The 230,686-nt window shown below is 45.9% G+C and carries 160 protein-coding genes, 2 tRNA genes, 1 pseudogene and 1 other annotated feature (2 of these 164 only partly in view); of the genes and pseudogenes, 127 read left to right on the forward strand and 36 right to left on the reverse strand.

The window, feature by feature from the left end; all coding sequences use genetic code 11:
* From C0638_RS17120 to C0638_RS17175, 12 genes are all read left to right on the forward strand, one after another.
* A protein-coding gene (locus tag C0638_RS17120; protein WP_102163658.1) for a non-ribosomal peptide synthetase crosses the window boundary here: on the forward strand, window positions 1-10,758 show its 3' portion. 375 nt of this gene lie to the left of the window's left edge; only the last 10,758 of its 11,133 coding nucleotides appear in the window; its start codon lies beyond the left edge, outside the window; the stop codon is at window positions 10,756-10,758.
* A complete protein-coding gene (locus C0638_RS17125) occupies window positions 10,742-30,499 on the forward strand; it encodes an SDR family NAD(P)-dependent oxidoreductase (RefSeq protein WP_102163660.1) in 19,758 nt (6,585 codons plus the stop codon). The genes C0638_RS17120 and C0638_RS17125 overlap by 17 nt, the downstream gene beginning before the upstream one ends.
* 50 nt (window positions 30,500-30,549) lie before the next feature.
* Window positions 30,550-43,947: an SDR family NAD(P)-dependent oxidoreductase gene (locus tag C0638_RS17130; protein ID WP_102163662.1), complete on the forward strand. Its 13,398-nt coding sequence runs from the start codon at window positions 30,550-30,552 to the stop codon at window positions 43,945-43,947.
* Between the two features lie 31 nt (window positions 43,948-43,978).
* On the forward strand, window positions 43,979-52,867 hold the full coding sequence (locus tag C0638_RS17135) for a hybrid non-ribosomal peptide synthetase/type I polyketide synthase (protein WP_058712095.1): 8,889 nt from the start codon (window positions 43,979-43,981) through the stop codon (window positions 52,865-52,867).
* Window positions 52,868-52,926: 59 nt separating this feature from the next.
* Window positions 52,927-53,802 carry an SDR family NAD(P)-dependent oxidoreductase gene (locus C0638_RS17140; RefSeq protein ID WP_013371931.1) on the forward strand — a complete coding sequence of 292 codons (876 nt, stop codon included), beginning with the start codon at window positions 52,927-52,929 and terminating at the stop codon, window positions 53,800-53,802.
* A gap of 61 nt (window positions 53,803-53,863) precedes the next feature.
* Window positions 53,864-54,817 carry an acyltransferase domain-containing protein gene (locus C0638_RS17145; RefSeq protein ID WP_058712096.1) on the forward strand — a complete coding sequence of 318 codons (954 nt, stop codon included), beginning with the start codon at window positions 53,864-53,866 and terminating at the stop codon, window positions 54,815-54,817.
* A gap of 31 nt (window positions 54,818-54,848) precedes the next feature.
* On the forward strand, window positions 54,849-57,203 hold the full coding sequence (fabD, locus tag C0638_RS17150; protein WP_058712097.1) for an ACP S-malonyltransferase: 2,355 nt from the start codon (window positions 54,849-54,851) through the stop codon (window positions 57,201-57,203).
* Between the two features lie 237 nt (window positions 57,204-57,440).
* A complete protein-coding gene (gene aspS, locus C0638_RS17155; protein WP_233902218.1) occupies window positions 57,441-59,150 on the forward strand; it encodes an aspartate--tRNA ligase in 1,710 nt (569 codons plus the stop codon).
* 225 nt (window positions 59,151-59,375) lie between these two features.
* Window positions 59,376-60,038, forward strand: a complete 663-nt coding sequence (locus tag C0638_RS17160) for an S-layer homology domain-containing protein (protein WP_040103373.1) — start codon at window positions 59,376-59,378, stop codon at window positions 60,036-60,038.
* Window positions 60,039-60,296: 258 nt separating this feature from the next.
* Window positions 60,297-60,965 carry a uracil-DNA glycosylase gene (locus C0638_RS17165; protein WP_058712099.1) on the forward strand — a complete coding sequence of 223 codons (669 nt, stop codon included), beginning with the start codon at window positions 60,297-60,299 and terminating at the stop codon, window positions 60,963-60,965.
* Between the two features lie 16 nt (window positions 60,966-60,981).
* The gene (locus C0638_RS17170; RefSeq protein WP_013371925.1) at window positions 60,982-61,404 is read left to right on the forward strand and encodes a YolD-like family protein; all 423 of its coding nucleotides are present in this window, start codon (window positions 60,982-60,984) and stop codon (window positions 61,402-61,404) included.
* A gap of 120 nt (window positions 61,405-61,524) precedes the next feature.
* Window positions 61,525-63,411, forward strand: a complete 1,887-nt coding sequence (locus tag C0638_RS17175) for an Ig-like domain-containing protein (protein ID WP_058712100.1) — start codon at window positions 61,525-61,527, stop codon at window positions 63,409-63,411.
* A gap of 72 nt (window positions 63,412-63,483) precedes the next feature.
* Here C0638_RS17175 and C0638_RS17180 read toward each other — a convergent pair whose 3' ends face one another.
* Together C0638_RS17180 and C0638_RS17185 are read right to left on the reverse strand one after the other, a co-directional pair.
* Window positions 63,484-63,786 carry a hypothetical protein gene (locus tag C0638_RS17180; RefSeq protein WP_013371923.1) on the reverse strand — a complete coding sequence of 101 codons (303 nt, stop codon included), beginning with the start codon at window positions 63,784-63,786 and terminating at the stop codon, window positions 63,484-63,486.
* Window positions 63,787-64,170: 384 nt separating this feature from the next.
* Complete coding sequence (locus C0638_RS17185) at window positions 64,171-64,365, reverse strand: hypothetical protein (RefSeq protein WP_013371921.1); 195 nt, start codon at window positions 64,363-64,365, stop codon at window positions 64,171-64,173.
* A 141-nt stretch (window positions 64,366-64,506) separates the two neighbouring features.
* Between C0638_RS17185 and C0638_RS17190 the strand changes: the two genes are divergently transcribed.
* The gene (locus C0638_RS17190; RefSeq protein WP_013371920.1) at window positions 64,507-64,944 is read left to right on the forward strand and encodes a NucA/NucB deoxyribonuclease domain-containing protein; all 438 of its coding nucleotides are present in this window, start codon (window positions 64,507-64,509) and stop codon (window positions 64,942-64,944) included.
* Here C0638_RS17190 and C0638_RS25405 read toward each other — a convergent pair.
* Window positions 64,937-65,113: a hypothetical protein gene (locus C0638_RS25405; protein WP_013371919.1), complete on the reverse strand. Its 177-nt coding sequence runs from the start codon at window positions 65,111-65,113 to the stop codon at window positions 64,937-64,939. The genes C0638_RS17190 and C0638_RS25405 overlap by 8 nt on opposite strands.
* A 114-nt stretch (window positions 65,114-65,227) precedes the next feature.
* Between C0638_RS25405 and C0638_RS17195 the strand changes: the two genes are divergently transcribed.
* The 7 genes from C0638_RS17195 (at window position 65,228) to C0638_RS17225 (ending at window position 75,702) form a co-directional block, all read left to right on the forward strand.
* Window positions 65,228-67,048, forward strand: a complete 1,821-nt coding sequence (locus C0638_RS17195; protein ID WP_058712101.1) for a sensor histidine kinase — start codon at window positions 65,228-65,230, stop codon at window positions 67,046-67,048.
* Entirely contained in the window at window positions 67,023-68,648 is a 1,626-nt protein-coding gene (locus C0638_RS17200) for a response regulator transcription factor (protein ID WP_058712102.1), read from the forward strand. Before C0638_RS17195 ends, C0638_RS17200 begins: the two co-directional genes overlap by 26 nt.
* 120 nt (window positions 68,649-68,768) lie before the next feature.
* Window positions 68,769-70,451: a type 2 periplasmic-binding domain-containing protein gene (locus tag C0638_RS17205; RefSeq protein WP_058712103.1), complete on the forward strand. Its 1,683-nt coding sequence runs from the start codon at window positions 68,769-68,771 to the stop codon at window positions 70,449-70,451.
* A 187-nt stretch (window positions 70,452-70,638) separates the two neighbouring features.
* Complete coding sequence (locus C0638_RS17210) at window positions 70,639-71,529, forward strand: ABC transporter permease (RefSeq protein ID WP_016822416.1); 891 nt, start codon at window positions 70,639-70,641, stop codon at window positions 71,527-71,529.
* 27 nt (window positions 71,530-71,556) lie between these two features.
* Entirely contained in the window at window positions 71,557-72,435 is an 879-nt protein-coding gene (locus tag C0638_RS17215) for a carbohydrate ABC transporter permease (protein ID WP_013371914.1), read from the forward strand.
* Window positions 72,436-72,463: 28 nt separating this feature from the next.
* Window positions 72,464-74,551 (forward strand): beta-galactosidase, encoded by a 2,088-nt coding sequence (locus tag C0638_RS17220; RefSeq protein WP_058712104.1) that lies wholly within the window; start codon window positions 72,464-72,466, stop codon window positions 74,549-74,551.
* Between the two features lie 98 nt (window positions 74,552-74,649).
* A complete protein-coding gene (locus C0638_RS17225) occupies window positions 74,650-75,702 on the forward strand; it encodes a glycoside hydrolase family 53 protein (protein ID WP_058712105.1) in 1,053 nt (350 codons plus the stop codon).
* Window positions 75,703-75,792: 90 nt separating this feature from the next.
* Here the strand turns inward: C0638_RS17225 and C0638_RS17230 are convergent, their stop codons facing one another.
* The 4 genes from C0638_RS17230 to C0638_RS17245 all read right to left on the reverse strand — a co-directional run bounded on the left by C0638_RS17230 (window position 75,793) and on the right by C0638_RS17245 (window position 82,268).
* Entirely contained in the window at window positions 75,793-77,556 is a 1,764-nt protein-coding gene (locus C0638_RS17230) for a methyl-accepting chemotaxis protein (RefSeq protein WP_058712106.1), read from the reverse strand.
* Window positions 77,557-77,929: 373 nt separating this feature from the next.
* On the reverse strand, window positions 77,930-78,889 hold the full coding sequence (locus tag C0638_RS17235) for an AEC family transporter (protein ID WP_013371910.1): 960 nt from the start codon (window positions 78,887-78,889) through the stop codon (window positions 77,930-77,932).
* 100 nt (window positions 78,890-78,989) lie between these two features.
* Window positions 78,990-80,708: an NAD-dependent malic enzyme gene (locus C0638_RS17240; protein ID WP_058712346.1), complete on the reverse strand. Its 1,719-nt coding sequence runs from the start codon at window positions 80,706-80,708 to the stop codon at window positions 78,990-78,992.
* 336 nt (window positions 80,709-81,044) lie between these two features.
* Window positions 81,045-82,268, reverse strand: a complete 1,224-nt coding sequence (locus tag C0638_RS17245; RefSeq protein WP_058712339.1) for a nitrate/nitrite transporter — start codon at window positions 82,266-82,268, stop codon at window positions 81,045-81,047.
* A 427-nt stretch (window positions 82,269-82,695) separates the two neighbouring features.
* Between C0638_RS17245 and nirB (C0638_RS17250) the strand changes: the two genes are divergently transcribed.
* Window positions 82,696-84,870 (forward strand): nitrite reductase large subunit NirB, encoded by a 2,175-nt coding sequence (nirB, locus tag C0638_RS17250; protein WP_058712340.1) that lies wholly within the window; start codon window positions 82,696-82,698, stop codon window positions 84,868-84,870.
* Between the two features lie 79 nt (window positions 84,871-84,949).
* Window positions 84,950-87,130, forward strand: coding sequence for an assimilatory nitrate reductase catalytic subunit NasC (gene nasC / locus C0638_RS17255; protein WP_058712341.1), 2,181 nt, complete (start codon window positions 84,950-84,952; stop codon window positions 87,128-87,130).
* A 132-nt stretch (window positions 87,131-87,262) separates the two neighbouring features.
* On the opposite strand, the gene C0638_RS17260 is transcribed toward nasC, so the two are convergent.
* Window positions 87,263-88,336, reverse strand: a complete 1,074-nt coding sequence (locus C0638_RS17260; protein WP_058712342.1) for an anthranilate phosphoribosyltransferase — start codon at window positions 88,334-88,336, stop codon at window positions 87,263-87,265.
* Between the two features lie 19 nt (window positions 88,337-88,355).
* Window positions 88,356-88,958 carry an ANTAR domain-containing response regulator gene (locus C0638_RS17265; RefSeq protein WP_058712343.1) on the reverse strand — a complete coding sequence of 201 codons (603 nt, stop codon included), beginning with the start codon at window positions 88,956-88,958 and terminating at the stop codon, window positions 88,356-88,358.
* 443 nt (window positions 88,959-89,401) lie between these two features.
* Here C0638_RS17265 and nirB (C0638_RS17270) point away from each other — a divergent pair, with 443 nt between their 5' ends.
* The 3 genes from nirB (C0638_RS17270) to C0638_RS17280 all read left to right on the forward strand — a co-directional run bounded on the left by nirB (C0638_RS17270) (window position 89,402) and on the right by C0638_RS17280 (window position 93,585).
* Window positions 89,402-91,834 carry a nitrite reductase large subunit NirB gene (gene nirB, locus C0638_RS17270; RefSeq protein WP_058712344.1) on the forward strand — a complete coding sequence of 811 codons (2,433 nt, stop codon included), beginning with the start codon at window positions 89,402-89,404 and terminating at the stop codon, window positions 91,832-91,834.
* Window positions 91,835-91,846: 12 nt separating this feature from the next.
* Window positions 91,847-92,176 (forward strand): nitrite reductase small subunit NirD, encoded by a 330-nt coding sequence (gene nirD, locus C0638_RS17275; protein WP_025675811.1) that lies wholly within the window; start codon window positions 91,847-91,849, stop codon window positions 92,174-92,176.
* A 246-nt stretch (window positions 92,177-92,422) separates the two neighbouring features.
* Window positions 92,423-93,585 (forward strand): IS3 family transposase gene (locus C0638_RS17280; protein ID WP_442792734.1). Its coding sequence is split into 2 segments (ribosomal slippage): window positions 92,423-92,687 and window positions 92,687-93,585, totalling 1,164 coding nucleotides; the frame shifts between segments, so codons are not numbered across the junction.
* A gap of 205 nt (window positions 93,586-93,790) precedes the next feature.
* On the opposite strand, the gene C0638_RS26195 is transcribed toward C0638_RS17280, so the two are convergent.
* Entirely contained in the window at window positions 93,791-94,132 is a 342-nt protein-coding gene (locus tag C0638_RS26195; RefSeq protein ID WP_082689605.1) for an N-terminal phage integrase SAM-like domain-containing protein, read from the reverse strand.
* Between the two features lie 391 nt (window positions 94,133-94,523).
* Here C0638_RS26195 and C0638_RS25195 point away from each other — a divergent pair, with 391 nt between their 5' ends.
* The 4 genes from C0638_RS25195 (at window position 94,524) to C0638_RS17295 (ending at window position 95,900) form a co-directional block, all read left to right on the forward strand.
* Window positions 94,524-94,688, forward strand: coding sequence for a hypothetical protein (locus tag C0638_RS25195; protein ID WP_158657700.1), 165 nt, complete (start codon window positions 94,524-94,526; stop codon window positions 94,686-94,688).
* Between the two features lie 194 nt (window positions 94,689-94,882).
* A complete protein-coding gene (locus C0638_RS17290) occupies window positions 94,883-95,389 on the forward strand; it encodes a hypothetical protein (RefSeq protein ID WP_233902219.1) in 507 nt (168 codons plus the stop codon).
* 82 nt (window positions 95,390-95,471) lie between these two features.
* Window positions 95,472-95,553: transfer RNA gene (locus C0638_RS25200), tRNA-OTHER, on the forward strand.
* Between the two features lie 83 nt (window positions 95,554-95,636).
* On the forward strand, window positions 95,637-95,900 hold the full coding sequence (locus C0638_RS17295) for a hypothetical protein (protein WP_233902220.1): 264 nt from the start codon (window positions 95,637-95,639) through the stop codon (window positions 95,898-95,900).
* A 102-nt stretch (window positions 95,901-96,002) separates the two neighbouring features.
* Here the strand turns inward: C0638_RS17295 and C0638_RS25205 are convergent, their stop codons facing one another.
* Complete coding sequence (locus tag C0638_RS25205; protein ID WP_158657701.1) at window positions 96,003-96,155, reverse strand: hypothetical protein; 153 nt, start codon at window positions 96,153-96,155, stop codon at window positions 96,003-96,005.
* 97 nt (window positions 96,156-96,252) lie between these two features.
* Between C0638_RS25205 and C0638_RS17300 the strand changes: the two genes are divergently transcribed.
* The 4 genes from C0638_RS17300 to C0638_RS17320 all read left to right on the forward strand — a co-directional run bounded on the left by C0638_RS17300 (window position 96,253) and on the right by C0638_RS17320 (window position 98,017).
* Window positions 96,253-96,504 carry a hypothetical protein gene (locus C0638_RS17300; protein WP_058710398.1) on the forward strand — a complete coding sequence of 84 codons (252 nt, stop codon included), beginning with the start codon at window positions 96,253-96,255 and terminating at the stop codon, window positions 96,502-96,504.
* 48 nt (window positions 96,505-96,552) lie between these two features.
* A complete protein-coding gene (locus C0638_RS17305; RefSeq protein WP_058710397.1) occupies window positions 96,553-97,005 on the forward strand; it encodes a hypothetical protein in 453 nt (150 codons plus the stop codon).
* Window positions 97,006-97,307: 302 nt separating this feature from the next.
* Window positions 97,308-97,583 carry a hypothetical protein gene (locus C0638_RS17310; RefSeq protein ID WP_058710396.1) on the forward strand — a complete coding sequence of 92 codons (276 nt, stop codon included), beginning with the start codon at window positions 97,308-97,310 and terminating at the stop codon, window positions 97,581-97,583.
* 191 nt (window positions 97,584-97,774) lie between these two features.
* Complete coding sequence (locus C0638_RS17320; RefSeq protein ID WP_058710401.1) at window positions 97,775-98,017, forward strand: hypothetical protein; 243 nt, start codon at window positions 97,775-97,777, stop codon at window positions 98,015-98,017.
* Between the two features lie 83 nt (window positions 98,018-98,100).
* Here C0638_RS17320 and C0638_RS17325 read toward each other — a convergent pair.
* Window positions 98,101-98,172 (reverse strand) — tRNA-Val (locus C0638_RS17325).
* Between the two features lie 139 nt (window positions 98,173-98,311).
* Here C0638_RS17325 and C0638_RS17330 point away from each other — a divergent pair.
* The gene (locus C0638_RS17330; protein ID WP_025675812.1) at window positions 98,312-98,755 is read left to right on the forward strand and encodes a GNAT family N-acetyltransferase; all 444 of its coding nucleotides are present in this window, start codon (window positions 98,312-98,314) and stop codon (window positions 98,753-98,755) included.
* 86 nt (window positions 98,756-98,841) lie between these two features.
* Window positions 98,842-99,078, forward strand: a complete 237-nt coding sequence (locus C0638_RS17335; RefSeq protein ID WP_013371899.1) for a DUF3892 domain-containing protein — start codon at window positions 98,842-98,844, stop codon at window positions 99,076-99,078.
* Between the two features lie 128 nt (window positions 99,079-99,206).
* Here the strand turns inward: C0638_RS17335 and C0638_RS17340 are convergent, their stop codons facing one another.
* Window positions 99,207-99,965: an MBL fold metallo-hydrolase gene (locus C0638_RS17340; protein ID WP_058710395.1), complete on the reverse strand. Its 759-nt coding sequence runs from the start codon at window positions 99,963-99,965 to the stop codon at window positions 99,207-99,209.
* Window positions 99,966-100,165: 200 nt separating this feature from the next.
* On the opposite strand from C0638_RS17340, the gene C0638_RS17345 reads away from it, so the two are divergent.
* Together C0638_RS17345 and C0638_RS17350 are read left to right on the forward strand one after the other, a co-directional pair.
* Complete coding sequence (locus C0638_RS17345; RefSeq protein ID WP_058710394.1) at window positions 100,166-100,723, forward strand: hypothetical protein; 558 nt, start codon at window positions 100,166-100,168, stop codon at window positions 100,721-100,723.
* A 79-nt stretch (window positions 100,724-100,802) separates the two neighbouring features.
* Window positions 100,803-101,108: a DUF1292 domain-containing protein gene (locus C0638_RS17350; RefSeq protein ID WP_007431055.1), complete on the forward strand. Its 306-nt coding sequence runs from the start codon at window positions 100,803-100,805 to the stop codon at window positions 101,106-101,108.
* Between the two features lie 111 nt (window positions 101,109-101,219).
* Here the strand turns inward: C0638_RS17350 and C0638_RS17355 are convergent, their stop codons facing one another.
* On the reverse strand, window positions 101,220-102,695 hold the full coding sequence (locus C0638_RS17355) for an aminotransferase class I/II-fold pyridoxal phosphate-dependent enzyme (RefSeq protein ID WP_013371896.1): 1,476 nt from the start codon (window positions 102,693-102,695) through the stop codon (window positions 101,220-101,222).
* A 187-nt stretch (window positions 102,696-102,882) separates the two neighbouring features.
* On the opposite strand from C0638_RS17355, the gene C0638_RS17360 reads away from it, so the two are divergent.
* The gene (locus C0638_RS17360) at window positions 102,883-104,169 is read left to right on the forward strand and encodes an MFS transporter (protein WP_058710393.1); all 1,287 of its coding nucleotides are present in this window, start codon (window positions 102,883-102,885) and stop codon (window positions 104,167-104,169) included.
* A 42-nt stretch (window positions 104,170-104,211) separates the two neighbouring features.
* On the opposite strand, the gene C0638_RS17365 is transcribed toward C0638_RS17360, so the two are convergent.
* Complete coding sequence (locus C0638_RS17365; protein ID WP_058710392.1) at window positions 104,212-104,844, reverse strand: DUF1054 domain-containing protein; 633 nt, start codon at window positions 104,842-104,844, stop codon at window positions 104,212-104,214.
* 279 nt (window positions 104,845-105,123) lie between these two features.
* Between C0638_RS17365 and C0638_RS17375 the strand changes: the two genes are divergently transcribed.
* Both C0638_RS17375 and gndA read left to right on the forward strand, forming a co-directional pair.
* Window positions 105,124-105,723 carry a hypothetical protein gene (locus tag C0638_RS17375; RefSeq protein WP_013371892.1) on the forward strand — a complete coding sequence of 200 codons (600 nt, stop codon included), beginning with the start codon at window positions 105,124-105,126 and terminating at the stop codon, window positions 105,721-105,723.
* Between the two features lie 174 nt (window positions 105,724-105,897).
* The gene (gndA, locus tag C0638_RS17380) at window positions 105,898-107,304 is read left to right on the forward strand and encodes an NADP-dependent phosphogluconate dehydrogenase (RefSeq protein ID WP_013371891.1); all 1,407 of its coding nucleotides are present in this window, start codon (window positions 105,898-105,900) and stop codon (window positions 107,302-107,304) included.
* 246 nt (window positions 107,305-107,550) lie between these two features.
* On the opposite strand, the gene C0638_RS17385 is transcribed toward gndA, so the two are convergent.
* Window positions 107,551-107,856, reverse strand: coding sequence for a rhodanese-like domain-containing protein (locus C0638_RS17385; protein WP_013371889.1), 306 nt, complete (start codon window positions 107,854-107,856; stop codon window positions 107,551-107,553).
* Between the two features lie 268 nt (window positions 107,857-108,124).
* On the opposite strand from C0638_RS17385, the gene aroA reads away from it, so the two are divergent.
* From aroA to ptsP, 4 genes are all read left to right on the forward strand, one after another.
* Window positions 108,125-109,417, forward strand: a complete 1,293-nt coding sequence (gene aroA, locus C0638_RS17390) for a 3-phosphoshikimate 1-carboxyvinyltransferase (RefSeq protein WP_040103395.1) — start codon at window positions 108,125-108,127, stop codon at window positions 109,415-109,417.
* Between the two features lie 33 nt (window positions 109,418-109,450).
* Window positions 109,451-109,885, forward strand: a complete 435-nt coding sequence (locus C0638_RS17395) for a CoA-binding protein (RefSeq protein ID WP_017427811.1) — start codon at window positions 109,451-109,453, stop codon at window positions 109,883-109,885.
* A gap of 299 nt (window positions 109,886-110,184) precedes the next feature.
* Window positions 110,185-112,068: a glucose PTS transporter subunit IIA gene (locus C0638_RS17400; RefSeq protein WP_013371886.1), complete on the forward strand. Its 1,884-nt coding sequence runs from the start codon at window positions 110,185-110,187 to the stop codon at window positions 112,066-112,068.
* On the forward strand, window positions 112,065-113,810 hold the full coding sequence (gene ptsP, locus C0638_RS17405) for a phosphoenolpyruvate--protein phosphotransferase (protein ID WP_058710391.1): 1,746 nt from the start codon (window positions 112,065-112,067) through the stop codon (window positions 113,808-113,810). The genes C0638_RS17400 and ptsP overlap by 4 nt, the downstream gene beginning before the upstream one ends.
* A gap of 139 nt (window positions 113,811-113,949) precedes the next feature.
* Here the strand turns inward: ptsP and C0638_RS17410 are convergent, their stop codons facing one another.
* Entirely contained in the window at window positions 113,950-114,486 is a 537-nt protein-coding gene (locus C0638_RS17410; RefSeq protein ID WP_013371884.1) for a type 1 glutamine amidotransferase domain-containing protein, read from the reverse strand.
* 337 nt (window positions 114,487-114,823) lie between these two features.
* Between C0638_RS17410 and C0638_RS17415 the strand changes: the two genes are divergently transcribed.
* The 4 genes from C0638_RS17415 (at window position 114,824) to C0638_RS17430 (ending at window position 117,640) form a co-directional block, all read left to right on the forward strand.
* Window positions 114,824-115,270, forward strand: a complete 447-nt coding sequence (locus tag C0638_RS17415) for a hypothetical protein (protein WP_013371883.1) — start codon at window positions 114,824-114,826, stop codon at window positions 115,268-115,270.
* A gap of 101 nt (window positions 115,271-115,371) precedes the next feature.
* Entirely contained in the window at window positions 115,372-115,713 is a 342-nt protein-coding gene (gene ytxJ, locus C0638_RS17420; protein ID WP_014600036.1) for a bacillithiol system redox-active protein YtxJ, read from the forward strand.
* Between the two features lie 107 nt (window positions 115,714-115,820).
* A complete protein-coding gene (gene ccpA / locus C0638_RS17425) occupies window positions 115,821-116,828 on the forward strand; it encodes a catabolite control protein A (RefSeq protein WP_013371881.1) in 1,008 nt (335 codons plus the stop codon).
* Between the two features lie 113 nt (window positions 116,829-116,941).
* A complete protein-coding gene (locus C0638_RS17430; RefSeq protein WP_058710390.1) occupies window positions 116,942-117,640 on the forward strand; it encodes a 5'-methylthioadenosine/adenosylhomocysteine nucleosidase in 699 nt (232 codons plus the stop codon).
* Between the two features lie 13 nt (window positions 117,641-117,653).
* Here the strand turns inward: C0638_RS17430 and C0638_RS17435 are convergent, their stop codons facing one another.
* Window positions 117,654-118,286 carry a GNAT family N-acetyltransferase gene (locus C0638_RS17435; protein ID WP_058710389.1) on the reverse strand — a complete coding sequence of 211 codons (633 nt, stop codon included), beginning with the start codon at window positions 118,284-118,286 and terminating at the stop codon, window positions 117,654-117,656.
* 246 nt (window positions 118,287-118,532) lie between these two features.
* Here C0638_RS17435 and acsA point away from each other — a divergent pair, with 246 nt between their 5' ends.
* Complete coding sequence (gene acsA / locus C0638_RS17440) at window positions 118,533-120,248, forward strand: acetate--CoA ligase (RefSeq protein ID WP_102163666.1); 1,716 nt, start codon at window positions 118,533-118,535, stop codon at window positions 120,246-120,248.
* 123 nt (window positions 120,249-120,371) lie between these two features.
* Here the strand turns inward: acsA and C0638_RS17445 are convergent, their stop codons facing one another.
* Window positions 120,372-123,395 (reverse strand): transglycosylase domain-containing protein, encoded by a 3,024-nt coding sequence (locus tag C0638_RS17445; RefSeq protein ID WP_102163669.1) that lies wholly within the window; start codon window positions 123,393-123,395, stop codon window positions 120,372-120,374.
* A gap of 135 nt (window positions 123,396-123,530) precedes the next feature.
* Window positions 123,531-123,797, forward strand: a binding site (T-box leader).
* Window positions 123,798-123,862: 65 nt separating this feature from the next.
* Between C0638_RS17445 and tyrS the strand changes: the two genes are divergently transcribed.
* Together tyrS and C0638_RS17455 are read left to right on the forward strand one after the other, a co-directional pair.
* Window positions 123,863-125,116: a tyrosine--tRNA ligase gene (gene tyrS / locus C0638_RS17450; protein WP_040103399.1), complete on the forward strand. Its 1,254-nt coding sequence runs from the start codon at window positions 123,863-123,865 to the stop codon at window positions 125,114-125,116.
* Window positions 125,117-125,312: 196 nt separating this feature from the next.
* Complete coding sequence (locus C0638_RS17455; protein ID WP_058710387.1) at window positions 125,313-126,179, forward strand: AraC family transcriptional regulator; 867 nt, start codon at window positions 125,313-125,315, stop codon at window positions 126,177-126,179.
* A 76-nt stretch (window positions 126,180-126,255) separates the two neighbouring features.
* Here the strand turns inward: C0638_RS17455 and rpsD are convergent, their stop codons facing one another.
* Window positions 126,256-126,855: a 30S ribosomal protein S4 gene (rpsD, locus tag C0638_RS17460; protein ID WP_013371873.1), complete on the reverse strand. Its 600-nt coding sequence runs from the start codon at window positions 126,853-126,855 to the stop codon at window positions 126,256-126,258.
* 435 nt (window positions 126,856-127,290) lie between these two features.
* On the opposite strand from rpsD, the gene C0638_RS17465 reads away from it, so the two are divergent.
* From C0638_RS17465 to C0638_RS17485, 5 genes are all read left to right on the forward strand, one after another.
* A complete protein-coding gene (locus C0638_RS17465; RefSeq protein WP_058710386.1) occupies window positions 127,291-129,276 on the forward strand; it encodes a sensor domain-containing diguanylate cyclase in 1,986 nt (661 codons plus the stop codon).
* A 169-nt stretch (window positions 129,277-129,445) separates the two neighbouring features.
* Complete coding sequence (locus tag C0638_RS17470; protein WP_025675465.1) at window positions 129,446-130,267, forward strand: hypothetical protein; 822 nt, start codon at window positions 129,446-129,448, stop codon at window positions 130,265-130,267.
* Window positions 130,268-130,343: 76 nt separating this feature from the next.
* Window positions 130,344-131,459, forward strand: coding sequence for an aminopeptidase (locus C0638_RS17475; protein ID WP_013371870.1), 1,116 nt, complete (start codon window positions 130,344-130,346; stop codon window positions 131,457-131,459).
* Between the two features lie 91 nt (window positions 131,460-131,550).
* Entirely contained in the window at window positions 131,551-131,793 is a 243-nt protein-coding gene (locus tag C0638_RS17480) for an HPr family phosphocarrier protein (protein WP_013371869.1), read from the forward strand.
* Window positions 131,794-131,933: 140 nt separating this feature from the next.
* Window positions 131,934-132,224, forward strand: a complete 291-nt coding sequence (locus tag C0638_RS17485) for an Fpa/YlaN family protein (protein ID WP_007431028.1) — start codon at window positions 131,934-131,936, stop codon at window positions 132,222-132,224.
* Window positions 132,225-132,453: 229 nt separating this feature from the next.
* On the opposite strand, the gene cax is transcribed toward C0638_RS17485, so the two are convergent.
* Window positions 132,454-133,524 (reverse strand): calcium/proton exchanger, encoded by a 1,071-nt coding sequence (cax, locus tag C0638_RS17490; protein ID WP_013371868.1) that lies wholly within the window; start codon window positions 133,522-133,524, stop codon window positions 132,454-132,456.
* A gap of 191 nt (window positions 133,525-133,715) precedes the next feature.
* On the opposite strand from cax, the gene C0638_RS17495 reads away from it, so the two are divergent.
* Window positions 133,716-134,081: an Asp23/Gls24 family envelope stress response protein gene (locus C0638_RS17495; RefSeq protein WP_013310912.1), complete on the forward strand. Its 366-nt coding sequence runs from the start codon at window positions 133,716-133,718 to the stop codon at window positions 134,079-134,081.
* A 228-nt stretch (window positions 134,082-134,309) separates the two neighbouring features.
* Here C0638_RS17495 and ftsW read toward each other — a convergent pair whose 3' ends face one another.
* Window positions 134,310-135,572 carry a putative lipid II flippase FtsW gene (ftsW, locus tag C0638_RS17500; protein ID WP_040103401.1) on the reverse strand — a complete coding sequence of 421 codons (1,263 nt, stop codon included), beginning with the start codon at window positions 135,570-135,572 and terminating at the stop codon, window positions 134,310-134,312.
* 248 nt (window positions 135,573-135,820) lie between these two features.
* Between ftsW and C0638_RS17505 the strand changes: the two genes are divergently transcribed.
* From C0638_RS17505 to C0638_RS17545, 9 genes are all read left to right on the forward strand, one after another.
* Entirely contained in the window at window positions 135,821-137,026 is a 1,206-nt protein-coding gene (locus tag C0638_RS17505) for a M20 family metallopeptidase (protein WP_040103402.1), read from the forward strand.
* Between the two features lie 84 nt (window positions 137,027-137,110).
* Entirely contained in the window at window positions 137,111-137,539 is a 429-nt protein-coding gene (locus C0638_RS17510) for a CBS domain-containing protein (protein ID WP_013371865.1), read from the forward strand.
* A gap of 159 nt (window positions 137,540-137,698) precedes the next feature.
* On the forward strand, window positions 137,699-139,522 hold the full coding sequence (locus C0638_RS17515) for a DNA repair helicase XPB (protein ID WP_058710385.1): 1,824 nt from the start codon (window positions 137,699-137,701) through the stop codon (window positions 139,520-139,522).
* A 6-nt stretch (window positions 139,523-139,528) separates the two neighbouring features.
* Window positions 139,529-141,514 (forward strand): helicase-associated domain-containing protein, encoded by a 1,986-nt coding sequence (locus tag C0638_RS17520; RefSeq protein WP_058710384.1) that lies wholly within the window; start codon window positions 139,529-139,531, stop codon window positions 141,512-141,514.
* Window positions 141,515-141,621: 107 nt separating this feature from the next.
* Window positions 141,622-142,062, forward strand: coding sequence for a YlbF/YmcA family competence regulator (locus C0638_RS17525; protein WP_013371862.1), 441 nt, complete (start codon window positions 141,622-141,624; stop codon window positions 142,060-142,062).
* 34 nt (window positions 142,063-142,096) lie between these two features.
* Window positions 142,097-142,357, forward strand: coding sequence for a YlbG family protein (locus tag C0638_RS17530; RefSeq protein ID WP_058710383.1), 261 nt, complete (start codon window positions 142,097-142,099; stop codon window positions 142,355-142,357).
* A gap of 228 nt (window positions 142,358-142,585) precedes the next feature.
* Window positions 142,586-143,023: a hypothetical protein gene (locus C0638_RS17535; RefSeq protein ID WP_013371860.1), complete on the forward strand. Its 438-nt coding sequence runs from the start codon at window positions 142,586-142,588 to the stop codon at window positions 143,021-143,023.
* A 203-nt stretch (window positions 143,024-143,226) separates the two neighbouring features.
* Window positions 143,227-144,144: a selenium metabolism-associated LysR family transcriptional regulator gene (locus C0638_RS17540; protein WP_058710382.1), complete on the forward strand. Its 918-nt coding sequence runs from the start codon at window positions 143,227-143,229 to the stop codon at window positions 144,142-144,144.
* Between the two features lie 35 nt (window positions 144,145-144,179).
* On the forward strand, window positions 144,180-145,049 hold the full coding sequence (locus tag C0638_RS17545) for a PHP domain-containing protein (protein WP_058710381.1): 870 nt from the start codon (window positions 144,180-144,182) through the stop codon (window positions 145,047-145,049).
* A 92-nt stretch (window positions 145,050-145,141) separates the two neighbouring features.
* On the opposite strand, the gene C0638_RS17550 is transcribed toward C0638_RS17545, so the two are convergent.
* Window positions 145,142-146,890 carry an Rqc2 family fibronectin-binding protein gene (locus C0638_RS17550; protein ID WP_058710380.1) on the reverse strand — a complete coding sequence of 583 codons (1,749 nt, stop codon included), beginning with the start codon at window positions 146,888-146,890 and terminating at the stop codon, window positions 145,142-145,144.
* A 230-nt stretch (window positions 146,891-147,120) separates the two neighbouring features.
* Between C0638_RS17550 and C0638_RS17555 the strand changes: the two genes are divergently transcribed.
* The 19 genes from C0638_RS17555 (at window position 147,121) to spoVM (ending at window position 169,638) form a co-directional block, all read left to right on the forward strand.
* Entirely contained in the window at window positions 147,121-149,919 is a 2,799-nt protein-coding gene (locus tag C0638_RS17555; RefSeq protein WP_058710379.1) for a calcium-translocating P-type ATPase, SERCA-type, read from the forward strand.
* Between the two features lie 109 nt (window positions 149,920-150,028).
* Window positions 150,029-150,859 carry a diaminopimelate epimerase gene (gene dapF, locus C0638_RS17560; protein WP_013371855.1) on the forward strand — a complete coding sequence of 277 codons (831 nt, stop codon included), beginning with the start codon at window positions 150,029-150,031 and terminating at the stop codon, window positions 150,857-150,859.
* A gap of 158 nt (window positions 150,860-151,017) precedes the next feature.
* Window positions 151,018-152,043: a hypothetical protein gene (locus tag C0638_RS17565; protein WP_058710378.1), complete on the forward strand. Its 1,026-nt coding sequence runs from the start codon at window positions 151,018-151,020 to the stop codon at window positions 152,041-152,043.
* A gap of 156 nt (window positions 152,044-152,199) precedes the next feature.
* Entirely contained in the window at window positions 152,200-154,086 is a 1,887-nt protein-coding gene (locus C0638_RS17570) for a bifunctional homocysteine S-methyltransferase/methylenetetrahydrofolate reductase (protein WP_025675483.1), read from the forward strand.
* A 35-nt stretch (window positions 154,087-154,121) separates the two neighbouring features.
* Entirely contained in the window at window positions 154,122-155,009 is an 888-nt protein-coding gene (locus tag C0638_RS17575; protein WP_058710377.1) for a YicC/YloC family endoribonuclease, read from the forward strand.
* A gap of 56 nt (window positions 155,010-155,065) precedes the next feature.
* Window positions 155,066-155,326, forward strand: coding sequence for an extracellular matrix/biofilm regulator RemA (remA, locus tag C0638_RS17580; protein WP_005548256.1), 261 nt, complete (start codon window positions 155,066-155,068; stop codon window positions 155,324-155,326).
* 14 nt (window positions 155,327-155,340) lie between these two features.
* Window positions 155,341-155,913: a guanylate kinase gene (gene gmk / locus C0638_RS17585; protein ID WP_013371851.1), complete on the forward strand. Its 573-nt coding sequence runs from the start codon at window positions 155,341-155,343 to the stop codon at window positions 155,911-155,913.
* 120 nt (window positions 155,914-156,033) lie between these two features.
* On the forward strand, window positions 156,034-156,237 hold the full coding sequence (rpoZ, locus tag C0638_RS17590; RefSeq protein ID WP_013371850.1) for a DNA-directed RNA polymerase subunit omega: 204 nt from the start codon (window positions 156,034-156,036) through the stop codon (window positions 156,235-156,237).
* Window positions 156,238-156,327: 90 nt separating this feature from the next.
* A complete protein-coding gene (gene coaBC / locus C0638_RS17595; protein ID WP_058710376.1) occupies window positions 156,328-157,632 on the forward strand; it encodes a bifunctional phosphopantothenoylcysteine decarboxylase/phosphopantothenate--cysteine ligase CoaBC in 1,305 nt (434 codons plus the stop codon).
* Window positions 157,632-160,208, forward strand: coding sequence for a primosomal protein N' (gene priA, locus C0638_RS17600; protein WP_058710375.1), 2,577 nt, complete (start codon window positions 157,632-157,634; stop codon window positions 160,206-160,208). Before coaBC ends, priA begins: the two co-directional genes overlap by 1 nt.
* Before the next feature lie 132 nt (window positions 160,209-160,340).
* Window positions 160,341-160,838: a peptide deformylase gene (gene def, locus C0638_RS17605; protein WP_058710374.1), complete on the forward strand. Its 498-nt coding sequence runs from the start codon at window positions 160,341-160,343 to the stop codon at window positions 160,836-160,838.
* Window positions 160,839-160,844: 6 nt separating this feature from the next.
* Window positions 160,845-161,804 (forward strand): methionyl-tRNA formyltransferase, encoded by a 960-nt coding sequence (fmt, locus tag C0638_RS17610; RefSeq protein WP_058710373.1) that lies wholly within the window; start codon window positions 160,845-160,847, stop codon window positions 161,802-161,804.
* Window positions 161,801-163,216, forward strand: coding sequence for a 16S rRNA (cytosine(967)-C(5))-methyltransferase RsmB (gene rsmB, locus C0638_RS17615; protein ID WP_058710372.1), 1,416 nt, complete (start codon window positions 161,801-161,803; stop codon window positions 163,214-163,216). Before fmt ends, rsmB begins: the two co-directional genes overlap by 4 nt.
* 186 nt (window positions 163,217-163,402) lie before the next feature.
* A complete protein-coding gene (rlmN, locus tag C0638_RS17620; protein WP_025675760.1) occupies window positions 163,403-164,443 on the forward strand; it encodes a dual-specificity RNA methyltransferase RlmN in 1,041 nt (346 codons plus the stop codon).
* A 6-nt stretch (window positions 164,444-164,449) separates the two neighbouring features.
* A complete protein-coding gene (locus C0638_RS17625; RefSeq protein WP_013371843.1) occupies window positions 164,450-165,226 on the forward strand; it encodes a Stp1/IreP family PP2C-type Ser/Thr phosphatase in 777 nt (258 codons plus the stop codon).
* A complete protein-coding gene (gene pknB, locus C0638_RS17630; RefSeq protein ID WP_058710371.1) occupies window positions 165,223-167,475 on the forward strand; it encodes a Stk1 family PASTA domain-containing Ser/Thr kinase in 2,253 nt (750 codons plus the stop codon). Before C0638_RS17625 ends, pknB begins: the two co-directional genes overlap by 4 nt.
* A 100-nt stretch (window positions 167,476-167,575) precedes the next feature.
* Window positions 167,576-168,493: a ribosome small subunit-dependent GTPase A gene (gene rsgA / locus C0638_RS17635; protein WP_058710370.1), complete on the forward strand. Its 918-nt coding sequence runs from the start codon at window positions 167,576-167,578 to the stop codon at window positions 168,491-168,493.
* Between the two features lie 4 nt (window positions 168,494-168,497).
* The gene (gene rpe, locus C0638_RS17640) at window positions 168,498-169,166 is read left to right on the forward strand and encodes a ribulose-phosphate 3-epimerase (protein WP_013371840.1); all 669 of its coding nucleotides are present in this window, start codon (window positions 168,498-168,500) and stop codon (window positions 169,164-169,166) included.
* Window positions 169,167-169,557: 391 nt separating this feature from the next.
* A complete protein-coding gene (gene spoVM, locus C0638_RS17650) occupies window positions 169,558-169,638 on the forward strand; it encodes a stage V sporulation protein SpoVM (protein ID WP_010345573.1) in 81 nt (26 codons plus the stop codon).
* A 223-nt stretch (window positions 169,639-169,861) separates the two neighbouring features.
* On the opposite strand, the gene rpmB is transcribed toward spoVM, so the two are convergent.
* Window positions 169,862-170,050, reverse strand: a complete 189-nt coding sequence (rpmB, locus tag C0638_RS17655) for a 50S ribosomal protein L28 (RefSeq protein WP_013310881.1) — start codon at window positions 170,048-170,050, stop codon at window positions 169,862-169,864.
* A 498-nt stretch (window positions 170,051-170,548) separates the two neighbouring features.
* On the opposite strand from rpmB, the gene C0638_RS17660 reads away from it, so the two are divergent.
* From C0638_RS17660 to C0638_RS17675, 4 genes are all read left to right on the forward strand, one after another.
* The gene (locus tag C0638_RS17660; protein ID WP_025674964.1) at window positions 170,549-172,333 is read left to right on the forward strand and encodes a DAK2 domain-containing protein; all 1,785 of its coding nucleotides are present in this window, start codon (window positions 170,549-170,551) and stop codon (window positions 172,331-172,333) included.
* Window positions 172,334-172,381: 48 nt separating this feature from the next.
* Entirely contained in the window at window positions 172,382-173,248 is an 867-nt protein-coding gene (locus tag C0638_RS17665) for a DegV family protein (protein ID WP_082689604.1), read from the forward strand.
* Between the two features lies 1 nt (window position 173,249).
* Window positions 173,250-175,298, forward strand: a complete 2,049-nt coding sequence (gene recG, locus C0638_RS17670; RefSeq protein WP_058710368.1) for an ATP-dependent DNA helicase RecG — start codon at window positions 173,250-173,252, stop codon at window positions 175,296-175,298.
* Between the two features lie 111 nt (window positions 175,299-175,409).
* Window positions 175,410-175,697 carry a stage VI sporulation protein F gene (locus C0638_RS17675; RefSeq protein WP_013371835.1) on the forward strand — a complete coding sequence of 96 codons (288 nt, stop codon included), beginning with the start codon at window positions 175,410-175,412 and terminating at the stop codon, window positions 175,695-175,697.
* A gap of 434 nt (window positions 175,698-176,131) precedes the next feature.
* Here C0638_RS17675 and C0638_RS17680 read toward each other — a convergent pair whose 3' ends face one another.
* Window positions 176,132-177,496 (reverse strand): MFS transporter, encoded by a 1,365-nt coding sequence (locus C0638_RS17680; RefSeq protein WP_058710367.1) that lies wholly within the window; start codon window positions 177,494-177,496, stop codon window positions 176,132-176,134.
* 279 nt (window positions 177,497-177,775) lie between these two features.
* Here C0638_RS17680 and C0638_RS17685 point away from each other — a divergent pair, with 279 nt between their 5' ends.
* Together C0638_RS17685 and C0638_RS17690 are read left to right on the forward strand one after the other, a co-directional pair.
* Entirely contained in the window at window positions 177,776-178,615 is an 840-nt protein-coding gene (locus C0638_RS17685; protein WP_013371832.1) for an AraC family transcriptional regulator, read from the forward strand.
* 136 nt (window positions 178,616-178,751) lie between these two features.
* Window positions 178,752-179,609, forward strand: a complete 858-nt coding sequence (locus C0638_RS17690; RefSeq protein WP_058710366.1) for a GRP family sugar transporter — start codon at window positions 178,752-178,754, stop codon at window positions 179,607-179,609.
* Window positions 179,610-179,736: 127 nt separating this feature from the next.
* Here the strand turns inward: C0638_RS17690 and C0638_RS17695 are convergent, their stop codons facing one another.
* The gene (locus C0638_RS17695; RefSeq protein ID WP_040103418.1) at window positions 179,737-181,005 is read right to left on the reverse strand and encodes a DNA polymerase IV; all 1,269 of its coding nucleotides are present in this window, start codon (window positions 181,003-181,005) and stop codon (window positions 179,737-179,739) included.
* 216 nt (window positions 181,006-181,221) lie between these two features.
* Between C0638_RS17695 and C0638_RS17700 the strand changes: the two genes are divergently transcribed.
* Complete coding sequence (locus C0638_RS17700) at window positions 181,222-183,747, forward strand: transglycosylase domain-containing protein (RefSeq protein ID WP_058712607.1); 2,526 nt, start codon at window positions 181,222-181,224, stop codon at window positions 183,745-183,747.
* A gap of 176 nt (window positions 183,748-183,923) precedes the next feature.
* On the opposite strand, the gene C0638_RS17705 is transcribed toward C0638_RS17700, so the two are convergent.
* A complete protein-coding gene (locus C0638_RS17705) occupies window positions 183,924-184,337 on the reverse strand; it encodes a YhjD family protein (protein ID WP_013371828.1) in 414 nt (137 codons plus the stop codon).
* Between the two features lie 304 nt (window positions 184,338-184,641).
* Between C0638_RS17705 and C0638_RS17710 the strand changes: the two genes are divergently transcribed.
* Window positions 184,642-185,568 (forward strand): DMT family transporter, encoded by a 927-nt coding sequence (locus C0638_RS17710; protein ID WP_013371827.1) that lies wholly within the window; start codon window positions 184,642-184,644, stop codon window positions 185,566-185,568.
* A gap of 421 nt (window positions 185,569-185,989) precedes the next feature.
* Complete coding sequence (locus C0638_RS17715; protein ID WP_013371826.1) at window positions 185,990-186,694, forward strand: YitT family protein; 705 nt, start codon at window positions 185,990-185,992, stop codon at window positions 186,692-186,694.
* 210 nt (window positions 186,695-186,904) lie between these two features.
* Here the strand turns inward: C0638_RS17715 and C0638_RS17720 are convergent, their stop codons facing one another.
* Window positions 186,905-187,102 (reverse strand): DUF2188 domain-containing protein, encoded by a 198-nt coding sequence (locus C0638_RS17720; RefSeq protein ID WP_013371825.1) that lies wholly within the window; start codon window positions 187,100-187,102, stop codon window positions 186,905-186,907.
* A 152-nt stretch (window positions 187,103-187,254) separates the two neighbouring features.
* Here C0638_RS17720 and C0638_RS17725 point away from each other — a divergent pair, with 152 nt between their 5' ends.
* On the forward strand, window positions 187,255-188,058 hold the full coding sequence (locus tag C0638_RS17725; RefSeq protein ID WP_025674972.1) for a lipid II flippase Amj family protein: 804 nt from the start codon (window positions 187,255-187,257) through the stop codon (window positions 188,056-188,058).
* 93 nt (window positions 188,059-188,151) lie between these two features.
* Here C0638_RS17725 and msrA read toward each other — a convergent pair whose 3' ends face one another.
* Window positions 188,152-189,123, reverse strand: coding sequence for a peptide-methionine (S)-S-oxide reductase MsrA (gene msrA, locus C0638_RS17730; protein ID WP_013371823.1), 972 nt, complete (start codon window positions 189,121-189,123; stop codon window positions 188,152-188,154).
* Window positions 189,124-189,304: 181 nt separating this feature from the next.
* Window positions 189,305-189,922 (reverse strand): TVP38/TMEM64 family protein, encoded by a 618-nt coding sequence (locus C0638_RS17735; RefSeq protein WP_058711553.1) that lies wholly within the window; start codon window positions 189,920-189,922, stop codon window positions 189,305-189,307.
* A gap of 354 nt (window positions 189,923-190,276) precedes the next feature.
* Between C0638_RS17735 and C0638_RS17740 the strand changes: the two genes are divergently transcribed.
* From C0638_RS17740 to C0638_RS17760, 5 genes are all read left to right on the forward strand, one after another.
* Window positions 190,277-190,966, forward strand: a complete 690-nt coding sequence (locus tag C0638_RS17740; RefSeq protein ID WP_040103425.1) for a TerC family protein — start codon at window positions 190,277-190,279, stop codon at window positions 190,964-190,966.
* Between the two features lie 161 nt (window positions 190,967-191,127).
* The gene (locus tag C0638_RS17745) at window positions 191,128-192,072 is read left to right on the forward strand and encodes a Gfo/Idh/MocA family protein (protein WP_040103426.1); all 945 of its coding nucleotides are present in this window, start codon (window positions 191,128-191,130) and stop codon (window positions 192,070-192,072) included.
* A gap of 55 nt (window positions 192,073-192,127) precedes the next feature.
* On the forward strand, window positions 192,128-192,448 hold the full coding sequence (locus C0638_RS17750) for a hypothetical protein (RefSeq protein ID WP_058711552.1): 321 nt from the start codon (window positions 192,128-192,130) through the stop codon (window positions 192,446-192,448).
* Between the two features lie 99 nt (window positions 192,449-192,547).
* Window positions 192,548-192,826, forward strand: a complete 279-nt coding sequence (locus C0638_RS26060) for a hypothetical protein (RefSeq protein WP_058711551.1) — start codon at window positions 192,548-192,550, stop codon at window positions 192,824-192,826.
* Between the two features lie 324 nt (window positions 192,827-193,150).
* The gene (locus C0638_RS17760; RefSeq protein ID WP_058711550.1) at window positions 193,151-194,635 is read left to right on the forward strand and encodes an alpha-N-arabinofuranosidase; all 1,485 of its coding nucleotides are present in this window, start codon (window positions 193,151-193,153) and stop codon (window positions 194,633-194,635) included.
* A gap of 81 nt (window positions 194,636-194,716) precedes the next feature.
* On the opposite strand, the gene C0638_RS17765 is transcribed toward C0638_RS17760, so the two are convergent.
* Window positions 194,717-195,535, reverse strand: coding sequence for an AraC family transcriptional regulator (locus C0638_RS17765; protein WP_016822319.1), 819 nt, complete (start codon window positions 195,533-195,535; stop codon window positions 194,717-194,719).
* Window positions 195,536-195,842: 307 nt separating this feature from the next.
* Here C0638_RS17765 and C0638_RS25765 point away from each other — a divergent pair, with 307 nt between their 5' ends.
* The 7 genes and pseudogenes from C0638_RS25765 to C0638_RS17805 all read left to right on the forward strand — a co-directional run bounded on the left by C0638_RS25765 (window position 195,843) and on the right by C0638_RS17805 (window position 201,724).
* Window positions 195,843-195,989 (forward strand): hypothetical protein, encoded by a 147-nt coding sequence (locus C0638_RS25765; protein WP_233902221.1) that lies wholly within the window; start codon window positions 195,843-195,845, stop codon window positions 195,987-195,989.
* Window positions 195,990-196,022: 33 nt separating this feature from the next.
* Entirely contained in the window at window positions 196,023-196,790 is a 768-nt protein-coding gene (locus C0638_RS17775; RefSeq protein WP_058711549.1) for a sugar phosphate isomerase/epimerase family protein, read from the forward strand.
* Window positions 196,783-197,865 carry a Gfo/Idh/MocA family protein gene (locus C0638_RS17780; RefSeq protein ID WP_013371813.1) on the forward strand — a complete coding sequence of 361 codons (1,083 nt, stop codon included), beginning with the start codon at window positions 196,783-196,785 and terminating at the stop codon, window positions 197,863-197,865. Before C0638_RS17775 ends, C0638_RS17780 begins: the two co-directional genes overlap by 8 nt.
* A gap of 78 nt (window positions 197,866-197,943) precedes the next feature.
* Window positions 197,944-198,912, forward strand: coding sequence for a sugar phosphate isomerase/epimerase family protein (locus tag C0638_RS17785; protein WP_013371812.1), 969 nt, complete (start codon window positions 197,944-197,946; stop codon window positions 198,910-198,912).
* 19 nt (window positions 198,913-198,931) lie between these two features.
* A complete protein-coding gene (locus C0638_RS17790; RefSeq protein WP_058711548.1) occupies window positions 198,932-199,663 on the forward strand; it encodes a ThuA domain-containing protein in 732 nt (243 codons plus the stop codon).
* Between the two features lie 243 nt (window positions 199,664-199,906).
* Window positions 199,907-200,251, forward strand: coding sequence for a winged helix-turn-helix transcriptional regulator (locus C0638_RS17795; RefSeq protein ID WP_013371810.1), 345 nt, complete (start codon window positions 199,907-199,909; stop codon window positions 200,249-200,251).
* 705 nt (window positions 200,252-200,956) lie between these two features.
* Window positions 200,957-201,724: pseudogene (locus C0638_RS17805) on the forward strand (DODA-type extradiol aromatic ring-opening family dioxygenase).
* Between the two features lie 145 nt (window positions 201,725-201,869).
* Here C0638_RS17805 and C0638_RS17810 read toward each other — a convergent pair.
* Entirely contained in the window at window positions 201,870-202,586 is a 717-nt protein-coding gene (locus C0638_RS17810; protein ID WP_014599995.1) for a Crp/Fnr family transcriptional regulator, read from the reverse strand.
* 258 nt (window positions 202,587-202,844) lie between these two features.
* Here C0638_RS17810 and adhE point away from each other — a divergent pair, with 258 nt between their 5' ends.
* From adhE to C0638_RS17850, 8 genes are all read left to right on the forward strand, one after another.
* Entirely contained in the window at window positions 202,845-205,457 is a 2,613-nt protein-coding gene (gene adhE / locus C0638_RS17815; RefSeq protein ID WP_025674995.1) for a bifunctional acetaldehyde-CoA/alcohol dehydrogenase, read from the forward strand.
* A 327-nt stretch (window positions 205,458-205,784) separates the two neighbouring features.
* Window positions 205,785-208,046, forward strand: coding sequence for a formate C-acetyltransferase (gene pflB / locus C0638_RS17820; protein ID WP_013371804.1), 2,262 nt, complete (start codon window positions 205,785-205,787; stop codon window positions 208,044-208,046).
* A gap of 66 nt (window positions 208,047-208,112) precedes the next feature.
* Complete coding sequence (pflA, locus tag C0638_RS17825; protein WP_058711547.1) at window positions 208,113-208,859, forward strand: pyruvate formate-lyase-activating protein; 747 nt, start codon at window positions 208,113-208,115, stop codon at window positions 208,857-208,859.
* A gap of 229 nt (window positions 208,860-209,088) precedes the next feature.
* Window positions 209,089-211,311, forward strand: coding sequence for a copper amine oxidase N-terminal domain-containing protein (locus C0638_RS17830; RefSeq protein WP_058711546.1), 2,223 nt, complete (start codon window positions 209,089-209,091; stop codon window positions 211,309-211,311).
* A gap of 255 nt (window positions 211,312-211,566) precedes the next feature.
* Window positions 211,567-212,058 carry a Fur family transcriptional regulator gene (locus C0638_RS17835; protein WP_013371801.1) on the forward strand — a complete coding sequence of 164 codons (492 nt, stop codon included), beginning with the start codon at window positions 211,567-211,569 and terminating at the stop codon, window positions 212,056-212,058.
* A gap of 1 nt (window position 212,059) precedes the next feature.
* Complete coding sequence (gene yidD, locus C0638_RS17840; RefSeq protein WP_013371800.1) at window positions 212,060-212,350, forward strand: membrane protein insertion efficiency factor YidD; 291 nt, start codon at window positions 212,060-212,062, stop codon at window positions 212,348-212,350.
* A gap of 411 nt (window positions 212,351-212,761) precedes the next feature.
* Window positions 212,762-214,780, forward strand: a complete 2,019-nt coding sequence (gene metG, locus C0638_RS17845; protein ID WP_058711545.1) for a methionine--tRNA ligase — start codon at window positions 212,762-212,764, stop codon at window positions 214,778-214,780.
* Between the two features lie 169 nt (window positions 214,781-214,949).
* Window positions 214,950-215,666 (forward strand): cytochrome c biogenesis CcdA family protein, encoded by a 717-nt coding sequence (locus tag C0638_RS17850; protein WP_058711544.1) that lies wholly within the window; start codon window positions 214,950-214,952, stop codon window positions 215,664-215,666.
* On the opposite strand, the gene splB is transcribed toward C0638_RS17850, so the two are convergent.
* Window positions 215,659-216,723: a spore photoproduct lyase gene (gene splB / locus C0638_RS17855; protein ID WP_058711543.1), complete on the reverse strand. Its 1,065-nt coding sequence runs from the start codon at window positions 216,721-216,723 to the stop codon at window positions 215,659-215,661. The two genes, C0638_RS17850 and splB, sit on opposite strands and share 8 nt — an antisense overlap.
* A 252-nt stretch (window positions 216,724-216,975) precedes the next feature.
* Here splB and mntR point away from each other — a divergent pair, with 252 nt between their 5' ends.
* From mntR to C0638_RS17870, 3 genes are all read left to right on the forward strand, one after another.
* Window positions 216,976-217,401, forward strand: a complete 426-nt coding sequence (gene mntR, locus C0638_RS17860) for a transcriptional regulator MntR (RefSeq protein WP_007430946.1) — start codon at window positions 216,976-216,978, stop codon at window positions 217,399-217,401.
* A 137-nt stretch (window positions 217,402-217,538) separates the two neighbouring features.
* Window positions 217,539-219,284, forward strand: a complete 1,746-nt coding sequence (locus tag C0638_RS17865; RefSeq protein ID WP_058711542.1) for a family 10 glycosylhydrolase — start codon at window positions 217,539-217,541, stop codon at window positions 219,282-219,284.
* A gap of 95 nt (window positions 219,285-219,379) precedes the next feature.
* On the forward strand, window positions 219,380-220,369 hold the full coding sequence (locus C0638_RS17870; RefSeq protein ID WP_013371795.1) for a patatin-like phospholipase family protein: 990 nt from the start codon (window positions 219,380-219,382) through the stop codon (window positions 220,367-220,369).
* Between the two features lie 119 nt (window positions 220,370-220,488).
* Here the strand turns inward: C0638_RS17870 and C0638_RS17875 are convergent, their stop codons facing one another.
* The 3 genes from C0638_RS17875 to C0638_RS17885 form a co-directional block, all read right to left on the reverse strand.
* Window positions 220,489-220,809 (reverse strand): hypothetical protein, encoded by a 321-nt coding sequence (locus C0638_RS17875; protein WP_199771180.1) that lies wholly within the window; start codon window positions 220,807-220,809, stop codon window positions 220,489-220,491.
* Between the two features lie 7 nt (window positions 220,810-220,816).
* Window positions 220,817-221,809 (reverse strand): DUF1385 domain-containing protein, encoded by a 993-nt coding sequence (locus C0638_RS17880; RefSeq protein WP_058711540.1) that lies wholly within the window; start codon window positions 221,807-221,809, stop codon window positions 220,817-220,819.
* Between the two features lie 271 nt (window positions 221,810-222,080).
* Complete coding sequence (locus C0638_RS17885) at window positions 222,081-223,082, reverse strand: ABC transporter substrate-binding protein (protein WP_102163671.1); 1,002 nt, start codon at window positions 223,080-223,082, stop codon at window positions 222,081-222,083.
* A 262-nt stretch (window positions 223,083-223,344) separates the two neighbouring features.
* On the opposite strand from C0638_RS17885, the gene C0638_RS17890 reads away from it, so the two are divergent.
* The 9 genes from C0638_RS17890 to spoIIIAE all read left to right on the forward strand — a co-directional run.
* Complete coding sequence (locus C0638_RS17890) at window positions 223,345-223,935, forward strand: YqhR family membrane protein (protein ID WP_040103443.1); 591 nt, start codon at window positions 223,345-223,347, stop codon at window positions 223,933-223,935.
* A 74-nt stretch (window positions 223,936-224,009) separates the two neighbouring features.
* Window positions 224,010-225,083, forward strand: coding sequence for a M24 family metallopeptidase (locus tag C0638_RS17895; protein ID WP_040103444.1), 1,074 nt, complete (start codon window positions 224,010-224,012; stop codon window positions 225,081-225,083).
* A gap of 33 nt (window positions 225,084-225,116) precedes the next feature.
* Window positions 225,117-225,674, forward strand: a complete 558-nt coding sequence (gene efp / locus C0638_RS17900; protein ID WP_013371789.1) for an elongation factor P — start codon at window positions 225,117-225,119, stop codon at window positions 225,672-225,674.
* A 194-nt stretch (window positions 225,675-225,868) separates the two neighbouring features.
* Window positions 225,869-227,122, forward strand: coding sequence for an aspartate kinase (locus C0638_RS17905; RefSeq protein ID WP_013371788.1), 1,254 nt, complete (start codon window positions 225,869-225,871; stop codon window positions 227,120-227,122).
* A 391-nt stretch (window positions 227,123-227,513) separates the two neighbouring features.
* Window positions 227,514-228,509, forward strand: a complete 996-nt coding sequence (gene spoIIIAA / locus C0638_RS17910) for a stage III sporulation protein AA (protein WP_040103445.1) — start codon at window positions 227,514-227,516, stop codon at window positions 228,507-228,509.
* Entirely contained in the window at window positions 228,502-229,020 is a 519-nt protein-coding gene (spoIIIAB, locus tag C0638_RS17915) for a stage III sporulation protein SpoIIIAB (protein WP_102163673.1), read from the forward strand. The genes spoIIIAA and spoIIIAB overlap by 8 nt, the downstream gene beginning before the upstream one ends.
* A 12-nt stretch (window positions 229,021-229,032) precedes the next feature.
* The gene (gene spoIIIAC, locus C0638_RS17920; RefSeq protein ID WP_010345636.1) at window positions 229,033-229,236 is read left to right on the forward strand and encodes a stage III sporulation protein AC; all 204 of its coding nucleotides are present in this window, start codon (window positions 229,033-229,035) and stop codon (window positions 229,234-229,236) included.
* A gap of 8 nt (window positions 229,237-229,244) precedes the next feature.
* Window positions 229,245-229,634 (forward strand): stage III sporulation protein AD, encoded by a 390-nt coding sequence (gene spoIIIAD, locus C0638_RS17925; protein WP_013371785.1) that lies wholly within the window; start codon window positions 229,245-229,247, stop codon window positions 229,632-229,634.
* A 12-nt stretch (window positions 229,635-229,646) separates the two neighbouring features.
* Window positions 229,647-230,686: the 5' portion of a stage III sporulation protein AE gene (gene spoIIIAE, locus C0638_RS17930; protein WP_013371784.1), read on the forward strand. Its footprint extends 151 nt past the window's final position; 1,040 of the gene's 1,191 nt are visible here — the first part of the coding sequence; it begins with the start codon at window positions 229,647-229,649; its stop codon lies beyond the right edge, outside the window.

Consider the following 230,686-nt stretch of genomic DNA (forward strand, 5'->3'; position numbering starts at 1 on the left):
AATACTGCATTCAAAGCCTTTCTCCAAACACAACCAGAGTATAGAACGTTTCGTATCCTAAATATTGATGAGATTCTTCAGAAGAGCGCCGCCCACGTAGATATGAAGATGAGAATGCCAGCACCTGAAGATATGGCCCTTTTGCTGTACACATCAGGCTCTACATCCCTGCCTAAAGGCGTAATTCTCAGCCATAGATGTTTGATGAATCAGGTTAAGGCTAAGCAATGGAGAATTGACCAAAATAGCCGTATCGTGTCCTGGATGCCGCAATTCCATGCTTTTGGACTGCAAAACAATATTTTGGTACCGCTATTCAATGGTGCCTCAAGCATTCTTCTCCCACCAGAAAGCTTTGCTAAAAATCCGGAGCACTGGATTCAGATGATTGACAAGTATCAGGCTACCCATACGGCTGCGCCAAACTTTGCATTCGATTACTGCTGCTCCACCTTGGACATAGCTTCACTACAGGAATATTCTCTACACCATCTGCAAGCTATTATATGTGCAGGTGAGCCCATTCGGAAGGAGAGTTACGAAAACTTCATTCATAATTTCCGGGCATTAGGGCTTAAAGAAGATATATTTTGTCCTCTTCTGGGCTTGTCTGAGCTGTGTCCTGTTACCAGTGTAAAACCGGGCCAGTCGATGAGATTTCTTAATTTGGATATTCCTAGCTTGGAGCAAAGAAGAGTCCAATACACAGATGAGAAGAATCCATCAAAGACCGTTGTCAGCTGCGGGGAAATCGAAGCTCCAACAGAAATACGGATTGTTCATCCTGAAAGTCATATGCAATGCCTACCAGGGGAAATCGGCGAGATTTGGATTAAATCCGATCGGACGGCAGAGGGCTATCTAAACAGGAAGGAAGAAACGGACAGCACTTTTGAGGCGGTACTTTCCAATACACAAGAAGACGGTTTTTTCCGTACAGGAGACCTTGGTTTTATTGCAGACAATCATATCTATGTCATCGGCAGAGAGAAGGAAGTCATCATCATTCATGGTAAAAATCATCATGCTGTCGATATTGAATGGACCATCCAAAAGAATATGCCGGAGTTGACCTTGCCTATCGCTGTATTTTCCGCCGAAATCAATGGTCAGGAAAAGGTAATCGTCGTACAGGAGATTGAAGCACCTCTTCATAAGCAGGAATATAAACGACTGGTTGAAAACATGCTGAACGCTGTATCTGGGACACATCAACTTGAGATATATGATATATATTTGCTGCCAAAGGGTAGTATTCCCAAAACGGGGAGCGGGAAAATTCAAAGAAAGGTCTGCCGTAATGCCTATATCAAACAAGAGCTTAGGGCGCTTTATCAATATCGGAGTACCCTCTCAACAGCGCATTCAGATATAGGAGAAACGGATGTTACTATAAACGCTGTTTCGTTGATACAGCTGAAGATTCAGGAATATATGGTGCATTTTTTGCATGGGGAACTGAATCTGGAGTCCGAGGCAATGGATTTGAATAAAAATATTCACGGCTACGGCATCGATTCCATTCTTGTCATGAAGCTCATACGCGGTATCGAAAAATCTTATCCGATCAAGGTTAATGCAAGAGAAATTCTAGAATACCCGACGATTCAACTGCTATCGGCTTATTTAGCCAAAAAGATTGAAAAAGATAAACCGGTTGTAGAGGCCAAGACCGAGACAATCCTGCACGGTTTGCAAAGGAATCCACTTTCTGAAGTTCAAAAAGGACTGTGGTTATTACATAAAATGTCTCCTGAAATCAATGCTTACAATGTACCGATATGTCTCCGATTTAATACGAAAGTGGAGATAGAGAACGTTAAACAGGCTTTCCACACCGTTTTAGAACAATATCCTATTTTAAATAGTGTGATTGAAGAAGAAAACGGGACACCTTATCAAAAGCTGGAGCCTGCTCAGCCGTTCAATATGCAGGTAGAGGATATTTCAAGCTTGAAAGCGGATGAAATCATGCCCTTTATTCGGAGCAAGGCAAAGCAGCCATTCGCGCTGGAACAGGACTCTATGATGCGTGTGTACCTGATGTCCAGGTCCGAACAAGAACATTTCATACTAGTGGTCATCCATCATATTATTTTTGATGGTAGTTCTTTCGTCCTTTTTATTCAAAGTTTTTTAGATGCATATAAAGACTTGGTACGAGGAAATAGACCAATCGTTTTACCACCTGCCGCGAGCTATAACGATTTTGTGGAATGGGAACAAACGATGCTGGCCAGTGCAGAAGGGGAGAAGCATTTTTCCTATTGGAAGCAACAGTTGTCGGGTGCTTTACCGACTCTAGAGCTTCCATATAACCGCTCAGGTTTTCTGACTCCGAGCATGGAAGGACAAACATACACCAAGCGGCTTCCAGTTGATTGGGTCAATCGGGTAAAATCTTTTGCTCGTACGCAATATATGAGCTTGTCTACCGTCTTGCTAGGTATGCATGTGATATTGCTTAACAAGTATTCGAGACAGGAAGATATCATCGTTGGTATGCCAGTTATGGTACGACCAGAGGAGCGTTTTGACCAACTAATCGGATATTTTGTTAATATGCTTCCCATACGCAGCCAAGTGTCGGAGACAGAGACATTCTTGGATTTCATGAAAAAATTGCAAATGACCGTAGTCAATGGGATGGATCATGCTCCTTATCCTTTTCCGGCTCTGGTTCGAGCATTAAATGTGCCGCGTCTGCTGGCGAGCTCGCCTGTGTTTCAAACCGTTTTTTCTTACCAAAATTACCTGCAAACTTCAAGCTTGCAGCAGCTTTGTGCGCCGTATAGCGATAGCTTTACCGTTGAGTTGGTAGAAGAAATTCACCAGGAAGGTGAATATGAGCTGGTATTGGAGCTGCTGGAGCAGGAAGAAGAGATGACATTAAATATCAAATACCGTTCCGGTTTGTTCGATGAATCAACTATTGTACAGATGGCTGAGCGTTATATCGGATTAGCGGAAGCACTAATGAGCAATCCTACAGGGGCCCTGCAGGACTATTCAGTACTATTGCAAGAGGAAAAGAACAGCATCCTTTATGACTGGAATGCAACCGAAGTGAGTTATCCGGATAAATGCTTTCCCGAATTATTCATAAAACAGGCAAGAAAAACGCCTGAGGCTATTGCAGTCGTGTATGAAGAACAATCGCTTACCTATCGGGAATTAAAAGAAAAGAGCACTTTGCTCGCCATATATTTGCAAAATCAGGGCGTGACTCCTGATACGCTGGTAGGAATTTGCATGGAACGGTCTTTAGAAATGGTCATTGGGCTGTTGGGAATCCTTCTGGCAGGAGGAGCCTATGTACCGCTTGATCCAGACTATCCGGAGGATCGATTGGAGTATATGCTTCAGGATTCCAATGCATCCCTTGTCATTACGCAATCGGGATTGTTGGAAAAAGTGTCTCGGCTGGCAGGGAGCAATGTGAACTGCATTGTTCTTGATAACGATTGGGATCTTCTGACAAGTAATGTAAAGGGGAGAAAGACACTCAAACGGGAAGTGCAGTCTAGCCATTTGGCATATGTGATATATACCTCTGGAAGTACAGGGAAACCCAAAGGGGTCATGATCCCGCATAAAGCGTTGACCAACTTTCTTCTTTCCATGGCAGAAAAGCCAGGCATAACAGAGCAGGACAAACTGCTCGCAGTGACAACGTATTGCTTTGACATCGCAGGACTGGAATTATACCTGCCTTTGATTAAAGGCGCTCAATGCTATGTTTGCAGTTCTGAAAAAGCCAAGGATGCCGAAAGACTCAAGCAGGAGATACAAAAAATAAAACCGACAATAATGCAGGCTACTCCTGTGACTTGGACCATGCTCTTTCAAGCTGGCTGGAAGAACGAAGAGAACATGAAAATGCTCTGTGGCGGAGAAGCACTTTCAGAAACATTGAAATCTTATTTTGTTCATAACAACGGTGACGCATGGAATATGTTTGGTCCGACTGAGACGACAATTTGGTCTACAATTCAAACGATTACCGCCGACAAGCCGCTTTCGATCGGTAAGCCTATTGCCAACACTCAGATTTATATTTTGGATCAGCACCTTAGACCTGTGCCTATTGGACTTCCGGGTGAGCTTTTCATTTCGGGCAGTGGCTTGGCCAGAGGTTATTTGAATCAGCCGGTGCTTACGGATGAAAAGTTTATTGACAACCCATTCAAGCCCGGAACTAAGCTCTATAGAACTGGAGATTTATGCAAGTGGCTTTCTGACGGCTCTATTGAGTATTTGGGTCGGATGGATTATCAAGTGAAAATTCGCGGTTTTCGGATTGAGCTTAGTGAAGTTGAAGGTCAAGTCAGAACATATCCAGGAATTGATGAATGCGTCGTGGTTGCCAAGGAACAAGGAGAGGATAAGCAACTTGTTGCCTACTATTTGCGGAACGACTCCGAGTTCGGGAAGTCCTCACTTGACCCGAAAGAAGTGCGAAATTATTTAAAAGCATTCTTGCCTTATTATATGATTCCAGCATTCTTTATCGAACTAGACAAGCTGCCATTGACCCCGAATGGAAAAATAGACCGGAAGGAATTAATGAGTCGCAAGGTCGAGCTGGCGACAGCAACAAGAAAAATCCATTTGCCACAATCAGATGTTGAACATCAAGTTTTAACAATATGGAAAAAGCTTCTGGATGTCGATCATCTAAGTACGGATGATGCCTTTTTCGACGTGGGTGGAAATTCTTTTACAGCCGCAGAGATGGTTAGAAAGATCAAGGACAAGCTGGAATGCGATATTTCGGTGACAGCACTGTTCAAGTATCCAACGATTAGGGAACTTAGTGCTTATATTATGAAAGTAAAAGGCGAGGCCCCAGCTTCTGCAACAGAACAAACAGATACCACTGAAAATACCATTTCACAGGGAATAGACTCAAAGGAAGATGAACATAAACCATCCTACCCTGATTATTATGAGGATAGCATCGCAATCATAGGAATCTCGTCCCTTTTTCCGGGTGCGAAAAACCACGTTGAGTTTTGGAGTAATTTGAGGGCAGGGGTAGAGAGTGTCCGGTACTTTTCCGAAGATGAACTAGCTCAATTAGGGCTGGAGAGAGAGATTGTCGAGCATCCAAACTATGTGCCCGGACAATGCACAATTGAGGGGAAAGAGTATTTTGACCCTGAGTTTTTTAATTTGTCCCAGAAAAATGCTGAATTTATGGACCCCCAGATGAAATTGCTGTTACAGCATGCATGGAAGGCTGTTGAAGATGCTGGTTATGTTTCTAAAGAAATTCCTGAAACCAGTGTGTATATGTCGGCGAGCAGCAGTTTTTATCAATCATTTATTCCTAATTTGGCATCGCAGTCGCCTAATGTCCTGAGGAATGCGGATGAATATGTAACCTGGATTTTGGCACAGGGCGGGACCATTCCTACTATGATATCTCATAAATTGGGATTTAAAGGTCCCAGCCTATTTGTGCATTCCAACTGTTCTTCCTCGTTAGTCGGACTGCGTTTAGCTTCGCAAAGCCTGTTGTCCGGTGAAGCAAAATACGCGTTGGTTGGTGCGTCAACAATCTTTCCTTTCAACAGTTTAGGCTATGTATATCAGCCTGGCTTGAACTTTTCTAGTGATGGTCATATTAAAGCTTTTGATGATTCTGCAGACGGAATGATTGGCGGAGAAGGGGTTGGAGTTGTTCTACTGAAAAAAACGCTGGATGCCGTTAGAGACGGTGACCATATATATACGATTTTACGAGGGGTCGGCGTGAACAACGATGGGACTGACAAACTAGGGTTTTATGCCCCAAGTGTTAAGGGTCAGTCTGAAGTTATTCAGAAGACGATCGAATCAACCGGAATTCATCCCGAAACGATCAGTTATATTGAGACACATGGAACCGGAACCAAATTGGGCGATCCGGTTGAATTTGCTGCCCTAAATGATACATTCAGGCAGTATACAGCCAAAAAACAATTTTGTGGTATTGGATCTGTCAAAACCAATATCGGACATCTGGATACTGCAGCAGGTTTGGCGGGGTGTATTAAAGTCGCTTTAAGCTTATATCATAATGAGATTCCTCCAACGCTTAATTACGATACACCCAATACCGATATCCATTTGTCTGATTCGCCTTTTTATGTTGTTGATAAACTGCGGAAATGGGAACATGCGTCAGTTCCCCATCGGGCGGCATTAAGCTCCTTTGGCATAGGGGGAACGAATGCTCATGCCATTTTCGAACAATTTATAGCCAATGATGAACCCGAACGCTCTAAATCCAGTTTGATGAACGATGCTGCTGACTATCTTATTCCTTTGTCTGCCAAAAATCATCAGCGCCTCAAGGCATATGCTGGGGATCTCTCGGCTTTCTTGACAGCTTCTCAAGAAATCAATTTGTCGAATGTATCTTTTACGCTTCAAACAGGACGAACGGCAATGAAAAGTCGGGTAGCGTTTATTGTCAAGAATACGAGCGAGCTGGTGCAAAAACTGGAATCGTTCGCGAATGGGCAAGAACATATCGAGAATTGCTGGAGGGGAGAACATAATCAGCAAGATTCAGTTCAATGGTTTGAACAGGAAGAAGTGTTCAAGGAATTAGTGAGCAAATGGATCTCAAATCGTGAAATGAACAAGCTGGCAGAGCTATGGGCAAAAGGCTTCTATATCGATTGGAAATTGCTGTATTACGGTCTCCGGCCGAAAAGAATCAGTCTGCCTACGTATCCTTTTGCTCAGCGACGCTGCTGGGCTCCTGAGGTTGAGGCTGGGGCAGCAAGGGTCAGAGCAGCGGTGGAAGCACCTGTGACTGCAGCCAGCCATACCCTGATGTTTGAGCCAGTCTGGAAGGAGCAGGACGTACCGCCGGAGGTCGAAGCTCCTGCCTATGACCGTCGTATCATCTTGCTGTGCGAGCCGGACGAGGCTTTGCCTGAACGGCTTGAAGCGAGAGTGAACGGAGCGGCGCAGGTCTTGGCTTTCTCATCCGGGAAAAGCCGGATGGATGAGCGGTTTCAGGCCTATGCAGTTCAGGCCTTTGAGAGCATCCAAAGCATTCTCAAAGACAAGCCTTCGGGAAGGGTGCTGGTTCAGCTTGTCGTGACGGCGGCTGGAGAAGGGCAGCTCTTTTCGGGACTTTCGGGTCTGCTGAAGACCGCCCGACTGGAAAATCCGAAACTCATCGGGCAATTGATTGAAGTGGAACAGGGCGAATCTGCAGAAAGTCTGCTGGTGAAGCTGGAGGAAAATAGCTGTAGTCCAGTAGATGGATGGATACGCTATGGGGGCGGTCAACGCAAAACCGCTTGCTGGAACAGGTTCGAGCCGTCCCGGCCAGAAGAGAAGCTGCCATGGAAAGACGGTGGCGTATATCTTATCACCGGCGGCTCTGGCGGTCTGGGACTGCTTGTTGCAGAAGAACTAGTTCGGCATACCCGAGCAGTGACCTTGATTCTGACAGGCCGGTCGCCACTGGACGAAAACAGGCAAATCCGGCTGAAGGAGCTGGAGTCCTTAGGGGCCAGAGTGGTGTATAAGCAGGGAGATATCACCGACAGGAATACGGTGACTGGCTTGCTGGAAAGCATCCAGGAGGAATTTGGGCGTGTCCACGGGATTATTCACTGTGCAGGGGTGATTCACGATAACTTCATTCTCAAGAAAAGCAGGGAAGAATTTATCGAGGTGCTGGGACCGAAGGTCCAAGGACTGGCCCATCTGGATGAGGCAAGCAGCGGTCAGGATCTGGACTTCTTCGTGCTCTTTTCCTCCATCTCGGGCAGCCTGGGCAATCCAGGACAGGCCGATTATGCCACCGCCAACGCCTTTATGGACGCGTATGCGGCATACCGAAATACCCTGGTGGAAGCCAAGAAACGACGGGGTCGAACACTATCCATTCGCTGGCCGCTGTGGAAAGAAGGCGGGATGCGGATCGATGAGGACACGGAAAAGCTCATGAGACAGAACATGGGCGTTACGACCCTACAAACCGAGTCGGGCATTCAGGCGTTGTACCAATGTCTGTCTTCAGGCAAGGAGCAGGTGATGGTCATGGAAGGAGAACCCGAGAAAATCGAGGCCTATCTGACGAAATCCGTTCCGCATATCAGTATCCGTGCGATACAGGCATCTGCGCCGAAGCTGGATGCGGCCTTACTTTACGATAAAACTTTGCATCATCTCAAGGCGCTGTTGGGAGAGGTGACCCGGCTGAGCGTTGGTAGCATTGAAGCTCATGAACCGCTAGAGCGCTATGGGATTGATTCCATCATGATTACCCAACTGAATGCCAAGCTGGCAGGATCTTTTGGCGAGCTGTCCAAGACGCTGTTTTATGAGTACCAGACCTTGCGTGCCCTGGCAGAACATTTAGTGGCGGAATACGCACTGGAATGCATGCAGTGGGTTGGAATGAGTCCGGACAAGGAACGGGTGGAGGAAACGACTGCGGCAACCCAGTGCACTGAAGAAGAAGGCACGCCAGTTGCGGGGCAGACGATTGCGGAGACGGTGACAACGAAGTCCAGCCGTAGCGATGTGAAGCCTGTTCGAAGCTACGCGGAGTCTGGCGCAGAGGAAACACGAGAACCGATCGCCATCATTGGTATGGCGGGAAAGTATCCAGGTTCGAAGGACATGAACGAATATTGGGAAAATCTCAAAGCAGGGAAGGATTGTATCGGTGAAATCCCGCAGGAACGCTGGACCCTGGAAGGATTCTTCCAGTCTAACAAACAGGAAGCGGTGGCTGATGGCAAAAGCTACAGCAAGTGGGGCGGTTTTATCGAAGGCTTTTCGGAATTCGATCCACTGTTTTTTAATATTGCACCGCGGGAAGCACTCAGTATGGACCCTCAGGAAAGGCTGTTCATTGAAGCCTGCTGGGAAGCGATGGAGGACGCGGGCTACACCAGAGAACAGCTTGCGGTACAGCATAATAGCCGGGTAGGTGTGTTTGCGGGAATTACCAAAACGGGCTACGAGCTTTATGGGCCGGAATTATGGAAGATGGGGGCCAAAATATTTCCCCAAATATCCTTTAGTTCGGTAGCCAACCGGATTTCGTACCTGTTCAATTTGCAGGGACCGAGCATGCCGGTGGATACGATGTGTTCGTCCTCGTTGACCGCGATTCATGAAGCGTGTGAGCATCTATACCGCGGAGAATGCGAGCTGGCCATGGCAGGAGGAGTGAACCTGTATCTGCATCCGCTGAGCTATGTCGGACTTTGCGCCAACCAGATGCTGTCCATAGACGGACAGTGCAAGAGCTTCGGAAAGGGAGGCAACGGCTTTGTCCCAGGAGAAGGCGTGGGGGTCGTGCTATTGAAGCCGCTGTCCAAGGCGATAGCAGATGGAGACCCGATCCATGCGCTCATCCGGGGAACGAGCATCAACCATGGGGGCAAGACCAACGGGTATACAGTGCCTAACCCGACTGCTCAAGGGGAGTTGATCCGATCAGCACTAGAGCGAGCCGGGGTACATGCTCGGACCATCAGCTATATTGAAGCTCACGGAACAGGCACAGAACTGGGAGACCCCATTGAAGTAACCGGTCTGACCCAGGCCTTCAGGAAGGATACGGCAGACAAAGGATTTTGCGCCATGGGCTCTGTGAAGTCCAACATCGGACATTTGGAGGCGGCAGCGGGCATCGCAGGGATTGGGAAAATTGTCCTGCAGATGAAAAACCGGACGCTGGTTCCCAGCCTGCACGCCCAGGAACTGAATCCGAACATTCCTTTTGAGCAGACGCCGTTTGTCGTACAGCAGGAGCTGGAGAAATGGAAGCGGCCGGTGGTTGAGCTCGGTGGAGAGACACGAGAATACCCGAGAATGGCTGGGATTTCATCGTTTGGAGCAGGAGGCGCCAATGCCCATGTCATCATTGAAGAGTACGTTCCAGAAGAGAAGGCGCCCATCCGTGTGACAGCTCACAACCCCCTTATTATTGTGTTGTCGGCCAAAAGTGAGGATCGACTGAAACAGCAGGTCGAGAGATTGCTGTCCGTGATCGGGAAAGGAGAGGTCACAGAAAGCAATCTGGCTGATGCAGCCTACACGCTCCAGGTAGGACGTGAAGCGATGGAAGAACGCCTGGCGGTAATTGCCGAGTCGATGCCAGCACTGGTGGAGAAGCTGGAAGGATTCCTGGAAGGTCACGACGGGATATCCGAGCTGTACCGAGGACAGGTCAAGCGAAACAAAGAGGCACTGTCCGCACTGATAGAAGATGAAGATATGGAAAAAACGATCGCTGCTTGGATCGGAAAACGGAAATACGCGAAGATAGTAGATCTTTGGGTAAAGGGACTGACGATGGATTGGAGCATGCTTTATGGAGATGTCAAGCCGCAGAGAATGAGCTTGCCAGCCTATCCTTTTGCAAAGGAGCGGTATTGGATCACGGATATTAAAACCAAGCAGGCTTCCATTGAATCTACCAAATCTGTACAGCCAACGAATATATTTATCGATCAAAAAGCATCTACGGTAGCGGCAAATATTTCGCAAATGAATGGAAAAGAAAGCGACGATCCAAATTCCGAAGCTATTCCTTCGTATATCCAGAATATTCAGAGCCACATTTCCACCAGTGTCAAAATGAAGAAGATGCCAGATATTTCTTATCTAGCGGCTGAATACGAAAGAATTCCTTCGACTATGGTCGACAACCAAGCTTACTCGGAACAGGATGGGGCGACGCGAGGGACTAATCGGATGAGGAGGCTTACAGATGAAGGAAATGAATGATGTCTTATGCAAATTGCTATGGGGGTATTTGCAGTTGATGGGATTATGCCCTTATGCACATATGAACAAGAAAGCTATGATTGATGATTTTAAAACTAAAACAGCATTGCTGAGTTTATACGATCGCTGGCTTGAAGAAAGCATAGAGGTATTGGCACGGAATCATTATTTTTATCGTAAAGGAGACTCTTATAGCGTAACGGATACCGCTTCGGTTGATGTGCAGGCTGTATGGAAGGAATGGGAATTGAAGAAAAGTGAATGGCTGAAAAATCCGGATCTCTCGGCCTGGGTTGTACTCGTAGAATCAACATTGCGCAAGTTGCCGGAAATTTTGACCGGAAACATACCTGCCACCGACATTGTTTTTCCTCAGTCCTCCATGAAGCTGGTGGAAGGTATATATAAAAATAGCCCTGCAGCAGATTACTTTAATGAAGTGCTGGGGGATATTGTGGTTTCCTACTTGAATGAACGGCTTAAGCATGACCCGACAGGGTCGATTCGAATCATTGAAATTGGTGCAGGCACCGGAGGAACCAGCGCTATGCTCTTCCATAAGCTTCGACCTTATCAGGAACATATTCATGAATACTGCTATACCGATAAATCCAGAGCATTTTTATTGCATGCACAAAAAGAGTATGGCCCGCAAAATCCTTACCTGACTTATAAAATTTTTAATGTGGAAGAGTCGGCTGTGGGACAAGATATCGAAACGGGCGGTTATGATATTGCGATTGCCACCAATGTCCTGCACGCCACGAGGAACATTCGGCATACGTTAGGCAATGTCAAAGCAGCGCTGCGAAAAAACGGCCTGATTCTTATCAATGAAATCAGTGGAAACTCGCTGTTAAACCACTTAACCTTTGGCTTGTTGGAGGGATGGTGGCTTTATAATGACCCTGAACTGCGTATTCCGGGCTCCCCCGGTTTATACCCTGAACGTTGGCAGGAGGTATTGGAAAACGAGGGATTCCGGTCCGTCTTTTTCCCTGCTCAGGAAGCGCATGAAGTAGGCCAACAAATTATTGTGGCTGAAAGTGATGGTATGCTTCGGCATCAACAGGAGCTTGAACATGACAAGCTTCCATTGAAACAGCGTGACACAGGGGTTCAATCAGCTGCTGATGTATCCGATGAGATGGCCGAAGAGCATGTCAGGGAGCTTATTGTAGAGAAGTTGGCAGAGGCGTTGAATGTAGACTTTTCAATGATTGATGTCCATGAGTCATTCGCAGATTATGGCTTGGACTCTATTCTTGGCGTCAACTTTGTACAGGATGTCAATCAGGGGCTGGGCATTCATTTGCAGACTACAGACATCTTTGATTACAGTTCGGTAAAACAACTGACGGTATACATTTTAAGCCAATTTGGCGATACCGTTTTACAGGCCTTGGGACACAATGCTGATTCAATAGAGGATAGAAAAGATGCAAGCCGTGAAATCCAAGCGATTGAGGATAAGGATAAAGATTATGTGTTTAATCCGGTTCAAACGGCACGTGCATCCATTGAGCCAGAGAGACCTAAACAGGAGAATAAAGGGAAGGATTTAGCGCAAAGAGAGCCGATTGCGATTATTGGAATGAGCGGGCGATTTGCCGGGTCTGACAATGTAGATGAGCTTTGGAATCACCTTAAGAATGGCGACGATTTAGTAAAAGAGGTGACTCGGTGGGATCTTTCAAAATATCAGGAAAAAAATGCGAGCTACTGCAATTATGGAAGCTTTTTGGAGGATATTGATAAGTTCGATCCGCTTTTTTTCAATATTTCGGGGCTGGAAGCTACTTACATGGATCCACAACAGCGGTTGTTTCTCGAGGAAGCATGGCATGCTCTAGAGGATGCGGGCTATGCGGGTACAGGGATGGATGGACGTCGGTGCGGAGTTTATGTAGGCTGTGCCGAAGGAGACTACCAGCGATTGCTGGGTGAAGACCTGCCTCCGCAAGCACTATGGGGCCATATGGGTTCCGTGATTCCCGCCAGAATCTCCTACTACTTGAATCTTCACGGACCAGCTATAGCTGTAGATACAGCTTGTTCCAGTTCGTTAGTTGCTGCCCATCTTGCTTGCCAAAGCTTATGGTCCGGGGAAACGGATATGGCTTTAGCTGGTGGGGTGTATATTCATACTACCCCTCGCTGTTATTTATATGGTGATAGGGCAGGCATGTTATCTCACACAGGGCACTGTTATACCTTTGATGATAGGGCAGACGGTATGGTTCCGGGAGAGGCTGTTGGCGCGGTTGTGCTCAAACGGCTTGACGAAGCAGTTGCCGATGGTGACCACATCTATGGGGTGATTTTAGGTTCAGCGATCAATCAGGACGGCACCACGAATGGACTTACTGCACCAAGCCAGAAGTCTCAGGAGCGACTGGAGCAATATGTGTACGATACTTTTCATATTCATCCAGAGCAAATCCAATTGGTGGAAGCGCATGGGACAGGTACCAAATTGGGAGATCCGATTGAATATCAGGCATTGACGCGAACATTTAGAAAGTATACGGACAAGAAGGAATATTGCGCGATCGGGTCCATTAAAACGAATATCGGTCATACGCAAATTGCGGCAGGAATTACAGGAGTAATTAAGCTGTTATTGTCATTAAAACATGAGCAGATTCCGCCTTCACTTCATTTCCAATCAGGCAATTCCAATATTCAGTTTGCGGATAGCCCTTTTTATGTCAATACGCAACTGCAGAATTGGTTGATTGAGCCTGAAGCCAGACGTTGTGCTGCGGTTAGCTCCTTTGGTGCCAGTGGAACTAATGCCCACATGGTCATCGAAGAGGCTCCACATACAAAACGAAGACATTCCGAAAAGCCGGCTTATTTCATTCCGCTGTCCGCCCGGACTTCACAACAATTACGCCGCCAGGTGGAGCAACTGGTTGCATATTGCGAACAGGAGCCTGAGGCAGACTGCGGTAACATGAGCTATACATTATTGCTTGGGAGAAAGCACTGCAATCATCGGCTTGCATGTGTTGCCCGCAATCAAGGTGAGCTTGTCATGTCCCTTAAAAGGTGGCTGGAAAAAGGCAGTTCTTCTCAAGTTTATTATTCTGAACTACACGAAAAAGACCAACGCATTCAATCGTCCTTGAAAAGATATGGAAATGAATGTATCCAAAACTGTCAAAATGCAGGTGATGTCCGCGAGTATTTGGAGTTTTTAACTACGATTGCGGATTTATATGTTCAGGGATATCCGTTAGACTTTGAGCATTTGTTTTCAAATGAACAGTACTCCAGAATTCCGCTACCAACTTATCCTTTTGCAAAAGAGCGGTATTGGGCGCCTGGGAATGAAGCTCAAATGGCTAAGAGCATAGGGATAGAAAGTGAAATCGAATTAACGATTTCTAGACCAGAGGCAAAACCAGTGGCTACAGCTAGCCATACCCTGCTGCTGGAGCCAGTTTGGAAGGAGCAGAACGTACCGCCGGAGGTCGAAGCTCCTGCCTATGACCGTCGTATCATCTTGCTGTGCGAGCCGGACGAGGCTTTGCCTGAACGGCTTGAAGCGAGAGTGAACGGAGCGGCGCAGGTCTTGGCTTTCTCATCCGGGAAGAGCTGGGTGGATGAGCGGTTTCAGGCCTATGCAGTTCAGGCCTTTGAGAGCATCCAAAGCATTCTTAAAGACAAGCCTGCTGGAAGGGTGCTGGTTCAGCTTGTCGTGGCGGCTACTGGAGAAGGGCAGCTCTTTTCGGGACTTTCGGGTCTGCTGAAGACGGCCCGACTGGAAAATCCGAAGCTCATCGGGCAATTGATCGAAGTGGAGCAGGGCGAACCTGTGGAAAGCCTGCTGGCGAAGCTGGAGGAAAATAGCCGCAGTCCGGTCGATGGATGGATTCGCTATGAAGGCGGTCAACGGAAAACCGCTTGCTGGAGCAGGTTCGAGCCATCTCGGCCGGATGAGAAGTTACCATGGAAAGACGGTGGCGTTTATCTTATTACCGGCGGCTTTGGCGGCCTGGGGCTGCTTGTTGCAGAAGAGCTGGTTCAGCATACCCGAGCAGCGACTGTGATCCTGACAGGCCGGTCGTCGCTGGATGGAAACAAACAGACGCGGCTAAAAGAGCTGGAGTCCTTAGGGGCCAAAGTGGTGTATAAGCAGGGGGATATCACCGACAGGAACACGGTGACTGGCTTGCTGGAAAGCATCCAGGAGGAATTTGGGCGTGTCCACGGGATTATTCACTGTGCAGGGGTGATTCACGATAACTTCATTCTCAAGAAAAGCAGGGAAGAATTTATCGAGGTGCTGGGACCGAAGGTCCAAGGACTGGCCCATCTGGATGAGGCAAGCAGCGGTCAGGATCTGGACTTCTTCGTGCTCTTTTCCTCCATCTCGGGCAGCCTGGGCAATCCAGGACAGGCCGATTATGCCACCGCCAACGCCTTTATGGACGCGTATGCGGCATACCGAAATACCCTGGTGGAAGCCAAGAAACGACGGGGTCGAACACTATCCATTCGCTGGCCGCTGTGGAAAGAAGGCGGGATGCGGATCGATGAGGACACGGAAAAGCTCATGAGACAGAACATGGGCGTTACGACCCTACAAACCGAGTCGGGCATTCAGGCGTTGTACCAATGTCTGTCTTCAGGCAAGGAGCAGGTGATGGTCATGGAAGGAGAACCCGAGAAAATCGAGGCCTATCTGACGAAATCCGTTCCGCATATCAGTATCCGTGCGATACAGGCATCTGCGCCGAAGCTGGATGCGGCCTTACTTTACGATAAAACTTTGCATCATCTCAAGGCGCTGTTGGGAGAGGTGACCCGGCTGAGCGTTGGTAGCATTGAAGCTCATGAACCGCTAGAGCGCTATGGGATTGATTCCATCATGATTACCCAACTGAATGCCAAGCTGGCAGGATCTTTTGGCGAGCTGTCCAAGACGCTGTTTTATGAGTACCAGACCTTGCGTGCCCTGGCAGAACATTTAGTGGCGGAATACGCACTGGAATGCATGCAGTGGGTCGGAATGAGTCCAGACATGCAGCTGGTGGAGGAAACGACTGCGGCAACCCAGTGTGCCGAAGAAGAAAGCGCGCCAGTTGCGGAACAAACGATTGCGGAAGAGGCGACAGCGAAGCTTACCCGAAGCTACGTGAAGCCAGTTCGAAGCTATGTGCAGTCTGGCGCAGAGGAAACATGTGAACCGATCGCCATCATTGGTATGGCAGGCAAGTATCCAGGTTCGAAGGACATGAACGAATATTGGGAAAATCTCAAAGCAGGGAAGGATTGTATCGGCGAAATCCCGCAGGAACGCTGGTCGCTGGAAGGATTCTTTCAGCCTGATAAAGAAGAAGCGGCTGCGCATGGCAAAAGTTACAGCAAGTGGGGCGGTTTTATCGAAGGCTTTGCGGAATTCGATCCACTGTTTTTTAATATTGCACCGCGGGAAGCACTCAGTATGGACCCTCAGGAAAGGCTGTTCATTGAAGCCTGCTGGGAAGCGATGGAGGATGCAGGCTACACCAGAGAACAGCTTGCAGTAAGACATAACAGCCGGGTAGGTGTATTTGCGGGAATTACCAAAACAGGATTTGATCTGTACGGTCTTGATCTATGGAGAAAGGGAGCGCAAATATTCCCTCACACTTCCTTTAGCTCGGTAGCCAACCGAATTTCGTACCTGTTCAATTTGCAGGGACCGAGCATGCCAGTGGATACGATGTGCTCGTCCTCGTTGACCGCGATTCATGAAGCGTGTGAGCATCTATACCGCGGAGAATGCGAGCTGGCCATGGCAGGAGGAGTGAACCTGTATCTGCATCCGCTGAGCTATGTCGGACTTTGCGCGAACCAGATGCTGTCCATAGACGGACAGTGCAAGAGCTTCGGAAAGGGAGGCAACGGCTTTGTCCCAGGAGAAGGCGTGGGGGTCGTGCTATTGAAGCCGCTGTCCAAGGCGATAGCAGATGGAGACCCGATCCATGCGCTCATCCGGGGAACGAGCATCAACCATGGAGGCAAGACCAACGGGTATACAGTGCCTAACCCGACTGCTCAAGGGGAGCTGATCCGGTCAGCACTAGAGCGAGCCGGGGTACATGCCCGGACCATCAGCTATATTGAAGCTCACGGAACAGGCACAGAACTGGGAGACCCCATTGAAGTAACTGGTCTGACCCAGGCCTTCAGGAAGGATACGGCAGACAAAGGATTTTGCGCCATGGGCTCTGTGAAGTCCAACATCGGACATTTGGAGGCGGCAGCGGGTATCGCAGGGATTGGGAAAATTGTCCTGCAGATGAAAAACCGGACGCTGGTTCCCAGCCTGCACGCCCAGGAACTGAATCCGAACATTCCTTTTGAGCAGACGCCGTTTGTCGTACAGCAGGAGCTGGAGAAATGGAAGCGGCCGGTGGTTGAGCTCGGTGGAGAGACACGGGAATACCCGAGAATGGCTGGGATTTCATCGTTTGGAGCAGGAGGCGCCAATGCCCATGTCATCATTGAAGAGTACGTTCCAGAAGAGAAGGCGCCCATCCGTGTGACAGCTCACAACCCCGTTATTATTGTGTTGTCGGCCAAAAATGAGGATCGACTGAAACAGCAGGTCGAGAGATTGCTGTCCGTGATCGGGAAAGGAGAGGTCACAGAAAGCAATCTGGCTGATGCAGCCTACACGCTTCAGGTAGGACGTGAAGCAATGGAAGAACGCCTGGCGGTAATTGCCGAATCGATGCCAGCACTGGTGGAAAAGCTGGAAGGATTTCTAGAAGGCCACGATGGGATATCCGAACTGTACCGAGGACAGGTCAAGCGAAATAAAGAGGCACTGTCCGCACTGATAGAAGATGAAGATATGGAAAAAACGATCGCTGCCTGGATCGGGAAACGGAAATATGCGAAGATTGTAGATCTTTGGGTGAAGGGACTGGCGATGGACTGGAGCATGCTTTATGGAGATGCCAAGCCGCAGAGAATAAGCTTGCCAGCCTATCCTTTTGCAAAGGAGCGGTATTGGATCACGGATATTACGATCCCATCTGTAGAAAGAATCCCTAGTGAATCTCAAGAAAAAGCAGTTCATGTTCAATCTCAAGTGATGGAGCCTGCACCTCCTGAAGCTTTAATGCTATCCGGTTTTTCCAGTAGTTCTGAAAAACCAAGCGGGATTTCCTTACGGAATTTGTCGGACAGTCAGCCGCAGCTTAGTAAGTCTGCCAACCAGCAGGGGTCTCCGATTATTTTAACTTCTCCGGAAGGGGTAATGCCTACATCAGAAAAGGACAAAAAGACGGAAGAACAGACGCCTGTGGCTCCTGCCCTATCCATATCGTCAGAAATATTGCAGGAGGAGCTGACAACAAGTCTGGCGCAAGCTTTATATATAGATCGGGACGAGATCGATGAGGATAAAAACTTTGTTGATCTTGGATTGGATTCCATTATAGGCGTAGAGTGGATTCGAAACATTAATAAACACTACCACACATCCATAACAGCGACAAAAGTCTACGATTATCCGACCATACGGGAGTTCAGTAAATTTTTAGAAAAGGAATTGGGCGATCGTGTGGCCGAATTAATCATGCCGTCTTCTGCTGCGTCTATTCCAGATCAGGCACCTGCGAAGCATTTACCGCCGCTCGTATCATTGGAAACGGATAAGCAGACAGAGGCCTCACTTCAGATTAATTTAATGCCGATATCGCCTGAAAAGCAGCCGCAATTCGGCACAACTCCGTCTGGTGTCTCTACAGAGCAATTACGGGAAGAACTGACGGCAAGCCTAGCTGAAGCCTTGTACATGGAGCAAAGCGAGATTGAGGCAGATAGAAACTTTATTGATATCGGACTGGATTCGATTATAGGCGTAGAATGGATTCGAAATATGAATAAGCGTTACGGCACATCCATTGCAGCTACCAAGGTCTACGACTATCCGACTATTCTGCAATTTACCGAGTTTTTGGCACAAGAAATCAATAAGCATGAGGGTAAGAAAAGCTTCGTTCAGCAGCCCTTGGACACAGTCACAGGCACGGACAAACCTATAGCAGAAGTCCATTTGCCGCGAACAGACACGATCCAATGCTCTCCAGCGCAGTTGCCTAAAGCGGAAACGGTGCCATTGCGTCGGATAAAAGCAGAAGAGGAATCAGTGTCAGCAACTTCGGAAAATCAAGATGCAATTGCAATTGTCGGGATTTCGGGAAGATATCCTGGTGCCGAAGATGTACAGCAATATTGGAAAAATCTCGCTCAGGGTCAAAACTCCATTGTTGAAATCCCGAAGAACCGCTGGGACGTAGACCCGTTGTATGATCCGCGTCCGGCACAAGAGGGGAAAGTAAATTGCAAGTGGCTGGGTGCCTTGAAGGATATCGAATATTTTGATCCGTTATTTTTTAATATATCTCCTACCGAGGCGGAAGGGATGGACCCGCAACAGCGCATCTTTTTGCAAGAAGCCTATAAAGCCTTTGAGGATGCAGGTTATAGCGGCTCGCAGTTGGGAAATAAAAAATGCGGCGTTTATCTTGGCATTTTAAATAATGAGTATAGTATGATGCGCTACAAGAATGAAGCACAGTTCAGCAATACTACCGGGAATAGCAACGCTATTGCAGCGGCACGTATTTCCTATTTTCTTAATCTGAAAGGACCTGCCATATCTGTGGATACGGCATGCTCCTCATCGCTGGTGGCTACTCACCTTGCTTGCCAGGCTTTATCAAATAAAGAGATTGAAATGGCGCTGGTCGGCGGTGTGTCCTTATACCTGACCCCAGAATCCTATATAGGTATGTCTGCATCGGGAATGTTATCACCAGATGGTCAGTGTAAGACATTTGACAACAGTGCCAACGGCTTTGTTCCAGGCGAAGGAGCAGGGGTGCTGGTTCTGAAGCGGCTAAAGGATGCGGAAGCTGACCGGGATCACATCTATGGGGTTATTATCGGAACTGGGATCAATCAGGATGGAAAAACCAATGGAATTACCGCGCCGAGCGCAAACAGCCAAATAGAGCTTGAGCAGGAGATATACAATAAGTATCAGATTGAACCCGAAAGTATTAGCTATGTTGAAATGCATGGGACAGGCACTAAGCTGGGCGATCCTATTGAATTGGAGGCTTTATCCACAGCTTTCAAAGAAAAAACAGATCAGAAGAAGTTCTGTGCCATAGGCTCGGTAAAGAGTAATATCGGGCATACTTCGGCAGCAGCAGGCGTAGCAAGCATACAAAAAGTGCTATTATGCATGAAGCATAAGAAACTGGTACCGACACTGAATTTCAAGAATCCGAATGAACATTTTGATTTTGATGATTCTCCATTTTATGTAAATACACAATTAAAGGACTGGGAACCTTCTCGCGGGAACAAAAGACGTGCCGCAGTGAGCTCCTTTGGTTTTAGCGGTACCAATGCCCATCTTATTATTGAAGAATATCGTCCTGAGGTTGGAAAATTACCAGCAGACGACGAACCGCATAGTCCCGTTCTTTTCGTATTGTCTGCCAAAAATGAGAAGCAATTAGTAACCTATGCCGAAAACATGAGAAACTTTATTGCATATCAGCCAAATCTTAATTTGGCTGATATGGCGTATACGCTACAGGTGAGCCGTGAGCCGCTGAACCATCGTCTGGCTTTTGTGGCAGATTCAAAAGAGAATCTCCTAAAAACGCTGGATGGATTGATTCATCATCATCTGCCAACTGGAGTCCTGACGGCTCAGGTGAAAAAGGGCAAAGACGGGATCGGGCTCTTTGAGGCAGATGAAGATGCCAAATCCTTGCTTGAAACCTGGATCAGGAAGGGAAAATTAGAAAAAATTGCGGAGCTGTGGGTACAGGGTCTAACGATGGATTGGAACAAGCTGTATGGGGACATCAAGCCTCGCCGGATTAGTCTACCCACCTATCCTTTTGCAAAAGAACGGTGCTGGGCGCCCGAGCTAGACAATAAGGCAGGCAAAGGTACGACTTCTGTCATTGCGGCTGCACTTCATCCTTTGCTGCACCAAAACACCTCCGATTTTTCGGAACAGCGATTCAGCTCGACTTTTACAGGTCAGGAGTTTTTCCTGAAGGATCATGTAGTAAATGGTCGCAAGGTGCTGTCTGGGGCTGCATCCCTTGAAATGGCGCGGGCGGCAGTGGAGCAGTCACTAGGGACGGATGAGGGCGACCTGGTCGGAATGTGCCTTAAAAATGTGGTTTGGGCACGACCTATTACCCTAGAGGATGGCCCAATACAGTTGCATATCGGGCTTTTCCAGAATGAAGATCAAGAGATTTCATATGAGATTTATGGAAATAACGGAGCCGGTGATACAGAGCTTATGATATATAGCTACGGCAATGCGGTACGGAGATCGGAGGTGGAGGTTCCAGCATTGAATATAAAAGATTTGCAGGATACATGCAGCAGAAGCTTTTATCCGACAGCATTGTATGGCGTTTTCAGAGATTTGGGGATTGATTACGGTCCCGGGCATCAGGGGATTGAGATGGTATATGCGGGAGAAGGTCAGGTGCTGGCGAAGCTATCATTGCCCTCCTCAGTCTCTGACACTCAAAGCCAATTTGTCTTGCATCCAAGCATGATCGATTCCGCTTTGCAGGCATCCATAGGCTTGACGCTGGGCTCTGGCGAGACTAAACCCGCTCTGCCGTATGCCATTCAGGAAGTTGAAATTATAAAAAATTGCAGCTCCACCATGTGGGCGCTGATTCGATACAGTGCAGACGGTAAAGCGGGAGATAAGGCACAGAAACTAGATATTGACCTGAGCGACGAAACCGGAGAGATCTGCGTGAGAATAAAGGGTTATTCATCAAGAATTTTGGATATAGAGTCTATTTCCATAGACGCGCAGTCCAATTCCGGTACCTTGATGCTTGAACCCGTGTGGAAAGAGCAGGGAGTTACCATAGAGGGTGATTTACCTGTGTATGATCGCCATGTCGTGATCCTTTGCCAGCCGTCCGGGATTTCCTGTGAACAAGTAGAAGCTCAAATAAGCGGCGCACAATGTATATTATTGCAACCTGATCAAAACAGAATCGGGGAACAGTTCCAGCGTTACGCCGTTCAGGTACTTGAGCTGATGCAAAGAATTTTTAGCGAAAAAAACCATGGCAAGGTGTTAATCCAGATCGTCACTAACGACCAGGAGGAGCAGCAGCTTGTATCAGGGCTCTCGGGTCTTTTAAAAACCTCCAGAATAGAACATCCAAAACTGGTGGGACAGTTGATAGAACTTGAACAGGATGAGGTCCCGAGTGCAATCATAGATATTTTAAAAGAAAACAGCTGGAGTCCTGAAGACATCCAGATCCGGTATAGGAAAGGCAAACGGTGGATTTACAGTTGGAACGAGGTTCCGTTTTCTCCGGAAATGGCAGACATCCCGTGGAAGGAGAACGGAGTATACCTCATTACCGGTGGTGCTGGTGGCTTGGGACTTATTTTTGCCAAAGAGATTGTAAATAAAGTTCATAATGTTGCGTTGATTTTAACGGGGCGGTCCGTACTGGATGAGGGCAAGCGGGCAGAGATAAAGAAATTGGAGTCATTAGGAGCACGAATAGCATATAAGCAGGCCGATGTGTCCCGGGAGCAGGCCGTGACTGATTTAATTCGGGAAATTGAGGCAGAATTCGGAAGCTTGAATGGCATCATTCACAGCGCAGGAGTAATTCGTGACAACCGTATACTCAAAAAAAATAGCGGGGAAATGCTGGAGGTTCTCGCTCCCAAAGTATTAGGGGTAGTGAACTTGGATCAGGCGAGCAAGAACCTGCCTCTTGACTTCTTCATTCTGTTTTCGTCGGTAGCCGGAGGACTGGGCAATCAGGGACAGGCGGACTATTCTACCGCTAATGCCTTTATGGATGCTTACGCCAGATACCGGAACGCTTTGACAGGATCGCAGCAGCGCCAGGGACAAACGATATCTATCAATTGGCCACTATGGAAAGAAGGCGGGATGCATATTGATGAGGAGACGGAGAAGCTGGTAAAACAGCACACAGGCATGGGCAGTATTTCAACTTCTTCCGGCATTCAGGCCTTGTACCGTGCCATGCTTACGGGTGCTGATCAGGTTATGGTGATGGAAGGCAATCTCGAAAAAATGAAAAGAACAGTAGGTTTAATAGCAATTCCGGAAACCAGACAGCTTGAAAAGGTGGCGGGTGCTTCAGCAACTATTTCAGCAATTTCTACTGAAAGTAATGCCGCACCGGACCTGCTGGACAAGGTGCAGACCGCCATGATGCAGGCGGTATCGAAATTGCTGAAAGTCAAACTTGAAGATATTGATGCCTATGTCGAACTGAGTGAGTATGGCTTTGATTCCATCTTGCTCACGCAATTTGCCAACAACATCAATCACTTGTACCGACTTGAGCTGACACCTGCCGTATTCTTTGAATACACTACACTTCATGACTTCTGCAGGTATTTAGTGGACGAATATGCCACCTTGCTTGGTGAGCAGTTTGTCGTCCAGACCCGGACTGAGCCTTCTGTGCAGAATGAAGAGGAGGATAGGGAAGACTGCATCCGCAGTAGACGCCAGCGTTTTCGATTTGCAAACAAGAATGTGCTAGCTATGCCGCAACAGACCCAGGCGGGTTCTGAACCTATTGCAATTGTAGGCATAAGCGGTGTCTTTCCCATGGCCCGGGATGTAGATGAGTTTTGGAAAAATCTTGAGGAAGGCAGGGATTGTATCACTGAAATACCTGAGGATCGCTGGGATTGGAAGGCATATTACGGTGACCCTGCGGATGAGAGCAATAAAACAAACATCAAGTGGGGCGGGTTTATTGACGGGATATATGAGTTTGACCCTTTATTTTTTGGAATTTCACCGAGGGAAGCCGCACTCATGGACCCGCAGCAGCGCCTGTTGATGACTTATATTTGGAAGGCGATTGAAGATGCTGGGATTCAGGCAGCAGGGCTATCTGGAACCCGTACAGGCATCTTTACAGGAACCGCAAATAGCGGCTATAGCGGAATGATCTATCAGGGAAATGTGGGTGTCGAGGCATACTCCTCCAGTGGAATGGCGCCGTCGGTGGGACCCAATCGTATGAGCTATTTCCTTAATATTCATGGTCCGAGCGAGCCTGTCGAAACAGCTTGCTCCAGTTCACTGGTGGCCATTCACCGGGCAGTAAAGGCTATAGAAGATGGAAGCTGCGAAATGGCAATTGCAGGTGGTGTCAATGTAATTATCACACCTGAGCTTCATATCAGCTTCAATAAAGCAGGGATGCTGTGTGAGGATGGCCGATGCAAAACCTTCTCTGATCAAGCCAACGGTTACGTGCGCGGTGAAGGGGCAGGCATGCTTTTCCTGAAAAAGCTGAAGGATGCAGAAAAGGCTGGAGACCATATTTACGGCATAATTCGGGGTACAGCCGTTAATCACGGAGGCCGGGCCAATTCTCTGACAGCCCCCAATCCGAGGGCACAGGCGGATTTGCTGGTAAATGCATATACAAAAGCTGGTATCGACCCAAGAACAGTCTCTTACATTGAGGCCCATGGGACAGGCACCGAATTGGGCGATCCAATTGAAATTAACGGACTGAAAGCAGCCTTTAAAGAGCTTTATGAGACTATAAAGGGACCTGGGATCAAAGAGCCTCATTGTGGCCTAGGTTCGGTGAAGACCAATATCGGACATCTGGAATTGGCTGCTGGGATCGCCGGTGTCATCAAAGTGCTGCTTCAGTTGAAGCATAAAAAACTTGTTAAAAGCCTTCATTGCGATGCAATGAATCCCTATATCAAACTTGAAGACAGTCCATTCTATATCGTTCAGGAGACGAGGGAATGGAAGCAGCAGCAAGATGCTTCTGGGAAAAATATTCCTCGGAGAGCGGGGGTCAGCTCTTTTGGATTCGGCGGTGTCAATGCCCATTTGATCATCGAGGAGTATTTTTCGGAAAATCAGAAGAAAGAGCCGGTTACCTTCGCTACCCAAAAGCCAGCTATTGTTGTGCTGTCAGCCAAGACTGAAGCACAGCTGCAAGATCAGGCACGGCAATTGCGGGCTGCAATCCGGGTGCGCCAGTTCACAGACAGCAGTCTGGGAGATATAGCGTATACCCTGCAGGCGGGACGCGAAGCGATGGAAGAACGTTTGGCCTTCACTGTAGTTTCTCTCTCCGAGCTTGAGGAGAAGCTAAAGGGGTTTGTGGAAGGCCGAGAAGGTATCCATAGCTTATATGTTGGGCAGGCAAAACGCTATAGAGAAGAAAATAGAGACCGGGAAACACAAAAGGGTGCGGCCGAGACGATTGAGGCGTTAGTTAGTGAAAGCGACTATGCCCAAATCGCACGCCTTTGGGTAAAAGGCGCGGTTTTTGACTGGGACGTGCTGTACGGAAAGAATAAGCCGAACCGTATTAGCCTGCCTACCTATCCTTTTGCCAGGGAACGTTATTGCATAATCGATACCAATAAGCTGAGCGGAGCAAACAATGTTGGGCCGACGCAGGAGACGTCAGCCATCATTCATCCTTTGCTTCAGCGAAATACGTCCGATATTTATGGACTTCAGTTCAGCTCCACATTTACGGGAAGAGAATTTTTCCTTGCTGATCATGTGATCAAGGGACAGAAGCTTTTGCCTGGAGTGGCCTACCTTGAAATGGCGCGAGCGGCTGTAGAGGAAGTCGCTACATCTCTGGAAGAAAGTCGGATTTCTGTTCGTCTAAAAGATGTATTATGGCTCCGGCCTGTGGTAGCTGAGGAGCGGCCGATTGCTATAAATATCGGGCTTTATCCGCAAGATGGCGGAGAAATTGCCTATGAAATCTACAGCAAGTCTGAATCAGTGGACACGGAGCTAGTTGTGCATAGCGAAGGCAGCGCAGCGATTGTTCCGTTGGCCGAGATTCCTGTCATAGATATTGAAGCCTTGCTGGAGCAGTGCAATCTAGGTACCTATTCATCCCAGCAGTGTTATGAGGCGTTTGCAGCGATGCAGGTTTCCTATGGGCCGGGACATCAAGGAATTGAAAAGATATATACCGGCGTGGGTCAGGCACTTGCCAAGTTGTCCTTGCCTTCTTCTGTTTACCAGACCATGGGACAGTTTGTGATGCACCCTAGCTTGATGGATTCCGCTTTGCAGGCGTCCATAGGCCTGATTATGGGCACAGGCGGAGACCTCATGTCTGACGGTAAAGCTTCTATAAAGCCAGCTTTACCATTTGCATTGGAAGAGCTTGAGGTGTTTAGCGGCTCCACATCAGAGATGTGGGCTTGGGTCCGTTATCGTGAAGGCAGCAGACAGGATGGTCCAGTGCAAAAGCTCGATATTGATTTGTGCGATGTGCAGGGGAATGTTTGTGTAAGCATGAAGGGCTTCTCATCACGAATTGCAGAAGGAGGAACTAGGGGATCAGGGGAATCAGATGAATTGACGATACCTGAGACTTTGATGCTTGAGCCTGTATGGGAAGAGCAAGCGCCTGCCCCGAGAGGAACAGCACCTAATTATCAGCAGCATCTGGTAATTCTATGTGAACCAGTACCTATTTCCGGGGAAATGATTGAATCACAAATGAACGGGGTGCATTGTCTCATCCTGCAATCCGAAGAGGAAAGCATGGATGCACGGTTTAGAACTTATGCAGCTCAGGTGTTTGAGCAAATTCAACATGTGCTTAAAACCCAATCCAAACACAAAACATTGATTCAGCTTGTCATTCCGGTACAGGATCACAGGCAGGTATACTCGGGACTTTACGGACTCTTACAAACAGCGCGGCTTGAGAATCCCGGACTGGTGGGCCAACTGATCGAAGTGGATGTGGAGGAAGATGCAGCAGGTCTTATAAATATCCTGCAAGAAAATAGCCGCAACTCCATGGATACACATATCCGCTATCAGTGGGGCAGACGATATGCAGCCGCATGGACAGAAATCCAATCCTCGTGGGAAGCGGGCCGTATTCCGTGGAAGGACTCAGGGGTATATTTGATTACCGGAGGAACAGGTAGTCTTGGTTTGATTCTGGCTGAAGAAATGGCACGACAGACCAAAGATGCCCTTTTAATTCTCGTTGGACGATCTGTGCTTCGCGGTCACACCAAAGCAAGGATTGAGGAAATAGAGGCTCTAGGAGCAAGAGTCGTATTTCGACAGGCCGATGTCGCCGATAAAAGAGCGGTTGAGGATTTGATCCGGGATATTCAGGAAGAGTTTGGGAAGCTGGACGGAATTGTTCACGGCGCTGGGGTGACCAGCGATAATTTCATTATAAAAAAAACAGGGGAGGAATTGCAGAAAGTATTGGCGCCAAAAGTTACAGGATTGATGAATCTGGATCAGGCCTGCAAGGATCTTCCGCTAGACTTTTTTGTCCTGTATTCATCTGTTGCCGGCAGCCTTGGGAATATAGGACAGGCTGACTATGCTGCTGCCAATGCCTTTATGGATGCCTATGCCAGATATCGCAATACGCTTGTAGAACAGAAGCAACGTCAGGGGCAGACGCTTTCTATCAACTGGCCGCTGTGGAAAGAAGGCGGAATGCGTATTGATAGAGAAACGGAACAAATCATGGAGGAAATGGGGATGTTTGCTATGGAGACCGATACAGGAATGAGGGCTTTGTACCAAAGTCTGGCTTCCGGAAAAGATCAAGTCATGGTATTGGAAGGGCGTGCCAATCAGCTCAGAGAAACGCTCTTGCAGCAGCCATCCCTGAATCAGGCTGAAGATGCCTCCTCTATGATTATGGAGAGCAGAAAGGAGTCAGGAATCGGACAAGATTTTCTTGCCGAAAAAGCGGCAAATTATTTAAAGCAACTGCTTGCTGCATCGATCAGACTGCCGGCAAGGCAAATTGAAGTCGATGCCCCTATGGAGAAGTATGGAATTGACTCTATTATGATCAGACAGCTGACACGTGAACTGGAGAAAACATTCGGAACACTACCCAAAACGTTGTTTTTTGAATACCAAAGTATCCGGGAGCTGACCCAATATTTTCTTGAAGTTCACCAGAAGCAGCTGATTCAACTGCTTGGAATGGAGGAAGAGGTTAACGCCGTCCAAGCGTTTACGTCTTCTACTGTGAAGGATAGCCCAGGAAGGCCACTTTCCAGTAGCCGAAGAGAAGCTCGTGAAATGCCGGCTCAGACACAATTACTGGATCAGAAAAAATTCCAAACGCAGCCGGAAACAGTAGGCGGTACGGGGGATATTGCCATTATCGGCTTGTCGGGCATGTATCCTGAGGCGGAGAATGTTGGGGAATTCTGGAACAATCTGCGCAATGGAAAGGACTGCATTACGGAAATTCCCAAAGAGCGTTGGGATCACAGCATACACTTTGACGAGGAAGCGGACAAATCCGGAAAAGCTTACAGCAAGTGGGGTGGCTTTATCAAAGGCGTGGATCAATTTGATCCGAAGTTTTTCAACATCTCTCCTAGAGAAGCACAAATCATCGATCCACAGGAGCGCTTGTTCCTAAAATGCGTCTATGAAACGATCGAGGATGCAGGCTATACACGAGAAGGGCTTGGTTTGGAAAGGAATGTAGGCGTTTTTGTCGGAGTTATGTATGAAGAATACCAGCTTTATGGGGCGCAGGAGCAGGCTAGAGGCAAAATGATTGCCGTACCAGGGAATCCGGCCTCCATTGCAAACCGAGTTTCTTATTTCTGTAATTTCCACGGGCCAAGCATGGCCGTGGATACGATGTGCTCATCCTCATTGACGACCATTCATCTAGCCTGCCAGAGCTTACAGCAAGATGAGTGTGAGCTTGCCATTGCTGGCGGTGTCAATGTCTCCATTCATCCGAACAAATACCTGATGCTTGGGCAGGGAAGATTCGTATCAAGCAAGGGTCGGTGCGAAAGCTTCGGAGAAGGCGGAGATGGGTATGTGCCGGGTGAAGGCGTAGGGGCCGTATTGCTCAAACCGCTGACCAAAGCAATTGCAGACGGCGATCACATATACGGGGTCATCAAGGGAACCGCTGTGAATCACGGCGGGAAGACCAATGGCTTTTCAGTTCCGAACCCCAAGGCGCAGGCCAGTGTGATTGGGAGGGTATTTAAGAAAGCCGGAATAAACCCCAGAACAATCAGTTACATTGAAGCACACGGCACGGGGACATCTTTAGGTGATCCTATTGAAATCGCTGGATTGCAAAAGGTTTTCCGGGAATATACGGAAGACACGCAGTTCTGCGCCATTGGATCGGCAAAATCTAATATAGGGCATTGTGAGAGTGCGGCAGGGATTGCTGGAGTGACTAAGGTGCTCCTTCAGCTCAAATACGGACAAATCGCACCTTCGCTGCATTCAAACATACTCAACCCGAACATCGACTTTAGCAATAGCCCTTTTATAGTTCAGCAGGAGCTTGAAGAGTGGAAAAGACCGATCGTCACTATAAATGGAAAGACCGTTGAATACCCGAGAATTGCAGGTATTTCTTCTTTCGGCGCCGGAGGCTCCAACGCACATGTGCTTATTGAGGAATACATCCCTAAGATGCAGGAGACTAGACAAGCTGCCGTGATATTGCAAAACCCGGCCATGGTCGTGCTGTCGGCCAAAAATCAAGAGCGTTTGTACGAGCAGGTACAAAGATTGCTTTTTGCACTCAGAGCACCGGAATACGCAGAAGCCAGTTTGGAGGATATAGCATTTACCCTTCAGGTAGGACGGGAAGCTATGGAAGAACGGTTAGCAGTCTTAGCTAAGTCTACGAGGGAGCTTGAAGGAAAGCTGGAGAGCTTCCTGGCGGGGAATGAGGATATCGACGGACTCTATTCGGGTCTGGTAAAGAAAAATAAAGATATTCTGACTGTTCTTGAAGCAGACGAGGACATGGAACAGTTGGTGGATGTCTGGATAAGCAAGGGCAAGTATACAAAGCTGGCAGAGCTTTGGGTTCAGGGCTTGTTATTCGATTGGAACAGGCTTTATGGAAAGGCCAGACCTCGTCGAATGAGTCTGCCAACCTATCCATTTGCTCAAGAGAGCTATTGGATCTCTACGTTCGGAAGCCAGTCCAAGGAGACCAAGATGGAACCTCTTGAAGTTGATATCCCGGCACAAAAGCCTGTTTTCAGTCCTCCTGCTGTCGATGATAATGTGCAGGTACAGACATTGGCGAAAGTACCTGAAAAACCGCAGGGTATTTTGCTGCGCTCAGTTTCTGACATCGAGAAGGTAGCCGATACACCGAAAAAGGCAGCCAAGCCCGCAGAAGTGAAGCCGGCTCCGCCGCAACCTAAACCTATCATTTCCTCACCGCAACTGGCTGTCAAGGATGAGGTCAAGCGATCTGCTAATGGGCCTGCGGCTGTACGGGTTGATGCCTTGGAGAAGGAACTAATTGAAAGTCTTGCAAAATCCTTGAGTATGGACGAAAAGGACATCGGCCGGGACGATAAATTTATCGACATGGGACTGGATTCTATCATAGGCGTAGAGTGGGTACAGGACGTGAACAAACGGTTTGGAACTTCTATTTCAGCAACCAGAGTGTATGACTATCCTAACATTAAAGAATTTTCCAGATATTTAGCAAAGGAATTAAGCAAATCGGCGGAAGCCTCAAATCAAGTGCCTGTAGAGTCAACTTCTACGCAGCCCATGCAAGCGTTGATCCAGAAGGTGCTGCAAGGTGAATTAAATGTTGAGCAGGCCGATCAGTTGTTCAAGCAATTACACTCGTAAATTGCCGACACGATATTCGTCCTATTTCATACAGCTAGGAGGGCATTTTTATGGATCCAAAAGATATTTTTCGTGCGGTACAAACAGGGGAAATAAATTCTGAAGATGCCGAAAAACAATTGCTCCAATTTATGGGCGGGCTCTCGGATGAATCTTTGGAAGAATCATTGGCAGCTCGATCAGAGGAATCATTATTAGAGGAATTGTCTCTTTCGCTACAGCCATTGGGCAGTTTTCACGGACCGGAAAAGGAGAGCAATGGCGAAACGGAAGTGCCGCCTGTGGTTCAACTGCAGGAATTTGAGCATGGCATTGTCCTGTTAACAATGAAGGATACAGTGCACAAAAATACATTTTCCAATGAACTGATTATAGGCCTGAATCAGGCGTTCGAAACGGTGCAGGCTAACGAAAATTATAAAGTTGTGATTCTGACGGGGTACGACACCTACTTTGCCACAGGAGGTACACAGGAGGGACTGCTGGCAATTCATGAGGGAAAGGCGAAATATAGCGATACCAATGTTTACAAGATTGCACTGGATTGCAAGCTACCGGTCATTGCCGCTATGCAGGGACATGGGATTGGCGCAGGCTGGTGCATGGGGATGTTTTGCGATTTTATCGTGATGAGTAGAGAAAGCATCTACACCACTAATTTTATGAAATACGGCTTTACTCCTGGTGCGGGCTCAACTCTCATTTTTCCTGAAAAATTCGGAGTTAGCATGGCGCAGGAAATTTTATTCACAGGTACTAGATATAGCGGTTCAGAACTGGAGTCCAAAGGGACTCCTTTTCCTGTTCTGCCGAGAAACGAAGTGGTACCGTACGCTATGCAGCTGGCAAGAAAATTGTCCGAATCGCCAAGAGAATCATTGATTGAGCTGAAAAACCATATGGCTCAGCCGATAAGAGAAAAGCTGGCGGCTACGATTGAAAAAGAAATAAAAATGCAGGACAAAACGTTTGTGAATCAGCAAGAGGTCAAGGAACGGATTCAAACGGCCTACGGACAGCAGTCGAATAGCGATGATACGCACAAACCGCTCAAGCAGGCTGATCTGAAAAAAAACGTGTCCCGTATACCGCATGGTCAGGAGAAGGATTCGATCGCAATTATTGGCATGGCGGGGCAGTTCCCCAAATCCAAAACATTGACTGAATTCTGGGATAACTTGGCTCAGGGCAGGGATTGTATATCGGAAATTCCTTCAACACGCTGGTCCATTGATGATTATTATGATACTGATCCCAAGGTTGAGGGGAAAACCTATAGCAAGTGGATGGGTGTGCTAGAGGATATAGATCGATTTGACCCGTTGTTCTTTAATATATCTCCTGCGGAAGCAGAGATGATGGATCCTCAACAGCGTCTATTTCTGGAAAGTAGCTGGAAATGCATTGAAGATGCAGGTTTAAATCCTGCCTCACTGTCGGGGAGCCGTTGCGGTGTTTTTGTAGGTTGTGCAGCTAGTGATTATGGAAGGTCCATGAGCGGACAGGGGTTGAACGCGCAGGTTCTTATGGGAGGAGCACCTTCCATTTTATCGGCCCGGATTTCGTATTTACTGAATTTGAAGGGCCCTTCTCTGGCGATTGATACCGCATGCTCTTCCTCTCTGGTAGCTATTGCTGAAGCTTGCAACAGCCTTGTTTTAGAAACAAGCGATCTTGCTTTGGCGGGCGGAGTAATGGTTATGGTAGGACCGGGGATGCATGTTATGACCAGCAAAGCAGGAATGCTGTCCAAGGATGGACGATGCTTTACTTTTGATGCCCGTGCAAACGGGTTTGTCCCCGGAGAAGGGGTTGGCGTTGTTTTATTAAAACGGCTCTCTGATGCAATCAGGGACAAGGACTCCATCCATGGGGTTATCCGGGGCTGGGGAATGAATCAGGATGGGAAAACCAACGGCATTACCGCTCCAAGTGTAAATTCACAGATTTCGCTCGAAAGAGAGGTTTACCAGCGGTTTAATATTAATCCTGAAACCATCTCTCTGGTAGAGGCCCATGGGACAGGCACCAAGCTGGGCGATCCTATCGAAGTGGAAGGACTTACCGAATCTTTCCGTTCCTATACGAGCAAAAAGGGCTATTGCGCGCTGGGATCGCTGAAAAGCAATATGGGACATATGCTGACTGCGGCCGGAGTGGCCGGGGTAATGAAAGTGCTCCTGGCTATGAAACACCAGCAATTGCCGCCAACCATCAATTTTGAAGCCTTAAATGAACATATTTCTTTGGAGGAAAGCCCGTTTTACATTAACACCGGGCTACAAAAGTGGGAGTCCAAACCGGGGACACCCCGGCGTGCAAGCGTAAGTGCTTTTGGGTTTAGCGGCACTAACGCACATATGGTTATTGAAGAATATGTGCCTGTAGCCTCTGAGATGAAGCTGGACCCAGTCGATCAAGACAACCCAGTGCTATTTGTACTGTCTGCCAAAAGCGAACAAGCCTTGAAAGCCTATGCAGCTGACATGATGGACTTTGTTAAATTGCACGAAAATGCTAATTTGTCGGACCTGACTTATACCCTTCAAGTGGGCAGAGAGGCCATGAACTGGCGTCTCGCGTTTTTGACAGATTCAAGAGGAAATCTGATCGATGAGCTGGAGCATTTTGTGAATGAAAACTCATCGGATAAGGTGTTAACCGGACAGGTAGACGATGCTAGAGACGGAATTGAACTTTTTGATTCTGACGAAGACACCGGGACCCTCGTTCGGACCTGGCTTCAGAATAGAAGACTTGATAAGGTGGCCAAATTATGGGCCAATGGCGCAAGTATTGAATGGGACGCACTTTATGGAGAAATTAAGCCTCAGCGAATCAGTCTACCGACCTATCCTTTCGAGAGGGAACGCTATTGGTTGTCTGAGACAGACATGGGGCAGGAGAATATAAACCCGGCTATGGCCGCCCAAATCCACCCTTTGCTGCATCAAAATACTTCCGATCTCTCTGGGCAGCGCTACGACTCCACCTTTACAGGCCGGGAATTTTTCCTAGCGGATCACCGAATCCTAGGCCAACCGACATTACCCGGGGTGGCTTACCTTGAAATGGTGCGAGCGGCCGTAGAAGAAGCAGCGGGGGATATTATGGAGGGTGAGACTCATATACAGCTGAAAAATGTAGTATGGGCTCAGCCCATCGTTGTAGCTAACAAACCAGTCAGGGTGCACACCAGCCTATATCCTCAGGAAGATGGAGCGATTGCGTTTGAAATATATAGCAGAGTGGAAGAAGACGCCGAAGGTATTATACACAGCCAGGGGATAGCTGTGTTGGAGAGAAGCGGTGAGTCGCAGTATCTGGACCTGAATGTCTTACAGGCAGAATGTATTCGCAGTTCACTATCTTCAAGCCAATGCTATGAAGCTTTCAGAACCATGGGAATAGACTATGGCCCGGGACATCGGGGAATAGAGACCATCTTTCAGGGAAAGGATTACGTGCTGGCAAAGCTGTCCCTTCCATCCAATGTATCTCATACCCAAAGTGAATTTGTATTGCACCCGGCTTTGATGGATTCAGCCTTGCAGGCCACAATCGGCTTGGTGATGGATCGGGAAGAACATGTGCCTGAGGGAAAGCTCTCAGTACCCTTTGCCTTGCACGAACTGAAAATATTCGAAAAATGCACTTCTGTGATGTGGGCCCGGATTTCCAGACAAGCGAATGAGGAGACACTAAATGGATTGAGCATGGTACATATCGATCTCTGTGACGAGACCGGAAAGATTTGTGTGCAGCTCAAAGGGCTCTCATCCAGAGAGCTGGAAGAAGGAGTAGGGCAAGCAGACTTCGTTGAGCATGTGGGCACACTCATGCTGGAGCCGGTCTGGGAGGAGAAGGCAGTCCCCGCAGGAGAGAACGCGTTCGACGATATACGGCACATTGTGATCCTGTGCGAATTTGAAGGTATCGCCGGGGAGGATATTGCAGCTCGCATGGACGGTACTCGCTGCATTGTTTTACAGTCCTCAAGTGCTGACTTGGATGCGCGGTTTGAAGACTACACTATTCAGATATTTGAAGAATTGCAAACTATGATGCTGGACATACACAAACCAAAAACTTTGCTGCAAATTGCAGTCCCTGCCCGAAATGATCAACAGGTCTATTCCGGGTTCTTTGCCATGCTGCAAACCGCCCAAAAAGAAAACCCGAGTATCATGGGTCAACTGCTAGAGGTTGATGCCAAAGATGTCCCTGAGGGGATTATTGCAAAGTTACAAGAGAACCGATACAGCCAGTACAGCGAACGGATACGATATCATGGCGACAAGCGACAGGCTTTAAAGTGGCAAGAAATTGAAACCTTGTGCGAAGATCCAGTCCGGCCATGGAAAGATGGAGGGACCTATCTCATCACTGGCGGTCTAGGCGGTCTGGGACTGATTTTTGCCAGAGACATCGTGTGCAATGTGAAAAACTCCACCGTCGTACTGGCAGGACGATCACCTCTGTCAGCGGATAAACAGTCCTTGTTCAGTGAATTGGAAGCGCGGGAAGGTCATATAGAGTACAGACAGGTGGATGTGGGTCAAAAGGAAGCGGTCACCGAGTTAATTGATGGCATCGTCGAGGAATTTGGCGGTCTTAACGGTATTTTGCACACAGCAGGAGTGATACGGGACAACTTCATCATCAAAAAGACGATAGAAGAAGTTAGAGAAGTGCTGACTCCCAAAGTCTCAGGGTTGATCCATCTGGATCAGGCCAGCAGAGCCCTGCCTCTCGATTTCTTTATCCTGTTTTCTTCCGGCGCCGGAAGTCTTGGTAATGTAGGACAGATTGATTACTCTGCTGCCAATGGTTTTATGGATGCTTATGCTTCTTATCGAAATGCCTTGGTGGCAGGCAAGCAGCGCCATGGGCACACGCTGTCGATCAACTGGCCGTTGTGGAAAGACGGGGGCATGCATGTCGATGGGGAAACGGAAAAGGCGATGCAAGGTCTGGGCATGATTGCCATGGAAACAGAGAATGGAATAAAAGCTTTGTATCAGGGCTTATCTTCCGGTAAAAGCCAGGTCATGGTTATCGAAGGGTATCCTCAAACGATTAAGGCGGCCCTGCTGGGACAGCCTTCAGGAACAGAAATTTCAGACCGTTCCGGATTGGAAGACGGGGAAGCCGCTGTTATCGGCGAAGAATGGCTAAAAGAAAAAGCTGAAGACTATTTGAAAACATTGCTTTCGGCTGTAATCAAGCTGCCAGCTGAAAGTATAAATGTAAACGCGCCTATGGACAGGTATGGGATTGATTCCATATTGGTCATGCAGCTCACGAATGAATTGGAAAAAACGTTTGGCTCACTGCCGAAGACATTATTTTTTGAATACCATAATCTCCGCTCATTAACTGGCTATTTCCTGGAATCGCATCGCGGCCGGCTGGTAGACGTTTTAAAAGCGCAGGAGAAAAATACGGCTCCTCACAAAGTAGCGAACGAACCTGCAAAAGCAGCAATAGAGCCTTTGGCTCCGATAGTTGCGGGTCGCAGACGTACATGGCCTCTCTCGACAGGTACGCAGCCCCGTCAGGAAAAGAAGGGCTTGGACATTGCCATTATCGGGGTATCGGGAAGATATCCGGGGGCAGCAGGTATCGACGAGTTCTGGAAAAACCTAAAGGATGGGAAGGATTCCATCACTGAGATTCCCAAGGAGCGTTGGGACCACAGCCTGTACTTTAATGAAACTAAAGGTAAGCCCGGGAAAACCTACAGCAAGTGGGGAGGGTTTATCGACGGAGTGGACTGGTTTGACCCATTGTTTTTCAACATTTCGCCAAGAGAAGCGGAAACGATGGACCCTCAGGAGCGCCTATTCCTAGAATGCGTGTATGAAACCATAGAGGATGCTGGCTATACGCGTGAAACTCTTTGTGCAGACCGGGGACTTGGCGGCATGGAAGGCAATGTTGGCGTTTATGTCGGAGTGATGTATCACGAATATCAGCTTTATGGAGCCCAGGAACAAGCCAAAGGGAATATGCTCGGGCTTCTCGGGAATGCTTCGGCGGTTGCCAACCGTGTATCGTATTTTTGTAATTTTCATGGACCAAGTATCGCTGTGGATACCATGTGCTCTTCGTCACTGACAGCAATCCATATGGCTTGTCACGGGTTGCAGCATGGAGAATGTGAACTGGCGGTTGCAGGGGGAGTTAACGTTTCTGTCCATCCCAACAAATATCTACTACTCGGACAGGGAAGCTTTGCATCAAGCAATGGGCGGTGTGAAAGCTTCGGACAGGGTGACGGATATGTGCCAGGAGAAGGAGTCGGGGCTTTGCTGCTCAAGCCGCTGGCCAAAGCTATAGCAGATGGAGACCGGGTATATGGCGTCATAAAAGGTACTGCAGTGAATCACGGAGGTAAGACCAATGGATATACCGTACCCAACCCCAACGCACAGGCTAGCGTGATTGGGCAGGCCATTCAGGAGGCTGGAATCAACCCTAGAACCATTAGCTATATAGAGGCGCATGGGACAGGAACTCCTCTGGGTGATCCGATTGAAATTGCGGGCTTACAAAAGGTGTTCCGGGAATATACCAGAGACAAGCAGTTCTGTTCAATCGGGTCTGCCAAGTCTAATATCGGACATTGTGAGAGCGCAGCTGGTATTGCCGCGGTGACAAAGGTGCTGTTGCAGTTGAAAAATAAACAATTGGTGCCTTCGCTGCATTCAAGCAAGTTAAATCCCAATATCGATTTTAGTGATAGCCCTTTTAAAGTTCAGCAGGAATTAGAGGAATGGAAAAGACCTGTCGTATCCATCGATGGCGAAATCAGGGAATACCCAAGGCTGGCAGGAGTTTCGGCCTTCGGGGCAGGCGGATCTAACGCGCATGTGGTAATCGAAGAATACATTCCAGCAGAGACTGCTCAGCTGCAAGCTGCTCCTGCGTCGCTTAATCCTGCCATGATTGTGCTATCGGCCAAGAACAAGGAAAGACTGAACGAGCAGGCCCAAAGATTGCTATCTGCCATCAGAGAGCTGAATGACCCGCGTATAGGTCTCGCAGATATCGCCTACACGTTGCAGATCGGACGAGAAGCGATGGAAGAACGGCTTGCGATCATTGCCACCTCCATCCAAGAGCTGGATTGGAAATTGGAAAGCTTCCTGCTGGAAAAGGAAGGTATCGAAGAGCTGTATAGAGGACAGGTAAAGCGCAACAAAGGAGTATTGGTCACTCAGGAAATCGATGAGGATATGGCTAAAATGGTAGGTGCATGGGTGAGCAAAGGTAAATATGGAAAACTCGCCGAGCTTTGGGTGACGGGATTGCTGTTGGACTGGAACAGGCTTTATGGGGAAGTGAAGCCTCGCAGGATTAGTTTGCCAACCTATCCTTTTGCCAGAGAAAGCTATTGGGTGCCCGTAAACCAGGTAAAGATCGATGGCATGACAGCCGCTCTCGGTCAGTCTACATTTTTGTCACCTTTACTGCATCACAACACTTCAAACTTCTTGAAGCAGCGGTTCAGCTCAACGTTTACAGGCGAGGAGTTTTTCCTCAGGGATCATACGGTAAAAGGCCAACGGGTTCTACCAGGGGTCGCTTATCTTGAGATGGTGCGGGCGGCTGTGGAACGCTCTATAGGAGATGAGGACAACTGCGCAACAGGAATCCGGTTGAAAAATGTAAACTGGATTCGGCCAATTGTGGTGGAAGATCGGCCATTCTCAGTACACACCGGACTATTCTTGGAAGACGCCGGAAAAATCAGCTTTGAAGTGTATAGTGAGCAAGAAGGAGGCAATATCGGACATACCGTGCACAGCCAGGGCAATGCGGTGCAGTTTAACGTGGAACAAAAGCTAGTGCTTAACCTTGAGGCATTACAGGCAGAATTTGATCCACACGGATTTGAGGGGGCGCGCTGCTACGATATCTTCCAAAAAATCGGGATGGATTACGGCCCAGCCTTCAAATGTGTGGAGAAAGTGTACTCACGTCCGGGCAAGGTACTGGTCAAGCTGGCACTGCCCTCCATGCTCTCTGATTCGGCTGACAGCTTTGTTCTTCACCCTAGCTTAATGGATGCGGCCTTGCATGCATCGATCGGATTAATCATGGGGCAAGATGGAGGGCTGCCGGACAGCAAGGTACCAAATACCCCTTCTATGCCATTCGCTCTTCAAGAGGTCGAAATCCATGGGGGATGCACCCAGAATATGTGGTCGTTGATTCAATACAGCGAGGGCAGCAAGAAAGAGGACAAGGTACAGAAGCTCAATATCGACTTATGTGATGAGGAAGGGAGCGTTTGTGTCAGAATAACGGGACTATCCACCCGGGCGCTGGACGGAGATATCCGCACTGAGCATGCACAAGGCGTAGTCGCAGGAGATCATGCCGCCGATCCGCTAGTAGGAGCCGTTATGCTCATCCCCAAATGGGACCCGGTTGCGCTTAAAAAAGATACAGCTTTCCCATCGTCGATAGACCGAATGGTCATTGCAGGTGGTACAGACAAAGATAGACAGGCTATCCGGGAATATTATCCGAAGGCGCATTTTTTGGAGCTACAGGCGCAGGATTCCATAGAAACGGTTGCCTCAAAGGTCGAAGAATATGGAGCAGTTGATCATATTTTGTGGATTGCCCCTACTATTTCTGTCGAATCTGTCACTGCTGAATCCTTAATTGAGGAACAGGAGCCAGGAGTCTTGCTCTTCTTTAGAATGGTCAAGGCGCTGCTCCTGCTGGGGTATGGAACGAAAAAACTAGGCTGGACAACTATAACCACCCAGGCTCAGTCGATCGATCAGGACGACACAGTCCACCCGGCCCACGCAAGTTTCCATGGGTTGGTAGGCACGATGGCCAAAGAATATCCGAACTGGAAGGTTCGTATTATAGACCTGCAATCCGACTATGACTGGCCGTTATCCGAACTATTTACGCTGCCTTCAGACCGTCAGGGACGGATGTGGGTTTTCAGAGGCGGGCAGTGGTATCGCCAGCAGCTGATTCCGTTTAAACAGACTCCAGGCTCAAAAGGACAGACGCTGTACAAAACCGGAGGCGTCTATGTGGTTATCGGTGGTGCAGGCAACATCGGAGTGGCATGGAGCAAGTATATGGCTTCGACCTATCAGGCTCAGATGGTGTGGATAGGCAGAAGGCCAAAGGATGCATCCATCCAGGCTAAATTGGACGAATTTAAAGGCCACGGGCCTGTTCCATGCTATATTACGGCAGATGCAGCAGATGAAAGGTCGCTGCAGGGAGCATATGAGGAGATAAAGCAGCGTTACTCCAAGATCAACGGCGTAGTCCACTCTGCCATTGCCTTTTTGGAGAAAGGATTGGAAGACTTGACGGAGGAAGGGCTCCGGTCCGGGCTTTCGGCAAAGGTCGATGTCAGTGTACGCATGGCTCAGGTCTTCCAAAATGAATCGCTGGATTTCGTGTTGTTTTTCTCTTCCATTATTGCCTATGTAAAAAATCCAGGACAAAGCAGCTATGCTGCTGGATGTACCTTTAAGGATGCGTTTGCGCAGCGGCTCTCACAGGAATGGCGTTGTCCGGTGAAAGTCATGAACTGGGGATACTGGGGGAACGACGAGAACAATGCTTCCCAAGACAGGCAGCAAGAGGTGGAAAATTACTCAAGACTAGCGCAGATCGGTGTTGGACTTATTGAGCCTCAAGAGGGGATGGAGGCACTTGAGACGTTGCTTGCTTCCCCGCTGAATCAAGTAGGGCTGATGAAAACAACAAAACATCTAGATTTGGAAGGGACTAATCCGGCGGAAGCCATTAACCTGTACCCGCACAACACGGATCCCGATCTTCGGGATATACAAGAAAGTATTGCTGCCATGATCAAATCAAAAGTCCAGTTTGCCGAGGACTATGCGGCAGAGGATGCTGGCAGCCTGCAGGAAAGGGAATTGGAACACCTATTGTGCAAACTAATGCAGGGGCAACTTTTGTCTATGGGGCTGTCAGGGACAGATCGTCAGTCTGTCGACGAGTTTAAACATAAGCATGGGCTGTCTGAGTTATATGGCAAATGGCTAAGAGAGAGCGTAAAGATTTTGGCACGGATGAATGATGCCCTTACAGGTGGAAATGATTCCAGCTCGACTTATAGAGAGGATGTCTGGCAGGAATGGGAAGAGCACAAGCACACATGGCTGAAATATCCGCAGATGCGAGCAAGGGTACATTTGGTTGAGACAACGCTGCGGGCTTTGCCTGAAATTATTACCGGCAAATGTCCTGCCACGGAAATCATGTTCCCCAAATCCTCTATGGAGCTGGTGGAAGGGATTTATAAGAACAGTCTGGTCGCCGACTATTTTAATGAAGTTCTTTCCGATACGATTGCCGCCTATGTTCAGCAGAGAATTATGAACAACTCCGCTGCAGAAATCAGAATTGTCGAAATCGGAGCAGGCACCGGAGGAACCAGCAGCGCCGTATTTCTCAAATTACGGCCATATCGCAAACACATTCAGGAATATTGTTATACCGATATTTCGAAGGCCTTTTTGATGCACGCAGAAAAAGAGTATGGGCCAGACAATTCGTACCTCAGCTATCGAATATTTAATGTGGAAGAACCTATTGCTGGACAAGGTATTGATGCGGGTAAATATGATATTGTCATTGCTGCCAATGTACTTCATACGGCAAAAGATATTCGCCAGGCATTGCGCAATGCGAAAGCGGTTTTGAAAAGCAACGGCCTGCTTCTGTTAAATGAACTCATGGGCAGCAGTGTGTTTACCCATCTTACCTTCGGATTGCTGGATGGCTGGTGGGCTTATGAGGATTCGGAATTGCGTATTCCCGGCTGCCCTGGGCTGTATCCTCACGTATGGAAAAGCGTATTGGCCAAAGAAGGCTTTCACACAGCGTTCTTCCCAGCGCAGGAGGCGCATGATTGGGGCCAGCAGATCGTTGCAGCCCAAAGCGATGGCTTGGTTCGGCAAAAGCGACAGCCAAAGCAGAAAACCATATTGATAGAGGATAGGAATGTTGAAGCAGGATCAATGAAACAATCAGCTCAGCCCAAAAGAGAGGCAGTACAGGCAGAATCAGAAAATGTGCTGCGCAGCAAAAGTACGGCCTACTTTAAAAATTTACTTGGCGAAACACTAAAAATGGAACCGGGAAGCATCGACTCTACGGTTGCCCTGGAAGAGTACGGGATCGACTCGATATTGGTTGTGCAAATCACCAATGTTTTGCGTGAGGTCATCGAGGATTTTGCCAGCACCCTGTTTTTTGAGTACAACACCATAGATGATCTGGTAGCGTACCTGCTTCAAACGCAAAGGGAATCGTTGAAGAAGCTGGTAGGTATGAAGGAGACAGAGATGAGCGAAGAAACTTCCAGAGTGGAAGAGGTACCCGCTCCACAGGTAATCGATATGGCCCCAATGAGCTTTGTACGGGAAGGACGCTTCCTTAAGCCGTCTGTCAGCAAAGGTGAGAAGCCGAAGGAGCACTCCTCTAATATCAGAGATGTTGCGATTGTGGGCTTGTCAGGGCGCTATCCAGGAGCTCGTAATGTAGAGGAATATTGGAACAACCTAAAAGAGGGTAAAAACTGCATCACTGAAATTCCGAAAGACCGTTGGGATTGGAAGACCTACTTTGACGAAGAAAAAGGAAAACGAGGCACCATCTATACGAAATCAGGCGGCTTTATCGATGGAATTGATTTATTTGATCCGCTATTTTTCAAGATTTCTCCTGCAGAAGCTGAAACTATGGACCCGCAGGAACGGCTCTTTCTGGAAGCCGCATACGCAAGTATTGAGGATGCCGGATATACCCCTGCCAATCTTTGTGAGAGTCGAAAAGTGGGCGTATTTGCGGGCGTAATGAATGGGAATTACGGTTTGGGACCTCAATACAATTCCATTTCCAATCGGATATCCTATCATTTGGATTTCCAAGGTCCAAGTATGACCATCGATACCGCTTGTTCTTCCTCATTGACGGCGATCCATCTAGCTTTGGAAAGTCTGTATAGCGGTATCAGCGAGTGCGCTATTGTCGGGGGGGTCAATTTGATCGTAGACCCAATCCACTATATCAAGCTGTCAGCAATGACGATGCTTTCCAAAAGTGGCGAATGTAAGTCGTTTGGAGACCAAGCGGATGGATTCGTTGATGGGGAGGGCGTCGGCGCTATCGTGTTAAAGCCGCTGGAGAAGGCCATTGCAGACGGTGATCATATTTATGGTGTCATCAAAGGGAGCATGCTCAATGCTTCAGGTAAAACCAGTGGTTATACAGTGCCTAGCCCTCAAGCTCAATCTCAACTGATCGAGGCGGCACTCCGGCGTTCGAATGTTGATGCAAGAACCATCAGTTATATTGAAGCCCATGGAACCGGCACGGCTTTGGGAGATCCTATTGAAATTGCAGGATTGACCAGGGCTTTTGAGAAATTCACACAAGACAAGCAGTTCTGCGCCATAGGGTCGGTCAAATCCAATATTGGTCACACTGAGAGCGCGGCAGGCATTGCAGGAGTAACTAAAATATTGTTGCAGCTTAAGCATCGCCAATTAGTACCATCTTTACATTCTAGGAAGTTGAATCCTGAAATTCATTTCACCAATACTCCTTTTGTCGTTCAGCAGAGCCTAGAAGAATGGAAGAGACCTGTAATTACAACGGATGGAATCACTGAAGAGTATCCGAGACGGGCTGGAATATCGTCTTTCGGTGCAGGAGGGGCCAACGCTCATATCGTGATTGAAGAGTATATTCCCGAGGTCCAGGAGCCATCAGGAATAGAATCTGCTTCTCAGGGACCTGCCATGATCGTGCTATCAGCCAAGAGTGAGGAGCAGCTTAAGGAAAAAGGACGACAGCTGCTTGAGGCTCTTCAAGGTCAGTTATCCTCTGCCAGCATATTGGATATTGCCTATACGCTCCAGGTGGGACGCGAACCGATGGAGGAGCGTCTAGCCATGCTTGTGGATTCGATCACAGATCTTGAGGAGAAATTAAAGGAATTTGTGGCCGGACGCCACCACATGCTCAACCTGTATAGAGGTCAGGTGAAGCGCAACAAAGAAGCGTTGTCCATTTTTACGGGGGACGAAGACCTGCAGCAACTGATTGAACATTGGATTTCCAAAAGGAAATATACAAAGCTTCTGGAGCTGTGGGCCAAAGGGCTAAATTTGGATTGGAACAAACTTTATACTGGCAAGGTACCTCGCCGTATCAGCTTGCCAACCTATCCATTTGCAAAAGAGCATTACTGGACTTCTGAAAGCAAGGATCAATTAAAAGCCCATGCATTACTGCCGCAAAATGAAAGCAATGTAGATTTTGATGATCAATTGTGTGGCAGACTCTTGGATGAAATGATGAACGATGCCATGTCTGTTGATGAGGCTGCCAACGAAATCTTCAATATATTCACACGTAAATGAGAAGTTTCTACATGCTGGGAGGCAATCGAAGATGAAGGACTTTTTTCAAAATATTCTGGGCGAGGTAAAAAGCGGACGGATGCAGAAAGAGGAGGCTATTTTCAGAATACGCCAAGTTCAAGCTCAAATGGCTTCACACGGTACCCTGCAAAGCAAAGCAGGGGCCGAGGCGGGGGCCCTGGCGAATACAGGAATTCTTATGCTTGAGCCTTCATGGAAAGAGCAAGCTGCACTCCAAAAAGCGACTCTCCCTGAATTTAGCCAACATCTGGTGGTGCTTTGCGAACTCGATCATATCTCAGAGCGAAGCATTGAAGCGCTCATAAAAGGAACCCGATGCATCAAGCTCCATGCCGGTCAAACCGGCATGGATGAACGGTTTCAGGGCTATGCCCTTCAACTGCTTGCGGAAGTGCAAATGCTCCTCAAAGAGAACTTGAGGGGCAGCGTACTGATACAGATTGCTGCTTCCTCCCAAAGCGGACAGCAGCTCTTTGCTGGGCTTTTGGGATTGCTGCAAACAGCCGAAAAGGAAAACCCAAAAATCGTAGGGCAATTCGTTGAATTGGAAGCTACAGGTTTGGAAGAGATCGTTGAGAAATTAAAAGAGAACAGCCAATACCCCAAAGACAAAAGGATACAGTATGAGAACGGTAAACGGCTGGTTCTCAGCTGGAATGAAATGAAGACTCCTGAAACTCCGGGAAGAGTCCCCTGGAAGGACCAGGGAATTTATTTGATTACGGGCGGTGCAGGAGGTTTAGGGCTTGTTTTTGCGAGAGATATCGCCCGGCGAGTCAGAGAAGCTACGCTAGTCCTGGTAGGGCGTTCAATATTTGACGAAGGCAAGCAGGCCATATTGGAGGGATTGAAAGCACTGGGAGCCCGCGTAGAGTACAGACGAGCGGACGTATCCCGAAAGGAAGAGGTCTCGCAACTGATCCTAAAGATCCAAGAGGAGCATGGGGGGCTTGATGGCATCCTCCACAGTGCAGGAGTGATACAGGATCGTTTTATGATTCATAAGACGCAGGAAGAGTTCAAGGAAGTAATGGCTCCCAAAGTAGCCGGATTGGTCAACCTGGATCAGGCGACGAAGGAGCTAGACCTTGATTTCTTCATTTTCTTCTCATCCATCGCAGGGATTATGGGCAATCCTGGTCAGGCCGATTATGCCGCAGCAAATGCGTTTATGGATGCCTATGCCTTATATCGAAACAGCCTCGTCTCTTCCAAGGAACGCAAAGGGCAGACGCTGTCGGTCAATTGGCCGCTCTGGAAGGATGGAGGAATGCATGCGGATGCCGAAACGGAGATGGCTTGGCAAAGTATTGGCATGGTGGCCATGCAAACTGCAAACGGCGTCAAGGCATTATATGATAGCCTAGCCTCTGGCCAGAAGCAGGTACTGGTGATAGAAGGGGATTTGCCTAGATTGCGGAAGCATCTATTGGAGCCTCAGCCACAGGAAAAATTATATATTGAAGAGACAGCTTCTTCACCGATAAATCCTGAGCTGCTTCTGGAAAAAACCTTGCACCAGCTTAAAGTATTGTTTGGAGAAGTGACTAAGCTGAGCATTGAAAAGATTGATGTCAGTGAGCCTTTGGAGAGCTACGGCATAGACTCCATCATGATTACAAGGCTCAACCAAAAGCTTCAAGGAGTTTTTGGTGAAATCTCGATGACCCTGTTTTTTGAATATCAGACGTTGGAAGCGGTAGCGGAATATTTTATTGCTGACTACTATGAGGAATGCGTACGGTGGACAGGACTTGGAAGACCGCTAAAGCCGGAAGAAAACTTCGTCCCCGCATCTTTGCATACTGATAGCGAATTATCATTGCCGACTCTACCAAAGGAAGAAAACCATCATGCCAGTAGGACAGTTATAGACACAGGCAGTGTAAAACACGAACAAATAGCCATTATTGGCATGAGCGGACGATTTCCACAAGCGAAAAATATGGAGGAATACTGGAGCAATTTACAACAGGGCAAAGATTGTATTACAGAAATCCCCGCAGATCGCTGGAAGAGGGAAGGATTTTACTCTCCTAACATAAAGGAAGCTGTGGAGAAGGGCAAAAGCTATAGCAAATCTGGGGGATTTGTGGAGGATTTTGCAGATTTTGATCCTCTTTTCTTCAATATATCTCCTCGGGAAGCTATGAGTATGGACCCTCAGGAGCGGATATTCCTGGAAGAATGCTGGAAGACCTTCGAGGATGCTGGATACAGCAGAGATCAGCTTGCAGCGCAATATAATGGGCGAATCGGCGTCTTTGCAGGCATTACCGCAACAGGCTTCAATTTATACGGACCCAAGCTGTGGGAGCAAGGCAAACCAATCTTTCCTCGCACATCCTTCAGTTCGGTAGCAAATCGAATATCGTATCTCTTGAATCTGAAGGGACCTAGCTTTTCGGTCGATACCATGTGCTCATCGTCATTAACTGCAATCCATGAGGCCTGTGAGCATATCCATAACGGAGAATGCGAGATTGCCATTGCAGGGGGAGTTAACTTATATCTTCATCCTTCCAACTATGTTTTTCTAAGCACAATGCGAATGCTATCGCCAGAGGGACGGTGCAAGAGCTTTGGTGAAGGAGGAAATGGATTTGTCCCTGGTGAAGGTGCGGGTGTCGTGCTGCTCAAACCTCTATCTCGTGCCATTGCCGATAAGGACCATATTTATGCGGTTATTCGGGCAACTAGTATCAATCATGGCGGAAAAACAAACGGGTATACCGTGCCTAATCCGGTAGCACAGGCAGAATTGATCCGAGAAACCTTGGATAAAGCAGGCGTCAATGCTCGAACAGTCAGTTATATTGAGGCTCACGGTACAGGGACAGAACTCGGTGATCCTATTGAAATTACCGGACTTACCCAGGCTTTCAAGAAGGATACACAGGATACAGGGTTCTGTGCGATTGGCTCGGTAAAATCAAACATAGGCCATTTAGAGGCGGCCGCAGGGATTGCAGGAATCGCTAAAATTATTCTGCAAATGAAAAACCGAAAAATTGTCCCAAGCCTGCATGCCAAAGAATTGAACCCCAATATAAACTTTGCCAAAACGCCATTTACAGTTCAGCAGGGACTTGCTGAATGGAAACGTCCGATTTTGGAGAAAAACGGCGAGCAACGGGAATATCCTAGAATTGCAGGCATATCTTCCTTCGGAGCCGGAGGGTCTAATGCCCATATCGTTCTAGAAGAATACATTCCGGCAGAACAGGCTGTCTCTACTCCGCAAAAGCCGGTTGTCATTATATTGTCGGCCAAAAGTGATGAAGCATTGAAAGAGCAGGCTGTTCAGTTGACTGCTGCAATTGATAAAAATGTCTTCTCAGATAACGACCTGGTGAATGCGGCTTACACCTTACAAATGGGGCGTGAGGCGATGGATGAGCGCCTTGCCGTGGTCGTTCAGTCAGTGGAGGAACTTAGGAACAAACTGCGGGAATTCAATGGGGGAAGACCGGATATTGCACAGCTTTATCGGGGACAGGCCAAGCGGGACAAGGAGAGCTTGGATGAAGCTCAGCTGGAAGAAGCGCTGGATGAATCCTTTGATGTCTGGAATCTAGCAGAGAAATACGGCAGACTTTCGGAATTGTGGGTCAAGGGTGTGCACGTTGACTGGAACAGACTCTACAGTGATATCCAGCCTTTCCGCATCAGTTTGCCCACATATCCCTTTGCTAGGGAACGCTACTGGATATCAGTAGATGAAGAAAAGCCCGCTGGTGTCGCTCCAGCATATCTGCACCCCTTGCTGCATCACAACACCTCCGTTCTTTCTGAGCAAAGATTTAGCTCAACCTTTAACGGTCAGGAGTTTTATCTGAATAGCTCCGTCGTTGACGGAAGACTTGTCCTGTCAGATGGAGCATGTCTTGAAATGGCACGGGCAGCGGTTGAACAGTCGTTAACAGTACAGGAGAAGGGTCAGACAGGCATCACACTCACAGACATGGTATGGACACATGCTCCTGTCATAGGAGATCGGCCGGAAATACATATAGGACTCTTTCCGGGAGATCAAGGTGGAATTGATTTCAAGATTTACAGCACACGAACCGAAGCAGGCGATCCTGTCATATACAGCGAGGGAAGTGCCGAGCTGGAGGCTTTAAGTAGAACGGAAACATTAGATATTCAGGCTTTGCAGATGGAGTGCATTGATCATATTTCACATGGGGGAGACGATGAAGCACTGCGGACGATTGAAGTTAACTACGGTTCGGAATTCCAGTCCGCTGAGCAAGTTTATATAGGTCAGGACTTGGTACTGGCCAAGCTATCACTGCCTTCCGGTATTACAAATACTGAAGGCCTATTTGTTGTGCATCCCTTCATAACAAGTGCTGCCCTGCAAATGCCCTTATACCTGCTTTCAAATAATGAAAATATTATGCGGTTCACCGGCATTGACTCTCGGAAAAAAATACTGCCGACTGCGATAGATAGGCTTCAAATATTTCGGGAGTGTCCGAGCGACATGTGGGCGTTGGTACGGCATGAAAGAGGAAAGCAGATTGATCATAGGGCGCACAAGTATGACATTGATTTGTGCGACGAGGCAGGCAGGATCTGTGTGCGCATAAAAGGGGTCTCCTACAAGGAAGCGGAGAATTGTGAGCAACCGCTCGGTGCAATGATGCTGCAGCCATTCTGGAAAGAACAGGCGGTTGGGGAGGAAACCATAGCAACCGACTACGAACGACATGTGGTCATACTTTGTGAGACAGATGCCATAGCTGCGTTACATGTCGAGGCTTCCTTGACAGGCGTGGAATGTATCACCCTACAAGCCCGCATGGAGGAGGTCGACCGACGCTTTGAAACATATGCCGTTCAGGTCTTTGAGAAAATACAAGGTATCCTGATTAACAAGCCTAAAGGCAAAGTGTTGGTACAAATTGTAATGATGTCTGGAAATGAAAAGCTACTTTTCTCCGGGCTGTGCGGCTTACTCAAAACAGCTCATAAGGAGAATCCAAAGTTCTATGGGCAACTGATTGAAGTAGGGGAAATAGAGAAAAATGAAAGACTCATTGAAATATTAAGATCGAGCAGTCGGCGTCCAGAGGACAGCCGCATCCGGTTTGTAGAAGGCAAACGTTGGATTCCTGCCTGGAACAAGGTCGAAATGCCGTCGATACCACAAATTCCATGGAAAGATCATGGAGTTTATCTGGTTACTGGAGGTGCCAAAGGCCTGGGTCTTATTTTTGCCAAAGAAATTGCGCGTCAGACCAAGGATGCAACTCTGATTCTGACGGGGCGTTCCATGCTGGACGAGGACAAGCTGGCCCCATTGGAAGAATTGAAGGCTTTGGGCGCCAAGGTGGAATATAGACAGGTGGATGTTACGCAGAAGGAAGCGGTGGTTGGCCTGATTGAGGACATCCAAACGGCATACGGCGGAATTAACGGTATTCTGCACAGTGCTGGAATTATCAAAGATAACTATATCATCAAAAAGACGAGCGCAGAATTTAGGGAAGTACTGGCGCCCAAGGTGGCCGGCCTAGCCCATTTGGATCAGGCCAGTAAGGACATGCCCCTAGACTTCTTTATCCTTTTTTCATCAGCTGCGGGAGTGGGCGGAAATGCGGGTCAGTCTGACTATGCTACCGCGAATGCGTTCATGGATGCATATGCTTGGTATCGTAATACCTTGGTATCCTCCTGGGAGCGTATGGGCAAAACGCTGTCGATCAATTGGCCGCTATGGAAAGAAGGCGGAATGCGGCCTGACCAGGAGACGGAGAAGGCCTTGCAGAATGTAGGTATGTTTGCGATGAGGACAGAGACTGGTATTAGTGCGTTGTATCAAAGTATAGCCTGCATATCGAATCAAGCGATGGTGGTAGAAGGAGACATTGAGCTGATCAGCAGAATGATGATTAAGGAAGGACAGCTTGAAGAAAGCGGAGAAGCAGCCCGAGATCAGAGACTCGGATCAGAGGACGACAACGTTCTTTTCTCAGCAAATAAGGTAGTGTCCGTCCAAGATGAACATCTTCTGCGTGAAAAGACGACCAATTACTTAAAGACTTTGCTGTCATCGTCAATCGAACTGCCTGCATATCGAATTGAAGAGGATACGCCGTTGGAAAATTACGGGGTGGATTCTATTAAGTCTATGGAACTGACTGACCAGTTGGAGAAGACGTTCGATCAGGTGTCGAAGACGATATTTTTTGAATATCCGAATATTCGGAGCTTAACCGAGTATTTTTTGGAATCTCATCGAGACGAATTAATCGCTCTGTTTGGTCTGGAGCAGGCAGTAACTGTAGGTGTAAAAGCCGCCACCGCCACGGCAGCAATAGGTACAGAACTTCGACCAGGAGAAGAACAGCTGCGTGATCAGGTGACAAGTTATCTAAAAGGCTTGCTTTCTTCATCTACCGGACTGCCGGAACAACGCATTGAAGAGGATAAAAACCTGGAGAACTATGGGGTTGACTCCATAAAGTCTATGGAAATAACCGATCAGCTGGAAGAAACGTTTGGATCACTGTCCAGAACGCTATTGTTTGAATATCCGAATATCCGAAGCTTAACTGAATATTTTCTGGAATCTCACCGAGACGAATTAAGCACTTTGTTTGGTCTGGATCAGGTAGCGACTGTAAGTGCAATAGCTGACACGGTTTCTGTAGCCAATGAGACAAAATCCCTGTCTGGAGAAGGGCGGCTGCGTGATCAAGTGACAGGGTATCTAAAGGGCTTACTTTCCTCATCCACTGGACTGCCAGAACAACGCATTGAAGAGGATAAAAACCTGGAAAACTATGGAGTTGACTCCATAAAGTCTATGGAAATAACCGATCAACTGGAAGAAACGTTTGGATCACTGTCCAGAACCTTACTGTTTGAATATCCAAATATCCAGAGTTTAACGGATTACTTCCTGGAATCACACTGGGATGAATTGAACGCTTTGTTTGGTGCTGAACAAGAGCTAGTTGCGGCAGCCAGCACGAAATCCATTGGCATCGTAGAACATGCAAAAGCTCCCTCTCCAACATTTCGGCACTCACCCATTTCGTCAGTGCGAGTAGAGCCTAAGGAGGCGGTCACAGGAACAGGAGCGATGGACATTGCTGTCATCGGGGTGTCCGGAAAATATCCTGGAGCGGAAAATATTCAAGAATTCTGGAGAAATCTCCAAGAGGGCAAGGACTGCATTACCGAAGTTCCCGAAGATCGCTGGGATCACGATCTTTACTTTGATAAAGAAAGAAATAAACCGGGAAAAACCTACTGCAAATGGGGGGGCTTCCTAAACCGAATAAATCCGTTGGATTCTTCTTTCTTTCACCTCACCCCTTATGAGGTGAGTTTGATGGACCCTATGGAACAGCTTTTCCTGGAAATGATATGGAGCCTGCTGGAAAGTGCGGGATATACGCGAGAGGTGCTACAGAAAAAACACCAGTCCAAGGTGGGGGTCTACGTTGGTGCTACGTATCATAAATACTGCGACTGTGATACAAATACGGATGCCCCTCGGGTCACATCCTTTGGTTCTGTTGCTGTCGCCAACCCCATGTCGCATTATTTCAATTTCCAGGGTCCGAGCATATCCATTGATACGATGAGTTCTTCCTCTGCAGTGGCTGTCCATATGGCATGTGAAAGCCTGATCAGAGGAGAGTGCCAAATCGCAGTAGCTGGCGGGGGGAATCTGTTGACAAGCCCCAAAAAATATATCGAATCCAGCCAGAACAATTTGATCGGAAGCCATGAAGATAGTCGAAGCTTTGCAGATGGAGACGGATATCTTCCCGCTGAAGGAGTTGGGGCAGTTCTCTTAAAGCCGCTTCATAAGGCAGAACAGGATGGAGACTGTATTTTAGCAGTCATCAAATCTACGGCAACTAATCATGGAGGACACAGCAATGGGTATACGGTCCCTAATCCCAATGCACAGGCACAACTTGTTGAAGAGAACTTTTTGAAAGCCGGCATTCACCCCCGGACAGTCAGCTATGTAGAGGCAGCAGCCAATGGATCTACATTGGGAGACCCAATTGAGCTAGTCGCCTTGAAAAAATCATTCCAGAAATTTACGGACGAGCAGCACTTTTGTGCCATGGGATCGGTTAAATCCAATATAGGCCACGCAGAAGCAGCCTCGGGGATATCGCAGCTAACCAAGACCATATTGCAATTGTGGCATCGAAAACTGGTTCCCACCATTAAAGCGGAGAAGCTGAATCCCAATCTTACTTTCAGCAATACTCCATTTTATCTGCAACGGGAGCTTCAGGAATGGAAGCGGCCTGTAATAGAGCTGGAAGGAGAAGCGCGGGAATTTCCGTTGCGGGCAACAGTAAGCTCCTTCGGTGCTGGGGGATCTAACGTCCATTTTATTCTGGAAGAATACATTCCTTCGCCAAAAGAAGCTGTTCAGTTGAAAGGGGCAGATCAGACAGAAGTAGTGGTTCTCTCGGACGTAAACTGGGAGCGATTGAAGGCTCTTGCGAGTCAATTGCTTGAATATGTGGAGCAGCAGAACGAGCTTTCCTTACATGATGTGGCTTTCACACTTCAGACAGGCCGCGAAGCGATGAAGTGCCGGACGGCAATCGTAGCGAGCTCGCGAGAGGAACTGCTCACTGGTCTGAGAGAGCTTATCGAATCTGTCGGCAAGGGTAACGAGCCAGAGGGAGCGTCTATTCCGATATTTATTGGGGAAGGCGGAGAGGATTCAAATACAAGTGCACTCCTTTTAGGAAAAGTAGGCGAGAAAGTTTCTCAAATTCTTCTAGAGGAGAGGAATCTGGAAAATATCGCTATGTATTGGACCCAGGGAGGCAGAATTACGTGGGAGGCGCTCCATGAGGGGCAAGCTGTTCGCAGAATTCCCTTACCGACCTCTCCGTTCTGAGCACAAATTGGGGAACTGAACACTGTCTGACGAAAAATACGAATAATCCGGAGGTACAAATGAGGGAGTTCAAAGATAAGGTAGCTGTGATTACGGGAGCTGCCAGCGGAATTGGCCGAGCTATTGCAGACCGATGTGTCAAAGAAGGAATGAAGGTCGTTTTGGCGGATATTGAAGAGGGGGCTCTTCTAAGGACTGAACGAGAATTGAAAGCAATGGGTGCAGCTACCCTCTCCGTTGTGACCGATATTTCCAAAGAAGCTGATATTCGTTTATTAGCACAAAAAACAGTTCAGACCTTTGGCGCTGTGCATCTTTTGTTCAATAATGCAGGCGTGGATGCTGGCACAGGCCGCTTATTATGGGAGAATACTGTGGCAGATTGGCAGTGGGTAATCAACGTAAACATTTGGGGAATTCTGTTTGCCACCGAAATTTTTGTTCCTATTATGGTGAAACAAAAAACTCCATGCCATATTGTAAATACAGCATCTATTGCCGGTCTGCTGTCCGGTCCTGGAAATGGAATATACAGCGCGTCAAAGCATGCCGTTTTAAGCCTGTCTGAAACGTTATATCAGGAGCTCAGATTGATCGGTTCTAATGTGGGAGTGTCGGTTGTATGTCCGGGATTCGTTCGTACTCAAATCATGGATGCAGAGCGGAACCGCCCGACAGAGCTGCGTAAGCCAGATGGGAGCGGCAATCTTCCACCTGAAAGACAAGTTATTACCGAATTGGCTCGCAAGGCTGTCCAAAATGGAATACTTCCGGAGGATGTGGCCAATCAGATTTTTGAGGGCATCCGAAAAGGGCAGCTATATATCATCACAGAACCGAAATTCAAACCTGCAATCCGGCAGCATATGGAGAATGTTCTTAACGAAAGCAATCCTACGGCATCCCAAATGCAATTAGTGCGCAATTTGTTGTGAACTTTGAATGATAGAGAACTGCTTAGGAGAGTCTGATCAATACGTTGTGGGGGTTACTCGGATGGACAGATCAGTGGTTTTTATGTTTTCAGGCCAGGGTTCGCAATACTACGGCATGGGAAAGGAATTATATATGTCCAACCCGGTTTTCCGAACATGGATGACCAGGTTGGATGAGATTCATACGGATATTACAGGCAGCTCTGTATTAAAAACGCTGTACGATGATACGCGTCGCAGGGGAGAAGAATTTGATACCCTGCTATATACTCACCCTGCAATTTTCATGGTTGAATATGCGCTCACACAGGTGTTATTGGAAAAGGGAATTTATCCTGATTATGTTTTAGGCTCTAGTCTGGGTGAGTCTGTATCTGTTGCTGTGGCTGACTGCATGAGCTATGAGGACACGCTTCAATGTATTATCAAGCAAGCACAGTTGGTGGAGGCCTATTGTCCGAAAGGGGGCATGCTGGCCGTCATTGGCAATCCCAGTCTGTACGACGAAGCACCCATATTGAATACTAACTCAGAACTGGCATCCATCAACTTTGACTCACATTTTGTCATTTCAGGCAGCTGCGAGGGTCTGACAGAGATTGAACATTATTTGAAAGCAAATGAAATGATCTATCAAAGGTTGCCAGTACATTATGCTTTTCATGCTTCCTTAATGGACCCTATTGCATTGGAATATACGGCGTTCTTAAAGCTCAAGACCCTAAGAAGCCCTAAAATAAATATGGTTTCATCTATGTACGGCGGAAAGACGACATGGCTTGACAACCGTTTTCTTTGGGACGTCACTAGAAAGCCTATCCAATTTCAGAGTGCTCTAAAGTGTCTGGGAGATAGTGACAGGGTTGTTTATATTGATCTCGGTCCCTCGGGCACGCTTGCTAATTTTGTAAAGTATAATTTTGGTCCCAAGAAAAAGGCAAGCGTTTATTCCATGCTCTCTCCTTTTCAACAGGATATAAAAAATTTGGATCGTCTGTTCGAAATATTTGACTAATATGCATCCATTACTAACAAGGAGGAAATCAATGATCGCATATCTGTTCCCTGGACAAGGAGCTCAAGTGAAAGGCATGGGCGAAGGACTGTTTGATGAATTTCCAGAATTGGTTGCCCAAGCGGATGCAGTTCTTGGTTATTCTATTCAGAAGCTGTGCCTTGAGGACCCTGCCAACCAACTCGGACAAACGGATTTTACCCAGCCGGCGCTATTTGTCGTAAATGCCTTAAGTTACCTGAAAAAAATAAGAGAAACCGGAAGAAAACCCGACTATGTTGCAGGACATAGCTTGGGTGAATATAATGCTTTATTTGCCGCGGAAGCGTTTGACTTTGAAACCGGTTTGAAGCTGGTCCAAAAAAGAGGAGAGCTGATGGCTCGGGCTACTGGTGGCGGAATGGCGGCAGTTTTAGGCTTGAAAGAAGAAATGTTTCGGGAAGTAATGGAAAAAAATAAATTAGTAGAGCTCGATGTTGCCAACTATAATTCGCCCAGCCAGATTGTCATTTCAGGGCCAAAGGAACTGATTGAGCAGGCGAAACCGATTTTTGAGGATGCTGGAGCCAGAAATTATGTGGTTTTGAATGTAAGTGGAGCATTTCACTCCAGATATATGGAAAATGCGAGACAGAAATTTGAGGCTTATGCGGCGTCATTCGAATTCTCAAAAATCAAAATACCCGTTATTTCAAATGTCCATGCTAGACCCTACAAGCAGCTGGATTTAAGAGGCACGCTAATCAACCAGATTGTGAGCCCGGTCAAATGGTCGGAAAGTATACGCTATCTGATGGGTAAAAGTGTAACCCAGTTTATTCAGATCGGGCCTGGAAATGTTGTGGCAGGATTGGTTAATGCCATACAACGAGAAGCAGAGCCATTGATCCTGACGGAGGTTGAAGACCGGAGCGAGCAGGTACAGGAGGGGATGTCGAAGGATACGTTGAGAAATGATGAAGCGATATCCGAAAAGCGACAGGTTCCTATAACAAAACCCGATCATGACGTACGGGTATCTGACAAACAATTTACTGCAGAGTCTCTTGGTCATAGCGAATTTAAACAAGATTACGGAATTAAGTATGCGTATCTTATAGGCTCTATGTACAAGGGCATCTCTTCAAAAGAGATGGTCGTAAAAGCAGGAAAGGCAGGAATGATGGGATTTTTTGGAGCTGGGGGAGTGAAGATTGATGCTCTGGAGGAAACCATAAAGTATATTCAAAAGGAATTGAACCATGGCGAAGCCTATGGAATGAATCTTATTCATGTGCCAGACCACCCAGACATAGAAAATAACATCGTTGATTTGTACATAAAATACGGTGTTAGAAATATTGAAGCCTCTGCGTTTATGAGTATCACGCCTTCTTTGGTTAGGTACAGGCTGAAGGGACTGAGACGGAATGCAAAGGGAAACGTAACGCCACAGAACAGAATTATAGCGAAAGTATCCAGACCCGAGGTTGTTGAAGCCTTCCTGAGTCCTGCGCCTCAGAATATTATAAATAAGCTGCTGGCGGAAAATAGGATCAGCCGGGAAGAGGCGATGATGGGAATGGAAATTCCCATGGTCGATGATTTATGCGTCGAGGCTGACTCAGGCGGGCATACCGACCATGCAGTTGCATATGTATTGGTTCCGCTAATGCTTCAGATGAGGGATGAAGCGATTCGAAAGTATAAATACAATAAAAGCATAAGGGTAGGGGCAGCGGGGGGAATAGGGACTCCACAAGCTGCAGCGGCGGCGTTTATATTAGGTGCTGATTTTATCATGACGGGTTCTATCAATCAGTGTACGGTTGAAGCAGGGACGAGTGATGAAGTAAAAGATTTGCTCCAGCAATTAAACATTCAGGATACGGACTACGCTCCAGCAGGGGATATGTTTGAAATGGGGGCAAAAGTTCAGGTTATGAAAAAAGGAGTGTTTTTCCCGGCCAGGGCGAATAAATTATATGATCTTTACCGGAATTATAATTCCATAGATGAAATTGATAGAGAAACCAAACATTATATTGAAGAAAAATATTTTAAGAAGAGTATCGAACAAGTCTATGAAGATATTAAAGCTTATTACCCGGCTGAAATCATTGAAAAAGCTGAAAGAATCCCAAAACGTAAGATGGCCTTGATATTTAGATGGTACTTTACTTATTCTACCCGACTTGCCATTAATGGGGACAAAAACAACAGGGTCGATTATCAAGTACACTGCGGACCAGCCCTTGGTGCTTTTAATCAATGGGTTAAGGGGACAGTCCTTGAGGATTGGAAGAATAGACATGTTGACGATATAGGACAAAAAATAATGGTTGAGACTGCAGAACACCTGAATGAAAGATTTAAAGCTTTAACTGCTAGTCTACTTACAATCTAGTTGGATTCAAGCAATGGCGAGAAGCAACGAGAAGCTAATAGTGAAGTGCAGTACGTTCTAGCTGAATAAGCCCATGGCCGGATACATGCAGGATAGAGTGACAATCTCTGCAATCAGACCATGGGTTACATCATTAGAACCATTTAGATACTAGGGTAAAAGAAAGAGGGTGTTTTTGTGCATAGGTATAGAACTCATAACTGTGGAGAACTGGATCAAACGCATGTCGGGGAAATCGTGAGAATTGCAGGTTGGATTAAAAATATTCGTAACCTTGGCGGGATTGTTTTTATTGACCTTAGGGACCATTATGGGGTTACGCAAATCGTTGTCTCTGATCCTAATGAATTAAAGGATTTTGTATCCAAGATCAGCAGGGAATCAACCATCTCTGTCATAGGAGCTGTATGTCACAGATCCGAAAGTACGATCAGTCCCCATATGAAAACCGGATATATTGAGGTCGTTGCCAAGGAGATAGAAGTGTTAGGAAAGGTCATGAATCCATTGCCTTTTGAAGTATCTTCAGCACATGAAGCTCGGGAAGATTTAAGATTAAAGTATCGTTTTCTGGATCTGCGCAATGAAAAACTGCATGATAATATTGTACTTCGTTCTAGAGTAATTCAAAGTATCCGAAAAAAGATGATTGATTTGGATTTTTTAGAGATTCAGACACCGATTCTGACAAGTTCATCTCCAGAGGGCGCCAGAGACTATTTAGTTCCTAGTAGAGTGCATCCAGGCCAATTTTATGCCTTGCCTCAGGCACCTCAGCAATTTAAACAACTATTAATGGTCTCTGGCTTTGATAAATATTTTCAAATTGCACCGTGCTTTAGAGATGAAGATGCAAGGGCAGACAGATCGCCTGGCGAGTTTTATCAGCTGGATTTGGAAATGGCATTTGCTACACAGGAAGATGTTTTTAATGTAGTTGAAAATATGCTGTATGAAGTTTTTTCCGAATTTACAAATTATAAAATTTCAAAGCCTTTTAGTAGAATTCCCTATCAAGAAGCCATGCTCAAATATGGGAGCGATAAACCTGACTTAAGAAATCCATTAATTATCCATGATGTTACAGAGCTTTTTACAGAGACTGATTTTAAAGTGTTTAAAAATAAAACGATAAGAGTTATTGCTGTTCCTGGTTGTGGAGGGCAGCCAAGAAGCTTTTACGACGATATAGTGAACTTTGCAATAGAGGCAGGGGCGAAAGGCCTTTCATGGATTAAGTTCAATGATGATATGTCTCTCAGCGGCTCGGTTGCAAAATTTATTCCGGAGAAGGTAAAAAACGAATTAATGAATATAACGCAAGCTGGTCCGGGATATGCACTGTTTTTTGCTGCCGATGAGCTTAAAAATGCCGAAAAAATAGCTGGTGCTGTCCGAAATCAATTAGGCAAACGGCTGGATTTATTGGAAAAGGATACGTTTAAGTTTTGCTGGATTGTCGATTTCCCCATGTTTGAATTGGACCCTGATACTCATAAAATAGAGTTTAGCCATAACCCGTTTTCGATGCCGCAAGGTGGTATGGATGCGCTGCTGAATATGAATCCTCTGGATATCCTGGCGTACCAATATGATATTGTATGTAATGGGATTGAGCTGTCCTCGGGTGCTGTCCGTAACCACGATACAGAGATTATGGTAAAAGCCTTTGAGATCGCGGGTTATACATATGAAGAGATCAAGAGTAGATTTCCTGCACTCTTTAATGCTTTTCAATTTGGGCCACCTCCTCACGCAGGTATAGCACCTGGAATTGATAGGATTGTGATGATCCTTGCAAATGAATCGAATATTCGAGAGGTTATTGCTTTTCCGATGAATAGTAAAGCACAGGACGTATTAATGGGAGCTCCTTCGGAGGTTACTGACAAACAATTGAGAGATGTTCATATCAAATTGGCAAATGCTCAGCCACAAACAGAATAAACGGATTTAACAAGGTACTGCAAGCAAGGCTGAATCCAGCACGCAATTAAATCCGATGGAGTGAGCTAAAAACTCTCCCTGCTAGAAGCAGAGGAGAGTTTTTTTATTTAGCTTAGATCGTTCACTTTAGGTTAGTAGCGTCTGCTGCAACCTTTCTAGCTTGAACCACGTCAAGAAGTTGTTAATGGCCAAGCGGCCTAATTCAACTACAAGGTGGAACTTAACATGCGCATGAGAAAAAATGCAATCGCAGCCCTTACGACTGTAGCTCTGCTGTCCTTCTCGATTGGAGGTCATTTGTCTGCGGCAGATAGTCAATTCAGGGATTTGGACCATGTAAACGGCAAAGAAAAAATCATCTCCCTTAAAGAGCGGGGATTGCTTAAAGGTGTCTCAGACATGCAGTTTCTCCCCTCATCTAAAGTGACCGCTGCCCAAGGCATTCAGTTGATTTCGGGTGGACTTCAGCTCAGTTTGGCTGCCATTGATTTGAACCAGGCGCCACAGGCGAGTGGATTGTTTACCCAGGTTAAAGATACCGCATGGTACGCTGAAGCTTTTATTAACGCGTATTATAATGGCGTAGACATTCCAAAAGGTACCAATCCTGCCAAAGCTCTGACCAAGGAAGAGTTCACCCACATGTTGATTCAGGGCATGGAAAAAGCAGGCGCTCTTCCCATGATTAAAATCGCACCTGCAAATATTGCGGATGACAGCGAACTGGAGCCTTCTTACCAAGGTAGCATTCAACGCTCGCTAGTGTACAAGGTCAATGTCCTGGATGGGAAGGGAAATTTTCATCCCAAAAGTGCGATTACACGTGCCGAGGCTGCTGTTATGTTATACAATGCATTGGAATACCTGAATGCTCATCCAAAGTCGTAACCAATACAGCAATAAAGCGCTTTTCTTCTGAGGAATTTAAGCTTTCAGTTACTTGACATCAATACCGTGAATGCTATAATAAGGAAATCGAATTTAGACCCCGCGGTAGTTGACTATCGTAAGAATACTTTTCTGGTCCTTCGGCATAGAACACAAGTAACGAATAAATAAGCTGGCTCCGGATGAGGGGTCAGCTTTATTTGTTTGGACAAAAGTTTACAGCTTTCACAGATTTACATATTGAGAGGAGACAGCGGTATGTTTGGGAATGACTGGGATGATGTACTACGAGAAGAGGTCGAAAAGCCTTACTTTAATGAATTAAGGTATACGTTAGCTCGAGAGTACAAGTTACATAAGGTATATCCTCCAAAAGAAGACTTGTTTTCAGCACTCAAATTAACGCCATATCATCTGACCAAAGCGGTTATATTGGGACAGGACCCATATCATGGAGAGGGACAAGCTCACGGCTTGAGCTTTTCTGTTAGACCTGGTGTGCGTACACCGCCGTCTCTACAAAATATATATAAGGAGTTACGCGATGATGTCGGCACTCCCATTCCGAATCAGGGATACCTCGTTCCTTGGGCTGAGCAAGGTGTGCTGCTGCTGAACAACGTGTTGACTGTGCGTGAAGGACAACCGCAATCTCATCAGGGAATAGGTTGGGAACGTTTCACGGATGCTGTCATTGAAGCGATTAATGAACGTGAACAGCCGGTAGTGTTCATTTTGTGGGGGAGTCATGCTCAGAAAAAGGCCAGTTTTGTGAATACCAGTAAGCATTTGGTGCTGAAATCTGTCCATCCGAGTCCATTGGCGGCTCACAGAGGTTTTTTTGGCAGCAAGCCTTTTTCACGTACCAATGCATTTTTGCAGGAGCATGGAATGAAACCGATTCAGTGGGAGATTCCTAACTGCTAGCACGGGAGGTGAGGACATGCGTCAATGGAAGGGACGTCAGGTCATTTTATATCACGGCAACAACGGTCATACCCAGAAGGTGCGCGGCACACTTGAAAAATGGGATGATATACGAAAATGCGTTATTTTGGGCCCGAAAATGCTGGCTATTCCTTTTGAAAATATTACGCATATTACCATGCTTCCTCCGGGACGTGAGCGTAAAAGCCGCCATCCAGCTAGGCTGAATACTTTCGGTTATGTAATGAATGTTCCGTTACAGTTTGATAATGCCATTCATTTTCAGTCGGCAGTGACGATTTGGAGAGATGATCAACTGATTGCTTACAATGTAAAGCTGGTTAGTCACTCGGCAGACCATGTGACTCTTGAGGATGGACAAACCTTATCGAAGGAAGAGCATTTATTTGTAGTGAGGTCACTGCGTGGAGAACTTTAACTGTAATAATTCACCTTTTTTTGATGAAGGGTTCAATTTAGTTAGCTGCTTACCGATAAAAGATAATGGGATTGTTAATAATATCCTGTTTTATAGAATGAAACCAAGGGAGAGAAACGAATGGAGCGTATGAAACGTATGAGCAAACGGAGTACCTTCTTACTTGCTTTGCTGATGTTTGTATTCGCAGCATGGCCAGCAGGTTTGATCCGGGCTGAGGAGAAAACGACCTCCACAGTACAGTGGGACAGTCAAAATCCAACCACAGTTAATCTGGGTGGAAGCCCCGCTCAATTAAAAGTGTGGTCTGTGACGCAGACTGGTAAAACGGATGTAACCGAAAGAGCTGAATGGATCTCCGGAGATTCAAGTATTTTAAAGGTAGAAAAGGGACTCATTACTCCAGTGTCCAAAGGGCAGGTTAAGATTGTTGCCACATATGATCAGAAAACAGTAAGTACGACGATTACGGTAAAATCGCCTTACAGCAAGCTGCAATTCAATCCGACGGGTCCTCTGAATCTGACCATTGGCGGAGAATCGAAGCAACTGACTGCTCAAGGTGTGCTTAGCGGAGGCGGCACGGAAAATGTGTCTGGCGTGGAATGGACATCTACGAATGAAGCTGTTGCTACCGTAGAAAATGGACTTGTACGTCCTCTTGCCAAAGGCGTGACTTACATTAAAGCCACCAAAGATGGACTTAATGCACAATTGATCGTGTATGTGCGTTCTTCATCCCAGGCACTGGTACTGAGTGCTTCTGGCTCCAAATCGGTCTATCTGGGTAGCTCCCCAATTCAGGTTACTGCAACCGATGTGAACCTGACTGGCGGAAAAACAGATGTGACCAACACAGCAGAATGGACTTCCTCTAATTCATTGGTTGCTACGGTGGAGCAAGGTAAAATCACACCGATGGATGTAGGGAATTCGACGATTACAGCCTCCTATCATGGTTTGAGTAAGACTCTGAAGATTAATGTACTTCCAACTGTTGAAAAACTGGTCTCAAGCAAAGCCAGTCTGACTCTCGAAACTGGAAGCAAAACTTCTCTTCCAAGTATATCTGCTTATTTGGTCAATGGAGCCAAAAAAGCAGTTCAATCCGATGTAAAATGGAGCTTAAGCAGTGAGAGTGCAGTCAAGATTGTAAATGGTAAGCTGGTTGCAGTAAACCCAGGTAGTGCAACATTGACAGCGACAGTAGGTGCGCTCAAGCTGGACATTCCAGTGACCGTACAATATAAAGTTCTCAAGCTGACGGCTTCTGAGAAGAAGTATGTATTGGTTGCAGGCCAAGAAACAAGTATTCCGACCGTAAAAGCACACATGGCTGGTGGTGGAGTACTGGATGTGACCAACCAGGTAAGCTGGGTAGCTACAACAGCCGCAGTGACTGTAGGAAATGGAAAAGTAAAAGCGGTGAGTGGTGGCAACTCGGGAATCAAGGCAATGTATATGAATAAATACGTGAAAGTGCCTGTCATTGTGGAGGGAGCCATTTCTACATTGACACCAAGCTTTTCGAATGCTGAGATGAATTTGAAGGGAAGTAAGTCCATCAAAGTCGTCGGCAATTATACAGATGGTAAAAAAGTTACCCTGAGCAGTAAAGTGAAATGGACAACATCAAATGCTTCTGTGGTGGTCGTAAAAGGATCTTCCATTAAAGCTGTTGGAATTGGAACAGCAACCATTACGGGTACGTACCAGGATAAGTCGTTTAACGTGGAGATTAAGGTTACACCTAAATTGCTTAAGCTGGTATTGAGCAATAAAAACCTGAAGCTGCCTAAAGGCTCGTCTCAAGTGCTTAGCGTGAGTGCCGTTTATGATTCAGGCGCGACTGCAAATGTGACCAATTCAGCGGTATGGACATCCTCCAAACCGTCGATCGTACAGGTTACAGCTGGTCAGGTGAAGGCATTGGATAGCGGAAGCTCCAGTATTAAAGTAGTCTATGGTGGTAAGAAGGTAACGACATCTGCCAAAGTTTTAAAATAGTCAACGCACATTACCACACCTGGCGTATGTCAAATAAACCCCCGGTCCAAAGACCGGGGGTTTATTTTTAGCTTATTCTACGCCGTCCTGATAATGATTTTTCCAGTGCTTATCGCCTTTATGTGCGAAATCTTCAACTGTTTTCTCCAGCGTAGCTACCAGTTGGGCTTTAATCTCAGCAATTGTGTCGCGAAATAATCTTTCTTCCGTACCATTGATTTTTTCACCATATAAAGCTTGAGCGGCTACAAATTGACGATGTTGTTCTACAAAACTGTCAATCGAATGCAGTGCATGCTCCACGTATTGTGAAATGCTATGATGCTCGTTAGGCAGTTGTAATTTTAATTCTTTAACTCTGTTTAATAATGCCATGATGATCACCTCGTGCGTTTTGTTATGTCAATAATTATACATCATTTTCGGAAAAGTTTCATTAAATTTCGATTAAATTGTGACTTTTATTATGTCATGATTGCATTTTCATTGGTGATCAGGCATAATTTCGGAATTTTGCGCTTTTCCCTTGGTATCGTGATTTCAAAATTTGAAATATATGATACAAAGACAATGTAAGAGCGTGCTGCGACAGCTGTCTTTCTGACATGTTATAATGGGGAAAAAGCCCAGTCGGAAAGGTTGTCAGTATGGTATGAAGCTTTTTAAAGGTTTATTTTGGGGAATTCTGATCAGTCTTCTCCTGTGGTGCGCCTTGTTTGGGCTTGTCCGTTGGATGACTCATTAAGTGCTTCCTGTATCTTATACAATAACTCTTGCGACTGTATCCACGTCATTAACGGAAATCGTATATACGTGTTCGTCATCGTAGAGCTTGAATTGCTGAGTTTCTTGGTCAGATAGGAGCTTAGGCCAGCCAATTACGGTATTTCCATTCAGTAACCGGATTACAACAGCTTGCATTTGGCTCACGGCCAGTTGGATCTCATCGTTCATTCGTACAACCTCCTCTCTATACTATTTGTCGTCGGATATTTAATCTTTTTTTATAGTCGGTAAGGGGTTACAAAAAATAAAATCTGGGGATTGCCTTAGCTGAAGGTCATTTACTGGAATAGCTTGAAAGGAAGAGGGAAATTGAAGAAAAAGTTACTAAGTTTTATAGCCTTAGTGCTGCTAGCTGTGGGCGCGTACTGGGTTGAAGGAGACAATCTTTTTACAAAAATAACAGGAGAAAACCCGCCTTCATCAGCTCAGGTAACGCTGCAATTTCCGTCAGGTCGTTATCCTGAAACGGCGCAGCATATTAAGGAAGCCATTCAAGCGGGAAAATCACCAGTATGCACAATTGACCGGGAAGGAGCCGAGCAAAATCGTAAGCATTCGCTTGCGGGTGTTCCTACTCGTAAAGGGTTTGATCGTGATGAATGGCCGATGGCTATGTGCTCAGAAGGGGGAAAGGGTGCAAATGTCAAATACATAGCTCCTAAGGATAACCGTGGGGCAGGATCATGGGTCAGTCACCAGTTAGATCAGTATGAGGATGGAACTCGTGTAAAATTCGTTATTAAATAGTTTTTGATTTCGTGTTTTTACCTTTTAGCTCCTTAGATGTTTCCTGTTTGGCTTTAATCAGCGCCAGAAAATCAAAAAAATCACCTAGTGTATTGAAGCCGGCAGCTAAAATGGCCAGGTCTTCAGCAGATAGTTGGTCTAACCATTCCATTTGCTTAGCGTCAAACATATTATCACCGCCAACCCTTAATAATGTATAGTATGTAGTGGCGGCAACGAAGGTCAGGGCTCTGGCATACCTTTTAAGTATGCCTGTTTTTTGTGCAGAGGATGTGTGAAACTCATGTTTAAATTTAATTTTTATACTAAAATCGTGTCCATCGTTATCGTATTGCTGATACCTGTGCTGCTTCTGTATGTCTACTCTAATCAGACAACGACAGGTGTATTACGTGAGGAACTGAATCAATCCAATTATAATCAGCTAACTTTTTTTCAAAACCAGGTGAATACGAATATTGAAATGATTTCTTCCTGGCCGCACCTGCTGATTCATGATCCTGATGTTGCCAGTTTCCAAGCGATTTTTTTAAAGGACAAGACTCTCAATCTGGATGGAATTAACCTGGTCAAGCGGATTCAAACCAAGCTTGGGCTTCAGGAAAGCTCTTCTAACTGGAGAACAGGGCTGAGTATATATTCCCCTTCACTTGGACGAGTTGTATCGGAAAATGGAGCCAGTTATTATGATCAGAAGGTATTAAATCAATCGATTACAAACGGCTGGCAGGTATCTAAGAAAAGAGTGTACGGTAAGGATCAATTTATATTTTCATTGTATACCTTATCCCCGTTTTCCTCTCTAGCTAATCCGGAAACCGCTAACACGATTATTAAAGTGGAATTCGATAGCAGCAATATTCAGGACATGCTTGACCGCTTTAAAGGCGATGGACGAAAGGAGCCTTTTTATTATAAAAAAGGCGTAGGAGTGATTTATAATCGCTCTGCAAATGCAGAATTGTCAAGCCAGCTGATTGCGAAACTGGAGAAATTGGGATTACATGAAGTTGATAATTTGACCGTGAAAATTGGAGAAGAGAGTTACCTTGTTCACGCCGTTCTTTCGCAAACGACAGGCTGGTATTTGATTGACTACATGCCTTTGTCCGATATGATGTCTCCGATTTACTCATCTAACCGACTATTTTATATAACCGTTGTTGGCTCACTACTGGTAGGCATCATTGGTGCTTATCTCCTTCACTCACAGGTACAAGTCCCGATTCTTCAGCTTGTGCGGGCATTTCGGCGATTAAAGGATGGAGACTACGCTGTTCGTTTGAGTCCTAAGGGCAGTCACGAGTTTGCATTTCTGTCACGTCAATTCAACCTGATGGTCGAACAGATTCAGGAGCTGTTTGAGAAAGTTTACGTTGAGAAGCTCCATGTGAAGGAAGCACGTCTAAAGCAGCTCCAGTCTCAAATCAATCCCCATTTTTTTTATAATTGTTTTTCCTTTATTACGAGTATGGCAAAGTTGCGCAATCATGAGGCAGTCGTGGCCATGGCTCATAATTTATCCAAATATTATCGCTATACGACAAGACAGGAAAGAGATTTGGTTCCTTTATCAGATGAAGTCGAGTTTGTGCAATATTATTTGAAAATTCAGCAGATGCGTATGCCACGGTTAACGTTCACTATTGATATTTCTTCACAGGCCAATCCTCTGCTGGTTCCACCGCTTGTGTTGCAACCCCTGGTGGAAAATGCGGTGTTGCACGGAATAGAACCTCAGGCGGAGGAGGGGATCATCCGTATTATGACTGAGTGTGTTGGCTCATCCATGTACTTGATTGTAGATGATAACGGGCTCGGTTTGAGTGATGAAGGTATAACGTCCCTTACATTAGCACTAGAGAAACCTGTAGAAGAAAAAAGTGGTTATGGTTTATGGAATGTGCACCAACGAATGCGGTTACATTTTGGTGAAAACGCGGGCTTGGAATTCTCGTTGTCTCCGTTGGGAGGATTGAGAGTGATTTTAAAATGGCCACTGTCAATTGAAGAAGGGCAGGAAGACGGTTTGATCCATTCTTCGTCAAATTCAAGAAATAGTAAATTGGAGGATACTGATGGTTCAGATATTACTAGTGGATGATGAAAGCTATGTTACTGAAAGCCTGGCGGCTACTATACCGTGGGAGACGTTGGGAATCGAGAAGGTTCATCAAGCAGCTTCTGCCTTGGCAGCAATAGATGTGCTGGAAGCATACGATATTGATATTCTGGTTACGGATATTCGTATGCCCGGCATGACGGGATTGGAGTTGATTGTTGAAGTAAACGAGCGTTGGCCGCATATCCGTAGTTTATTACTGACAGGCTATGCTGATTTTGAATACGCTAAAAAAGCGCTCCAGCTTAAGGCTTTTGATTACATTTTAAAGCCGGTGGATGATGAAGAGTTTATCAAATGTGTGTCAGCTGCCATGGATTCGCTAAAGGAAGAATGGGAAGCATTCGACAAGGTTCATCAATTACAATACAGTCGCAGGAACGATTACGGTGTGCTGCGCACTCATTTGATGCACGATTTGTTACTCGGGCGTGATTTGACTGTACAAAAAATAAAGGACAAAATGTCCGAGTACGAAATCAAGCTACGCACAGAACATCCTGCCAGTATGCTGCTTATTCAGCTGGGCAAGCAATTTTCTGACATGGATTATCACTCAGTGTCCTTAATTGAGTATGCGATTGGGAATATTGCAGAAGAAGTGTTCGCTCCTTATTTTCATGTTTGGCATTGCAAAGCGCCACATGATTGCCTAATCGTATTAATAGAAGGGAATTGGGATTTGTTTCCTAAACGGACTCTGGATGAGCAGAATCATTTTTTGCGTGCAGCGATTGAAACCTTTCGAAAAAATGTGAGCAATTACTTGAAAGGGGAAATTTACGTCACATTAACGAATTGGTTTCATTTCCCGGATGAGCTGCCTAAGCTATATCAGACAGCGATTAGATCCATATATTGGAACCAACAGGAGGAGACGAATCCACTGCTATTTATAGAAGAGCAGACAGAACAGTCACACAACTCAGTGAAGTCGCTGGAGGGGCTTTATACGCACCCTACGCTTACTCATCTGCTAGAGTCCAGGCAATGGGAAGAGGCCGAAGCAAAAGTAAGCCGTGTATTTAGCAAAATGGAAGAGGCGGGATATACACGCGAGCATTTATATGAACTGTTTATTTCGGTAACGAGCGCCTTTATGTATACAGCTCACAAACAAGGACGTTTCATTACACAGATGGACCAAGTAGGCTTTGATCCGTTACATGCGCAGAAATTGGTTCATTCGTTCCCACACCTCAAAGAGTGGATATTTTCCATGATGAACAAGCTTAAAGCCGAGTGGTCTGCAAGCGAGCAAAGCGCCAAAAGCTATGTGGTCAAGCAGGTCCAGGAGCTGATCGCCCAGGATAAAGGGCAGGAGCTGTCTGTTAAGACGATTGCCGACCAAGTTTATCTTCATCCCGTCTATTTGTCTAAAATCTATAAAGCTGAAACTGGAGAAGGTCTGGGAGATTATATTATCCGAATGAGAATGGAACGGGCTCTTTATTTGCTCAAATATTCCAACAAAAAAATATATGAAATAACCACTGAACTCGGCTATCAGAATCCCCAATATTTCAGCAAGATGTTCAAAAAGCATTATGGAATGACTCCGCATGAATTTCGGGACCAGTAAAGACAAATGAGTAAAGATCAGTTGGGAAAGGTGCAGAAATATTTATTTTGTGACATAGGCTGCTAAGAAAAGCCCTCTTATAATAAAAGAGTAGAAAATGATTTTTAGAGGGGGAACAAGATGCGAGTTCATTCGAAAAAAAAGCTATTGTCGTTGCTCGCCGCAACTATGGTATTAGGGGTTGGCCTTGTGGGCTGCTCAGGTGCAGGAAATGATGGGAATGCGGACAGCACAGCTAAAACTGAAAACGTATACAAAGAAAAATACAACCCAGAAGTTACAATATCCACGGTATGGGGTGTAGATCCCGCCTTAAAATTTAAAAATGGCGAATCTATCGAAAATAACGTTGCGACAAAATGGGCCAAAGAGAAATTTGGTATTAATGTAAAATCACTCTGGTCTGTCACGGATACAAATGGTGCTTTTGCTACCAAGCTGCGGTTGGCGATGTCCTCCGGTCAGGAGATGCCTGATGTCGTTGTACTGGGGACGGAGAATGAGCAGCTGGCCCAGGATATGATCGATTCCGGTATGTTCGCTGAAGTTGGCCCATTATTTGATAAATATGCTTCGGACTCTTGGAAGCAGGCCATGAGTCAGGATACGAACGTATGGAATCAGTATAGCCGAGATGGTAAAAAAATGGGTATCCCTGTGCTTGATTTCGCTTATAACCATGATTATGTATTGTGGGTACGACAAGATTGGTTGGATAAGCTGGGGATGAAGGCTCCGGAGACGATAGATGATCTGGAAAAAGTGATGGATGCCTTTAAAAACAAAAATCCAGACGGACTGGCTCCGGACAAAGTGACCCCGCTCAGCATCGGTTTCAAAACATCCATGAACACATGGATGGGTGACCCATCCTGGATTTTCGGAGCTTATGGCACACTACCCCAACAGTGGAACAAAGGTGCAAACGGTAGCTTGGAATATGGCTCTGTTCAGCCTGGCATGAAGCCGGGTCTGCAAAAGCTGAGCGAGTGGCTCAAAAAAGGATATATTCCTCAGGAAGCAGCATTGTGGGATGAAAATAAAACGGCAGAACCTACAGTTGCAGGGACAGCCGGGATGATTCCAGGACCATATTGGATGAGCGGTTGGCCGCTCCAGGATACGGTTAAAAATGCGCCGAGTGCTGTATGGAAGCCGATCAAGATTCCAGCGGGACCTGACAACAAAGCTATGCGCCATGGAACGCAGTACACCAATGGTGTCGTACTCATCAACAAACAAATGCAGCATCCTGAAGCTTTCTTCACGTATCAAAATTACTTGTTTGACCATTATGCAAATGCCAAACCGGACGGTGACTTGTCGAATGGGCTGTTTAAGGGCTACGATTATGATTTAGATGCCAATGGAAAGCTGATGTCTATTGATAAAATACCAGGCGGTTATGTAAACTCTATTCGTTATTTGCTGGTTCGTGATGGTGCACGTATCCCTGATGCCCAAATGAAGGCTTTGTTAAGCTTGGCTGACGGTGCAGAACCGAAAACCAGACTGGAGAAAGATGTAATGGTGAATTACGGGAAAGACACTCCCGCAGCGGCCAAAGTGCTTATGGAACAAAAGGATATCTCTATGAAAGATCAGTTCACAGGACCAACTACGCCAACCATGAAGGCTAAAAAAGATTACCTGGATAAGATTGAAAGCCAGACCTTCAATGAAATTATTTATGGCAAACAGCCGATTTCTGCTTTTGATACCTTTGTACAGACGTGGAAAGCCGCTGGTGGCGAACAAATTACAAATGAAGTAAACGAATGGTATAAGAGCGTAGAAAAGTAAAAGTTGTCGATGTTGTGAAACAAATTAGGAGGGCTGTCCCAAGGTGGACAGCCTTTTTACTTAAGCTTCACACGGATTAATTAAAATGATTGCTTTTGTGCCATGTATGTTGGTTTTTTGAACTGTTGGGACTGCGAAAACGCTTTTATAATTGAGGTATACCATGAGAGTTACAGGAGGAACTGCAATGAGAAGTCTGCAACGTACGTGGCCATTTCATATCATGCTGCTGCCAGCCATCATTTTCTTAATTGTATTCAGCTACATTCCGATGGGCGGCATCGTGATGGCCTTTCAAAATTACAAGCCTTGGCTAGGCATAACTGGTTCCGAATGGGTTGGACTGGATAATTTCCGCTTTTTGTTTCAACGGGAGGACAGTCTTCAGGTCGTATGGAACACGCTGATTATTGCTGTGTTAAAGATGTTTTTCAATCTGTTGGTTCCGTTTGTTTTTGCTATACTGCTGAATGAAATTCGCAAGGTCGGACTTCAGCGCTCCATTCAGACATTGGTGTATCTGCCACATTTTCTGTCATGGGTTATCTTGGGCGGAATTCTGATTGATCTGTTGGCTACTGATGGATTTATGAACCGGATTCTTGGAAGTATAGGAATCCAGCCTATCTTCTTTCTGGGAGATAACAACTGGTTTCGTTTTACCGTCATTGTATCTGACATATGGAAAGAGTTTGGCTACAATACCATCGTATTCCTCGCTGCACTGGCGGGTATCAATCCTTCGTTGTATGAGGCTTCTGAAATGGATGGAGCGAGCCGATGGAGACAGACACTGCACATTACTGTACCTTCATTGATTCCGATGGTGGTCGTTGTTGGGACGCTCGCCCTTGGTAATGTTCTGAATGCCGGTTTTGACCAGATTTTCAACCTTTATAATCCGTTGGTATACCAAAAAGGCGATATTATTGACACATTCGTCTATCGGACAGCATTGATCAATGGGGAGATGGGCTTTGCTACCGCCATTGGGTTGTTCAAATCCGTTATCAGTATGATTCTCATTCTGATATCTTATCGGCTTGCTTACAAATGGGCAGGTTACCGCATATTCTGATTCCACGAGGCTGAAAGAGGGAGAGTCATGTATCATAAAACAACGCCATACCGCATTTTCAATGTGTTCAATATTTGCTTACTAGTGATTTTGTCTATCATGTGTATCGTTCCATTGATTCATGTGTTGGCAGTATCATTTAGTGCTAAATCAGCAGCAGATGCCAATCTGGTTGGACTGTGGCCAGTGCAGTTTTCATTAGAAGCCTATAAGAAGACGATGAATAACCCGATTTTTCTCCACTCCATCTGGATTTCTGTCTGTCGGACTGTATTGGGAACCGGCTTGACGCTACTTATTACCTTTTTAGCTGCTTATCCGCTTTCGAAGGAAACAACGGTGTTCCGCAGTCGCAACATTTATTCATGGCTGTTTGTATTTAGTATGATTTTTAACGGTGGTCTGGTTCCATTCTATATGGTTATTCAAAAGATCCATCTTATGGACAGCTTCTGGGTACTTGTTTTGCCAGGAGCGGTCAATACATTTCTGGTCATTCTTATGCTGAACTTTTTTAGAGGAATTCCCAAAGAGATGGAAGAGGCCGCATTGATCGACGGAGCAGGGCATTTTCGGACATTGTTTAGTATTTTTTTACCAATATCCATGCCTTCTATTGCAACGATTGCGCTGTTCAGTATGGTATTTCATTGGAACTCATGGTTTGACGGTCTGCTCTATTTGAGCAATGCAAAGGATTATCCGCTGGCGACGTTCCTGCAAACTGTAATTATACAGAAGGACATGAGTTCCATGAGCATGAGTCCCAAAGAGATGGAATTACTGTCACAAACGACGGTTAATGCAGCACAAATTTTCATTGGTGCAGCGCCTATTCTTGTTGTATATCCTTTTTTACAAAAGTATTTTGTTAAAGGTATGACACTAGGTTCCGTCAAAGAGTAATAGAACTAATACAAGGAGATGATTTGTAATGACCTATTCAAACATAACCAAGTACCCACCCATTAGTGAGCGAGTTCCACGTATGCTGCATGGAGCGGACTATAACCCGGAGCAATGGCAGCAATATCCCGAGGTATTAGCGGAGGATATCCGCTTGATGAAACTAGCCAAATGTAACGTGATGTCTGTCGGCATTTTCTCATGGGTTTCATTAGAGCCTGAGGAGGGCGTATTTACGTTCGAATGGCTGGATCGTATTTTGGATTCGTTTGCTGAAAACGGAATTTATGCGTTTTTGGCTACTCCTAGCGGAGCAAGACCAGCCTGGATGTCTCAAAAATATCCCGAGGTGCTGCGAGTGGGGGCTAACCGTGTCCGTAACTTACATGGGTTTAGACACAACCACTGTTATACGTCGCCTGTCTACCGGGAAAAAGTACGTATCATGAATACGAAGCTGGCTGAGCGTTATGCTAATCATCCTGCTGTTATTGGCTGGCACATTTCCAATGAATTTGGTGGAGACTGCCACTGTGATCACTGTCAGGAGGCATTTCGCGCTTGGGTGCAGGATAAATATGGTGCGTTAGATAAACTTAATCATGCATGGTGGACGACATTTTGGAGTCATACAGTTACGGACTGGAGCCAAGTTGAATCTCCGGCACCTCATGGTGAAACGCAGGTTCATGCCATGAATTTGGACTGGAGACGATTTGTAACCGAACAGACCGCAGATTTTATCAAACATGAGATTGTGCCGCTCAAGGCTGCGAATCCGGACATTCCAGTCACAACCAATTTAATGGAGTTTTTTGAAGGATTGAATTACTGGAAGTTTGCTGATCTGCTCGATGTTATATCCTGGGATAGTTATCCGACGTGGCATGACCGTGAAGGGGATGACAGCCGTCAGGCTGCGAGAGTGGCTATGATGCACGATATTATTCGCTCCATTAAAGGTGGGAAACCCTGGATGCTCATGGAAAGTACGCCAAGCTTAACGAACTGGCAAGACGTTAGCAAGCTGAAGCGACCGGGGATGCATCTGCTATCGTCTTTACAGGCTGTGGCGCACGGTTCAGACACCGTTCAATATTTTCAGTGGCGGAAAAGCCGCGGTTCAAGTGAAAAGCTGCATGGTGCAGTCGTCGATCATGTCGGACACGAGCATACTCGGGTATTCGGGGATGTGACAGATGTCGGTCATGCACTGGAAAAACTGGAAGAGGTTATCGGTACATCCGTACCGGCTGAGGCCGCAGTCATTTTTGACTGGGAGAACCGTTGGGGAATCAACGATTCACAGGGACCGCGGAACAAAGGCGTGAAATATGAGGAGACAGCTGAAGCACATTATTTGGCATTGTGGGAGCAGGGAGTGCCAGTAGATGTCATTCATATGGATGCAGATTTCTCCAAATATAAGCTTTTGGTAGCTCCGATGTTGTATATGGTTCGCAGCGGTGTAGGAGAGCGCATACAGAAGTTTGTTGAAAACGGGGGCATATTCGTAGCAACCTATTGGTCCGGCATCGTGGATGAACATGATTTATGCTTTCTTGGAGGCTTTCCAGGACCGCTTCGTAAGACGCTGGGGATCTGGTCGGAAGAGATTGATGGATTGCATGATCATGATCGTAATTACATTATACCGGTTGAAGGCAATGAGCTGGATCTACAAGGGGAATATGAAGCTGTAGAATTGTGTGATCTCATTCATACGGAGGGTGCAGAGGTACTGGCTGAGTACGGAGCAGACTTTTATGCAGGACGTCCGGCTTTGACGGTGAACCGTTTGGGACAGGGAAAAGCTTATTACATTGCTTCACGCAACACTGGACTATTCCATAGTCATTTTTACAAAAGTTTAATTGATGATGCAGGTCTCAGTAAAGCACTCGATGTGCAGTTGCCACATGGGGTGAATACAGCGATTCGTACTGATGGAGTTCATGACTATATTTTTGTAATGAATTTTACGCATGAGCCGCAAAAGCTTACACTGGATGGACGAACTTATTCGGATATGCTTGAAAATCATGTGATAGCAGATAGCAGCGTTCAACTGGGTGCCTATGCTGTTAAGGTTTTAAAGGCAGAGCGCAATAATTAGAACACGTTATACATGTGATCGCCGCCGTTTCCCGAGTGAGGGAGCAAGTGGATTGGCCAGAGGCAATGTGAGTATATAATTTAGATAGGGGATGACTTATGAAAACAGGTAAACGTACTATGGTATTTGCGATGTTGATCTTGTTATCCAGCTTTTTGTACCCATTGGGCTCTGTGGGAGTGGGGGCGGCTTCGGCCGCCCCTGCTTTCGCCAAAGGAGCAGATATAAGCTGGGTCGCAGGGATGGAAGCCCAAGGTATGACCTGGAAGGATAAAAAAGGGGTTCGCCGGGACGTGCTGCAAATTTTACGGGACGATTATCAGATCAATTCGGTTCGTATTCGCGTCTGGGTAAATCCTGACATGAAGGATTATGCAAGCGGATACATGAATGCTGAGAAGGCGGCAGAACTTGCGCAGCGAGCCCAAAAGTTAGGCATGAGCGTTATGCTGACCCTGCATTATAGCGATTCCTGGGCTGATCCAGGCCAGCAGAATAAGCCTTACGCATGGCGCAATTTTACATTTACACAACTTATGGATGCGGTCTGGTCCCATACTGTCTATGTAATGAACACGATGAAGAGCAAGGGTGTGACACCGGATTGGGTGCAAATCGGCAATGAGACGAACAATGGAATGCTCTGGGATGATGGCAAAGCTTCGGTGAATATGAAAAACTATGCGTGGCTCGTCAATACAGGGAATAACGCTGTTAAATCCGTAAGCAGCAGTACCAAGACAATCGTGCATTTAGCTAATGGGGATAACAGTTCCGTTTTAAACTGGAACATTGGTGGACTGATTGAAAACGGAGCTCAGTTCGACCTTATTGGCCTGTCTCTATATCCGTCTTCCTCTAACTGGCAGGGTATGGTGGATCAGACGATTACCAATGCCAATAGCCTCATTGCAAAATATGGTAAAGGCATTGTCATCAGTGAAATCGGAATGGAATATAATGAACCTGCTGCTTCCAAGGCATTTATTTCTGCAATCAAAACGAAGGTTCGGAGTATCGGAGGCGGTAAAGGCGTCGGCGTATTTTATTGGGAGCCGGCTGCAACCCCAGGTTATAATCAAGGTTATAACAAAGGTGCTTGGCAGGCTGACGGCAAGCCAACCTCAGCGTTGGAAGGCTTTCTAAACTAAAGAAGTGTGTAAAATATCAAAGAACCTCTAATGTGCATTCTATGCAGACTAGAGGTTCTTTATTGTTATGAGGATTGGATAGTTATAGTTTTAGACTTCACGGTTTACTTTGAAGAATGAAATAAGCTCTTCCAGCTCCCCGGACATCAATGTAAGCTTGTCCGAAGCTTGGACAATTGAAGCCATAGACTCGGTTTGTTCCCCAATGGTTTGTTCAATTTGTTTGCTGCTGTTGACTGTTTTGCTAACTGTGGAAGACAACTCGTCCGAGGTAGCTGACATTTCCTGCGTGCTGGCCGAGATTTGCTCAGTTGCACTGGATACCTCCTGGATTTGTGATGACACTTTATTGGACGCTTCTAAAATTTCAGAGAACATTTCGCCTGTCTGCTTCGTAACTTCCAGTCCGACCTGAACTTCTTTTGTACCCAGGCTAATGCCTTTTACAGTTTGTTCAATCTCTTTTTGAATTTCTTCAATAAGCTCTGCAATTTGTTTGGCGGACTCTTGAGATTGCTCAGCCAAATTACGCACTTCTCCCGCTACGACTGCAAAACCCTTGCCTTCTTCACCCACTCTGGCAGCTTCGATCGAAGCGTTGAGAGCAAGCAGATTCGTTTGGCTGGCAATGCCGGTAATGATGCTTACAATATTACTGATTTCGTTAGAACGGTTCTGTAGTGCATTAACCGAATCAACTGTACTGCCCATTGTAGTGGAGATAGAGTCCATTTGAGTGGATAGCTTTTGGGCTACCTGATTGCCTTCAACGGAGCGTTTTTCCATGGAATAAGCTTGATCCGCTACAGAAGAGGAGCTTTCAGCAATGGTTTGGATCACTGTAGACATTTCATTCATAGCCCTGGAGCTTTCAAGTGCTGCGTGATCCTGAGCTTCAAGTCCCTGAGTTATTTCCCGAATATTGCTGTTAATGATGTTTGTATTCGTACTATTTTTCTCGCTAATGCTTAACAATTCCTGAGCTGATCCTGTTACTTCTTGCGTCGTATCCTGTACTTTCACCATCGTATCGTTAAGGCGCTTGATCATTGAATTAAATTTTTGATTGATAATACCAAGATCGTCTAGGCCTGTCTTGATTTTTACATTCAGATTACCCTCGCTGACTTCTTCAATCCCCTTCATCAAGGAACGAATCGGGGAGAGCGTGCGTTTTACCAGTAAGTATTGAATTGTCAAGAAGATAGCAAGAAACAGAATGAGCAGTGAAACACCATATACAAGCAACTTATGAAGACCCGTAGGTACAGAGCTCGCATCTACGTCAAAGTAAATTGCACTTGTGACTTTACCGCTTGCATCTGTAATCGGATAAACAATAGTAGTCCATGTGCCATATTCGTCCGTATAAAAGCTGCTCAATGCTGATTCATTGGATTGAAGCATTTTATTTACGGCGTCTGCATTTTCGTCAGGCAACGTGTACATATCCCCAATATTCATCTTCGAGTTTTGGAAAGCTTGAACCAAATTAGTGGGAACGCCAATAATGGAGGTTTGATTTCCTTCTTTTAGTTCTGTCCCAAATATGTAAGCTTGGGCGACATTAGGATAAAATGTGTGAATGGAATCTAGAAATTTGCGTATTTCTTGTTGAGCAGAACCGTTATAATCTTTTTCGCTTAATGCTTGCTGTACTTTTGTTTTGTCAACATCTTCTGCCCATTTTTTGGTCAGCACTTTTACCTGATCTTGCAGCTGCGTGGTGAGAATGTTCTTTTGAAGTATATAGCTAGATGTGATAAGAATAGCACCTATTAATACGATGTTAAGAAAAGATATTAATAGATTTTTACCAAAAAAGGACATAGTGCTCCACTTCAAGTTTTTCACAAGTTTCTTCTCCTTTAAATTTTAATTTAATGCTACAGTACAGCTATCCCTTATATATTTCGTCAATTTCCTTTATAAATGTTAGCGAATTATTACAATTGGGATATACTTACTGATGGATAGTGAAAATAATGATAAGAACCAACAAAAGGTATGGAAGCTTACCAAAAATAAAAAGCGGCAACCCACATGGAATAAATGTAGGTTGCCGCTTGCTAGCAAAACGGAATATCATACTGGTTTTCAGCTCAAATATGACTAAATCACTTTATTGTTTGGACAATATTTAAAAAATAAGATAAATGAGGGCGAACGAATGCCCTTAACTATTATATATAACAGTCTTTCGCTGAACGTTGAAAGCTTTCTGTCATTATACAAGTAGTGAAATGAGCAGAGGGAGCGAAATGAGCGATAATACTGAGCTTATAACAAATGCAGATGCCGCTTCTGTTTCCAGTGATTCATAGCGGGTCGCGATCATAGCGGCTACAGCAGATCCGGGAAATGCGACAAGCAGTACGGCTTTAGTTACATCCTCAGGGGACAGTCCGATCAGAACAGCAATACCGAGCATAACCATAGGCATCACGATCGCTTTCAGTACAGCGATACTAAGCGCTTTTGGACTGAACGTAATCTTTTTAATTCCAATAGTTACCCCGATGGCAAATAGAGCCGTACCAGCAGTAATATTGCCGATTTGATCAAACATAGATTGCAAAAGCTTCGGAGCTTGGAATCCGCATAAAGTCAATACAACACCAATCAAGGGTACGCAAGCCAGCGGCTCGCTGAGTCCATGAAGGACAGATTTTATAGTGACTGTAAATAAATTACCTTTAGTGTCATCAGATTCTGTTGATTTACGCTGGCCGACCGTTCCCAAAATACTTGCAAGCGGATCAAGAATCGCATTAACGACGATGCCGGTAATCGCAATAGGAATGGCGACCGCCGCACTTCCGAACAAGCTTCCCAAAACCGGAATCCCCATGAATGCGAAAGAGGGCTGTGTTGAATTCAATGCGAACATGGAGGATTCTGTCAGACCTTTTTTTGCAATTAAGCGATATAAGATGAGCAATACAATGTAAAAGCCGATCACTCCAAGCAGCAATGCAACAAGAAAGGGCCACTTTTGGATTAACGTCTCTCTTGGTGTCGTCGTAATACCAATAAACAAGTGTGCAGGTAAAGCAAATTTGGTTACCAGTGTATTTAATCCCTTAGATGAAGCTGGGTTAAAAGCTTTAAAAAAACCTGCAAAATAACCAATTAAAATGACAAAGAAAATAGGAATTAAGATAATAAAGATATGACCTGTAGCCATGATGTCGCCTCCAATAAAGATGTCCGCCAAAAATGGCGGACATCAGTTAAATAATCACTTTGCTTACAGCAAGTATAAATTTTGATGTTGTTCGCTATTTTTAAACCAGAACGGCTTCCTGTCCATACTGTTTGATGGGTTTATATTTGCATTCCCACATGGATTCCCGAACCGCTTGTACGATATCATCCGGCTGATGACGCGCAACTCCATCTTGAACTGCCGCCTTAGCAACTGCTACAGCAACAGCTTCAGATACTTCTCGCAGTTCGTTGATTTTTGGTAGCAGGGAAGCACCAGGCTGTGACAAATCAACCATTTGAGCTACTGCATGGGCAGCTGCTGCAAACATGCTATCTGTTATAATTTTGGATTTTACTACGATTGCTCCAAGACCAAGACCTGGGAATACGAAAGCATTATTGGATTGTCCAATTTCAAACTTAATATTGTTGTAGATTACTGGTTCAAAAGGACTTCCTGTTGCAATAAGGGCTTTTCCTTCCGTCCAGTAGATCAGGTCTTCAGGAGTTGCCTCTGCCAGAGGAGTCGGATTGGACATTGGCATAATAATAGGGCGTTCTGTATGCTTGGCCATCTCTTTCACGATTTCCTCACTAAATGCTCCAGCAACACCGGAAGTTCCGATCATAATCGTCGGTTTCACACGGCGAATGACTTCAAGCAGAGGGATTTTGCCATCTTCAGCATGCTCCCAGTCACGGCATTCGGCAGCATCACGCACATAAGGGACCTGGAATGGGAAAAGTCCTTCCGTTTCATTGGTAAGCAGACCGCGGTAATCATATGCCCAGAAGTTACGTCTTGCTTCAGCTTCTGACAATCCTTCCAGCATCATGGCCGCACTAATTTGGTCTGCATTGCCGATTCCGGCAGCTCCTGGACCAAACACTAGAACCCGATGCTTGCTCAGTGGGATTCCGGACAATTGGACACCAGACATCACACCTGCGAGCGTAACCGCGCCAGTACCTTGAATGTCATCATTAAACGTTAAAATATGATTTCCGTACTTGTTGATAATATTCCGAGCATTGACGTTACCTAGATCTTCCCAGTGCAGCAGTGCGTTCGGGAATGAAGAAAGTGCAGCTTGAACATAAGTATCAATAAATTGATCATATTGTTCTCCACGTACACGCTTATGACGATTCCCCATGTACAAAGGATCTTCTAACAGCTTTTCGTTGTTTGTACCTGCATCAAGCACAACGGCCAGCACCCGGCTAGGATCAATTCCAGCAGCAGCTGTATATACAGCAAGCTTACCGATAGAGATGTTAATACCGCCAACTCCCCAGTCCCCGATTCCCAAAATACTTTCGGAATCTGTGGCTACAATCAGGTCGATATCATCAGGGCCCAAATTCAAATTCTTAAAAGCTTCTTTGATGCCAGCAAGGTTATCAATAGATAAATACATACCACCTGGTTTATGATATTCATGACTGTATTCCTGAATAGCCTGACCGACTGTTGGTGTATAAACAATCGGAAGCATCTCGCTCAGGTGCTCGGAAAGCAAACGATAATAAAGGACGGTATTCCGATTAAAAAGATCATTTAATGCAATGTTTTTACGCAAATTATCTGGTTGGCTTTGAAATTGCTCGTATACCCGTTGAACCTGTTCCTCAATAGTTAATATGGTAGGAGGAAGGAGGCCGTCAAGTCCAAGCTGCTGACGCTCTTCCAGCGTAAAAGCCACTCCTTTGTTCAGCAGTGGGTTGGCAAGAAGATCCTTTCCGGTTAATTTGGTTTCGATAGTTCCATCTTCCGTAACATGAAAAGCACGCATTTCCAATTCCTTCTTTCCTAAAAAATACATTTGGTTAACCCTTGAACAATTCGTGAACAAGTATACGCCTTATTTTAAACCAAGTGAACAAGTATGTTGTGTGAAAAATGGTTATATAAGTGTTTACATAAGAAAAAATATGAAAATGAAAGCGATTTTCAATGATTTTCAACTGAAAAATTCATTAAATTTTCATAGTGTTTTCGGTAAAAATTCATTAAATGTGACTTTTTTCATGGAATTTATAATTCGATTAAATATGTATGAGGAAATAGCTTAACTTCATTTTCTATAAACGAAGTTAAGCTATTTTTGATTATAAGGGATAATTGAGGCTTAAAATCTAACGGCTTCATTAGCAACTGGAGCAGAACGTCGCATCCAGCTGTTGCGCCATTTCAATTGCATGATGATCACGAGGACAAGAGCACAGAATGTGATCAGGCTTAGGCAGATGAAGCCTGGCATGTAAGAACCCGTTAATTTGTACAGATGTCCCAGAATCAGGGGAAGAAAGTACCCGCCTATGCCGCCAGCAGCACCGACGATGCCGGTCATGAGCCCGATTTCGTTGCCGAATCGCTGCGGCACGAGCTGGAATACGGAGCCGTTGCCAGCACCAAGGCACATCATACCTACGAACAGCAGGACTACGACCACGGCAAGGGGTGGTAAAAACGCAATACTGGCGAGCATAATCCCGGCCCCGGCATACAAGTACATTAACATGCGTGAACCACCAATCCGGTCGGACAAAAAGCCGCCTATAGGACGAAAGAAACTTCCGGCAATGACACAAACGGTTGCAAAATCAGCAGCATGGACCGCGGAGAGACCGTATTGGGTATTGAAGAAAATGGTCAAATAATTTGAAAGGCCAACGAACCCGCCGAACGTCACGCAATAAAAGGCACAGAACACCCAGGCATCTCTCTGTTTGAGCACCGAAGCATATTGTGAGAGACTTTTTGGTGCTGGGCGATGAGGGCTGTTGCGGGCAAAAATACTAAACAGAACAAAGACGATGAAAATCGGGATGATGGCTAAGCCAAAAACGACCTCCCAACTGCCAAAATGTTGGGCAATGCGGTTGGCAAACAAAGTTGCGAGGACGGTCCCACTGTTGCCGGCACCGGCAATTCCCATGGCCAGCCCTTGATGCTCTTTGGGGTACCATTGGCCAGCCAACGGCAGTGCAGCTGCAAATGAGGCTCCGGCCACACCCAGAAGCAGGGCGACAGCGTATAACTGCTCCAGCGAATCAACCCACAGCCAGCCAAGCAGGAGAGGAATGATTGTGACAAGCATACCGATCTGTCCCGTGAGCTTCGGACCGAAATAATCTGACATGAATCCAAGCACGAGTCGCAGCAGGGAACCACTAAGTATTGGGAGAGCGACAAGGTTGGCTTTTTGTACAGGGTCCATTGGATAGTCATTAGCAATGACAACGACCAACGGTCCGATCATTCCCCATATCATAAAGCTAATATCAAAATACAGAAAGGAGCCCAATAGGGTGGGCTTGTGCCCGCTTTGCCAGAAACTTTTTTTCTTCATTCTCGATCTCTCCTCTTCTTATTGTGGTTTGTAGAGCTCAGTCTTCAATCTTCTGTTGAACATAAAAAAACCGCAAATCGTCCCGACATCGTATCTGGGAAACGCTTTGCGGCTTCATTGCCGTGTTTGACACACCTCATTGTGCATCGCTTTGATATGATCACATCGTAGTGATTTTAATTCAAATTATAAAAAGACATTCTATCTATGTCAATATACATAACATTAAAATTATAATAAATTTAAAATAAGGTTTAAATACAGGTTTCATGTATTGAATATTGACATGACGCTCACAATTCAGTAATCTTAAGTACATATCGGTACAACGATGTGCCGACATTTACGGCAACGGTGCCCTTTTCCATCGAATGGAGAAGGGCTTTTTCTGTCTTATTTTAGTACGGAGAATGGGGCTGGATTCATTATGATAAAAAGACTGGTCGTCATCGGTAATGGTATGGCAGGCATCAAATGTGTGGAGGAAATTATCAGTCTGGAGCCGGAGCGGTTCCAAATCACAATATTTGGTGCTGAACCGCGGCCCGGATACAACCGTGTGCTCCTGTCCAAAATGCTTCAGGAGGAGAGTACGTTCCAACATATCGTTACCCATAGCTGGGACTGGTACGAAGAAAATGGGGTAAAGTTGCAAGCTGGTGAACGTGTGTGTCGTATTGATGTGGCAACTGGTATGGTGGAAACGGAATCCGGTATTCAAGAGCCCTATGACATTCTCGTACTGGCAACTGGCTCATTGCCTTTCATGCCACCCATTCCCGGAGTTCGAAAAGAGGGAGTAATTGCTTTTCGTGATGTAAATGACTGTGAAACCATGGCGAGATATGCCAAGACGTACCGCAAGGCCACTGTCATCGGAGGAGGGTTATTGGGGCTTGAGGCTGCTCAAGGCTTGCTGAATCTGGGGATGGAAACTGACGTTGTTCATAATGCGCAGTATCTGATGAATCGTCAGCTTGACCGTACTGCGGCTGTACTTTTACAACGACGGTTGGAGCAACAGGGCATGCGGTTTCATTTGGCGAAAGATACAGTCAACATTATAGGTCGCAACCGGGCACAAGGATTGGTGTTTGCAGACGGAAACAGATTGGAAACGGACTTGGTTGTGCTGGCGGTTGGTATCCGGCCGAATATCGCTTTGGCTCAGGATAGTGGTCTGACAGTAAACCGTGCTATTGTCGTGGACGATTATATGCGCACGAGTATTCCTGGTATTTACGCAGTTGGCGAATGTGCTGAGCACCGCGGGATTTCATATGGGCTGGTGGCGCCGCTATATGAGCAGGCCAAAGTGCTGGCAAAGGTGATTTGTGGTCGTGAAACGGCTCCCTATGAAGGGACGGTCCCGTATGCGCAGCTCAAGGTGGCGGGAATTCATGTGTTTTCGGCAGGAGACATTCGTGAAGAGGGCAGCGAGATCGCGATCATGGAATATAACGGTATGCAGGAGATTTACAAAAAAGTGATGATGCGCGCCGGCAATATCACTGGAGCAATTTTGTTTGGGGATACGGCGGAAAGCACCTCGCTGCTTGGAATGGTACGGCGCGGCGCGCCAATTACAGAGCTTACATCCCAGAAAAATAGCAAAAGCAAAGCAGAGGATGCTGCGGAAGCATTGCCCGAAGGAGAGACGGTATGCGCATGCAATGGTGTGAGCAAGGGGGATATTTTGCGAGCGATTGCCACGGATAAGTTGAAAACAGTTGAAGAGGTGAAGAGCCGTACCAAAGCGTCCGGTTCCTGCGGAGGCTGCCGGCCGCTAGTGGCTGCACTGGTCAAAAATGGTTTGTCCCGAGCGGCAGCTTCTGGACCTGTGGTAACTCCGACTGCTCAAGAAGTTGTTTCTGTGTGTGGTTGTACGCATTATGATCATGATTCGCTTAAGACAGCGATGGTGGACGCAGTTTGTCGAACTCCAGAGGAAGTAGTATCCCGTCTTGGTTGGACCAGACAGCAGGGGTGTGAATTATGTCGTCCAGCTGTACTTTATTATCTGGAATCTCTAGGTTTGCGGAACGGATCTGCAACAAACCAACTGGGAATAGACGTTGCGGTTCAGTCCACCGTACCGTACGAAGGGGAAGTGGGTTCTGTGGGCCTGAGTTTTACAAATTTGAATACTGAACGTCGGGATTGTGTTGATCCTGTCCCGATCGATCAGGCTTGTGGTGGAGTGATCTGGCTAAGAGAGCGGCTGGCGGCAGTATGGGGCAGTCTTTCATTACCGTCACCAGTTGCGGTTGCTGTCAGTCCGGGTTCAGAGTATCCCGGTGGCGTGCTTGTCCATGACATTGGAATATCCCGATCACCAGCAGGTTGGGAGGTTTATGCCGGTGGGCATGCAGGGCACCCGGTTCGTCAGGGGTTGCTGCTTGGATTGGAGGAGAATCCAGAAGAAGTAGTGCTGATGGCTGTAACCTGCTTGCAAATATACAGGCATAGTGCTAGGTATGGGGAGAAAATGTGGGAATGGATTGAACGGACTGGCGTTCTGGCGCTGCGGGAAAGTGTGCTCGACGCTACTCTGCGAAGTGAACTGACCGGTAGTCTGCGGTCCACCATGCTGACAGGTTAACGGATTGTGGGAGTTGTAGTGATAGATTCGTGTGCGAGGACAGTAACATTGCAGCGAATGGAGAGAGAAGGTGACTTTTATGTGTCAGTCAGGAGAAAACAAACTGGAAGCCGGTCAATTCATCCTCCCTGTGGTGGAGACACAATGCCCATTTTGCAGCGTGCAATGTAAGATGACCGTTAGTACGGAAACGGAGACACTCGCGGGTATCATTCGAACGGTGTATAAAGCGGAAGGCAAACCTAACGCAGCCTCACAAGGCAGGTTATGCATCAAGGGTATGAATGCGCATCAGCATGCAACTCATGCAGAAAGGCTGACACAGCCCCTACTGCGCAAAGAGGGCAAGCTTATTCCCGTTCAATGGGGGGAAGCGATGGATGCTGTAGGTAGCAGTTTCTCTTCGCTGCTGTCCACGCAGGGCCCTGACGGAATCGGCATTTACGGCGGAGGCTCGCTATCGAATGAAACGGCTTATTTGCTCGGGAAATTTGCGCGGGTGGCTATTGGCACGCGCTATATCGATTATAACGGGCGCTTTTGCATGTCGGCGGCAGCATCTGCTGGCAGCAAAGTGTTTGGTATTGACCGCGGACTGACCTGCAGGCTGGCTGATATTCCGTTGGCTCGTTGTATTGTGCTTGCAGGTACGAATATCGCTGAATGTCAGCCGACGTTAATGCCTTATTTTCACCAAGCGAAGGAAAATGGTGCGTTTGTCATCGTAATTGACCCGCGCGCGACACCCACAGCGGCAATAGCCGATCTGCACCTGCAAATCAGACCGGGTACGGATGCTGTGCTGGCCAATGCCATGCTAAAGGTCATCGTGGATGAGGGATTGGTAAATGAAGAATTTATCCGCAAGCGGACCAACGGGTATGAACAGTTGTTGACTCATTTGGATGGGGTGGATCTGAACGAATCAGCTGCGCTGTGCGGAGTCGAGGCAGAGATGATCCGGCAGGCAGCGCGTGCCTTTGGCAGTGTGGAAACGGGTATCGTTTTTACTGCCAGGGGTGTCGAACAGCAGACGGATGGGCACATGGCAGTGCGTGCATTTCTTAATCTTGTGCTGGCCACCGGAAAGATTGGAAGAGAAGGGTGTGGGTATGGGGCCATCACAGGTCAGGGAAACGGGCAAGGGGGACGAGAGCACGGTCAAAAGGCTGACCAGCTTCCTGGCTACAGATCGATTGAGAATGAAGAAGATCGAGCCTATGTTGCGTCCGTGTGGGGAGTTGAACCAAGCAGTTTGCCGGGAAAAGGAGTGTCGGCCTATGAAATGATGGAACTGGTTCATCAGAGAGAAATCCAAGCTCTGTTCGTGATGGGCTCTAATCCTGTTGTATCTAACCCGAATGCCCGGTTGGTCGAGGAGGCGCTGAAAAAGCTGGATTTGTTGATTGTGGCGGATATGTTTCTCACTGAAACGGCGCGAATGGCCGACGTTGTTTTGCCTGTGACGTCTTATTTGGAGAATACGGGGACGATGACTAATCTAGAAGGCCGCGTTTTGCTGCGGGAAGCGGTGCGGATTGCACCGGGCGAAGCTAGAGATGACTGGAGCATTTTATGCCAGATAGCTTCAAGACTGAACAAGGGTGGATATTTCGCGTATAAGGATACAGAGGATATCTTTGAAGAACTGCGCCTCGCTAGCCGGGGAGGGGTTGCTGATTATTACGGGATCACTTATGACAGGCTGCGTCGCGAGGAAGGAGTATATTGGCCATGCCCATCTACGGATGAAGCTGGTATGGATACGATGTTTCGGGAAAGCTTTGCTCTTTCCGACCGAAGGGCTGTTTTTACAGTGGTTGAAAGCTGTGGAGCAGGAGAGGAAATATCCGAGGAATACCCGCTTACTTTGACAAATGGCCGCGTGCTGGCTCACTATTTGACCGGCGCACAAACACGCAGAAGTCCTTCGCTGGCCGCGCGTGAGATTGAGAATTATGTAGAAATTCATCCGCGTACAGCACAGCGCTGGTATATCAAGGACGGGGAGTGGGTAGAAATAGTATCCCAGCGCGGTAGCTTTACTGTCCGCAGCCGGATCAGGCCACATATTCGCGAAGATACGCTTTTCGTACCTATGCATTGGGGCGGGGCGCAAAATGTAAATCGGGCGACCCGCCCCGACCTTGATCCGTTCTGCCGGATGCCTGGCTTTAAAACGGCTGCTGTACGCATCCGTCCCCTTCGCCTAGCTGTAGCTGCAACCAGTGGACATAACGGGGAGTGGTCACAGTTCTAGAACAGGAAGGTGTGAGTGCATCTTCTTTTTCCTTGCATAAAAGGCCCGCCCCCTTTGCATGAGCATGGGGGCGGACCTTTTTGAGTAGTTCAGTTTATGTCCCGATAAATGCTGGACTGTAGGAGACGAGTTTTATAAATGAAAATGGGGTTCGGATGTGCCGACTCCCGTTTTTATTTCTTTTCTCAACATAGCTTCACGCCAACGGCAGTACAAATCCCAGGCTTCCCCGTTTTCAAGCAGTGGTTTGCAGGTATATAAGCCTTCCTCAATGGAGTCTACTCGCCCTGCAACGAACAGTCGGACCGCGCCGTTGAGCAACACTTGGTTCGAGAAGGCAGTATGAGCTGTACCTTGCAGCACTTCCTCTGATATGCGCAGTTGTTCAGCGGGGGTCCAGTTGTGTTCTGGTACTACCGAATCCAGCCCGTACATTTCGGGATCTATAACCTGGAGTGACACTTCACCGTTAGCAAACAGGTAAGTCCGGGTCGGTCGATCAATGAACAGGTCCTCCGATCCTTCACTCCCCTGAATGATCAAAGCCCTGCGATAATTCAGATTCTGCATAACTTTCGCCGTCTTGTCGAATACGGTGTTGTGGAAAACGCCGAATATAATGTACGGGGAAGAGCCGTAATCAACTAGTTTCTCGGCTGTGTTCAGTACTGTGCGAAGCCCCAACTCTTCGCGAATAGGCCGCAGATCTCGCAGGGGCGTGCACCATTGTTCGGAAACGACGAAAAGCACGCCTGTCTGCTTCGCAGCATGAATGGCGGTTTCGTGTGTTATGTCCGCAGTTGCTACCCCCATCTCCTGCAACAAAAGTGGGAGTGTAACCCCCCATTTGGGAGGAAGAGGTGCACTGCCATGCATCGTTACAGGTATTCCGTAGGAGGAAAGCAGAAAGGCAGTTGCGAAGGTGGCAATAAATGATGACTTTCTACCGTCGTACGGACCTGCGAAATCAATGCCTTCCTCCATGGGAAAGTGGTGGGAATATTTACGACAGACATTAACGAATGCTTCCAGCTCGTCAACACTCTCCATTTTGATGCGTTCCGCGGCAAAGAAGGCTCCGATTTGAGCAGGGGTTGCCGACCGGGTCATAATCAGTTCGGCGGCAGCTTCGGCTTCGGCGTAGTTCAGATCACGGGCACCTCTTTTGCCGCGCCCAACTTCTTTTAATATTTCAATGATATTCATGTTCAGGCCCCTTTCAGATTTATGCTTTTAGCATTTGCTGTGCTTTCACAATGGAGATGGCCACATCAACGATTCGTTTGCGTTCATTCATCGCTTTTTTACGCAGCAGATCATATGCCTCCGCTTCCGGGATGCCGTTTACTTCGCCAAGTATCCCCTTCGCCATATTAATCCATTTGCGTTCTTCCAGCCGAGCGGTCAGTTGTTTGCGTTCACTTTGCCAATGCTGGCGTTCAAAAAAGTGTTTGGCGCTAAAATGAAGAGCCCAATTCAGCTCATGAGCTGCCATGGAAGGGGTTAGAATACCGTCGACAATCACATCTGCTTCGCAAGCCTCCGTCGATGACAGCGCTGATATCGGGCTGCACCACCAGAGCAACGGAATTGCTTTGGTTTGCTCTAACCTGCTGCTCCACATGCTGATTGTGCCGACAGGTATGTTAAGTACTGCCGCATCTGCATTATGGATGAGCTGTTTGATTTCAGATTCATTGCGGCAGGGCAAAGGTAGGTATCCGTTGGATTCTAAAAGGTGCTCAGGTCCTGCCTGCCATGAGGGAATGGCGTTTGCCTGCTCGGATGCAGGGTCAGCGTGTAAGTGGATTACCAACAAGGAACGCAAGCGGGCTCCTCCTCTCTTTAACTCAAGGGTAAATAAGCATGAGGATTGTATGTCTTGATAAGAAATGTGACATAGAACTTTGCGAGATGGTTTTACTTTTCCATCATAATGAAGTAGAAACAGACTTTTAAACCATTTTGGCGTGTTTTGGACTGAAAATCAATCCTAATTTTGCAGAAGAGTGATATTTTATACGTCATGGATATGTTACTTAGTGATAAAATATAATTTTTTATAAGATAATGCGTAAGGAATATTGACATGTGATTTGAATCGTTATATATTGGCTACAGTACTTTAAATTCATACTCTGATGGATACAACGGCGTATTCGATGAAACGGCAATGGAGCCTGTTTTTACATGTGGAGGGATATTTTTCATCCCCGTATGTGAAGCAGGCTTTTTATGTTTTAAGGATAGAAATGGAGAGGGAGTGACCTAATGAACTACATCCAAAAATTAGTGCTGGTCGGCAACGGAATGGCGGGGATACGCACTCTCGAACATTTGCTGAAGATCGCACCAGGTACTTATGAGATTACGGTATTTGGGGCCGAGCCCCATCCCAACTATAATCGGATCATGCTGTCCTCTGTTCTGGCTGGAGGAGCAGGTTTGCAGGATATTATCATCAACGATTGGAGTTGGTATGAAGAGAATAATATCCGATTGTATACCGATGATCCTGTCACAGCTATCGATACGGAAAATCGGCAGGTGACTTCACGATCCGGTGTATGCGTCTCTTATGATTTACTGTTGTTGGCAACAGGTTCTAAAGCCTTCATCCTGCCGCTTCCAGGAGCCGACAAGGATGGTGTGATTGGTTTCCGGGATATCCGTGACTGCGAGACGATGATAGAGACGGCGAAGACGCACAAAAAAGCAGCCGTTATCGGCGGCGGATTGCTTGGGCTAGAGGCAGCCAGGGGGCTGCTTAATTTGGGGATGGACGTTACAGTTATTCATCTCAATGGATATATTATGGACCGACAGCTGGATGAGGCAGCTTCCCTTATGTTACGGCGCGAGCTGGAGGAACAGGGAATGACTTTTCTGGTCAATAAGCGGACGGCGGCTATCACCGGGCGTCGTCGCGTGGAAGGGCTGAAATTTGCTGATGGCAGCGAACTGGAAGCGGATTTGATCGTTATGGCGGTAGGTATCAAACCAGATATTGAACTGGCGGTTTCGGCGGGAATTCCCGTAAACCGCGGCATCATCGTAAATGATAACATGGAAACGGACATTCCTGGCATATACGCCGTTGGAGAATGTGCAGAACACCGGGGAATCACTTACGGTCTGGTTGCCCCATTATATGAGCAGGGGGGTATCCTGGCTCAGCGACTCGCGGGAATGGAGACTCCCGGCTACAGTGGTTCCGTTACTTCGACAAGGTTGAAGGTATCGGGCGTCGATGTGTTTTCAGCAGGCAATTACAAGGATGAGCCAGAAACGCGATCTCTGCGGTATCAGGATGATATTGGTGGCGTCTACAAAAAAATCGTCATCAAGGAAGAAAAACTGCTCGGAGCCGTTCTGTTTGGGGATACATCTGATGGAGCCATGTTGTTTTCTTTGATCAAAAGTGGTGATTCGGTGGTTGGTCGAGAGAAAGAGTTGTTACTTGGTTTTAACCCTGGCCAACCAGAAGGTAGTGGCACCATGATGCTGGAGCAGATGCCTGAGGATGAAATTGTATGCGGATGTAATGGTGTATCCAAGGGTGACATTGGAGAGGCGGTTGCGGCAGGCTGCAGGAGTCTTGGGGAGATTAAGGCCTGCACGAAGGCATCGGCATCATGCGGCGGCTGCAAGCCAGTAGTGGAGGGGCTCTTACAGCTGTACGCAGGTGCAGAAACCGGAGAACCGATTAAAGAAGGGATATGTGGTTGTACAACGCTTGATCGGGAAGCGATTATTGATGGTATCCGGGGAATGGGGCTGAAGAGCGTCAAAGAAGTGATGAACGTGCTGGGCTGGAACGAACCTGAAGGATGTACCAAATGCCGACCAGCCCTCAACTATTATCTAGGTATGCTGTGGCCACTGGATTATGAGGATGAGAAGGAATCCAGATTCACGAATGAAAGGTACCATGCCAATATCCAGAAGGATGGTACCTACTCTGTGGTGCCCCGCATTTATGGAGGAGTTACTTCACCTGCCGACCTGAAGAAGATTGCCGCTGTCGCGGAGAAATACAACGTGCCTTTGGTTAAATTTACGGGTGGTCAACGTCTTGACTTGCTTGGTGTGAAAAAGGAAGATCTACCGGGAATCTGGTCTGAATTGGATATGCCGTCAGGGTATGCATATGGAAAGACATTACGAACGGTCAAGACGTGCGTTGGTAACACCTTTTGTCGCTTCGGCACACAGGATGCCATGGGTATGGGTATCCGGTTGGAAAAGGCATTTGAGCGTCTGAACGCGCCATCCAAAGTCAAACTGGCTGTGTCGGGCTGTCCGCGTAACTGCGCAGAAGCGACGATTAAGGATTTGGGCGTTGTCGCTATTGACGGTGGCTGGGGGATCTACATTGGAGGTAACGGCGGTATTAAGGTGCGGGCAGCAGAACTGCTGTGTACTGTAAAAACCGAGGATGAAGTGATGGAATGGACTGGTGCCTATTTACAGTATTACCGTGAGCAGGCGAATTGGAACGAGCGAACAGCTCATTGGGTAGAGCGGGTAGGCGTAGACTCGATCAAACAGGTACTAGCAAATGCGGAGATGAGGCAGCAACTGGTAAGCAGAATTGAGGAGACGTTAAGCACAACGACGGATCCGTGGCACGAAATCATTCATAACGAAGAGCTGCGCAAAAATTTTGTGCAGCTGCCAGAGCTTAAGGCAGTAATGGAATAGGGGGCTGACCAAATGGAGAGCAATACGATAACCAGCAGAATCAGGATTGCAGATCTGAACGAAATTGACCAACGTGGAGCAAGAATAGTTCGCATTCAAAATACAGAGATAGCCGTATTCCGCCTTAGTGACGGCAGCGTGCGTGCGCTTGAGAACCGTTGTCCGCACAAAGGGGGACGGTTATCTGAAGGAATGATCTGTGGATCGGTAGTCCATTGTCCGCTCCATGACTGGAAAGTCGACCTATCCACCGGCCAGGTGCGAGATCCGGATACTGGATGTGTGACCACTTACCCCACAGAAATTGATAGTGAGAGTGGAGCTGTTTTTATTATAATCTAGAGGCTTTGAGTTTATTGTGATTGGGGTGCTGGGCTTAGTTGTTCTTCTATATAATAGAAGAGATATGTATTGCCTAACGATTCTCTAGAATTCAGTCTTACTGAAAAAAGAGATATTACAGCTTAAGTGTAGTGGTAAAGTATATAAAAAAGTCAACCTTATTTGGTATTATCCCCTTCTAGTAGACAAGAGAGAAAAGACATCTGTTAAGATGGACTTAATCTTGTTGAACGGAGGGGATTTTTCATGGCTAAAAAGGGACAATCATTCCGGCAATACTCCTTAGATGTAAAGATGGAGGCAATCCGGTTGGTGAACGAAGAACATATGAGTATTCGTGAAGTGACGAAACACTTAGACATTCGTAATAAATCCCAAGTACAAAGCTGGGTGACGAAATATCGAGCGGGGGAGAACCTCCAGCCAACGACCACAAGACAGGGACGACCCAAAACGAAATTTTCCAGTATGGAAGAAGAGATGGCGTATCTACGGGCGGAGATTGAATATTTAAAAAAGCAGTATCCAAATCTACACAAGGAGTGACGAGGAAAGAAGCGAGGTTTGAAATTATTGAGGGAATGCGAACACGATATTCGTTGAAATGGTTACTTGAATTAGCCCATGTTTCTCGGGCAGGATATTATAAATGGAGAAAGAATCAGCAAACAACCCAGCAGCGTAAGCAAGAAGAAGAGCTTCTGGAATCGCATATGTTGTCGATCCACCGGATCCATCCCTATTTTGGTTATCTGCGGATGACCGTTGCTTTACGTAGAGAAGGTATCTTGGTCAATCACAAAAAGGTGTACCGCCTAATGAAGAAATTAGGGATCCGTTCCGTCATTCGAAAGAAGCGGCGCTTTTTTGGCAAACAGGCATCTGTGGTAAATGCCAACCGATTAGATCGACAATTTCAGGCAGATGCTCCTTTATCCAAGCTGGTTACCGATATTACATACATACGAGCTGGAGAGCGGTTTGTATATCTCTCTGTCATTCAAGATCTGTTTAACAATGAAATCGTGGCTTGGCGTCTTTCGGAACGAAATGACCTTGCTCTAGTTAGCGAGACGCTAGACGTTCTAAGTAAGAACGTGAACATGGAGGGTGTCATTCTCCATTCAGACCAGGGTTTTCAGTATACCTCCAAGCCGTTTAACCGCAAACTTAAGCGGCTTGGCATGCTTGGGAGCCATTCAAGGCGTGGAAATTGCCTAGACAATGCCTGTATAGAATCCTTCTTCTCCCATCTTAAAACAGAGAAGATTTATTTAACGAAACCCGTAACCCTAGCGGAGGTAGAACAACACGTACGGGAGTACATTTCTTTTTATAATGAAAATAGATTTCAGAAAAAATTAAACAACCGTTCCCCGATTGAATACCGAGAAACGGTTGCTGCTTAAAGATGTCTTTTTAGTTCTGTCTACTTGACAGGGGTATGACCAACTTGAAAGTCTTTACCATCACTACTCATAATCTGAGTGATTGATATAGTTCTCTTATCGAAATCCGCGTCCTTCTACCGAATTCCTAATATCTCTCCCTTGCGCACTCCGGTAGTTAGAGCAAGAAGGAGCACAATATAATACATATCGTCTTTTGAAGATTCTAGGAAAGCGTGTGCCTGTTCCAAGGTTCATACCTGCATTTCCTTTTTTCGAGCTTTAGCAGTTCGACTAACGAAACAGGGTTTTTGCTGATCTTATAAAAGTCTTGAATGTGGCGTGGTGTGATGTTGCTAATGGCAAGGTGTCCAAGTGAGGATAGTGTATGATTGTTAATCATGCTGCTGTATGTAGTCATAGCGCCTCGCTTAGCATGCATTTTCTTATCGTTTAAAAAACTCTCCATGAAATCCTTGTAGAGTGTCTTTGACTGTTCAATAAATGTACTATAGTTTAGATCGTATTCCATTTTGCTCATCGCCGCTTTGGCTTCCTTTTTACACATGGTAAATTAGTAACATGGAAAACAAAGAGAGAGCAGCACCCGACAACACAAACACATGCCTGTTTGACGATGGTAGGCGTAAAACGAGCGGCATCAGTTAGCCCATTGCTATAAGAACTACAGAGAGCCGCAGGGGTAGGACAAGCGGGCATGTTGCTCTTTCTGTTTTCACTACTCCACTCTTGCTAATGTGCGTCTGACAAGCGCACTCCTCATGACGGTCATCCTAGCCGCTAAAGAGTGGATCAGGATTGCAACTGGTCGCGTAAGCAAGTACCGGATTCCAACAAAACTTATATCATGATGTGGTGGCGGAAGAGAGACGCAGATAATCCCATTACGCAGTCAAAGTGAGTAAATAGAAAAGGCTGCATGAGAGGGTGAAAGTCCCTTGTCCACATCTATTATCATAACCGCAACGGGGTATACCCACGGAGGTTCGATTCCTTCTCACGAAAAAGAATGGGTGGATGTGTCGGTGGCTCGAATCCGCCAGCGGTTTCATGCAGAATACCTGGTGTGCTACTTGATTCATTTCTGGCTGGTCCCGGTTTAAATTCGGGCTTCTGCTAACATGGAATCAAAACCCATTTTTTTGTTGGATAATTACAATAAAAGACTTATAATGTAAATGTTCATAAATACCTGTAAAAACTTTATCAATCATGAATGCTCTAATAGTTTCTTACATACTGTGCTGGTTGATAGAGTTGACAGGATAAAAAAATCAAAGAAAGTGGGCTTATGAGTATGAAAAACATTAAAAAAGCTACTGCAGTATCTGTTTTATCACTAGCTCTTGCAATTCCTTTATCTGCTTCTGCAGCAGCAACTGATGTTGCACCAGCTACAACTGATACAACATCAGTTTCCCAATCTGCAAACACATCGACCGATGTGAATACACCAAAAGCGGGAGATCATGTTATTACTCCTTATGCTACCAAATCGGTGGTTGATAGAACTCTCCGCAACACAGAACTTACAGAAAATTTCGATATACCCGCAGGTTATGGTTATGTTAAAGTATGGATACGTAATGACGGTAAGCAGCCAATTAAATTTTCGGTGAACAGAGGCTCAGAAACAGGTTCGCAAATGATGTCTGGAACTGTAGAACCTGGTCGCACTTACAGTGAAATTAGTTCAAGCGCTTGGCCTGGTGCTAATAGGTATTATGTATCTCTTTCCTCGGGTAAAGCATATATGGAGGGCGAGATGTCAGTTCGTATAGGCACTTCACGAGGAGAACTGTAATAATCAAATTATTGTTATTTAAATGCAGTAAGGAGGTCGGCCAATGTGCCGGCCTTTTTAGTATCTTCAATATCACTAGTATGCACGGTTAGCTTAATGGTAGAGCACAGGCGGGCCCGAGTAAAACAGACCTAAAGGCGTGGGTTCAATTCCCACATCGTGCACCTAATTAAAAGACCTAATGAGAGTGGCGTAGATGCGCTGCTCTTTTTTGTGCACAAAAAAATAGAAAAGGAAGTGTTTTGTAATGAGTACAGGGGCAAGCGCAGTACGTAACGGCGGATTTGGGTATCTTGGTTCGGATAATATCTTTAAGGTGGTATATACCGAGGCTGAGGCTCGTAAATATAGCCCCACTGGTAGAGCAGTAAGCTTTGCAGGTCCACACGCATACGGCAACCCTGTTGTCCCTACAGGCACGGGAGAATATAACCAACTGGCTATTAAATTGCATGGGGATGGTAGCCTTGACCGAGAGCGAAGGCTTTGCTATTCCTGCCCATATCGCTAAGGTAGTCAAAGAGCTACAAAAGTGTTTATCCCCGGAGCTGATCCGGGGACTTTACAGCGCCTAAAGGTAACTGTGCGGTTCGAGTCCGCAGGGTGCTATTAATTAGTGACCGTATGTTTGATCAAACCATTGTGCAAAGTTGTTCACTTTTGCTGGCGTTCCTTTTAAAGCATTAAAAACAGAAACACCGAGAGAAACAGCTAGTATTACTCCTATAATTAGACCTGTAGTTATATATTTTGTTTTTTCAGTCATTTAATAGACCTCCTTTCGAACTAATACTTTCGGTGTATAAAAAGGAATATCCTTCCTATGTGTCGAATTGTTGTGTCGAAGGAAGGAGGTGTTTGAAGTGCCAAAAGTTTTTGTTCATACTCATGACATGGGGAAAGCCAACTGGGAGAATCAATATTTTGATTTCGGCAGAATCCCTGTTGAAGGTGACTTCTTTGCATTGTCGTCTGATTCACCGTGGTATCAAGTAGAACTGATTGTTCATACTCCCTTTAAAGAAGATCTCGCCGCTGAGATATATGGTGTAAAGGTTGAACATGAAAAAGTAAAAAGAACTAAGCTAAGTATGCCAGCAAAATTTGAATTTTGAAGATAAGCACCTTTAGTGGTGCTTTTTTAGATGTCTTAGGAGGAAGCAATGGGGATTATACTTGATATTTTAAAAGATGTTGTGATAGCCATTATAACAGGGATCGGTACAGGGTGGGTTATGACAGAATACTATAGAGAGAAGGATAAAAGGACAAGTTGGATAAAACAATTTGAAGAAGAGAAACAGATAATGTCTTATTTTTTAAGACAAGTATATTTCGAAATAGATTTGTTTAAAGACAATAGTAATTACGATAAAACAAACTTATTGAGAGTTCTTAAGACTGCTCCGAGATTCAGTTCACTTTCTGAGGTTCACAACAAGGAGTTATTTGTTAATGATGTTATAACTTTGAACTTGCTCTTACGTGAATTAGAGGATTATTTAACCGCTTCTGAAACGATAAATTACAATGAATTGGTGCGTCTAAAATCGGAAATATTCAAGGCTCATTTTCAAGTTTTAAAAATGCCGAGTTCTAGTTTATATGGTCGCTGAGAGGCGGCTTTTTTCTTTGCCCTTATTCCACCAGGAAGGAGGGGTTAACAATAGAAGAGAGCATATTAATTTACATTGGCCCGCCGATCCCATCGCGCGGGTTATTTCAGTTTGGCAGTTTTGTCGGAGACATACCGGAGTTTCTTGTACCACTTATGCAAGTGAGAGAGATCCGGGAGTTGGTGGTTGATGTGAATAACTTGGTTGAAGCCAAGAAGGAAATGAGCATTATCGGTACTTAAAAGAACAAAGCATTTCAGCATCTCTCGAATCCAAACAATATAGAAGCGGAGTTGAGCAAATTGGATTATAAAAGCTTTTTAGGGAAAGGGATTTACATTCAAGGAGAGAATGGTGAGCTGTCACTTGTGGGCAAGAATAACCCATTGCCTGTGGCTGGAATATCATGTGGCGGTTTACGTACTCTAAATGGCTGTTTACTCCGAGCTGGTTCGGTGAGCAGCGGTATTGATTACTGGTATGAACCTGCAATAGTGGCAGTGTCAAAAGAAAAAGTTCCCGCTATTGAGGTTATTGGCGGATTTGATACGCGTATTGCTTTGGATTTGGATTTATGAATACTGCTTGTCATTTTCGATTCGTTCTGGAACTCTTTCCGCCATTGTCCTGCGCCGCCTCTCTCCTGAGATCGACCGGAAACGGACACAGGCTGCTGTAGAGGCAGCTCTTGAGAAATACAGGATATATAATAAGTTTGCTTCTATTATGAACCTTCTTGTTGAGAAGGAGCAGAGAAAGGGTGGGGATAATGAACGAAATTGAAGTGGCTAATGATTGGGAGCAATACCCTATGACTCTGCGCCCCAAGCATGTTGAGGAAATAATGAAGATGAGCCCAAAAAAGACCTACGAGTTTCTGGTAGGGAAATATATATCAGTAAATTGGTATTTCGTAACTGGCTTGAAGGTACTAATTTTGATGTGTTCCAAAACAACGAAAGCAGCGGATCATAGCCGCTGCTTTTTCGTATCAAAAAGTGATTCGTATTAAATTCGTATCAGAGCCATATTTCGTACCGGATATGAGTTTATAAAAATAAGAAAACCCCCTTATAAATCAAGGGGGGTTCGGTATAGGACGGATGGGGATCGAACCCATGACCCTTACCCTGTCAAGATAATGCTCTCCCGCTGAGCTACCGTCCTGTAGTTACTAGATAATATCATGTATTAACCATATATGTAAAGTGAAAAAATACAAATCAGCCTGTACTTCATAACCATTTATATATATAATTCAAATTTAGCGAGTTTACATTTGAAATTAGAGATGGAGGAACAGATGATGGCCGCAGAAATTATAACTGTAACAACAGAAGAGCAACTGCAGAAGGCAATATTAATCCGGACCAAAGTGTTTGTCGAAGAGCAAAAGGTTCCTCTAGATCTTGAAATTGATCATTATGACAAGCTGGGAGATACCGCCCATCATTTACTAATTTGTGAACATGGGGAAATGGTGGCTACTGGTCGGTTGACATATTATGATGAGGATACAGCTAAAATGCAACGTATTGCCGTTCTCAAGGAGCATCGTGCAGCAGGTTATGGACGCGTATTACTGCTAGCACTGGAGGAACGTGCACGTGAACTGGGGCTGAGATACTCGTTGCTAGATGCTCAATGTCAAGCTGAGAAGTTTTACGAAAAGCTAGGCTATGAAACGATCTCTGATGAACCTTTTGACGATGCGGGAATACCGCACGTACGTATGCGTAAAAAGTTGTAATTGAGGCACGGGGTGTATACAAAGCTGTACAATGCACATGCTAGTAAAAGTTCCTCCACTATACTATGGATAAGGAGCGATGCAGCATGGCGAATACAGAACGAGAACAAATTACGGCAGTACGTAAAAACGGGGATGGCGATCTTACGTCATTTCAGACATCTACTGGACGGATTTTGGATTATAGCCAAGCGTTGAACGAGATTGAAGCAGGCTCAATTGCAGGCGTCAACGTGTTCAAGGCCAAGGATGGAAGCAAACGAATTCGAGGAGATGCCGATGGAGATCCTTCTAATAACCTGGATCAACTGCCGTTGTTCTGACCTTGACTCGCAACATTAACGTGCAAGCTTATCATTGTATACAAAAAATATGCAGCAAGCCGCCCGGCTATCCTTTGTAGGAAAGCCGGGCGGCTTTTTGTTAATTGTTTAAGCTCTCATTAGCTCGGCTACTCTGCACGTTCCAAATCTGCTAGCGGATAAACTCGCTGCTGCTCCAGAAAGGACATAATCCCTGCCTTATCTCTAAATTGTTCCATATCATCACTATAGTGCATCAGATGAATTTGCTCTTGCAGAGGTGTTGGCAAGCTTAGCAGCTCATCTAACGTTGTATGTACTTCTCCAGCGCCTTGTAACTGAACCTCATGTAAAATGCTCCGGCATCCCCGTTCATGCACCAGATGATGAAGTAAATCGGGATCAAAAACCATGTCCGCACTATAAAAAAGACGATCATTTATGAACAAAGAGTAACTGTGTTTACCAGGAATATGCTGTGTAGGGATCAGCTCTATCTGGATACCAGGTACTAATGTGGTGGATACGCCAGGCGTTATGACATTTACCTCAAATACATCCTCAAGCTTGTCAATCATACCTTGCTGGGACATGCCGCCCTTGAGCGTATGCTCCCATAAAGGGTGGATTAATGGTTCGGCGATATAAAGTAGAGGTTTGCGACGATGGAGGATATTCATTTGAAAACCAAATTCCTCTAAGCCTCCGACATGATCTGCGTGAATATGTGTGATTAAAATAGCGTCAATATCAGGCAAAGGGACACCCATCTGGTGTAATGCCAGCGATGCGGTTGTACCGCAATCGATCAGCAGCTTGCCTTCCCCGCTATCCAGCAGCGCGTTGTTGTTGTAATAATGCTTGGCAAAGGCGCTGCCTGTACCAAGCATTTGTATCGTTAGGCCCATTATGGATTCACCCTCCAGACGATGTGTTATAAGACATTCTACAATCGTATTTTAACATCTAGGCTGCGAGAACTAAAGATTTGGCTCCTCATGTAAAAACTTTGGACAATTTGTGAAACACAGCGCAACTTGTGCGGCTGAGCTAGGTATAAATGTACGACAGATGGTTTTTAACAGATAATGATGGAGGGATATGTAGTATGAAATGGAGAAAAGTGATGGCCCTAGTGATGGCCTTTTCAATAATGGGAGGGACCGTCATTTCGGCGGAGTCCGCCAAGGACCAAGTGCAGTTGATTATTAACGGAGAAGTGTCAAAAGATGGCGCAGTTGTCATTGATGGGAAAACTTATGTGCCTATCCGTGATTTTAATGGGCTTGTAAATTTTGATCCCTCTGGTGGAAAAGTTGTTTTCGACCAGCCGAACGTGCATATGTTCCTGTTCAAGGGGGATACTGTGTTTGGTAACGTGAATAGAGGTAACAAAGTGAAGTTTAATGTTTTCAGTCAAATTGACACCCTGAAAACAGATATTTCCGGAGTGAAAGTAGCAATTACCGACCCTTCGGGCAATGTAAAGGATATTCAGTCCCAAGATATCAAAGGAGCGCAAAAGGATAACTTCTGGTTCCGTACAAACGACTTTACGTATGATTTCAAGACAGCAGGAAACTATCGGGTCGGTTTCTACATTAAAGAAAGTAAAGATGGCAGTTATACCCTCGTGTCCGAAAAAGTCATTACAGCGATAAATTAGGCATACCACAAATTGACCTGCACTCTTGATCATGTTACGATACGAGGGAAAATAAAACAATTTGAAGGTAGGTATTTCCATGAGTGATCACAAACATGAACACGGTGAAGCCTGCAACCACGATCATGACCACGAACATGAAGAAATGGTTCTTACGCTAACTGATGAAAATGGCAAAGATGTAGAAATGGTGCTGGTAGAGACCTTTGACGTAGAAGATCACGTGTATGCTCTTTTGCTTGAGCGAGGCAATCCCGAAGCGGATGGTATCATTCTTCGTATGGAAGAAGAAAACGAAGAAATGGTGCTTTACAATATTGAGGACGAAGATGAGTGGAAGCGTGTAGAAGCTGCATATAGCGAGCTTGTTGCCCAATACGAATAGGATTGGATACAGTAGCTGTTCTTGCTCATCACACAATAGAAAAGCCCCCAAATGGGGGCTTTTTTTGTTGACTATCAACATTTTTTGCAAGCAGGTGTTAACAGATCATGTTTAAGAAATAGCGTCAGTTTCAACGATAACCTTCACCTGATGTACCGTTCGATCCTCAGGTCCTTTAACAGGCAGGCCTACTTCCACATGATCTACAATATAATCAATATTGTCCTGCGAAATAACTTCTCCCGGCAAAAGGATCGGGATGCCCGGTGGGTATACATAAATGAATTCTGCAATGATACGGCCAGCAGATTCCTTGAAGGGCACGATTTCTGTATCTCCGTAAAAAGCGTCTCTCGGAATGAGGGAGAGCTGCGGTATATCCGGTATCTTTACAACCAGCTCATGCTGCTGACCTGTGGAATAGTGCAGTGCAGCCAGCTCTCGCAAAGCTTTTAATAAAATGTCAATTTCCTCTTTGGTATCACCAGGGGTCACCAAACAGAGAATATTATACATATCGCTAAGCTCAACCTCGATATTGTAGTGATCTCTCAGCCAATTTTCCACATCATATCCGGTAAGGCCTAAATGGCGAATATGAACTGTCACTTTGGTCGGATCATAATCATAGGTAGCTTCCGTGCCGAGAATTTCGCTGCCAAAGCAATATAGCCCTTCGATTTTGTTAACCTCTGCACGGCAATATTCAGCTAATTCCAGAGCACGTTGTGCGATTTCATGGCCGTTAAGAGCCAGATTGCGTCGGGATGTGTCCAACGAAGCCAGCAAGATATACGAAGTAGACGTCGTTGTCAGCATACTGAAAATAGTTTGTACACGCTGCGGATTAACGAATCCGTTTTTTGTATTGACATTCAGTATCGAGCTTTGAGTCAAAGAACCACCCAGCTTGTGGACGCTTGTAGCTGACATGTCTGCCCCCGCCTCCATAGCGGACATCGGCAAATCAGCGTGAAAATGAATCAGTACTCCGTGAGCCTCATCGACCAGGACCGGCACATTATAGCTGTGAGCGAGATCTACAATTTCCTTCAAATCGGCGCACACACCGTAATATGTCGGGTTGATGACAAGGACGCCCTTGGCGTCAGGGTGACGTTCCAATGCCCGGCGTACGGACTTGGTTGTAACCCCGTGGTGAATACCGAGATTCTCATCACTGACCGGAGAAATGAATACCGGCTTCGCACCAGCGAAGATAATGGCAGACATTATGGATTTGTGTATATTTCGGGGTACAATAATTTTATCACCTGGCATGCAAATGGACATAATCATGGTGATAATGGCTCCGCTTGTCCCCTGTACACTGTAATAAGTATAATCAGCTCCGAAGGCTTCTGCTGCAAGCTTTTGAGCTTCTTCAATGACGCCTGATGGCTGATGCAGATCGTCCAATGGAGCGATGTTAATCATATCTATGGAAAAAGCATTATCCCCCATAAATTCGCGAAATTCCCGATCTGCGCCCACTCCCTTTTTATGACCTGGGATGTGAAATTGAACCGGGTTGCTCTGAGCATGCTTTTTCAAAGCAGTAAAAAGCGGGGTGTTGCTTTGATTCATTAGTGTTGTCACAACCTTTCATGCAGGATTTCGACAATCCTGTGCAATTGATAATAGAACAAAATTGAGTATAGCAGTTTGAAGTAGGAATGCAAGCGATTGAGGGCGCATTTATTTGCGAAAGAGCGGAGTAGGCGGAGAACCCCGAATGTATAGACAATAAACGAAGGCGGAGGATGTGGGATAAATGAAGCAAATAAGACGAAAAAAAGCTTCGCAGCGGCTGTGGACTCCTTTTTTCGCCAAATTATGGATACTGGTGTTTCTGGTCGAATTCATGAAGGGATCTCTTCTGGTATCCATCCTGCCGGTATATATGGGAGAAACGTTAGGTCTGTCGGCCGGAATTATCGGTTTAGCCTTTTCGCTTCAGTATTTTGGAGACAATGCATTCCGGGCACCGGCGGGCTGGATGGCTGAACGGCTCGGTTATCGTGGAACGATGTCAACCGCGTTGTTGTTTACCCTTGTAGCGATCATTATGCTAAGCACCCTGACAGAACCTGTGTGGCTCGTCATCGCGTGTCTGCTGCTAGGACTGGGGACATCTCCGCTCTGGCCTTGTGTGATGACTGGAACGACCGAAATGTCTGGTCCTAATAACAATAACGGTGCAGCGATGGGGACACTGGAAATTGCGTCCATGGGCGGAACGGGCTTCGGTCCACTCATTATGAATTTCGCCATATCCCATTACGGACACTCTTACGGTATGGTGTTCATGATTTTGATAGGATGCAGTATTGTATTACTGCTGGTTGCTCTTATGCTGCCTGGAACGAACAGGTCTGCTGGCAAAGACGACCTCGAACAGAGCGCTCTCATATCTTCTGGTGGGAACTCCAAGCAGAAGCGGCAAGTGTTGAGAGGTATCAAGGAGACGATCAACACGCTCAAAACAAAGCTTAATGTAAATCCGTTAATTTATCCTGCGCTGTTTTTGCAGTCCTTTGTCATCGGCTTGATCAGCCCTGTGCTAACGCTGTACGCGCGCACGGATCTCGGAATTTCACCGAACCTGTATAGCGTGCTTCTGATTGCCGGTGGTGGGGTGACTGTGCTGGCATTGATCCCTTGTGGCAAGCTGGTGGATCGCCTTGGAACCAAGTACTTTTTGCACATCGGTTTTTTGCTTGCCGGGACCACGCTATTTTTCTTTTCAACAGTACAGACCATTCCACTTGTGTTTGTATCTGTAGCCATTATTGGCTTGGGATATGCGCTCATTTTGCCTGCATGGAACACGTTTCTTGCCCAACTGATTCCGGAAAGCGAGCGTGCAACAGTATGGGGCTTTTTTTTAACACTCCAAGGCTCTGGTATGGTTATTGGTCCGCTCGTTTCAGGAGTGCTATGGGACCGTGCTGGACACACAGCTCCATTTTTCATCAGTGGGATCGTGATGCTGCTCATGTTTGGCTGCCATCTGGCTTTGGCGCGCAATCCACGGAGAAAAACCGTTGTTAAGACTTGAACGGTGCTCTTAGTAGCGGATCAGGGACGCATTTATCTGAAGCTAGTCCTTTGGAAAAGACATCCGGTACAGTGGCAGTAAATGCTCAAAGGTGGAACGCACCGTCTGCAGTAACGCAGCTCCGTCACTGGCAAGAGGGTCATTACGATCAATACGGAGCCCACACATGACCTCGGCTTTTTTCACCTGCTGCAGCTTGTTAATGATGGTTTGAAACTCTTCCATGTCCATTTGCTGCTGTTCTGTACCTTTTGGATCCATATGATCCATGGACCAGTAGAAATGACCTGGTATGTTAGAGCGCACATCGCTCAGGTTGGCTTCAAGCGCCTGGGCAAACGTGATTTTATTCGGACTTTCATAAATGACTGCGAATATGACGAATATATGGGAAGCGAACATACCTACCTCAAAATGCGGCAACGCCTTATACCCGCGTTTATTTGCCGCCCAAGCTACCCATGTATCGATCGGGGGATTGACCTTGCGTCGTGCATGCTTGGCCACGTGAACGTGCATAGGCTCCCCGCATAAGTCCGTCAGGAAGGGGGCTAACTCCTCGCCAATCGTCTCCAACTTGGGCCGAACCTGCTGAATCAGCACCTCCATGCGAGGTTCCAATCCTGGTATTTCAAAGACATCAAAGTCCTTTGCAGTAAATCCACTGAATGTCATTCCTATTCCTCCTGTATCTAGGCTAAGCCATATCGTGTGACGTAATATGTCCGATTATAGCATAATGTCAGCGGGCTTGGCCGACTTTAGGCCGGGCTCGGTACAAGCATATAAGGCAAAAGTAGGATTGTGCGTTGTTACTCATAAAAATAGGTCAAATAACCAAGTACCCTTACATAAAATGAAGTATAAAATAGAGCAAGGGAAGATCAAGCGGGAAAGCCGCAGGCTTGCTGTAGCCGGACTTCTTGAATCGGACTTGAAAAAGGAGGGAATGCCGTGAACAAGGGCTGTGAGGTAGAATATTGCAATCTAGAGCTCCGGTTTAGCCGTCGGCATATCCATAATCTGATCAAGGATTTGATATCGGAAGGGTATTCGCTGTACTGGAGCGAGGATGAGTCGTATCTGGTTTTGTCGGTGAGAACCGGGCGCAAGCTGGTGAAGCTCCGTTTTCAACAATTGCGCACTGGACACTACAAGCTGGCTGGAGATTATGTAATCCGCGATGCCAAGCTGGCTGAGTGGTTGGAGAAGCTGATTGGAAGCACCCGAGGTCATGCCATTGTCAAAAGAGTCAAGGATCATCATATTTTGGTGGAAAATATTTTGTTCGGCGAGGTCATTCGTCTGGTCGAGGTTACTGGCTTTAAGCAGCGTGTTATTTATCAGAAGGGACCGGTGCTGTCCGCTCAGGAAATGGAAGATATGTACGCTTCCAATGAAGGGGAAACCCGGCTGCTGCTGCTTAAGATGGAAGTAGACGATGAATTGGAGAAGCTGTTCAAGGCGATGACGGAGAAAGATACGATTAAAATCGAGAATAGCCATAAACGCCTGCAAACGCTATCTCACCAACTGCTGATGATGGAAGCGTAGTACATCAGAACACCTCATGCAAAATGGGGTGTTTTGATCTGCGATTAGACAGGGGTTCACTTCTGACACTAAAAACGTTAAAATAGAAGTGCACGTGTTCCGATTCACATAAAGTGTAATGCGGTAAAGCGGCGATATAGAACACAAAATATGTTGCAAAGGATGAGGAACCAGATGGCAAAACAGCAAATTGGTGTGATCGGCCTGGCGGTAATGGGTAAAAACTTGGCCCTTAATATTGAGAGCAGAGGCTTCACCGTTTCGGTTTTTAACCGCTCTCCAGAAAAAACGCACGATCTTATCAAAGAAGCAGAAGGTAAAAAACTGACGGGTACTTTCTCCATTGAAGAATTTGTGAACTCACTGGAATCACCCCGTAAAATCCTGATCATGGTTCAAGCTGGTAAAGCTACAGATGCCACGATTGAACAGCTTGTGCCTCATCTGGACAAGGGCGACATTATTATAGACGGAGGCAATGCCTACTTCCCTGATACACAGCGCCGCAGCAAGGAGCTGGAGGAAAAAGGACTTCGCTTTATTGGTACAGGCGTATCCGGTGGTGAAGAAGGTGCCTTGAATGGTCCTGCCATTATGCCAGGTGGACAAGAAAGTGCCTACAAACTGGTAGAGCCGATTCTGACTGCAATCTCTGCTAAAGTGGACGGCGACCCATGCTGTACATATATCGGTCCCGACGGTGCTGGTCACTATGTAAAAATGGTGCATAACGGTATCGAGTACGGCGACATGCAATTGATTGGTGAAGCATATCACTTGCTGAAATCTGTTCTGAATGTGAGTGCTGAAGAGCTTCATGAAATCTTTACAGAATGGAATAAAGGTGAATTGGACAGCTACCTGATTGAAATTACAGCTGACATCTTCTCCCAGTATGATGCTGAAACAGGCAAGCCTATGGTAGATGTGATCTTGGACGCTGCAGGTCAAAAAGGGACTGGTAAATGGACAAGCCAAAGCGCGCTGGATCTGGGTGTGCCATTGTCCATGATTACTGAGTCCGTATTTTCCCGTTTCTTGTCTGCTATGAAAGACGAGCGTATTGCGGCAAGCAAAGTGCTGAGCGGTCCTAAAGCTGAATCCTTCAGCGGCGACAAAAAAGAATTTATCGAAAGCGTACGTAAAGCACTGTTCGCAAGTAAAATTGTGTCTTATGCTCAAGGTTTCGCTCAAATGCGCGCAGCTTCCGATGAATATGATTGGGATTTGAAATACGGAAAAATTGCAATGATCTTCCGCGGTGGTTGCATTATCCGTTCGCAATTCCTGCAAAACATCAAGGATGCGTATGACCGTGATCCTGCTCTGAAAAACCTGTTGCTGGACTCTTATTTCAAAAATGTAGTAGAAACGTATCAAGATGCATGGCGTCAAGTGATTTCCGTGGCTGTATCTCAAGGTATTCCAGTGCCTGGCTTCTCCAGCGCGCTTGCTTACTATGACAGCTATCGCACTGAGCGTTTGCCAGCAAATCTGTTGCAAGCGCAACGTGACTACTTTGGTGCACATACGTTCAAGCGTGTGGACAAAGAAGGCGTATTCCATCATCAATGGTTCTAATGAACTGACGAATATGTAAGGATGCAGTAAGTAACACAACGGAAGCCTTTTTGCCCTTGGGGTAGAAAAAGCTTCCGTTTTTTTGATTGGGTATTTTAGATACGAATTTGGATGCGCTAAAGGATTGTGTAATCTTTTGAGGCTATGGTATGATAGAAGCATAATAGTTTAATGCTTTACCGCGTCTAAGCCTGAGCCTAAATAAAAAAGACGGAAAGTTTCCGTCTTTTTTATAGACTAGCTATTTTACTGCTCCTGTGACCATTGCAGCATGCCACCAGTCATGTTGGTGCATCCCTCGTAACCTAGCTGCTGCAAATATTCGCAGGCACGTTCACTGCGATAACCGCTCCGGCAAATAAAGATAATTTCACCGGTGCGTTCAATTTCCTCAAGGCGGCCCGGAATCTGTCCGAGCGGAATGTGCTTGGCACCTTCAATCATACCTTCCGCTACTTCTTCTGCCTCACGGACGTCGATCAATTGCAATTGCTCTCCTGCTTGCAGGCGTGCGCGAAGCTCAGAAGGTTCAATCAGAGCGATTTGCGTCATGGCTGGACCTCTTTTCTAATGTAAGTGGGTACTACTTGTATTGTTGGCGTGTGAGAAACGTCACACTCTCTATGTATGATAGCGAAGCGATCTCTAAGCTGTCAATTAGCCTAAATCTAAAAATTAAATAAAGATTAGTCAACCAGGTTGCTAAACCTCGACAGACCTAGATGAATATTCCTTATTTTTTAGGTGGAGAAATGAACGTTACAACTTGTATAATTAACGTAAACTAGGATGGTTTGAATCGAAAAGGAGCATGTATAATATGGATGTTATCGTTAGACCTACCCCTTCCTTGCAAGGAGAGATTGGGGCTTTGTCCTCCAAAAACTACACGACTCGTTATCTGCTTACGGCTGCACTAGCCGATGGACAAAGTACTATTTATTATCCAGCTCATAGTGAGGACAGTGACGCTATGCGTCGTTGTATCACCGATCTGGGAGCAGTGCTGGAAGAGGATGATGAAAAAATAGTGATTACAGGTTTTGGTAGCCATCCTCAAGCTGTGAAGGAACTGAACGTAGGCAATGCAGGAGCGGTGCTCCGTTTTTTGATGGGAATTGCGTCCCTATGTCCGGATGTTACATTTGTGAATACATATCCCGACTCATTGGGGAAAAGGCCCCATGACGATCTAATTGATGCATTGGGCCAACTAGGTGTTAAAGTAGATCATCGTGAAGGCAAGTTGCCAATACGTATTCAGGGTGGTCAGGCGAAGGGCGGTAAAATTCAGGTGTCCGGCTCGGTTAGCTCACAGTATTTAAGCGCTCTGTTGTTCCTTACACCTTTACTGGAGGAAGATAGTGAAATTGAAGTGCTGCATGATTTGAAATCCAAAGTGGTCATTGGGCAGACTCTAGAGGTATTGCAAGAGGCTGGTATTACTATTCATGCAAGTGATGACTACATGTCTTTCCGCGTCCCGGGGCGGCAATCCTATCAGCCACGTACGTATACTGTACAGGGGGATTATCCAGGGAGTGCTGCGGTGCTGGCGGCGGCTGCAGTAACGAATTCCGATGTTACCATCCATCGTCTTAAAGAGCAGAGCAAACAGGGAGAACGCGCTATTGTAGATGTACTGCGTATGATGGAAGTACCACTGACACATGAGAACGATACCGTTGTTGTAAAGGGGAACGGCCGATTGAAGGCCATCGAGTTTGATGGCGATGCCGCGACAGACGCTGTACTTGCCATGGTAGCTGCGGCTGTATTTGCCGAAGGTACATCTCGTTTTTATAATGTGGAAAATTTACGGTATAAGGAATGTGACCGAATTACGGATTATTTGAATGAGTTGAGCAAGGCTGGGGCTCGGGTAGAAGAACGTCAAGCGGAAATCATTGTGCATGGTAGACCGGAGGGTGTCGAAGGTGGAGTGGAAATCAACGCGCATTATGATCACCGTGTCATTATGGCATTGACGGTTGTAGGTTTGCGCGCGCAGAAGCCGCTAGTGATCAAGGATGCGCATCATGTCGCCAAATCGTATCCACAGTATTTCGACCATCTGACGACGCTTGGTGCTTCCGTAGAATGGGTAAAATAAAGGTAAGTTAAGATACAGACAGGAGGAGATAGAATGGCTTTTGAAAATCCGTCCAGAGAAGAGATTAAGAATATTTTGGAACAAGTAGGCAATATTGCGGTTGTAGGTTTGTCTGATAAATCAGACCGCACCTCATACATGGTTTCTTATGCTATGCAAAAGCGGGGATACCGGATTATTCCGGTTAATCCTGCGGCCGCAGGGCAAACAATTCTTGGAGAGACTTGCTATGCCAGTCTTGCTGAAGTACCAGAGCCCGTTGAATTGGTTAATGTATTCCGTCGTAGCGAATACTGCGCAGAGGTTGCGCGTGAAGCCGCTGCTATTGGAGCTAAGATATTGTGGCTGCAACAGGGAATTATAAGCCAGGAAGCCGCTGACATTGCGCAGGAGCATGGAATGACGGTTATTATGGATCGTTGCATTAAGGTGGAGGATTCAGTAACCCAAGCTGTTCGTAAAGGATAATCACACCTCTGACCCATGCTATATGCACATGAAGAAAACCTTCTTCCCTTGTTTCATAGGGTTGAAGGTTTTTGGTGTGAAATCAGAATCATGATACAGTATATTATACTTTCAGGAATCCATATAATGTATATATGCTTGGAATGTGATGTGGTCTAGTTAAATTCATAGGGTTATCGTTGAGTAATAAGTTATATGACCTGTAAAAGCGTAAATAAATATTTTTGGCTGACGGAACCATGGCTTTGACAAAAGTATTTATTCGGCTTACCATCAGGGATAGAAGGGAGAGGAATGCCATGAATTGGCTCGGATCCTTACAACAGCTTGGTCGTGCTGTCATGCTCCCGACGATGGTGCTACCGGCAGCTGCAATATTGCTAAGTCTCGGCAGCCTTCCTTGGGCCACGTGGGGATTTCCTATGGTGTCCGATATGGCAAATGCGGCGGGACACGGGATTTTTTATTTTTTGCCGTATTTGTTTGCGGTTGGTGTTGCACTGGGTATGTCGAATCAAGCAGGTCAGGCCGGACTGGCTGCATTGGCTGGTATGGCTATATATGATCAGGTCACATTGAGATTTGGAAACGGACTCATTCAGCCAGCGACGCTCATTGGTATCATTTTGGGGATCATTTCAGGGTTGGCCTATAATCGCTTTAAAAGCATTAAGTTGCCTGAAGTGCTTCAGTTTTTTGGGGGAACCCGATTTGTTCTGCTGCTTATTGGTCTGTTCTCTGCTGTATTTGCAGGGCTCATGTTGATTATTGCTCCGCTGATTCAACGAGGACTGGAATTTATTGTAGGCCTGGAATCGAGCTTGGGCGGTTTTGGACTGCTTATTTACGGCATTCTATACCGGCTGTTGGCAGCTTTTGGTCTTCACCATCTGCTTAACAATATATTTTGGTTTCAACTGGGTACATACAAAACGCCGTCTGGCAACGTTGTGCAGGGGGATCTGCCCCGTTTTTTTGCTGGCGATCCAACAGCGGGCTATTTCATGTCTGGATTGTTTCCCATTATGATGTTTGCGATCCCTGCGATTGCGTTAGCGATCATTCAGGAAGCTCGTGAAGATTTGAAGCCAAAGGTGCAAAAAACGTTTCTGACGGCCGCATTGGTCTGTTTTTTTACCGGAGTGTCGGAACAGATTGAGTTTGCCTTTTTGTTTGCTGCTCCTTATTTGTTCCTCGTTCATGCGGTTATGTCCGGTCTGGCCATGTGGCTTACCTTTGAACTGGACATTCATCATGGCTTTTCATATTCGGCGGGTTTTATAGATTATGTCCTTAATTTCCATCTATCACATAACGCCTGGTTGTTAATTCCAGTCGGAGTGGCATACGGGCTTGTGTATTATGTACTGTTTCGATGGGCAATCCGTCGCTTCCGGATTCCAACTCCTGGACGTGAGGAAGGCTCGGTTCTGGAGGATTGGGCCGGTAATATTCCTTACAGTGCTCCACTTATTTTGGAAGCACTCGGTGGGAAGGAGAATATTGTGCAGGTAGAAGCCTGCATCACCCGTTTACGGCTGACTGTCCATAATGACAGGCTGATTGATACCGGAGCGATGAAGGCTTTGGGATCGGCCGGGCTTATTAATCTGGGCGGAGGTAATTTACAAGTCGTATTTGGAACCTATTCAGAACTGATTCGTGAGGAAATTGCAAAGCTGATGGAGCGTGATCTCCCTCAAATTTTGTTCAATGCTCCTGTACATGGAAAAATGCTACCGATTCATGAAGTGCCTGACAAAATTTTTGCAACGAAGCTGGTTGGGGACGGTGTTGCTTTTGTTCCTGAACGCGGTGAACTTGTGTCTCCGGTGTATGGTACTGTGATGCACTTGTATCCGACCATGCACGCTTTAGGCATCTCCACACGAGAAGGACTTGAGGTTCTGCTTCACATCGGGATTGATACTTCACAGCTAAAAGGGAATTTTACTGCTATGGTAGAAGCAGGCGATACGGTGGAACCGGGGCAATTGCTGATCAAATTTGATTTGCAGGCGCTACGAGAGCAAGCTCCATCGCTGGTGACTCCTATGGTCATCACGAATCCGGATCGCGTCAAGTCGTGGAGCTTTGCTCCGTTTAAAACAGTGAAAAAAGGTCAGGCCTCGGTAATGTCCGTTGTGCTGCATGACAGGAATGTTGGAGGGGTAGAAACATGATAGAAGGCATCGGCGCCGCAGCAGGTGTGGCCATCGGGAAGGCATTTGTCCTGCCGAGCTGGGAATGGGATTTACCTGATCAAAAAATGGATACGGTAGATCTAGCGAAGGAATTTGAACGTTTGTATGAAGGGATACGTACATCCAAAAGTGAAATCCAGTTTATTAAGGATGAGTTCCGAGAGATGGTGGGAGCGGAGGAATCCAGCATTTTTGATGCTCATCTAGCGATATTGGAAGATCCGGAGTTCATGAATGAAATTAGCGGCATTATTCAGCGTCAGTATAAGGCGGCCGAGGTGGCTGTGAAGGAAGCTATTGATCATTTTGTGACAATGTTTGATTTGCTGGATGATGAATATATGAAGGAGCGGGCAATCGACATCAAGGATGTGGGGAACCGACTGCTCAAGCATTTGCTGGGCGCACCGGAAGTGACTCTTCCCAAGGACACTCAGCCCTATATCCTGGTAGCCAAAGAGCTCTCACCATCGCAATCGGCACACTTGAATCCCAGCTATGTGTTAGGGATTGTGACTATGAATGGTGGTAAAACATCGCATTCCGCGATTATGGCCCGTGCGCTTGGCATTCCACTCGTTTCTGGATTGGAGAGCAATATGAATTTGCCTGTTCAAACTGGAGATATGATGGTTGTGGACGGAGACCTGGGTAGAGTGTATGTGAATCCGGAAAAATCTGTAACAGACCACTATATCACTTTGCGTGACGAGCAGCGACGTAGAAAAGAGCAGCTTCAGGTACTCGCTTCGGTAGAAGCTGTGACCAAGGATGGAACCACGCTGAGACTGGCGGCCAATATTAGCTCCGTTAAAGAACTGGAGGCTGCTTTGAAGCATGGAGCTCAAGGTGTGGGGCTGTTCCGCACGGAATTTTTATATATGGATCGTAAATCTGCTCCTAATGAAGAGGAGCAGTATCAAGTATATCGACTAATAGCGGAAAAGGCAGGCAATCACTCCGTAGTCATCCGTACATTGGATATCGGCGGCGATAAGCCGTTGGATTATCTTGAGCTCCCAGAGGAAGAAAATCCTTTTCTAGGTTATCGTGCTATACGGATTAGTCTGGATTGGAAGGAAATGTTTAAAACTCAGTTGACTGCAATTTTGCGAGCCAGTGCAACGGGGAATATCAAGGTCATGTATCCGATGATCTCATCCGTGGAGGAAGTCCGTCAGGCAGATGCTCTTTTGAAAGAAGCTATGGCGGATTTGGATGCAAGAGGGCTTGCCTATAATCCTAAAATTCAGCGAGGGATTATGATTGAGGTTCCAGCTGCAGCGATGATCGCGGATCTATTAGCAGCTGAAACCGACTTTTTTAGTATCGGAACGAATGATCTAGTTCAGTATGTACTGGCTGTAGACCGTATGAATGAGCAGATTGCGCATATGTATCATCCATACCACCCGGCTGTACTTCGAATGCTGCGCATGACTGCACAAGCGGCACATCATGCCGAAATTGATGTGAGTGTCTGCGGTGAGATGGCTGGAGATGAACGATCCGTTCCACTTTGGCTGGAACTGGGAATACATCAGCTCAGTATGTCCCCCCAATCTTTGTTGCGGGTCAAGCATCGTGTGCTGAATACGACTGCATCTGAAGCAATGGCAATCGCTCGTGCTTGCTTTGGCATGTCCACTGGTGCAGCGATCGAAGACAAGCTGACTGCTGCTAATATCAGCTGTACCCCGGCCGGACCCGGGCGGCCGTAATATTTTAATATCCGCAATGCTTAGCTTGGCTCGTACAAAAAAGCACCTTCAAAACCATGAATAAAGTGGTTTTGAAGGTGCTTTTTCGATATAGCCATAGATAAGGTTACTCAAGTCCTAAATGTGCGGACTACATATCTTATTTCCGAGCGCTATTAGCTAATACATCGCAGAACGCTTTTCCGTAAGGTGGAAGATCGGGCGGTCGACGAGCGGATACAATGTGTCCGTCTGTCACAACAGCTTCATCCTTCCAGATTGCTCCTGCATTTTCCATATCATCACGGATACCTGGCGTGGAGGTAACTGTGACACCATCCAATATTTTAGCAGAAATCAGTACCCAGCCTGCATGACAGATTTGTCCGATGGGTTTATGTGCGGCATGAAACTCCTGTACAAGTTGAATAACCTTGGGGTAGCGGCGCAGTTTATCGGGCGCCCAACCACCAGGGACAAGAATACCGTCATAATCGCTACTATTGAGTTCTTCAAAGGCATATTCTGCTTCAGCAGGTACGCCGTATTTTCCAATATATTTTTTCCCCTTTTCAGCACCGGCTAAATGTACCTCTGCGCCTTCTTCACGAACACGATACACCGGGTACCATAATTCCAGATCCTCGAATTCCTCATCTACGAGGGCAATGACCTTTTTTCCGGTAAGTCTTGACATCTAACCATCCTTTCATGGGTCACATATGACACCTTTGTTTTGTAATCTGTACTTTTACATCTTAAGAAAAAGTAAGCCCGAAGTCCATTCCTTCGCAGATTCTCAGGTTAGGAGTCGCTCTTTTACAACAATCGCCGTCATTTTTTGACCCTCTAATGCCTTGGTAATTTGTTCATTGCTGCAATCTGTGGAAGGATTTGAGACCCCAAAGTCGAAATAAAAAAAGGTATGATAGATTTTATAGAGTTAACAAATATTTTATAGACTAGTAGATAGATATATCTGGATGCTGAAGAGATCCTTATATAGTTTGATCCTATGTAATGAGGTGGTAAAAGTGCAAAAGCAATGCCAATGCGGTGAACCGATGGGACTGGAATTACGAAAGGTAATATATGCGAGTAAGGTTGAAATTTTGCATGTTCCTGTATTTTCATGCCCGTCATGCTTTTCCAGTGAGGTTCTGCAACATGTGACGAAGGACATTAAGGAACTTCTACAAAGTCTAGGGAGCAAACCTGCGCCCCGGCGAATATCTTTTGCTCGCAACAATGAACTGGCAGAAATTATTCGCAAGCTTGTACTGGAGGAAGCGGACAATCCCAATGTTGATTGGCAATCTGCTTTGGAGGAGCGAATGGAGCTTCGAATTAATCTCTTGCTGGATCTTTATCGCTATGCGAGAAGCCTAGGAGATGAAGACTGGATGAATGATGTAGAGAAAAGATTGGTTCAATTATCCGGTTTTACCAGTAAATCGGTGTTCACGAATACGAAAAACTAAAAAATATGAAAATTTTCATGGTCACCATTGGATTTTACATGTTCTTTTTGTTACGATGAGAATAGGCCATACGACAAGACACAGAAAGGAATGTATATCCAATGGCGACGATGACGAAAATGACTACTATTCAACAATTAAATACGGCTCTGGAAGCGTCATCAGACAAACCGTTACTCCTCTTTAAGCACAGCACACGTTGTCCGATAAGTGCAGGCGCATACCAGGAAGTGGAGTCTTATTTGGAAGGTGCTCCCGACGAAAATATTGAATACGGTATCATTTATGTAGTAGAAGATCGGCCGGTGTCCAATGCGGCTTCGGACAAGCTTCAGGTGAAACATGAATCGCCGCAAGCCATTTTAGTCAAGGACGGGGAGGCTGTCTGGCATACATCCCATTCGAATATTACAGCCCGTGCGCTCCACGATCATCTCACATAGATAGAATGAGTGCTGTCGTTGCATAAAGTAGTATTTTGTCGTATCATGGTTCTAATTAGTTGATCTAGGATTCGGTTGAAAATTTATTGGCAATGGAGAGAAGGAATGTGACGGTAACGATCTATGATGTAGCTCGCGAAGCTGGGGTCTCAATGGCGACAGTGTCCCGCGTAGTTAACAATAATCCTAATGTAAAACCTCAAACTCGCAAGAAGGTGTACGAAGCGATTGAACAATTGGGATATCGCCCAAATGCGGTAGCTAGAGGTCTGGCCAGCAAGAAGACAACGACTGTTGGCGTTGTTATTCCGGATATATCGAACTCAATTTTTGCAGAAATTGCGCGCGGTATTGAGGATATTGCAAATATGTATCACTATAACATCATTTTATGTAATGCCGACAAACGGAAAGAAAAAGAGATCCGTGTTATCAATACGTTACTTGAAAAGCAAGTCGACGGGCTTCTGTTCATGGGCGGCACAGTAACGGACGAGCATATTCAAGCGTTCCACACAGCTGCTGTCCCTATTGTTCTATGTGCAACGAGTGATGAAAAAGGTAGCTATCCTTCGGTCGATATTGACCATGAAGCCGCTGCTTTCGATGCGGTTAACACATTGATCCGCCATGGACACCGTCAAATCGCAATGATCAGTGGTACGCTTCAAGACCCTGCAAATGGTTATGCACGTTTCCAAGGTTACAAGAGAGCATTGGAAACAGCCGGAATTGATTATCAGGAAGATCTCGTGCGAATCGGGAATTACCGCTATGAATCCGGTGTTGAAGCCATGAAATACTTCCTCGGTCTGAAGAAGAAACCAAGTGCTATTTTTGCCGCTACAGATGAAATGGCAATTGGTGCGATTCATAGCATTCAGGATGAGGGATTGAAAGTACCTGATGATTTTTCGGTCATCAGTGTTGACAATATTCGCATGGCCTCCATGGTTCGTCCTCAGCTGACAACCGTCGCACAACCAATGTACGATTTGGGTGCGGTAGCAATGCGTTTGCTAACCAAGCTGATGAAGAAGGAAAACGTGGAGAACTCTCGCGTTATTTTGCCGCACGAAACTATTTTACGGTTATCAGTTAATTATTTAGACTAGCGACAGTGCTGAATAGGATATACCTTCGATGAAAGCTCCTTTGACGGAGCTTTTTTCGTAGATACATATTCTCTTGTGAAATCATCATCAAACTAAGAAACGAGGGATGCGTTATGAGCCGACTTTATGGATTAATGGGTGCTATGGATGAAGAAATTGAATTGCTGCTCTCGGCGATGACGGAAGCAAGCAAGACGACCAAGGCGGGAATCACATACACTACAGGAATGATTCACGGGCAAAGGGTGGTTGTCTGCAAGTCCGGTGTGGGCAAAGTCAATGCTGCGGTAACAACACAAATCCTGATTGATCATTTTGGCGTAGAACAAATTATATTCACGGGAGTGGCAGGGGCGGTACACCCGGATTTAAACATTGGGGATATTGTCATTTCATCAACATGTATGCAGCATGACATGGATGTAACGCCTTTGGGTTATGCCAGAGGGGTCATTCCTTATCAGGACACCTCAGAGTTCGCGGCCGATCCCGAACTTGTCCGCCTGGCTGAACAAGCCTGCGAATCGTTTGGAGATCGATATATTGTCGGAAAAGTACTTTCCGGCGATCAATTTGTCGCAAGCCGTGAGATAGTAACAGCATTGCATCAAGAAATGGACGGTGCTTGTACCGAGATGGAAGGCGCCGCAGTGGCTCAGACAGCTCATATGAATGCTGTGCCTTATGTTGTCCTACGATCTATGTCAGATAAGGCTGATGGATCGGCTCACGTGAATTATGCTGAGTTTACAGTGGAAGCTTCACATCGTTCACACCGTATTGTGGAGTTCATGCTCAAGCATTTGGATTAAGGGTGTAATTTTTTCAATACATGAATCTTCGGACAAACCGGATGCGGTCAAACTGTTCTCGTGATTCGAGGGGCACATCATCTCCCATTCGTACCATCAGACAGTTCGCAGGATGTGAGCATATTTCAGGATCATCCGTGGCGTACCATATCATATTTACGGTTTTCATTAGGCGTTCCATCATGCGGCGGTATTCCCATACGGAAAGACCGCTGCCTTTTAAATCCCAGTGCCAGTAATATTCGGTTGTAAAAATAATATAGGATTCGAGCTGTCCGTCTTCAAAGGCAATCCGAATCATTCGGCTACCTAGGCCCAATCCGCGATAGTCATCGGCTACCTCGACAGCTCCGAGTTCCAGTAAATTCTTCATGCCAGCTTCCGACCAGCGTTCCATCTCATCAGGATAGTGAAAAGTAACGTATCCCAGAAGGGTTTCTCCGTCATGGGCAATGATAATTCTGCCTTCTGGCAGTTCTGAAATTTCCACCAGCGCCTCGAATTGCTCCTTTGGTTTACGAAAGGCGTCCAATTGCGTATGCATTTGAAATGAACGCAATCGATCAGCGGATACCGGTCCTTCTACATAGATGGTTTGTCCGTTGTGATCCAGCGTGTCCAAGTGGTACAATTTTAAATGCTGCATGGGTGCGACCTCCTTGTTTGCCATCAGTAGCTCTTCATATCCCCTACTTATAACAAAAAAACAAATAAATGAAAAGGATGGTCGTCACATCCTTACCTATGATATACTGATTTAGACACGAATTGTTCACAATTAAGTGCTTTAAATCAAACCACAAATCAAAAGAAATCATTTGCACTATTAACTTTGTAAGCGCTATTTTGTTCTGTGTAATTCTCATTATTCTATTGTGAGGAGGCTGAACGCATGAAGATTGAAGAACTCCAGGCTGTAGTTCCCACATCCAACATGGGCTCTTATGAACAAGCTTACAACAACTTTCAGTGGGAAGATGTAGAACGTCATTTTACGTGGTATGAAACAGGCAAAGTGAATATGGCACATGAAGCGATTGATCGACATGTAGAGGAAGGTCGGGGTGATAAAGCAGCACTTTTGTATTGTGATGCAAACCGTCATGAAACCTACACCTTTTCTCAGCTTCGTGCCAGCTCGAACAGGTTCGGAAATGTGCTGCGCAAATACGGTATTGGTAAAGGGGAACGGGTGTTTATATTCATGCCGCGTTCACCTGAACTGGTCATTAGTATGCTTGGGGTTTTAAAGGTAGGCGCTGTTGTCGGTCCACTGTTTGAGGCGTTTATGGAAACGGCGGTTAAAGATCGCTTGGAGGATAGCGGGGCGGTGGCATTAGTAACCACACCTGCGCTTCTTTCACGGGTAAAACGTGAGGAGCTTCCTGAGTTGCGTCATATTTTTGTGATCGGTGATATGGACGAACGGGAGCAGGGAATTATTGATTTCGAAACGGAAATGCTCACATCCTCAGAAGAGCTTGAGCCCGAATGGCTGAGTCGTGAAGATGGATTAATTATTCACTATACATCAGGCTCAACGGGCAAGCCCAAAGGCGTGTATCATGTACAAAATGCAATGATTCAGCATTACTATACGGGTAAAATGGTGCTGGATCTGCGGGAAGATGATGTATATTGGTGTACTGCGGACCCTGGCTGGGTTACGGGAACGTCATATGGCATTTTTGCTCCTTGGCTAAATGGAGCAACAAATGTCATCCGTGGAGGCCGTTTCAGCCCAGAGGACTGGTACCGTACGATTGAACGTCACGAAGTGACTATTTGGTATAGTGCTCCTACGGCGTTTCGGATGTTGATGAGCGCAGGGGAGCAGGTAGTTTCCAACTATGATCTCAGCAGCTTGCGGCATGTATTATCCGTTGGGGAGCCGCTGAATCCCGAGGTAGTGAGATGGGGGTGGCAAGTATACACACAGCGTATTCATGATACTTGGTGGATGACGGAAACAGGAGGCCAGTTGATCTGTAATTACCCAGAGCTGCCGATTAAGCCAGGTTCGATGGGAAAGCCACTTCCAGGTATTCAAGCTGCTATTTTGGACGACAGAGGCCAGGTGTTGCCTCCTAATAGGATGGGACATTTGGCGATTCGTACACCATGGCCATCCATGATGAACCGTATATGGAACAACCCAAATAAGTTTCAGGAATATTTCCGCTTTCCCGGTTGGTATGTATCCGGTGATTCAGCTTATATGGATGAGGACGGATATTTCTGGTTTCAGGGAAGAATTGATGATGTTATCAACTCCTCCGGAGAGCGCATCGGACCTTTTGAGGTGGAGAGCAAGCTTCTGGAGCATCCTGCTGTAGCGGAAGCTGGAGTCATTGGGAAACCAGATACTGTTCGAGGAGAGATCATTAAAGCATTTGTCGCCCTGCGTGATGGCTATACCGCGTCGGAAGCGTTACAACAGGACATTTACCGCTTCGTCAAGGAAGGGCTGTCTGCTCATGCTGCTCCGCGTGAAATTGAATTTAAGGAAAAGTTACCCAAAACCCGTTCCGGTAAAATTATGAGACGTGTGCTGAAAGCCTGGGAGCTTAACCTTCCTACAGGTGACCTGTCTACCATTGAGGATTGAATTGATGCATGTTTGCACTAAAAAGGGAGTCTCCATAGCCATTATAGCTATGAAGACTCCCTTTTTTATTAGGGTGAACTCATTCATCTCACCCAAAATATTGCTTCTTGTTTTTGTCTTGAACTATGGACGAACGGCTCCAGAAGGAGCCGATTCCCCCATGGTATTCATGGAAGTAACACGGAACCAGCCTTTGGGCTTGCGGCCTGGTTTATACTCAAAGTTGGTGTTTGCGGTAGAGCCTATGTTTTTAAAAGGCTCCGCACCGCTTTCACTGTAATATACGTTATAGCCTGTTATAGCGTCCGCAGGCTTTCCTGCACTCCATTGGAGCACTACGGACGTGCCTGCCGCTTTAGCTTGGGGCTGTTCAGGAGCAGTAGGAACTTCTGTAGGCTGCGCACCTGTTTCATCTCTCTCGCCCGGAATATCTGGTGACTCAGAATCTGCAGGTGGCACTACAGGCACTGTACTTGCTTTGGTACTTGGCCCAGATTCATGTCCTCCCACATCAACGGCAGTCACATAGTAACTTGCACTGCCTCCACCAGGGCTGTCAGAGAATACCTTGGAGCCATCAGCCATGACAACCTTGCCAAGCCGCTCGAAGCTGCCTCCATCTGTAGAACGATATAGACGGTAACCTACAACATCACTGTTTCCGCTTGGGCTAAAGCTAATTATGGCCTTGCCGTCACTATAGCTTACGCTGACGCTAGATGGAGCGTTAGGAGCTGCCCCATCGTCCCTGCGTGGATCAATCTGAGTAGGAGCTTCTTTATCTGCATCTTGAGGCAGATAGTAGGACAACGAATTGTGCCGTCTCATCACTGTAAAGGCTTGCTGAAGCTCTTTAATCAATTCTGAGATTGGCTTTTCCCGTTTTCTAACGGTCCGTTCATACAACATATCATCTGGCGTACCATCACGTGGAATGTAATTTACACCCTGATAGGTAATATATTTCGCACGGGTAACGCCATTTTCACTGTTTTTGGGTAAATATTTACTGTTATAAATGTCTGAACCATAAGCGGATGCTGTCCGGCTTACAATACCGTCAGGTCTCTTGAAACTATCCGTTTGGAATAACTGAGAATCCTTAGCCGTTACTTCATTCATGATTAGAGCCCATAGACGACGAGCCCGCTCTTTTTGTGCTTTCGTTTCAAGCTTATTGACAGGTTGCTTGTAACCAACCCACACTCCCAGCGTGACGTCAGGTGTAAAACCCTCGAACCACACATCGGTGTAGGATTGCGTAGTGCCTGTCTTACCGGCAATCGGAATCTTGCCGGATTGATTAAAGTTACGTCTCACCAGTCTGCCTGTGCCTTCCGATACGGCTGTACGTAACATATCCGTCATCAAGTAGGCGGTTTGTGGTGTGAAGGCTTGCACAGGATTAGGCTGATGCTTGTATACAATATTGCCTTGCGAATCCACGATCTTTTCGATCATATAGGCATCATTAAACACACCGCCATTTGGGATGGCTCCATATGCATTGGTGAGCTCCTCAACGGTTACCCCGTGGGCCAAGCCGCCGAGTACACCAGTTTGGGCGTTGTTATCGCTTGGTTCCAAGGTGGTGATACCCAGTTTTTTAGCAAAAGCCCAAGCCTTATTGATCCCTACCTTTTCGTTAAACAGCTTGAGTGCTATCGTATTTAGCGATTGATTCAGTGCATAACGCGCTGTGACTAATCCTTGGTAGCGGTTGTTGGAATTTTTCGGGATGTGATATCCATTACTGCCATCTTTCAAAATAATAGGAGCATCGTCCACAATCGTGCCAGGCTGTACGAGACCGCTGTCCAAAGCAGGCAGATAAGCAGCAATCGGTTTCATGGCTGAACCCGGCTGGCGTACCATCTGGGTAGCATAGTTCATTTGCTCTTTTTGGAAGTCCCGACCTTCCATCATGCCGAGAATGGCACCGGTTTTATGCTGAATCAGAATGGCTGCCGCTTGCTCGTCACCCTTGGTTTTACTAGTAGCAGAGAAGTTGTCCTTATTTTCTGCAATTTGACGCATAGATTTGTACACGCTCTTATCAATGGTGGTATATACCATATAGCCGCCTGTGCGAAGCTGCTGTTCGGCTTCTTTGAGCAAGTCGTTATCATCCTTGGTTTTGGTATCTGCACTGGCATTAGCCGCTTGACTCGGATTGGTGACAGACATGAGTGCCTGCGCAGCTTGCCGCTCTGTTTCCATCATAAGATATGGATAGGTGTTATAAGCCTTAACAGTGCGTGGTGCGAGAGATTTTTTGATATCAAAAGCCATCGCTTCATCATATTGTGCTTTATTGATTTTGTTCTCCTCCAGCATTCGGCTGAGCACCAGGTGCTGGCGGTTGATCGCTCTTTTAAAACCAGCTTCATTAAATTCGCCTTTACCGTTGTAAGCAGAATAAGAAGAAGGGAGTTGTGGCAAACCTGCCAGATAGGCAGCTTGGGCTACATTAAGCTTGCCCAAATCATTCTCATTAAAAATACCTTTGGCCGCTGCTTTAATACCAAAGACGTTGTAACCGCTTGATCCGTTACCAAAGGGTACCTTATTGAGATAGGCTGTAATTATTTGCTGCTTGCTCAGGAAGCGCTCCAGGCGCAGAGATAGTAAAATTTCTTTGACCTTGCGGTCATCCGTACGATCAAGATTTAAAAAGACACGACGTGCAAGCTGCTGGGTAAGAGTACTCCCTCCAGTTTGTACGGATTCATGTAGTGCCTTTTGCTTCACAGCACGCAGCGTTCCCGACAAATCGACACCTTTATGCTCGTAAAAATGGTTATCTTCAATGGCAATGACTGCGTCAATGACGAGCTGAGGAATCTCCTTAAATGTAACAGGTCTTCGATCTTCCTCGGTCCGAAGCTGCCCGATGGGAGAGCCATCATTGAAATAAGCGAAGCCTGTAATTGCATTTTTATCTACTTCCTGTAGAATCGTAGATCTGGAACGCACGGGCTCGTTTTTTACAATAGAAGCAATATAGCCGGCGGCGGTTCCTCCTGCGAATAGTGCTCCCATAAAACCGATGATGACGACCCACTTTATGACACGGCCGAGCCTTCGCATGGTTCTCCGTAAGCGGGAAGGCTTTGGCTCTGATACATTGTTTTTTTCTTCAACCATTAAGTCTTCCTCCTTTATAACAGCCATTATTATAGCATAAAATTACAAAATGAACCCATATGCTAAAAAGCCTGTCTTTTGGTGTCGTTGACTACATAAAAACAGTGTGTTATAAATAGGTCAAAGTAAATATCGTGAAAAGCAGAGAAAGACTTCAGTAGAAGGCGGAATCACGTTGTGCAGAGAGCCGATGGGTGGTGTGAATCGGTAGCGTCCCTCCTTTGAATTACCGTCTGGAGCTGTCTGGATGAATGGAAGGCTTTTGCAGGTTTGCGAAGCTCACCATAGTAATCCGGTACCGGGTGTAGACCCGTTATAGGAATGAAGTGAAAGAAACGTTTGTTTTTGCATACGTTTCTTTAATTAGGGTGGTAACGCGAGCAGCTCCTTCTCGTCCCTTGGGATGAAAGGGGCTTTTTGGTTTGTTTAAATAGTAATTTTTGGATGAAAAATAGGAGGGATTCAGGATGAAGTGGGAAGAATTGAAGCCTGAGCAACAGGCAGAGGTAGAACGACAACTAGAAGTGATACGTCGTGGAGTAGCGGAAATTGTACCTGAAGATGAGCTGAAGCGTAAGGTTATTAAATCGGTTGTTAGCGGCGAGCCACTCAAAATTAAGCTGGGTTTGGATCCGTCTGCGCCCGACATTCACATCGGACATACGGTTGTTATGCACAAACTGCGCCAGTTTCAGGAATTAGGGCACCAAGTGCAACTGATTATCGGAGATTTTACAGGCAGAATTGGTGATCCGACAGGTAAATCGGAGACCCGCAAGCAACTGACTGAGGAAGATGTACAGCGCAATGCACAAACATACAAGGAACAAATCTTTAAGATTCTCGATCCTGAAAAGACAAAGGTATACTACAATTCCGAATGGTTAGGACCGATGTCTTTTGCGGATGTGGTAACCCTGTCTGCCAAAGTAACGGTTGCCCGTATGTTGGAGCGGGATGATTTTACAAAAAGATACCAAAACGGCTTGCCGATCAGCATCCATGAGTTCTTTTACCCGCTGATGCAGGGCATGGACTCCGTGGCTCTCCAAAGCGATATAGAATTGGGAGGGACAGATCAAAAGTTTAATCTGCTGATGGGCAGAACCCTGCAAAAAGAATACGGAGTGGAGCCGCAGGCAACTATTACATTACCACTGCTTGAGGGTCTTGATGGCGTTCAGAAGATGAGCAAAAGTTTGGGGAACTACATTGGTGTGGATGAGGAGCCAAACGAAATTTACGGTAAATCGATGTCCGTTCCTGACGAGCTGATGCTGAAATATTTTGAGCTTGCAACGGATATTACCAATGAGGAGCTGGCAGAGCTGGCGAAAGGTATTAAGGAAGGTTCAGTGCATCCACGTGATGCCAAAATGAAACTGGCCGGAACATTAGTCCGCATGTACCACGGTGAAGAGGCGGCGGAAGCGGCCAAGCAGCATTTTGTGACCGTATTCCAACAACGTGCGCTTCCTGACGATATTGAAGAATTCACTTTGACAGCTGATCAGTTAGAAGAAGGCGGCATTCGTGTGATCCAGTTGCTGACTCATCTAGGCTTTGCAGCATCTAACGGTGAGGCCAAGCGTAGTATTCAGCAGGGTTCAGTCAAAATTAATGAAGAGAAGTGGACTGATGTGAACGAAGCATACAAGCCGCAAGAAGGCGACATTGTACAGGTAGGTAAACGGAAATTTGCTAAAATCAAGCTCGGATAATTAAAATACATTCACTAGCAGCGTTGAGATTGATTTTACATCTCAGTGCTGCTTTTTTTATTTCTGCCAAATGAAAAGCCGTGGTAAACTTAGCACAAATAATCAAACAAGTAGGTAAAGAGTTTTACATAATGAATACGTGGGTTGCCCAATGTGGGCGTAGGCTACATAAATAACAAGTGCGGGGAAGGATTATATGGACTACTTTAAACGAATTCAGTGTGCGATTGAGTTTATTGAATTGAATCTCCGGGAAGATTTAAAAATTGCCGAGGTTGCTTCACAGGCATACTTTTCAGCTTTTCATTTCCAGCGGGTTTTTCAGGCCATTTCGGGTTTTACAGTGCAACAATATATAAGAAGGAGAAGATTGTCCGAGGCGGCTAAACGGCTAAAGCAATCCAATCAAAAGGTATTGGACATTGCTATTGAGTATCAGTACAACTCGCAAGAAGCTTTTACTCGCGCATTTGAAAAAAGTTTTGGGATCACCCCTGGGAAATATCGTAACTGTGATATTGAGCTTTCTGGTCAAAGCAAAATCAATTTTCTGGATTACCAAAAAAACGCAACGGAGGAATTAGAGGTGAACAAGCCTGTGATATTGCAACTCGAAACGACCAAAATTGTAGGATATGAATATAAAACAAATCTGAATAATGAGCAGCACTATAAAGAAATCCCAGGATTTTATGAACACTTTGGCGCACATGAATATTTTATGTGTATTCCGAATAAAATCGCTCCGGGAATGTCATATGGGATTGCCTGTCGATTTGAAGATAACGGTGCATTTTCATTTCTGGTGGGTGAGGAAGTTGAAAAAGAGTCAAAAGAACTGGCAGAGGGTTTCATATATATGGAGATTCCAGCAGGCAAGTATGCTGAGTTTGACGCTTCAGGTTCAAAAGGACGAGTTCAGAATATACGAGACTTTATCTACGGCACATGGCTTCCTAATTCTAATTTTGAACGGAGGGAGGGGCCTGATTTTGAAATTACGGACGTGATGAATTCCTATCCTGATCATTTGAATATGAAAGTGTACATCCCCATTGAATAAAAATCTCAGGCTTAAATGTGGGGAATATAAAAAGCACCCGAATGAATTCGGGTGCTTTTTGGTGCTAATGCAAGGATTAGCGGTTGTAGAACTCGACGATTTGTTTTTCATCGATATCTTGGGACAATTCAGCACGCTCAGGCAAACGAATGTATTTACCTTCCAGAGCTGCGTCATTGTACTCCAGGTAAGCTACCAAGTGGTTACGGTTTTCCAAAGCTTCTTTGATGGAAGACAGGGAACGACTTCTTTCACGAAGACCGATCACGTCGCCAGGGCTTACTTGGTAAGAAGCGATGTCAACTTTTTTGCCGTTCACAGTAACGTGACCATGAGCTACCAATTGACGTGCGCCTGCACGGGAATTAGCAAAGCCAAGACGGAATACAAGGTTGTCCAGGCGGCTTTCCAGCAAGAACATAAAGTTTTCACCAGCGATACCGTGCATGTGTTGAGCTTTGTTGAACAGGGTACGGAATTGTTTTTCACCCAAACCGTACATGTGGCGCAGCTTTTGTTTTTCTTGAAGCTGCATACCGTAGTTACTGATTTTTCTCCGTTGGTTTGCACCATGTTGTCCCGGAGGGAAAGGGCGTTTCAATTCTTTACCTGTGCCGCTCAGGGAAATACCGAGACGACGGCTCAATTTAAATTTAGGACCAGTGTAACGTGCCATTATAGAGTTAACTCCTTCATAATTAAAATTTGAGTTGGGGCTCTCTTTGCGCTCCAATTTGTTCGGCGCTACCTAGAAGGTGAGACGCACTACTGACAGAAAAGTTCAGCCGCTGTCCTGTCAGCAACAAATAAGATGAGGGTGACACAAACTGTTACGCCCAAAATTTAAGATCCGCACAGTAGATAGTTCTGCCGTACAGTCTTTTTCAATAATATATATTATATGTTATAGTGGGTCAATGTCAAGTAGAGAAAAAGAATGAAAACGTCAAAATTTGTCGATAGGGCTTAAGAACTAAAAAGGTGGGACGAATTTCTGAAAAATGGATGCAAATTTCTAAAGTTGAGAGTAAAATAGATCATATTATGAGCTATAGTGGTGTATAGCCGCTGTCTTGGTACAGCTAATTTTGCTGTGAAGGAGCGCCTTAATATGTCGGAATTTTCAACAACGGATCAGCAAACGCTTGACAGTAAAACAGTGCAGGCTAGCGGTGCTCCGCTGTTTGATGATAAAGGATATACGTCTTTTGCCTGGCTCCAGAACATGGATATGACACCCTATGATTACCCCTATATTAATCAACTTCTCGTCCAAGGATATCGGAATTGGTTACAGCAGAGCAATGGTATATCCTGGATCAGTGAAGAGTATACTGCTGTCTTTAATTTTACAGGTGTTCGGGTTGCTGGTAGGGAAGAGGATGATGACGAGGATTTAGAGTTGGTCGAGCGTTGTTGCATATCTAGAGAGATGGAAGTGAGCCAGCGTAAACTTCGAGATGGGAGCCTTGCATTTGTATACATGGTTCCCATACTATGCCGCAATTACAAGAGAGAGCCTTTCGCCGCTCTTCGTTTTACACGGCCTGCTCAACATTTTGTCTCGAATCAGGACGCATTGTTAGTGGCTTCTTTGCATTTTAGATCCTGCTTTTACTCGAAGTTTGAGTATATATTTATGGAAGATATCCTAGGGATGCAGAATCGGAGTGAACGTGAAGGCAGACGCCGCTCTATTTTATTTCAGATTGTAAAACGGATGCATGACAAGATTGATGTGGAAGGCGTGCTGGATGAAGTATTTGGAAGTATCGCCTATTTGTTTCCCCATGTGGATATCACGTTGTATATGAGTCAGGATCGGCACAGTCGAAATCCTCAGGTCAAGCCTTTGTTGCTACATGAACGGGACGAGGATGTATGTGTCCGTGCATTTATGAAAGGGCAAATGGCTGTGAATGAGCCTGCCGGTCCACAAGATGAAATAACTGAAATCGGTATCCCGTTACGTGGCAAGCAGGGCGTATATGGTGTTTTCCATATGATTCTTCCGGCAGGTGCGGATAGTATGGAAAAAGTGGACGTAGAGCTGATTGCGATGATGGCAGATACAGCTGGCACCGCATTTGAAAATGCGAAGCTGCTGGAGCAATCGAATGTACTTATCCATGAATTACGGCTCATTAATGAGTTGGTTCAGCGTTTGAATCAGAGCCTGAAATTAAATGAAATATTTGAGTTTGCCGTGCAGGAATTATTAAAAATGTTCATGGCCGACTTTTGTTGTATTGTGCAGCTGGATCAGGATGGAAGTTGCTTTAGGGTGATGTCAAGCAATGTGGAAAGTTTAAAGCTGGAGAGTTACCCTCGTGAAGGTGGATTTGCTGGACTGATATGCAAAACAGGAGAACCCGTGATTGTGTCTGACTATAGAAAGGATGGGAAGATATCCTCTCGGTTTATGGATACGACGGACTCTCAGTCTTTGATGGCTGTGCCTATGAAGAACAGGGGGACTCCTAGAGGGGTTATATTATTGTCGAGCAAGCTTCCACATTTTTTTTCTTACGATAATTACAAGATGCTGCAAATGCTAGCTCCTCATATCGGACTGGCCGTAACCAATGCTATGCTACATGCCGAGGTGCGGCGTCTGGCTAATATGGACATGTTAACAGGTTTATATGTACGTCATTATGTAGACCGAATTATTCAGGAACATCAGGAAAAGGATTTCTGTGGCTCTCTTATTTTGGTTGATATTGATCAATTCAAGCAGGTGAATGATACGTATGGGCACCAGACGGGTGACGAAATTCTGAAAAGCGTTAGCAATATTGTTCGCTCGGCGACTCGTGATGAGGATGTATGTGCCAGATGGGGCGGAGAGGAGCTTGCCATTTATTTGCCGCAGTTGGGGGTTCAACAGGCACTGGGATATGCAGAAAAAATACGTAGCTGTGTACAGCATGAAACTAATCCTCAGGTGACTGTTTCTTGCGGGATTGCCGAATGGAACTGGCTGGACGAGCAAATCAGCATCGAATCTTTATTTTATAGGGCTGATATGGCCTTGTATGAAGCGAAAAATGAAGGACGTAATCGTATAGTTATTGATCATGTAGGCGATATGTAGAGAATATTCCTTAGGGAATGTTCTCTTTTTGTTTTGCATAACCGATTGTAGACAGGTAATCCTAAGCATAGCTATAACCTGGATGTTCTGAAACAGAATTTTTATCATGATTTATAGTCATGTTTAGGATAGGACGGATGATGGTATGCATTGGAGAAAGCAATGGGTAATGCGGGGCTGTATGTTTCTGATTATATGTGTGTTAAGCGGTTGTGCACTGGATCGGCAATATACTCCTGAGCAGATTTTTAGAAGAGCTGTTGCAGGAATGGCTGGCAGAGAGAGGATAACGTTTATCGGACAGACTAGAATCAGAACTGACGGCCTGCCTACGACTAAACAGTTTGAATATCGCGGGAAGCTAAAAAATCACGATGAACTAATCATGCACTGGGGATCTGCAGAGGCTTTGCGTAAGCAAGGCGACTATGTAGCACTGAAAGAAGATAAGTTTGAGCCTGGTGTTACACATGAACGGTTTCTTCGTCAAAATGGAAAATGGATTGCGCTGACATCTGGGGATACTTCTATGGTTCAAAATGGCATGTTAAATCGCTTCAATCCGATACAGGAGCTTGAGGAATTAAACACACTGAATAAGAGCATTCGTATGGAAAAGGGAGCTGCCCGGGGAACTTGGATGGTGAGGATTGAACCAGAACCTGCCTCAGCAAAGCGTTGGTTGAAAGAACGTTTAATGGAAGAAATGAATACGTTAAATCCTCAAATCAGGATATTAAAAACGCAGCATACAAAAACGAACCAAGAGCTGCAACAAAAGCTGAGTCAAGTATGGAAGCAGAGTTGTGAGGATATGAACAATCAGCTGGAGCATTCCAATGTGCGGACTGTGTACCATTTAACTATAGACCGCCAGACGGGTTTGCCTTTAAAGCTGTCGTCAGAATGCCGAATTTCCCGACAAGTTGCGAATGAAAAGCTGCACCAAGAGGCTCTGATAACCAGAGTTGCTTTTGAGGACTACAAGTAACGGAGCGGGCATGATACAATGGGATTTGAATTAACCGTTGTTCAAAAAGAGCGAAATAAAGAAGGAGAGACACTACATGAAAGATCCTAGAATACTTAAGCTGGCGGAAAATCTGGTAGGTTACTCTGTTGAAGTGCAGCCTGGAGAAAATGTATTGATCGAAATGATTGGTACAGAGCGTGACTTGCTTAACGCCATCATTCATGAAGTTGGTAAAAAAGGCGGAAATGTTTTTGTTCAGCTTACAGATCGTAAGGTGCAGAGCGCTATGCTTCGCAATGCAACAAAGGAAATGCTGGAAACTTGGGCTGAAATTGACCTCAACCGGATGAAACAAATGCACTGTTACATCGGAATTCGTGCAGGCGAAAATGTAAATGATCTGTCAGATGTACCGGAAGATAAAATGAAAATGTATAATTCCATTTATCAGCATGCGGTACATAGCGAACAACGAGTGAAACACACCAAATGGGTAGTGCTGCGTTATCCGAATGACAGCATGGCTCAATTGGCCAATATTAGCACTGAAGCATTCGAAGATTTTTATTTCGATGTATGTAACCTGGATTACGCGAAAATGGACAAGGCTCAAGATGCATTGGCAGACCTGATGAACCGGACAGACAAAGTACGAATCAGCGGTCCAGGTACTGACCTAAGCTTCTCTATCAAGCAAATCGGAGCCATTAAGTGTTCGGGTCAATGCAATATTCCGGATGGCGAAGTATATAGCGCGCCTGTACGTGATTCAGTTAACGGAACCATTAGCTATAATGCACAAACCCTATATAATGGAATTACCTTTGAGAATGTTAAATTCCGTTTTGAAAATGGTAAAATCGTGGAAGCGACAAGCAACGATACCAAGCGGTTAAATGATATTCTCGATTCCGATGAGGGAGCACGCTATATTGGCGAGTTTGCCATCGGGTTTAACCCACACATTTTACACCCAATGAAGGATATTCTGTTTGACGAGAAGATTGCTGGTAGCTTGCATTTTACACCAGGTCAAGCTTATGAAACGGCGGATAACGGTAACCGTTCTTCGATTCATTGGGATTTGGTATTGATCCAGCGTCCGGAATATGGTGGCGGTGAAATTTATTTTGATGATGTTTTAATCCGTAAGGACGGTATTTTTGTGCTGCCTGAGCTGGAGCCGTTAAATCCTGAAAACTTGAAATAACGATATCTGTTCTTGCTGAGAAAGCGATTTCAATGTATCATAATGAATGAGCATTGATATATGAAAATCCAGTAAAGCGAGGGATCTCACTATGTCCAACAATAATGCGGCGGTTGTTGAAATTGCACAGACGGCGAGCAAATTCACTTCTTCCATCGTCCTTCATTCCGAAAATAAGTATATTGATGTGAAAAGTATACTGGGCTTGTTTACGACCTTGGTCAGCAGTCACAGTTATGAGCTGCATGTTCACGGGCCTGACGCCGAGGAAGCCAAAAAAGCGATTATTGAGGTGTTCCAGAAGCACGGGCTGCACATTTCAGTAGCCACCTAACTTATTGAGGAAGCAAAAGCATCCCTACCTGTAACTGTAGGGATGCTTTTTTTGTCAGGTTCTTGTATTAGCCTGCAATTTGGTCTAATATTAAGGTTAGGACGTCTTGTGCGACATTGAGACATAGGGGGGAAGAATCCATGACTTCATCTGATTTGCAGGAACAATTGAATATCAAGGCCATTAATCTGCTTCAGGAAGATGCAGATAAAATAAAGAAGCTTATTGAAGTACAGATGGAGAATCTGGCAACCCGTTATTGCCCTCTCTATGAGGAAGTGCTGGATACTCAGATGTACGGATTTTCCAAGGAAGTGGATTTTGCGGTTCGCGCCGGACTTCTTCCGGAAATGGTAGGTAAACAGCTGGTCAGTGAGCTGGAACGCAATCTGGCTATTCTATATGAGGCCATGAATAATAAGGCTAATTAGGAAGACGGTTGAATTGATGAGAGCATGCGAAGTTTGGAGCATGCTTTTTTTGATGCCATTTTTTAAAAAGAGGATGAGAGGTTGCTTTTTAGCGTTCACCTTTGCCCTTGAATTTTAACAGCTTACAGGATTATATCGTCTTAAAAATTCAAGGGCAATAGTGATCAGAAGATTAAATAAAACGCGAAGCAATCACTACAATTTAATCTACATTTTAAAACTTTGGAAGCTACACAAGGAAGAAGGATACACCTAACAATACATACACTACCAGCAGCATAAGTCCCTCATACCAGTTGGTTGATCCGTCCTGGGTGATGGATTTGGCGATAAATACAGCGACGGCAATGGCTACCAATTCAATGGTTGTGAAAACAATATTCATCGTGTTTCCCATAAAGTAACTGACAAAAATCAGCACAGGGGCAACGAATAGGGCAATTTGTAAACTGCTGCCGACAGCAATTTCAACAGATGCACCGATTTTGTTCTTCATAGCCAGTAAAATGGCAGCGCTATGTTCGGCCGCATTACCAATAATAGCGACAAGAAATGCACCCACGAACAATTCGCTGAGTCCAAATTGAGTCGTAAATACTTCCAGTGTACCTACCAGCCATTCGCTGACAAAAGCGACCATAACGGTAGCGAGTACCAAATAGGCAATGGATTTATTTCTAGACCATACAGGGGCATGCTCATGCGGCAATTCTTCATCTTTTTGTTCGGTCACGTCAGCTAAATAGTCCTTATGCGTAATCATAGAAAAAATAAGCCAAGCAATATACGCGACAATAAGGGTGCCTGCAACGATAAGACTGAGTGTATCTGACTCGCTATCCGTGATCACATGCGTGTTCAGAAAGACAGCTGGAACGAACAAGGCAATAACAGCCACAATCATCAGGGAGCCACTTAATCCAGCCAGCGATATATTGAAATTTTGTACTTTATATTTCAAACCGCCAGCGAACAGACTCGCTCCGAGCACCAGCAGCAGATTGCCGATGATCGAACCGGTAAGACTGGCCTTTACCATATCGTAAAGACCTTCTTTGACGAGAAAAATGGCGATGATCAGTTCGGCTGCGTTACCAAAGGTGGCATTTAAGAATCCACCTAAACGTTGACCAGCATAATGAGCAACACTTTCAGTCGCCCTACCGAGAAAACCGGCTACGAATACAACAGAAATCGCACAAATGACAAATTGGGCTATGGCATTCCAATGTGTGTAATGAGCGACTGCACTAAGAGCAAATGTCGCTATAAGCAAAGCGGGAGATAACCATTTTTTCAATGAAGAGCACCTCGATATCAATAGTTGTGTACAAGTTTGGTGAATACTGTCACTTGTATGGATTTTCTAAATTAATATACCCAAAATGATATAGGTTGTAAACGAACGATGTTTTTATACGTAAGGTTTGCATTTGGAGTGGCTGAGGCTTTACAATACAAATAAAGGATGGATGAAGGGGGACATAGGTCATGGCAGAGCAAATTCAACAACTGGAAGCAGGAAACATCAAGATTTCCAACGATGTCGTAGGAAAAATTGCCGGGATGGCCGCATTAGAGACACCAGGCATTGCTGCAATGTCAGGCGGCTTATCGGAAGGCTGGGCCAAAAGGCTGAGCGGTAAAAATGTACAAAAGGGCGTATCAGTGGAGGTTGGACAACTGGAAGCTGCCATTGATCTACGTATTATCGTGCTCTACGAAACACCTATTCATGAGGTGTCCCGAATTCTTCAGCAAAATGTGCGAGAAGCCGTCGAAAGTATGACGGGATTGCGGGTCGTGGAAGTGAACGTAAAAGTGGAAGGTGTCGCCTTCAAGGACGATGCAGTGTAATAGACTCATCACATGCTAAATGGACATTTTTCACCAATGGTATAGATGCTGGGAATTCCCTGCGATAATCCGAATAAGTTACACGAAAACTGGTGGTTATAAAACGCCAGTTTTCGTTTTGTGAATCTGCTGGATAACATTTTGCAGACGGACCTGTAGTTATATACATATACAAAAAAAGAACTTCCAATGCCACCGTGGTTAGTGGCCATATGGAAGTTCTTTTTTTTAGCGGTAACGGTTGGTTCTACGAGTTTGAAAGCGAGTAGGGACTTCATTACGGACAGTTACCCCTGTAGTGCGTTCTTGCACTGCTTGTTTGGTGTTCTCACGAGAAATACTGAGCATGATGCCCATGGAGAACATCATAACAAGCAGGGAGGAACCACCAAAGCTAATAAACGGAAGGGTTACGCCAGTGATTGGAATCGTTTGGGTTACTCCGCCGATATTAATGAAGGCCTGAATGGCGATCAAACCCATGATGCCAGTGCCCACCAACGTTCCGAACGGATCATGGCAACGCAGAGCAATGAGCATGCCTCGCCAAATGAAATACAAATATAACATTAGGAAAATGGCTGTTCCGATAAATCCAAACTCTTCACCAATGACAGAAAAGATAAAATCATTAAATGAATTGGGCAAATAATGAAGCTTGATAATGCCTTTACCAAATCCTGATCCGTTTAAGCCGCCTTCGCCAATAGCTTGCAAAGACTGCACCAGATTGTATCCCGTTCCTTGTCTATACTTCTCAGGATCAAGAAAGGCTTGAAAGCGTCCGATTTTATAATCTTGCTTGGCAGCAGTAGCTTGTCCATTTGCGCTTTCGGAATCTCCTCCAAACAATGACCCAATACCAAATACGATGGAAGCGCCTAACACGAGCAGGATGATTGATGCGGTAATGTGTTTGACGCTGGCTCCCCCGGCATAAATAATCAGGCCACTGGTGGCTACCAAAATAAAGCAGGAGCCTAAATCTGGTTGAAGCATGATGAGTCCTGCGACAGAGCCTACAATGACAGTTACAGGTATGTAGCCAGTCCGCAAATCTCTAAATCGATCTCCTTTTTTGACAATCAGCGCGGATAAGTAAAGAATGATGGAGATTTTTGCAAGTTCCGTTGGCTGGAAGCCAATACTACCAAATCTGAGCCAGCTTTTTGCACCATTCAGAGAGCCTGTAAAAAGAACGATGATTAGCAGTAATATGGTTATGAAAAATAAAGGCACAAAAAGCTTTTTATATTTTTCCATCTTAATATTCATAGCTACCAACATAATGAAGAGTCCAAGTACAGCAAATGCGGCTTGGCGCTTCACAAAATATAAAGAGTCAAAATTGTATTCTTTATTCAGCAGAGCTACGCTGGAGCTGGAGCTAAATACCATGATTACACCGAATCCAACCAGCAACAAAGTGAGGATCAGCAATTGGAAATCCGGTGTCCCTCTTCTTCGAGTCTCCGGCTTCGTATTTCTCATATCAGCTTCCCCCGGTATTCGCCGCAAGGTACATTCCTCGCAGACGTTTATCATTTTATCGTTTATCCATTTTATCATAGTATGTTTGATAGGCTTCTGCAACCATCTGGAGCAACAGATATCACAACAATTCCATATCTGCTACAATAGGATAAAAATAAAGACTTGAGAGAAACGGCGCATACGTGGTAAAGCTGCATGATTTATCGGAAACTTGCCCGATGTTTTAAAAGGAGAGGTGGAACATAATGACACAACAGGCGATGGACCAAACCTGGTTCGATCAATTACAAGAAAACATGGTAGAGTGGCGTAGACATTTACATAAGAATCCCGAAATTTCTTTTCAGGAAAGTAAAACTGCCGCTTTTGTAGCGGATAAGCTAGAAAGCTGGGGATTAGATGTTCGTCGACAGGTAGGGGGACACGGTGTTGTAGGTACCATTCGTGGTGCCAAACCTGGACCTGTTGTTATGTTGCGCGCCGATATGGACGCTCTTCCTATTCAGGATGAAAAGGAGTGTGAATATCGCTCCACCGTGGATGGGGCCATGCATGCTTGCGGACATGACGGACATACGTCCGTATTGCTTGGGACAGCTTACTATTACAGTCTGAACCGCGATGAGCTGGAAGGAGAAATCCGATTTTTGTTCCAACCTGCGGAAGAATTGTTGCCTGGAGGTGCGGTCAATGTAATCAAAGATGGTGTACTGGAAGGTGTGGAAGTTATTTATGGCATCCATTTATGGACACCATTCTCGGTCGGGACCGCTGCGAGTTGTGCAGGGCCGTTGATGGCGGCGGCCGACGATTTTTATATTGAAATTGCAGGTAAGGGTGGGCATGGTGGTATGCCCCAATCTACAAATGATAGTGTGGTGGCAGGCTCAGCTCTTGTTATGCAACTGCAGAGTATCGTAAGCCGTTCAGTCGACCCGTTAAGTCCTGCTGTGTTGACGGTGGGAACCATCGAAGGGGGCTCTGCGCAAAATATAATTGCGGAAACCTGTCGCTTGAGTGGAACCATTCGTACGTTTGATGAGCAGACCCGGACGGTCATGAAGGAGCGACTGCATGAGGTAACTGAGCTTACAGCAGCAACATATGGGACATCAGCAAAGATTCGTTACATTATGGGATACCCGCCAGTTGTTAATGATGCCCGAGAAGCAGCTCGCTTTTTTAAGGAAGCCAAGCCTGTGTTCGGCGAGGGGAATGTACAGGAAGCGCCGAAGTTGATGCCAGCAGAAGATTTTGCGTATTATTTGGAACGTGTACCAGGTTGTTTTATGTTCGTAGGGGCGGGTAATCCGGCCAAAGGAGCAATTTATCCGCACCACCATCCAAAATTTGATTTTGATGAGGATGCCATGATCAACGCAGTTCGTCTGTTTATTGCCATGTCTACCGGATATGCTGCTGAATGCAAAGAAGGGGCAATTAACGGCTAATACGAGCTAAATTGGGAACGGTCCAATCTGGAGTATGAGCTGAATGAAATGGGGTACCCTACTCTTGAAAAGGAGGGAGTACCCATGAAAAAGGTTCAGGAAGTTATGACTAAAAAATGTGTAACGGTTACCCCGCAAGACAATATTTACGAAATAGCGGTCAAAATGAAAGACAATGATACTGGCTTTATCCCAGTTGTGGAAAGCGAAGGCAGTGATAAGTTGATCGGTGTAGTAACAGACCGTGACCTTGTAATTCGCGGCTACGCAGCTAAAAATTCTGGTTCTGGTTCGGTGGATACGGTAATGACAACAGGTATTCGTACAGCCAGTGCTGACATGTCAGTGGACCAAGCAGCTGAACTGATGGCAGAGCAGCAAATCCGTCGTTTGCCCGTGACGGAAGGAGACCGTCTGATCGGGATTGTTTCGATCGGGGATTTGGCTGTTCGAAATATTTTTGCAGACAATGCTGGAGAGGCGCTTAGCCAAATTTCCGAGCAGGTTCACTAGAAGGATAATAAAGTAGGCACCAGTTTGGGACGGTTTTTATCCCGAGCTTCTGATCAGGAGTTCAACCCGAGTGTGGGTTGGACTCCTTGCTATTCCGGTTGATCTGCGAATAAACGGATAAGCTATTATTATAGAACTTTTGAGTGCCAGGAGGTAGTCATGAATCCAGATCATCCTTGTATTGTACAACGTGATTTTACCGTTTTGCTGGAAATGGGTTTGCCTGATTCGGAATGGGCTCGTTCACAGTTGCAGATTTATGCGGAGCTGGTAAAAAGTCCGTCCGCTTTTCATACATATCACATCACTCCATTGTCGCTCTGGAACGCAGCCGCTCTCGGGTGGAGTGCTGAGGACATTCAAAATAGTTTGCACTCTATGTCCCGTTGGGATATTCCGCGTGATTTGTTGAAGGATATTGAACAGCTTGTTTCTCGTTATGGGACGTTGACGCTGTCACGGGCGAGTGCAAAAGAAGAACAAACTTACGGCACAGATACGATTGACGCGCATCGTGATGAGCAAGAGTCAGACAGAGATACAAAGGCTAGGAAAGCCAACACATACACAATAGGTGATCACTTGATCTTGGCAGTAGAGACTCCAACTTTACTGGATGAGTTATTGAACAAGAAAGAGCTAAAACAGCTTGGTTTGCTTCGCACCAATGAGACAAGCGCATCCGTACCGCCCGAAAATCGTGGCTTGCTCAAGCAGGAATTAACTCGCTTGGGATATCCCGTTGTGGATACGGCAGGTTATCTTGAGGGGAATCTGCTTCGTTTTACCTTGGGGAAGGGACAAACGGAGTTGCAGCTTCGTGATTACCAGGTGAAAGCTGCTGATGCATTTGAAGGCGCAGACGGCTTAGGGGGGAGTGGTGTACTAGTGCTCCCATGCGGAGCCGGAAAAACAGTGATCGGTATGGCAGTGATGAATCGACTTCAGTGCGAGGTGCTTATTTTAACTTCTAATACTATTTCTGTGCGGCAATGGATCGAGGAACTGAAGCAAAAGACAAATATTCCTGTCGATTCTATTGGGGAATACAGTGGTCAGAAAAAGGAGGTGCGACCGATAACGGTGGCAACCTACCAGATTTTGACGCATCGGCGCACCAAAGACGGAGAGTTTGAACATATGAAACTGCTGAGTGAGCGGAAGTGGGGACTCATTATATATGATGAGGTACATTTGCTGCCTGCGCCAGTATTTCGAGCCACGGCCGATATTCAGGCTACCCGTCGTTTGGGATTAACAGCTACGTTAGTTCGAGAGGATGGGTGTGAGCGGGATGTGTTCTCTTTAATTGGACCCAAACGGTACGATATGCCGTGGAAGGAACTGGAGCGACAGGGCTGGATTGCTCAGGTCGATTGTGTAGAACTGCGTTTGCCCATGACCGCTGACCTTTTGGAGCAAAGTATGCGTGCTGAAGGCAGACAGCAATACCGAATTGCAGCCGAAAATCCGGCTAAGATGGAGGCAGTACGCAGTCTGGTGGAGAAACACAAGGGGATACCAACACTTATTATTGGTCAATATTTAGACCAGTTACGTAAATTGGCTCAGGAGCTGGACGTCCCACTGATTACGGGTTCCATGACTCAGAGCGAGCGGGTGCGTTGGTTCGATGCGTTTCGCAAGGGTAATATTCAAACCTTATTAGTATCCAAGGTAGCAAACTTTGCAGTCGATTTGCCGGATGCAGCAGTAGCGATAGAGGTATCGGGCAGCTTTGGCTCCCGTCAGGAAGAGGCGCAGCGACTTGGCCGCATTTTACGACCAAAGCCAGGCGACAATAAAGCTTATTTTTATGCATTAGTGACGGAGAACAGTAGAGAGACGGATTTTGCAGCACGTCGTCAGCTGTTTCTGATTGAACAGGGCTATGAATATGCGATTCGCAGGTTTGATGGGACGATGGCTGGCAGAAGCCAGGAGGATGAGATTGAAGATGGCGGAAAGAAAAAGGAGGCCTAACCAAGGATGGACGTAACGAGTACGCAAGGCAACTGGAATGAGCTTTCAGCGGATGAGCTGCTGGTGCTTAGACGATGCTTTGTCCGGTATGCGGCACAGCCTATGAAGGAAGAGGAGCCTATGCAGCTTACCCAAGGTGCCTTAAGCGGAGTCGAAACAAAACTGGCACTGCATGGGCTTCGCTCTCGGGGGTGGCTTGAGGCAGTCACCAAATCGTGGGGCGAACGGATTTTATATATTCCGGTTGATCAACTACCCGCTCTGTACGATATGTTGTTAGAGCAAACTCCAATGAACGGGATACATACAGATCATCCGATAACGGTATATGAAGCAATGACAGGACTGGAGTCAGAGTTACTGCATGTGTTGTCACGTATTGCGATACAGGGAGTTCCTTTGACGGCCAAAGGAACCATACATAAACGGTCATTGCAAAAATTGAATGAACTGACCCCCTTTCGTCCGGAGGACCTGGAGGGACTTGGGTTGCATTATGCGCATGCCGAGCTATATCCAGTACAAACGGTGGTAATGATCGATTTACTACTCAGTTTGGGGCTGTTAGTGAAAGAAACAGTGTCTTTTCGCATTCAGGAGGCGGAACTGGCGACATGGATTCGTTTGTCTGCTGGGCAAATGCGCAAGCATATTTTTGACACCCTCATGGAGAGGTACGGCAAGGCTGAAGCGCCTATGCAGCATTTTCGCTATATGCTATGTGCCGTCTCGCAGTATGGAGGAACAGATGGATGGATATCTATTCAGTATCTGCTGCAATGGATGCTTCAGGTAGGATTAATACCGCAGAATAGTTTAAGTAGAGATGATTCTACGAACAGTGCCTTTATAGATATTGTTCCTACAATCGCAAATCTCAAAGGGCTTGAGGACGAGACGGTATCTGATTTTAATTTCAATGGATCTTTTATGGAAGATATAATGGGTTGGTTGAAGGCCCTGACGGCTTTTGGAATGGGGGATTGGGGTCAGACTACATCAGGCGAAATCTGTTTTCGCTGGAATGTCTCTGTGACAGATCTGCTTCGTCCCTATAATGACGAGGATACACATCAAGAACAAGGTGCCTTTTATGTGCAGCCTGATTTTGAAATACTGGTGCCGCCAGATGTCGCATATGATGTGCGCTGGCGATTGGAATGCTGCTGTGAACGTGTGACAGGAGACCGGATGGTAGTGTATCGGATTACCAGAGAGAGTATTACAGAGGCAATCGAGCTGGGCATGGAGGCCAAGGAGATTCCTGCTCTTTTGGACAAGTACAGCCGGACAGGTGTGCCAGAACATGTACGGCTGGCAGTAGAGCAATGGGCAGGCAATGTCGGACGAACGGCTTTTGCGACGGTAACACTTTTGCGATGCGGTACTCAGGAGGATGCGGACATGGTTGCGCGTCATCCTGCACTTGAAGGACTACTGGAGCGACTCGGCGACAAAGATTTTATGATCCCGGTACACTCTGCTGACAAAATACGAAAAGCACTCGCTGCAATTGGATTAAGTCCGCGTCTTGAACCGAAAAGTGCGGATGAGCCAGCTCACCATTATCCACTTTTGACGGAGACAGAGAACCTAGATGCAGGCCGTTCCCTATTTTCACAAGAGGGAAGAGCTGGTCTGGTTTACACAGGGCGCACGTTGCATTTTTATGAACAAGAGCACACCCTGCCTGACCCGTCTGACTATTTTCCAGAAAGATCTACAGTACCCTCTTCATGGACAAAAGAATGGAGGAGTTACCATACGTCCACTTCCAGGCAGTTGATGGAGCAAGCGATCCGTTGGCAGGCGGCGGTGGGATTGCGAATCAGTGGGAAAGAGGTTAAATGGATACCGGAATCGGTGGTCTCTGGCGATCCCTGGAGTGTCACAGGCTGGTACGCCTCAGGAATGGATGAGGAAACACCTTCTCGTGCGACCTTGCAGCCAAGTGATTGGTCCGATATGAGGCTGTTGGTTCCTTTTACATAGTCGTGTCAGGAAGTACATGAAACTCCTTCTTCTCAAAAGAAGGATGTGGTATGATAAATGAGTCTACTTTTATTGGGTAGAACTTTATATAAAGTGAGATGACATTCATGAGCGTAGCCGAATTGAACACGGTCAATATGGCAGAAGTGCTTATTAACGCCTATGAATTGGGCGATATGGTCAACCGGTCCTTTGAGGTATCGGATTATTTATATTGGAAGCAGCGTGTGGAATTGAACCCGTCTATTCAGGCGTGTGTCCGCAAGCTGGATGCCAAAAAGGAGCTTTTCGCTGAAACGGAGCGTTTTGGGCATTTTCATCCCAACTATCATGAAGCGAAGGACGCAGTGCAGGCCGTTGAACTGGAGCTGGAACAATTTGAGGCTGTTAAGGAGTTCAAGCGGGCCGAAAAGGCGTTGGATGATATGCTTCATGCCATGTCTGAAACGATTGCATATTCCGTGTCCGAGACCATTAAGGTGCCGAGCAACGACCCAAATGTGAAAAAGGGCGGATGCGGCAGCGGAGGGAAATGCTCCTGCGGATAGGCCATAGGAATGATACGGAGGGGAGATGAAGCGAATGTTTGCCGAGCGGACAGGGTACATCATTTGGGTAAGCGATATTAAGGCTGCCCGCAATCTGGAGAAATACGGAAATGTCCACTATATTTCAAAGCGTATGCAATATGTAGTTATATATATGAATGCGGATCGGGCAGAGGACACCGTTAAAAATATTCGCAGACTTTCCTATGTACGTAAGGTTGAGCGCTCTTTCCGAAACGAGATTAGGACGGAGTACAACGACGATAAGGAAAAGATGAAAGAATATGAAATATAAGTTTTTTGTCTATACATCGCAATTTTCTTAAAAAAGGTCAGCCTACGGGCTGGCTTTTTTTGTGAAGCCAGGACTTTTGCATACCTGACCTTAATGCTGTTAGACCTAAAAAATCTTTAAAAAACACCCATAAACTTCAATTTTGTAACTTGTAGTCCCGGGTCTGTTGAGGTAACATATGAATATATTGGTAGATATAAAGACCTATCTGGTGGGGAGAGTGATCCCGTGCGTGACAAGGCAATGCAGCGATGGAGTACATACGAACCGTTCTACGTGGAGATGGGCGATAAGAAAGTCGCCGATATCGTGATTACAAATCATGCGAAAACACGTTATTTAGATCGGGTAGAGCAGAAACAGTCCGAGACGAATCATATCGCCGCCTGGCTTTGGGAGTGCCTGAAGCAAAACAGGATGGAGTCCTACTATCATAATGAAGAGGATGTATATTTAATTGATGGTGATCTGGTCGTTGTCGCCGAATTTGGTGAGTTGCCAGGTGAGATGGACATTGCGGGGAATCCGCTTCATAAGATGATTATTATTACCTTTTTGGGTCGGATGTCAGAGACTATCGAATTAAGGGACTTGAAGTCCTACTATTCATGGCTACGCCATTCACGGCGCATGACACTGATGAAAAGCACTCGTAAGCAAAAATAGACGGTGATTTGACGGACGGTTCCATTAGAAAGCGGGCACATTGACACCGTCGAGTTTGAGTAGAAGTATGCAGTTATCAGCTGCATGCTTTTTTATTTTGCAAGCATATAACTCCCCATTTCGGTAAGTTTACTCGGTAATTGTTCGCCAGACGTTTTTCTTATGTTAAAATAAGAAGATCAGAGGGGAGAGGGCTGGTCAGTATGAACTTTCATCAGCTGCACATTTTTTATACCGTAGCGGAGCGCGGAAGCTTCTCGGTGGCGGCGCAAGCGCTGCATATGACGCAACCTGCGGTGACGATGCAAATTCAGTCTTTGGAAGATTATTTTGGCACGAAGCTGCTGCACCGATCGACTAAAAAAATTGAGCTTTCGGAGGCAGGAGCGACATTACTGCCTTTTGCAAAAAGAAGTATGCAACTGATCAGGGAAGCTGACGAAGCGATGTCTGCTTTTACTCACATGCTGGAGGGAAGATTGCATATTGGTGCCAGCCTAACGATTGGTGAATACATTGTGCCAAGAATGCTGGGACCGTTTGGTCAAGAGTACCCTCACATACGCATGGCAATGAATGTAATGAATACGACTCAAATTATGGATGATATACTAAAGCACCAGTTGAATTTAGGGCTGATTGAGGCCCCGGTTCAACACCCGGATATTGTGGTGGAATCTGTGATGCAGGACGAACTGAAGCTAATTGTTCCTTCGGGGCATGTGCTGGCCAAGGCCAAAAAAGTAGTTTTAGAAGATGTATTCAAGCATCCCTTTGTAGCCAGAGAAAAAGGTTCTGGTACACGCCAAGTCATAGAAGACGGGCTGAAAAATCGTGGTGCGGATGCCTCTCGACTTGATATTGTAATGGAGATGGGCAGCACTGGAGCGGTCAAATCAGCGGTAGAGGCAGGACTGGGGATTACTATGCTGTCACCTTCTTCAGTCAAACATGAGGTTGCGCTCGGGTTATTGAAAATTGTAAATATTTCAGATATTACCTTCAAACGAGAATTTTATGCAATTCATTTGAAATCAGCGTTGTTGCCGATCCCGGTAGTCACTTTTCTGTCTTACTTGCGTCGTCATGATCAGGGAATGGACGTATTCGAGGACTCGTAGGACAAGCTTTAGAGATGAAGAGGAGGAGAATCTACATGAAGGAACAGAATAATTTGCAACGATATGATCTACATACACACACCCAAGCATCTGACGGTATGCAATCACCTGCTGATAATGTGCGCTGGGCGAAGGAAAAAGGGCTGGCCGGTGTGGCTATTACAGATCATGATACGGTGGCCGGTTTGGAGGAAGCCTTGGAGGAGGGAAGACGCATTGGGATGACCGTGGTGCCGGGTGTGGAAATCAGTACACGTGCTGGCGGCAAAGATATTCATATATTAGGTTATTTTATGGATTACCGTAATAAAATGTTTTTGGAACGGTTGGAAAAGCTGAGACAGGCGCGGGATACCCGTAATGATTTGATTTTGAGTCAATTGCGTAGCTTGGGCGTGGAAATCACGCTAGATGAGGTGGTGGCTACAATGGGCAGACCACTAGCGCCGGATGAAAGTATTGGACGTCCGCATATGGCAGATACCCTGGTTCAAAAAGGTTACGCGAAGGACATGCGGGATGCGTTTGATCGTTACTTGGCAGAAGGTGCGCCCGGATACGTGTCTGTACCCCGTGTAGAGCCTGCGGAGGCTATAAGATGGATTCGTGAAGCAGGAGGAGTGCCTGTAGTGGCCCACCCTGGCTTGTATGGAAATGACGAACTGGTGTGCTCCATAATAGAGGCAGCGAAGCCTGTAGGGTTGGAGGTGCGCCATTCGGATCATGATGCTGAGGCCGAGAGACGATATACTGCAATGGCGCTGCATTATGGGCTTATCTCAACGGGCGGCTCGGATTTTCACGGTGCACGCCAAGGTGTGATTTTCCACGGCGATCTGGGTAGCCGTAGTGTGGACGGTCAGGTCGTCGAGGAGTTGAGAAAGGCTGCTGTTGGACAAAAGTAATGAAAAAGCCCCTTGCCTACCGCATGGAACACAGAAGTGTACCGTGCAAAGGACAAAGGGCTTTTTATGTGGATTCCATATGCTAGTGGAACCTAGCCGTTTTTGATGCGATTCGGCAGCTTTTTGACCAGTTCCTCATCAGGTGTGATAAAGAGCGTACGCTGATGATCGTAGATGACAAAGCCGGGCTTCGCTCCGCTGGGCTTGCGTACATGTCGAATCAAGGTGGCGTCTACAGGTACGCTGCTGGACTGCTTGGCTTGGCTGAAATAGGCAGCCAGCTGAGCTGCTTCCTCCAACGTCGCGTCTCCGAATTTCTCGGCACGAATAACGACGTGTGACCCTGGAATATCCTTTGTATGCAACCACGTGTCATTGGGTCCGGCCAGTCGGTTGGTCACATATTCATTCTGCAAGTTATTTTTGCCAACCAGTAGCTCGATGCCTTCGGATGATGTATATACATGCAAGGTCGGACGGTCATTTTTCTTCTTTTTCTTTCCTTTTTTAACCCGATCTCTAAGATAGCCCTGCTGAACCAGTTCTTCACGTATTTCCTCAATGTCGTTGATAGAGGCATGGGCTAGCTGCTGAAGAAGATTGTCCATATAACGAATTTCTTCGTGTGTCTTCTCGAGTTGTTCGTCTATGACAGCCAGGCTATTTTTATATTTGTTGTACTTTTTAAAATAACGCTGTGCATTATCTGAAGGGTTGAGCAGCGGGTCCAATGGAATGGTGATCGCACTCTGTTCCTCGTCATAAAAGTTAGTGAGTGTTACTTCCTTGTCACCCTTTTTTACCTCATGCAGTGAAGCGAACAGCAGCTCTCCGTAAATCCGAAATTGATCGGCATCTTCTGCTTCGGCCAAATCTTGATGGAGATGATCGAGTTTTTTTACGTTTTTGCTCCGCTCGTTTTGCAGAAACCGCAGTAGGTCGCTAACCTTTTGCTTAACCGTGTCCCTTTCTGCCTTTTCGCCGAAAAAGTCCTCCATACACTCACTGATGGTAGCGTATTCCTTACGTTCTCCTTGGATCAACGTCAGTGGGATGGCTGAAAATATTACTTTATCTTGTGCGTTCAGTCCAGATACCGGCTGAAAATGATGATTCCGCACGTCATCCATGATGTCACTGAATGCCCTCCACAGTCGACGATCCTTGTCACCAGAAGCTTCTTCATTAGATGCTCGGATTAGTATCTCTTCAGCAATGAGGGGACTAAGTCCGGTAAAAGTGTTCACAATCCAGCGTTTGGGAGCTTCTTCCGTCTCAATGGCTGCTTGATACGAGGAAAAGAAGGCTGCTTCTTCGACTTCTAGTGGATCTAGCTTGTTTTGTTCAGGAGGCTCTGTGTATTGAAAGCCTGGCATAACGACCCGATAGCTGCTGATAGAGGGTGTGACATGATGAATGCCATCCAGCATCACACCTGTTTCCGGGTCAAGCAAAATAATGTTGCTATGTCTACCCATTACTTCAATAATAATGCGCTTAAATGAAATATCCCCCAGTTCATCACGCTGACGTATATCCATATGAATTATACGCTCCATGCCCACCTGCGTGATGTTCTCAATAATGCCTCCTTCGCAATGTTTGCGAAGAAGCATACAAAACATGGGAGCTTCTGTCGGATTGAGAAAGCTTTGTTCTGTAAAATGTACACGCGGAAATGTCGGATTAGCCGACAGCAACAGTTTTACACTCCCACCTTGTGCCCGCAGGTTCAGCACGATATCGCGTTCGTTTGGCTGATGTATTTTATTAATGCGCCCGCCCCGGATGGCTTGCAATTCGTGTACGATAGCGCGGGTTACGATTCCGTCCAATGCCATAATGTATGTTCTCCTTTGAAGCAAATGTATTTTCGCCTTCCTTCTATGATACATAACTTTGGGACAAAACTTAAGCGGCTTTGTGATATTTCGAGTCCTGTCCGAATAGATTGAATCAAGAAAGTCTGTCCAGCATATCAGCAATCGTGGCACAAAAATATAATAACGGGCAGCCATCCTACGCACAACCGACGGAAACGGACTATCTGACCGGGAGGGAATTGGGGAGAATGGAACAAGCACACTGGCACCAATTAAGCAATGAACAGCTTTCAACTAGTCTGGAAGTCGACCCGAAGCAGGGTCTTTCGGAGGAGCAGATTGCGGAACGAAGAGAAAGGACGGGATGGAATGAGCTGAGCGAGGGCAAGCGTGTTTCGGCAATTTTGCTACTGCTCAACCAGTTCAAGGATTTTATGATGCTTGTATTGATGGGAGCGACCCTGATATCTGGCCTACTCGGTGAGTATTTGGATGCGATTACCATTATTGCCATCGTTGTGCTAAATGGAATTCTCGGCTTTGTGCAGGAATTCAGAGCTGAACGTTCATTGCGAGCTTTAAGACAGCTTTCTGCTCCAACCGCCAAAGTGCTGCGAGGCGGTAAACGAATACATGTTCAGGCCAGAGAGCTGGTTGTGGGAGATATCGTGCTGCTGGAAAGTGGTGATCGTATCCCTGCAGATGTAAGGTGGTTGAGTACAAACGGCTGTGATGTCGAGGAGTCTGCCCTGACAGGTGAATCGGTTCCGGTGAGTAAGCATTGCCGCCCTATTCATGCCGCCGAAGTACCTCTTGGGGACCAAAAGAACATTGGTTTTATGGGTACCATGATGACCAGAGGCACCGCACAAGGCGTGGTCATTCGCACAGGCATGACTACCGAAATGGGGAAGATCGCAGACTTGATCGAAAATACGGAGTCGCAAGAGACACCGTTGCAGCACAGACTGGAGCAATTGGGAAAAATCTTGATTATCGTGGCGTTAGCGCTAACCGTGCTCGTGGTCGTAGCGGGCATTTTGCATGGTCAGCCAGCTATGAACATGTTTTTGGCCGGCGTGAGCTTGGCTGTGGCAGCTATACCAGAAGGATTGCCCGCAATTGTAACCATTGCCCTCGCTTTGGGTGTACAGCGTATGATCAAACGCAAGGCCATTGTGCGCAAGCTGCCTTCCGTTGAAACGCTCGGCTGTGCGTCTGTCATTTGCTCTGACAAAACGGGCACACTGACCCAAAATAAAATGACAGTCACCAAGCTTTGGCTGGATGGTCGTTTCTGGGGAGTTACCGGGGAAGGTTATGATCCACACGGTCATATTATGGACAGGGATCTTCCGGCCGACCTAAAAAACGGACAATCCTTGCGTAGATTGCTGCAAGCCAGTGTACTTTGTAACAATGCGGAAATTGTTCAAGCTGACATAGATGAGCTGCGTTCGAAAAAGAAAACCAAAGAGCCAACGCCTTCCGCTGTGTGGGAGCTGAAAGGTGATCCGACAGAAGGAGCGCTGGTCACGTTAGCTGCAAAAGGCGGAGTCACGCGACAAGGCCTATATGAACTGTATACACGGGAGCGAGAATTCCCTTTTGACTCGGATCGGAAGCGGATGTCGGTACTCGTACGCCACCAGGGAGGACATATTGTATTTGCCAAAGGAGCGCCGGACGTGCTACTGGGTCAGTGCTCTTACATTTTATGGGAAGGGAATGTCGTTCCGCTAACGGGTACGCTGCGCCAAAAGGTATTGGCAGCCAACGAAGGTATGGCATCAGAGGCGCTGCGTGTACTTGGTGTCGCTTACCGTGACATCCGCTCGCATGAACGTGTCTCTACGGCTGAGGAGGCTGAAGAACAGCTGGTTTTTATCGGCCTGACCGGCATGATTGATCCGCCACGCCGCGAGGTTCGCGAGGCCATCGGCAAGTGCCGTCGTGCTGGCATTCGCACCGTGATGATTACGGGTGATCATGGCACAACTGCGGAGGCCATTGCACAGCAGCTGGGTATTCTCCAACGCGGCTCACATGTGTTGACGGGACAGCAACTGTCTCTCATGGATGATGCGGCGTTGGATAACGTTGTGGATACCGTCTCCGTGTATGCGCGGGTGTCGCCGGAACACAAGCTGAGAATCGTCAAGTCGCTGCAAAGACGCGGACATGTCGTAGCTATGACCGGAGATGGCGTCAATGACGCACCAGCGATCAAGGCATCGGATATCGGTATTGCCATGGGCATTACAGGAACAGACGTGACTAAAGAAGCGGCTGCACTTGTACTGAGTGACGATAATTTCTCAACGATTGTAGCGGCAATTGAGGAAGGCCGAAATATTTACGAGAATATCCGTAAATTCATCCGTTATTTACTCGCCTCCAATGTTGGTGAAATTTTGACGATGTTCTTTGCCATGATGGCTGGGCTACCGCTGCCTTTGCTGCCCATTCAGATTTTATGGGTAAATCTGGTAACTGACGGTTTGCCGGCGATGGCTCTGGGTGTGGATCAGCCGGAAAAGGATCTTATGGAGCATAAGCCTCGTGGCGCAAAGGAAAATATTTTTGCGCGTAGACTAGGCTGGAAAATCATTAGCCGCGGTCTGTTGATCGGCTTATGTACACTTGCGGCCTTTTGGTTGACATTACGGATTGCTCCGAATGATGCAGGGCAACTGATCAAAGCACAGTCGGTTGCATTTGCTACGTTAGTGCTGGCGCAGTTAATTCATGTATTTGATTGCCGCAGCTCCCGTTCCGTTTTCCACCGTAATCCGTTTCAAAATAGTTATCTCGTGCTTGCCGTACTGTCCTCCATTGTACTGATGCTGGTTGTAATGTATGTGCCTGTGCTGCAGCCTATTTTCAAAACGGTACCCCTTGGTTTACGTGAATGGGCACTATCTATTGTCGCAGCTGGAATTCCAACGTTCCTGATGGGAGCGGGAAGTGTATGGGGCGGTCGACGTAACCGTCGGCACGGCGGAAATACACACTTTTCAGCGGGACGTACAAAGTTTTCAGCCTAGAATTTGAGTCATGCGTCTCGCATCGCTTTCCCGCTTTTGCCCTGTATGATATTATGGGATCAAAGCTTCAAGAGGAGCATGAGATCAGCAGCAACGGCGGGGGGAAGCTATGGAATTCACTAAAATGAATGGTCTGGGTAATGATTTTATCGTTTGGTACGGGCATCAGGAATTGCCGTCTGACGCCTCGGAATTAGCTGTTCGGCTATGTGATCGACATTTTGGTATTGGCGCCGATGGATTGGTATATATATTGCCGTCTGACAAAGCAGATTTTCGCATGCGTATCATTAACTCGGACGGCTCGGAGGCCGAGCAATGCGGTAACGCTATTCGTTGTGCTGCCAAATATGTGTATGACCGTAAGCATATCAACCGTGAACAGATTACGATCGAGACGCTGGGTGCAGGTGTGCAGCAGGTTGAACTGACTGTTGAAAACGGAGCTGTACGAATGGTGAAGGTAGATATGGGGGAGCCAATTCTGGAAGGGTTGAAAATTCCAACTACACTCGATCTGACTAACGTAATTGATGAGCCTATTGAAGCTGGAGGAAGTGGTTTTCGCTTTACGGCTGTATCTATGGGAAATCCGCACTGTGTCATTTATGTTGAGGATGCGCCTAGCTTTGATCTGGAGGCCTGGGGACCGAAGCTGGAGTGTCATCCATTGTTCCCTAAAAAAACAAATGTTGAGTTCGCCACGGTACGAAGTCGGAAGCATATAGATATGAGGGTATGGGAGAGGGGAGCTGGACCTACGCTAGCCTGTGGAACCGGAGCCTGTGCTACGCTTGTTGCTTCTGTACTAAATGGATACAGCGACCGCCGCGCCATGGTAAGCCTAAAGGGCGGCGATCTGGATATCGAATGGAGCGAGGATGATAATCACATTTATATGACAGGGCCGGCTGAGATTGTGTTCGAAGGTCGTATATAGAAGTGAGGGTGAAGAAGACCTTAGCAGGTCTTCTTTTTTTGCCTTTTTATGCCGCTGTTTACTAGGATTATGGTGAACAGAGCGATATTCTGTCTTTTTTTGACGTCTGAACGATGTATAATATAGAAAATGAGAAAACGATAAGGAGGCCGTTCATAGTGCGGAAATTTCGTTGGGTATCAGCAGTTGCAATCCTCATTCTTATAGCCACCGCGCTTCCGGTTCAAGCGGCGACTATTTCTGCTGCCACAGAAACGACGGACAAGCAGGTTGGCTCGCTAACTCCGACAGTCGTAAGCCGTTTAGAAAAAGCAGTACAAGAACTTATCGGTTCAAAAACTGCATTTCAATTTGACGATGTAACGGATATGGGGAAAACCTGGATTGTCGAAGGTGAATTGGAAGATGGAACAGCTACGTTACAGACAGAATATAATAAAGAGAAAAATAGAGTAGATTCTACAACCATACGATATAAAATAAGTAGTTTGGGAAAGGCGATGAACGCGCCACTCAAGACAAAAGTATTAAACAGCGCCAAAGTGTTTGACAGCAAGCGCCCCTTACAATTTGAAGCATTCTGGCGAGTCAAATCTCCTTATCAGTCCAACAAGCCTTCAAATTACTGGGTATTCTGGGGGGCAGGAGAAAAAGCTTCCTCATTGTATGTTGATGTGGATCAAGGTAATGCTATTACCGTCAATGCGGACTATGCGCTGAAGCAGGTGGATCCTGTGTTACTGAACCGTGCAATGAACACATTTAAGCGAGTGAGTGGACAGCGAATCACAGTGCAGCATGTCTCACGGTACAAGGATGAGAAAAAGGGGCTTTCTTATTGGTCGTTCGAGGATGCAAGCGAGGCGAATGAAGTCAAAATTGGTGCGGTAACCGGCAAAGTACTGGCTGTGTCCACCTCTGGGATGGACTGGGATGATGATGCAGATTTCAAAAAATCTTTTACAAGTCCCAAATATACTGCCGCCGAAGCATTGAAGCTGGTCAAGCCTAAGGTTCAGCTGTTGTTTAATATCAATGTGTCCGGCTATAAAGTGAAAGTTCAAGGAAATCAATATACGTTCTCCAAGCAGCAAAAGGGGACGGATTCTATTGTGGCTAAAGTAAATAAAAAAGGGACTTTTTACGAGTTTTCTCTCCATTCTTCTGATGGGAAAATGCAATGAAAATGTAGTGGGAAATAGAAAATGATCAATCAAGTTGCTTCACTCCTGATATCATATTATCGGGACGTGAGGCGGCTTTTTTTGTTTTTGGCTTATGTTTGTAGTCTCTTTATGTTACATTAGTATGAAAATAAAGAGCGGGGTGGAGCAGAGGACATGAAACCGGATTTGCGTACTGTGCTGAATCGTGAAATTATTGTCGGAGACGGCGCTATGGGGACTTTTTTGTCCCAGCTAGGATTTCCAGTAAATACGTCTTACGAAGAGCTGAACATTACTTCGCCTGGCGTCATATCAGACGTGCATGGTCAGTATTTAAATGCAGGAGCACGATTGCTGGAGACGAATACATTCTCTGCAAATGATTATAAATTAGCCCGCTTTGGATTGGAATCTAAGGTAGAAGAAATCAATCGTGCTGGTGTGAGGATTGCCAGGGCTGCGGCTGGACCCGAACATTATGTAGTAGGTGCGGTCGGTTCCATATGCGGAGGCAAACGTCTCAGCATATCCAAGCTAGAGCTGTCAAGAAACTACGAACAGCAGATTGATGCTCTTCTGTCCGAAGGGGTTGACGGCATTTTATGCGAAACGTTTTATTCACTGGACGAAATGCGCATTGCGCTTCACAGTGTACGTAAATACAGTGACATTCCGGTAATTTGTCAATTTGCGGTTGACCAAATTGGTCGTACCCAAGATGGATTTTTAATGGCACAAGCCTTTTCAACACTGCGTAGTGAAGGAGCTGACATCCTCGGGTTTAACTGTCACTCCGGTCCACAGGGAATTATGAGTGTAATGGAGCAACTGGACGGTCCCTTGTCTGTACCACTGTCTGTATATCCGAATGCGGGATTGGCAGATTATGTGGACGGTCACTATGTATACGGTGCATCACCTGAATATTTCGGAGAATGTGCTACGTCCTTTGTAGATCTCGGTACGAGACTGATTGGTGGTTGCTGCGGAACGACACCAGACCATATTGCTGCTATTTCCAAAGCTTTAAACAATTTGAAACCGCCCCCGTTGGCTCCAAAAGAAACCTTTTCGACGGAAGTCATTCATGTGGTGGAGCAGACAGCAGATGAAGGGGGACGAGGAAATGGCAGACATACCAGCGAACCCAACATTGTGGATCTGGTTAAGGAACGGCATACGGTTATTGTAGAGCTGGACCCTCCGCGAGATCTCGACATTACCCGGTTTATGCAAGGTGCGCATGCCTTGAAGAAAGCCGGAGCCGATGCACTTACACTTGCTGACAATTCGCTCGCAGTCACTCGTATGAGCAATATGGCGCTTGGGCATCTGGTTAGTATTGAAACAGGCTTGCGTCCATTAATTCATATCGCATGTCGTGACCGTAATCTGATTGGTACGCAATCCCACATGATGGGTTTTGACGCACTGGGTATTGACCATGTACTGGCGGTTACTGGAGATCCAGCGCGATTCGGTGATTTACCAGGCGCCAGTTCGGTGTATGATATGACATCGTTTGAAATCATACGCATGATCAAGCAACTAAATGATGGTGTCGCATTTTCCGGTAAGCCACTCAAGCAGAAAGCTAATTTTGTGGTGGGAGCTGCTTTTAATCCGAATGTTAAGCATTTGGGTAAAGCCGTACAGCGGTTGGAAAAGAAAATTGCCTCCGGGGCCGATTATATTATGACCCAGCCTGTTTACGATCCCGAGCTGATTACAGCCATCGCAGAACAGACACGGCATTTGGAGATACCGATTTTTATCGGTATTATGCCGCTGGCTAGTGGCCGCAATGCAGAATACTTGCACAATGAAGTGCCAGGCATTCAGTTATCCGATGAGGTGCGTGCACGCATGTCGGGGCTGGAAGGCCCGGAAGGACGAGCTATGGGCGTGTCTATTGCCAAGGAGCTGCTTGATACGGCCATGGAACATTTTAATGGGATCTACTTCATGACTCCTTTCATGTTCTATGAAATGACAGCTGAGCTGACTTCATATGTGTGGCAAAAATCAGGCCGAGCACAGGCCCCCTTGTTTCGACTATAATAATCAATTACAATAGTATAATGGATGTGATGCCGATGTCATTGAGTATGACCGGATACGGTCAAGCCATCCTTCATCATGAGGGGTATAAAGTGCGCTTGGAATTGAAATCGGTCAATCACCGCTATTGCGAAGTGATGATGAGAATTCCACGTGAATGGACTCGTTATGAAGATGGCTTGAGAAGAACGGTTCAACAGCAGATTAAACGCGGTCGTATCGATGTTTTCATTCACAGGGAACGTGATGAAGAACAGATACCCGCCGCACGGTTGAATGACACTGTCGTGCAGGCTTACCTGCGTGCAGCGGAGCAGCTGGCGGATCGTTATGGCGTGAAAGGAACGTTAGGTATAAGTGATATCCTTGCTTTGCCTGATGTTCTGGGTGAGCCTGGAGAGGCTTGCAATGGAGACGAAGAGGACTGGGAAGAGCATTTACAGCGAGCTTTGAACGAAGCTTTGCAAGGATTGCTGGAGATGAGAAGGCGAGAAGGCGGGCATTTGGCACAAGATGTGGAATCCCGTATCTTACGTCTGGAATCCTTTCATCATGAAATGACGGTGTTGGCTCCTCATGTTGTGAGCGACTACCGTAACAGGCTGAAGCACAGGCTTAAAGAGCTTCAGGACGGTTCATTTACGCTTGATGAACATAAGTTCGGAATGGAGATTGCGTTATTCGCGGATCGCAGCAATATTGATGAGGAGCTTACCCGGCTTCAAAGTCATTTTGGACAGTGCAAAAGGTTGCTGCTGTCGGACGAGCCGGCCGGTCGCAAATTAGATTTTTTAATCCAGGAAATGAACAGGGAAGTCAACACGATCGGCTCTAAGGCTAATCATCTCACATTAGTTAATTTGGTCGTTGAGATGAAAGCAGAGCTTGAAAAAATTCGTGAGCAGGCTGCAAATATTGAGTAGCTACCTGGTAGCGGCACGGCTGCAATAGTCACATGTATAGGGGGAAAGACCTGAATATGGCAATCAAATTGATCAATATTGGCTTTGGCAATATCGTGTCGGCCAACCGAATAATCTCCATCGTCAGTCCGGAGTCTGCTCCGATCAAGCGGATTATACAGGAAGCCAGGGACCGTCATATGTTAATTGATGCTACCTATGGCCGCCGGACACGGGCTGTTATTATTACAGACAGTGATCATGTAATCCTGTCTGCGGTGCAGCCGGAGACGGTCGCTCATCGCCTATCCACTAAAGATGATGACAATGACGAATAAAAATGGAGTGTACTATGGCTAAGGGATTATTATTTGTAATATCCGGACCTTCGGGGGTCGGTAAAGGGACGGTAGGCAATGCATTGCGCGAAAAGCTACCTGAGATAACGTATTCCGTTTCTGCTACAACTCGAACACCTCGTTCGGGCGAGCAGGATGGAGTGACCTATTTTTTCAAAACGCGTGAAGAATTTTTAGGCATGATTGAACGAGATGAATTGCTGGAGTACGCAGAGTATGTAGGTAACTACTATGGCACTCCACGTGATTTTGTAGACCAGACGCTTGCGCAGGGTAAAGATATCTTTCTGGAAATTGAAGTTCAGGGCGCGCTAAAGGTTAAAGAAAAATTCCCGGAAGGCATATTCATTTTCTTGCTTCCGCCTTCACTGGATGAATTGAAGGATAGAATTCGGGGACGTGGCACAGAAACTCAAGCAACCATTGATCACCGTATGTCGGTAGCTGTGGACGAGATGAACCTGTTACGTCACTATGATTATGCGGTTGTCAATGATGAGATTGATTTCGCTTGTAAACGAATAGAATCCATTATTATCGCCGAACATTGTAAGGTTCGACCTTAATCGAGGCTTTACATATGCCAAGCGTACCAAAAGAGAAATAATACTGTATAAGCTGAGCTTGAAGGTGTACACTGGAGTTCAGCTTATACAGCTTAAAACTACATGAAGAGGTGTCTATTCGTGCTGTATCCTTCCATTGATGAAATGATGAAAAAGGTAGATAGTAAATATTCGCTGGTTGTAGCGGCATCACGCCGTGCTAGACAGTTGCGTGAGGGTGAGAAGACGAGCTTGAAGAGTCCTAAATCTCACAAACAGGTTGGAGTAGCTCTGGAAGAGATCTATGCAGATCATCTTTTGCTTGAAAGCGGCGAAGAAGAATAAGAATTATAGACAATCATTATAACCAGGCGCAATGCCAATTCCTTTGACAACCGCAAGGTTGTTATTTTTTTCGGTCAGGGGGAGTTAACGATGTTGAAGGGGAAAGTTATTATTCTTGGTATAACCGGTGGAATTGCTGCTTATAAAGGGGCTGCGCTCTGCAGTAAGTTGACGCAAAAGGGAGCCGATGTTCATGTGATTATGACGGCTTCTGCCAAGGAGTTTATTACCGAACTTACACTGCAGTCACTCTCTCGCAATCCGGTGTACAGTGATACATTTGATGAAAGAGAGCCGTCCATCGTATCTCATATTCATCTGGCGGATGCGGCTGATTTGGTGCTAGTTGCTCCTGCAACGGCGAATATCATCGGTAAAATGGCGCATGGTCTTGCTGATGATATGTTATCGACAACGTTACTGGCTACGACAGCACCTATTATGGTGGCCCCTGCGATGAACGTACATATGTACACTCATCCGGCAGTCATGCAAAATATGGAGACACTGGTATCACGTGGTGTGAAGATGATTGAGCCTGGGGAAGGATTACTGGCTTGCGGTTACGTTGGCAAAGGACGTTTGGAAGAGCCAGAAACTATTGTGCAAACGATTGAGCGCTTTTTTGATCAGCAGGCTCTGGAACCTGAAGTCGCAATCAAATCTGAATCACGGTGGTTTGGAGAAGAATCTACAGAGAATCAAGTAACTGAGCCACTTGTAAATAAGAATGAACTAGCGCTTTCAGGAAAAAAAGTCATTGTCACGGCTGGAGGCACGATTGAGCGAATTGATCCTGTCCGTTATATTACGAATGATTCATCTGGTAAAATGGGCTTTGCCATTGCGAAAGTGGCTCAAGAGATGGGTGCAGAGGTGCATTTGATTGCTGCCAATACCAGCGCGGAGCCGCCTTCAGGTATTTCGCTTGAAAGAGTCCAGTCAGCTGAAGATATGTACCAGGCTGTGCTAAAACAATGGGAAACGAGTGACATGGTCGTTATGGCTGCTGCTGTGGCAGATTATCGACCACGTGAGGTGGCACAGACTAAGATCAAGAAAAAAGATAGTGTATTTACATTAGAGTTAGTGAAGAACGTCGATATTTTGGAATCACTCGGACGCAGCAAGAAACATCAATTTTTAATTGGCTTTGCAGCAGAAACGGGAAATTTGGAGACGTATGCAATAGATAAATTAGAACGTAAAAATTGTGATTTGCTTGCGGCAAACGATGTAACTGTGGATGGTGCAGGTTTTGGTGTTGATACAAATGCTGTTCAAATATATGACCGAAGCGGGATGGTAGAGCAGATCCCTGTACAGTCAAAGGAAGAAGTTGCGCGTAAATTGCTTACTCTAGCCGCGGGACGCATGGGTGGGGTGTTGCATTAATGGAAACAGGCAATTTAGTTGCCAAGGTTATTGTCGATGTACCTGCCAAAGATACAGATCGTACCTTCGATTACCTGATACCGGATTCAATGAAACCTTGGATTGAGCCAGGTAGTCGGGTAGCTGTGCCTTTTGGCAAACGGACGGTGCAGGCTTTTGTTATCTCGGTAGTTCCAGCTGAGGAGCCGCCAAAATACAGGATGAGGGCGATTCAGGAGTTGCTAGATCTGGTACCGCCCTTATCTCCAGATTTGGTTGAATTGGGCAAATGGATGAGCGAACGTTATGCTTGTAATCAGATTATGGCACTGCAAGTGATGATTCCTACCGCGCTTAAGGGCAAGGCGGAACGTTATATCTCAATTGCCGAACAGCATGAGTCTACGAATCCACAGCGGTCTATGCTGTCTAATCAGGAGGATGAGATCGAATGGGCCCTTCTGACTGACGACGGTATGAGTGACCCGGCGGAGCGTCAGATTGTCAGCTTCATTCAGAATAAGGAGCAAGTCCCGTTGCAGCAACTCAGTAGACGCTTCCCCGAGGAGGCGGAGGTTATTAAATCGCTGTTGCGCCGCGGAGTGCTTCAGGAAAGTCAGGTTATAAAAGACAAGCTTGGCAAAAAGACGATGAAAGCTGTTGATTTGGCTATCAGCATAGATGAGGCATCCATGGCACTGGAGCAATTTTCTGCCAAGGCACAGCGTCAGCGGGAGGTACTTGCTTTTTTGCTGGAACGTAGCGAGTTTCTGCCTCTGCCGCTGAAGGAAGTAATGACCTCGCTAGGTGTATCGGCTGCGACGGTTAAGGCACTGGAAGATAAGGGCTATGTGTTACAGGAAGACGTTGAAGTCTTTCGCGATCCCTATCGGGGCAGACACTTCAAGCCTACAGATCCTCTTCCGCTTACGGCAGAGCAGCAGTCGGTGTATGAACGGATTGTTCGTCAGCTGGACATGCGTGAGCAAGGAGCTTATTTGCTGCATGGAGTCACAGGGAGCGGTAAGACGGAAATCTATCTGCAGACTATTCAGCGCTGTATCGAGCAGAATCGCCAGGCCATTGTGCTCGTACCTGAAATATCATTAACCCCACAAATGGTCGAACGTTTCAAAGGTCGTTTTGGCGACCAGGTCGCAGTGATGCACAGTAGGTTGTCGGGGGGAGAACGGTACGATGAGTGGCGCAAAATACGCGAAGGCCGTGTGAAAGTCGCAATCGGCGCTCGCTCGGCGGTATTTGCCCCTTTTCGTGAGCTAGGGCTCATTATTATGGATGAGGAGCACGAAACATCCTATAAGCAGGAAGAGACGCCCAAATACCATGCGCGTGATGTAGCCATTCGCAGAGCACACCAACACGGGGCTGTCGTTATTCTCGGTTCAGCTACACCATCATTGGAAAGCTATTATGCTGCCCGCTCCCAAAGCAACGACGAATTCGCGCCGTTGCTGCTGGAAATGCCGACCCGCGCATTAGGGAACACGTTACCCGAAGTCCATATCATGGACATGCGTGAGGAGCTACGGGCCGGCAACCGCTCCATGTTCAGCCGTGCGTTGCATAATGGAATCGCAGAGCGATTAGAGCGTAAGGAGCAGACGGTATTGCTGTTGAACCGGCGTGGTCACTCCACGTTCGTCATGTGCCGGAGCTGCGGCTATGTGGCAGGATGTCCGGATTGTGATATTTCGCTTACCTATCATCAGCGGTCGAACAATTTACGTTGTCATTATTGCGGCTATTCCGAGCCTGTACCTCAGACTTGCCCGGAGTGCGGTAGTGAGCATATTCGTTACTTCGGTACAGGTACGCAGCGAGTGGAAGAAGAGTTGGCTAAGCTATTCCCCGGCATACGTGTTGTCCGAATGGATGTCGATACCACAACTGAAAAAAACGCTCATGAAAAGCTGCTCAAGCAATTTCGTGATAAAAAAGCAGACGTACTGCTGGGTACTCAAATGGTAGCCAAAGGGCTGGACTTTCCCGATGTAACGCTGGTAGGTGTCATTACTGCGGATTCCGCTCTTAATTTACCGGATTTTCGGGCTGCGGAAAAGACATTTCAGCTGTTAACACAAGTAGCCGGGCGTGCTGGAAGGCATCAATTGCCGGGGGAAGTATTCGTACAATCCTACACTCCAGAGCATTATTCGGTGGTTCACGCAAGTCGTCATGATTATGCATCTTTTGTGAGAGAAGAGTTGAAACACCGTCGCAATCTGCACTACCCGCCATATTGCCGACTAATTTTGGTGACCTTTTCTCATGAACAGCTCCCGGTGCTGGTCCGACTGGCTGAAAATTATTCAGCGACACTACAAGGACGAGCCAGACAACGGGGCTGGTTCGGGAATATGGACCGGCTTACATCGGATGTGCTGGACATTTTGGGGCCAGTAGCTTCACCCATTTCGAGAATCAAGAATAGATACCGATTTCAATGTATGATAAAATGGCGTGGAAATATCGATGCGATTGGTTTGGCTCAGCAAGTGGCTGATGAAATGGCCGAATCTGCACAGGCACAAAAGTTGCTGATTAGTTTGGATGTTGATCCGCAAATGCTTATGTAGAGTGTTAACACTAAAGTTATTAGTACAATTAATGCGGACAGGCCGTCCGTACATAGGATAATGTAGCAGTCGCTTTTGTGATGAATACAGTAAAGCCTAAATGAAGGAAAAAGAGGAAGGTGTTCTGTTGTCATGTCAATTAGAATTATAGTGTTGGAGCCGGATGACGTATTGCATAAAGTAGCAAAGGAAGTTACAAAAATTACGCCTAATGTGCAAAAGCTGCTGGACGATATGGCTGATACGATGTATGAAGCAGAAGGAGTAGGTCTTGCTGCTCCACAAGTAGGTATTTTGAAGCGACTCATCGTTGTAGATGCTGGAGACGAGCATGGCTTGATTAAAATGATCAATCCAGAAATTGTGGCCGAAGAAGGAGAACAATTGGGACCTGAAGGCTGCCTGAGTATTCCAGGGTTGAACGGAGATGTACGTCGTGCCGAGAAGGTTACAGTCAAGGGACTGGACCGCGAGGGCAAGGCTATTACCGTTACAGCGACAGGATTGCTTTCTCGTGCTTTTCAGCACGAAATTGATCATCTAAATGGAGTATTGTTCACGGATATTGCAGAAAAAGTATATGAGGTTGCTCTGGAACAGCCAGGACCGAATCGTCAGGCAGGGGAGTGAGGTTCGATGAGTCAAGACATTCGTATTATCTTTATGGGTACACCTGAATTTGCAGTCCCATCGCTGAATATGTTGCTGGACAACGGATATAACGTGGTCGGCGTAATTACTCAGCCAGATAAACCACAGGGACGGAAAAAAATATTGACGCCTACACCAGTCAAGGAAGCGGCTGAAAAGCGCGGATTACCTGTGCTGCAACCGACCCGCCTGCGGCAGCCGGAAGCAGTGGCTCAGGTGGCAGAGTTGCGTCCCGACCTGATCGTCACCGCAGCTTACGGTCAAATTTTGCCTAAGTCCGTATTAGACTTGCCTCGTTTCGGCTGTCTGAATGTGCATGGTTCGTTACTTCCCCGATATCGGGGAGGTGCACCGATCCAGCGTGCGATTATTAACGGTGAAACAGTGACGGGTGTAACGCTAATGTATATGGCGGAAGGGCTGGACACCGGCGATATGATATCGCGGGTTGAGGTGGCTATAGAGCCGGAGGATACGTCGGGCACAATTTTTGAGAAGCTAAGCGTAGCCGGAGCGAGACTTTTGCAGGACGAGCTGCCCAAGTTGCTGGCAGGGCAATCAGACCGTACGCCGCAAAATGAGGACGAGGCAACCTATGCCCCTAACCTGAACCGTGATGATGAGCGCATTACATGGAGTGATAATGCGCAGCAAATATACAACCGGATTCGCGGTCTGGTTCCTTTTTCTGGCGCGTTTACACTTTGGGAGAACAATGTTTTTAAAATATGGGCTGCGGAGCAGCCTTCCATAAATAATGAAGCGAGTGGCTCAAATGCTCCAGCACCCGGCACGGTTCTTCAATTAACCGCTCGTGGCATTGAGGTGCAGACAGGTAAAGGAACCCTCTGGCTGACCCAGGTTCAACCGGCAGGCAAGAAGGTTATGGAAGCCGGAACCTTTGCGCGCGGTGGACAGATGAAGCCCGGCACGGTGCTCGGATGAGCGGGGGACACTCCCGTCAGGGAGACCAACGCAAGGGAGTGGGGACCAGATCAGGCAAGACTCGCAAACAGACGGCGCGGGAAGTTGCACTTGATGTGCTGACCGGTGTGGAGCAAGAGGGCGCGTATAGCAATCTTGAGCTCAATCGCCGGCTTCAGCAGGCAGGTTTATCTGCAAGTGACGTTGGTTTGACGACGGAACTTGTATACGGTACAGTGGCACGCCGAAATACACTGGATTATTTTTTGAATAAATTTGTTCAAAAAGGAACGGCCAAGCTTCAACCTTGGGTACGTTCATTGCTGCGGATGAGCGTGTATCAGCTGGTGTATCTGGATCGAGTTCCGGATCATGCAGTTGTTAGTGAAGCAGTGACCATTGCCAAACGGCGCGGGCATCAGGGGATTTCCGGTATGGTCAATGGCGTACTTCGCAGCATGCTGCGTGAGCCGGACAAGCTGCGCATTCCTGACGGTTTGTCAGCAGAGGAACGGATTTCGTTAGAACATTCCCATCCACAGTGGCTAGTTAAGCGCTGGATCAAGCAATACGGTGTCGATACAGCTGAGGCTATCTGCAAGGCTAATAACGAGCCCCCTGCGGTCAGTGTACGAGTGAATACGACGATGACCAGTCGTGATCAGCTGCTGGACGAGATGGTTGCAAAAGGGATTGATGCCGTTCCTTCGCCCGTTAGCCCCTATGGGATTGTTGTTCGTAGCGGCGGAAATATGGCGCTTACCTCGTGGTATACGGACGGATTGTTGTCTGTACAGGATGAAAGCTCCATGCTTGTTGCCGAAGCGGTCGCTCCTGAGCCTGGCATGACAGTGCTGGATTGCTGCGCAGCTCCAGGCGGCAAAACAGCTCATATGGCTGAGCTGATGAAGGATCGCGGCCGGATCGTTGCGAATGATCTGCATGCCCATAAGCATCAATTAATCCGTGAGCAAGCGAGTCGGCTTGGTCTGGATGCTGTTGAGACGGTTACCGGTGATGCGTTGGACTTAAAGGAACGATATGCTCCGGCTTCTTTTGACCGTATTTTGCTGGATGCACCATGCTCCGGTTTTGGGGTAATTCGCCGTAAACCTGATCTGCGTTGGAGCAAAACTGCGGAGGATGTTCGCGATATTACTCAACTGCAGCACGAGTTGCTGGATAGTGTGGCCGGACTGTTGAAGCCGGGTGGTATTCTGGTATACAGCACTTGCACGATTGAGCCTGATGAAAATGAAGGACAATTGGCTCGGTTTTTAAGCGAACATCCAGAGTATGAGTTGGCAAAGGATCATTCTTTTCCAGACGTGAATCACGAAATGGATGGTATACAGAAAGGCTCAGTACAGCTGTTACCGCAGCATTTTCACAGTGACGGATTTTATATCGCGCGTCTGCGCCGGGTAAAGTAGATCGGAAGAGAATTCCAGGTAGCTGCCCACCAGTATTTCCACAATCCGCCGGACACTTCCGGCGGTTTTTTGCATGAAGATGAAAAATTTTTACCCCCTCAGGGATTTGTGCTAAAATAGGAAGAATGAAAAACACTGTCTGCGATTAAACAGAACTTAATGAAGAAGGAACGGGTGCAAATATTGATGAAACCTTTTATATACGATTTAACACTGGAAGAGCTTCAGGACTGGGCCAAAAATAATGGTGAGCCTGCCTTTCGGGGAGGACAAATTTTTGACTGGCTGTATGTAAAGCGGGTCAATAATTTCAGTGAGATGACGAATTTGTCCAAGGCGCTGAGAGAAAAGCTGGAGGAGCAATTCAGTTTTGTGACGCTTCACGAAATTACAAAGTTGGAATCGAAAGATGGTACTGTTAAATTTCTGTTTGGTTTACATGATGACCATGCTATTGAGACGGTTATCATGAGACACAATTACGGAAACAGTATTTGTGTAACGACTCAAGTAGGTTGCCGGATTGGCTGTACTTTTTGTGCTTCGACGCTTGGGGGTCTCAAAAGAAACCTGACGGCTGGCGAAATTACTGCACAGGTGGTGCAGGCTCAGAAAATTCTGGATAAAACGAATGAACGAGTGAGCAGTATCGTAATTATGGGCTCGGGTGAGCCTTTTGAGAACTATGAAGCGACAATGACGTTTTTACGTACAATGATTCATGAAAAAGGCCTGAATATTGGTCAACGTCATATTACGGTCTCAACCAGCGGCATTGTGCCCAATATTTATAAATTTGCTGACGAGGATACACAAATTAATCTGGCAATATCCATTCATGCGCCTAATGATGCGCTGCGTTCGAAGCTAATGCCTGTAAATCGGCGTTATCCTTTTAAGGATGTTATGGATTCTCTTCGTTATTATCTTGCTAAGACGGGGCGGAGAATTTCATTCGAATATGCCTTGATCGGTGGAGTGAACGACCAGGCAGAACATGCTGAAGAGCTTGCGGATGTGTTGAAGGACATGCTGTGTCACGTCAATTTGATTCCAGTCAACCATGTGCCTGAGCGCAAGTATGTGCGCACATCGCGCAGTGATATTTTTAATTTTCAACGTATTCTTGCCGAAAAAGGCGTCAATGTGACGATCCGGCGTGAACAGGGTCACGATATTGCCGCTGCTTGCGGTCAGTTGCGTGCAAAGCATATGGAGTTGGGGTGAAACCATTTGATCAAAACAGTTCATGTCAGCCATGTTGGACGTGTGCGTTCGGTAAATGAGGATTCTGCCTGGATCAGGCACTTGGAGCAAGGCTATATTCTTGGAATTGTTGCCGATGGTATGGGGGGGCATCTGGCCGGTGATACGGCCAGCCGCCTTGCGGTAGAGACACTTGCCGCTGATTTGGCGACGCTGGAGAGCGGGTTATCCGCACATTCTTTGACGGCGGCGCTCAGCGACGCTATTTTGCATGCCAATGAAGTCATCTTCCAAACGGCTGCGCGCGATGACCAGTATCATAATATGGGAACGACGGTTGTTGCCGTTTTGCTCAACGATGCATCTGGAATTATCGGACATATCGGTGACAGTCGCGCCTATGTCATATCCAAAGGAACGGTACGTCAGCTTACAGAAGACCATACTTTGGTTAATGAGTTGTTCAAAAACGGTCAGATCAGTAAGGAAGAGCGGGAGAACCATCCCCGTCGCAATGTGCTGACACGGGCATTGGGAACTGATTCCGAGGTGAAGGTGGACATTGACACCATTACGCTAGAAAAAGGCGATGTGCTATTACTATGCAGTGACGGATTAAGCAATTTGGTAACAGAAGAACAGATCCGTAAGGTAGTAGGTGCCGCAGAAAATCCTTTGGAGGAACGTGCGGATCGTCTGCTACACCTGGCGTTGCTTGCCGGTGGAGACGATAACATTACTGTAGCTTTGTTTGAATTGCCCGACAACACGGTTTCATTGAGTGAAAAGGGGTGTGAAGCATGATCGGGCACCTGCTTGGGGGAAGATACGAAATTATTGAGCGCATCGGTGGCGGCGGTATGGCGCTGGTGTATAAGGCTCAAGACATTTTGCTGAATCGCAATGTCGCGGTTAAAGTGTTGCGTCAGCAATTTGTTCATGATGAGGAATTTATTCGCCGGTTTCGGCGCGAGGCACAGTCAGCGGCCTCACTTTCTCATTCGAACGTGGTCAGTATTTATGATGTCGGCCAAGAGGACGAAATCCATTATATTGTAATGGAATGCGTTGAAGGCAAAAATTTGAATGAGATTATTAAAGAACGTGCGCCATTACAAGTGGATGAAGCAGTGCGGATTGCTTCCCAGATTTGTGATGCGCTGGAACATGCTCACCAAAATCAGATTATTCACCGAGACATTAAGCCTCATAATATCTTAATTGGACGTAATGGACGGGTTAAAGTAACCGATTTTGGGATTGCTCGAGCTGTTACGTCAACGACAATTACCCAGACAGGTTCTGTTGTGGGTTCTGTTCATTATTTTTCACCTGAGCATGCAAAGGGTGTCATTACCGGCGAAAAATCGGACTTATATTCTTTAGGTATTGTCTTATATCAAATGCTAACGGCACAGCTTCCTTTTCTGGGAGAAAGCCCAATTAGTGTGGCACTCAAGCATTTGCAAGAGGAATTTGAGGAACCGCGTAAAATTAACCCGTTGATTCCGCAAAGTGTAGAAAATGTCATTTTAAAATCGATGCGCAAAAATCCGGAGGAACGTTATCAATCAGCAGACGAAATGCTAAGAGATTTGGAAACCTGTCTGCTACCGGGGCGGCGCAATGAATCTAAGCTGGAGTTTACACATTTGGATGATGAGGACCAAACGCGGGTTATCCCAGCTATTAAGCCTCAACAACTAGGTGTGTCTTCCAGTGGTGACGATGTGCCTGTCCAACCTCGTGAGTCTGAACAGCTTCCGAGCAAGCAATCGTCCAAGAAAAATAGAAAAAAAACGATCTTCTGGGTAACACTAGTGTTGGTGCTACTTTTGTGCATGGGCGGCGTGGTGTACTATGTGCAAAGTGTGCTTGTCGTGCCTGAGGTGAAAGTACCAAGTGTACTGACACAAACAGAAGACCAAGCGAAGGTCACTCTAAGTAAAGCAGGACTAGTCATTGACGATCCAATCCAGCATGAATATAAAGAGGGGATTGCACCAGGAGTTGTTTTTTATCAAAGCTACCCTGAAGGCTCTTCAGTCAAGGAAGGAACGGAGATTAGTCTGAAAGTCGGAATTGCCAAGCCGCTCACCCCGATGCCAGATGTCAAAGGGCAAAGCTACGAGAATGCTGTCAAGCTACTGACCGCCCAGCAAATTAAGGAAACGCAGATTCAGCAAAATGAGCAGTTCAGTGATCAGGCTGAAGGAACCGTCCTTAGTCAGACACCCGCTGCAAATGAGCCATTTGATAAGGATTCGGTTCAGGTAGTGCTCACAGTCAGCAAAGGCGCTGCCACTGTTAAAATGCCGAATCTGGTAGGAATGACGCAGAACCAGGCGGAAAATGAGGTCAAAAAAGCGGGGCTGAAGGTAGGCTCAATTAAAGAAGAATTTAGCTATGAACAGGATAAAGGAAAAGTAACCAAACAATGGCCGTCTGAGGCGGGCAGTGATTTGCCGCCAAATACGGAAATTACGTTTTATGTAAGTACGGGTTATCCGCCAGAAGCAATTACATTACCGTTTAATGTACCTGTGGCGCCTAAGGAAGAGGGCAAGAACAGTAAAATTCGTATCACTTATACAGATGCACGTGGAGAAAATCAGGAGTGGGGCAGCCGTACGATTAATACGACACAGACGTTTACGATCAACCTGCTGATGGCCCCTAACAAAGACAGTGTCGTCTCCGTATTTAGAGATGGTGCTTTTGTTGACACGTATCCTGTTTCTTATATTGATGCAAAAAATGGAACGGTGACGATGCCTCAAATTGCTCCACCTGTAGGAACATCACCGACTGATTCATCTGGTGGTAATTCCTCGCAGAATGGAAACGGTGAGGAAGGAAACAGCGGGGAATCTTCTAATGATAACGGTAATGGTAATGGTGGAGGCGACTCTAACAACCAGGAGGAAACAGAAGGTGATGGTGAGCCTTCTGCTTTTGCCCCAGGAACCGATTCCGCAGGAGTTACGCGCAGTGAGTTAGCGGTTAGCAAAAAGAACAACCCTGGTCACGGTTTCTACAAAAAGAAGGACTAAGTGATCGAGGCTGTGCAGCATCAGTAAACTTACTAGAGAAAAAAGCTTAACCTGTTCCACACAATGAAACTTGAACATTATGAAGGAGGACATCTTACACATGCCTGAAGGTCTGATCGTCAAGGCGCTTAGCGGATATTATTATGTCTCCAGCCTGGATCAGGATGGGCGTCCGGTATCCGGCGAAGCCACGGTACAATGCAGAGCACGTGGCCTTTTCAAGAAAAAAGAGATTACGCCCCTTGTCGGTGATCGGGTCGTTTACGAACTGACTGAAAACGGGGAAGGTATGGTCAAGGAGATTAGAAAGCGTACGACGGAGCTAATTCGCCCTCCTGTGGCTAATACCACGCTGGCTGTGTTGCTGTTTTCCCTGCGTGAGCCGGATTTAAACCTGCCTTTACTGGACAAATTTTTAGTCCATATTGAGCACGCCGGGCTGGATACGATTATCTGTCTGACCAAGCGCGATTTGTATGAAGGCAGCCCTTCAGAGGATGATACGGTGCTGAAGGTTCAGGAAATGTACCGGAAGATCGGTTACGAGGTGCTGGTAACCAGCGCCCGTACCGGAGAGGGGACGGCTGAGCTCAAGAAGCTGTTGGCCGGCCAAATCAGCGTGTTTTCCGGTCAGTCAGGTGTAGGAAAGTCCTCCATGCTAAATGCTTTGGAGCCCGGGTTAACGCTGGAGACGAGCGCCATCAGCATTAAGCTGGGACGAGGAAGACATACGACTCGTCATGTGGAGCTGATTCCATTAGACAACGGTGGGTTTGTAGCAGATACACCAGGGTTTAGCCAACTGGATTTTTTGGAGCTGGGTGTGGATGAGTTATCGCCTTGTTTTCGAGAATTCCAACAATATGCAGAAGGATGCAAATTTCGAGGTTGCACGCATATTCACGAACCTGGCTGTAAAGTAAGAGAGGCCTTGGAAGAGGGACATATTTCACAAGGACGATATGATAGCTATCTGCAATTTTATCAGGAATTAAAAGAAAAAAAGCGGAGGTATTGAGCATATGTTAAAAATAGCACCGTCGATTTTATCCGCTGATTTTGCTCGTTTGGGCAGTGAAGTCGCGGAAGTCCAAGCAGCGGGGGCAGACTGGATTCATGTTGATGTTATGGATGGTCATTTTGTATCCAATATTACACTGGGCCCCCCTATCGTTCAGGCTATTCGGCCGCATACAACTCTCCCACTGGATGTTCATCTGATGATTGAGCAGCCTGAACGTTATATCGGTGATTTCGTGAAGGCAGGAGCCAATATCATCACGGTTCATGCGGAGGCCTGTGTTCATTTGCATGGTGTCATTCACTTGATCAAGCAGCAAGGCGCTCTGGCAGGAGTGGCTCTCAATCCGGGGACATCACCATACGCGATCAAGGAAGTGCTGCCCAATGTGGATATGATTCTTGTAATGACGGTTAACCCTGGTTTTGGAGGCCAGTCCTTCATTCCAGAGACGTTGAATAAAATCAGACAAATCCGTGCTTGGTTGAACGAATTGGGTCGTCCAGACGTACATATCGAGGTGGACGGAGGTATTGCAGAAGAGACGGCACCAGCCGTATTTGAAGCAGGTGCTGACGTATTAGTGGCAGGTAGTGCAGTATACGGCAGAGCGGACCGTGCAGCGGCTATTACTGCTATTCGGGATAGTGTCGCTCATTTGTCCAAGTGAAGCTAACTGAAGCACTGTGGATGACCTTAGCGAGTATGATGACCGGTTTGACCCTCAGTTGTTTCTCGCTAGTGAAGACACCTTGGAATGCCATTCTTTCACTTTTGGCTGTTCTTATTGTCCTGTTTTATTTTCGTAAAAATGAACGGCGTGGTTTGCGCATCGGTTTTGTGGTGTGTAGTGTGCTTTATTATATCTTGTTTATTTTTATACTCTCAGCATATCTCTATGTTCACGGACTTGTCTGATGGTATAGCCTGGGATGGTTGTGCATAAATATGGTTACATGAGCGGGATTCTCATGTAGCCTTTTTTTTGTGGGGCAACAACCCTTGACAGGTTGCATAAACTACAGAGAACGGATGCAGGAGGATGATGGGGAGGGTGAGGCATGAAGTTTTACACAATCAAGCTGCCAAAATTTCTGGGTGGATTCGTCAAAGCCATTTTGAATACATTCCAGAAGAACTGAAATCAAAGTAACGTTAACACAGGATGTAGGATGAAGGCCAAAGGTACACAGGAGGCACGCTTCCCGAGCACAGCAGATTGATAGCTCGGCAGTAAACGACAGAAACGCGCGGGAAGGTGCCTGACATTTTGTCCTCTTGAATCAGTGGGATATTATTGGAATAATCAAAAAAGCACCCGTTTAAAACGAGGTGCCTTTTGTTTATAACGATATTTTTTTACGACTACACGCGAGTCACTTTACCGGCTTTCAATGCACGAGTGCTGACATAAACGCGTTTCGGTTTACCGTTAACGAGAATGCGAACTTTTTGTACGTTGACGCCCCAAGTACGGCGATTACGGTTGTTAGCGTGAGATACGTGGTTACCGCTGCCAGGCTTTTTGCCTGTTACAGAACATTTACGAGACATGATTCCACCTCCTATTCTGAAAATAACCAAACTCCATATGGAATGGGTCGCTCTTCAGGCCGACTGGGTCAGCCGGACTTTATAAGTCACTAACCTGAACAAAACAATACTTAAATATAATATCATAGTCAAAAAAGCTCCGTCAACTGATTCAAAAACTTTATTTATTTCTCTTTCGCATTATAGTACAATATGGGATAGCTATTGCTGCGACTATTTTGTTTTTTAATGGAATGTGAATTCTTATTCCAGTCATGCCGGGCAGTTCAGAGGCGGGACCATAATCATTATTCCGGCCAATGATTTTTTGTTGGGTAGTTGACTGGTTTTTCATATTATATGAGCTGTGGAAAGAAACCAGAGGATGGTTACGGAAGCTTACGAAAGGGTGACATTCGTATTCGTCGTCTGGCTTTAGTATAATTCAATTAAACCTTGAACAAGTGTTGTGAAGATGGATTGTAAAACAATTGTATTAAGCTAGGAAGGGGAATTCTCTTGAGTAATCGTTCTTTGAATGGAACAGACTTTACCGCGATGGTTTTAGCCGGGGCGGAACAATTACAGCAGCATGCGGAGCATGTCAATTCACTAAATGTATTCCCGGTGCCAGATGGTGATACGGGAACCAATATGAATCTGACGATGAGCGCGGGCGTAACGGAATTGAAGAGGGGAGATTCTTCCTCCATCGGTGTCATGTCCGGCATCTTATCCAAAGGCTTGCTGATGGGGGCCCGCGGCAATTCAGGGGTTATCCTGTCTCAGTTGTTCCGTGGCTTCAGCCGTTACGCTGCCCCATACGAGGAATTGAATACCCTTCAGTTCGCATCGGCATTGCAGAGCGGGGTGGATGCGGCCTACAAGGCGGTGGTTAAGCCGGTGGAGGGTACAATTCTTACCGTGGCGAAGGAAGCGGCCAGACATGCTGTGTTTTTCTCGCGCCGGACGAACGACATCACAGAACTGATGGAAGAAGTGCTTGCCAAAGCAAAGGAAACACTTGCCATGACGCAGGACATGCTCCCTGTACTGAAGCAAGTAGGGGTTGTAGACTCGGGTGGACAAGGGCTTGTGTATATTTATGAAGGGTTTATGCAGCATCTTGGAAGCGGATTGGTGACATCTCCAACTTCAAAAGGCGATAATGTACGTCCGGTTTTTGCTCCTTATGTATCGGAGAGACCTACTTCTGCGCCTGTTGCTCCGTCCCCAGATGCGCCGATTTCTGCGCAGGCGAAGCTCGAAACGGAGAATATTGAATTTTTGTATGATATGGAGTTTTTTATTAATCGACAATTGGGCGAAGCGCAAGGTACAAATTTTGATGAGGAAGCTTTCCGGAAAGCGTTGTCAGTAGATGGTGATTCGATTATCGTTATTTCGGACGATGATGTTATCAAGGTTCATGTGCATTCTAAGGCTCCAGGTGAAGTCTTGAATCTTGCGCTGCGTTATGGGGAAATTACACAGATTCGAATTTTGAATATGCGCGAGCAGCATCGTGATTTGCTGTCTGCAGGTATGGATGGTGCTCCTGAGCCTGAGTGGTTTGCTGAAATACCAACAGAGCCTGCACGTGAGGAGGAGCCATCTGAGCCTCCAGCTCATGAGCTGGCACCCTTTGGCTTTATAGCTGTGGCTTCTGGTGAAGGGATTGCTGATATTTTCAGAAGCTTGGGTGTTGATGTTGTCCTTTCGGGTGGTCAGACAATGAATCCGAGCACAGAGGACTTCGTTAATGCAGCTCGCTCGATTGCGGCTCAACATATTTTTATTCTGCCGAATAATTCCAATATAATCTTGGCGGCTGAACAAGCGCGTGAATTGCTAGAGGTGGAACGTTTGGTGTCGGTTATTCCGAGCAAAACAATTCCTCAGGGCATTGCAGCAGCATTTGCTTACCAAGAGGAAGAAGCCTTTGAGGTAAACCAAGATAATATGCAGGACGCAGTTACCCGTGTGAAGTCTGGACAAGTGACCTATGCGGTACGGGATACGACACTTGATGATCTGCATATTACAGCGGGCCACTACATTGGTATTCAGGATTCTAAAATTGTGGCGACTGAGGAGCAATTAATGGCAACATCCCGTCTTTTGCTGGCGAAAATGCTGGTGAATGGCGATGAAATTGTTACGATTCTTACAGGTTCGGATGCAAAACAAGAAGAGACAGATCAGCTTGTTGCGTGGCTTGAAGAAAATTATTCGGATGTTGAAGTGGAAGTTCATGAAGGTGGTCAGCCGATTTATCCTTATCTGTTCTCAGTGGAAACCTGATGTGCTTTAGCACGCCCATGGTAGTCCACTACAAAGGAGGTCTGACTGATGAGAACTATCATTTTGACGGATAGCACGGCTGATATTCCACAGGAAATAGCAGATCGTCTCGGCATAGTCATTGTACCATTGACAGTGATGTTCGGTAGCACAGCTTACCTGGATGGTATTGAGATGTCAGCTGCACAGTTTTACAGCGAACTGGTACGGGCTGATGAACTGCCTACAACGTCACAGCCATCACCAGCCCGTTTTTTGGAGACGTATACGGAGCTGTTGGAGCAATACCCCGAGAGCCAGATTATCTCCATCCATTTATCCTCCGGTGTGAGCGGAACGTACCAGTCCGCTCTGCTGGGCAAATCCATGTTGGAGAAGCATGAAGATAGAGTGACCGTTATGGATTCCAAGTCGGCCTCGTACGGATACGGTATGCTCGTGGTTTATGCTGCAGAGCTGGCGGCCGCCGGGCAATCCCCGACTGAAATTATTCAGGGTGTGGAACGTCTTGGGGAACGCCGTTGTTTGTATTTCCTGGTGGATACACTGGAATACTTGCAAAAAGGCGGACGTATTGGCAAGGCAGCGGCTATGGTTGGTACGTTGCTTAACATTAAGCCAATTCTTTCGATTGACAAAGAAGGTATTATTTATTCGGCTGATAAGGCGAGAGGGAATAAAAAAGCGACAGCACGAATTATTGAACTGCTGGAGCGGGATTTAAAAGGCCAAAAAATTAATATTGCTGTGGGTCATACGGCAGATCGCTCGGCGGCAGAAGCGTTCGTGGCTCAGCTGGCAGAGCATTTTGAGCTGAGCGATCAAATATATACTGAACTTGGCGCTGTGATCGGAACTCATGTGGGACCAGGAACGATTGGTATTTTTGCATGGCCGGCCGGAGATGAGAGGTAATATGCTGCAATTGGATCAAATACCATTAAAACAAATACATGGCGTGAGTGCTCTCAAAGAGGGAGAGCTTCACGCTTTTGGCATTTCTAACGTGCAAGATATGCTGGAATATTATCCGTTTCGGTATGAAGATTACCGGCTGCGCTCGCTAAGCGAAGTGAAGGACGGAGATAAGATTACAGTACAGGCGAAAATTATGGGCATTCCGGTCCTTCAGCGTTACGGGCGCAAATCAAGGTTGACTTGTAAATTGATGGCTGAGGATTGGATGTTTACTGCAACATGGTTTAATCGGCATTTTTTGAGGGATCAGCTAACATCAGGTCGTGAAATTGTGGTGACTGGTAAATGGGATCTTAAGCGAATGCAGATGACTGTTGCAGACTCTGAGTTCCCTGATAAAGGAGTGGCCCGTTCAGGGACACTTCAACCGGTGTACTCTATAGGTGGCAAGATTACGCAGAGCTGGATGCGAAAAACAATGAATCAGACACTCCAGCAGTTTGGTGAAATGATTCCCGAGATATTGCCAGATCTGCTGGTACGCAAGTATAGTATGATGCCACGCAAGCAGGCCATTGCAGGTATTCACCAACCTCAGGACAATCGAGAGGGACAAGAGGCTCGGCGACGAATGGTGTATGAGGAGCTATTTTTATTCCAGCTGAAAATGCAGGCATTCCGGGCGTTAAATCGTGGTCGAGCGGACGGGGTGGTGCATACGGTGGATAACGCCACGATCCGTGAATTTGTGAGGGCTTTGCCTTTTGAATTAACGGATGCACAGAAGAAGGTTGAGCTTGAAATACTGCATGATCTACGCTCACCTTATTGTATGAACCGTCTGCTTCAAGGGGATGTTGGGTCGGGGAAAACAGTGGTTGCTGCCATCGGTTTATTTGCAACAGTACGTTCTGGTTTTCAGGGAGCACTGATGGTGCCAACCGAAATATTGGCCGAGCAGCATATGCGGTCGCTTCACAAGCTGTTTGAACCCTTTGGAATCAGCGTGGGATTACTGACAGGAAGTACAACTGGGAAGAAGCGTAAGGAGTTGCTTGCCGCTCTTCAAATGGGTCTGCTGGATATTGTGGTGGGCACGCATGCCCTTATTCAGGAGGATGTGTATTTCCGCCAGCTTGGACTAGTTGTGACGGATGAGCAGCACAGGTTCGGAGTCAACCAGCGTAGCGTACTGCGCCGTAAGGGCTACAATCCCGATGTGCTGACCATGACGGCCACACCGATCCCGCGTACGCTGGCGATTACTGCTTTTGGTGATATGGATGTTTCTACGATATCAGAGCGGCCCAAGGGACGTATTCCAATTTCTACGTATTGGGTGAAGCACGAACTGATGGATCGAGTGCTCGGTTTTATTTCTCGTGAGGTAGATCAGGGACGGCAGGCTTATCTGATTTGTCCGTTGATTGAAGAGTCAGAGAAGCTGGACGTACAGAATGCCATCGATCTGCATATCCAAATGCAGCAGGCTTTTCCACATTATCGCGTTGGGCTGTTGCACGGACGAATGACTCCTGCAGAAAAGGAAGAAGTTATGCGTTCCTTCTATGCAAATGAGGTTCAGCTACTTGTTTCAACCACAGTTGTAGAGGTGGGGGTAGATGTGCCCAATGCGACGCTAATGATCATTATGGATGCAGATCGCTTTGGATTGTCCCAGTTGCATCAGTTACGTGGACGTGTTGGAAGAGGCGCACATGCCTCATACTGTGTACTGATTGCTGATCCTAAGTCGGAGGTTGGTCAGGAACGGATGAAGGTTATGACCGATACAGACGATGGTTTTGAGGTTGCTAGACGCGATCTGGATTTGAGAGGGCCGGGGGACTTTTTTGGCACCAAGCAGAGCGGGTTGCCCGAGTTTCGGTTAGCAGATATGGTAGCGGACTTTGAGGTGCTGGAAAAGGCACGTGAGGATGCAACGGATCTGATCAAAGACTCCTCTTTTTGGACATCTCCGCAGTATGAAGCACTTCGCGGTTATTTGCAAAAAGAGCAGATTTTCCAAGGGGATCTTATCGACTGACCCATGATGAATGATGAGGATGCTCTAAACGTTTTTAACAGATAGGCACAATGGACAGGCTGGCCGTCATATATTTGGGAATGACCGAATGATATGGGAGGTGTGGCAACATTGAGCTATCAGCAATATGGAATTAGTCCGCAACTGGTGGAGCGGATTAAGTTAAAAATGAAAAATCGTGTGCTCAAGGAGCGGGTTAAGCAGCAGATTGAGGGCGTGACCAAAGCAGATCTGCAAAACAAAGCTAAGGTGCGCCATCTTGTGAAGACCACTTCTGCTATTTTAAACGAGCGATTGACGGCTACACAGGAGGAGCAACTGACCGCCTTCGTATTGGCACAAAAAATTGATCCGTCCAATACGTTCCATCTGATCAAGCTATGGGGGATGTTCCGTTGATTGCTGTTCGAAGGGGTGCTTCAAAGCACTTTCTATGTTTTATGTGAAGCATAGATAAAAAGGATTGCCTGATGTTTAGGCGATCCTTTTTGGCTTTATTTTAGGTTTTTGTATTTCATTCCCCGGGCAATAGGCAGTGGTCTTAGTGTGAAATTCTATTTGTAATGACCGCCAATCTTGATAGACCATTCCATGGCCTGTACATCTGGACGTACCGTTGTTCGGTGTTGAAAGTGCTCCCTGCCCCAGACGCCTGATCATTGAATTCGCCGCACGGGGCGGTAGCTGTGTTCGATAAAACGGTCAAATTGGTCTAGGTATGCAGTTCAGCTTCTGTTTAGACTTGGATAAGTTCATATGGAAGACTCCTTTAATGATGTGTTTAAGAAAAGCTTTATTCGACCCTCAACCTTACCTGAAGGATCAGAATCCGGTTACTGTACGGATGGTTCACCTTGTTCCCGTCTTGCTCGAACCTCCTGGACAATTTTTCTGTTCATTGTTTCCGTCAGCTCATAATTTTTCATTGGAAATACGGAGAGAAATGTCAGAACCCCCGGAATAATCGTAAATAGTAGTGTGAGCCAAATAAGAGTTGTATTTGTTTGGACTATATTGGGCTGGTAACCCGCCAACGCTAGCGCATAACCACCCACGGCGCTGCCGATTGCGGCCGCCAATTTGGCCCGAAAAACGTTAGCTGAGAACACCATCCCCTCTGATCTGTTTCCTGTTTTCCACTCTCCATAATCGACGCAATCTGCTAGCATTGTGGACATGACAACATAGTTCAGCCCCACGCCAAAAGAAATGATACAGCTGAGAATAAAGACAAGTACAATAGAGTTGCCGCAGAAGAAAAGGGTTATCATGGATATGGAGGTGATTAGCACCCCAGCTATGCTAGTGCCTTTTTTGCCGATCCACTTGGCAATGAACGGAACTGCGACGTTGCCTGCGATTTGAAAGCCCACGGTTAGTCCCATAAACAGTGGAATGAATGCTTCGGCACCTAGGTTGTATTTGAAATAATACAGAGTAAACGCATTACGGATGTTGGCAGTCATTTCGATAATAAAAAACGAGATGATCAACAGCCGCAAAGGTCGGTTTTCAATGAAGAAAAGGCGGAGTACTCCTTTTAACGTTTGTTTTTCATGTCGAGGCACTACGTGTTTTTCTTTTACGCCAAACACCGTAAACATCATGCAGACGAAAAACAGACCACAAAGTACAGCAACGGCTCCAGCCCATCCGTTGAAGAAATGGACGAGGGGAAACGCTACGACATTGACCGTCCATAAGCCAGCACTTGCAACCGTACGAGGGACAGTCACGACCTTGGTTCGTTCTGCAGCATCTTTGGTTATGGCGGCGGACAGTGACCAATACGGAATGTCCAATATGGAATAGCTAATGCTCCAAGCGATATAGGTAACATAGGCATAAACCAGCTTCCCGGCGGAAGAAAGGTCCGGACTGAGGAAAAGCGCCAAGGTGGTGAGTGTTACCAAGAAAGCCCCGCTGAACATGTAAGGCCTAAATTTCCCCCAACGCGTATTCGTGTTGTCGACTGCAATGCCAATAAAGATGTCAACGACCGCGTCAATCACCCGTGCCACCATCAGCAATGTTCCGACTGCAAGCGCATTCAATCCGAAGCTGTCAGTATAGAAGAACATGAGATAAACGGCGGTTAAATTGTAAATAACATTCATCCCATAACTACTCAGTGAGTAAGAGATAAGTGTTTTTAAACTGACTTTGTCGTTATTTTTTGCAGATGCAGAAGTAAGCATATTTTAACCCCTTTCAAAAATTGACGATCATAACAGCCTGTTATGATATTTTGTTATGAGAACTTGTAAGCGTTATCTTGAGATACAGAATAACAAAAGCTGTGGAAGGAGTACATGATTTTTCTAAAGTAGAAGATAGTAAAAACAAAGATTATTGCATACATTTACAGATCAAGGTTTCATTTTAGGTCTTAGAATATGCTTCTTAATTTATGCTATATTTGTTACGAGGACACCGTCCTTGGTTAACTATAAAATTCTGAAGCATGGAGGTTAGGGATGGGTGACAATATGATTCAATTTGTAGATACACGTACCAGTTCAAAGCATAAAAATATTACAGATTTAATTCTGTATAATTGTGGATCGGAGCCTTGTTCTCCCAACCAGGATTTCGGACCTATCGCCAGGGATTTCAATCTTATTCACTTTGTATTAAAGGGTAGAGGCAAGCTGGTATTAGATAAGGAAACATATAACATAGAGAAGGGACAGGCTTTTTTAATCCCTGCCAATAAGGCCGCTTATTATCAAGCTGATGAGTACGAGCCATGGGAGTACAGCTGGGTAGGGTTTATGGGGATCAAATCCGAAATGTACTTGCAGAATATCTCTCTTGTTCAGGATAATCCGTATGTGGTAAGTATCGGAGACATCACTTTTTTTCATTCGACTATTCTTGAAATGCTTCGTATAGGGAATAATACACTTTCTTCATCCTTGGCTATTCAGGGCTATTTGTGCCATATTCTTGCCAAGTTGGTGCATGAATCAGGTGAAACGATGCCTGTGAAAGAAGAGCTTCCCTATTCAGTTCAAGCTATCAACTATATGGAGAAAAACTACAACGGTGGCATTCAAATTAGTGAGGTGGCAGAGTATCTCGGACTTCACCCCAATTACTTGACCTCTGTTTTTAAGCAGGAAATAGGTGAAACACCGAAGCAGTATTTAATGAACATTCGGATTAAAAAGGCATGCGAGCTGTTACAGGATACCAGTTACTCTATTCAAGTAATCTCCAATTCTGTCGGTTACTCGGATCAACTGACCTTTTCGCGGGCATTTAAAAATATGATGGGCATTTCCCCCAGCGCTTATCGTGAAAAAATTCTTTGATTTTACTATATATATCTTCTAAAAATACTGGTGCTTGAGGTAGGGTTGTTTTGATATCGTAAAGCTGTTGGTTTTTCCTGCATGGTATTTTAAAGGATTGCACGGAAGAACTCACTTTACGAGAGGGGAACTGCATGTGGATACACTCATTGCCTTTATTCCAGCCATAGGCTGGGGATTCATGCCAATACTGGCGCAACTGACAAAAGCCAGTCCTCGCGAGCAACTGATGGGGACGGTCATCGGTGCCGTATTGTTCGCACTGTGCCTGTATTCGTACTCACCTGTTAACTTTCAAGTCACACCATTTATTGTGAGCTTTGTCTCTGGTGTGTTTTGGTCCGTAGGACAGTTGCTTCAATTTCAAGCTTTCCAGAAAGTAAGCGTTTCAACGGCCATTCCTATTATTTGCGGGCTACAACTCATGGGAACGACGCTTTTTGCAGCACTAATCTTGGGCGAATGGACGACCGGGTACCAAATTGGTATTGGATCAGCAGCGCTTATATTTATTTTGTCTGGCATCTTGCTGACGAGCTATCAGGGGAGATCAAGTGGTTTGTCCAAGCCCTTGCCCCTTCAAATTCTTGTCATGTTGGTTTGTTCAGGTATAGCCTTAACCTTGTATGTTATTATTAATCAAATCTTTCATGTCTCCGGTCTGTCAGTCATCTTACCGCAATCACTTGGCATGTTGTGTTCAGCGCTTTTAATGAACTGTAAGGGAGGGCAGAAGCTCCATTTGGTTCAGGTGCTGCGCAATTTGTCTACGGGTTTGTCGTGGAGCGTAGCGAATTTGGCGCTATTTATTTCGAATGGGCTTATTGGGGTCACTGCCAGTTTTCCCATCTCTCAGGCGAGTATCGCCATCTCCTGCGTTGGGAGTATTCTGATTTTCAGGGAAAAGAAGAGCCCGGGGGGATGGCTTCGTCTATTGGCTGGCATTATGGTAATCATGGTCGGAGTGGGATTGATTAGCCTGGTCAAGCTCTGAGAATATTCAGAATTAAGAACTGTACATGCAGTACGGCTACAGATGGTTAGGGTATATGAGTCGATGATTAAATAGATTTGTGTGATCCAGAATCCTTTCAGGTTGTAAAGTAGATCTATTTAATGTCTTACTTATAATGCCCCCCAATCTTCCTGGATCTTTCCAGGGCCTGGCCGACATGAGTGAGGGAGGAAGCTCTTATGATCGCCGTATTGCCGTAGCGCTCCTTAATGCTGTCGGTGGCTTTCTCTAGGGAGCGTGCCCGTTTCTCATCCTCAAAAAAGGAAACCTGGTACGTTTCCGCATCCATTAGACTGCTTAGGCTAACGCCCAGTCGCCTTACCGGCATGCGGTCCCAAAATTTATAGAAAATTTCCTTGGCGGCTTTGTAAATTTTATTCGTGTTGTTAGTCGGATCGGGCAGCTTCATCTGGCGCGAAAACCCGGTGGGCGACTCAAACGGGCTGCACATGCAACTGACAGTAACGACATATCCCATATACCCTTTGCGCCGGCTGTCCTGACATACTTCCTCGGTGAGCTCGAGCAGAACGGTTTCCACTTCCGCAGGCTGGAGATAGTCTCGGGGAAGAGTCATCATATGACCGATGGATTTAGGAGGTGTCTCAAATGTTTCCGGCTTAACCGGGCTATGATCGATCCCGTTAGCAGTTCGCCATATCACCTCTGCCTGTATGTTGGACTGTTTGCCGAAATGAGAGCGGAATCTGTCCTGAAGCCGGGGTAAGGGAGTACGGGCGATGTCCCCAATGGTATACAGTCCAAGCCTCTCCAAATGTCGTTCCATACGCGAACCGATACCGAACATAAGACGTACTGGTTGGGGCCACAGCAAAGTTGCAATGTCAGACGCAGGCAACAAGAAAATGCCGCTGTCATTTTTTTTAGCCCATATATCTGTTGCGGTTTTAGCCAGCATTTTATTGGGACCGATACCAATTCGAATCCATACTCCTGTTTGTGCGAGCACTTTCTGCTGAATTTCACTTGCAATGCTCATCGGATCTCCGAACAGGGAGAGACTTCCGCTCATATCTAGAAATTGTTCATCAATGCTGAAAACCTCAACCAAATCCGTATATTCATTATAAATTTCTGTTATTTTTAATGAGACATCGATATAATGCTGCATGCGCGGGCGTACAATGATAAGGTCAGGACATTTTTTTACAGCTTCTCCCAGACGTTCTGCAGTGGATATACCAAGTTTTTTTGCCAGCGGACACGCAGCTAAAATAATGCCTGAACGAAGTGCAGGGTCACCGGCCACAACGAGCGGCTTATGTTGGTAAGTGGGATTATCCGCTTTTTCGACGCTGGTGTAAAAGCTTTGACAGTCCGCTAGAAATATGGTTCTACTTCCACGCTCCTTCACAATGTTGGTCTCCTCCCCTGATATGTAATTGATCATATTCCAAAATATTCTTGAACGTATACTCTTATAGTAGTATTATATACAGAACAAGTGTTCCTAATACAAATGTATTTTTTGGAACATTACAGTTTACGGGAAACCTAGCATGGCGTATCATATTATCTTGAACAAAAACAAGTGGAAATGAATGAATATTGAGGGGAGAAAACCATTTTTATGAACCCAAAACGTCGACCATCATCTCAAAAACGCAGTAGGTGGCGCATTTTTGGCAGAGTTTTGCTGATTAATATCAAGTGGTTCTCGCTTGCGGGTGTACTTGGAGTGCTGTTTGCCGGAGGTCTTATATCCGGTTATGTGGCGGCACTGGTTCATGATGAACCTGTACGATCACGTCAATTGATATATGAAAAGGTAAATGAGAATGCTCTGACCAGCTTTGTATTTTTTAATGATCAGGTAACTCCGGTTGGAAGAATGCGCATGGAGGAGGACCGACAGCTCGTTGACCTGAAGGATGTTCCTCAGTCCATTGTGGATGCCCTCATTTCAACGGAAGACAGCCAATTTTATGAGCACCATGGTGTAGATTTAAAGGGGACGGCTCGTGCTGTCAAGCAGAAGCTTTTGAATGAAAACCGCCAAACTGGCGGCAGCACACTGACACAGCAGGTAGCCCGAAGAGTTTTCCTGAGTCTGGATAAAACGGACAGCCGAAAGGTGAAGGAAATGCTGCTGGCACTACGTATGGAGCGTTTTATGGGCAAAGACAAAATATTAACGGCTTACTTAAATAAAATGCCTTTTGGTAATGGTTCCGCTGGTTACAATTTGTATGGAATCAAGTCTGCTTCGTTAGGGATTTTCAATGTAAGCGACCTACATAAGCTTCATATTGCTCAAGCGGCTTATTTGGCAGGTCTTCCACAGCTGCCATCTGTTTATTCCGCTTTTGATGGTAAAGGGAATTTTGATGAAGAAGGTTTCAATAAAGCGATGGAGCGCCAACGCGTTGTGTTGGGAAGAATGCTGGCAACAGGCAAACTCACGCTGTCCGAATATAACGAGGCGCTTCAATTTGATGTGAGAGCGACTCTTGCTCCACATCGCGAAAAAAGCTATAACACATTCCCTTATTTGATGCTGGAAACAGAGCGGGAGGCCGCACAGTTGTTAGCACTCCAGCAAAATCCGAATCTCACAGCAGCCGAGATTTCTAAGCCTGAGCATGCTGAACTTCTTCAAAATACGCGAGAAGAGTTGCAACGATCCGGCTATCGAATTTATACAACGATAAATAAAAAAATTTATAGCAATATGCGGCAGATTGCAGCCAATCCACAAAATTTTTCTCCATACAGTAAGAAGAAGGGGCTAGAACAGATTGCAGCAATCATGATTGATCATAAGACAGGGGCTATCCTCGGTATGATCGAGGGCCGGGATTTTAATACCGAGCAAATGAACTATGCAACTCAAATGACACGTCAGCCGGGTTCTGCCATGAAGCCTATTGCTGCTTACTTACCTGCTTTGGAGAAGGGCTACACTCAGCCCGCCGGTCTTATTGATGATTCACAAATCATATTGAAAGACGGACGTAAGGGTTATCATATTCCTAAAAATTATAACAGAAGGTATGAAGGGCTTATGACAGCCCGTGAAGCACTCAATCGGTCAATCAACATCCCTGCACTGAGGCTGTTTTTATATGAAGTTAAAATTCCAAATGCTTGGAATTTTGTGCGTTCTCTTGGAATTACAACGATTCAACCACAGGATGAACATGCTCAAACAGGAGTGCTAGGTGGACTTAGTAAGGGGGTATCCGTCGAGGAACTGACCGCAGCATATGGGACAATTCCCAATATGGGCGTGTATAATGCCCCTCACTTGATCAGTAAAATTACAGATGCCAACGGTAAGATTGTATATGAATTTAAACCACAGACAAAGCGTGTATATTCGCAGCAAACCGCATTTTTGATGACGGATATGCTCAGAACCGTTATATCAGACCCGAGAGGAACTGGCAAACGTCTGCAAAAAGCTTTTAAAAGCTACGGTACCATTGATATCGCGGGTAAAACGGGTACGACACAGAACTTTGGTGATGTGTGGTTTATGGGATACACACCTGACGTTACGCTAGGCGTCTGGGCTGGTTATCGCCAACAGGTTAATACATTATCTCAAGAAGGTCACACCAGAGCACAGTCTGTGTGGGCACTGATCATGAATGAGGCGGTCAAGGACCAGCCTGAGCTTTTTAAGAATAAGCATTTTATACAGCCGGAAGGCGTTGTGAAAGTTACAGTATCTAGTCTTACAGGTAAGCTGCCAGGGCGTTATTCTCGCCAATCGGGTCACCTCGTGACTGACTGGTTTAACCAAAAGTATGTGCCGACCGAAGTCGGAAGAGAACAGCTTCCACGTTCTGCTAGACCAGTAGTTCCGTCCAAACCAGAGGTCAAGAAAGAAGATGTCCCTGAGGTTAAGGTGCCTGCAACAGATCAAGAAGAGGTTCCACCAGAGGAAACAGCTCCTGCTGTTCCTGACACAGATGCAGAGGTCGAACCGCTTGATGAGAATAACGATGTGCCATCAACAGATACATCGCAACCTTCTATTGAAAACGAGCCGGAGACACCTTCTGAATCAGAGAACCAGAGTGGTGCTCCAAAAACTCAGCCTGACGAGGTTATCTATCCTGAACCAACGGCTGATCAATCCAACAACTAAGCAACACGGGCGATCAGTCTGTTGTAATTATGAGTAGAGCCAGCATTTTATGCGGCTCTGCTCTTTTTTTTCATATTTTAGATTTCTCCTTTTTGAAAATACGAGCCAAATTATTTGCTATGTAACCAATGGGCTTTAAAATCTTCTCTTTGTTTAGGCAAGTAGGCAAGGCGAGATTATAAGGGGGCATAGTCTTGGGTCAGATCAATTCCCAGGTAGTATCCGAGTTTACGCCGAACCTCACTGCGGGCAAAGGATGAAAGCATGAAAAATCGCCTTTGGTAACCGCGGCATACATACAAAACCTCTACGCCTTCATGATTTCGGATTTCGCTGTATATTTTCACTCCCTGTCTTTTCATTCGCGCTTTTGTTTCTGCTAATTGAACAGTTATGCGCTGTTGTACTTCAGTCAGGCTACGAATATACAAATCGGGCATTTTTAGAGGAGAGATATTCATAATACGAATGTCTCGTTCCAACACATCTAGCACAAGAGTTAGAAGTACACACATCTTGATCAGTCCTGCGTCTTCTTCAGAAGGCAAAGGAGCTTTATGCTTGTTATCAAGTACCTTTTTGTTTGTCATAAATATCTCCTTTACTTGGAGTAAAATTACAATATATAATAAGTGTATAGAACACACGTTCTGTATATACTTCATCATAGAGATTTTTCTATTGCCAAAGCAATCATCAATTATTGGAAAAGGGGCAGGGAGCCCTACTTCCATGTGCCATTGCCTAAAGGTTCTTTCGTATATGACCGATGACAGTCAAACAGAGTTTGTGTTAAGCTGATGGATAAAAAACCTTACATAGAAGGGGATAGTGTTCTGCTAGCGGTCATTTTTACTATTTAACTTAAGAAAGTAGAGAAAGAAGGTTTACATATTGTCACGTTCGTTATATGTAGCTTTATTATTGTTGAGCCTTATTTGGGGCGGTTCCTTTATGTTTATTAAGGTGTTATTGCTACATCAAGTAGGACCGTGGACCATTGTATTTCTGCGCTCCAGCTTTGGTCTTATTTTTATCGTCTTATTAATGCTTCTTATGCGCAAGCCGTTTAAAATCAAAAGCATTCCGTGGAAATCGGTTATTCTGGTAGCATGTGTCAACATGGTTTTACCATGGACATTGATTGGTTTTAGTGAGACCAGAATAGCTAGCAGCATGGCTTCTGTATTGAATGCGACCACGCCAATATGGACTATGTTGGTGGGCCTTGTCTTCTTCGGAGCTATATTTCATCGCCTGCAGTGGTTAGGAATGGGGCTCGCTTTTATAGGAATTATTATTTTATTGGGTATTAATCCTGCCTCTATTATTTCTGTTGATCCTGTAGGTTTTGGATGTATGCTGCTTGCGACTCTCTGCTACGGATTTGGAACACAGCTCTCCAAACGTTTTCTCTCCAATCTTTCCATGTATCAGGCTACCTTTGCGACACTGTTTGGTGCGGCAGCAGGGGGTGGTATTATGATGGCAATTGTAGAGAGACCGGATTTGTCGATCGTTTCTGTTCCAGGAGTATTGGGTTCCCTCATAGGGCTAGGAGTTTTGGGATCAGGGGTAGCATATATCTTGTTCAACTATATGATTTTGCGCGGGAGTGCGGAATTCGCTTCTTCGGTAACGTATTTTGTACCCGTGAGCGCCATCGTATGGGGCTTTTTACTTCTGAATGAGCATATCGGCTGGAACGTGCTGACCGGGCTGCTTCTTATACTCGGGGGCGTATTTATGGCCAATCAGCGCAGAACAGCCAAACTAAGGGTAATAGCTCCAAGTGAAAATAAAACTCACTCAGGTCATTAAGTGTGTATTCGCCAAACCTTTGGTATAATGCGTCAACTCGCACATACAATAAAGCATGCTCGCACATAAAATAAAATATGGTGCAGCAAAAAAAGCAAGCTGTTTAGCAGGTGACAAGGTGTGGTATAATAAATTATAGAATTATATGCACCACAGAAATGTCGGAGTTTTATTCCACAAAAGAAAGGATCAGGATACCATGTGTCCCCGAAGGATACTTCCCCAAAGGACGATTTGGAAACGATTTGATCTGTCTTATACTTAGCTTTTCCGCGGAGTAACGTCAAGTTGCGAAAGCCAACTCTGCGGAAGAGGGGATTGTACATGCGAAGGACCAAGTCCTCCAGGCACATCTTACCAGGTTGCTTCCGTAAGAGTGGGTTCATCCACATCAAACTTACGAGAAACCGAGGGAGCCTGTATGAGGAAAACTTACGAATCTATCGTGAACAATGGAGCACTGAGACAGATTGCTGTCATGTTGCTCGGAACATGCATTTTAGCTTTTACGTACTATCACATTAATGCCCAGAATCATTTATCAGAGGGCGGATTTGCAGGCTTAGCTTTGCTGGGTCATTATGCGTTTGGCATATCTCCAGCATGGAGTATGCTGATGCTTGATGTTCCCGTCATATTGCTAGCATGGGTACTGAAGGGCAAAAGATTTATGATGCTAGCATTAATCGGAGCCGTCGCCTTTTCACTGTTTTATGCAGGATTTGAGAAATATTCGACTCTGGTTATAGACCTGCATGGAAATCTGCTAATAGCAGCTCTACTTTGTGGGGTGCTCACAGGTTTAGGAGCCGGAATCGTACTGCGATTCGGTGGAGCAACCGGGGGCGATGATATTTTGTCTCTGCTAATCAGCGAGTGGCGCGGATGGAAAATCGGCAATGTGTTTATCGTCAGTGACATCATCGTACTGGGATTATCGCTGTTGTATCTGCCTGTGAAGGAAACAATGTTTACAATACTGGCTGTGTGGCTTGCCGGAAAAATAATTACATGGACGACCACGTTCCAATTGCACCGACCTGTGAAAAAGGTACTGCCAGCGGCTATTCCCGCTAAAAAGGTAGTTGCCAAAACAGTGCCGGTCGTCCACAGCCTTCGTCAATAAGGAAAGGGTGTTACGTCAGGAGAGAAATCTTCTTACGTGACACCCTTTCGCTGTATTTAGCTTCATCAGAAAGGCTTTAAAGTAGAATGGATACGTCCGTTTTGTTCATGAATATTTGCAGAAATCTATTGCTATTCTACAAATCTTTGAGCTTCGTCCACCGATTCATTTTTGTATTTAAAGGTTGACATGGGCTGTTCGTCTCTCTCTTCATTGATTGCTCGGCGATTCTCGTGCGGCTGGATGATTATCGTTCCATTCCTCAGCTTGTGCAGTGGCAATCGCAATCGCACGCCCTTCTTCATAGCCTTCGCGGAGTAGAGCGTTAGCGATATCAACGGCTTTTTCTCGCACACGGGGTTCTAGATTTTTCATGGATGGCGGGTAATCATGTTTGTTCCAAGGCATGGTTGCACACTCCTTTTTAGCAGATGATGTATTATGTATTACCCGTTGTCGGCTTAGACAAACAAAAATTAAAGTAATGAATATATTGTAAAATTTATCTTAAGAAAAAGCGTATAATGGTGTGCAGAATACCAGAAAAAGGAGTGAAACATTTGCTTGCCTGGGGTTTCGTTTTTTTACTAACCATCATCATTCATACTACCGATAGCTTGTCCTATGCTCTTCGGCTTGGTGGTTTGCGAGCACGTCGGATTGGATTGGCATTAACCGTGGCCGGAATGCTGCTGTTGGTTTCACGTACCTCCAATATGGCACAGGGACCTTTACTTGGAGGGATGGTCGATCAGGCTAAAGAGGCAGCACAATTGGGCGGAACGGATATGAGACTGGAACTGTATATGCACGGGGTACTGCTGGCCGCCACCGTTGGGACTATGCTTGCTATATTACTGTATCCAACAGTAGTACGCATGTCAGCCAGATGGATTGTACATTTGGAGAATACTGGATCTATCCCGGCTTTAATACGTCATTTAATGAGGCGAAATCGCTGGAAGCATGCAGGCTACTACATAAAGCGCCCTAGCTGGTCCATGTTTACCTCCCTAATCAGTGGAGTGATCCCCAAGCGTCTAATTATTTTAAATATTGCCGTTACCGCAATTTATACAACCGGAGTGGTATCTGCCTTGTATGCGTCATTCCTATGGCCCGCTCAAGGTACGGCAATGTCAATGTCGTCAGGCTTAATCAATGGTGTCGCGACGGTATTGTTGACCTTGTTAATTGATCCAAGATTGGCGGTGTTGTCAGAAAAAACGCTACGAGGGGAGCTGCCCCTAATCCGAATGAACAGCGTGTACGGATGGATGATCATCTCGCGTTTGGCAGGAACTTTATTAGCTCAGCTATTGCTGGTACCGCTAGCCATTTGGCTTGGGTGGGTGATGAGCTAAATCAGTAGATGCGCTACCATATCAAAAAAAAGCTGACCCGTGATCATCGAATACAGATAGATTCCGGGTCAGCCTCGTTATTTTTACGGCTACTTACTTTTCAAATAATGACTTATAGGCTCCATATCCTTCACGCTCCAAGTCTTCCTGAGGCACAAAGCGGAGCGCGGCAGAATTGATGCAATAACGCAAACCCTCTGGACCTGGACCATCATCGAATACGTGCCCTAAATGGGAATCTGCTTCGCGACTTCGCACCTCGGTACGAATCATGAAATGGCTGAGATCGGTCTTTTCTTTGACATTGTAACTGCGCAACGGACGGGTAAAGCTAGGCCAGCCGCAACCCGCATCATATTTGTCCAGTGAACTAAACAAAGGCTCTCCTGATACGATATCCACGTAAATGCCTTCAGCTTCATGATCCCAAAACTCATTTTGAAATGGGCGCTCGGTTGCGTTTTTTTGTGTTACTTCGTATTGAATAGGCGTCAGCCGATCTTTAAGATCGGATTTATCAATCTTGGCAGACCAATTTTGCTCAATAAAATCTTCACGTCCTGAGCCTTTGCGATAGCGTTTGTAGTGAGCGGGGTTCTTCTTATGATAGTCCTGATGATACTCTTCTGCTTCATAAAAAGTTGCCGCAGGCAGGATAGATGTAGCAATGGGCTTGTCAAAACGGCCACTTTGAGCGAGAGCTTCTTTGGAAGCCTCTGCCTTGATGCGTTGTTCATCATTATGATAGAAAATAGCCGTTTGGTAGGATGAACCTCTATCGTGGAACTGTCCACCTTCATCCGTTGGATCAATCTGTTGCCAAAATAGCTCCAACAGTTTTTCATATGGGAACACTTGAGGGTCGAATGTAATTTGTACGGCTTCCACATGTCCCGTTGTTTCAGAGCATACCTCTTCATAGGTAGGATTTTCGGTATGTCCCCCTGTATATCCAGATCTAACCTTCAAAATACCGGGCATTTCCTCAAAAGGGGAGACCATGCACCAGAAGCAGCCACCCGCAAAAGTTGCCTTTTCTACCGTATTTGGATTGTTGGTGCTCATATTTTATCACTCCAATCTGAGAATGTTTAATTAGTTGTTATTTAAATAGCTTACAATTAAATTATATACGGGATTTTTGCAAAATCCAACGGAACATCAGAAAGTACTCAGTTGCGTAGCTGTAGTGTGTCCCAAAAACTGCAATGAAACATTCTACAGAAGCGATACAAACTCATTGGTGTTATGTTTTGTTGGCGCGCCTAACTCTTTTTCTGTAAAGTACAAACCCTCCACCTACCAGTGCAGTATATAGCAGCAAAATAAGCAAACCCGTGATTGGATGTTCCGCAAAGGTACCGCCTGCATAAGCATACACTGCAATTGCGGGAAGTTTGCCGATCGCTGTACCTAGCATAAAGCTCCAAAACGGAAACCCTGCTACTCCGGCATATACATTTACAGCTGCCTGAGGAATGACTGGAATCAAGCGAGCCAGTAGCACAGCAGTAAAAGGCTCTTTCTCCATGACCTGGTTGAAGCGCTCCAGTGCGGGAACACGCTCCAAATATGTACGTCCTTTGTCACGGAACAGGGTACGTACAGCACTGTAAACGACCAACGCAGCCAAAGTAGTGCCAAGCCAGCAAATCAAAGCACCTTGCCAGGCGCCTGCTGCATAAGCAATGGAAGCGATAATCAGCTTGTAAGGGATAAACGGAATTAATGCGAATAAAAATGCGAGCAGTAGCAGAACCGGAAAGGAGGTTTGCTTGTTTGCCCATGCGAGCCAATCATATCTGTAGATAAACGCGATGCAGAGCAGCGAAACATAAGCCGCGGGGAGTAACCATTTTTTCATTTATATACCTCTTTCAATATCCCTGTTCGGCTTATTGCTTATACAGAAAAAAATGGGGTTCACATTCCCAAAAATGTATGCTATACTGCCACTAACAGAATAGTTCCCAAAGGGGAGTAGCTCAGCGAGTAAAGTCGTCATTACGGGATTCTTAATCCCCGGCTTTATTGGCAACGTAATGTTGTAAGCGAGACCTTTGCCAGGATTTTAGGAATCCGGGTAAATGGTCTTTTTTTGATGCCAAAATTGGGTCAAGCGCCGTTTCCGGATTCCGCGAAATGGCGCTTTTTTTTTAGTATAAAGCGCTGAACTATGTACAGTATAACAAATAAACAAAGAAGGTGGGAGAAACGTATGGATTTTTTGTCAATTGAGTTTTTAACCGCATTATTGTCCATTATTATCATTGATCTGGTGCTAGCTGGTGACAATGCGATCGTAATTGGCTTGGCGGCGCGGAATGTTGATAAGGCCAATCAAAAGAAGGTCATTATCTGGGGAACGGTCGGAGCAGTCGTCATTCGTGTGATTGCTACAGTGCTGGTCACATACTTACTGCAAATATATGGATTGCGTTTGGTTGGGGGTCTGGCCCTTATCTATATCGCCTATAAGTTGTTGGTCGAAGAGAAAAAACATGAAATTTCAGCTACAAATCAGATGTGGGCAGCGATTCGCACCATTATTATTGCGGATACAATGATGGGACTCGATAATGTGCTTGCTGTTGCGGGAGCCGCTCATGGAAATATGCTACTTGTTATTCTCGGTCTGGCAATCTCCGTTCCGATCATGGTGTGGGGAAGCACGATTATTCTGAAACTGACAGAACGTTACCCAGTAGTGATCACGATTGGAGCCGCAGTATTAGCGTATACCGCTGCTAAAATGGTGGTGGCCGAGCCATTAATTGCACACTGGTTCGCAAATGGAGTCGTTAAATACGGTTTTGAAGCCTTGATTGTAGTTCTGGTTGTAGCCATCGGGATGCGTGTTAAAAAAGTAAAAAGTGAGAAAACAAAAAAAGAAGCGTTGCACGCATAAGCTAACTTATATTGAAGTAATCTGGCTGAGCTGGATACTCAAGTCTTAGAGGCTGTTCCTCAGATCCATCTGGATCAGGAGCAGTCTCTTTTCTTTGCTTGTCAGCGGACTTCCATGTAAACTAGACAACAGATGAAATGAGTGATTAGAGGTGGAACCATATGGACAAGCAAATCAAGACAAGAGTAGCTATTGCAGGATTAGGTGGAATCGCTCGTAAAGTGTATCTGCCGTTACTGGCTGCACACCAAGGCGTAGACATTGTAGGAGTGATGAACCGTTCACAGGAGCCGGTCAGTTCTACTATGGAGCAGTATAGACTACCAAGAGGAACGACGGACGTGAAGGAAATGCTGGCATGGGAGCCGGAAGCTGTATTTATACATGCGGCCACCGAAGCTCATTTTGACCTAGTTATGGCGTGTATTGAAAAAGGGATAGCGGTGTACGTAGATAAACCATTGTCCTATGATGTTCGTCAGAATTTGGAAATGACTGCTTTCGCGGAAGCACAGGCTGTACTGCTGGCGGTAGGTTTTAATCGACGTTTTGCTCCGCACTATGTGGCTGCAAAAGCTTGGCTAGAGGAAGTGGGCGGTTTCAGTCAATGTGCGGCGATTAAACACCGAACTGGATATGATCGTAGACCGGCGACACAGACGGTTTATGATGATTTAATTCATATGCTTGATTTGCTACTGTGGCTGGGTGGCGATAATTATGAGCTACTACATAGTAGTCTGGATACAACAAGTGAAGGGTATATGGACGCTGCGTTCGGGACTTTGCGTTTGGGGAATGCTGCCGGTACATACAGTATGAGCAGACAGGCAGGAGCTGACATAGAGAAGCTGGAGCTTCACGGGGCAGGACGGTCTGTTGAAGTCACGAATATGGAACAGGCTGTTTTCATGCAAAAAAATCATTTATCACGAACGCAAACTTTTGGAAGCTGGGAGACAATATTGGAAAGACGGGGATTCACCGGGGTGGTGAATCATTTTCTGGAGCATATTCATCGTCCGGAGGAGTGTGCTATACAAGCTGGAAAAGTGTTGGAAAGCCATATGCTAGCGGAAGAACTGATTAGTGGTTTGAGTGATTAATATCGAACCATGATGATCCAGACATCAAGAATTAGGTTGAAGGAGAAATGTATCAATGGAAGAAGACAACCGCGGTAAACAGGTAGAAGAAGCCATCATTGAAAATTATAAGCAAGAAGAAGATATGATGATCCTTGTGTTTGCTCAATGGTGCATCAATAACGACTTGGAGCCAGAGGAATTATATCGTGCGGCGTATCCGCAGCAGGATAGCAACGAGCGTCTGCTGCGAATACGCAAGCTGACTGTATCGCGCGAAGAAGCAGGTGATATTCCGCTGGATACGGTATTAGGGGTGCTGTCTATGTTCGGAAATGAGGACTTGGCGATGGTCGTATCCGAGGCGGCCGCCCAGCTCCCGTCGGAACGAAAATAAGTCCACCTAAAATAAAGCATCTGGCAAAGTCATTCGTGGCATCGTGGAAATAAACTGTTTTTACTGAGGATATTGTTGATCGGGGAGGGTAAGCTGACGATGGAAGATATACCTGTGCCCAGTACTTGTAAAGGCTGTGAAAGAGATATCGCTTTATCGGAAGAGCAAATTACCAGAATTCTTAACAATATGAGACCCAAAATGGATTGTGTAAACGATGAAGTTTACAAAGCCAGACTGTTGGCCTGTGCACAATGCGATGAGTTAATGTCCGGTCACACATGTGGCATTAGTGGAAGTATTGTTCGTATACGTGCCTTGGCAGTAACTCAAAATTGTCCCAGTTACCACGGTTCACGTTGGCAAGAATCATCTTAAAAAATGCAAAGCCCAGACTCGGTTAAATCTGAGATTACAGGCTAAAGTAGTCATACCCTGGTCTGCCTTAATGGCAGACCTTTTTGGTTTGCTTGGACTTTGTTGTTAGCAATTGACAAATTGTAGACAATAAAATATATTAAACACGTAAAATGTTTTTGTTTAATCATTAATATTTATATTAATAAAAGGATTGTTAGGTGTGACAATGTGTAATATTAGAGTTCGAAAAGAGAACGGTAGTGTGAGTGTAATTTATGCGGTTATGAAAGCGTAATCATTTTTGTGATACTTCAACAATTTTAATGTTTGGGAGGTTTTGTGGTGAAGGGTTCTGTTATTGTAAATACCGATTGGGAACAGGGCGTTATTAATAAAAATATTTATGGACAATTTGCCGAGCATCTTGGACGATGCATTTATGAAGGTTTATGGGTGGGACAGGACTCTCCAATCCCTAACACTGACGGAATTCGAAATGATGTGGTGGAAGCGCTCAAACAGCTGAACATTCCTGTGCTGCGTTGGCCAGGGGGCTGTTTTGCCGATGAATATCATTGGAAAGATGGGATCGGACCGAAAGAAAACCGCAAAAGAATGGTAAATACGCACTGGGGCGGTGTGGTTGAAAATAACCATTTTGGTACACATGAGTTTTTCCAATTGTGTGAGCTATTGAATGCAGAGCCGTATATCTGTGGGAATGTAGGCAGTGGTACAGTGCAGGAAATGTCGGAGTGGGTAGAGTACATGACCTTTGACGGGGAGTCCCCTATGGCTGCATGGCGTCAGGAAAACGGTCGTGAGAAACCATGGAAGCTCAAATATTTTGGAGTTGGTAACGAAAACTGGGGTTGTGGCGGTAACATGCGCCCGGAATATTATGCTGACCTGTATCGCCGCTATCAGACATATGTCCGTAATTATGGAGAGAATCGCATTTATCGAATAGCTGGTGGGGCGAATGTGGATGATTATCGTTGGACCGAAGTACTGATGCGCGAAGCCGGGCACCTTATGGACGGTTTGAGTCTACACAACTACACAATACCGGGGAGTTGGGAAGGGAAACGACACGCAGTCGGTTTTGATGAAGCAGAATGGTTTGAGACGATGAAAAAATCATTGCACATGGATGAATTGATTACTCGCCACTCTGCCATTATGGACCAATATGATCCTGACAAACGAGTTGGGCTGATCGTCGATGAATGGGGAACTTGGTTCCTGACCGAACCAGGTACCAATCCTGGCTTCCTGCATCAGCAAAATACGATGCGGGATGCGCTGGTAGCCGGACTACACCTGCACATATTCCATAATCATCATGATCGTGTGCAGATGACGAATATTGCTCAAATGGTCAACGTTTTGCAAGCGATGGTTCTAACTGAAGGCCCTGCTATGCTGTTGACCCCGACATACCATGTATTTGAAATGTTCAAAGTGCATCAGGATGCACAAGCACTGGCTATTCATGCGAAGGTAGGCAATTATGAGTATGACGGAGACTCCATCCCACAAGTAAGTGTGTCCGCCTCTAAGGCACAAGATGGCTTTATTCATATAAGCTTATGCAATGTCCATCCGGGCGAATCGGCAAATTTGAGCCTTGAGCTAAGAGGGCTCGAAGAGGTTAAGAAGATCAATGGTGTTTTCTTAGCCAGTGACGATATGCAGGCACATAATACATTTGATCAGCCAGAGCGTGTGAAAAAGGAAACTTTTACATCTTATCAGCTGCAAGGTCAGCATTTGGATGTTACACTGCCACCGATGTCGGTTGTGATGCTGACGATTGCTCCGTAAAAACAGATTGTGTATGTAAGTAGTACCCGTTATATCATCCGTTAGGAAAAAGAGAGCGTTCAGGGGAACGCTCTCTTTTTCCTACAATTGCTCGCGGTGTATCATTCTGAACTCCTTGGGCGACATACCAAAGCGGGAACGAAATACACGGTGAAAGTATGTGTAGTTTGCAAATCCTGACGATTCGGCGGCTTGTTCCAGTGACATGGGACTGAAAATGATACGCTCCCTTGCCATGTTGAGCCTGACGTCCAGTGTGTACTGCATAATGCTCGTATCGAACGTTTCCTTAAACAGGTGTACCGCTCGGGATACGCTGATCCCGACGTGTGAAGACACGTCATCCAGCTTAAAATTAGATGATGCATTTTCTTCAATATAATTTTTTATCTGATAAGCAAGATAGTTATGATGAGTAGCTGTGGGCTGCTCGGATAGTATACGGTCAAACTCCAAACATAAAATGCGTATGTAATAGCTTGATATTTCCGGGTAAGGATTAGAAATACGTCGCTGCTCCAACACGAGCTGACGAAATAGGCCAAGCAGGGCTTCTGTGAGCTGAACCTTAATTCGGTTGGGACGTTTGTGATGATTCCACCACTCATCTACCCAGGGGCCACCGAAAAAAATGTGATAATCCCCACTTTCTACAACCTGCTCTCCCATGGGGTTCAACTCACTGTGAATATCCAGTTCATAAGGCTCGGTCGGATTGAACAGCAGCAGATCACCTGCCTCAATCCGTGTCATTTTCCCGTCAATGCGTGCTTGACAGCGTCCATCTGTTTGCAGACGGAATAAATAATTTTTGATTCCATCAGGCTGGTTCGAATAAAAGGGCTTACGGTGGAAGGAATAGCCTGCGGTAAGAACCTGGCAAGGCTCAATGATAGACATGATGATGACTCCTTTTGGGCATATGGCTGTTTCAAATATTGACCAGATTGTTCATGTTTTAATCATATTATTCATTTTAAACGAAAGCAAAATAGAATACCATGTGAACTGTAAAGCTTACATGTTAGATGAGAAAGTACATGTTAGAGGCCAAGGAGTGTGAAGACGTAAAACGAATAAGGCCGGGATTATCAGCTGTGGTAACACTAGCTCGGTATATCTTAAAATTCTCCAAACCAACCCGCCCTTTGAAGTAGTGATCTTTGGTGATCTATTGAATGGAAGGGCCAAGGAGAGGGTCGATAAATTGAGTGTTGTAAACGTATACAAAGTGGATAGATCGATGCTTCGGCCTGAGATGGAGTTTGCATTTTATCTGCCGGTACCTGGCTGCCAGGCACTGCAGATGTGCGATACCAGAGGCGGGCAAGCAGGTGTAATGGAACAGATATAACGAAAATTCATCCTAACGAAGAGGTGAAGGGGATTGACTAAAGTAGGATTACAATTATACACAGTTAGGGAAGAGCTTGAACAGGATTTTGAAGGCACATTACGCAAGGTAGCTGAGCTGGGCTATAAAGGGGTTGAGTTTCATAGCTTCTTTGGGCGTAGTGCCAAGGATGTCAGGGCGCTTTTGGATGAACTAAATCTGGAAGTTGTCGGAACTCATATACAATACAGCCGCTTGCTGCATCATTTGGATGAGGAAATTGCATATCACAAAGAATTGGGCAACAAGTACCTCATTGTTCCTTATTTAACCGAAGAAGAGCGGGAGTGGGATGACCTTTTTGTTAATCTGAATCGTATTGGTAAAAAAGTAAAGGAGCATGGGTTGATACTGGCTTATCACAATCATGATTTTGAACTAACAGAGAAAATCAATGATCGCCCGGTATTCGATGCTTTATATGATGCGGTTCCCGATGATTTGTTACAGGTCGAAATGGATACTTGTTGGGTATACTATGGGGGCTATGATCCAGTGGAATACATCGGACGATATCGTGGACGCCTGCCTATCATTCACTTAAAGGATATGGCACGCGACGAGCAGCAAAAAGCAGTTACTGTAGAGTTAGGCCAAGGAGAAGTGCAGCTTCAGACCATTACGGATGCCGCTATTGAAGCAGGTGTGGATTGGGTTGTTGTGGAACAAGATTTCAGCTCAAATCCTCCAATCGAAAGCATTGAAACCAGTATGAAGTGGCTCCAACAATACGCAGCTCAGGGAGGAAATATTCATGTCTAAAACACTCAAGATCGGGATTATCGGTTGTGGGGGCATTGCTAACGGTAAACACTTGCCGAGTCTTGCCAAGCAAAAGAGAGCAGAAATCATTGCTTTCTGTGACATTATACAGGAACGTGCTGAAGAGGCTGCTGAAAAGTATGGTGCTGAAGGATCGCAAGTTTATAGCGACTACCGTCAGCTGCTAGAAAATAAAGACATTGAAGTTGTGCATGTATGTACCCCTAACGACTCGCACTCAGAAATTACGGTAGCGGCCCTTGAGGCAGGTAAGCATGTATTATGTGAAAAGCCAATGGCTAAAACTGCTGAGCAGGCACGGGAAATGCTTGATGCGGCCAACCGTACAGGCAAAAAGCTATCCATTGCTTATCAAAATCGTTATCGTGATGACAGTCTGTATCTGAAGCAATTGGTCGAGCAAGGAGAGCTTGGTGAGATTTATCTTGGTAAAGCCATTGCTCTACGCCGCCGTGCGGTTCCCACCTGGGGAGTGTTCTTGGATGAAGAGAAACAGGGTGGTGGCCCGCTGATTGATATCGGCACACACGCACTTGATTTGACACTCTGGCTGATGGATAATTACAAGCCTAAAAGTGTACTAGGTTCAACCTTCCATAAGCTGGGAGATCGAAAAAATGCAGCCAATGCTTTTGGACCGTGGAATCCTGATGAATTTAAAGTAGAGGACTCAGCTTTTGGATTCATCACCATGCAAAATGGAGCCACAATTGTATTGGAATCCAGCTGGGCATTAAATGTTGTAGAGTTTGGTGAAGCCAAGACGTTGTTATGCGGTACCGAAGGCGGAGCAGATATGCAGGATGGGTTGCGTATTAACGGAGAAAAGAACAGCCGCTTGTTTGACACGAAAATAGATCTGGATGCAGGAGGAGTGGCCTTTTACTCCGGTGAAACGGAAAATGAGGCAGACCGTGAAGCCCGTCTGTGGATTGAATCTATTTTGGACGACAAAGAACTCCTTGTGAAGCCGGAGCAGGCACTGGTGGTTACTGAAATTTTGGAAGCCATCTATGAATCGGCCCGTACAGGAAAAGCAGTTTATTTTGACTAAGCCTTGTAATGATCCCGAATAGACAATCACTATAATGAAAGCAGCTTTTTTCACATATGATACAGGGAGGGATTTCTTTTGAAACTTGGAGTATTTATGGTGTTGTTCGGTGGACGTTCATTGGAGGAGGCGCTGGATTATGTGGCTTCTCAGGGACTGGATGCTGTAGAAATCGGAACAGGTGGCAACCCGGGAGATAAGCATTGCAAGCCTGATGAGTTGCTAGAGAACGATACGGCGCTCAAAAATTTTAAAAAGGCAGTAGAATCCCGGGGATTAACGATTAGCGCGCTTAGCTGTCATGGTAATCCGCTTCATCCACAAAAGCATTTGGCACAGGCAGATCATGACACATTTCTTAAAACCGTCCGATTGGCAGAAAAGCTGGAAGTTCCTGTTGTGAACACTTTCTCAGGCTGTCCAGGTGATCACGAGGATGCGAAGTATCCAAACTGGCCTGTGGCTCCGTGGCCTAATGATTTTCAGGAAGTGCTGAAGTGGCAATGGGAGAATAAAATTATTCCTTACTGGACTGAAACCGGTAAATTTGCAGCAGATCACCATGTTAAAATAGGGCTGGAGTTACATGGGGGCTTCTCCGTTCATACACCAGCAACCTTGCTTCGTTTGCGTGAAGCGGCAGGAGAGGTCATTGGTGCTAATCTGGATCCGAGCCATATGTGGTGGCAGGGAATTGATCCCGTACAGGCGGTTCAAATTTTAGGCCGAGAGGGAGCCATTCACCATTTCCATGCCAAGGATACGACGATTGATCCGATCAATGTTAATAAATACGGACTTACCGATATGCAGGAGTATACGAATATGTTAGATCGAGCATGGCAGTTCCGTACTGTGGGCTATGGTCATGATGTAAAAACCTGGGCAGATATTATCAGTGCTCTGCGTCTGGTGGGATACGATTATGTAGTAAGTATTGAGCATGAAGACGGTCTGATGTCCGTGGAAGAAGGCTTTACTAAAGCTGTCCATAATCTTCGCCAGGTCCTGATTGAAGAACCGCTGAGCGAGATGTGGTGGGTCTAACCTAATAGGGGGAACTGTGATGATTAACGTCACCATTTGGAATGAATTTTTGAACGAAAAGTTAAATGAAGAAGCCAAACGGATTTATCCTAACGGCATACACCAAGCATTGGCTGACGGCTTGGCAGATGAAGGTTTTGCCATTCGAACAGCTACTTTGCGTGATAATGCCGAACATGGTTTGGAAGAAGAAATCCTCAATTTCACAGATGTGCTGCTGTGGTGGGGACATAAAGCCCACGATCAGGTGAGCGATGAAGTTACAGCGCGTGTCGTCAAGCGTGTGCAGGAAGGAATGGGCCTCATCGTATTGCACTCAGGCCATTTCGCCAAGCCATTTAAAGCTCTGATGGGCACCAGTTGTGATTTAAAATGGAGAGTTGCAGGCGAGCAGGAGATTATTTGGTCAGTAAATCCGTCACATCCCATTGCGGAAGGAATAGACGCCAAAATTCTCTTAGAGCAGGAAGAGATGTATGGCGAGTTTTTTGATATTCCTGCGCCGGATGAACTGGTCTTTATCAGTAACTTTGAAGGCGGCGAAGTATTTAGAACTGGATGCACCTTCCATCGAGGCAGTGGTAAAATATTTTATTTCCGACCAGGGCATGAGACCTATCCGACTTATTACCAGCCTGATATTTTGAAGGTCATTGCTAACAGCATCCGCTGGGCTTCACCGACAAGCAATAAAAAACCAGTATATGGTAGAAGTGAACCGGTAAGGCCGCTTGGTGGAGTGTTGGTATAGTTACAATTATCACATATTGATAAATTATATAAATAACAGGTTTACAGGCGGAACCTCTGGGGATTCCGCCTTTTTGTATTTAACGAATTAGACATATACCTGCCGCATTGGTTTGTTGTATAATCAGTTTTGGTCATGGCAACTTTATCAGCACAGGTATTAAATTTAAGAAAGTGTTTTCTTTCGGGATAAAGTATGCTAAAATGATATATACTAACAAAAGGAAAGCTTTATCAAACCGAAATGCAAAAGAAGGTGAAAAATTTGGAGAGTCAACCGCAATTTACAAAAATGTGTCCGCGTTTTGAAACCGCCTTTTCATGTCTGGGTAAGCGCTGGAATGGATTGATTATTCAATCCATGATGAGCGGTCCCAAGCGGTTTAAGGATATTTCCAATCTGATTCCCACAATGAGTGACAAAATGTTATCAGAGCGGATGAAGGATCTGGAAAATGAAGGGATTCTTACACGCCATGTATACCCGGAAACTCCTGTCCGCATTGAATATGAGCTAACCACCAAAGGCCGTGCACTTCAGCCGGTTATGGAGCAGATTCAATTTTGGGCTGAGGAATGGATTAGATGATCACCAAACTCATTAAGTGTTTCTCATAGCAAAACAGCCTCTTCCTAGGAAAAGGCTGTTTTTTTATTTTGTGGTAGGCAGTACGGCTTAATAGCTTTTAGCGCGCCCTGCTACTGAGAATACTCCGGTTGTTGTACGGCGAGGGATGCGGGATTGAATATCCAGTGCGGCTGAACGAAATGTGCCTAAACACGAGTGGCAAAGTCTTCCTGCATAAATGGGAGAACGGCAGGACTCGCAAGGATAATCAAGCTGACTGTATGTGGAGGGAAATTTACCTGCTCTTACCCAATCTGTGAGCAAATCCATAGGTGTGCCAGTCACATCACTCAGTTGGCGGGTATGAGTAGAAGGATGCTTCCATAGATAGTTAGAACAGCGGTCAAAGAATATATTTTCTTCTTGAATACAAGTATTACACAGGTTTCTAAGATTTTGACGGAAAACGGAACCGCATTTTGGGCAATTCGAAGTATATATATCCACAGAAACCAGTCCTTTGTATCGGGATATAATAATATTTTTAAATTTATTAGTTACATATTACTATGACTTTATACCTATATCAATCTTTATTTAAAGAATTGCTGATCTTTAAGTATATGCTGGCATCTATATTGACATTACTATATTACTTATGTATTATTGCTTACATAAAGTTACTAAGTGAATAAAATAAATTGTTTGCGATAAGGGGATTTTTTAATGATACCATCTTTATTTTTAGCCCACGGATCACCTATGCTTGCTATTGAACAGACGGACTATACTGCATTTCTAGAGCGGTTGGGGAAAAGCGTTCGCCCTAAGGCGATTGTTATCTTTACAGCTCACTGGGAGACGCAAGTGTTAACGATTAGTTCAATGGATGACATATACGATACAATTTATGATTTTGGAGGCTTCCCACCCGAACTGTACGAAGTGAAGTATCCAGCACATGGTTCTGTTGAACTAGCTAATAAGTTGAAAAAGTTATATGAACAAAAGGGCATCGATGTACAAACTGATCGGGTGAGGGGACTGGATCATGGTTCCTGGACATTGTTGCATCGTATGTATCCTGAGGCAGACATTCCGGTAGTTCAGATTTCCGTAAATCCGTACCTCTCGCCCAAAGCACAATTTGCCATTGGTGAGGTGTTGCGTGAGTTGGGAGAACAAGATATTCTGGTCATTGGCAGTGGCGTGACTGTCCATAATCTACGTATTGTCAAATGGGGAGAAACGAAAACGGAGCCTTGGGCAATTGATTTTGATGACTGAATTATCGAAAAAATGCATAACGGAGATATAGAAGCTTTGGATCACTATGAAAGCGAAGCGCCATATGCTCGTCAGGCCGTACCTAGAGCAGAACACTTTGTACCGTTGTTTATTGCAATGGGTAGTGGCAATCCTGCAAACAAAGCTAAGGTCATCCATAGAAGCTATGAGATGGGAAATTTAAGTTATCTATGCTTTCAGTTTTAAAGCGTGTAGGGCAGAAGAAGGTCGAGTTATGTGCTTTGTTTCTGTCCCGTCCGTTCTCTAAAAAATGGGGAGTGGAATAAAATTAGGGAGTGTTATAAGCTAATAATGGCTTACAGCACTCCCTTTTACATTAAAAAAAGATTTATTATATCCGGCAAATCTCACGTGGGCACAATTCACAATGACATACACCTTGCAGCATTTCCAAATCCTTGACAACAATCATACCATTATCGTATTCTACTGCATTTTTCTTACGCAGATCACTGAGCATCCGATTTACGCTTTCCCGGGTAGCACCGATCATATTTGATAAGTCAGTATGAGTAATCTTTTTATGAATCAGGATATAGTCGCCGTGAGGCTCACCATAGGTGTTGCATAGTCGGATGAGTGTGGAACATAGAGCGCCAGGCTTGCCGTACATCATCAAATCGCGGAACTTGGTCTGAGTAATGCGATGATGCGATCCCATCCATTTCATAAAGTCAATCGCAAAATCACAATGCTGGCAAATAAGCAGCTCCAAATCTGTATGATCGATTACGCCAATATCACTGTCCTCCAGAACCTCAGCAGAAAAGGAATGCTTGGTGCCGAAGAAAGGATCAGCTTGACCAACAAGATCGCCGCTTTGATACATATATAGAATAAGTTCCTTACCCTCATCCGTTGTTTTGGTTACCTTTACGCGTCCGCGCTTAATATAAAACAGCTTATCCGCTGTATCTCCTTCCCAGAACAAATGCGAGCTTTCTGGCATAACTCGATCTTTCATCATCACTTGCAACCGGTTGAAGCTGGCCTCCGAGAAGCAACAGGTGTTGCCGCGGGCTTCCATTACATTTGTAGGGTTTCTCATCGTCCATTTCCCCTTTGTATCCTATGTTTTTTATCTGCAACTTGATCAATTCAAATTCATTATATACCTGTGCAATGAGTTTTTGGGGCAAGAAGAGGGGGTAAAAGTGGCAGAATTCCAAACTTTGTGATTTAATTCACTTCATAAAATAAAATTTTAAATAGATTGTGAAAAAAATCACAAAATATCTTGAAAAGCTGTGTTACGATCAGTGCGTGAACAAGAGATAGTACACGAGATAACAGGAGGATGAGGGAAATGGCTGTTAAAAACGAGGTTATCCAAAAAGAGCAAAGCGCAGAGCAGTATATTCAAACGCTGATTGACCGGGCGAACCGGGCACAGCAAGCTTTCATGAGTATGAATCAGGAGCAGATTGACGAAATCGTACAAGCTATGGCACTCGCAGGGATGGATAAGCACATGCACCTAGCGAAGTTGGCTGTTGAAGAAACAGGACGCGGTGTGTACGAGGACAAAATCACCAAAAACATGTTTGCAACAGAATATATCTATCACAGCATCAAAAATGAGAAGACCGTTGGTGTCATTGAAGATAATGATTTCGATAGCTTCCAAAAGATTGCAGAGCCAGTCGGTATCATCATGGGGATTACTCCAGTAACAAACCCGACTTCGACTACGATGTTCAAAGCGTTAATTGCCATTAAAACACGTAACCCAATCATTTTCGGCTTCCATCCATCTGCTCAATCGTGTAGTGCGGAAGCAGCCCGCGTCTTGCTTGAAGCAGCTGTTAAACATGGTGCTCCAGCGGATTGCATCCAATGGATTGAAGCACCTTCGATGGATAAAACAAATGTACTGATGAACCACCCTGATGTGGCATTGATTTTGGCAACTGGTGGATCAGGCATGGTTAAGGCAGCTTATAGCTGTGGTAAACCTGCGCTTGGCGTAGGTCCTGGTAACGTACCTTGCTTTATTGAAAAAACAGCCGATATCAAACAGGCCGTGAACGACCTTATCCTTTCTAAATCTTTTGATAACGGTATGATTTGTGCTTCGGAACAAGCCGTAATTATCGAAGAGCCTATCTTCGAGCAAGTGAAGAAATTGATGATTGCTAATGGTTGCTACTTTGTAAATAAAGAAGAAGCAGCTAAGCTCACTCAAGGGGCTATGAATGTAGAAAAATGTGCAGTGAACCCGGCCATCGTCGGCCAGTCTGCTGTAAAAATAGCTGAAATGAGCGGCATTACAGTACCGGCAGGAACAAAAATTTTGGTCGCTGAAATTGAAGGAGTAGGAACCAAATTCCCATTATCTGCGGAAAAATTGAGTCCGGTATTGGCTTGCTACAAAGTGAAAAATGCAGAGCAAGGTATCCAACGTGCTGCTGAAGTTGTAGAGTTCGGCGGTATGGGTCACTCGTCAGCTATCCATTCGCAAGATGAGGACGTTATCGCTCGCTTTGCAAACCGTTTGCAAACAGGTCGTATCATTGTAAATGCACCTTCCACACATGGTGCAATCGGTGATATTTACAACACCAACCTTCCTTCGTTGACACTTGGTTGCGGTTCGTACGGTCGTAACTCGACTTCGTCGAACGTATCTGCAGTTAACTTGATTAATGTGAAAAGGGTGGCGAAACGGACGGTGAATATGCAATGGTTCAAAGTACCTTCCAAAATTTATTTTGAGAAAAATTCGACACAGTATCTTGCTAAAATGCCTGATATCACACGTGTAGCCATTATCACTGACCCTATGATGGTGAAACTCGGATATGTGGACCGCGTCATTCATTATTTGCACCAGCGCCAAACACCAGTTGCGATTGAAGTGTTCTCTGAAGTTGAGCCAGATCCATCGACAGTTACGGTAGAACGTGGTACTGAAATGATGAGACGTTTCCAACCGGATTGCATCATCGCACTCGGCGGCGGTTCGCCAATGGATGCTGCTAAAGGCATGTGGATGTTCTATGAATATCCGGATACTGATTTCAATAACTTGAAGCAAAAATTCATGGATATTCGTAAACGGATTTACAAGTACCCACGTCTGGGTCAAAAAGCACAATTTGTAGCTATCCCTACAACCTCGGGTACAGGTTCGGAAGTCACATCGTTTGCAGTAATTACAGACAAAAACCTGGGCAACACGAAGTATCCGCTGGCTGACTATGAGTTGACTCCTGATGTGGCAATTATTGACCCTGTGTTTGTATATTCGCTGCCTAAAACAGCTGTAGCCGATACAGGTATGGACGTTCTGACACATGCTATCGAGGCTTACGTGTCTGTAATGGCCAATGATTACACAGATGGTCTGGCAATTAAAGCCATTCAACTGGTATTCCAATACCTGGAGCAATCGGCTCTGATCGGCGACAAGTTGGCTCGCGAAAAAATGCATAATGCTTCTACACTTGCAGGTATGGCGTTTGCTAATGCATTCTTGGGTATTAACCACAGTCTTGCACATAAATGGGGCGGACAATACCATACGGCGCATGGCCGCACGAATGCTATCTTGCTGCCGCACGTTATTCGCTATAATGCGAAAAAACCGACAAAATTTGCTTCGTTCCCTAAATATTCGCACTTTGTTGCGGATGAGCGTTATGCAGAAATTGCACGCATACTGGGACTGCCTGCACGTACCACTGAAGAAGGGGTTAACAGCTTAATTGACGCGATCCGTAAGTTGAACAAAACACTCGGTATCGAGGAATCGTTCCAACAACTCGGATTCGATCCAAAAGACTTTGAATCACGTGTAGATTATCTGGCTGACCGCGCTTTTGAGGATCAATGTACAACTGCAAATCCAAAGCTGCCGCTGGTTACTGAATTGGCTGATGTATACCGCAATGCCTTCTACGGACGCTTTGATCAATAATATAATAGTATGAAGAGGCTTGTAACAAAGCATTTTCCTATACAATACCAATGCAGGCTCTCTATATAGAGGGCCTCTTGGTTTGGGAAGGGAGGTGAGCGGCGAGGCTGAAGGTATAGGCGTGAAGCTAGGGAAAATAAAGTGATATAAATCACTCATATTGTGATTTATGTCACATACTACACTCTATCATTATTCTACAATAAGAGTGTAAGAAAGGTCCCGACACTGAGCGTAAGGCATCGGTGAAAAGGCCGGGCTCAAGAAATAGTTTAAACGTGAAAAAAATCACAAGTCCGGAAGACCAAACAATTTGGAGGGATTTACATGTCGGTGATTGAGAGAGAATTACAAGAGCAACAATCTGGCTGGAGAGGTTTTAAAAAAGGAAAATGGACTAGAGAAGTTAACGTCAACGATTTTATTGAAACCAATATCTCACCTTATGTTGGCAATGAAGAATTTTTGGTTGGTCCTACCGCCAATACAACTGCATTGTGGGAAATTGTATCTGATCTTACTAAAAAAGAGTTGGCAAACGGCGGCGTGCTTGATGTAGACGTAAATACGCCATCCACCATTATTTCACATAAACCGGGCTATTTGGACCGGGACAAAGAACAAATTGTCGGTGTACAAACAGATGCTCCATTCAAACGTTCTTTGCAGCCGTTTGGTGGAATTCGGATGATGATCGACGCTTGCAAAGCCTATGGTTTTGAAGTGCCACAAAGCATTGTTGACATTTTCACTCATATTCGTAAAACGCACAACCAAGGTGTATTTGACGCTTATACAGATGAAATGAGAGCAGCTCGTAAAGCTGGTATCATTACTGGTTTGCCAGATGCATACGGTCGTGGTCGTATAATCGGTGACTATCGTCGCGTAGCTCTGTATGGTGCAGACTTCTTGATCCAAGATAAAAAACTTCAATTGAAAAGCCTTGAAGTTGATTCCATGGAAGAAGACGTAATCCGTCTACGTGAAGAAATTTCTGAACAAATTCGTGCCTTGAATGAATTGAAACAAATGGCTGCTGAGCACGGTTTTGATATTTCTAAACCAGCTAACAATGCAAAAGAAGCTTTCCAATGGGTATATTTTGGATATCTCGCAGCGATTAAAGAACAAAATGGTGCAGCAATGTCCTTGGGACGTGTATCTTCATTCCTTGATATCTATACTCAACGTGATCTTGAGGAAGGTACGATGAACGAAGAACAAGCTCAGGAACTGGTCGATCATTTTGTTATGAAACTGCGTATTGTTAAGTTCCTGCGTACACCTGACTACAACGAACTGTTCAGTGGTGACCCAACTTGGGTAACAGAATCCATTGGTGGTATGTCTGTCACTGGAGAAACTCGTGTTACCAAAAACAGCTTCCGCTTCTTGCACACACTGTACAACTTAGGACCTGCTCCAGAGCCTAACTTGACTGTACTGTGGTCAGAAAAACTGCCTGAGGGCTTTAAAAAATATTGTGCAAAAGTTTCTATTGAAACTAGCTCCATTCAATATGAAAATGACGATTTGATGCGTCCAATCTACGGCGATGATTATGGTATTGCTTGTTGTGTATCCGCCATGAGAATTGGTAAACAAATGCAATTCTTTGGTGCTCGTGCCAACTTGGCAAAAGCTCTGCTGTATGCCATTAACGGTGGTAAGGATGAAAAATCCGGCGTTCAAGTAGGACCTGAGTTCCCAGCCATTACAAGCGAAGTGCTGGATTACGAAGAAGTGTTGAGCCGTTTCAAACCTATGATGGAATGGCTGGCAAAACTGTACATGAACACTTTGAATGTTATTCACTATATGCATGATAAATATAGCTACGAACGCATTGAAATGGCGTTGCATGACCGTGATATTCTTCGTACCATGGCTTGTGGTATTGCGGGTCTGTCAGTTGCTACCGACTCCTTGAGCGCCATTAAATATGCAAAAGTTAAACCAATTCGTAACGAAAAAGGAATTGCTGTTGACTTTGAAATCGAAGGCGAATACCCTTGCTACGGTAACAACGATGACCGCGTAGATACTATCGCTGTAGAACTGGTAGAAAGCTTCATGAGCATGATCCGCAAACATAAAGCTTATCGTAATGCGGTTCCTACTCAATCAGTACTGACTATTACTTCCAACGTGGTATATGGTAAGAAAACAGGTACAACACCTGATGGACGTAAAGCAGGCGAACCGTTCGCACCAGGTGCAAACCCGATGCATGGTCGTGATAAAAAAGGTGCTCTGGCCTCTCTGAGTTCCGTAGCCAAATTGCCTTATGAACACAGCTTAGATGGTATTTCGAATACCTTCTCTATCGTGCCTAAAGCACTGGGTAAAGAAGAAGAAACACGCAAAACAAACCTTGTTTCGATGATGGATGGCTACTTTGGAAGCCACGCTCATCATCTGAACGTCAATGTGTTTGCTCGTGAACAACTATTGGATGCAATGGAACACCCAGAAAACTATCCACAACTTACGATTCGTGTTTCCGGCTATGCCGTTAACTTTATCAAGCTGACTCGTGAGCAACAATTGGATGTTATTAACCGTACTTTCCACGGTACAATGTAAACAAGTTTTACAATACCCAATATTACAATGACGCACGCATAGCGGATGCGGGAAGGATGATGCAACATGTTGAAAGGTCACATACACTCATTGGAAACCTTCGGGACCGTCGATGGTCCCGGCATCCGCTTCGTGCTCTTTATGCAAGGATGCTTGTTGAAATGCCAATATTGCCATAATCCAGACACTTGGGCCTTGAATGAAGGTAATCCGATGACGCTAGAAGAAGTATTGGCTGAGATTGAGCCGTATTTAGCCTATTACCGCTCTTCGGGAGGCGGATTAACCGTATCTGGTGGAGAACCGACACTGCAAGCTCATTTTGTAGCAGAGCTGTTCAGGGAAGTGAAGAGTCGCTGGAATTTGCATACGACATTGGACAGTAACGGCTTTAATGATGCAGGTCGTATCCATGATCTGCTGGACGTAACGGATTTGGTGTTACTGGATATTAAGCACATCGATAACGATAAGCATATTAAGCTTACAGGTAAATCCAACGACCGTATGCTAAGTACGGCCCGCTGGTTGTCTGAGCAAGGGCGCAAAATGTGGATTAGACACGTATTTGTACCAGGTATTCATGACGACGAGCAAGATCTACTCAATTTGGGACGGTTCATTGGAACGTTGAATGGAGTCGAGAAATTCGAAATTTTACCTTACCACCAAATGGGTGTTTATAAATGGGAAATGCTCGGTAAGGCATATCCGCTGGAGGGAGTTCCGTCTCCAACAGATGAAGAAGTTCAACGTGCTTACCGACTTATTGAGGAAGGTCGTCTAGAGACTGCAGGAACAAATGCTACCTAATGTCCATCAAAATGTAAATGGGTCAGAACTACTTTCAGGTTGTGAAGCCGCCGCCACATCAGATCAGATGGACGGCGGTTTTTTGTTGTTGAATTTTTGCAGTCACAGGAGAAAGTTCCCTTTTTTTCATGATCGTCAAAATTTCCTGAAACTTTTTAGCAACTGGCGCGTCTAATAGTATGACTTTTCACGGGAATGATAATAATTTGGGGATAGAAGGAGACAGACAATGAATTTCAAGAAATGGACCATGCTCACCGCTCTGGCGGTAGCTCAGGTGGCTGCGGTAGCCCCTGTAGGAGCAGAAGCAGCATCAACAACCGTTCAATCCACCGATTCGGTTAGCGCACAGCAGGCTCAGACCAATGTTGCTGATTCCGGCGTTCAGAATAGTATCGGAGATCAAGATGGAACAAGCACACAAAATAATACGGTAACACCTAATAACACAGGTGTATCCAATGATCCATTGACTGGTCTGCCTACAGATACTACTAACGGATCGAACGTAACCAATGATGTATACGGTGGAGACGGAACGATTACCAATCCTGGTGGAGCTCCAACATCCATGAATGCGAATCAACTGATTTTGTATTTGAACAGTGCTAAAATGGAACAAAACGGACAGGTATATACAGCAACTCAGCCGATGACAGTCAAAGACGGAGTTTCCTATGTAGCTATCCGTTCTCTTGTCAGTCGTGTCGGATTGCAGTTTAGCTATGACACTGCCACTAAAGAAACCGTAATCACCCAAGGAACAAATGTTCTGCGCTTCAAAACAGACAGCAAGGTTTATACGGTTAATGGTGAAGCTAGACAAATGAAGGGGCCGGCTTTCCAGCAAAAGAACGTATTTATGGTGCCGTTGACCTCGATTACACAGGCCTTAAATATTCCTTATACCGTGAATAATACAACTAAACAAGTTATCATGGATTTGAATCAGAAACCAAAAGCTTCTTTTACGGTTCAACAAAAGGATATCTACGCGGGTGAAACCCAAGTTACGTATTTGACCAAGGAATCTTCTCCTACAGGTCTTCCGATTGTAAATCAACGTTGGGAAGGGAAGCAGGACGTATTTCAGGAGCCGGGTACATATGTAGTTACCTATTCCGTTCTTGACTCTGCTGGGAACTGGAGTGATCCTTACTCAGTAACAATTACAGTAAGACCACCAAACCAGCCGCCAGTGGCTCTGTTTACAACAGATAAAAAAGAGTACAAGATGGGTGAAAAAATCACCATTACCGACCTGAGTACTGACGATGAGAATGCTATCACTAAGCGTGATTGGGAGAACAAGAAACTTGCCTTCTTCCAACCAGGTGATGTAACAATTAAACTGACCGTGACTGATAAGCATGGCGCAACAGGTACCAAAAGTGAAACAATTAAAATTACAAATGAACTGCTGTACAACGAGGATGATTTCAATAAAATTTTCACGCCATATGGCGATAAATACAGTGTAGATGGCAGTCAGGTGCCTGCTATGGCCACTATTCCAGTGACAAGCACTTCTTCACCACGTCTTCTGATTCGTGCTAACAGCCCAGAGCGTGTGTTCCAGGATGGTATCGTGTATCAGGAAACAGGCTCAGGCAGTACGCGTATTCTTGTCCATCATGTCAATGAAACAGGTCGAGATGTGAAGATGTACGTGATTGCGACGAACAACAATCTTGCTCCAACCAACATAAATGTTGAAAATTCCGGTTTTGCTGGACCATCTGAATTTGCCACAGCTGCGGGTAAAGTTTCGATTCAACGGTATTTTCAATCTATGCTGGACGGAAGCAAACGTTCCAGCACGGTTCTGAACCCAGGCGAAAGCCGTGTTATTTTGGAAGATTTGAACGCGCAAAAAATCAAGCAAAAACAAGTTATTTCTTTGTTATCTGATTTGTATACGGATCAACCTATTCAATATACGGTGGTTGTGCTGGATGCAAATGTAGATCCGTTGACTGCGTTGCCTACTCTGGCAAAACTGCCTAAGGACGGTATTCATAACCGTGGAACGTACGCAAATTCGGATATTTCACTCAATTATACCGAAGAGGTTGGTAAAACAGCTCAACGTATCGTTCTTGGTGATAATAAGGTAGACCCGAACCTGATTGGTACCGACGGTCTGGACGGTTCTTCTGCTTCCAATGCCGGTAACTTTGGTGTTGTATATAAGGTTAAGTTGGACCATGTAGCGCCATATTCACTGATTACGTTTAACCCGCGGGGAGGCGAATATTCCGGCTATGCGATGGTTAACAATCAGGTTGTGGGTATACCGACAAATGGTTCTGTATGGGCTCCGAATGAAATGAGTGTACTGTATCGTACAGGTCATATTGAGGAAAGTGTAGAGATGTATTTCACTGCAGCTGCTGGTAGTAATCTTCCAGTTTCCGTAGTAGTTATGCCTTTACCAGCTATTAAAAATTAATTTGAAATAACCGGTGCTGTTTACCGGCTTAGACCACTTGAGTCTCATCATTCACCGTTTTAAAAGTCGATGTCACTTGCAGAATATAGGCGTTCTCCCGTTGCGAACTTGGTTGCAGCACTGGAGAACGTCTTTTTCTTATGAGTAGCACGAATATCTCTTATAATATTGACTTTAATCGTGGTATAATGAATAGATGCAAGCCTAAGCCTGCATCAGAAAACCTGAAACTATAGACAGGGGAGGGTGAAACGCATGCTGACAAAGGATGAGATTATCGCAACGATGTCCGCTCAAGGGTTGCGTATTACAGATCAGCGCAAGACGTTGGCCACGTTATTTTCCGAGAATGAAGGGTATCTGTCCCCCAAAGACGTTTATGAATATATGGGTAAGAAGTACAGCGGACTTAGCTTTGATACAGTTTATCGCAATCTGCGTGTAATGCAGGAATTGGGTGTACTGGAGCAGGTATCTTTTGAGGATGGAATGAAGTTCAAGGTGAGCTGTAATGAACATCACCACCACCACCATATGATTTGCTTGAGTTGTCAGAAAACATTGCCGATTTCTTTTTGTCCAATGCAAATGACAGATCCGACAGATCAATTCCAAATCGTTGAGCATAAGTTTGAAATTTTTGGTTATTGCAAAGACTGCCAGCAGAAGAATGGGCATACTGAAAGTAATTCGGATGGGGGTTTCAGACAGACGAGCAGTCACACTCACAGCCACGGAGGCTACTGAAATGAAAATCACCACACGTAGAGTGGTACAGGCTCCGATTCAGTTTTATCGTGCATACATTTCACCATTAAAACCTGCTACCTGCAGGTTCTATCCGACGTGTTCGGCGTACGCGCTGGAGGCGGTAGAAGTGCATGGTGCACTCAAAGGCTCATGGCTGGCTGCAAAGCGTATAGCTAAATGCCATCCATTTCATCCCGGCGGCGTAGATTTGGTCCCTCCTGCAAAAAAAGGGGTAGATAAGTCTGACAAAGATCGTTTGGCTACCCATACCGAGAAGGGTCTGACTTGACAGCGCCGTGCCGATTTGGTTATATTTTGGTTAATATTGTTTTCCTGTGAAGGGATGAGTAAGGTAAGTCGTCCAGTACAGAGAGCCGGAGTTAGCTGAAAACCGGTCTGGAGTGAAGCCTGAATATGGTCCTGGAGGAACCTTTTTCGAGCGTATTTGCCATAGTGAAGCTGTGTTCAAGAGGCAATCGTAAGGAGGAGGCGTGATCCAGCGTTAATGGGCGGTCAGATGTGACCGGTGAAGCCTGTATTCTGCGAGGGTACAGGGAATTTGGGTGGTAACGCGTGAGGTGACTCTCGTCCCATAGGGACGGGGGTCTTTTTTGTGCCAATTTGTGTCTAATTCATGAATTGGAGTACCTATCATGGTAGCAAATCTTTTGCAGCCGTGAACAAAACAGGAGGAACATACATGTCTAGTGAGAACACATTTTACATTACAACACCGATCTATTATCCCAGTGACAAGCTCCATATAGGTCATGCCTACACGACGGTAGCGGGTGATGCGATGGCTCGCTATAAGAGGCTACGGGGCTATGAGGTTCGTTATTTGACAGGAACGGATGAGCATGGTCAGAAGATTGAGCAAAAGGCAAGTGCAGCTGGGAAAACGCCGCAACGTTTCGTAGATGACATTGTGGCAGGTATCCAAGACCTGTGGCGGAAGCTTGACATTTCCAATGACGATTTTATCCGTACTACGGAGGAACGTCATAAGGCTGTCGTACAGGAAATCTTTGATCGTTTATTAAAACAAGGCGATATTTACAAGGGAGAATATGAAGGTTGGTACAGCATTCCTGACGAGACTTACTACACAGAAACTCAACTCGTTGACGTAGTGAAGGACGCTGAAGGCAATGTCACTGGAGGTAAGAGCCCAGATAGTGGACACCCTGTAGAACTAGTCAAGGAAGAGAGCTACTTTTTCCGCATGAGCAAGTATGCTGATCGGTTGCTGCAATTTTATGAAGAGAACCCGCAGTTTATCCAACCGGAATCCCGGAAAAAAGAAATGATTAACAACTTCATCAAGCCGGGGCTAGAGGATCTGGCTGTTTCCCGTACAACGTTTGATTGGGGAGTTAAGGTTAAGGGGGACCCGAAGCATGTCGTATACGTGTGGATTGACGCACTTTCCAACTACATCACAGCCTTGGGGTATGGCTCTTCTAATACTGAGCTGTACGATAAATTTTGGCCAGCAAATGTGCATATCGTAGGTAAAGAGATTGTACGGTTCCACACGATATATTGGCCAATCATGCTGATGGCACTGGATCTTCCGTTGCCTAAAAAAGTATTTGCACATGGTTGGTTACTCATGAAAGATGGTAAAATGTCGAAATCTAAAGGCAATGTGGTAGACCCGGTAACGTTGATTGACCGTTATGGTCTGGATCAACTTCGGTACTACTTGCTGCGCGAGGTGCCATTTGGAGCGGATGGAACATTCACACCTGAAAGTTTTGTAGATCGTGTAAATTCAGATTTGGCCAATGATCTGGGCAACTTGTTGAATCGTACTGTAGCGATGGTAGACAAATATTTTGACGGCAAAGTTCCCGCTTATGAAGCCAATGTTACCTCATTCGACGTAGCTTTGGTAGATATGGCAACATCGACTTATAGTAAAGTTGAAGAAGCTATGGAAAATATGGAATTTTCCGTGGCTTTAACGGCGATTAGCCAATTTATTAGCCGCAGCAACAAGTATATTGACGAGACTCAACCATGGAATCTGGCTAAGGATGAGGCAAAACGTAGCGAATTGGCATCTGTTATGGTGCATTTGGTAGAAAGCTTGCGTATTGCTTCCATTTTACTTCAGCCTTTCTTGACACGTGCGCCTCACCAAATTTGGGAACAACTCGGTATTCGTCAAGGAGAGCTGACTACATGGGATAGCGGTAAGCAATTTGGGCGTATTCCAGAAGGAACGCAGTTGGTTAAAGGGAATCCGATCTTCCCTCGTCTGGACTCTGAGCAAGAGGTTGCTTTTATTGTAGAAGCAATGACTGGAGGTAAGAAACCGGAGGAAGCTGCGACACAAGCTCAACCGCTGAATGCATCTGAGTCGAGCCAGGAAGCACCAGAGGCGAAAGAAGAGATTGGCATTGAGGATTTTGCCAAGGTAGAGCTGCGCGTTGCTCAGGTTGTCGCCTGTGAGCCTGTGAAGAAGGCTGATAAACTGTTAAAGCTACAGCTCGATCTCGGCTATGAGCAGCGGCAGGTGGTGTCGGGAATTGCGAAATTTTATACCCCTGAAGATATCATTGGGCGTAAGGTGATCTGTGTGACCAATCTTAAGCCAGTAAAACTTCGGGGTGAGCTGTCGCAGGGTATGATTTTGGCAGCATCACATGGGGATCAGCTTACATTGGCCACTGTACCGGAAGGTATGCCGAATGGTGCGATTGTAAAATAAGAGGCTAAGTAAAATAAAAGAACGTAAAAAGCGTATGCTTGGGTGTTATTCTCCCCAGGCATACGCTTTTTGGCTTGCATCATATTTTTCTCTGTCTATACGTATGTTTTAGTAGGCAGGGCTTGTATCTGCTCTGCGTGTTCACTAAGACAGGTGGGAGGAAATAATGATGTCAGATGTCAACGCCGGGTTGGCCATCGTTGCCGGAATGGTTTCTTTTTTTTCACCGTGCTGCTTGCCACTATATCCATCATATTTATCGTATATAACAGGAATGTCGGCACGTGAACTGGCTGAAGGACGGCACAAGGCAGAAATTCGCTATCGTACGATGGGGCACACACTTGCTTTTGTATTAGGCTTTTCGGTTGTTTTCTATTCACTGGGGGCAAGTGTCGGGTTGCTTGGAGAATGGTTTGCCAATTATGGGGATACGCTAAGCATCGTAGCAGGGCTGCTTATTATACTCATGGGTCTGGTATCTCTTGGTTTCGTCCGTCCATTGTTTCTAATGAGAGAGCATAAGCTGCACTGGACATGGAAGCCTGCCGGATACGCCGGTTCCTTTGTAATCGGAATTGGGTTCGCGGCAGGCTGGTCCCCCTGTATCGGTCCTATGCTAACAGCTATTATCGCTTTGGCAGCGGTAGAGCATCACATGTGGTTCAAGTTGATTACTGGCTACGCGCTTGGTTTTGCGATTCCGTTTTTTGTATTGGCTTTGCTGGCAGGCTCTGTTAAGTTATCGTCCCGTTATACTTCCATACTTCTCCAAATAGGTGGCATGTTACTTGTGATCACCGGCGTTTTGTTGGTAACGGATCATATGACAGATGTAACGCTTTTTTTACAACGGATTACCCCGGATTGGATGCTAGTTATGTGAAATATTCAATACGACTTAAAGGAAAAAGTTCAAAAATGCGTTCAGTAATAAATTCCCGCAGTGCATTTTGCTGTTCATCAGGATAAACATATTTATTCTGTCCCCAGCGGCCCCATTTTTTCTTACGTTTCTCTATGTCCATTTCCAGTTTGGTTTTCGGGTAACGCTTCTCGATAACCGCTTTGGATGTTTTGGTAAAGCGATGCTGTATTAATTCGAATGTCAGATCCTTTGTAGCATGCTGGGGCAAGGTTTCTCCCAATCTACGCAGCAGCTCTCCGTAACCTGCTTCCCAGCCGTCATACCAAATGATGGGTGCAATGATGAATCCCAGCGGATAACCGGCCCGTGCGATTTTGCCCGCTGCTTCAATACGTTCCTCGAAGCGCGAAGTTGCAGGTTCAAACTGTTTAATAACATAATCGGAATTAATGCTAAAGCGGATGCGAGTATGACCATTATGTTTAATATCCAGCAATGGATCCACATGATGATATTTAGTAACAAAACGAAGTCGGCCAAATTCCTCATCTGCCATGAAACGAATCAAGTCTCCAAGCGATCCGGTGATATGCTCCAAACCAACCGGATCAGAGGTACAAGCTGCTTCAAAACGAGTAATTTCAGGCACTCGCTCCTCGATATAGCCTTTAGCTGCTGATATGATATCGTCAGTGTTGACATAGATGCGAATATACGGTTTCGCTCCCAAGGTTGTTTGTAAATAACAGTAGTGACAGTGCCCCATGCAGCCGGTCGAAATAGGGATGGCATATTCGGCAGAGGGTTTGGATTGGTCAAAAGTTAATGTTTTACGGATTCCGACAACCAGTGTCTTTTTTGCCATTCGGTACTTTTCAACTTCAGTTTCACCTGGTAAATTGGTAATTCGGTTGTGAGAGGTCGTCATACGATACGGAATATCCTTAGCTTTGACCCAATCCATAATACGCTGGCCTTTGGGATAATTTAGTGCGTCTGGCTCAAAAAACACCAGATCAGGCATGAATGGCTTGGTTCCTCTGGTTTGGACAGGAGTACGCTCAAGCGTAGACATGGCTAACGCTCCTTTCGAAATAAATCCTCTGTGCTCTGGTGTCCAACTCTAAAGTATCTCCGCAGAAAGCAACGAGACAGGGGCGACAACATTAGTGTACCCTGCTTAAATTGAACAAATCGTGGCAATAGATGTGAGTGGAGGGACGAGACTTGCCAATGGGCGATGATAACATGTATCATTACATAGTAGGTTTAATGCAGGAAATGAAGGCGGTAAGCGCCCGTTCAATAACAGAAAAGAGGGAAACAAGTGCCAACGCCAAGCATGGAAGATTATTTGGAGCGCATTTACCAACTGATCGATGAGAAGGGATATGCTCGTGTCTCGGATATCGCAGAAGGTTTGGAAGTGCATCCTTCGTCCGTCACCAAGATGATTCAGAAGTTGGATAAGGACGATTATCTTGTATATGAGAAGTATCGGGGACTGATTTTGACACCAAAAGGGAAAAAGGTTGGCAAACGGTTGGTTGACCGCCACCAGCTACTAGAGCAATTTCTGGATATGATAGGGGTTGACAAGGACCTGATATATAAAGATGTGGAAGGTATTGAACACCATTTGAGCTGGGATTCCATCACCCGTATTGAGACATTGGTTGAATATTTCCGCCGGGATGAAGATCGCTTGCGCCAGCTTCATGACATACACAAGGAATTAAGTGGAGATTCCTAAAAGCATCTGTCCTTACGGACGATGCTTTTTTTATTTGTCCTGACCGCAACAAATATCCGGTTAATAGCGTCTATCCATTATATAGCAGGACAAGATAGGGGTTAAAATTAACAGGGGTAGCGGAGGATTATAAAGATATGAATCGGAAGAAAATAGGGCTCATGGCTGCGGGTCTACTCTTAGCAGTACAGACTGCCATCGTGCCTGGAGTTCAAGCGGCACCAACTGGTGAGATTGAGATTATATTGGACGGACAGTCCCTGCAAAGTGATGCGTCACCGTACATTGTACAGGGAGCGAATGTCACGATGGTTCCTTTGCGAGTGATTAGTGAGGGATTAGGCGCTCAGGTTAACTGGTCGGCATCGTCTGGTACGGTAACGATTACAGCACAGAACAAAAATATATCTATGGATAATGGTGCACAAAGCGCTACTGTGAATGGTAAGTCGGTTCGATTGGACGCATCTGCGCGTATGTCAAGTGGGAGAGTCATGGTACCGTTGCGTTTTGTTGGGGAAGAGTTGGGCTTAAAGGTAGACTGGCAAGCCTCAGAACGGGTCATTACGTTAAGCAGTGGTAAAGAAGGTGCCTCTACTAGTGGGAACACTTCTGCTGTGGGAAGCATCACTTCAACATCAAATAACTCAACATCTGGCAATCAGGAGAGTGTTAGTACGGATCAGGGAGCCAATGATGATGGACAGGACGCCGTCACCTCACCGTCCACCTCTACCAATGAGAAAGGTTCAGGTTCCTCACAGGGAAATATGGCTCAGGTGAAGGCTACAACCTCTATGCGTGGAGCATGGATTTCCACCATTAATGGAGATTGGCCTTCTTCGACTGCCCGAAGCAGCTCCGAGAAGCAAAAGCAGGAGTTTACAAAAATGCTCGATGATTTGCAGGGCATGGGCATTAACGCGGTATTCGTTCAGGTTCGTGCCAGCGGTGATGCGCTGTATCCGTCTGATCTTGTGCCATGGAGCAAGTATTTAACGAATACCCAAGGTAAAAATCCAGGCTATGATCCCTTGAAATTTATGATTAGCGAATCACACAAGCGAGGGATGGAATTTCATGCCTGGTTTAATCCGTTCCGTGCGAATTCTACAGGAACAACTAGCGGTTTGGCAGCAAACCATGTAGCTAATCAACATCCGGATTGGATTGTTAAGAATGGTAGCCAGTTGTACATCAATCCTGGAATTCCTGCTGCACGTCAGCATGTCATTGCTGCGATTATGGAAGTCGTAAACGGATACGATATTGACGGTGTCCATTTGGACGATTATTTTTATCCTTACAGCGGGACTTTTGATGATGATGCAACCTTCAAAGCATATAACGCCAACAAAATCTCTAACAAAGGTGACTGGCGGAGAGATAATGTGAATAGTTTTGTTCGCGATTTGGGCAAAAGCATTCATACCAGCAAGTCAAAAGTTCAATTCGGAATTAGTCCTTTTGGGGTGTGGCGCAACAAGTCTCAGGACATAACGGGTTCAGACACCAAGGCAGGCGTTACTGCATATGACACGACATTTGCGGATGTAAGAACCTGGATTAATAAAGAATGGATTGATTATGTAGCTCCACAAATTTACTGGAGTATCGGCTTCCCAGCAGCTGGATATGACAAGCTTGTCGCATGGTGGTCCAATGAGGTCAAAAATTCAGATGTTAAGCTGTATATCGGTCATTCACCTTATAAAATCGGCACCCCTGAAAAAGGGTGGCAATCAGCTCAAGAGTTAATTAAGCAGCTTGAACTGAACGAGAATTATAAACAGGTTAAAGGGGATATTTATTTTAGTGCACAGCATTTGCGCAAAAATCCATACGGACTCATTCAACTTCTTCAAAATTATTATCAATTATGATATAAATTGGATCATTTAGGTTCTATATGGACCTCCGTTCTCATACATAAGCAGTAGAACTGCTTACTCCCAAGAGAACGGAGGTTTTTTGATCTATGCTGATCAATGCTGTGTTCCAGGGTGGAGGGGTTAAGGGAATATCGCTGGCGGGTGCAGTTAAGGCTGCCGAGGATCATGATATTGTATTCAATCGTTTGGCGGGTACATCATCAGGTGCTATTGTAGCTGCTTTATTGGCTGCGGGATATACGGCGGATGAAATGAAAGCAGTAATTGAGAAAACCCCCTTGGTCAAGTTGTTACGACGTTCTCCAGTATTCAACATTAAGTGGGTTGGGCCAGCAGCACGTATCTTTCTTAAAAAAGGGCTCTACTCAGGGGAGGCACTGGAGCATTGGGTACGCGAGCTGTTACGAGCTAAAGGAGTGCGTACGTTCGCGGATCTACCTCCTGGCAAGCTGCGCATTATTGCATCAGACATTACGAATGGACGCATTTTGGTGCTTCCTGAAGACATCAAACGTTTTGGTATAAACCCCTCTTCGCTGGAGGTAGCCAAGGCCATTCGGATGAGCACCAGTATCCCTTATTTTTTTGATCCTGTTATGTTAAGACTTGATTCTGCACTTGCCAAGGGAAAAACCTTTTCCCAGCAATTTGTATTTGTAGTTGACGGGGCCTTGCTCAGTAACTTGCCTTTGTGGCTTTTTGATGAGCCTGTAAATGAACGTGAGGCCAAAACGATTCCAACGGTAGGGTTTCAAATGGTGGGCAAAACAGGGACGGAGACCAAAGTTTCTTATATACGAGGCCCATTGACCATGCTGCAGGCTATTTTTGATACAATGCTGTCGGCACATGATGAACGGTATATTGAGCAGGAGAATCGGTATCGGACCATTAAAATTCCAACTTTAGGTATCCGCACAGCACAATTCAGCATTTCACTAGAGCAAAGTGATTTGTTATATGCTTCCGGTGTGCAGGCAGGAGAAGCTTTTTTCCACAAATGGAGTATCACTTCTTACCAGCAGCAGTATAGTAAGTATCAATTGATGAAAGATACCATGTACGCCATGAAATAAGCACCACTTACTGGCAGGTGAAGTAATTTAATTAAAGTAAAAAAGGAGCCTCTTTCCCGGTCATATTTCAAAACACGGGTAATGGCTCCTTTGTGCTACATTTTAAAGGTTGATGATTATTAATGATATTTGGGTTGTTCCTCTTCATTTTTACCCTTGGAACCCTCAATAACATGAAAAGGATAAGTTTTGCGTTTGCTTGTAGTTTGCTGCTTACGTGTGCTGGCTGTTTTGGCCATGGTGCGCACAGAGGGCTTAATTTTGGGAGTTCGCTTGCGTTGTCCAGACTGGTATTTGTACAGCAGAAATATAACTGCAAAAATAAAAACAGGGATTAGTAAACTAATGAGAAAGCCCCAGCTACCTTTCCATAGCATATCTATAATTCCATATGCGCCCAAAGCAAGGGTAAGCCAGAAAATAACGGCATGTCTGTACATCATTCACTCATCCTTTCACAGGATCAAGGACCGGACTGTTGAGGGTCTCCTTTACAGGTACATTTTCCAACTCAGCATCCAATTCAAGCATACGCTTAAATGAGGCAATCGATACCTCCACTTGATCATCGGTCGGTTCTTTGGTGGTAAGCAACTGCAGCCATAGGCCGGGGTAACCTAGATAACGAAGCACTGGAATTTCCCGAAGTGCATTGGTCAGCTTGAGGAATTCAAAAGAAAGACCCAATACGATCGGAAGCAGTAAAAGACGTTGTCCCATGCGCTCCCACAGATTATCGTAGGTAAACAGGGAATAGACAAGTACCCCGATAATCACGGTGAGCATAATAAAGCTGCTGCCGCAGCGGTAATGCAGTCGACTATATTTTTGTACGTTGGCTGGAGTTAGTTCTTCCCCTGCTTCAAATGCAGTAATCACTTTATGCTCCGCGCCGTGATATTGAAACAGTCGCTTGATTAACGGAGTCTGGGAAATACCCCATAAATAAGCCAGGAGCAAAATCAGCTTAATAGCTCCTTCAGCGAGATTATGCAAAATCTGGTTGTGAAACAAACCGTCAAACAGGAAACTCTCCACAACAACTGGAACGAGGGTTAATACAATTTTGCCAAAGAGGAAGGACAATATACCGACCGCAGCCACGCCGATCATCATGCTCAGGTTCCAACGGGATTCCTCTTTTTTCTTTTGTTCAGCGCGTTCTTCTGGATCTACTTCATCATCAGCATACGCATCGGCTGAATAGTTCAAATGCTTGGTACCCTTGGCACTGGAGTCGATGATGCTGACAATCCCCCGCAATAACGGAATTCTGCGGAATTTGGACACCCAGGATTGCTCCTTGCGTGGTACTTCCAAATATGTGATTTCGCCAGATTTGCGGCGAACTGCCGTGACATTGACACGCTTGCCGCCGAACATGACACCTTCAATGACTGCCTGACCGCCGTAGCTCACAGGCTTGGATGCTTGTGACAACCGTCTCACCTCTCTTAATACATGCTTTTTTGTATATTGTATCGAATTTGGAAGGGAATATCTAGTTAGACGAAAATGGGATGTGGTGACCTGCTAATTTTATCATTTGAAAAGGCTAATTAGTCATAACGGAGAAGATGGAAATCCTTGTAGTGTGTGGGGGAGACTCATACCATAGGTTTAAAAAAGCATTTATGAGAGCGGTCAAACTGCCCCCATAAATGCTTATTATCGTCAGTTATAAATCCAGACGGAATCGTCAACATGAAATTTATTGCGTGATTGCCCCTACAACTCCATCAACCAGTCCCTTTGACGAGACCGGGCCGCCAAACGTCCATGTTGTACTGGCCAACGGATAAGTACGTTTTTCTTTGACGAATTTCAAACCGTTCCAAACAGAATTATTTTTCATAGATGAGCCGAAAACATTATCGTCCGGCTGCACAATATAGATAAAGTTACTGTCCTGAACAGCTGACAGAGCTTCAATGCCTACAGTTGAAAAGCCATATGATTCAACCTTGCTCGGTTTCCAATCGTTGACCAAACCGATCTTCGCCAATGTTCCCACGACAACTGAATTATCTGAAAACATACGCAGGCTGGCTGCATTTTGGGAAGTGAAAGCCTGTGTCAGTATAAAATGAAAATCCGACTTGTCTGCAGCGGCGAGCTTTTGTTTGGCTTCGGCATAATGCTGATCCAGATCGGCAAGCACCTGCTTAGCTTTATCCTCTTTTCCAAGAGCGACTGCGATACTATTAAAAATCTCTACCATCTTATCATAGTCGTAGCCGTTACCATCGTTCAGATTATATTCAATCGTCGGTGCGATAGCCTTGAGTTGCTCATAGATTGCTTCATTCCCATCAAAGTTGGAGATGATGAGATCCGGCTTTAATGCAGCAATCGCCTCCAAATTAGGCTCGTTGCGTGTACCCACATCGACCACGTTACTGTCCAGAGCTGCCTCTGGAGTCACATACACCTTATAGTTGGCATTGTCCGCATTACCAACCGGCTGCACGCCCAATGCAATCAAATCCTCCGTGAATGTCCATTCCAGTACTACGACACGCTGAGCGGGCTTGTCAAGCGTGAGCTCACCACGGTTATGCTTTACTGTCACAGGACCGTTCGCTGCTTCAGTAGGTTTGCTACCCGACGTAGCTGCCTGGCCTTTATTCGCTACATTGTCAGTTGCTCCACAACCTGCCAGTGTGAGCATAAAAGTCAGTAACAATAAGAATCCGATAAATCCCTTTTTCATAGATTGCGTTCTCCTGTATAAACGTATTATAAAATGATAATGATTATCATTTTCATCATTATATTATGAAATAGGATTGAATTTTTGTCAATGAAAAGAATACAAAATCCATTCAATTTCATTGTTAAAATACTCCCCACTGGAGCATACTACCTCTCAAAATGGATAGGCACGAATCTGGTGGAAGTACACATGCTTTTCCTTATAACAATGAGTCTTTACCATGAGAAAATTTATGCATTTTGAAAGGAGATCCAACCACATGAGTGAAACTTACTCTATACCGAAAATAGGTCATGACCAGGAACAGTCTCGCGAATCTCAAGATCAACGTAATCATAATGACAACAGTAGTAGAGGCAGACAACAGTCAGGCAAAGTACATACACCGCTTATACCCTTTGCACTTGAGCTGGGTTTTTTTGCGGGTTTGCTCTGGGGATTGCTGCGCTGGCTGTTTTATACGCTGCACTTTACAGTAGTGGCGCCTGGCTTTCTGGCAGAGCCGTTTTTTAAGCATTCGTTCATGAACACCATGGCAGGTCATTTGGTAGGGCTGCTGTTTTTTATTGCATTGTCCGTTGTAGCGTCATTGGTGTACACTTTGATTTTGCGCAGGTTTAATGGCCCTATACCCGGTATTATATACGGTCTGATCTGGTGGGTTGTTTTATTTGTGTTAACAGGTCCTAAGTTAGGGATGATGAACCCCCCTCATCGGTTAACATGGAATTCCATATATACGGAAGTTTGTGTATTTATACTGTGGGGACTATTTATCGGATATACCGTTGCAGTCGAGTATACGGATGAAAGAATGCGCGAGCCTGAGAAGGCTGGGGGCAGAACGTAACAAAAACTTCTCAAGCGCCTATCCCCTGTGTTAAAATAGCATTTGGTTATTTGACAGAGGGGAGCGGAATGAAGATGAAGAATGACCGGGTGCTAAAGTTGCGGCAGGCGCTGGGCGAGCATAATCTGCGGGCTATGCTGATTACTAGCCCTGTCAATCGTCGATATTTGACAGGCTTCACAGGTTCAGCGGGTTATGTGCTGATTACAGAATCCCATAGCTATTTGCTGACTGACTTTCGTTATATGACACAAGCGACCGAACAAGCCCAAGGCTTTACGGTAGTGCAGCACGCTGCGCAGGTCATGGAAACAGTAAAAGAATTGCTGTCCTCCCATCAGATTAGCGAAACAGGCTTTGAGCAGGATGATGTAACTGTTGCGACACATAAAGCTTATAGCGAAGATTTGTCACCTATTAAGCTGGTTCCGGTATCGGGCATTGTGGAAAAGCTGCGGGTGTACAAGGATGCGGAAGAGCTGGAAGTGATGCAACGGGCAGCGGATTTGGCAGATGCTACATTTGCACACATTTTACCTTACATCAAACCAGGAGTCAGCGAGCGTGAGCTGGATCTGGAAATGGAATTCTTCATGCGCAAGCAGGGAGCTACTTCTTCTTCATTTGACACGATTGTGGCATCTGGAGTTCGTTCGGCATTGCCTCATGGAGTAGCCAGTGCAAAGTTAGTACAAGCAGGTGAGCTGATTACGTTTGATTTTGGTGCGTTGCTGGATGGCTATTGCTCCGATTTGACCCGTACAGTGGCTACACAAGGGGATTTGGCGCCTCAGTTGCGCGAGATCTATGATATTGTACTTAAGGCGCAGCTACACGCACTCGAACATATTAAGCCGGGCATGACAGGCCGTGAAGCGGATGCGTTGACCCGGGATATTATTGCAAGCCATGGCTATGGAGACAATTTCGGACACAGTACAGGTCATGGTCTGGGTCTTGAAGTGCATGAATCTACACGTCTGTCGAAGGCAAGTGATGATATTCTGGAGCCGGGCATGGTTGTAACGGTCGAACCAGGTATCTATGTGCCTGGATTGGGCGGTGTACGGATCGAGGATGATATCGTTATTACAGATAGCGGCATCAAAGTATTAACGCATTCGAGCAAAGAATTTACAGTCGTTTAATAACGATAACAGTCCTGTAGGAGGGGTATTTTAGTGATTAACGTTAATGATTTTAAAACAGGTTTGACCGTTGAGGTAGACGGAGATATTTTTACAGTTCTGGATTTTCAACACGTAAAACCAGGTAAAGGCGCAGCATTCGTACGCTCCAAGTTGAAAAACCTGCGTAACGGTAATACGGTTGAACGTACATTCCGTGCGGGTGAAACAATTGGCCGGGCGCAAATCGAAAATCGTGGTGTATCTTATCTGTATGCTAGTGCAGACGATCACACATTCATGGACAACGAAACATATGATCAATTTACATTGTCCAGCGATCAACTGAAATGGGAGCTTAACTTCCTGAAAGAAAACATGAATGTAAACATCATAAGCTACAACGGAGAAATCCTGGGTATCAACCTGCCTACCAGCGTGGAGCTCAAAGTAATTGAAACAGAACCAGGTATTAAAGGGAATACAGCTACAGGTGCAACCAAAAATGCCAAACTGGAAACAGGCTTGAATGTTCAAGTTCCTCTGTTTATTAACCAAGATGACGTATTGTTAATTGATACTCGTGACGGCAAATACATGTCTCGCGCATAGAATTTACATTTTCTGGTATCCTCTGTCCTTGTTAAGGGCAGGGGATATTTTTATATTAGGAATATTAAAAAACATTGGCTCCACACAGCACTTTCGTATTATACTGTACTAAAGTTATGCCGCAGGATGTCACGTTCAAATCGTTTGGTGCCATCTCAAGGTTACATACTGTGAGTCTGAGGGAGTGAATATCGTTGTCTTTGTATGTCATGAAATTCGGAGGCAGTTCCGTCGGTGACACGGAGCGCATGAAACGCGTGGCAAAACGCGTCGTTGAGAAACAGAGTGAAGGGCATCAATGTGTAGTGGTCGTTTCCGCAATGGGAGACACGACAGACGAATTGATTGACCAGGCTAAATTATTAAATGAGCAGTTGCCTGCACGTGAGCTGGATATGTTGATGACGACAGGCGAGCAAATTTCAATCGCATTGTTGTCGATGGCTATTCAGCAGCTGGGTCATGAAGCGGTATCGTTTACAGGATGGCAGGCTGGCTTCCGTACTGAATCTGACTTTGGTCGGGCACGGATTACGGATATTCAACCTCAGCGTGTGCTGGATGCACTGAGCAGCAACAAGATTGTTGTTGTAGCTGGTTTCCAGGGGATGTCTGCAGATGGAGATATTACTACGCTGGGACGTGGTGGTTCTGATACGACGGCCGTTGCGCTGGCGGCGGCGATTCAAGCGGATGCCTGTGAAATTTACACGGATGTGGACGGCATATATTCAACAGATCCACGAATCGTGAAGGTGGCACGTAAGCTAAAAGAAATTTCTTATGATGAGATGCTGGAATTAGCCAATTTAGGTGCGGCTGTTTTACATCCCCGTGCGGTAGAGTATGCCAAACATAACCGGGTACCGTTGATTGTGCGGTCCAGTTTTAACCATAATGAAGGAACAGTCGTAAAGGAGGATGCAGTAATGGAGCAAGGCGTTGTAGTCAGTGGAATTGCATATGATAAAAATGTAGCAAGAATCAGTATTTTGGGCGTTGCAGATATCCCTGGTGTACTGGCAAAAGTTTTCGGAACACTGGCAGCAGCCAAAATTGATGTAGACATTATTGTGCAGAGCGGGGTTGAAGCTGGAAAAGCAGATTTCTCCTTTACAGTAGCTCTGACGGATCGTGAAGCTGCCCTTAAGACACTGGAAGGTATTCGCGGAGAGCTTCCATACCGTGAAGTAACGTCTGAGGAAAATCTGGTAAAGGTATCCATTGTAGGTGCGGGAATGGTTAGCCACCCGGGTGTTGCAGCGCAAATGTTTGCCGTGCTGGCCGAGCAAGGCGTTAGCATTAAAATGGTAAGCACATCCGAAATCAAGGTATCGTGTGTAATTGAAGCTGGAAAACTTCATGAGGTTATTCAAGCGTTGCATACAGCTTATAATCTGGATACCGAGGAGCAAGCGTTTGTGGGCGGACCTAAAGACCGTCGTTAATAACATCAAATGATTTAGGGAAACGCTATGACGGGGAAAGGTCGATATATTATACGCTCCCTAGTTATAGATGGATAAATCATAGAATACAGCAGTAGGTTAAGAGGTTGTTCCATCAGTGAGAGTCAGACTGTGGAGCAGCCTCTTTTTGCTCTAAATCTAGCTTTTTTATTTAAGGGTATCCCTTAGCCGCCAAGGCTTAGAGGGAGCCTTTTTTTATTATATAAAGCAGGGAAAGGGGCTTGAATGAGCGGGGGAAAGGTCCGCTGAGCGTGGATAGGAGTGAGCAAATGTTCGACTGAATTTTCAATATATTTTCGGCATAAAAAGCGAGAGTCAGCCATAGACTTGTCTTAAAGAAAAAGGACAACTGTGAGGGGGCGGCACTGGTATGGAATGGCTGGAGTTATTTCCGGAACCGTTGCACGGTATACTCGGAAGGCTTCCAGAAACCGTATTTAAGCAACTGGAAGAAATCCGGATCCGGGAAGGAAGGCCGCTGGAAGTTAATGCGAATGGTGATCATCATTTTGTAACGACTGCTGGTCGGCTGACTTTGAATCCTGTTGAAGCCTATAAGCCTAACCGCGAGGATGCTCACCGATTGCTGGATTTTATCAGTAATCATTCCCTGTACACCATGGAAGAGGAGCTTCGCAAAGGGTTTATTACGATCCCTGGCGGTCATCGTATTGGCTTGGCAGGGAGAACCGTGCTCAACCGAGGGCGAGTAGAGCATTTGCGAGATATAAGCAGCTTTAATGTACGAATTGCTCGGGCCATTCCTGGCATAGCTGATCGGATATTGCCTTATGTAGCGGATCGAAAATCTGGAATGATACGGCATACGCTCATCTTGTCACCGCCTCAGCATGGCAAGACGACGTTGCTTAGGGACTTGGCTCGGCAACTGAGTTACGGAGGGATGGAAAGCAACGGAGGGCGACGAAATGGACTTAAGGTGGGTATTATAGATGAACGCTCTGAGATTGCTGGCAGTCACAAGGGCATCCCCGGTTTTGATGTCGGACCTCGCACCGATGTATTGGACGGATGCCCGAAAGCAGAGGGCATGATGATGATGATTCGCTCGATGTCACCGGATGTCCTGATTGTTGATGAAATCGGGCGGCCAGAAGATGCAGAGGCGGTGCGTGAAGCACTTCACGCAGGCATCGCAGTCATTGCTTCCGCACATGGTCGCGATGTGGCTGAAATGGCGAGCCGATCTGCCTTTGCTGGATTAGCTACAGGACAGGAGCTGTTCCAGCTCTACGTCATGCTGGAGCGGACGAGCCGGGGCCTCTCTTTTCGTCTGGCAGATGCCAAGCAGCGCAGGCTGACACTGCCTGGGGAAGGGCAGAGCGGGGGCATCTCCTATGCTTAAGCTACTGGGAGCTGTCTTGGTTATACTAGCCACCACACTGGCAGGCTGGCAGCGGGCAAGGCAATTTGCCATGAGGCCCCAGCAAATCAGAGAGTTAATTCTCGCACTGCAAAGACTGACCACCGAGGTTTCTTACGGGGTGTCTCCGTTACCAGATGCTTTCGCCAAGACAGGAGAGCCCTTGCGAGAGCCGCTGCGCTCTCTGTTTCAGCAAGCCTCACGCTGGATGCACCCCTCGTTTGGCCTGACCGCCAGAGAAAGCTTGCATAAAGCGATTGAAGTCTCGTGGAGCCGTTCCTCTATGAAGCAGGCCGAGAAGGAAGCGATGCGTCAGCTTGCTTACAGCCTTGGAACCAGCGACCGTGAGGACCAGATCAAGCACATTGCGCTGACCATCCAGCAGTTATCCCATGAAGAAGCGCAGGCGCAGGCAGATCAGGTGAGATACGAGCGTATGAGCAGAAGCCTGGGACTGCTGATCGGAGCATTGATCGTCATTTTGATCTATTAGCGGGGTGCTCGAATGAATTTAGAAGTGAACGCAATTTTCCAGATTGCCGGAATTGGCATTATTATCGCTATGATTCATACCGTACTAAAGCAAATGGGCAAGGAAGACATGGCCCATTGGGTGACGGTCATCGGTTTCGTTGTAGTGCTGTTCATGGTGGTGCGAATGCTGGATAACCTTCTGCAAGAGATCAAATCTATTTTTCTTTTTCAGTAGGTGAACACATGGAAATCATTCAAGTGGTGGGCTTCGCCCTCGTTGCCACAGTCCTCATCTTAGTTATCAAGGAACAGAAGCCGATGTTTGCCTTTTTGATTGCAACAGCTGCGGGAATCGTCATTTTTTTGCTGCTGATTGGCAAGATCGGATCTGTGGTTGCCGTGCTGGAGCGACTGGCCAGGTCTTCAGGCATGGACATGATTTATTTTAAAACCGTATTAAAAATAATCGGTATCGCTTATATTGCTGAATTTGGAGCACAGATCGTACGGGATGCGGGACAAGACGGTATTGCTTCCAAGATAGAGCTTACTGGAAAGGTACTCATCATGGTACTCGCAATCCCGATTATCAGCATTATTATTGATACCATTCTGAAGCTGATGCCCGCCTGAGGGGGTGATGCCATGAAAAGGCTGGGGGGCATGCCGAATCTCAAAGTTATTGTGATTTTGCTGCTATGTCTCTGGTGCGCCTCGGCTGCGGTCCTCTTCGCAGATACACCTACAAACGAATGGATCAGACAACAGGCGGAGCAAATGCCCAAAGATGATGTTGAACATTATTGGGACGGACTCATGAAGCAATACGGCGGATTTTTCCCTGACCAGAAAACGCCTTCTTTCATGGACATGCTGCTTCCGGGTGGTGAAGGATTCACCATAAAAGGTGTGTTGATGGCTATAGCTGATTTTTTCATCCATGAAATCCGGGTGAATGCCAAGCTGCTCGTCACCATCGTCATGCTCAGCATTATGAGTATGGTGCTGGAAACGCTGCAAAGCGCTTTTGAAAGCAAGCAGGTCAGCAAAGTTGCCTACGCTATCGTGTACATGGTCATTATCATTTTGGCGATTAATAGCTTTAGTGTAGCGATTGGTTATGCCAAAGAAGCAATTGACAGCATGATTCATTTCATGATGGCGATGTTGCCCTTGCTGTTTACCATGTTGGCCTCGATGGGTAACGTTGTCACAGTTTCGGTGACCCACCCGCTGATTGTATTTATGATCAACACGGTCGGAACAGTCATTCATACGCTTGTTTTCCCGCTGCTTTTCTTCTCGGCTGTGCTGTACTTGGTCAACTCGCTCACGGGCAAATACAAGCTGACCCAGTTAGCTGACCTACTGCGGAACGCTGGTGTTGCCGTGCTGGGAGTGCTTCTGACTATTTTTCTAGGAGTCATTTCGGTACAGGGATTAACCTCTTCGGTTACTGACGGATTAACAATCCGTACAGCTAAATATATTACAGGTAGCTTTGTTCCGGTGGTAGGCAAGGCGCTGGCAGATGCAACTGATACGGTCATTTCGGCATCACTGCTCGTTAAAAATGCCATCGGCCTTGTGGGAGTCATCATTATTTTGTTCCTATGCGCTTTTCCTGCTCTCAAGATTCTGACACTAGCTCTCATTTATAAAGTGACCGCAGCAATCATGCAGCC

The sequence above is a fragment of the Paenibacillus sp. lzh-N1 genome, assembly GCF_002872435.1.
GTDB classification, from domain to species: Bacteria; Bacillota; Bacilli; order Paenibacillales; family Paenibacillaceae; genus Paenibacillus; species Paenibacillus polymyxa_C.

Bases quoted from the DNA above. Each gene is read 5' to 3' on its own strand.
- C0638_RS17885 (WP_102163671.1), bottom strand. From the start codon at position 223,082: ATGAAAAAGGGATTTATCGGATTCTTATTGTTACTGACTTTTATGCTC.
- C0638_RS17540 (WP_058710382.1), top strand. From the start codon at position 143,227: ATGAACTTTCATCAGCTGCACATTTTTTATACCGTAGCGGAGCGCGGA.
- C0638_RS17680 (WP_058710367.1), bottom strand. From the start codon at position 177,496: ATGCTTACTTCTGCATCTGCAAAAAATAACGACAAAGTCAGTTTAAAA.
- C0638_RS17385 (WP_013371889.1), bottom strand. From the start codon at position 107,856: ATGACGCAAATCGCTCTGATTGAACCTTCTGAGCTTCGCGCACGCCTG.
- C0638_RS17720 (WP_013371825.1), bottom strand. From the start codon at position 187,102: ATGCCTTGGAACAAACATGATTACCCGCCATCCATGAAAAATCTAGAA.
- C0638_RS17395 (WP_017427811.1), top strand. From the start codon at position 109,451: ATGGCTTTTGAAAATCCGTCCAGAGAAGAGATTAAGAATATTTTGGAA.
- C0638_RS17290 (WP_233902219.1), top strand. From the start codon at position 94,883: ATGAAAAACATTAAAAAAGCTACTGCAGTATCTGTTTTATCACTAGCT.
- C0638_RS17525 (WP_013371862.1), top strand. From the start codon at position 141,622: ATGAGCGTAGCCGAATTGAACACGGTCAATATGGCAGAAGTGCTTATT.
- rpe (WP_013371840.1), top strand. From the start codon at position 168,498: ATGTTAAAAATAGCACCGTCGATTTTATCCGCTGATTTTGCTCGTTTG.
- C0638_RS17445 (WP_102163669.1), bottom strand. From the start codon at position 123,395: ATGGTTGAAGAAAAAAACAATGTATCAGAGCCAAAGCCTTCCCGCTTA.
- C0638_RS17220 (WP_058712104.1), top strand. From the start codon at position 72,464: ATGACCTATTCAAACATAACCAAGTACCCACCCATTAGTGAGCGAGTT.
- rsmB (WP_058710372.1), top strand. From the start codon at position 161,801: ATGAGCGGGGGACACTCCCGTCAGGGAGACCAACGCAAGGGAGTGGGG.
- nirB (WP_058712340.1), top strand. From the start codon at position 82,696: ATGATAAAAAGACTGGTCGTCATCGGTAATGGTATGGCAGGCATCAAA.
- C0638_RS17470 (WP_025675465.1), top strand. From the start codon at position 129,446: ATGCGGGGCTGTATGTTTCTGATTATATGTGTGTTAAGCGGTTGTGCA.
- coaBC (WP_058710376.1), top strand. From the start codon at position 156,328: ATGTTGAAGGGGAAAGTTATTATTCTTGGTATAACCGGTGGAATTGCT.
- adhE (WP_025674995.1), top strand. From the start codon at position 202,845: ATGGCTGTTAAAAACGAGGTTATCCAAAAAGAGCAAAGCGCAGAGCAG.
- C0638_RS17125 (WP_102163660.1), top strand. From the start codon at position 10,742: ATGAAGGAAATGAATGATGTCTTATGCAAATTGCTATGGGGGTATTTG.
- C0638_RS17180 (WP_013371923.1), bottom strand. From the start codon at position 63,786: ATGGCATTATTAAACAGAGTTAAAGAATTAAAATTACAACTGCCTAAC.
- C0638_RS17780 (WP_013371813.1), top strand. From the start codon at position 196,783: ATGTCTAAAACACTCAAGATCGGGATTATCGGTTGTGGGGGCATTGCT.
- C0638_RS17505 (WP_040103402.1), top strand. From the start codon at position 135,821: ATGACACAACAGGCGATGGACCAAACCTGGTTCGATCAATTACAAGAA.
- C0638_RS17850 (WP_058711544.1), top strand. From the start codon at position 214,950: ATGTCAGATGTCAACGCCGGGTTGGCCATCGTTGCCGGAATGGTTTCT.
- fmt (WP_058710373.1), top strand. From the start codon at position 160,845: ATGAGTCAAGACATTCGTATTATCTTTATGGGTACACCTGAATTTGCA.
- C0638_RS17345 (WP_058710394.1), top strand. From the start codon at position 100,166: ATGAAATGGAGAAAAGTGATGGCCCTAGTGATGGCCTTTTCAATAATG.
- ftsW (WP_040103401.1), bottom strand. From the start codon at position 135,572: ATGAGAAATACGAAGCCGGAGACTCGAAGAAGAGGGACACCGGATTTC.
- C0638_RS17520 (WP_058710384.1), top strand. From the start codon at position 139,529: ATGGACGTAACGAGTACGCAAGGCAACTGGAATGAGCTTTCAGCGGAT.
- C0638_RS17530 (WP_058710383.1), top strand. From the start codon at position 142,097: ATGTTTGCCGAGCGGACAGGGTACATCATTTGGGTAAGCGATATTAAG.
- C0638_RS17475 (WP_013371870.1), top strand. From the start codon at position 130,344: ATGAAAGATCCTAGAATACTTAAGCTGGCGGAAAATCTGGTAGGTTAC.
- C0638_RS17510 (WP_013371865.1), top strand. From the start codon at position 137,111: ATGAAAAAGGTTCAGGAAGTTATGACTAAAAAATGTGTAACGGTTACC.
- C0638_RS17240 (WP_058712346.1), bottom strand. From the start codon at position 80,708: ATGCGTGCTTTTCATGTTACGGAAGATGGAACTATCGAAACCAAATTA.
- C0638_RS17330 (WP_025675812.1), top strand. From the start codon at position 98,312: ATGGCCGCAGAAATTATAACTGTAACAACAGAAGAGCAACTGCAGAAG.
- pknB (WP_058710371.1), top strand. From the start codon at position 165,223: ATGATCGGGCACCTGCTTGGGGGAAGATACGAAATTATTGAGCGCATC.
- C0638_RS17665 (WP_082689604.1), top strand. From the start codon at position 172,382: ATGAGAACTATCATTTTGACGGATAGCACGGCTGATATTCCACAGGAA.
- C0638_RS17140 (WP_013371931.1), top strand. From the start codon at position 52,927: ATGAGGGAGTTCAAAGATAAGGTAGCTGTGATTACGGGAGCTGCCAGC.
- C0638_RS25405 (WP_013371919.1), bottom strand. From the start codon at position 65,113: ATGTTTGACGCTAAGCAAATGGAATGGTTAGACCAACTATCTGCTGAA.
- C0638_RS17355 (WP_013371896.1), bottom strand. From the start codon at position 102,695: ATGAATCAAAGCAACACCCCGCTTTTTACTGCTTTGAAAAAGCATGCT.
- C0638_RS17170 (WP_013371925.1), top strand. From the start codon at position 60,982: ATGCGTCAATGGAAGGGACGTCAGGTCATTTTATATCACGGCAACAAC.
- nasC (WP_058712341.1), top strand. From the start codon at position 84,950: ATGTGTCAGTCAGGAGAAAACAAACTGGAAGCCGGTCAATTCATCCTC.
- C0638_RS17870 (WP_013371795.1), top strand. From the start codon at position 219,380: ATGCTGATCAATGCTGTGTTCCAGGGTGGAGGGGTTAAGGGAATATCG.
- dapF (WP_013371855.1), top strand. From the start codon at position 150,029: ATGGAATTCACTAAAATGAATGGTCTGGGTAATGATTTTATCGTTTGG.
- acsA (WP_102163666.1), top strand. From the start codon at position 118,533: ATGAAGATTGAAGAACTCCAGGCTGTAGTTCCCACATCCAACATGGGC.
- gmk (WP_013371851.1), top strand. From the start codon at position 155,341: ATGGCTAAGGGATTATTATTTGTAATATCCGGACCTTCGGGGGTCGGT.
- C0638_RS17705 (WP_013371828.1), bottom strand. From the start codon at position 184,337: ATGACAAACAAAAAGGTACTTGATAACAAGCATAAAGCTCCTTTGCCT.
- C0638_RS26060 (WP_058711551.1), top strand. From the start codon at position 192,548: ATGGAAGATATACCTGTGCCCAGTACTTGTAAAGGCTGTGAAAGAGAT.
- yidD (WP_013371800.1), top strand. From the start codon at position 212,060: ATGAAAATCACCACACGTAGAGTGGTACAGGCTCCGATTCAGTTTTAT.
- C0638_RS17225 (WP_058712105.1), top strand. From the start codon at position 74,650: ATGAAAACAGGTAAACGTACTATGGTATTTGCGATGTTGATCTTGTTA.
- C0638_RS17480 (WP_013371869.1), top strand. From the start codon at position 131,551: ATGTCCAACAATAATGCGGCGGTTGTTGAAATTGCACAGACGGCGAGC.
- C0638_RS17685 (WP_013371832.1), top strand. From the start codon at position 177,776: ATGGGTGACAATATGATTCAATTTGTAGATACACGTACCAGTTCAAAG.
- C0638_RS17715 (WP_013371826.1), top strand. From the start codon at position 185,990: ATGAGGAAAACTTACGAATCTATCGTGAACAATGGAGCACTGAGACAG.
- ytxJ (WP_014600036.1), top strand. From the start codon at position 115,372: ATGGCGACGATGACGAAAATGACTACTATTCAACAATTAAATACGGCT.
- C0638_RS17575 (WP_058710377.1), top strand. From the start codon at position 154,122: ATGTCATTGAGTATGACCGGATACGGTCAAGCCATCCTTCATCATGAG.
- C0638_RS17455 (WP_058710387.1), top strand. From the start codon at position 125,313: ATGGACTACTTTAAACGAATTCAGTGTGCGATTGAGTTTATTGAATTG.
- pflA (WP_058711547.1), top strand. From the start codon at position 208,113: ATGTTGAAAGGTCACATACACTCATTGGAAACCTTCGGGACCGTCGAT.
- C0638_RS17790 (WP_058711548.1), top strand. From the start codon at position 198,932: ATGATTAACGTCACCATTTGGAATGAATTTTTGAACGAAAAGTTAAAT.
- nirD (WP_025675811.1), top strand. From the start codon at position 91,847: ATGGAGAGCAATACGATAACCAGCAGAATCAGGATTGCAGATCTGAAC.
- C0638_RS17810 (WP_014599995.1), bottom strand. From the start codon at position 202,586: ATGAGAAACCCTACAAATGTAATGGAAGCCCGCGGCAACACCTGTTGC.
- C0638_RS17210 (WP_016822416.1), top strand. From the start codon at position 70,639: ATGAGAAGTCTGCAACGTACGTGGCCATTTCATATCATGCTGCTGCCA.
- C0638_RS17740 (WP_040103425.1), top strand. From the start codon at position 190,277: ATGGATTTTTTGTCAATTGAGTTTTTAACCGCATTATTGTCCATTATT.
- C0638_RS17890 (WP_040103443.1), top strand. From the start codon at position 223,345: ATGAGTGAAACTTACTCTATACCGAAAATAGGTCATGACCAGGAACAG.
- gndA (WP_013371891.1), top strand. From the start codon at position 105,898: ATGGCAAAACAGCAAATTGGTGTGATCGGCCTGGCGGTAATGGGTAAA.
- C0638_RS17130 (WP_102163662.1), top strand. From the start codon at position 30,550: ATGGATCCAAAAGATATTTTTCGTGCGGTACAAACAGGGGAAATAAAT.
- C0638_RS17765 (WP_016822319.1), bottom strand. From the start codon at position 195,535: ATGTCTATCATTGAGCCTTGCCAGGTTCTTACCGCAGGCTATTCCTTC.
- C0638_RS17495 (WP_013310912.1), top strand. From the start codon at position 133,716: ATGGCAGAGCAAATTCAACAACTGGAAGCAGGAAACATCAAGATTTCC.
- C0638_RS17875 (WP_199771180.1), bottom strand. From the start codon at position 220,809: ATGTACAGACATGCCGTTATTTTCTGGCTTACCCTTGCTTTGGGCGCA.
- C0638_RS17215 (WP_013371914.1), top strand. From the start codon at position 71,557: ATGTATCATAAAACAACGCCATACCGCATTTTCAATGTGTTCAATATT.
- C0638_RS17545 (WP_058710381.1), top strand. From the start codon at position 144,180: ATGAAGGAACAGAATAATTTGCAACGATATGATCTACATACACACACC.
- C0638_RS17750 (WP_058711552.1), top strand. From the start codon at position 192,128: ATGGAAGAAGACAACCGCGGTAAACAGGTAGAAGAAGCCATCATTGAA.
- rpmB (WP_013310881.1), bottom strand. From the start codon at position 170,050: ATGTCTCGTAAATGTTCTGTAACAGGCAAAAAGCCTGGCAGCGGTAAC.
- C0638_RS25205 (WP_158657701.1), bottom strand. From the start codon at position 96,155: ATGACTGAAAAAACAAAATATATAACTACAGGTCTAATTATAGGAGTA.
- C0638_RS17895 (WP_040103444.1), top strand. From the start codon at position 224,010: ATGAAGAATGACCGGGTGCTAAAGTTGCGGCAGGCGCTGGGCGAGCAT.
- rlmN (WP_025675760.1), top strand. From the start codon at position 163,403: ATGAAACCTTTTATATACGATTTAACACTGGAAGAGCTTCAGGACTGG.
- spoVM (WP_010345573.1), top strand. From the start codon at position 169,558: ATGAAGTTTTACACAATCAAGCTGCCAAAATTTCTGGGTGGATTCGTC.
- rpsD (WP_013371873.1), bottom strand. From the start codon at position 126,855: ATGGCACGTTACACTGGTCCTAAATTTAAATTGAGCCGTCGTCTCGGT.
- ptsP (WP_058710391.1), top strand. From the start codon at position 112,065: ATGATAGAAGGCATCGGCGCCGCAGCAGGTGTGGCCATCGGGAAGGCA.
- spoIIIAB (WP_102163673.1), top strand. From the start codon at position 228,502: ATGCTTAAGCTACTGGGAGCTGTCTTGGTTATACTAGCCACCACACTG.
- C0638_RS17365 (WP_058710392.1), bottom strand. From the start codon at position 104,844: ATGACATTCAGTGGATTTACTGCAAAGGACTTTGATGTCTTTGAAATA.
- nirB (WP_058712344.1), top strand. From the start codon at position 89,402: ATGAACTACATCCAAAAATTAGTGCTGGTCGGCAACGGAATGGCGGGG.
- splB (WP_058711543.1), bottom strand. From the start codon at position 216,723: ATGTCTACGCTTGAGCGTACTCCTGTCCAAACCAGAGGAACCAAGCCA.
- C0638_RS17295 (WP_233902220.1), top strand. From the start codon at position 95,637: ATGAGTACAGGGGCAAGCGCAGTACGTAACGGCGGATTTGGGTATCTT.
- C0638_RS17465 (WP_058710386.1), top strand. From the start codon at position 127,291: ATGTCGGAATTTTCAACAACGGATCAGCAAACGCTTGACAGTAAAACA.
- fabD (WP_058712097.1), top strand. From the start codon at position 54,849: ATGATCGCATATCTGTTCCCTGGACAAGGAGCTCAAGTGAAAGGCATG.
- aroA (WP_040103395.1), top strand. From the start codon at position 108,125: ATGGATGTTATCGTTAGACCTACCCCTTCCTTGCAAGGAGAGATTGGG.
- C0638_RS17160 (WP_040103373.1), top strand. From the start codon at position 59,376: ATGCGCATGAGAAAAAATGCAATCGCAGCCCTTACGACTGTAGCTCTG.
- C0638_RS17700 (WP_058712607.1), top strand. From the start codon at position 181,222: ATGAACCCAAAACGTCGACCATCATCTCAAAAACGCAGTAGGTGGCGC.
- C0638_RS17245 (WP_058712339.1), bottom strand. From the start codon at position 82,268: ATGAAGAAAAAAAGTTTCTGGCAAAGCGGGCACAAGCCCACCCTATTG.
- priA (WP_058710375.1), top strand. From the start codon at position 157,632: ATGGAAACAGGCAATTTAGTTGCCAAGGTTATTGTCGATGTACCTGCC.
- C0638_RS17830 (WP_058711546.1), top strand. From the start codon at position 209,089: ATGAATTTCAAGAAATGGACCATGCTCACCGCTCTGGCGGTAGCTCAG.
- pflB (WP_013371804.1), top strand. From the start codon at position 205,785: ATGTCGGTGATTGAGAGAGAATTACAAGAGCAACAATCTGGCTGGAGA.
- C0638_RS17515 (WP_058710385.1), top strand. From the start codon at position 137,699: ATGAATCCAGATCATCCTTGTATTGTACAACGTGATTTTACCGTTTTG.
- C0638_RS17865 (WP_058711542.1), top strand. From the start codon at position 217,539: ATGAATCGGAAGAAAATAGGGCTCATGGCTGCGGGTCTACTCTTAGCA.
- C0638_RS17145 (WP_058712096.1), top strand. From the start codon at position 53,864: ATGGACAGATCAGTGGTTTTTATGTTTTCAGGCCAGGGTTCGCAATAC.
- C0638_RS17360 (WP_058710393.1), top strand. From the start codon at position 102,883: ATGAAGCAAATAAGACGAAAAAAAGCTTCGCAGCGGCTGTGGACTCCT.
- remA (WP_005548256.1), top strand. From the start codon at position 155,066: ATGGCAATCAAATTGATCAATATTGGCTTTGGCAATATCGTGTCGGCC.
- C0638_RS17735 (WP_058711553.1), bottom strand. From the start codon at position 189,922: ATGAAAAAATGGTTACTCCCCGCGGCTTATGTTTCGCTGCTCTGCATC.
- spoIIIAA (WP_040103445.1), top strand. From the start codon at position 227,514: ATGGAATGGCTGGAGTTATTTCCGGAACCGTTGCACGGTATACTCGGA.
- spoIIIAD (WP_013371785.1), top strand. From the start codon at position 229,245: ATGGAAATCATTCAAGTGGTGGGCTTCGCCCTCGTTGCCACAGTCCTC.
- C0638_RS17260 (WP_058712342.1), bottom strand. From the start codon at position 88,336: ATGAATATCATTGAAATATTAAAAGAAGTTGGGCGCGGCAAAAGAGGT.
- C0638_RS17305 (WP_058710397.1), top strand. From the start codon at position 96,553: ATGGGGATTATACTTGATATTTTAAAAGATGTTGTGATAGCCATTATA.
- C0638_RS17795 (WP_013371810.1), top strand. From the start codon at position 199,907: ATGCAAAAGAAGGTGAAAAATTTGGAGAGTCAACCGCAATTTACAAAA.
- C0638_RS17435 (WP_058710389.1), bottom strand. From the start codon at position 118,286: ATGCAGCATTTAAAATTGTACCACTTGGACACGCTGGATCACAACGGA.
- C0638_RS17200 (WP_058712102.1), top strand. From the start codon at position 67,023: ATGGTTCAGATATTACTAGTGGATGATGAAAGCTATGTTACTGAAAGC.
- rsgA (WP_058710370.1), top strand. From the start codon at position 167,576: ATGCCTGAAGGTCTGATCGTCAAGGCGCTTAGCGGATATTATTATGTC.
- C0638_RS17185 (WP_013371921.1), bottom strand. From the start codon at position 64,365: ATGAACGATGAGATCCAACTGGCCGTGAGCCAAATGCAAGCTGTTGTA.
- C0638_RS17485 (WP_007431028.1), top strand. From the start codon at position 131,934: ATGACTTCATCTGATTTGCAGGAACAATTGAATATCAAGGCCATTAAT.
- recG (WP_058710368.1), top strand. From the start codon at position 173,250: ATGCTGCAATTGGATCAAATACCATTAAAACAAATACATGGCGTGAGT.
- C0638_RS17175 (WP_058712100.1), top strand. From the start codon at position 61,525: ATGGAGCGTATGAAACGTATGAGCAAACGGAGTACCTTCTTACTTGCT.
- C0638_RS17570 (WP_025675483.1), top strand. From the start codon at position 152,200: ATGAAACCGGATTTGCGTACTGTGCTGAATCGTGAAATTATTGTCGGA.
- C0638_RS17195 (WP_058712101.1), top strand. From the start codon at position 65,228: ATGTTTAAATTTAATTTTTATACTAAAATCGTGTCCATCGTTATCGTA.
- tyrS (WP_040103399.1), top strand. From the start codon at position 123,863: ATGAAGTGGGAAGAATTGAAGCCTGAGCAACAGGCAGAGGTAGAACGA.
- C0638_RS17165 (WP_058712099.1), top strand. From the start codon at position 60,297: ATGTTTGGGAATGACTGGGATGATGTACTACGAGAAGAGGTCGAAAAG.
- C0638_RS17340 (WP_058710395.1), bottom strand. From the start codon at position 99,965: ATGGGCCTAACGATACAAATGCTTGGTACAGGCAGCGCCTTTGCCAAG.
- C0638_RS26195 (WP_082689605.1), bottom strand. From the start codon at position 94,132: ATGTGTAAAAAGGAAGCCAAAGCGGCGATGAGCAAAATGGAATACGAT.
- C0638_RS17235 (WP_013371910.1), bottom strand. From the start codon at position 78,889: ATGGCTACAGGTCATATCTTTATTATCTTAATTCCTATTTTCTTTGTC.
- C0638_RS17410 (WP_013371884.1), bottom strand. From the start codon at position 114,486: ATGTCAAGACTTACCGGAAAAAAGGTCATTGCCCTCGTAGATGAGGAA.
- spoIIIAC (WP_010345636.1), top strand. From the start codon at position 229,033: ATGAATTTAGAAGTGAACGCAATTTTCCAGATTGCCGGAATTGGCATT.
- C0638_RS17430 (WP_058710390.1), top strand. From the start codon at position 116,942: ATGAGCCGACTTTATGGATTAATGGGTGCTATGGATGAAGAAATTGAA.
- C0638_RS17135 (WP_058712095.1), top strand. From the start codon at position 43,979: ATGAAGGACTTTTTTCAAAATATTCTGGGCGAGGTAAAAAGCGGACGG.
- C0638_RS17400 (WP_013371886.1), top strand. From the start codon at position 110,185: ATGAATTGGCTCGGATCCTTACAACAGCTTGGTCGTGCTGTCATGCTC.
- C0638_RS17745 (WP_040103426.1), top strand. From the start codon at position 191,128: ATGGACAAGCAAATCAAGACAAGAGTAGCTATTGCAGGATTAGGTGGA.
- C0638_RS17555 (WP_058710379.1), top strand. From the start codon at position 147,121: ATGGAACAAGCACACTGGCACCAATTAAGCAATGAACAGCTTTCAACT.
- metG (WP_058711545.1), top strand. From the start codon at position 212,762: ATGTCTAGTGAGAACACATTTTACATTACAACACCGATCTATTATCCC.
- msrA (WP_013371823.1), bottom strand. From the start codon at position 189,123: ATGAGCACCAACAATCCAAATACGGTAGAAAAGGCAACTTTTGCGGGT.
- C0638_RS17350 (WP_007431055.1), top strand. From the start codon at position 100,803: ATGAGTGATCACAAACATGAACACGGTGAAGCCTGCAACCACGATCAT.
- C0638_RS17835 (WP_013371801.1), top strand. From the start codon at position 211,567: ATGCTGACAAAGGATGAGATTATCGCAACGATGTCCGCTCAAGGGTTG.
- def (WP_058710374.1), top strand. From the start codon at position 160,341: ATGTCAATTAGAATTATAGTGTTGGAGCCGGATGACGTATTGCATAAA.
- C0638_RS17205 (WP_058712103.1), top strand. From the start codon at position 68,769: ATGCGAGTTCATTCGAAAAAAAAGCTATTGTCGTTGCTCGCCGCAACT.
- C0638_RS17320 (WP_058710401.1), top strand. From the start codon at position 97,775: ATGAACGAAATTGAAGTGGCTAATGATTGGGAGCAATACCCTATGACT.
- C0638_RS17550 (WP_058710380.1), bottom strand. From the start codon at position 146,890: ATGGCATTGGACGGAATCGTAACCCGCGCTATCGTACACGAATTGCAA.
- C0638_RS17335 (WP_013371899.1), top strand. From the start codon at position 98,842: ATGGCGAATACAGAACGAGAACAAATTACGGCAGTACGTAAAAACGGG.